Below are 230,686 nucleotides of genomic sequence, written 5' to 3'. Positions count from 1 at the left end.
ACTTGGCATAACGGTTTGATGTAAGACAATAAATCCTGCTTGTTTAACCCCTCTACTTTTACGCTTTAAATTTCCTGAGAAATTTTTCTCAATTAAACTAGCTAAAAATATACTTTGATCTAAATATTCTTCCTGACTCAGTAAAATACTCATAACCGATTCAGGTGAGTTTGGATCAAAACCAGCATAGTTTTTTTCGTAATCATCCTCCATAAAAATTACGGAGTTCTCTTTTTTGGCTACTTCAAAATTGGTTTGGTTTCGATTTGTTCCCAATACAAAAGTTTCTGTACCATGTGCGCTTGACCTATGGGAATTACAATGAACAGATACAAATAGGTCTGCATTAGCTTTATTGGCAATTTTTCCCCTTACAAATAAATCTACAAAAACATCTTTTTGTCTAGTGTAAACAACTTTTATATTAGGGTTTTTTTCCAACTGCTTACCAACCATTAAAACGATTTTTAAAGCGATATCTTTTTCTTTAAAACCATTACCAACGTTACCTGGATCATGTCCACCATGTCCTGCATCCAATACCACAACAAATTTTTCGGTATTGTGTTGTGCCACAACATACAAAGTTGAGCAAAAGGTTATTATAATTATGATAAACACAAAACGTAATCCATTTATCGATTTCATGGGTATGTATTTATAATTTTAAACTCTGGTTATGTAACATTTAACCAAAATGGAACAAAAATTGATGCTTCTATGAGGTTTAACGACTTAGGTTCCTTGATTATTTTAAATTTAAATTTTTCGAGGAATATCAATTAAATCACAGAAAAATATATGTAATTTTGGCAATTCAAAAACCGAGCCATACTTTTACAAAAATACATTAAAAGCGTTGCACACAAACAACTTTAAAATACTTTTTGCCTTAAGTTTTACCATGTTTATCAACATGTTTGGCTTCGCTCAAGAGATTCGTACTAAACAGAAAGTAATCAATCCTAAAAAAGAGATTAACAAAGAAAATGTTACTGTAAAGACAGACAGTATCATTAATTTTGTAACCATAGTTGAAAAGGAACAGGATTCTGTTACAAACGACTCTATAAAACCTAAAAAAGAAATTTTAACGGACATCGTAACTTATAGAGCTTCCGATTATACCTCATTCAACAAAAAACAACAAAAGCTTTACCTGTATAATGAAGCCGAAATAGACTATGGCGACATGAACATTAAAGCCGGAAGCATTACCATAGATCTTGGCAAGGATGAAGTTTATGCCAAAGGGATTAAAGATAGTATTGAAGGCTACGTACAGGGGCCTGTTTTTACCCAAGGTGGCAATGTGGTTGAACCAGATTCTATTTTATTTAACACCAAAACCGAAAAAGCCCTTATTTATCGTTCCATAACAGAACAAGGTGAAGGCACTGTTATTGCAGAAGTCACCAAACGGGTAAACGATTCGGTGTATTTTATAAAAAATGCAAAGTATACCACCGCACAGGACTTAGATGATCCAGAATATTATATTTTACTCAGAAAAGGTAAGGTTGTACCCAAAAAAAAGATTGTAACAGGACTCGCCAATTTGTTTATTTATGATGTACCTACCCCAATAGGTGTCCCATTTGGCTTTTTTCCGCAATCTGAAAAGCAAACTTCAGGTATTATTCTTCCAAGTTTTGGCGAGCAAAACGATCGTGGTTATTTTTTGCAAAATATGGGATACTATTTTGCAATAAGCGATTATTTTGATCTGGCAGTGTATGGCGATTATTATACCAATGGCAGTTATGGGTTTCGTGCCGAGAACACTTATGCGGTACGTTATAAATTTAGAGGTAATCTGAGTTTTCGTTATGAAAACTTAATCACCAGTGAACGTGGTTTTCCCGATTATGCAAAAAATACTATATACAACTTAAGATGGTCCCATAGTCAGGATTCAAAGGCTAGCCCTAGCTCGCGATTTTCGGCATCTGTAAATTTGGGAAGTAGCAACTATTATAGAAACTCGCTCAACCAAATCAATACCGGTAATTTTTTAAATAATACGCTAGCCTCTTCGGTATCTTATTCCAAAACATTTCAAGGAGAACCTTCGGTAAATTTTAGTCTAACGGCAACTCACTCACAAAACACTAATACCGAACAGATAAACATGACCCTACCTACATTTCAAGGTAGTGTTGGCAGAATTTATCCGCTAGCTCCAAAATCGGGTTCAAAAAAAGGGATTATTCAAAACATCAATCTTCAGTATAGCGTTAGAGGGGAGAACAGGATTCAAACCACGGATTCACTCTTCTTTAAAAAAGAAATGTTTGAGGATGCCAGAGCAGGCTTTCAACACAATATTCCCTTAAGTACTAACTTTAAACTATTAAAGTATTTTAGTGTTTCCGCTAGTACTAATTACAATGAAGTATGGACATTCAATACCATTAATAAGTATTACGATTCAAATGAAGGAAAAACCATTACTGAAGACGTTAAAGGGTTTGACTCTTTTAGAACCTACAATTTTAGCACCAGTTTAGGAACAACCATTTATGGTATGTTCGATTTTGGTGAAGATAAAAAAATACAGGCCATAAGGCATGTTATGCGACCATCCATTAGTTACAATATCAACCCGGCTTTTAATAAGTATTATGAAAATGTAGAGGTTGTTGATGCCAACGGACAAACTGTTGGTGAATTGGAAGACCAGTTTTCAAGGTTTGAAGGTGGCCTTTTTGGTCTTCCAGGTAAAACATTTTCAAGTTCTGTTGGTATTTCTATTGCTAACAATTTAGAAGCTAAGGTAAGGGACAAGGACAGTACTGCTACCGAACCCAAAAAAATAAAGCTTTTAAACAACTTAAATGTCTCTACGTCTTATAATTTAGCTGGAGATTCCCTGCAATGGAGCCCGGTTAGGGTTAATGGGGGTACACAGTTGTTTAACAATAAAATGAGCTTGAATTTTGGTGCGACCCTAGATCCCTATGCTCTGGATAACAATAATAACAGAATAGACAAATTTAACATTGATAATGGTGGCAGCTTCTTTCGATTAACAAGTGCCAACCTAACTGCAAGCTATTCGCTATCCAATAAGGACAATAAGAAGGAGAAAAACAAAGAAGCCAGTAATAATCCAGAAGATGTGCTACCAAAGAATTTGGATTTTTCCAACCAACAGATTGACAGTGCAAGAGAAGAAGATGAAGAAGAGGAAAAGCCCAGTGAATTGTATAATTACAAGATTCCTTGGAGCCTACGTTTGGCATATGCCGTGAACTACAGTAATAACAGAAGACAGAACGAAATATCATCCCACTCGTTGATGTTCTCAGGTAAGGTAGATTTATCTCAAAAATGGTCGGTTGAGGCTTCTTCAGGTTATGATATAAAAAATCAAGGCTTTACCTTTACCCAGTTGAATTTTACTCGTGATCTGTTAAGCTGGCGCATGAGCTTTAGCTGGGTACCTTTTAGTGCCAGAAGTTCTTGGAATTTCTTCATAGGCATTAAGTCCAGTCTGTTAAAAGATTTAAAATACGAAAAACGAAGACAACCCGACCGCGCTTTATAGCCTTATAATACTATATCATAATATGAAAAAAATAATAAATACCCATAATGCTCCAGTTCCAATTGGCCCCTACAATCAAGCCATTTTAGTTGGAAATACCCTGTATACCTCTGGGCAAATTGCTTTTAATCCTGAAACTGGAAATTTAATTTTAGAGGATATAAAAACGGAAACCCACCAAGTAATGCAAAACTTGAAAGCCGTATTGGCAGCTGCAAATATGACATTCGATAATGTTATTAAGTCGACTATTTTTATAAGTAATATGGACGAATTTTTACTTATAAACGAGGCCTATGGCAGTTATTTTGATGATACTAACGCTCCAGCAAGGGAAACAGTTCAAGTTGCACGCTTACCTAAAGATGTTAATGTTGAAATTAGCATGATTGCTGTACAATAGATCTAGGTCTCTTATATAAGCTCTAAAATATTTTCTATTTTCCTGTTAAACAGCTAAATTTATATGTAACTAAATTTAGTTTTTAACATGCGCATTGAATACGATATTAAATTAGGTTTTAAAGATGTTATGATTCGTCCCAAGCGTTCTACAATAAAAAGTAGATCGCAAGTTACATTAGAGCGGGAATTCAAGTTTTTACATAGTCCACTGCTGTGGAAAGGTATTCCCATTATGGCCGCTAACATGGACACCGTTGGAACCTTTAACATGGCGAAGGTACTTGCTGAAAAAAAACTATTTACAGCCATCCATAAACACTACTCTTTAAGTGATTGGAAAGCATTTTTAACAGATATTCCTCATGAATATTATAACCATATTGCCGTTAGTACAGGTATCGGCAAACAGGATTCTGAAAAATTGAAATTCATTTTTCAGAATAATCCATCACTTAAATTTATATGTATTGATGTTGCTAATGGGTATTCAGAATACTTTGCTGAGTTTGTAAAACAAACCCGAGAGCAATATCCCGATAAAGTAATTATTGCAGGAAATGTTGTTACTGGGGAAATGGTTGAACAACTCCTAATTTCTGGGGCTGATATTGTAAAAGTTGGCATAGGTCCTGGTTCTGTTTGTACAACAAGAGTAAAAACAGGTGTTGGTTACCCACAGTTATCAGCAATTATTGAATGTTCTGATGCTGCACATGGATTGGGAGGACAAATTATTAGTGATGGTGGTTGTTCTATACCTGGTGATATTGCTAAAGCCTTTGGTGCGGGGGCCGATTTTGTGATGCTAGGTGGCATGCTGTCGGGGCATGAAGAAAGTGGAGGTGAAATTGTTGAACGTGACGGCAAACCATTCAGAAAATTTTACGGGATGAGCTCTACTACAGCTATGGAAAAGCATATTGGTGGTATTGCAGACTATAGAGCAAGTGAAGGAAAAACTGTGGAAGTGCCTTATAAGGGCGAAGTGGAATTAACCCTTCAAGACATTTTGGGAGGCTTAAGAAGTACCTGTACCTATGTTGGGGCTGCCCGATTGAAGGAACTTACTAAACGGACTACTTTCATTAGGGTTAATGAGCAGGAAAACACGGTTTATACTGAATAAATTTTACAAAAAAAATTAAAGGGTATGGTTTAAAAAAACCATACCCTTAACTAACAAACCAAACAAACTAAATCAACCAAACTTTTTCTTTTTCATTATATATAATTTATGGTACTAATACAGCATCTATTACATGTATGACACCATTAGTAGCCTGTACATTTAATAAACTGGGTATTAGCATGGCACTATCATTAATTTTTAAACTACTTAAATCTAAATCAAAATCTCCATTTAAGGTCGTAACTGCACCACTGGACAAATCACTTGAATACACACGTCCTTCAACCACATGATACAATAATATATTAGTTAGTGTTGTAGTATCTAAACCATTAATTACTGCTTTAGCTGCTTCAATATCGTTTTCACCCAATAGCTCCATGAAAGCGGCATTGGTTGGGGCAAATACAGTTAGTTGTTCGTAAGGTCCCGCTCCACTCAAAACATCGGCCAAACCTGCTGTAGTGGCTGCTTCCAATAATAAAGAAAACTCAGGTGCAAAACTACTTGCCATTTCAACTAAATTTAATGTAGGTGGCATTAATACCTTATCAATAGCATGTACTACACCATTTGTAGCTTGTACGTTAGCTAATGCTACCATGGAATCATTTATATAAACCATTGGGGCGTTGTCTAAATTTACTTGTACAGCTGCTCCGTTTAATGTTGGTACAAAGCCATTGGTTAATTGGTTACTGAACACATAACTATCAACGACATGATATAACAGTATCTGTGTTAATAAATCTACCGGTATATCATCCAAACTTGTAAAGGGAGTTGCTTCCAATAAATCTATGAACGCCTGATTTGTAGGGGCAAACACTGTAAACGGACCTCCTGTTGCTAAAGCATCACCTAGTCCTGCTTTAGTAACAGCATCAACCAAAATTGAAAACTCTGGGTCTTGGCTCAAAGCCAATTCAACTAGATTTAATGATGGTATTGTAAATACATCATCAATGACATGTATAACCCCGTTTCTAGCCTTAATATCTGCAATGGTCACAATAGAATTGTTTACTAAAACATTATCTCCATCGACATTTACAATAACATCAGTACCTTGTACGGTCGGTACTGGACCAGAAACAAGCTCGGAACTATACACCACCTGTCCAACAACATGATATAACAATATATCTACAATTCCGGGTACATCAGCTATATTTTTCTTATTAAGACCAATAGCTTCAAAAGCCTTATCTGTTGGCGCAAAAACTGTTAATCTGTTTTTTGATACCGTACTAGCTAATTTCGTTTTTGCCAAAGCAACACTAAGAATTTCAAATGTAGGTTCAGAATCGTAATCTTTATTTAATGAACCTTTTGAATTTGATGACGTTCTATTATAAGAATCTAATACCTCTACTATGTTAGGCTCTTGAGAATTGATGTCTATAGTATCTACATCTTCATTACTACAAGAAAAAGTTAGTAATAATAAAGCTATCATTAATACAGGTAATTTCATAAAGAGATTTGAGGAGCCTAATTTAAAATGTCTTGTTTCCATGATGTTTTGTTTAATGTTTTTTAATTTTCATCAAACATAATATTTTTGTTTAACTTTTACAAGTTTTTTTTAAACAAAACGACAAAAAGTGAATATTATCGATAAAATGTAAGGATTAATACATTTATAAATATGTTAGATAAGAAAACCTAAAAGGAAGAATAAAAAACCTACAGGTCCTTCATATAGCGTCTAACCATTTCATCTCTTGTTTCGGGAATACCATCAGTTTGTAGTTGATCTTTAAGCATTTGCCCCATGGTTGGAAAACTGTTTCTGTCTATTTGGGTTTTTAAATCCCACAACCCAGAACGCATAAAAGCCTTGGCGCAATGCAAAAAGACGGCTTCGACATTTACGACAATACAGGTTTTGGGTGTATGAATTTCTGATGTAAACAATTCCAAAAAGGCAGTATCAGTTGATATGTAAGCTTTACCATTAACTCTCAAAGTCTCATCTAAACCAGGTATAAAAAACAATAGTCCAATATAGCCTGTTTCAATAATATTCATCAAACTATCCAATCTATTGTTGCCTTTAGCATCTGGAATAATAATTTGATGATCATTAATTACCTTAACAAACCCTGATTGGCCTCCTCTAGGTGAGGCATCTAATTTTCCTTTTGCATTATTAGAAGATAGAACCAAAAAGGGGGCATTTTCAATAAAATTAATACTGTGCTTTTCCAATTTGCTCAATACCTTATCTTTTGACCTTCCACTGGGAAAACCATACAACGCCCTAAGTTGATCTCCGCTTGTTATCTTCATACGTTTACTGAAATATTTTTAAAACTAAAGTTAAGCAATCAGTTTTTTAACAATATCCTTTACAGGAAGAATAGCATGGGTATATTCAATACTAGGTCCTGCAACCCATACAGTTTTATATGTGGCCTTAGTAGCAGCATTCTTTGTAGCGTTCATGCCAATTGAAAAACGAATCATTTTAACCCACTTTTTAAGCTTTCTGTTTTTATTGAGAAGTTTTTCCAACCATGAAGATTTAGTACCTATTTTTTGAACATATGGTGTATTTATTACCGTGCATGGTGTACCTGAAATACGCTCGGTTACAACGATGTCATTTGCTCCATAATCCACACAGGCTTGCTTGTATTCCTCTGTGACACTGGCTTCTACCGAAGCAATAAATGGGCTACCCACTGAAACACCTGATGCACCATACATCAACATTTTATCAATATCTGCTTTGCACCCAACACCTCCAGCTGAAATGATGGGAATATTACAATGCAATTTTAATTTTTTTATAAGATGTTCCGGAGATAAACTCCCTCTATGGCCACCTGCTTCACAATTTACTGCAATAATAGCATCGGCACCCAATGCCTCCACTTTTTGGGCGTATTTTAAGTCCACTACATCACAAAACACCTTTATCCCATACTTATGGGACTGATTTATGGTTTCTTCTGGGCTTCCTAAAGAGGTTATTATAAAATCACAACTTTCTTCACACAGCACCTCCAATTGACTCTTATACCTTATATTAGATTTATTGACAATTAAGTTAAACCCAAATGAACCTCCTTCTGGTTTAGCTGATTTTAATTCCTTAGCAGCTATTCTAAGTTCTTGTAAAGTTCTATAGTTTAATGCGGGTATACAACCAGCTATACCACAATGCATAGCCTCTTTAACCATTTCTACATTTGAAACCAAAAACATAGGAGCTTGTATGATAGGGTATTTTATATTAAGAAGTTCTGTGAGTTTGGTTTCCATGAAGCATAGATTTTAACAAATATAATAAAATATTATGCATGCATAGTAAAAAATTAATCTACAAAACGATAGTAACCACATTTTAAATATGCCCCTTCAGGAAACGAGATAGGATGATCTATATCATGACCTGTTTTTAAGATAGTCATAAACTTACGGTGTTGCATTGTCAATGCTTGACTATTAATATCAAAAAAAGCCTGAGCCATCACCCGAGAAGAACAGGAGGCCAAAACAAGCAATCCGTTTTTAGCTGTTAATTTTTCTCCCAAAGCAGCTAATTGGGCATACTTTTTCTTAGCCAAATCTATTTCACTAGCTTGTTTGGCAAAACTAGGTGGATCAATAACTACAATATCAAAAGTAGATTTTGCTTTTATGAGATTATTCAACTCTGTAAAAGCATCTCCTGCAATGGTTTTATGTATGCCCAGATACGAATTTAACTTACCATTCTGAACAGCAATTTCAAGAGCTTGGTGGCTAATATCCAAACTCGTTACTTCTTTAGCACCATTGTATAGCGCATGTACCGAAAATCCACCAGCATATGAAAACACATCTAATACAGTCTTTTCCTTACTCCATTCACCCACTTGCTTTCTATTGGCGCGGTGGTCTAAAAAATAACCTGTTTTATGACCTTTAATTACATTTGCTGAAAACTTGACACCATGTTCTACAAATTCAACAACTTCATTATCAAGAATTCCATAAACTACTTCACCATCTTTTAATTGATGTGACTTTGATTGCTCTAAGCTTCTACTCAATCGAACAACAACAGTTTTTGCTTTAGCTGTTTGTTGTATACTTGGTAAAATGGCTTCTAAATAAGGGAGCCAGATTTCAGAGTATAATTTTACCACCAAAACCGAAGCATAAACATCGGCTATTAAACCAGGAAAACTATCATTCTCTCCAAATAACAACCGATAACTATTGGTATTGGTTTTTAAAAGTGGTTGTCTTATTTGAAAAGCTTCATTTATTTTTTTTTGAAAAAAGGCTGCATTGATTTCTTTCTTTCCAATACCGCTATAAATCATTTTAATACGAATGGGGGAATTGGCATCAAAGAGTCCCAAACCAATGACCTTGTTCGTGCTTTTACTAAAAATAACAGCCAGGTCCCCTGTTTTGGCGTCATGGTTAATTTTTGAAATACTGTTTGAAAACACCCAAGGATGTCCCCTCAACGCAAACTGTTCCCCTTTGGCATTTAGTTTTACCGCCAAGCGTTTGGGCTGATAAGTAGATTTTAATTTATCTGAAAACAAATTTTATTTATTTTGATTCATCAAAAGTATCTTATTTAAAATAAAAAACGCAACTATTTCTAGTTGCGTTCTATATCGATTAGATACTGAAAATAAATTCAGCATAACGATTATTATTTCACTTCTTCGAAGTCAACGTCTTCAACATCACTACCTTCTGTTTGTCCATTAGAACTTGCATCTGGTCCTGGTTGTGCTTCGGCTCCACCTTGCTGCTGTGCTTCGGCTTGTGCTTTATACATCTCTTCTGAAGCATGTTTCCAGGCTTCGTTGATTTTCTCTAAAGCAGGTTCAATTACAGCAATATCCTTAGATTCGTAAGCCTTTTTCAATTCTTCCAATGCATCTTGGATTGGCTTTTTCTTGTCATCTGATAATTTATCACCAAACTCCTCCAATTGCTTTTCTGTTTGGAAAATCATAGAATCGGCTTCATTCAATTTCTGTGCTTTTTCAGCAGCAGCTTTATCGGCTTCGGCATTAGCTTCAGCATCAGCTTTCATCTTTTGGATTTCTTCTTCTGTCAATCCTGAAGACGCTTCAATTCTAATATCCTGTTTCTTACCAGTCGCTTTATCTTCAGCAGACACCTTAATGATACCATTGGCATCAATATCGAAAGTTACTTCAATTTGTGGTGTACCACGTCTTGCTGGAGGAATACCATCTAGGTGAAAACGCCCGATGGTTTTGTTATCAGCCGCCATAGCTCGTTCCCCTTGTAATACATGGATTTCTACAGAAGGCTGATTATCAGCAGCTGTAGAGAAAACCTGTGATTTCTTGGTAGGAATAGTCGTGTTTGCCTCTATTAATTTGGTAAATACATTACCCATAGTTTCGATACCAAGAGATAAAGGCGTAACATCTAATAACAATACATCCTTTACATCTCCTGTTAACACACCTCCTTGTATACCAGCTCCTAATGATACTACCTCATCTGGGTTAACACCTTTACTTGGTGCTTTACCAAAGAATTTCTCTACAGCAGCTTGTACTGCAGGAATACGAGTAGAACCACCTACTAAAATTACCTCATCAATATCACTTTTGCTCAAACCAGCTGCTTTTAATGCTGACTCACATGGTGCTATGGTACGCTTTACCAGATCGTCAATTAACTGTTCAAACTTAGAACGTGTTAAGGTTCTTACCAAGTGTTTTGGTCCACTGGCAGTAGCCGTGATATAAGGCAGGTTGATTTCTGTTTGGGTTGAAGATGACAATTCAATCTTCGCTTTTTCGGCAGCCTCTTTTAAACGTTGAAGCGACATAGGATCCTGTCTTAAATCCATACTTTCTTCAGCTTTAAACTCATCGGCTAACCAGTTAATGATTTTTTCATCTACATCGTCACCACCTAAATGGGTATCTCCATCGGTAGACAATACTTCAAAAACGCCATCTCCCAACTCAAGGATAGACACATCGTGTGTTCCACCACCAAAATCGAATACCACTATTTTTTGATCTGTTCCTTTCTTATCTAAACCATAAGCCAATGCCGCAGCAGTAGGTTCATTAATGATACGCTCTACTTTTAATCCTGCAATCTCGCCTGCTTCTTTAGTAGCTTGACGTTGAGAATCGTTAAAATAAGCTGGTACCGTGATTACCGCTCTTGTTACATCTTGACCCAAGTAATCTTCTGCTGTTTTCTTCATTTTTTGAAGAATCATTGCCGATAATTCCTGTGGTGTGTACAAACGACCATCAATATCAACTCTGGGTGTATCGTTATCACCTTTTACTACTTTGTAAGGTACACGCTCTGCTTCGTTTTTAGACTCAGAATATTTATTACCCATAAAACGTTTAATAGAATAAACGGTTTTAGTAGGATTTGTTACTGCCTGTCTCTTAGCTGGATCACCAACTTTTATTTCGCCACCCTCAACAAATGCAATTACAGAAGGCGTGGTACGCTTTCCCTCAGCATTTGGGATCACAACAGGATCATTCCCTTCCATTACGGAAACGCATGAGTTGGTTGTTCCTAAATCTATTCCAATAATTTTACTCATAATATGCTATACTTTTTATAGTGTTGAATGTTCTTTTTAATTTCGGTTTTTATAGGTCAATCATTATGCCAATGGAAACAAACTGACACAGTGTCATATAAAGTAGGCAGTCGTAATATGTAATATGTCATTTGCTATCTATATCAAATCTACAACAACCAAAATAACAACAGTGCTTAGTCTTTAATGACAAGACGGTATGTTCTAATAACTCAATAATCTATTAATGAACCAAAACTTTCTATTTTGACTGTTTATGAGAAACAAAAACACCATATATTTGCTCAACTAAAACGATATAGTTGTATGGAATGTATTTCGGTATTCGATATGTTAAAGATTGGTGTAGGACCATCAAGTTCCCACACTTTGGGGCCTTGGCGTGCTGCCGAACTTTGGATCAAAGAGTTGAAAGCATCCCAAAAATTTGATAAGGCTGAAAACATTAGTGTGAATCTATATGGTTCATTATCACTTACAGGGAAAGGCCATGCTACCGATTATGCCGTAATGCTAGGATTGAGTGGTATGGATCCAGAAACCATGCCAACCGAAAACATTTCCCAAATCATTTCTGACATAAAAAATACCTGTACCATAAATTTTAATCAGGAACGTCAACTGGAATTCAACCCCCAAACACAAATTGTTTTTAATAAAAAATTCTTGCCTTTCCATGCTAATGGTATACGGTTTTCGGCCACTATTAATGGACGTAAATCCCATGCAACATATTATTCCATTGGAGGCGGTTTTGTAGTTCAGGAAGAACGAAAAACGGCAAAAGCCAACAAGATTATTTTTAATTGTACCTTCCCCTATCCCATTGCTACAGGCAATGACTTGTTAAAGTATTGTAATCAGTTGAACAAATCGGTTTCCAAAGTGGTTTTGGAAAATGAAAAATCCATTCGTTCCGAACAGAATATTGATTTTGAACTCAACCGTATATGGAATACCATGCTGGAAAGTATGTATTTGGGGTGTCATACCGAAGGGATACTTCCAGGAGGTTTAAACGTAAAACGTCGCGCCAATAATATCCACAATAATTTAATTGGTGATACCACCTACAACAACCCCGTAGAATGGATTTACGCCATAAGAAACACGGAGGTTAAATTTAGGCAAATTATAAAGTGGGTAAGCTGTTTTGCTTTGGCAGTAAATGAAGTGAATGCTTCTCTTGGCCGTGTGGTTACTGCCCCTACCAATGGTAGTGCTGGTGTTATTCCAGCTGTTTTGATGTACTACTTGGTGATTGAAAACCACGACGGCAATTTCCAGGACATCAAGCAGTTTTTATTAGTGGCCGGCGAAATTGGTAGCATCTTTAAAAAAGGCGCGACCATTAGTGCTGCTATGGGTGGCTGTCAGGCAGAAATTGGTGTATCATCCGCTATGGCTGCCGGCGCACTTTGCGAATTATTGGGAGGCTCGCCCGAGCAGGTTTTAATGGCAGCCGAAATTGCTATGGAACATCATTTGGGATTAACCTGCGATCCTATTGGTGGACTCGTACAAGTACCCTGTATAGAACGTAATGCCATGGGAGCTATAAAGGCCATTAATGCGGCCGAATTGGCTTTGGACTCAGACCCTGAAAGTGCCAAAGTACCGTTGGATAAGGTGGTCGCTACAATGTGGGAAACCGCCAAGGACATGAACACCAAATACAAAGAAACGAGCGAAGGTGGTCTTGCCGTGGGCGTGCATTTAACAGATTGCTAATTTTTACATTGCATTAAAGAACATGGGCTACTCTCTTTTCATTATTGACCCAATCCCTCTGTAAATAGTATCAATTTAATGAACATCAATTTGATGTTGTATAACAGATTGACTACCTTAGAGAACATCAAAAAAACAACCATGAAAATTGGAATTGTAGGCGGCTCAATTGCTGGATGCTCAGCAGCTATTCTGTTGCTTAATGAAGGCCATGAAGTTACCGTTTTTGAACGATCCAGCAAAACTCTTGTAGGGAGAGGTGGTGGCATTGGCACTACATCTTCTTTGATGGAACAAATAAAGACTGACGGATTGATCAAAGATGACTTTGCCCTTTTCCAGATCAATAAAATGCCACTTGTAGGCAAAGCGCCTTCCCATGAACCCTATGGAAAAACGGCTTGGGCCATACCAATGAACTTTAATGTTTTTCAGTGGAATGAGCTTTGGAAAAATCTACGGAGCAATGTTCCAAGCAAACATTATCATTCTGGTGTAAAAATTGTCGATGCCAAATCTTTGCCACATGGCCAAGTAGAGTTAACGACAAGTTTAGGTGACACAGAACATTTTGACTTGGTTTTGTTTGCTGATGGTTATCAATCTTTAGGGCGCAAACTAATGTTTCCTGAAAAAAAATTAAAGTATCGCGGCTATATTCTTTGGAGAGGCCTTTTAAAGGAATCTGAAATGGATGGAGATTGCCTATTGAAAGATGAAATCCTGCGGTTGTCCTATACTGGTGAACCGGGCCATAATGTGGTTTATTTTATTCCAGGTCAAAACGGATCGGTAAAAAAAGGACAACGTATGTTTAATTGGGCAGCCTATATTGCTATTCCTGAAGCGGAGTTAGATAATGTTATGACCGACAAAACAGGTCGTTTAAGAAATGGCACATTACCACCTGGAAACTTAAGCGAAGCTAATGAGTCTATGTTAAAACGGTTTCTTTCACAACATATACCTGCCTACTATGCCAAGGTAGTAAACAAAACCAATGATAGCTATATACAAGTTATCTACACGCTGGATCTCGATAGCTATTATAAAGATAACATGTGCCTTATTGGTGATGCCGGTATGGTAGTTCAGCCCTTTACAGGCTCTGGGGTGTTTAAGGGATATAACAATGCAAAAGATTTAATTGCCAACTTAAAAGAAACAGATACTATTATAGAGGCTCTTGAACGATGGAGCGACCAACAACTTAAAACCGGTAAAAAACTGTTAGCCTTAGGTGAACAAATGGAAAAAGCATTTATCTGGGAGCAGATAGACTTTGCTAAGGTAGGTAAAGACGAAACAAAAAAATGGTGGAAAGCATCTGTATCCTTTCCCGATAATTTTAATTATGAAAGGGGCTGAAAAAATTTTTAAATTACCCATGCTCCATTTGATTAGTTTAATTTTTTAAAAGCAAGGATTTGTTTCTGTAAGAAAAACAACTAACTTCGTTGGTTTGTGATGTAAATCATAAAAATCAATTTACATTATATAACAAATATAAACGGAATAGTGTTTATATCTTAGTTACCTGAAAGTTGAGAAAAATCGAAACTGACATAACACACAGAACAATAAAATTTGTGGAATTTGATACTGCAAAAAATTGGATTTCGGACTTTCCAACCGATAATTGGTGTCTGATTTTAATTGCGGATGAAAAGAAAACGAATTATTTTGACGAAATAATAAGAAAATCAATTGACCGAAATGTTGGTTACATATGCGGAGTTGGACAACAAGCCGATTTAATCCATAATATGGCTGACGAGGAAATTATATTTCGAGAAGTTGACATTGACGACCATTATTTGCCAAAACATCATATTATGACAGTTGGCGATGAGGATTTTAAAAACGGAATTTGGTTCAGTCTAAATTTGACCTTTAATTCCGAAACTGACATTAACGAAATTGTAATTGTTGACGTGACCAAAAAAGCATTTAACAAAACAACTGAATTGATTAAAAAATTGGAAAGCGGATATTTGCCAGCGTAAATCTATTTTTAACCTGTAGCTATATTTCAGGACGTGACACTATTTGGAATTTCAATTTTATGGAAAACAGTTTTAATGAATAAAAAGCACTTTACACAAGAAAGAATTGAGTTAAAACAAGTATTTTTAAAAATCACTCCTGCAAACAACCCTTACGTCGCCTAGTATCAATCAAATAAATAATTTTCCATTGGTCACCATCCTTAAATAGCTGAAAAGAATTCACCCCACAGTGGCTAAACTCCCCATTAAACCAAAACTCGTAAGGCGTCCAGGCATTGGCCATGTTGCCATCTACCTGTATGCTGTAATCCAATAGTCGCTCATCCCATTTTTGATCAGCCGGCCTATTGGAAATGGTTTCTAATAATTTCGAAATATCGCCGTCGTTTCTTAAGACATCTTTACCTTCCTTATTTCTAAATGCGGTTTGTAATAACACTTTATCCATCATAACCGATTTCATTAGTGTAGTATCCCCTTTATGAAAGCCTTCGAAAAAAGTGTCGACTGCTTTACGGATATCCAGGGTATCATCTCCTTGACCAAAAAGCGAGGTGGTAATTACCAATGTTAAATAAACTAATACTCTTTGCATTGTTTTAAGTTTCTGCCTAAAATAGTACAACAACTTTAACTACATAGCAGTTTAAAGAAAAGTTTAACAGTCTCTCCTTAATTTAGTACTTTTACACACTATCAAAAAACCAACTAAAATGTCTACAGCAAAAAAGGAATACAAACGCATTACGGTAAAAACATTAGTGGATATGAAGGCCAATGGCGAAAAAATATCCATGCTTACCGCTTACGATTATACCATGGCCAAAATTGTTGATGGTGCAGGGGTTGACGTTATTTTAGTCGGGGATTCGGCCAGTAATGTTATGGCGGGTCACGAAACCACTTTACCCATTACCTTAGACCAAATGATTTATCATGCATCCTCAGTAATCCGTGCCATAGACCGTGCCTTAATTGTTGTAGACTTACCATTTGGAAGCTACCAAAGTGATCCTAAAGAAGCCTTGCGTTCTGCTATTCGTATTATGAAAGAAAGTGGTGCCCATGCTGTTAAGTTAGAAGGCGGCAAGGAGGTGAAAGAGTCCATTAAACGCATCTTAAATGCAGGTATTCCCGTGATGGGGCATTTGGGATTGACACCGCAATCCATCTATAAATTTGGCACTTATACTGTTAGGGCCAAAGAAGAAGAGGAGGCCGAAAGGTTAAAGGAAGAAGCCATATTATTAGAAAAAACAGGTTGTTTTGCGATCGTTCTTGAAAAAATACCTGCTAAATTGGCTAAGGAAGTGGCCGAAAGTGTGTCCATTCCCATTATTGGTATTGGTGCAGGTAATGGTGTAGATGGACAAGTCTTGGTATTACATGACATGCTGGGGATGACCCACGAGTTTCACCCCCGTTTTTTACGTCGCTATATGAACCTGTATGAGGACATGACCAAAGCCATGCAACAATATGTAGCCGATGTAAAAAGTATGAACTTTCCCGGTGATAATGAGCAATATTAGACTATTCGATTAGGTTAAATTATCTAAAATTTTTATGTAAATGTTAGCTGGCTAACATTTTAAGTAAGCCACATACTATAGTTTTGGTTTTTATTAATCCTAAAACTATACATCATGAAAAAACTATTTTCATTTCTCTTACTATGTGGCACGTTAATTTTTGCCACATCTTGCTCTAATGAAGGCACTGAAACCCCTCAAGAATCTAAAGCTAATAATTTAGAACTTATTCAGTTTCTAGCTCAAGTGTCGTCAAATACTGGTAATACTGCCAAAAGCGGCAATGCAAAATCTAAAGGTTCACCGCGTGACCAACCTCCTATTTGGGCAGACTGTATTGTATATTCTGGCTTGGTTGTTCCTGCCACATTTAAACCCAGTAGTGGTAACTTTGACGAGCTATATATAATGCCTGAAGCAATGTTTTATGATGGACTTCCTTTAATTTCGGACTCCAAACCAGGAGATCAAGATTACAACGGTGGCCGTTGGCATTTAAATATTCTAAAAACAGGTGTTGATGCTAGTAAATATAATGAAGCTTGCAATGTTGAAGCCTTAGATATCAATGATTTTGAATCTACCGACATGTATTTTGAATGCCCAATGCGCCCTAGGCGATGAAAATATATGGTACTCTTTTTTAAAAATGGAAATGTAAAATACATTTCCATTTTTTATTTTACATCCTGTATTTTCACAATTAATAATTAAGTTTGTTTTTTTGTATTATATGAAAGTCCTATCCAATTCGCATAATCTACAAGTACTTTATGAGGACAACCACATCATTATTATTAATAAACGGGCAGGAGATATTGTTCAGGGTGATAAAACAGGTGACAGGCCTCTAAGCGATGTTGTTAAAGACTATATTAAAAATAAGTACAATAAATCTGGTAATGTGTATTTGGGTGTTGTACATCGCTTAGACCGACCTACTACTGGACTCGTTATTTTTGCTAAAACCAGTAAAGTACTTCCACGTTTAAATAAATTATTTCTTTCCAAAGACATCCATAAAACCTATTGGGCAGTTGTAAAAAACAAACCCCCAAAACCAAAAGACACATTAGTCAATTGGTTGAAAAAGAATCCGAAAAATAACAAGTCCACTGTACATAACTGTGAGGTAAAGGATAGCAAAAAAGGGGTTCTTCATTATAAAACCTTAAAACAATTAGATCATTACTTTTTGCTTGAAATTAAATTGGAAACGGGTAGACATCATCAAATTCGTTCACAACTATCCTATATTGGTTGCCCAATAAAAGGCGATTTAAAATATGGGTTCGACCGAAGTAATAAAAATGCTAGTATACATTTGCATGCCAAGCATATTGAATTTATACATCCTGTAAAGCAAACACCTATAAATATACTGGCACCATTACCAAAAGATCCCGTATGGGATGCATGCTTATAAATTTAATACCTTTATAAAAACAGTCTTAATGTCCATACCTGAAATAGTTTTATTACAAAAAACGTTTTTTAAATCACAAAAAACAAAGGATGTCAAACATCGTCTTAATCTTTTAAAAACACTTAAAAAAGAAATCCTTTTGAGGGAGCATGACATTTATAACGCCCTTCATAAAGACTTTAAGAAATCTTCATTTGAAGTTTATTTAAGTGAGTTAGGGTTAGTAATTTCAGAGTTAAACCTGGTCATTAAAAACTTAAAAAAGTGGTCTAAACCTAAACGGGTAAGTGCTTCATTATTAACCTTTCCTTCAAAAGATTATATTTACAAAGACCCATATGGAACGGTATTGGTTATTGCACCTTGGAACTATTCTTTTTTATTGGCTATGGAACCTCTTATTATGGCCATAGCTGCTGGTAATACAGTGGTTTTAAAACCCAGTGAACTTACAGAACATGTTTCAAAGATTATAACTGAAATTATTGAAACTGTTTTTACTAAGGAATTGGCAATTGCTATAGAAGGTGGTGTGGAAACTTCAACCGAATTGTTAAAGCAACATTGGGACTATATTTTCTTTACTGGAAGTACTAAGGTCGGTAAAATTGTAGCCAAAGCAGCTGCAAAACATTTAACTCCAGTTACTTTGGAACTAGGTGGAAAATCGCCATGCATCATTGACGGCACCATCAATTTACAATTAACAGCTAAACGGTTGGTTTGGGGAAAATTTCTTAATGGAGGGCAAACCTGCATCGCTCCAGATTATATAATTGTAAAATCGAACATAAAAACCCAATTTATTGACGCTTTAAAATTAGAGATTACTAAACAATATGGTAATGAGCCTAAAGATTCAGAAGACTTCCCTAGGATCATCAATGAAAGACATTTTTTACGATTAAAAAATCTTTTAACCCAATCCAATGTCATTTTTGGTGGCAACACGGACGAAAAAAATAACTACATTTCTCCAACACTAGTTGAAGAACCAAAGTTAGATAGCCCCTTAATGTCTGAAGAAATTTTTGGTCCTATTTTACCCATACTTACCTATGAAATTGAGAATGATATTGAAACTATAATTCATGGTTTGGAAAAACCTTTGTCCTTGTATATTTTTTCAAAAAACAAAAAATTCACAAAAGGGATTATTAAAAAATACAGCTTTGGAGGGGGAGTTATTAATGATGTGCTGACTCATTTCGGCAACTATAGGTTGCCCTTTGGAGGCATTGGAGTGAGTGGTATAGGTAAATACCATGGTAAACATGGTTATGATACATTCACGCATCAAAAATCAATTATGAAAAGAGGTACTTGGATAGACCCTCCTCTTCGCTATGCGCCTTATAAAAATAAGTTACGTATGTTAAAAACTGCATTTAAATATTTTGGGGTGTTTTAGATAATTGGTAGATCCATCTGGAGTATACTACATTATTTTATATTTAGTGATCACAAATTAAAAATTAATAGCCGTAGCGTGTTTTACTTCATTAATAACAAACATGCTATGGGTACTACCAATATGGTTAATCGAGGTTAATTTTTTTACCATAAACTCTCTAAAGGCCGCCATGTCTTTCACAATAACTTTTAATAGATAATCGTAATCACCGCTTACATGGTAACATTCCAACACCTCGTTTAAACCAGCAACTTCATTTTCAAATTTTATAACATAATCTTGGGCATGTTGCACCAATTTTACATGGCAAAAAACCACAAAAGCCTTATCAATTTTTTCTTTATTTATCTGTGCTACATATCCATTAATAACCCCTTCTCGTTCTAGTTTCCTAATACGTTCGTATACAGCGGTAACGGAAAGATTTAGTTTATTTGAAAGTTCTTTATTGGTCTGTTTACTATCGTTCTGTAAATATTCAAGCAATTTTTTGTCTATATCATCAAAAACCATGATTGAAAAATTTTCTTTAAATAAGTATCAAAACACTAATTTAATAATTTTTAATCTGTAAATAAACACCTATATAGATTTATTTTCTATTTTATACATACTTTATTGTTTTTTATTCTAATTATATTGAACTTTATAGTATCAAAAAACATAAAAATATGGCTTTCAAACCCGCTAACAACATTCAAGATTTACAATATTTCGGAGAATTTGGAGGTGTTAATCCTTCCATATCAGATTCCTCAACTTATACGTTTTTGTCTGCAAAGACGATGTTCGATACGTTTGAAGGTAATGCTGATGGATGCTATTTATATTCCCGTCACTCATCACCATCCAATTTATACTTAGGCGAAGCCTTGGCCGCCATGGAAGACACAGAAACTGCTAGTGTAACGGCTTCAGGAATGGGTGCCATTACTCCTGTTTTATTGCAATTATGCGGTTCCGGCGACCATATAGTTTCGAGCAGAACCATATACGGAGGAACTTATGCCTTCTTAAAAAATTTTACTCCTAGATTAAATATTGAAACCACATTTGTAGACATTACCAATTTAGAAAAAGTTGAGGCTTCCATTACAAAAAGCACTAAGGTTTTGTATTGTGAATCTGTTAGCAATCCGCTTTTGGAAGTCGCAGACATTAAAGGTTTAGCCAAAATTGCCAACAAATACAATATAAAATTGGTTGTGGACAATACATTTTCACCACTATCCATTTCACCTGCAAAATTAGGAGCAGACATTGTTTTGCATAGTTTAACTAAGTTCATAAACGGCTCTAGCGATACGGTTGGTGGTGTGGTTTGCGGTACTCAAGAATTTATAAACCAATTAAGAAATGTAAACGATGGCGCTTCAATGCTATTCGGCTCTACTATGGATAGCTTACGAGCCGCATCTATACTCAAGAATCTAAGAACACTCCATATTAGAATGCAACAACATAGCAGAAATGCATTGTTTTTAGCTGAAAAATTTGAATCCGATGGATTAAAAACAGTATACCCTGGATTACCATCCCACCCATCACACAACCTATTTAAAAGCATGATGAATGAACAATATGGCTTTGGAGGTATGTTAACTATTGATGTGGGGTCACTAGAAAAAGCCAATGAACTTATGGAGCTCATGCAAGACAGAAACTTAGGCTATCTGGCTGTAAGTTTAGGATTCTATAAAACACTTTTTAGTGCACCAGGAACATCAACTTCATCTGAAATACCTGAAGAGGAACAAAAGGCTATGGGATTAAGTGATGGACTCATACGTTTCTCAATAGGGTTGGATGCTGATATAGAGCGTACTTATAATATGATGCGGAACTGTATGGAAGAATTATATATTCTCAAACCTAAGGTCCAATATTCATATGTTAAAATTTAAAATAATTAATTAATAAATTAATTTCTTTTAAAACGTTTTCAAATAGATAGCATTACTTTTTTGGTTTTTTTAGTATCTCGTTAAAAAGGTTTCATTATCAGTTGGTTATTATCTCTATAGGATGTAGAACTCAAACTCAAACATTAGGATTAACAACATCTAAAAGTAGATACTCTAAATATTGAAATTCATTACTATTCATTTTATAAATACAAAAATAGCCCTTATTGAACCAAGCTATTTTTTTACGTTCTTTAAACTCTAAAGGTCTTAAAATCTCACTGCTTGAAATGTTTAACAAAGTTTAAAAACAGTTTATTAGTATCTAATAGGGAATAATTGGATACAAAATAAGCGTCTTGGGTTTTTGCAATACCATACCATGAAAGATTAGCAAAAATGGTCTGTTGAACCATTAAGAGTTCAAAAGCAATGTTACTTTCATTAAGGATCTTTTTTAAAACATAATCAATGCAAATCTCAATAAAAAGAGTGAAAAACAAATGCACATAACTCCTTGCATTTGCATAGCTTCAACTAAAATCGTAACATTACGAGATAAAAATAATTTCATGCAAGACGATAAAAACTCTTCTAAAATTAAAATAGACAATCAAAGCATTATTGAAAATAAAGAGCTAAACATTTGGGAGGCTTTAATTCCTGTAATTATCTTAATGGGTTTATTGTTCTACAACATTCAATTTGCAGATGGTGAAATGTTAGGCGAATATTCCAATCAGTTTATCTTACTCTTTGGTGGCTTAATTGCTGCTATTGTTGGTTTTTTTAATAAAGTATCTATTTCCAATATGTTAGACGAGATATGGGAAAACCTAAAAAGTGTTTTTGTGCCAGTACTTATTTTACTTTTAGTAGGAGCTCTAGCTGGCACGTGGCTTGTAAGCGGAGTTATACCCGCTATGGTATATTATGGTTTGGAAGTTTTACATCCCAGTATTTTTTTACCGGCATGTGTTGTTATTTGTGCTATAATATCCATAGCTACAGGAAGCTCCTGGACCACCTCTGCTACAGTGGGCATTGCTTTAATTGGAATTGGTACTGCTTTAGGTATTGACACAGGTATGATAGCCGGTGCGGTAGTATCTGGAGCCTATTTTGGTGATAAAATGTCTCCACTAAGCGATACTACAAACCTAGCTCCAGCTATAGCCGGCACCGATTTATTTACCCATATACGCTATATGACCATTACTACCGTACCAACCATATTGGTTACCTTGGTGGTTTTTTCTATAATAAGTACAACAGTAGACACTTCTGGAAGTACAAATATATCTGGTTTGTTACATTCTATAAGTCTTACATTTAACGTGTCTCCATGGTTGTTCTTGGTACCACTAGCTGTTATCGCTTTAATATTAATGAAAACCAAGCCTTTAATTGCCTTAAGCGTTGGTATTATTCTTGCAGCCATATTTGCATTTATCTTTCAACTTGAAGTGCTCAAAGAACTTAATAACTCAAGCCTTAACGCCATTTTTAATTCTATTTTATTCGATACAGAAATAGCAACCGACAATGAAAAACTAAACGAATTATTTACGGCAGGTGGCATGAGCGGTATGCTTTGGACGATTTATCTCATAATTAGTGCTATGGTTTTTGGAGGTGTTATGGATGGCATTGGTGCTTTAGCTAGAGTAACAAAAGCATTGCTATCGGTTGCGACTTCCGTTTTTGGATTATTCGCCAGTACGGTGATTAGTTGTTTAGGATTAAATACCATTGCTTCAGATCAATATCTGGCAATTGTTATTCCAGGAAAAATGTTTAAAAAAGCATTCGATGATAGAGGTTTAGCTCCAGAAAACCTTAGTAGAACCCTTGAAGATTCGGGTACCGTGACTTCTGTTCTTATTCCTTGGAATACCTGTGGCGCCTATCAATCTGGTGTTTTAGGGGTGGGAGTTGTAGACTATTTTGTCTATGCTATATTCAACTGGTTAAGTCCGTTTACTACCTTATTTTTTGCTGCTTTAAATATTAAAATCAAACAATTAAAGGGTGTATTAGCATAAACTATTACTCTATAAATTTTTAAAATAATTTAGTATTGCCTTTCGTATAGCATTACATATCTTTGCGGCTGTTTTAAAATTTCAACTTATAAAATTTAATTAAAATGGCAGTATTAGTAGGTAAAAAAGCACCTCGATTTAATGCACAAGCTGTGATAAACGGCGGCGAATTTGTTAACGATTTTTCATTAGATCAATTCATTGGAAAAAAATATGTTGTGTTATTCTTTTATCCAAAAGATTTCACTTTTGTATGCCCAACTGAATTACATGCTTTTCAAGAAAAATTAGCTGATTTCGAAGCTAGAAATGTAGCTGTAGTTGCTGTTTCAACAGATACAGAACAGTCACATTACGGTTGGTTGCAGATTGATAAGAACCATGGTGGCATTAAAGGCGTTAGCTATCCACTTGTTGCCGACACCAATAAAACCATTTCTGCCAACTATGATGTATTGGCTGGTGAAACGTATTATGACGAAAATGATATGCTTCAAGCAGAAGGTGAATTAATCGCTTACCGCGGTTTATTCCTAATAGACAAAGAAGGTATTGTACGTCACCAAGTTGTGAACGATTTACCTTTGGGAAGAAATGTAGATGAAGCTTTGCGTATGGTAGACGCACTACAGTTTGTCGAAGAAAATGGCGAAGTTTGCCCTGCAAACTGGAACAAAGGAAAAGTTGGTATGCAAGCCACGCATGAAGGCGTTGCTGAATTTTTAGAAAAGCACGTTAACTAGTGTTTTTTAGAAAAACAACCTAATAAAAAGCCTGTTGGTCACTGAGCGAAGTCGAAGTGCAACAGGCTTTTTTATTTAACAAAATTATAATCCCCTATTTTATATCAAAACGATCGAGATTCATAACTTTTGTCCAAGCGGCCACGAAATCATTAACAAATTTCTCATGACCGTCATCAGCTCCATAAACTTCAGCTACCGCTCTTAACTCTGTATTTGATCCAAATATCAAATCGGCCCTTGTTGCGGAGAATTTCATTGCTCCGGTTTTTCGATCCCTACCTATAAATTCCTTTTTTTCTGAAGTTGTAGGTTCCCATTTAATTGAAAAATCTAAAACATTAATAAAAAAATCGTTCGTTAGTCTACCCACATTATTAGTAAACACTCCAAAGCTAGAATCATCATAGTTAGCCCCTAGTACACGTAAACCACCAACCAAAACCGTCATTTCAGGAATAGTAAGTGTTAATAAATTAGCACGATCTACCAACAAATCTTCAGCATTTACTTTTAAACCAGATTTCATGTAGTTTCTAAAACCATCTGCTAAAGGTTCTAGATATCCAAACGATTCTAAATCGGTTTGTTCTTGAGTTGCATCTCCTCTACCTTGCGTAAAAGGAACAGAAATATGATATCCAACATTTTTAATCGCTTCTTCCACTCCAGCGACCCCTCCCAAAACTATTAAATCGGCCATAGAAACGGTTCCATTGAACTCCTTTTGAATACCTTCAAACACATTCAAGACTTTATTCAACTCTGTTGGATTATTGACTTCCCAACTTCTTTGGGGTTCTAAACGCAAACGTCCACCATTGGCACCACCACGCATATCTGACCCTCTAAACGTTGAGGCTGATGCCCAGGCTGTTTTAACCAATTCAGATACAGTAAGTCCAGAAGCTAGAATCATATCCTTAAGCGATTTTATATCGGCATCACTCAACACATAATCAACTTTAGGGACAGGATCTTGCCACAACAATTCTTCTTTTGGTACTTCAGGACCCAAATACCTGTCTATAGGTCCCATATCTCGATGGGTTAACTTATACCATGCACGAGCAAAAGCATCTTCGAAAGCTTTATGATCACTATAAAAACGCTTAGATATCTCTAAATAGGTTGGATCCATTTTAAGTGCCATATCTGCAGTAGACATCATTAAGGCTTGTTTTCCATTAGCATCACCGGCTTTAGGAGCCATGCGCGCATGGGACTCTGCGGTAGGTGTCCATTGATGTGCTCCTGCCGGACTTTTGGTAAGCTCCCAATCATAGTTCAACAAAACATCGAAATAATCATGGTCCCAACGCGTAGGATTTGGTGTCCAAGCTCCTTCCAATCCACTAGTAATAGCATCATCTAATACACCAGTACCGAAGGAATTCTTCCAACCTGTACTCATTTCCTCAATTGATGCGCCATGAGGCTCAGCAGAGACATATTTATCGGGATCGGCAGCGCCATGAGCCTTACCAAAGGTATGACCACCAGCTACCAGAGCTACAGTTTCCTCATCATTCATAGCCATACGACCAAAGGTAATTTTAATATCATGTGCAGACTTCAAGGGATCTGGATTTCCGTTAGGCCCCTCTGGGTTTACATAAATCAATCCCATATGTACCGCCCCAAGATGACCTTCTAAATCACCGTCACTTGTATCATAACGCTCATTATTACCTAACCATTGGTTTTCCGATCCCCAATAAATATCTTCTTCGGGCTGCCAAATATCTTCCCGTCCACCTGCAAATCCAAAGGTTTTGAATCCCATCGATTCCAAAGCGCAATTACCAGCCAAAATCATTAAATCTGCCCAAGATACATTTTTTCCATATTTCTTTTTTACAGGCCATAGCAACAAGCGTGCTTTATCCAAATTACCATTATCTGGCCAACTATTTAAAGGTGCAAAGCGTTGTGATCCAGAATTTGCACCACCACGACCATCACCAACACGGTAAGTTCCTGCACTGTGCCAAGCCATACGAATAAAAAACGGCCCATAATGTCCATAATCTGCTGGCCACCAGTCCTTAGAATCTGTCATTAAATTAAGAACATCTTGCTTTAATTCTTCAAAATTTACACTATTAAAAGCATCAGCATATTTAAAATCTTCACCCATAGGATTGGATTCTACCCCACTCTGTCTTAATATATTCAATTTTAACTCGTTAGGCCACCAATCCCTATTTCTTGTTCCACCTCCCGCTGTGCTTTTTTGCATGCCACTGGCGAATGGACATCTATTCGCTCCATTTGTGTGCTTTTTGTTTTCCATTTATTGAAGTTTTTATTAGATTGTGAATTTCTTAAAATTAACAAATATTACTCAAAGAGTTTTTAAAACATATTTTTATAAATTATGATAAAATTGATAAAACTTATTAGATGTAAAATTTTCAAAATAATTATCAAAAATAACCTGCTTTAAACGGTTAATATTATTATTTTTAAATTCAAATAAAAATCAAATACCATGGCAACATTATCGCTAAAAGGAAAGACCATCCATTCAAAAGGAGAACTCCCTAAAATTGGCACTCAAGCACCTGATTTTGAATTGGCAGCTGCCGATTTATCAGATAAAACCTTAAATGACTATAAAGGCTTTAGGGTTATAATGAACATTTTTCATAGTATAGATACAGGTACTTGTGCTGCATCTGTAAGGCAATTTAACAAAGAAGCAAGCAAACTAAACAACACAAAAATATTATGTATTTCAAAAGATTTACCTTTTGCCATGGCAAGATTTTGTGGTGCTGAGGGTATTGACAATGTGGAAACATTATCTGATTTCAGAAACGGCAATTTTGGAGAATCCTATAATTTAACTTATGTGGACGGCCCCATAAGAGGTCTCTTGGCTAGGTCTATAATTATTCTTGATGAAAATGGAAAAATTTTGCATACGGAGCAAGTACAAGAGGTTGTTGAAGAGCCAAACTACAAAGCTGCTTTAGCTGCATTACAGGCTTAACAGGTATAATGTTTAGTAAAGAGTCCTTATTAACTAATCGGTTAAAAAGTATCAAGTACGCTATAAAAGGTGCCTTATTACTTCTTAAAAACGAACTTAGCATTAAAATACAGTTTTGTATAGCCCTATTGGTTATAATCGCAGGGTTCGTTTTTAATATTTCTACTACCGAATGGATTATTCAGCTTCTGGCTATTGGAATTGTAATGAGTATCGAAGGTCTTAATACAGCTATTGAAGAAATTGCAAATTTTATACATCCAGAGTACCATAATAAAATAGGATATATTAAAGATATTGCTGCAGGAGCAGTATTTATCGCTGCTGCTTTTGCCTCAGTTATTGGTTTAATTATTTACCTGCCAAAGATTTTTTAATCCAGATTATTAATACTATTGCCTTAGGATAAACGTTAGTTATTTGTATTTTTGTTGCAATTTAAAAGCATTCGTTTTTAACACAATTTTGAATTGACCCATTAATGGCCAAGAAAAAAAACAAAACAAAAAAAACACCAAGAAAAAAATTAAGACTACCAAGTTTTAAGCTTTCTAATCAGCAAAAACTAATCTTTGGTAGTTTTTTGGTCCTTTTTGGCATCTTGCTGTTTATTGCCTTTGTATCTTTTTTCTTTACCGGCAAAACCGACCAAAGCTCTGTTGCAGAATTTATGTCTCGCAATGTTAAAGCAGAAAATTGGCTAAGCAAAACTGGGGCTTGGTTAAGTGATTTATTTATACACCGTGGATTTGGAATTGCCTCCTTTATTTTTTCTGGACTCATATTTCTTTCTGGGATATTCGTTTTAATGAATATCAAAAAGACAAAATTAAGGAAACACTGGTTTTGGGGTACGTTAATAGCCATTTGGCTTTCGGTATTATTGGGTTTTTTTAATCATATAAATGATATTCTTGGTGGCACCATAGGTTTTGAGATCAATTCCTTTTTACAGGACTATATTGGCAAAATTGGGGTTGTTTTATTGCTTTTATTTGGATTGATCAGTTATTTGGCAATTCGGTTTAAAGTTACCTTTGAAAGCTTCATTAAGCTATTCAAATCGGCTAAAAAAAATATATCAGAAGAATTTGCACAAGCCAACAAAGATACTTACGTTCCTATTGACAATAATCTATCTGATGAAGCCGAAGCCATAAAATCAGCTTTTGAATTGAATTTGGACGATAATACACCTTCAAACAAAAAGGAACATATACCCCTCACACCATTAGAATTAAGTGCCTCAAAGGATGAAAATAATGGTACTGAGCTAGAGATAACTGTTGAAGATATAAAAGAAGAGAGTTCTGAAACTGACAATCTAGCGAATAAATTGGTAGAAGATTTTGGTCTTTATGACCCTACATTAGAATTAGGGAATTACCAATTTCCACCATTGGATTTATTAAAAAAATACGATACTGAAGGTATAAAAATAAATCAGGAAGAGCTCGAAGAAAACAAAAATAAAATTGTTGAGACCTTAAACAACTATAAAATTGGTATTGCCAGTATAAAAGCCACCATCGGACCAACAGTTACTTTATATGAGATTGTTCCAGAAGCAGGTATAAGAATTTCCAAAATTAAAAATTTGGAAGACGACATCGCCCTTTCACTATCGGCCTTGGGTATTCGTATTATTGCCCCTATTCCAGGAAAAGGAACCATAGGCATTGAAGTTCCCAATAAAAATGCCACTGTGGTTTCCATGCGATCGGTTATAGCATCTAAGAAATTCCAAAACTCTGAAATGCAATTGCCTATAGCCTTGGGAAAAACCATTAGCAACGAAACACTTGTAGTTGATTTGGCAAAAATGCCACACTTACTCATGGCAGGTGCTACAGGACAAGGAAAGTCGGTTGGTTTAAACGCCGTGTTAACTTCCTTGCTCTATAAAAAGCATCCTGCCGAAGTAAAATTTATTTTGGTAGACCCTAAAAAGGTGGAGCTTACGCTATTCAACAAAATAGAACGTCATTATTTAGCAAAACTCCCAGATAGTGAAGAAGCTATCATTACAGATAATACTAAAGTAATCAATACATTGAATTCGTTATGTATTGAAATGGATAACCGCTACGAACTGCTTAAAAATGCTATGTGTAGGAATATAGCAGAATATAATTCCAAGTTCAAGGCAAGAAAACTTAACCCAAATGAAGGGCATCAGTTTCTGCCCTACATTGTTTTGGTTGTAGATGAGTTTGCCGATTTAATCATGACAGCAGGAAAAGAGGTAGAAACGCCTATTGCCCGCTTGGCTCAACTAGCCCGTGCCATTGGGATACATTTAATTATTGCTACACAACGTCCATCAGTAAATGTAATTACGGGTATTATTAAGGCTAATTTTCCCGCCCGCATTGCATTTAGGGTAACTTCAAAAATTGACTCCAGAACCATATTGGATGGCTCTGGCGCCGACCAACTTATTGGTCGCGGTGATATGCTATACACGCAAGGCAATGATTTGATTCGAGTGCAATGTGCCTTTGTAGACACGCCTGAAATTGAACGTCTTACCGATTATATTGGTGCCCAAAAAGCTTATCCTGAAGCCTATCAATTACCTGAATATATTGGTGAAGAAAGTGGCACAAGTCTTGATATAGATATATCTGAAAGAGATGCTCTGTTTAAAGAAGCTGCAGTAGTTATTGTTACCGCACAACAAGGTTCGGCTTCTTTATTGCAACGAAAATTAAAACTAGGCTACAACCGAGCCGGCAGACTTATAGATCAACTAGAGGCGGCTGGTATTGTTGGCCCCTTTGAGGGCAGTAAAGCAAGACAAGTTCTTATTACAGACTTAGCAGCCCTTGATAATCATTTAGAAAATGAATCTTAAAAAAATGAAAAGAATATTAACATTATTGATTTTAACAATAACTTTTTGTGGTTTTTCTCAACCTAAAAATGAGGCAAAACTTTTACTTAAAGAAGTTTCAGAGAAAGTAAAAAGCTACGATAATATTTCTATAGACTTTAAATATGTTCTTGAAAACATATCGGAAAACGTGAGACAGGAAACTCGTGGCGACGTGGTGATGCAAGGCGAAAAATATATTCTAAACATATTGGGCATAACCCACATTTATGATGGCAATAGTACTTATAACATTAGTCCTGAAGATGAAGAAGTGACTGTTTCATCATCAAAAAGTGATGATGATGACAGCATTACGCCAAGTAAAATGCTTTCTTTTTATGAAGATGGTTATACTTATGATCTTGATATTGTTCAGAATGTAAAAGGGCGAAAAATTCAATATGTGAAATTAATACCTATTGATTCGAATTCTGAAATAAAAAATATCCTGTTAGGAATTGATGCACAAACAAAGCATATATACAACCTAATACAAATAGGTAAAAACGGAACAAAAACCACACTCACTGTTAATTCTTTTAAAACAAACGAACCCATATCAAAATCCTTATTTACCTTTGACATTAGTAAATACAGTGATTATTACATTAACAACCTAGATTAGGGTTTATCTGTGAAAATATTAGACCGCTACATACTAACCTCCTATCTTAAGACTTTTATCAGTGTGTTTTTAATACTCATACTGATTTTTATTTTACAGACCATTTGGCTTTACATTAAAGAATTGGCCGGTAAGGATTTGGATATTATTGTGGTTGTTAAATTCATTTTTTATTTTTTACCAAAACTTATTCCATTAGTACTACCGTTAACCATTCTGTTATCATCCATAATGGTTTTTGGAAATTTTGCTGAAAACTATGAGTTTGCGGCTATGAAATCGACCGGTATTTCCCTTCAACGAGCTATGTCAGGGCTTAGTGTGTTTATTGTAATTCTTGGCTTTACAACATTTTTGTTTGCAAATAATGTTATACCGTGGGCAGAATTTAACTCCTACAATTTACGTAAGAATATAGCAAAACTACAACCCGCTATGCTTTTGGCTGAAGGGCAGTTTAATCCTGTTGGTGACTACAATATAAAATTTTCAAAAAAAACGGACGACAATCATCTTGAAGATGTTGTAATGCATATAAAAGGCAGTAACAAAAGGACATTGGCTACTAGGATAATAGCTAAGAATGGAAGGTTTATAGGGAATGAAAAATCTGAAATATTAAAACTTATCTTAACGGACGGCAATTATTATAATGATGTTGCAGTAAAACCATCTGAACGTAAAAAACATCCTTTTTCTAAGAGTACATTTGAAACTTATACCATAAATATAGACTTAACTGAGCTGAATGATGTTGACATGGAAGACAAATCCCTTTCAGACCGATATAACATGCTTAATTTAAACGGTTTGGACAAAGCCATGGATTCCCTATCTCTAAAACGCCAAACAGAACTAGATGATTTTTCCAAATCACTTCACCAGCGTTCAAGTATTCAAAATTTAAGCAATAAAAACACCATTAATGCTAATGAAAAAAAATCAGAAAATAATACACTATTAGATAGTTTGAATAATGCCTCTATTTTAGATCTGTTTGATACAAAAGCTAAAAACCAGATTGTTAATACGGCACTTAACTCAGTAAATAGTACAAAGCAGATTATAGCCTCAAAAAAAGTTTTTATAAAAAATGAAAATACCATTTATAAAAGACATATTGTCTCTTATCATGAAAAGCTGGCTTTAGGCTTTGCTTGTGTTATTTTGTTTTTTGTTGGTGCACCATTGGGTGCTTTAATACGTAAAGGTGGTATTGGATTACCTATGGTTATAGCTATTTTGCTGTTTTTAACCTATCATTTTATAGGTATTTTTGCAACTAACAGTGCTAAAAATGGAAACTTTAATCCAATTTTGGCAAGTTGGTTTTCAACATTTGTTATGTTGCCCTTGGGCGCTTATTTAACCAAACGCGCTACAGCCGACAAAGGGCTATTTGATATAGATAGTATTACTGAGCCACTAAAAAAAATATTTAAAATAAAAGAAAAAAACAGTGTTGATTATACGTTTTTAAATGCACACAAAACACACCAACTTATTCAAGTTATTAATGACTTCGAGCGTTTAGGGCATAATGAAAACACAAGACATGAAGCCATTAAAGTTTTACAAAGAAGAGGATTAACCATTCAGGATATTCGTGAACAAGGTGTAAGAATAGATAAAAATTTCGATACTTCATTAAATTACGTTAAAAACTATAGTGAATATTCAAAGTTTACGACTACACTTTACTGCATAGGGGTTGTTTTACTTGTTTTGTTTTTTGTATTTAGAAATAATAAATTACCCTCTTTAGCATCAGCCTCCATTCAATTAAGCATTATATCACTATTCCTTTATTTGGTATACTACATAAAATCTGCTTTAAATCTATTTATTTTTTATAAGCACATCAATAGAAAAGCTCCTAATATTGTATTGCTTACATTAGGAATTCCCCTATATATGTTCACTTTCCCTTTTATTAAAGTGAAGCTAAAAGAACACTTAAAATTAAATTGCCTAAATAGTTTAAAATAAGCAATATCTTTGCACCAAGATTTTTGAAGATACTATGTCCACAACAAATGCTACTACTTTTAAATTAAATGCTATACATGACGCCATTGACGATATTAGAAATGGTAAGGTAATTATTGTAGTTGATGATGAAAACAGGGAAAATGAAGGTGATTTTGTAGCTGCTGCTGATAAGGTAACACCACAAATGATAAACTTTATGGCTAAGCATGGTCGCGGTCTTATATGTGCACCGCTTACAGAAACACGCTGTAAAGAACTTGAACTAAACATGATGGTTCGTAACAATACCGACCCCATGGAAACGGCTTTTACAGTTTCGGTTGATTTAAGGGGCAATGGGGTAACTACCGGTATTTCTGCCAGTGACCGCGCTAAAACCATCAAAGCTCTAATTGACCCAGGCACCAAACCATTTGAATTGGCAAGACCAGGTCATGTATTTCCCTTAGTTGCCAAAGAAGGTGGTGTTTTAAGACGTACTGGTCATACAGAAGCAGCCATAGACTTTGCACGATTAGCAGGACTAAGACCTGCAGGTGTTATTGTTGAAATTATGAACGAGGATGGTTCTATGGCCCGATTGCCCGAGTTAATGGAAGTGGCCAAAAAACTAGATTTAAAAATTGTTTCCATCGAAGATTTAGTCGCCTATCGTATGCAACACGATTCTTTGATAGAGAAAAGAGAAGATTTTGAAATTGAAACCCGTTTTGGAAGTTTTAGGTTAAGAGCATACAAGCAAACTACTAATAATCAGGTTCATATTGCTTTAACAAAAGGTCGATGGAAAGATAACGAAAAAGTACTAACCAGAATAAACTCTACTTTGGTTAACAATGATATTTTAGGGACATTAACCAATAAAGTTGATGATCAGCTTAAGGACATGTTTAAGGTGATTAATGATGAAGGTAAAGGTGCCATTATTTTTATTAATCAGGAATCCCAGTCCATGAATATTTTAAAACGATTAGCCTACTTAAAGGAAAATCAACAACCAAATAAGGTTACCAAAGCACCGAGGGTTAATATGGATACCCGCGATTTTGGTATAGGCGCACAAATACTACATGATCTTAACATTCATAAGTTGCGTTTAATATCTAACACAGAACAAACCAAACGCGTAGGTTTGATTGGCTATGGCCTGGAAATTGTTGAGTATGTTCAGTATTAATTAATTATTAGTTAACTTATTGCTATTAGTTCCTAATATTAACAATTGATTTATTAATTACAGCTAACTTTAATAGCTTGTGCCATTTTTTTAGCTCTTAGCATTACTTCTTCTTCTGTCCAAGACAATTTGATTAAACAGGAAATGTTTCTGGCAATATAAGAGTTAGATTGTTCAAATGTTTTAGTCTTTAGATAACCTAGTCCATCTTTAACTTCTGTTGAAATTGGAAACAGGGATTTTAAATTCTTTAAATGATCCCATTTGCGTATGTAGTGCCAGTTGTTATTATAATAATGGAAACAACCGTCTATCCCAGCCGCTTTAAAAGCAAGCATAGCCTTATTGGCTATTTCTAAATTGGGCAAAAAGAAATTTAAAAAAGCATAACTCTCTTCACCTCCATTTGGTACAGTTCTAAAAGTAACTTCAGGAATTTGTGATAACACCTCCCTAATGATACTAAAATTTTTCTTTTGAATGGCCAAAAACTCTGGCAAACGCTTAACTTGAGCCAGTCCAACTGCAGCATGCAACTCTGAGATACGGAAATTATAACCTAAAAACGGGTGGGTTTCTGCTCCCCTGTCATTACCAATATGGTCATGTCCATGATCACTATAATGGTCTGCATTCACATAATATTCTTTATTATTAGTTATCACCGCCCCGCCTTCTCCACAAGTTATGGTTTTTACAAAATCAAACGAAAAGCATCCCAAATCCCCTATACTCCCCAAAGGCTTTCCTTTGTAGGTGCCACCAATGGCCTGACAAGCATCTTCTACCAATAAAAGATTATATTTATTGCAAATGGTTTGCAATTCATCCATACGTCCCATACTGCCACACATTTGAACGACCATAACCGCTTTGGTTTTTGGAGTAACTGCTGCTTCAACAGCTTTCGGATCCAAAGCTAAGGTGTCATCAATATCAACCAAAACGGGAATGGCACCCAACATCATGATGGCTTCAAAACTCGCTACAAAGGTAAAAGTTGGCATAATCACCTCATCGCCTGCGCCAACACCGGCTGATGCCAAAGCCACAGAAACAGCAGCTGTACCACTGGACACCAATTGTACATACTTTGTTTGGAAAATACATTGTAATTCCAATTCCAATTCCTTGGCCTTCCAATGACCTTTGCGCATTCCGTCGAATCCATAGCGCATCAGTACACCGTTATCCAACACATCGTTTACTTGTTTTCTTTCTAATTCTCCAAAGAGTTCAAATCCTGGCATATTCTATTTATTGTTTTATTAGGAACACTAGCTTGCGTTAGGCCTGCCTTCTGGCAGGCAAGGATTATAATTGAAATCCTTTTTGATCATGTCTCACAATAAGATCACAGCCCTTCGACTCCGCACAGGATAAACCCCAAGCCCGACCCTTGTGGTAACGCCCAAAATAGTATTTATAATTCTATTACGGTTTCTTCCAAAGGCTTACGCACTTTTTTGAATGAAGAAAACAAATCGTCTTCTGCCCTATAGCCAACGGGTAACAATAATACGGATTTTAAACCAAGTTTTGTTAGGTTTAGAATTTCATCGTATTTGTGTGGAACAAAACCTTCCATTGGGGTAGAATCAATTCCTTCCATGGCACAAACCGTCATGAGGTTGCCCAAAGCAATATAGGCTTGGTTTTTAGACCATTCTTGGCGTTCTTTGACCGTCATTTTTTGCATCATCTTAACTAAACTTTTTCTATAAGGATCTAAAATTTCGGTTGGTGTTTCCCTAATATCCTCTATATTTTTATAATAATCGTTTATGTCTTGGTCTTGTATGTTATCCTGAATGCAAATTATCAACAAATGTGAAGCTTCCGCCACCTGTTTTTGTCCGTAAGCATACTCAACTAAGGTTTGGCGTTGCGTTTTGTCATCTATAACTACTAAACTTATGGTCTGCAAACCAAATGAGGTAGCCGTTAAATTAAAGGCTTCCTTTAAAATTCGTAGTTTTTTTTGGGACAGTTTTTTATTGGGGTCAAACTTTTTGGTAGCATAGCGCCATTTTAGTTTTTTAATCGTGCTCATCTATCTCCTAATTAAATTTTTACAAAAATAAGACTTGTGATCACTTTTTGGTAACAAAAAACTACATATTGACGAGTCTATTACTTTTTTAAAGATTTGGATAAAAACTTAACTTTTTATTTGAAAGAATTAAAAAAGCGTTCTATATTTGCAACCGCTTAGGAGAAATGGCAGAGTGGTCGAATGCGGCAGTCTTGAAAACTGTTGAGGGTCACACCTCCGGGGGTTCGAATCCCTCTTTCTCCGCACAATAAACCCGCAATAGAATCTGCGGGTTTTCTTTTTTTATATTGTTAACAGGTATTTATTGAAACCTGTTTTTCGATTAAAATTTATACTGCAAAAACACCGAATAATTACGACCTGGTTCATTAATTGGCAACCTACCAAAATTGGCTTGATTAGTAAAAGAAAAGTTTAAGTGGTTGTTATAGGCTTTATCGAAGGCATTAATTACGGCAACACCTAAGGTAATTCCCTTTATCGGCTTAAGTCCCAACCTTACATCCATGGTTTGGTAACCGTCTGTTTGGGTTTCGCCAAAGCTCTTGGCAATATGATGTTGTTGAGATACTAGATTATATTGCACATTGGTCCAAAACTTTTCCTTTTTAAAGCCTAAAATTAGTTTAGAATTAAACGGTGGCGTTAAAGGCAAAGATTCCTTTAAATCATTGTTCTTGGCATAAATATAAGCGCATTCAGCTTTAAGGTAATAATCTTTTAAAACATTGACCTGCATGGTGGCCTCCAGTCCTGTTTTATAGGCGTCGTCTAAATTCTGAAACACCTTAGGGTGTCTTGGTTCGGACATGGGCATATATTTTCGGTTTAGGCTTTCGTCTATTATACCAACAATATAATTCTCAAAAAACGCATAATAAAACGATGCCGAATACTTAAAACTGCGGGCTTTATTTTTGCCTTTAAACCCTATTTCAAACTGGTTGTTAACCTCGGACTTTAAATCTGGATTGCCTATATATTCATAGGGATCCTGCCCTACCGAAAAATGATTGATAAAACGCTCCATCATATTTGCAGAACGCACCCCTCGGCCATAAGCCGCTTCAAGGGTAAACTGTTCCGACACCAATGTTTTAACCGATACCGTTCCGCTTACATTATGTTCAGTGCGTTTACCTAAATTGTACATCGCTTCAAAATCGGCTTCAGGGTCTTTAATGTCGGAAGTCACATGATCGTAACGTACTCCAGCAGTAATAACCGTATTAGGTCTTATGCTGTATTTTGCCTCTGTAAACACCCCTAAATCGGTAATATACGAATCTTGCCAAACCTTATCATTAAAAGGCATTGGCATTTGCATACCGTTCATCATTTTAACCAAACGGGTTCTGCCGCCGTCTCTGGCTATATGCATAGCATCGAAACCAGAAAACACATTCCATTTTTTTAGAGGCGTCCAATTGATTTCCATTTTACCTCCAGTGGTCGTGGCTTCAACATTGGATAAAGCTTCCATCATCATAAATGTAGGCCTGTTTATATTGGTCATTAAATGGTCTACATAACTGTAATAGGCTTTGGCTGTAAAAGACTTAACTACCCCTCCTATGGCATCCCATTTATAATCCAATGCCATAATGCTGGTATTATCATACTCAGAATCCATTGGTAACGCCGCATGAAGCAAATCGCGTCCAAAAGACTGGCGCCAATGCGCTTGCAAACGTTGGTTATCAGTAAAGTTATAACCTAGCTTAACACCGTAATCCGTACTTCGGAATGACGATGGGATCTCAACATCATTACCGTCTTTATAATTACCAAAATCCCTATAACCAGCATTGGCAACAACATCGAATTGCTGTTGGATGTATTGAAGTTGAAACATATTGACTAGCGAACTGCCATTACTTTCGTAACCTGCCGATGCTTTACCATGAAAACCGTAAGCCTCATAATCCGGTTTCTGGCTCACCATATTAATAACACCTCCAAAAGTAGCGCCGTAGCGTACCGTATAGGGGCCTTTTATAATCTCTATTTTGGTAATCTCTTCGGGTATAATATGGGTTGTTATTGGATCCATACGATTTGGACAGGCATGCATGGCCTTAGTTCCACCATCGTATTGTATGTTTAACTGTTCCGATTGGGCCGCCCTAAACGAAGGGTCTATGGCATAATTGCCTCGTTTTATTGAAGAAAAGCCATTAATGTTGTTAAACAAATCAGCCACGTTTTTAGGTTGAATAATTGCTTCTTCATATTTATTGGAAGTTACTGTAAGTGTTGGGTCCGATTTTAAATTTCCCGTTACAATAACTTCATTTAGTTTAACCATTTTGTGTTTGGTCGTGTCTTGTGGTATGGTGTTTTTATTTTGACCAAAAGACATAGCTGTAATTAGTACGCACAAATACGCACCATAACATATTCTCATTTATAGTAATATTATAATTTAACTGAATTGGTTTTAGGAAAAAATACCTCGCTAAGTTATAACTTACGCTTGTGGTGGATGGAAAAAATCTCCAAGATTTCTGTAAGAATACAAATTTTTATAAGCAAATATAGATTTGCTTTTTATTGACTCATCAAAATGGATAACAACTTCAGGAATTGGATTGTAATATAAAAGCAGTTCTTTAAAATCTATGATGGACTCTGGTGTTTTTTGATTTTTGTCCTGAGATTTGGACACTTTCATTAAATGGCATTTTCCGTTACAGGCCATCTCCGGTTTGTCCTTATTCTCACATAAGGCTTCAATAAACCCAACAGGGTCAAGCTTATAATATGTATAAGTAATCGAGACCCTTAAACTATTGAATAGAATAAGGGTGCTTAAACCCATCATCACTATGGAAATCTCTTTTTTCACTAGACAAAAATAATCTTTAATATCGGCTTAAAAAGTGACATTTGTCACATTACCAAAGTAATTTAGGATAAAACATTGATTAACAAAAACAGTCTCTACACATCAACATACAATTATCTTACTCATAAAAGAACAACGAAATTATTTCAGTTGTAATAAACAATAGAATTTTATTATTGGTTGGTTTATTTAAGGAATTTTATAAGGTACATTTTTACTTGGTAACATTTGTTACCAAGTAGACTAATTGCTAAAACTATTTTTGCTACATAAAATTTTAAATAATGAACAGAATAATATATATAATTATATCATTTATAGGCTCTCTTGTATTAAATGCACAAGACGTTAAACTAATAACGAAAGAAGAGGTTCTCAATACCGTTTCAAAAAACAACAGCACTATTAAAATATCCATTGAGGAATTTAAAAGAGCGCGTGCCGATTACAGACAAACCAATGCTGTTTTCCTACCAAATATAACTGCTAGCCATACTGGATTTTCTACTACAAACCCTTTAATGGCTTTTGGCTCAAAGTTAAACCAAGAAATTGTAAAACAATCGGATTTTAACCCAGCCACTTTAAATGACCCATCACAAACACAAAATTTTGCAACAAAGTTTGAAGTGGAACAACCACTAATCAATATCGATGGCATCTACCAACGTAAAGCGGCCAAGTCGAAAATGAAAGCTATGTCCTTGAAAATAGAACGCACGCAAGATTACTTTGCTTTTGAAGTTGATAAAGCTTATATGCAGTTACAACTAGCCTATAAAAGTGTTGACGTGTTAGAACAAACCTTAGAAGCTGCAAAAGCCAATAAAAAATTAGCCGACAATAGTTTTAGACAAGGTTTTCTAAAACGCGCCGACGTATTACTTATTGAAGTACGTGTTATAGAAGTACAAAATCAATTACAATCAGCCAAAAGTAATGTGCAAAATGCTTCAAATTACTTATCCTTTTTAATGAATAATGATGATTTTACAACCTATCAACCTACAGATAGTTTAACCATAAACACCTCTATAACTGTAAATAAAACCATCTCGGAAAACCGGAGCGACATTAAAGCTATACAACTTGCTAGTGATGCTTATAAGGCTATGAATAAAGCCGATAACATGACTTTTCTTCCTCGCTTAAATGCCTTTGGTAGTTATGAAATGTACGACAACACTCTTTTTCAGGCCACAGCCAATGGATATTTGTTTGGTGCTAAACTAAGTTGGGATATTTTTAAAGGTTCTACACGTTTTAGTAAAGTCCAAAAAAGTAAAGCAGAATTCGAAAAATCCAAATTGGAATACAACCAATATCTATCTCAAAGCAAATTGGAGTTAAATAAAACCAAACGCTTGCTAGTTGATACCAAAAATAAGCTTAACCTATCCAAATTGGCTTTGGAACAATCTGGAGAAGCTCTAAGAATAAGAACCAACCGTTTTAAAGAAGGATTGGAAAAAACATCAGATCTATTAATGGCAGAAACACTATATGCACAAAAGCAATTGGAATATTACCAAACCATTTTTGAATATAATTACACCTTAGCCTATTTAGAATTTTTAACCAAGTCATAACCACTCGAACAATTTGATTGAAACTAAAAAAACACGTAAAACAATGAAAAAAACATATACCATCTTAACTCTTTCTATAGTATTATTATTGGCTAGCTGTGGTAGCAAGGATAAAAATGTGACAAACGATAATTCCCAAACCATTTTAGTTTCTGTAAAAGATGTTACCACCAATGATAACAAACCTTTCTTAGCCGTTAACGGTAAGGTCCAAGCCAAAAATACAGCTAATTTAAGTACCCGAATAATGGGTTTTGTAAATAAAGTTCCCGTAAATATAGGTGAGAAAGTTGAAAAAGGGCAATTATTGGTATCAATAAATAGTACCGATTTACAAGCCAAAAAGGCCCAGATAGAAGCGAATATAACAGAAGCAACTGCTGCATACAACAATGCCGAAAAAGATTATTACCGTTTTAAAAATCTATTTGCAGAGCAAAGTGCCTCACAAAAAGAATTGGACGACATAACAGCTCATTTTGAAATGGCCAAGGCCCGCTTAGAGGCGGCAAAACAAATGAGAAATGAAATTAATGCCCAATTTGCTTACACCAATATTATAGCTCCTTTTTCTGGAATCATTACTCATAAAACTTTGGAAAAAGGTGATATGGCAAATCCTGGCCAACTATTAATTTCAATGGAAACTCCAGGAGATTTTGAAGTCATGGCATTAGTCCCCGAAACTGAAATAGCACAAATTAAAAAGGGAACCAAAGTAGTAGTTGATGTTAAATCCATTAATACATCTATAACAGGAAAGGTTACTGAAGTTAGTACGTCGGCCAGTAAAACTGGTGGACAGTATTTAGTAAAAATAGATTTAGATAAAACCGATGACAATATTTTATCGGGCATGTATACTACGGTTAGATTCCCTATTGAACATAAATCCCAAAGCTCTATGATATTGGTCCCTAAAGACGCTATTATAAGCCAAGGTCAGTTATCGGGAATTTACACGGTAAGCCAAAGCAATACAGCTATTTTACGTTGGCTACGCTTGGGCAGAACGTTTGGCAATGAGGTAGAAGTACTCTCTGGTTTAGGCTCAGGGGAAAGTTACATCATCGCTTCTGAAGGAAAATTGTATAACGGCGTTAAAATTAGGGTTCAATAAAAGCGTGTTAAGGATAGTATCAACATTTATTGTTAAACAACCTTTTTAATAATAAAAAAGATACCATGAACAGCCTATTAAAGTGCTAAAAAAATACAGATAAAAAATGAAAGAAGGTATAGCTGGAAAAATAGCCAAAGTCTTTATGAATTCTAAGCTCACTGTGCTTTTAATGATTGTTTTTATGATCATAGGGGTATATAGCTCATTTTTAATACCCCGAGAAGAAGAACCCCAAATTGATGTGCCAATGGCCGATATTTTTGTGGGCTATCCCGGAGCAAGCCCAACAGAAGTCGAATCACGTGTTATAAAACCATTAGAGCAATTAATATCAAATGTGAAAGGCGTGGAATATGTGTATTCTACAGCTATGAAAGAACAAGGTATGGTCATTGTTCAGTTTTACGTGGGAGAAGATATTGAGCGCTCTTTCGTAAAACTTTATAACGAGATTAACAAGCATATGGACCAAATGCCTGAAGGCGTAACATTTCCATTAATAAAAACCCGTGCCATAGACGATGTGCCTATTTTAGGTTTAACACTTTGGAGCGAAACATACGACGATTACCAATTAGGCCTAATGGCCCAAGAATTGGAAACAGAAATTAAAAAAGTAAACAACGTTGCTATTACTCATAAAATTGGTGGTAGGGAACGTCAAATTCGCGTGGTTTTAGATAAAGATAAACTTGCAGGGGCCGGTTTGGATTTTCTATCAGTAACCGAAATGATAAAGGCCAATAACTCACAGTTAAATTCTGGAACTTTTGATAAGAACGATACCGAGTTTATTATCAATACTGGTAAGTTTTTGGAATCTCTTACCGATGTTGAAAATTTAGTTGTTGGTACTCAACAAAACCAACCCATTTACTTAAAACAGATAGCCAACATTATTGATGGCCCAGAAGTACCCCAAAACTATGTTAGCTTAGGGTTTGGACAAGCTAGTGATAAAGCATCGAAATTTCAATCAGAATACCCAGCCGTAACAATTTCAGTGGCAAAACGCAAAGGAGCTGATGCCATGAAAATTGCAGATCTTATTATTGATAAAGTAGATCATCTTCGTAAAACCTTAATTCCTGACGATGTTCATATAGAAATTACCAGAAACTATGGCGAAACGGCATCCCACAAGGTATCAGAATTGCTGTTACACCTTATTGGATCTATTATAGCGGTAACCTTGGTCGTTATGCTAGCAATGGGTTGGCGTGGTGGTTTGGTAGTATTTCTATCTGTTCCCATCACTTTTGCATTAACGCTTTTAAGTTATTACATGCTAGATTACACCCTTAACCGCATTACCCTTTTTGCCTTGGTATTCGTTACAGGTATAGTGGTAGATGACTCCATTATTATTGCCGAAAATATGCACCGGCATTTTAAAATGAAGCGATTACCATTTAAACAAGCTGCCTTATACGCTATAAATGAGGTAGGTAACCCTACCATTTTAGCAACATTTACTGTAATTGCTTCAGTACTACCTATGGCTTTTGTATCTGGATTAATGGGGCCTTATATGGCTCCTATGCCCATTGGTGCCTCAATTGCCATGATACTATCACTTTTTGTTGCATTGACCATTACACCGTATCTAGGATACATTTTCTTAAGGGAAAAAGACAAAATTGGTTCTAAGGATAAAAATAAAACACCTTTAGAGGAGACCCGATTATTCAAAATATACGAGAAACTTGAGCGCCCGTTAATTGAAAGCCGTGTTAAACGTTGGCTATTTTTAGGCTTAACATTTGGATTATTGTTAGGCACTATGGCTATGTTCTTTACCAATTCGGTAGCTGTAAAAATGCTACCGTTTGATAACAAAAATGAATTTCAAGTTGTTATAGACATGCCTGAAGGCACGACTCTAGAGCGTACTGCTGTAGTTACTAAAGAAATTGCGCAATACCTATCCACTAGACCAGAAGTGGTTAACTACCAAAACTATGTAGGTACTTCTGCCCCTATCACCTTTAATGGTTTGGTACGCCATTACGATTTGCGTGGTGGAAGTAATATGGCAGATATTCAAGTTAATTTAGTGGATAAAGGCGAGCGTTCTACACAAAGCCATGATATTGCTAAGGCCTTACGCCCAGATATTCAACGCATAGCTTCAAAATTTAATGCCAATGTAAAAGTAGTTGAAGTCCCTCCAGGGCCTCCGGTATTATCTACTATTGTTGCTGAAATTTATGGCCCAGATTACAATAAACAAATTGAAATAGCAAACCAGGTGCAAACCATATTAAGCCAAACCAATGACGTAGTAGACATCGATTGGATGGTTGAAGCAGATCAGGTTGAATACCAATTCACCATTGATAAGGAAAAAGCTATGTTATATGGTGTTTCCCCTAAGCAAATAGTCTTTACCATGAACATGGCATTGGCCAACAGACCTGTAACTATGCTTTATGATGAAGATGCGGTTAACCAAATTGGCTTGGTATTGGCTTTAGATGAGAAGGAAAAATCAACCATAACGGATATTTCACAATTAAAAGTGAAATCACAACATGGAAATTTAGTGCCTATTGCCGATTTGATAACCATTACAGAAACCACAAGTGCCAAGAGTATTTTCAGAAAAAACCAAAAACGAGTGGTTTATGTTATGGCAGACATGGCCGGTACTTTGGAAAGTCCTGCTTATGCTATATTGGGTATGGAAGAAAAACTGAAGGGTATAAGCTTACCAAAAGGTTATGAAATTAACGAGATGTATTTGGGACAACCCGAATATGAAGACGATTATACTGTAAAATGGGATGGTGAGTGGCAAATTACATTAGAAGTATTTAGGGATTTAGGAATTGCTTTTTTAGGAGCCATCATTTTAATATACATCTTAATTGTTGGGTGGTTTCAAAACTTTAAGGCACCAGTGGTCATGATGGTAGCCATACCATTATCTTTAATAGGTATTATACTGGGTCATTGGCTAATGAATGCCTTTTTTACTGCCACCTCTTTTATTGGTATGATTGCCCTTGCCGGTATTATGGTTAGGAATTCTGTGTTGCTTATAGACTTCATAAATTTGCGTGTAGAAGAAGGTGTACCATTAAAACAAGCAGCCATTGAGGCAGGTGCAGTGCGTACAACACCTATATTGCTTACTGCTGGAACGGTTGTTATTGGTGCATTTGTTATTCTTTTTGATCCTATATTTCAAGGGTTAGCTATATCATTAATGGGCGGAACAATAGTATCTACTGTTCTGACTTTATTAGTGGTACCATTAGTGTATTACATGATTGAGCGTAAAAAATATAAATAGTTTAAGATATGAAATTAGTATTAGTCACCGCAGTAGAAGAGTTTCGTAAAGATGTCATCAAACTCTTTAAAAAGGCTAAAATAGAATGCTTTAGTGAATCTGAAATAGACGGTTATAAATCGCCAAATGCAGTAATGGTATCTTCAAACTGGTTTGGAACAGAACGTTCAGTAAATGAATCGGTCATGTTCTTTTCCTTTACGGACGAATCACATATAGACACCTTATTCGAGTTAATTATGGCATTTAATAAGACATTAGAAACTAACAACCCTATCCATGCGGTTGTAGTTCCCATAGAAAAATCAATATAAACTATAAATTTTCAAAATCATGTTAAACAGGTATATTAGAGCTATAGCAGGTACATTTGTTATTATAAGCATACTATTGGCGATTTTTGTCAACCAAAATTGGTTATGGTTTACATTATTTGTAGGTGCCAATTTGTTGCAATCTTCAATTACAAAATGGTGCTTAATGGAAACTATTTTAACTAAATTAGGAGTAAAAAACTAAAACATGGTTAATTAGATGAAAAGAGGTTGTTTGGGTTAAACAGCCTCTTTTCTTTTTATATTAAGTTTTCCAAGAGGCTTTTATATAAATATCTGCACGTGAATACGAAATGCTAAACACAAAATTTATATTTTTAACCTTTATTTAATGACACTTAATGAAACGCCTACTCTATTTTTTATTAACTATATTATTTATATCTCTTTGGAGTTCCTGTAGAAAAGATTTTGAATTCTCACCCAGTAAAGGCAATCTAGAGTTTTCTAAAGACACTGTTTATTTAGATACTATTTTCACTAACATTGGATCAAGCACATACAATTTAAAGGTTTATAACAGAAGTGACGATAATATTTTTATTCCTTCGGTAAAATTGGGATTAGGGGAAACTTCAGCTTATAGATTAAGTGTGGATGGTATTCCGGGTAAGGTATTTGAAAATGTCGAATTATTAGCAAAGGATAGTTTATTCATTTTTATTGAAACTACTATAGACATAAACAATCTTCCTAATCCTAATGGAACTTATTTATACACAGATAAAATTGAGTTTGATTCTGGTACAAATCAACAAAACGTAGATTTAGTTACCTTGGTAAAAGATGCCATATTTATTTATCCGAATAGAAATAATACAACTAAAGTTATTGAAACACTCACGTTGAATATAGCAGGGGAACAACTTGAAACTGAATTACAAGGTCGGGAATTACTCCCCAATGAACTTACTTTTACCAACGAAATACCTTATGTCATTTATGGTTTTGCTACTGTTCCAGAAGGAGAAACATTAACCATTGAGGCTGGGACTCGTATACATTTTCATGAAAATTCAGGAATAATCGTATCGAATAATGCTTCACTGCATGTTAACGGTAGCTTTAGTACAGACCAAGAAATATTGGAAAACGAAGTTATTTTTGAAGGTGATCGCCTTGAACCACAATTTTCTGATGTTCCGGGACAATGGGGCACTATATGGTTGGTTGACGGCAGTCTGAATAATATCATTAACTACGCAACCATTAAAAATGCTCTTGTAGGCATTTTAAGTGATGGTAACCCAAACCCTACAAGTGATAAACTCACCATATCCAATACTCAAATTTATAATTCTGGTGGTTTTGGAATTTTAGGCAGAAATACATCCATTAAAGGAGAAAATGTAGTGATTAACAATGCCGGACAATCTGCTTTTGCTGGTACGTTTGGTGGCACATATAATATGACACATAGTACTATTGCCAACTATTGGAACAATGGATTTAGACAGCTTCCCGCATTGCTTCTAAACAATTTTATCCTAGATGAAGAAAACACTGCTACCATAACCGATTTAACGCAAGCCAATTTTAACAATTGTATCATTTACGGAAATGATAATCCCGAAATACTACTTGATGAAATTGAAGATAATGCTGTAAACTTTAATTTTAAATTCACTAATTGCTTGATTCGCTTTGAGGATAACAACAATACCTTTACGGGCCCCAATTATGATTTTAGTGATACTAACCATTATCAAGACAACATTTTTAATAAAGACCCACACTTCAAAGATGGTTTTTCAAATAAAATGATTATTGGTGAGGAATCCTCAGGTATTGGTAGAGGCGCTTCTTTATTTGCCACCCAAGTACCCTTTGATATTTTGAGTGTTAATAGAACAAGTACCCCAGACATAGGTGCATATCAACATATTACTTTCCCTGAAGAAGACTAAAGTTACTAATGCATAAAAAAACCTGCTATAAAAGCAGGTTTTTTTATCTAATATGGTTTTATGACATTATGAAAACAAAGGCCTATTCTTCATCATATCATTAACCTTATTCTTAACAGTTTCCAAAACTGCTTCATCTTCATGATTGGTAACTACTTCATCAATAAAATCTGCAATAGTATTCATATCAGCTTCTTTTAATCCGCGAGTGGTTACCGCTGCAACTCCTAAACGTATCCCAGAAGTTACAAAAGGGGATTTATCATCAAAAGGCACCATATTTTTATTGGCTGTAATATCAGCCTTCACTAAAGCCTGTTCAGCATCTTTACCTGATATGTCTTTATTTCTCAAATCGATTAACATCATATGGTTATCTGTACCACCTGAGATAATATTATAGTCTTTTGCAACCAACGCTTGAGCTAACGCAGCTGCATTACGTTTAACCTGTAATTGATAATGTAAAAAATCATCTGTCAAAGCTTCTCCAAATGCAATTGCTTTTGCTGCTATGATATGTTCCAACGGCCCGCCTTGATTCCCTGGGAAAACTGCTGAATCCAATAACGATGACATTTTACGCAAATTCCCATTTTTAAGTTTTAAACCAAACGGATTGTCAAAATCTTCTCCCATCATGATCATCCCCCCCCTTGGTCCTCTTAAGGTCTTGTGGGTTGTAGTTGTAACAATATGGCAATGGGGAATAGGGTCGTTTAAAATACCTTTGGCTATTAAACCGGCAGGGTGTGATATGTCTGCTAACAAAATAGCTCCAACACTGTCGGCTATTTCCCTAAAACGGGCAAAATCAATATCACGAGAATAAGCTGAAGCACCAGCAATTATTAATTTAGGCTGTTCCTTAGTGGCTATTTTCTGAATTTTATCATAATTCAATATCCCTGTTTCCTGCTCTACCCCATAAAACACTGGATTATATAATTTCCCAGAAAAATTCACGGGAGAGCCATGGGTTAAATGCCCTCCGTGAGATAAATCGAAACCTAAAATCTTGTCCCCTGGCGTTAAACAAGCAGCAAAAACAGCTGTATTGGCCTGACTACCAGAATGTGGCTGCACATTTACATATGTTGCTCCAAACAATGCTTTTGCCCTTTCTATTGCTATTTGTTCAACTTCATCTACTACTTCACAACCGCCGTAATAACGTTTTCCAGGATATCCCTCAGCATATTTATTAGTTAATACAGAGCCTGCAGCTTCCATAACCTGGCCGCTTACAAAATTTTCTGAAGCAATAAGTTCTATGCCATGAAGTTGGCGTTCTTTTTCAGCGTGAATAAGTTCAAAAATTTGTTCGTCGCGTTGCATAAAGTTTTATTCTAGTTAAATATTCGGCAAAAATAGCAAATTGATTAGTTAAATACATCAAAAAACATATATTTACTCCTAAGTTTTAAACCATTTTATTAACTATTATATTAAACCTAAATTTTAGCCATTTTTTTAAAAATTTTGTGTAGGTTTGATTAGAATTTTCAAAAAAAACATAATATCAGTATGCCTTTATCAGCAAATAATCCAGATAGAACCTCGTGGTTACACGTCGATAAAAATTCGGACTTTCCTATTCAAAACATTCCATTTGGTGTTTTTCTAACACGCGACGACATTATTACCATTGGAACACGTATAGGAGATACCGCTATTGATTTAGGAGCCTTGCATCAATTAGGGTATTTTGATGGTATTCCATTAACTGATGATATCTTTCTTCAGGACACATTAAATGATTTTATTGCTGATGGAAGAAAAACATGGCGTGCCGTTAGAAACCGTATCGCTCAAATTTTTGATGCAGAAAACAATACATTAAAAAACAACAAACAGCATAAGGAAATTGTATTATTCCGTTTGGATGAAATTGAAATGCAGTTACCTGTACATATTGGTGATTATACAGATTTTTACTCAAGTAAAGAACATGCCACTAACGTCGGCTCTATGTTTAGGGATCCAGAAAATGCTCTTTTACCTAATTGGTTACACATACCTGTTGGTTACCATGGTAGAAGCTCTTCCATTATTCCTTCTGGAATCCCTGTTCACAGACCACAAGGTCAAATTTTGCCCAATGGCTCTACCGAACCTGTTTTTGGACCAAGTAAACTAGTGGACTTTGAATTAGAAATGGCCTTTATTACTACCGATGCTAATGATTTAGGTGAACCGATACCTATTGAAGAAGCCGAAGAATATATCTTTGGATTGGTGTTGTTCAATGATTGGAGTGCACGTGATATTCAAAAGTGGGAATACGTACCCCTTGGACCTTTTTTGGCTAAAAACTTTGCGTCTTCCATTTCTCCCTGGATTGTGACATTAGATGCCCTAGAACCATATAGAGTTGAAGGCCCAAAACCTATTAAACCTCAATTGGATTATTTAAAATATAAAGGCAAAAAAAGCTTTGATATTAATTTAGAAGTAGCCATTCAACCGAAGGGGGCCAAAGAAAAGACGGTTAGTAAATCCAATTTTAAATATATGTATTGGAATATGGCTCAACAATTAGCCCACCATACGGTTAATGGCTGTCCAGTAAATTCAGGTGATATGATGGGTAGTGGTACTATTTCTGGTCCTACTCCAGATTCTTATGGTTCTATGTTGGAACTTACCTGGAAAGGCGAAAAGCCAATAAAAATGAAAGATGGCACCGAACGCAAATTTATTAATGACTATGATACTGTTATTATGAGGGGGTACTGTGAAAAAGATGGTACTAGAATAGGTTTTGGGGAAGTATCTACGAAATTATTGCCAGTATACAATAATAAATAACTGATTTACAATACACTACACCTATTTAAATGCTTTTTTATATTTTTGGCATTACTATTGGAATAGATATTCCTGTGTAAACCAAATTACTTAACCTATGAAAAATATTCTACTTTTAGTATTATCACTATTCATTTTTGCTTGTAGCACTCGTAAACAGGTTGAAAAAGCGGTTAGCTATGGTAATTATGATGAAGCCATTGCAACGACTATAAAAAAATTGAGCACAAGTAAAAATGCAAAAAGAAAGCAAGATTACATTCCTGCACTACATGATGCTTATATCAAAGCAACAGAGCGTGATTTAAGCAGTATAGAACATTTAAAAAATGATAATAACCCCGAAATGTACAGGGAGATTTATAAACTTTACCTAAACCTTGACTCCAGACAGCAAGTTATAAAGCCCCTTTTACCGCTTTCTGTTAATGGAAAACCCGTTACATTTAAGTTCAATAATTACAGTAATGACATTGTCGCATATAAGGAAAAAACATCTGATTATTTATATGAAAAGGGACTGGATCTTTTGGAACAAGAGGATAAAAATATTATGCGTGAAGCATACCATATTTTGGAATATGTTGAAAATATAAATCCGAATTACGAAAACACGCGCAAATTAATGGAAGAGGCCCATCAACGTGGAACATCTTACGTTATAGTAAGCATAAACAACGATACCCAGCAAATAATTCCACAACGCTTGGAAGCCGATCTGTTAGATTTTGACACTTACGGTATCGACAATTTTTGGAGCGTTTACCATGCGCAACAATCAAAAGATATTCAGTATGATTATGCTATGGAATTAAATTTAAAGCGTATCAACATATCCCCAGAAAAAATTACCGAACGTATACTTGAAAGAGAAAAGGAAATTGTTGATGGGTGGACTTATAAATTAGACACTAATGGTAATGTATCAAAGGACAGTTTAGGCAATGACATCAAAATAGATAAAATTGTAAACGTAAAATGTCGCTTGAATGAAATTAAGCAATTTAAAACTTCTCAAATTATTGCAGATGTGGTTCATATTGATTTAAAGACCAATCAAATATTGGATTCCTTTACTATAGATAGCGGTTTTATTTTCGAACATTTTTATGCCAATGCCAGAGGTGACAAACGTGCTTTGGATAAAGATGATCGATTACTGTTAAAAAACAAGAGGATACCTTTCCCTAATAATGAACAGATGGTTTATGATACTGGTGAAGATTTAAAAATAAAACTCAAAAAGCACATATTGGCCATAAATCGCCGGTTTTTTAATTATTAAATAGACTAATTATAAGCCTTGATTATTAATGAATTTCATAACAATACGCTGTTACAGTTATCGTTTTTGGACAATGACAATGAGAGAAACTAAAAAATATATCCTAAATTGGCTTATTAATAGATTAAATTAAAAACATCAACTCTAATGAAAATTGTTATTCTGGCTGCCGGCATAGGCTCCCGATTGGGAAACCCCTTCCCTAAACCTTTAACACCTCTAAAAAATGGGAAAAGTATCATGCAAATGCAAACAGACAACATTGCCTCTCGATATGATATTGATGATATTAATGTGGTAGTAGGATTTAAAAAGGATTTAATCATGGAGCGCTTTCCTGAGCTCACCTATGTATATAATCAATTTTTTGACACAACCAATACATCAAAAAGTTTACTAAAGGCATTAAAAAAGCATAAAGACAAATCTGTACTTTGGTTTAATGGTGATGTTGTTTTTGATGAAAAATTATTTGATGTCTTAGCTCCTTCAATAAATGCCAATCAGTCTTTTGTTGCTGTAAATACTAGTAAAGTTGCCGATGAAGAGGTAAAGTACACCTTAAAAAATGGCTTTATTGATGAACTCTCTAAAACGGTTAAAAATGGTTTGGGCGAAGCTGTAGGTATTAATTTTATTTCTTCGAACGATATTCAAAAGTTTATAAATCGTTTGGAAGACTGTGGTGATAACGACTATTTTGAACGTGGTTTGGAACTTGCTATTGAAAAGGATCATCTTCAAATTAAAGCATTAGACATATCGAAATACAACTGTATGGAGATAGATTTTATTGAAGATTTAGAAAATGCCAATAATATGCTTTAAATGAAATCTATTCTTTTTTGTGAAAATAATTACGCCTTCGGAATTTTAGACCCAATAAAACAGGTTTTAATCGAAAAAGGATATGATTACATTTGGTATGTTACCAAGAAAATAATTAAAGATTTTCCTTATAGTTCTGATAATTACACTTCAAAAATTTCAGAATTAGAAACCTTCAATGCCGATGCCATTTTTGTTCCTGGAAATGCCGTTCCATATTACTTAAGAGGCTTGAAAGTTCAAGTGTTTCACGGTATGGCAGGAGAAAAAAAAGGGCATTTTAGAATTCGCCAATATTTTGACCTTTATCTTACCCAAGGCCCTTATTTTACAAACAAATTTAATGAACTAAGGGATAAACATAAAGACTTCGACGTAATTGAAACAGGATGGCCAAAACTGGACATTTATGGAATTGATAAATCAAAATATGTTGATTATAAAAAAGAATTGTTAAAAGAGCTTGGAGCAAAGAAAGTTATTCTCTATGCACCAACGTTTTCGCCTAAACTTACCTCGGGTCCTTTTCTGCTTAAGGAAATAAAGGCTTTGGCAAAAAATCAAGATTACGCTATACTGTTTAAGTTCCATCCCCTAATGTCACCCGAATGGATTGAAAAATATAAGGCATTAGCAGATTCAATTCCTAATATACATTATCAAGAAGAAAAGAACATTGTAAAGTTTTTGTTGATTGCCGATATATTAATTAGTGACACGTCTTCAGTAGTTTATGAGTTCATGTTATTGGACAAACCCGTTATAACCTTCAACAGTATTTCAAAACATATATATTGGGAGAACACCGAATCATTTAATGATTTGATTCCCTTAGTTGACAAAAACCTTAATGAAGACCCATTTGCAAAGTCAAGGGAATATATATGCAAGCAATACCATCCCTATTCCGATGGAAAATCTGCCTTGCGCATGGTGGATGCAACCCGAGGTTATATTGAACAACACGGTGTACCTGAAAAAAGAAAATTGTCTTTTTTACGCAGAATGAAAATACATTCCTTGTTCGGAAAACCATCTAAATCAAGCTAAATTGAATACTTCACAAAAAATATCTGCATTGATGATTACTTTCAATGAAGTGAATCATATTGATGATGTCATCAAAACTATCCAGTTTGCAGATGAAATTATAGTTATAGATTCGTTTAGTATTGATGGGACTTTAGAGAAATTGAAATCATATACAAACGTTAAAACCATACAACGCAAATTCATCAATTTTGCAGACCAGAGAAACTTTGCTATAAAGCAGGCCAAGTATGACTGGGTGCTGTTTATTGATGCCGATGAACGCATTCCTGAAGATTTAAAAAGCGAAATTACAAACCGTATAAAAAACCCCAATGGTGTTGTTGGGTTTATGGTTAAACGCCTATTTTTCTTTAAACAGAAGCGAATACGTTTTAGCGGCTTCCAAACAGATACGACCTACAGATTGTTTAAAAAGGATCAGGTAAAATATATAGAAGACAAGATTGTTCATGAAATGCCAATACTAAATGGAAAAAGTGAGCTTCTTAAAAAAAGAATGTTACATTATTGTTTTGATAGTGCCCAACACTATAAATCCAAAATGGAGCATTATGCCAAACTAAAGGCTCTGGAACTTTTTAGAAAAGGAAAAAAAGCCAATATATTTCATTTTGTGTTTAAACCTCTGTATAAGTTTGTTATAAACTATTTTTTCAGGCTTGGTTTTCTAGATGGTAAAGAGGGGCTAACAATCTGTTATTTGGGTGCTTATGGTGTATATTACAGATACCAAGAATTAAAAAAGCTAAAACACCAATTATAGTTTTAGTTTCTTTTTAAGCCTTTTTTTTCTATGGAATTTATTTTGAAAATCTTCAGTTTCCTTCCACATTAAATGCACTATTTTGTTATAATCTTCACCCGAACATTTAGCATACTCATCACTCATCACTTCAACCATAGATTTGTGAATGGTCAACTTTGAAAAATTCTTAATTCGCGTTTTAAAATCCAAAGGCTTAAACACCATACGGTTCAAATCTACCAAATAAAAATTGTAACCATTACCATTTCTTTTTATTAGTGTATTACCAGGGGAATGATCTAAAAAATAGATCCCTTTTTCATGTAAACTATAGGTAAATTGAGTAAAAGCACGAAGCATGTCGTCGTAATCTGGGTATTCAAAATTTGTAGTGAGTTCTCTGTAGGTTAAATCACAATCTAAGTGTACACTTACATAATAACTCTTTTTAAACAATAACGGTGTTTTATATTCAAAATAAGCCAAAGGTTGTGGTGTACCCACTTGAAGTTCTAATAATTTATGGGCATATTCATAAGAGCGTTGGGCTTTACTCTTTCTAAAAAACTGATAAGCAACCTGGTTTACTATATTAGGGACTTTAAATGCCTTAATGTTTAAATTAATTCCATCGAGTTCGGTAGTTTTAATAATGTTACGCTTTCCTACTCCGCCTTCTAGAACTTCAAAATCATGGATTAGCTGTGTAAGCTTTGTTTTAAAATGACTTTCCAAACGGTTATTAAAAACTTTATTTTCTTTCACTCCCTTAAATTTAAAACCACTATTGTAAATTTGCAACGCTGCAAATATAAGGTTCAAAATTATGCAAAACGAAATTAAAAAAGCTTTAGATACCATTAAAAAAGGTGGACTCATTTTATACCCCACAGATACCGTTTGGGGCATAGGTTGTGATGCAACCAATCCAGAAGCAATACAAAAAATTTATAATCTAAAGCAACGGGAGGATAGCAAAGCCCTCATCTGTTTAGTAGCTGATGACCGAATGCTACAAAAATACGTCAAGCAAATTCCAAATGCAGCATTGGATATTATAAACATTACTGATAAGCCTACTACAATTATTTATGACGAGGCACAACATTTAGCCAAAAACCTTATTGCCGATGATGGCAGTATTGCCATCCGGGTTCCTGATGACGAATTTTGCTATCAACTTACAAGAAAGTTTAATGGAGCCATTGTTTCAACTTCTGCTAATATCAGTGGAGAACCTACCCCTAAATCGTTTAAAGAAATAAGTCCTGTCATTTTAAAAGGCGTGGACTATGTTGTAGATTTGCAAAGAGAAAAAATTTGTGATAAACCCTCATCTATTATTAAGTTGAGCAACACTGGAATTGTAAAAATAATACGTAAATAAAAACTCCAATTTTCAAATTCCTAATCCCAACCTAAATTAAATTGGAATTTGGTGCTTGAAATTTGATTATTATGAACTATAAGCAGGCTATAGAGCATCCCATTTTTAAAATCATTTGCGAAGCGGCTGAAACATTAAACGTTAATTCCTATGTTATTGGTGGGTTTGTTCGCGATTTCATTTTAAATCGTGGTGATGCAAAAGACATCGATGTGGTTGCTATTGGTGACGGCATTCAATTGGCTAAACAAGTGGCAAAAAGCTTACCAAATAATCCGAAAGTTAAGGTATTTAAAACCTATGGAACAGCCATGCTTAGGTATAGTGACATAGAAATTGAGTTTGTAGGTGCTCGTAAGGAATCATATACTAAAGACAGTAGAAACCCTGCCATTGAAAACGGTTCATTGGAAGACGATCAAAACCGTCGTGATTTTACCATTAATGCACTAGCCCTAAGTTTGAATAAATCTACATATGGTGATTTGTTAGATCCTTTTAAAGGTATTGGAGATTTAGAAAACAAAATCATTCGAACACCATTAAACCCTGATATAACCTATAGTGATGACCCTCTGCGTATGCTAAGGGCTGTACGATTTGCTACACAATTACATTTTAAAATAGAAAGTAATTCACTAGAGGCCATTACCAAAAATAGCCATCGTATTAAAATAATAACCAAAGAGCGTATTGTTACAGAGTTACACAAAATTTTAGAGAGTAATAAGCCTTCTATTGGCTTTTTATTGCTCGAAAAAACGGAGCTCTTAAATTATATATTACCCGAGCTTACAGCTTTAAAAGGTATTGATGAAATTGAAGGTCAGCGTCACAAAGATAATTTTTACCACACCCTGGAGGTGGTCGACAACATTTCAAAACATACCGATAACCTATGGTTACGATGGGCTGCATTATTACATGATATAGGAAAGGCGCCTACCAAAAAGTTCAACAAAAAAGTAGGCTGGACGTTCCACGGACATGAGTTCGAAGGTTCGAAAATGGTTTATCGCCTTTTTAAGCGGTTAAAAATGCCTTTGAATGATAAAATGAAATTTGTTCAAAAAATGGTCTTCATGAGTTCCAGGCCTATAGTTTTATCCGAGGATATTGTAACCGATTCTGCGGTACGTCGCCTAATTTTTGACGCTGGGGATTATGTAGATGACCTCATGACACTCTGTGAAGCAGATATTACAACAAAAAACCCTAAGAAATTCAAAAAATATCATAATAATTTTAAGATAGTACGTGAAAAAATTATAGAGGTTGAAGAACGTGATCATGTTCGTAATTTTCAACCTCCAATTACTGGTGAAAAAATCATGGAAACCTTTGGCTTAAAACCTTCAAGGGAAATAGGTATCATCAAGGAAACCATTAAAGAAGCTATTTTGGAGGGTACCATTCCAAATGAATATGATGCTGCTTATCAATTGATGCTCAAGGAAGGAGAACGCTTAGGATTGAAAAATATTCGTTAATGATTCAGATTTTAAGAATGGATGCTTCATACTTATCACAAGTTGTAGCAATTTCGTTTTATAAAAAGAATAATTACAAAATCATTTCAAGTTTTGGTCTTACATAAGGTTTTAAATAGTATTTCCAAAAAAATAATAAATATCAACACATGAAAAAAGATAATAAAACAGTTATATATTGGTTATTTACAGGTTGCTTCCTAATCTTTATAATGGTTATAATAGGTGGCATTACAAGACTAACCCATTCTGGTCTCTCCATTTCAAATTACAAACTTATTTCGGGTACCATACCCCCAATGAACGAAACCGAATGGCAAACTGCTTTCGATCTTTATAAACAATATCCGGAATACCAAAAGTTGAATACCCATTTTTCGCTTCAGGATTTTAAGGATATCTATTTTTGGGAATGGTTGCACCGTGTAATAGGCAGGCTTATGGGATTGGTGTTTTTTATACCGTTTTTGTATTTCTTAATTAAAAAACGACTTACCAAATCTACTATAAAAAAAGCCATAATATTATTAGGCTTGGGAGCCTTTCAAGGATTTTTAGGCTGGTATATGGTTAAAAGTGGATTGGTGGACCGACCAGATGTTAGTCATTATCGCTTAGCAGCACATCTAACTACTGCCTTTGTTACATTTGCTTATACACTTTGGGTGGGATTGGACTTAATTTACCTTACAAAACAGACTATTCACAAAGGCTTTAGGAACTTAGTAAGATTTGGATTGGCTATATTACTACTTCAAATTATATATGGTGCTTTTGTAGCAGGATTAGATGCTGGTTTCATCCATAACCATTGGCCTATGATGAGTGAAGGTAAATTTATGCATGAAACCGTATACATAGAGCAAAATCCATTATACAAGAACTTCATTGAAGGCAAAAGTGGGGTACAGTTTGTTCATAGAATTTTAGCCTTTATTGTACTGTTCATTATTTTATTAGTTTGGTATAAATCAAAAAAAATGCAGTTAAATAGTTTACAAAAAAAAGCTATAAATGTGCTCTTAATTTTAGTAGGTTTACAGTTTTTATTGGGTGTTTATACCATTTTATTACAAGTTCCTATTTGGTTGGGAGTTGCCCATCAAGTAGGTGCTTTTTTCTTATTAAGTGCCATGATATTTACTTTACATCGCTTTAGTAAATAGTATAAAAAACTTACATTTGCAAAATACGTTTAAAAATGATTTATAGATTTAGGGTAATATTGGATAATGATACTGAAGAGGATATTTTTCGTGATTTGGAAATTCGTGAAGATGACACCTTGGAAGATTTACATAACATTATCACACAGTCGTTTGGATTTGATGGTTCTGAAATGGCTTCATTTTATATTAGTGACGATCAATGGAACCAAGGTGAGGAAATATCTCTTTTCGATTTAAGTGAAGATGCTTCTGCCCGTTTAATGAATGAAACCAGAATAAATGATGTAGCACATGAAATATCTCCTAAACTTATTTATGTTTACGATTTTTTAAGCATGTGGACCTTTTTTGTTGAGCTAGCTGAAATAGTAGAAGAAACAGAAGGTTTCGACTATCCTAACTTAATGTTTGTTCAAGGACAAGTGCCTGAAATCGCTCCGGAAAAATCATTTGAAGCTGAAGGTAATGATGATTTTGATGAATTTGAAGAAGGCTTGGATATCGATGATTATGACAATCTTGACTTTGACGAGCATTGGAACTAACAATTTACTTCAAACTCTCAAGCTTCACATTTTCGTAATTTCTAACCAAGAATTCTAAAGCGTATTTAAGTATTTCCCCCATGTTTTTAGAACGCTTAAAATTTACGTCTTTTGTATATTGAAAAATATTCATTTTAAGCACATCAATATTTTCTGGGCTCGAAATTGTATCGGTTTCCATACAATCTATGAGTTTACCTATTCTATTTTGAAAACTCTTTAAACGCTTTACCAATATAGAACGTTCTTCTGTTTTATATTGATCTATAGAAGGTTTTTGGATAGTTTCAGAAACCAATTTCACCATTTTTGAATTTTCTTTAAAAAACTGAGGACGGTAAATATTAAACTTGCCTTCGTAGCTCTGCTGATCAAAATCTATCGCTCTTATTTTATAAACCACATGGTCAAAATCGTGAGTAGGTACTATTACATAATTATAAGAACGCATGTCCCCCAAAAGCCTAATCATACAACGTTCGTTAAACTTAACAAATTCTTTGGCTATTTGTGATTTTTCAGATTTATTACACTTAGGCAGCATATTTTTTATGAACTCATCTCCAGGGATTCCAGCAATATGTTCTTCTATTAACGTATTTTTATATACTAAAAAGTTTAGATTGTATGGTGAAAGCATATGTTCTAATTCTAAGCCATAAACCCGTGAAGCATCAGCAGATTTTACATAAAAATAAGTGTAGTTGTCATTCAATATATTTCTAACTTTAATTCTAAAGGGTTTTGAATTACCAAAAGTGCAAAAATCAATGGCATCAACATTTAAAAAAGGAGTGGTGTTAACACTTCCATCAGAATGTAAAATACTATAAATACGTTTTAAGGCAATATCTATCTCTTCCCTTTCAAATTCATTATAATACACTCTAATCCAAAGCGTATCGTTACCATCTTTATCATAAACCACAAGACCGCCTTGAAAGCGTAACAAATCATCATAAAATATAGGTATTTCCACATCCCTGTCATAACGAACAAGATAGTTATGCAGTTTATTGCTAATGGAATATGTTGGCTTTTTTTTGGATATCTTTAAGTCGTCCATGAATCTAATGCTTATTCAAAAGTACATGATTTTTTTTTATTTAAAGATTAACAATATCTTAATGAAAATTAAATGGACTAACGATGTGATAATTTAAAGTGAAGCTAAATTTTGTAACTTACAAACACAAAATTTAATTGTTTTTATACCTACCGTTGTAACAAAAAGATTTAAATATCGTCATATTTTCAATAATCAATCATTGCCAGATTTGATTTGGCCAAAAACATAATACACTTGGAATCCATTCTAACTATCAACAACCTAACAAAAAAATTTGGTTATTTAACGGCAGTTAAGGATTTATCGTTCACTATAAACAAAGGCAATGTTTATGGCCTTTTAGGTCCAAACGGCAGCGGTAAATCAACAACTCTTGGTGTTGTATTAAATGTAGTAAATAAAACTTCAGGAAGTTTTCATTGGTTCAATGGAAATACTACCACCCACAATGCTTTAAAAAAAGTAGGAGCTATAATAGAGCGTCCTAATTTCTATCCCTATATGACCGGATGCCAAAACCTAAAATTGGTCTGCAAAATAAAGGGTGTCGATTACAATAAAATTGATGAGAAATTAGACGTTGTTGGACTTTTAGAACGTAAGAACAGTAAGTTTAAAACCTATTCATTAGGCATGAAACAACGCTTAGCAATAGCTTCTGCCCTATTGAACGATCCTGAAATTTTAATCCTAGACGAGCCAACTAACGGTTTGGATCCGCAAGGTATTCATCAAATTAGGGAGATTATTAAACAAATAGCCGCTAAAGGTACTACTATCCTTTTAGCATCACATTTATTAGATGAAGTTGAAAAGGTGTGTACACATGTTGTTGTTCTTCGTAAAGGTGTTAAGCTGTATTCAGGTAGAGTGGATGAAATGATTTCCAGTCATGGTTTCTTTGAACTAAAGTGTAAAAAGCATGAAGAATTAATTTCGTTTTTAGAGAACAATACTTCTTTTGGTAACATTAAAACCAAAGGTGACTTAATTACTGCTTTTTTAAACGAACCTTTATCATCTGAAGATTTTAATAAACTATTGTTTGATAAAGGGATTATCCTAACTCATTTGGTACAGCGTAAAGAAAGCTTAGAAGAACAATTTCTACAATTAACTGACCATAACAAATAGCTCGCAAAAGATTATTATTATGTTACGTCTTTTAGATATAGAATATTATAAACTAATCCATAATAAAGCAAGTAGGGTTTTAGTGCTTATCTACTTTATATTATTAAGTTTAATTTCGTTGTTTGCAACCATTAAGTTTAATATTGGCCCAATAAAATTCCATTTGGCTGAACTAGGCATATTCAATTTTCCATATATCTGGCACTTTAATACTTTTGTAGCGGCTCAATTAAAATTCTTTCTTTTGTTGGTTATAGTATCTATGGTAGCCAATGAGTATAGCAATAAAACCATCAAGCAAAATTTAATTGACGGCCTAAGTAAGAAAGAATTTATACTTTCAAAATTTTATGCCGTCATTGCACTATCGCTAATATCTACACTTTTTGTTTTTGTGGTGTCCCTTATTCTTGGGTTAATATATTCGAGTTATAATGAATTATCGATTATTTTTTTAGATTTAGAATATCTTGTTGCTTTTTTCGTGAAGCTTCTTGGGTTTTTCTCTTTTGGGTTATTTCTCGGCATGCTAATTAAGCGTTCTGCTTTTGCTGTAGCAACTATGATTGTTTTATTTTCAGTTGAATTCATTAGCTATTTGGTTGTGTCTGGATATAATAAGGAAACTGATCTAGCAGACACTATTTATCAATTTTTGCCCTTTAAATCCATGTGGAATTTGATAGATGAACCAGGGTCTAGACTATCAGCTGTAAAAGAAGTAGCTGCCCAAGTTGGAGAAGACCTATCCTACGACTACTCCGTGCACTGGTATGAAATTGTTATTGTATTGGGCTGGACAGCACTATTTGTCTTTTTATCGTATAGATTATTAAAAAAGCGGGATTTATAATATCTTTGGTAGCCTTTGCTGTGAAAGATGAAAAAAACCGCTTTTATATTATTCTGTTTTCTAACTACCCTTGGTGCTTTTTCACAAGATGAAGCCTCCAATTGGTATTTTGGAGCAAATGCAGGTATACACTTTAATCCTGATGGATCAATAACAAACCTGACTAATGGAATGTTAAATACCGATGAGGGTTGTGCTTCCATTTCGGATAGTGATGGTAATTTATTATTCTATACTGATGGTATTACGGTATGGAATAGATTGCATCAGCCCATGCCAAATGGTAACGGTCTTTATGGAGATCCATCTAGTTCGCAATCTGGCATTATTGTTCCTAAACCTGATGATGCAAATATCTTTTATATTTTTACCGTTGATACTTCTATTGGCGGTGATCCAGACAGAGGATTTAATTTCTCTACTGTAGATTTAACCTTAAATAATGGTTTAGGTGATGTAGTTTCAAAAAATGTTGAATTGCTCGAAGACAGTTCAGAAAAAATTAGTGCAGTATTAAAAGATTGTGTTTCTAAATCCATTTGGGTCATCACATTGGCTTCTTCATCCGGAAAAGCTGAAGACAATCCCATTTATGACACGTTTTATGCTTATGAAGTTTCAAATACAGGAGTAAATACTACCCCAGTTAAATCTTTTGTTAATACTTTTATTAGTGATGCCAGAGGCTATCTTAAATTGTCTCCTGATGGTACAAAACTGGCATGTGCCAATATTGGATCAGGATTATATCTTTTTGATTTTGATGCCAACACAGGAAAGGTTAGTAATTCAACACCCATAAATATTGGCTTTAGTCCAAATAATAAACCACAAGTACCTTATGGTTTGGAGTTTTCTCAAAACAATGAGCTTCTTTATGTAACTACTTATTATGAAGCACCAAGAGATGAGTTCAATAATCCTCAAAGTCAATATGGTGCATTGTTACAATTCGACCTTTTAGAACCAGATATAAGTGGAAGCAAAGTTGTTATAGACCATAGACAAATGTATAGGGGAGCATTGCAACTTGGGCCAAATGGCAAGATATACCGTGCCATGAGCATTACCTATCCTATTGGATCTCCTTTTCTTTCTGTTATAAACAATCCTAACAAAAGGGGAACAGCTTGTGACTATAGGCATAATGCTGTTTCACTAAACAGAAGCTCCAGACAGGGTTTACCACCATTTATTGCTTCTTTTTTTGCTGAAAAAATAAATATAACCCGTAAAACAATAAATATAACCTACCTGCCCCTGTGCCATGGAGAAACATATACCCTAGTCGCAGAGGATATCCATGGAGCTACCTATGAATGGACTAAAGATGGAATTATATTACCAGAAAATGATTTTGATCTTGAGGTTTCCCAAGCAGGAGAATATAAACTTATTGTTGAAACTATAAATAATGATTGTAACGTACTGGAAGGCGAAGCATTGGTAAGTTTTTTTGATCCCCCTGTAGCCAACCATCCAAATAATGTTTTTCTTTGTGATGATAATAACGATAATCGATATAATTTTGATTTAACCACCATTAATAGTGAAATATTAGGGAAGCAAGATCCTAAAGTATATGAGGTTAAATATTTTAGTACGAAAAGTGATGCCGATTTAAATATTAATGAAATTAGAGGATTGTTTACTGCAACATCAACACCTCAAACCATCTATACAAGAGTTGGGCTTTATGAAAATAACACCTGTTTTGATACCTCAATGTCTTTTAAAGTTCAGGTATATAATACCCCAAAAATAAGTAATATAAAAGATTTAATTTTCTGTGATAATGTAACCCCAACAGATCCAGATCCTTCGAATGGTTTAACCGACATAGATCTTCACTTATTGGATAATGATATTTTAGGAAGTCAGAGTAATTCAGACTATACCATTACCTATCACCATACTACTGGAGATGCTGAGAACAATGTTGGTGCGCTCAATTATAATTACACCAATCAAGCAGCCTTCGATGAAATTATTTATGCTCGAATAGAGAACAATTTGCATCCGTACTGTTATTCGGTTTCTGATGCTATTCACTTAATTGTCAATCCGCTGCCAACAAATAGCAATACTTCATTAGTTCAATGTGATGAAGATGGTATTGTGGACCATAAAACCCTTTTTAATTTATACCAAGCAAAGGATGAGTTAACCAATGGTATTCCAGATAGATCCGTTAAATTTTATACAAGTTTAATAGATGCCCAAAATAGTACAAACGAAATTCAAACACCAAATAGTTATTCCAATACTACCAACCCTCAATTAATTTATGTACAGGTTATTAATAATACCAATACTTGTTACAATATTGCTGAACTTACGCTTGAAGTGTCCAGTACACAAATGGATAATTATATATCACCTCCTGTTTGTGATGAATTAGGATCAGAAGATGGAATAAATAACTTTAATTTAAATGATATTACTATTGACATGCAAACCATTAATGGGTTTACATTCCCTATTACTTATTATGAAACTTACACAGATGCTCTTCTTGAACAAAATGTATTAAACTCACCTTACACAAACACCACTCCTTATTTACAAACCATATATGCTAGAGCTGAAAACGATAATGCCTGCTATGGTATTAGCGAAGTCCTATTAACGGTTAACAGGCTCCCTAATATAGAAACCGAGACTCTTACTTACTATTGCCTTAATACTTCTCCACAGGCTATAGAGCTTAATGCTGCTGTACTAATGGATACATCAAGCAATTATGCCTATACATGGTCTACAGGTGATGATACTTATAGTATTCAAATCAACCAAACAGGGACTTATACAGTTACAGTTACAAATATTACTACTGGATGTTCAAAGGACAGAACAATTAAAGTCGAGCCATCGAACATAGCTAGTTTCGACATGACTCCCTTTGAGGTCAAAGATGTATCAACCAATAACACCATTACCGTTTTTGCCTCTGGTGAAGGAACCTACCTCTATGCCCTTTATGATGAGAACAACCAGACAATTTATCGGGACTTTCAAGAGAGTAATCTTTTTGAAAACGTGTTTCCGGGTATCTACACTATAAATGTTTTAGATATAAAGAACGATTGCGGAACAATAACACAGCAGGTTTCAGTTGTTGGTTTTCCAAAGTTCTTCACCCCTAACAATGATGGGTTTCACGATACATGGCAAGTATTTGGTTTATCAGGTATGTTTCAGCCCAATTCCAAAATTTTAATTTTTGACCGATTTGGAAAACTAATAAAGGAACTGGATCCATTAGGCAATGGCTGGGATGGTACTTTCAACGGAAAAATTATGCCTACCGACGATTATTGGTTTGCAGTGACCCTACAAGATGGTAGAATTTTTAAAAATCATTTTACACTTAAAAGATAGTTCGTATCAATTTTACTATGTAATACTAGTAAATGAAAAAAAATCACTTAATATCGATTGTAGTAATATTTTTTTTGGGGAGTTTATACGCACAAAAGCAAGCTATTAATTGGTATTTTGGGCAAGGAGCTGGTTTAAATTTCAATACTGAACCGCCTACTGTATTAACTGACAGTAGATTATACACATATGAAGGATGTGCTACAATATCTGACAAAAATGGAGATTTGTTGTTCTATACGGATGGAATAACTGTATATAACAAACAACATCAAATTATGCCTAATGGAGTTAGACTACTAGGAGACCCTTCCAGTTCTCAATCAGCCATTATCGTTCCTAAACCAGAGGACGAAAATATATATTATATTTTTACCGTTGGTTTTGAAAAACCTGGATTAAGATATTCCACTGTAGATATAAGATTAGATAATGGAAACGGAGATATTTTAGTAAATGAGAAAAACATCAACCTACTTAGTTCTTCCTCAGAAAAAATAACTGCAGTAAAGCATTCTGATGGTACTTCAATATGGGTGATCTCCTTTGATGGTGTGACCTTTCATTCATTCAAAGTAAGTTCGCAAGGTATAAATAGAATATCTGTTAAATCTCGTTTGGGAGAACTTATTTTAGATCCAAGAGGTTATTTAAAGGCCTCTCCCAACGGTGAATATTTAGCTATGGCCAATCATGCCAATAAATCTTATCTATTATCATTTTTTGCTGCTAATGGTAAAGTTTTTCCTGGAATTCAATTTGAATTTGAAAATGAACAAGAAGAAGCCTATGGCGTTGAGTTCTCGGCCGAAAACAATAAACTTTATGTTGACACCTTTTTACAACAATCAACAAACACCCCCGATGTTTTTAAATATACTAGGTTTCTTTATCAATTTGATTTAAACTCGGGAAATGTTAATAATTCGCGAAAATTAATTTCTAAAAATGAGGACACTTACAGAGGTGCATTACAATTAGCATTAAATGGTAAGATATATAGAGCGTTATCAAGCGAATACGATGTTGGATCTAGATATCTTGGAGTAATAAACAATCCAGAGTTAGATGGGGATTTATGTAATTACCAACACGATGCTATAGACTTGAGTCCAAGTTTTAGGTTAAATTATTCTACTCAAGGGCTACCTCCATTTATTCAATCCCTATTCTTCTTTACCATTAATGTTAAAAAACCATGCGAAAATCAAACTGCAGAATTCTCCATTAATACCATTGAAGAAAACTATACTGTTTTTTGGGATTTTGGGGATAGTTTAACTTCAACAGAAATTAATCCTACACATAAATATCCTAATTCGGGGTTTTATGATGTTTCGGCAACCATGCAATTACAAAATGGTGATTCAAAGACCATTAGTAGAAGAATACAAATATTTGAAGTTCCTGATTTAATTCCAGATCAGGTCCTAGAACAATGTGACAATGATAATGATGGTATAGCCAACTTTAACCTTAATGAAGCTATACCCCTGATTACTGATGATAATATTGAGTTTTACAGTTTTAAATTTTATAGAAATGTATCCGACCTAAATAATGACATAGAAATAGATACTTCAGTTCCTTTCCAAAATTCTAATTCCAATCCCCAGGAGTTATGGCTGAAAGTTATAAATGAAGTTGGCTGTGAAGAAATTACCAATTTTTATATAAGAGCCATAAATGCAACACTTGGCACCATTCCAGATTTTGTTGTATGTGATGACAATGATGGAAATATTGATGACAATATAGGTTTATTTAATTTAGAAGATGAAGTAAACGCTATAAAATCTCTCTTTAACCTAGATCCATCTATTTCCATATATTATTTTCTTAATGAAAGTGACGCTGAATTTGAAATCAATGAGATTGAGACTATTGAATACCTCTCAACATCTAAAAAAATATGGGTTAGAGCAGAATCTGAAAATCAAGAATGTATCGGGATTGAACCTTTAAACTTGATTGTTAATCAAGTTACCAAGCCATCGATTAATGATAACTATTATGTATGCCTAAATAAACCCGATATTCCAACTATTATTGACGCAGGTTCAAATTATGATTACTATGAATGGAAAATGATCGAAAATGACAGCATTATTGAAACTAATAGTGTAGTTAGCATATTTAAAACAGGGAACTACTCTTTAACTGTTTATTCGGAATCAAATGGACTTGTGTGTTCTAGAGGTCAAAATTTTGTTATTACAGCTTCAAATGTAGCCACCATTACCGCTATAGAGGTAACCGATATGTCCCAAAATAATGTCATTACAGTAAATGTGACTGGAGAAGGCACTTATGAATATGCATTATATGATGAAAACAGTGAATTTATATATAGAAATTTTCAAACCAGTAATAGTTTTGAAAATGTTGGCCCGGGAATATATACCCTTCATGTAAAAGATACAAAAAATGACTGTGGAACTATTAACAATTTAGTTTCTGTTATTGGTTTTCCTAGGTTTTTTACCCCAAACAATGATGGTAATAATGATACATGGAGAGTTCATGGAATATCAAACATGTTTCAACCCAACTCCAAAATTATAATTTTTAACCGTTTTGGAAAATTAATTAAGCAACTTAATCCATTAGACGAAGGTTGGGACGGCACTTTAAATGGCAAAGAACTACCAACTGATGATTATTGGTTTGTTGTAACACTTCAAGATGGGCGTGTTTTTAAAAGTCACTTTACTCTAAAACGCTAATTTTATTCAAATGCTTCCAAAATGTAATTTTCCATAATTTCATAGGGAATAGACATATTTGAATTAAAATTACCCCCAGTAAAAACAGCTACTAAACCTAATTCTTTTATAACAAAGATAAACTGTCCACCAAAACCAGCAGCATAAAAACAATTATAAGCTTGTGTACTAGTGTTAAAGTTTCTAATCCACCATTGGTACCCATAAGAACTATTAGGTGAAACAGTAAAATGGACTTTAGTAGATTCATTTACCCACTGCTTAGAAATAACCTGAGTGTCTTTCCACTTTCCTTCATTTAAATATACCTGGCCCAGTTTTAGCATATCCCTAGGTGTATTTCTAAAATCCAAAGGCTCACCAGTTCCAGGTAATGCACTACTTTCTACTAATTTTGAATATTGGTTCCTCGCAAAAGTTTCATAATCAGTATCTATTGCATTCATTATTATCCTGTTTAAAACAAAGGAAGTTCCCGTATTATATTCAAAAAAAGTACCTGGAGTATTTTCAAGGGGTTTTGATAAAACATATGTGTGAGCAGTAGAAAAAGGAGTTTCATAGAATCCAGCAAGATCAGTGCTTTCATCCCATTGTAATCCAGATGACATATTTAAAAAATGATTTAATAAAATAGCTTCTTTACCATCCTTTGTTAAATAATCTAATTCTGGGAAAAACCCACTTATGGGAACTTTTTCATCTTGAATAAAGCCTTTATCAATTGCTATTCCTATCATAGCGCCCCTAAATGATTTATTGACCGACTGTAATTCATGTGGTGTATCCCTATCATACTCTATAAAATCCCCAAAAGAATTGGTGCCAGAAAAATATTCCTCTAAAATCAATTTACCGTTAACAGACAAAAGAATGGAATGAATTTTACGGTAGGTCCCCTTTCTAATTTCATCAATAGCATCGTATACTTTTTCTTCATTCAACAATAGGTCACCTGCATTTGTAATCTCCCACCCATCATCATCATTTGCAGGGGCTACATACTTATACTTTGCGATAGCATTGACAACTACTGAAGATGACTTATCAGAACTTGTATAAATCTCTATTGAATTGTTATAATCTGACCCCAATTCCCAAGAAATTTTAGCAAAGCCTTCATCAGTAGTGATAATTGATGCATTATTAACTTTTCCTCCACCTGAAACGATACTAACATTAAGAGTAACTCCTGAAATAGCTTTTCCAGTATCATTTACTACTCTTACAATAATATCTTCTAATAAAGTTGTATTCTGTAATCCAATTTGATCATCTCCAGAAATTAATTCTATAGTAAAATTAAATGACTCTTCGAACTCAATATTTCTATTACAGCCAAACAATAATACAAATGCTAAAAATGAACCCCATTTTATTAAACCATTTAGGAATTTAAATTTGAGCTCCTCTGTATTGTTAAACAGCATAAACAATTCTTTTTTATAAAGTTAGCAATTTTTAACAAGAATATAAACCAACTTAAATTTTGTTTAGATTTTTTTTAAATAGTAGAATTTCAAAAATTCATAGATCTGTTTTTTTAAAAAGTTTAGAATAAAAAAGGTTTTTTTAAGTAAAAGAACATCAATTAATTGCATTATACCTTATATTTTTTGCATTTTATCTATAAAAAAGCTATTTTTCGCACTGTAAAACCAAATCATTTAATTGTTTTTGCCCAAATAAAACAAAGTGAAAAAGAACCTACAGCCCTATTTTGTTTTTATGTTAATGGTTTTTAGCATTAAACCTTTTCTTGCTCAACAGGTTAACATCGACAACACTATTCCCTTACAGCAACTCATTGAAAACAATTTAGCTAATAGCTGTGTGGAAATTTCAAATGTGAGTTCATCTGTCAATGGAAGTATAGATGGACTAACTAGTTATGGTGCTTTTCAGCGTGGGAGTTCTAACTTTCCATTGGAAAGTGGAATTGTTTTATCATCTGGTGATGCTGCTTCAGGTGGAAATACTTCAAATAATACCGATTTAAGTGAAGGTACGGTTAATTGGGGAACAGACCCTGATATTGAAACGTTCTTGGGTGTTGGCAATACTGTAAATGCTACATCTATTGAATTCGATTTTGTGGCCTTATCAGATATGGTGCAATTTAACTATATTTTGGCTTCAGAGGAATATTTTGCCAATTACCCCTGTAACTCGTCAGATGGATTTGTATTCTTGATAAGGGAAGCTAGTAACAATGGTCCCTATCAAAATATTGCTTTAGTCCCTGGTTCTGGAGATCCAGTTACAGTAAATAATATCCATGACGAAATTATTACACAATGTGCCGCAGCCAACGATCAATATTTTGATGGCTATGCTTTTGGAGACACCAATTACAATGGTAGAACAAATGTATTAACAGCAGCAACTACTGTAATACCAAATGTGCAGTATCATGTTAAACTTATTGTTGCAGATCAAAGTAATAATGCATCAGACCCAGCTATTGATACCGCTGTTTTTATCGAAGCTAGCACATTTACTGAACTTGAACTTGGTAATGATATTGGTACGTGCTCTAGCAGCGTTACCTTGAATGGTGAAATTCAAAATCCATTGGCAACCTATACTTGGTATAGGGACAATGGTTTAATCTCAGGGGAAAGCAATCCTACGTTAACAACATCTGTAAGCGGACTGTATCGTGTAGAAGTAAGTATAAATTCGTGTGTCATTCAAGACGAAGTCAATGTTAATATAGATACTGAACTAACTGCTAATCCTATAGTGCCTTATGAGCTATGTGATATGAACAGTGATGGTCAAGAATCTTTCGATTTGTCCTCTAAAGATACCGATGTTGAAAATGCTATTGAAGTTTTGCCACAAAGCTATACCATATCTTATTACTTAACAGATAGCGATGCTAGAAATAACCCATCCAATAACATTATCTCACCAATAAGTTCAATCTCAAGGACAATTTATGTTCGAGTTGAAGATACGGTTAACGGCTGTGTTATTTATGGAAATTTTGAATTGATTGTAAATCCTCAACCAGTAGCAGCACAACCATCAAGTTTAGATGTTTGTGACAATGATAATATACCGGACAATATCACCCAGATTGACTTGAGTCAAAAAGACAGTGAAATAACAGGTAGCGACCCAAATTCGTTTGTTACCTATCATTTTACCCAATTAGAGGCTAATACTGGAGCAAATCCAATTACATTGCCTTATACAAACACAAATCCTTCAGAAACCCTGTATGTAAGGGTTGTAAATTCGCTTACAGGCTGTACTAATTCATCCAATATAACATTAACAGTAAATATTACTAATGGTAACACCCAGATTAACAGGAGCACTCAATATATTGATGCTTGTGATGCAGACCATGATGGTTTCGCTACATTTGATATTACACAAGTACTCAATGATATTTTAAATGGAGCAACAAGTTTCTTGCCACCTACCTACCATACTAGCTATAATGATGCAGAATTGGGAAGCAACCCTATTTCAAATCCACAAAACTATGCTAATAGTAATCCTGATGAAGAAACCATTTACTTAAGACTGGAAGACAGTACTACAGGTTGCTATGCAATTATCCCTATTGAAATACATACCAATCTATTACTCACAGCAACTAACATTCCAGCTAATGGATTTGCTTTTTGTGATCAGGATGGTGATGGTGATGTTGATGTATACCTTAACACTATTGAAAATGTTATAGCTAATGGATTGCCTAACGTTACTGTAACGTTTTACCAAAACCAACAAGACAGAACCAATGGTTCACCTGCAATAGATACATCTAACCCCATTACCATATCTGATGGTTCACCCATTACATTATATATTGCTATTGAAAATGGATCTTGTTCTGAAGTTTCAGATATAATATTACGTGTCAATCCGGTTGTTACTTTTAATGCTGTAGATCCAATACCTTATTGTGATACTGATGATAACGGTATCACTACAGTAGATTTTGAAACTTTTAATGCGACCATAACAGGAGGAAACACAGCTTTTAACGTTCGTTATTTTACTGATCCTAATAATGCCAATACTGGTGTAGACCAATTACCCCAGTTTTATGATACAGGATCGAACACTTTCTATGCACGAATAGAAAATAATTCTACTGGTTGCTATACCGTTAATCCATTTGATATAAATATAATACCAGCACCAACAGTTAATAATCCCACAGATATTTTTATTTGTGACAATGACCAAGATGGGCTTTCAATAGTTAATCTAGATAGTAAAATACCTGAAATAGTCAGTAATACATCTGGATTAGACATTACTTTTTATGAAAATAACAATGATGCTAACAGCAAAATAAACCCTATTGCGACTTCAAATACTTACAGCACCAATTCTAAAAGTATCTACGTTAGGGTTGAAGATATAAGTGGTACAGGATGCTTTTCAATAGTTGATTTTAATATTATTATTAATACACTTCCTGTAATTGCTTCTATTACACCATATCAAATATGTGTAGATGAAGGTACAACCAATGCCTATTTTTATTTACAGGACAAAGACGCCGAAATATTAAATGGACAATTGGGAAAAGAAGTCCTTTATTTTCAAGATGCTGGATATTCTGTTCCCTTAAACAAAACAAATCCTTATAACAGTAATGGTGCAGAAACAATTTATGTTCGTGTTCAAAATATTTCACATCCAGACTGTTACGCAACATCATCATTTATATTAGAAATTGGAACTAATCCTAATTACAATACCAATTTCACCGATTTTGCACCAGTTTGCCAAACAACAGAGGGAACACATACTTTCGATTTAGAGGCTAAGCGCCAAGAAATTGCTTCTGGAAGTACTGATGCTTTGGATATTCAGTTTTATTTAACTTATAACGAAGCTGAGACTAATGCTAGCAGCTTTTTACCTGACCAATATACTTCACAAGCTTTACAAAGTCAGTTTTATGCTAGAATTGAAAACATGGGCAATTCATGTTATGTTATTGAAGAAGTTCGGTATATTACCTTTCAAACACCTCTTATTAGCTCTGCAACCATTCCTCCTGTTTGTGATACAGACTATGACGGAATTACAACTGTAGATTTGTCTACTGCTGTATTTCAAATAGAAAATGTTCGATTCGGGGATGTAACCTTAACCTATTACGAAGATTCTGCATTAACTTCACAAATATCGAGTGCTCAAATAAATAACTACCCAATTACCAATAGCAAAACCATATATGTAAAGGCTGAAACCTCAACAGGATGCTCAAATTCAATACCATTGGATCTGTTGGTCAACCTACCTCCAACGTTGCTTCCCCTAAACAGTATACAGGAATGTGATAACTCTAGTAATACTTACGATTTAAGCCAAGTAGAAACATTTATTGTCCATAGTTCTTTTTTAAATGCTGTTACAATAAGCTATCACGATACGCTATCTAATGCCAATAACAACGTTGGCATATATAATAACAAAATATTTAATTACGCTACACCGGGCAACTACCCTATTTATGTTAGAGTTGAAGACAATAATACTGGTTGTCTCTCTTTTACTTCTTTTATATTGCAAATTAGCCCAAACCCTATTGCAAACATACCTCCAAACTTGATTGATTGTGACGATGATTTTGATGCTATTCTAGAGTTCGATTTGTCACAAAACGATAATGCTATTTTAGGTACTCAAAGTTCTATTGACTATTCTATATATTATTATAATAATGATATAGAAAACGCAGAAAATGATACCAATCGCTTAAACAACATATATTATGCAACAAATGGGGAAACTATATATGCAAGGATTGAAAATAATGATACTGGATGTTATAATATTACACAATTTCAAACCATAATAAATCCACTAGCAGTAATTCCTTTAGAAGACACCATTACTTTATGTCGCAACGACCAACCTGCAACCATAAGTGCCGAAACTGGAAACCCAACAGACACCTATTTATGGTGGAATGGTGAAACAACTTCTGATATTACAGTTGACCTTTCTGATTTAGGTGAGCGTTGGGTTACCGTTACTACTAGTCAAAATTGTGATTTTACGAAAAATTTCACGCTTATTGAATCTGAAGAAGCCACAATTGAAGCCACAGCAACTGCAGATTTTACAGATCCCAATACCATTACTGTAACCGTAAGCGGTATAGGTGATTACCAATTTGTTTTAGATAATGGAGAACCACAAGAATCAAATATTTTCAATAATGTAAGCCTCGGCCCGCATATCGTAACCATTATAGATTTAAACGGCTGTACACCTATAGAAACTGATGTGTTCGTTATAGATATTCCAAAATTTGTGACGCCTAATAATGACAGTCATTTTGATACTTGGCATATAGTGGGTATTGATAGATTACCAGGAACTTTAGTTTACATTTACAGTAGACACGGTAAACTATTAAAAATGCTACCGCATACTTCTATAGGGTGGGACGGATCCTTTAATGGAAATCCTATGCCAGCAGATGACTATTGGTTTTCGGCAGATATCATCCACAATGGAGAATCTTTTAACATAAAAGGACATTTTGCTTTGAAAAGATAAGTTATTGGTTCTGAAATCATATTAAAAAGCTTATCAAGCTACAGATAAATCTTCTTTTTTTTCTTTTTATCTAAAAATAATAAACCTTTTATTATTCTTTAAGTCTAAATATATATTTATGTAATAACTTTAGCTGTTGGTAAAATTATTAAACTTTTGAAACTTAATGATTTTCATTCACCTATGACCTATAAAAAACATACTAAATATCTTTTCATAATACTTTTATGTTTTTGTTTTATAGGTTTTGCCCAATTAAGCAAAACCCACTATATTCCTCCACTAACGAGCTCTCCTTTTGGCAATGCCAACCCAGAAGATCAATATATTTATATATCTACACCCAATACAACTGATCTTGCTTTTACTATAAAACCTGTGGGACAGCCTGCATCAAGCTACATTTATGGAAATGTATCAAACACTAATCCACAAGAAATTTTTATAGGTAACGGTAATGGACAGTTATTTATATCTTCAAATCAAACTAGTACAATTGTTAGTAATAAAGGCTATATTATTGAAGCTGAAGGCTCCATTTATGTTTCCGTGAGAATGAATGCTGGTGGAGGTGCTCAAGCAGGTGCCTTGGTAAGTAAAGGACTTTCAGCATTAGGCACAACATTTAGAGCAGGTGCATATACAAACGAAAATCCACAAGATAACTATTTAAGTTTTGTGTCTGTTATGGCTTCAGAGGACAATACCCAGGTTAACTTTAGTCAATTACCAACTGGATTGATCATTGAAAACTACATAGGCCCTACTCCTATCTCTGTGAAATTAAACAAAGGAGAAAGTTATACTATAGCTGCAATTAGTTCATATAGTATAGTTAATAGAGATGGCCTAATTGGTTGTCTGATAAATTCAGATCGACCTATTGTAGTGAATTGTGGTTCTACCAACGGAAGCTTTCATAACGGAAACAGTAGGGATTATGGAATTGATCAAATTGTTGGGTTAGATAAAGTAGGTAGAGAATATGTTTTTGTCAAAGGTGATGGTCAAAATGGCTGGGAAAATATCTTAATTGTAGGTCATACAAGTAATACTTCGATTAGTATTAATGGAGCTGGACCAGTAGCAACAATAAATGGAGGAGAATATTATTTAATAGAAGGCAATCAGTATAACAGTAATGGCAACATGTATGTTGAAACTTCAAATGATGTTTTTGCATACCAGGGTATTGGAGCCACAAATAGCGAGGCCAACCAAGGTATGTTTTTTGTACCTCCCTTAAGTTGTGAAGCTAGAGGTAATTTAGACAATATTGCTTCTATAGAACGTATCGGTTTTACAACCTATACTGGAGGTGTATCAATAGTTACAAAAGCAGGTGCTAATGTTACTATTAATAACATGCCACTAACTAACTATAGCGCTATAGGACCCAGCAATGTTGATGGTAATCCAGATTATGTAACCTATAAAGTCACTGGACTTTTTGGTAATATCTCAGTTCAAAGTACAGATGAATTGTACTGTGCATATTTTAATTATAATGGTGTGGCTACTTCGGGGAGTTATTATTCAGGGTTTCCTTCTGCACCAGAAATTAATTTTGATGTACAATTTGCAACCTTAGGCAATTGTATTCCTAACATTACTCTTGAAGCTGCAAATACTGAAAATTTTGACAACTATGAATGGTGGTTTGATGATGGCTCTGGGTTTCAAATAGTGAGTTCTAATGTACATTCCATTACACCTTCTCTTCCTGGAAAATATAAACTTATAGGTCAAATAACCTGTACAGGTGAACAATTGGAATCTACTGAGGTTCCTGTAAGTATTTGCCCAGATGATATTGACAATGATGGTATTATTGATAATTTGGATGTAGATAACGATAACGATGGCATTTTAAACTGTATTGAGTCTAAGGGAGACGTTATTTTAGATATTCAAAATATAAATAATCCACAGCTTGTTTTTAAAGACGGTACTATAGATAACTCAATCGCAACTACAAGTTATGTCACATCAAATACAAACAATATATTTACAACAAACAATTTAGGAGATTTTACAAGTAGTATAGTAGCTGGTACTAACGAGGAAAATAACTACAATATTTCGTTTACAGAGCCAGTAAATATTAAATTTGAAGGTGATTCATCTACAGAACATAATATTGTTGATGGTGAATATTTTATTGTTAGGGTTTTTCCTGTTGATAAAAATATCACTTTGGTTGACCCGGATAACAGATTACTTATAGACTCTAATTTTGATGGGATTTTTGAAACAGGTATTACCCAAATCTCTGGATCTGAAATTCATTTTAAGATAAACCCAAATCCTACTGGCTATTTCGAAAATTATACATTTTACGCTAATCAAGTAGACGGATTTTCATTTATTCATAAACTCACAAATACAGTTAATAATGTAACATTTAATGGAAATGTATCATTGACCTGTTTTAAAAATGACAATGACAATGATGGTGTTAAGGATGAATTAGATTTGGATAGTGATAACGATGGCATTCCTGATAATATTGAAATGTTTGGGAATTATATTTCGCCTATAAATCCCGTTGGTGTTACACCGCTTGGATTCCCGCGTAAATACATTATGGATTCTTTTTATATTTATCCTGATTATGATCTAATTGGTGATAATGATAATGATGGAACTTACAACGTATATGATTTGGATAGCGATAATGATGGTATTTTTGACCTAGAGGAATCTGGTAGCACTTTGTTAGATGTAAATTTTGATGGCATAATAGATAATGTTAATGCTTTAATTGGAACTAATGGCTTGGCCGATACAGCAGAAAGCTTACCTGATAGTGGTGAAATGGGTTACAATTTAGCAGATACAGATGGAGATAGCAGTTTTAATTATATCGACCTAGACAGTGATGGCGATGGCTGTAGCGATGTAATTGAAGCTGGTTTTTCTGATGGTAATAATGATAGCTTGCTTGGAGACAATACTGTTACAACCAACAAAAACGGATTAGTAAATAATGCCAATGATGGCTATACATTACCAAACCCAGATTATTTATTGATAGCCCCAATCACAATTAACACACAGCCATTAAATACAATGGTTTGTGAAACATCGTCGACAACGGTATTTGTAGTTTCTTCAGAGGCAGAATTATACCAATGGGAAGTAAGTACGGATGGAATCAATTGGAATACTATAACAGATAACTCTAATTATACAGGCAGTCAAACCTTAGATTTAACTATCATGAACGTTCCCTTAAGCTTTGATGATTATCATTATAGGGTTAAATTAGATAGATCAGGTAATTCCTGTGGTATATATTCAGATGAAGTTGTTTTAACCGTAAACCCATTACCTTTAGCCAATTCCCCAAGCACTTACGCCCAATGTGACGACGATTCTAATGATGGGCAAGCCTTCTTTAACCTCACCCTAGACTGGATAAAGGAAGAAGTAAATTCAAACCATGCTTCTGAAGGACTTGTATTCTCCTATTACAAGGACCAAATAGAAGCCGACAGTGCCTCCAACCCAATACCGGATCCTACTAGCTACCAAGATGCCCTTGGCTTTTCACCAGAGACTGTATGGATACGTGCTGAAGATCCTAACGGTTGTTTTAAGATTGTACCTCTTACCCTTGTGGTCAATCCTTACATTGGTGCATTAGATTCATACTTACCAAGTCCTATTTTCCAATGTGATGATGGTAATGACAATAGGGACGGCATCTCCACATTCAACATGACTGCAATTAAGGATCATATCTCCAATACTATCTTTTCTACCATTAATGTTAGTGTACATTTTTTTGAAAACCAGATTGATGCAGAAACGGAATTAAACGAAATATTGGATGTTTCCAACCATCAAAATATCAATTCACCAAACTCACAAAGTATTTGGGTGCGTATCAAGAGTGAATTAGGCAACGACTGCCTTGGATTACATGAGTTTACCGACCTTTTGGTGGTTGAACCACTTCCCAAAGCCAACCCAGTAACCATAGACAGGCAATGTGATGACGGTACAGATGGCAGTGGTATTAACGATGGTCTTTACTATTTTGACACTTCAATGGTAGAGAGTACTGTTTTAGGAAGTCAAGATCCCACAATCGTTAGCCTTAGCTATTGGGACACCAATGGTAATCCTCTTAAGGATGCCAACGGCAACAATGTGGTAAGTCCCTTGTCTAACTCACTACTCATGGCACCCCAGACCATTACAATTAGGGTCACGAATAATGTCTCCTACGATCCCGATGGTCCATGCTATGATGAAACCACATTAGTACTCACTATTGATGAGCAGCCAATAATTAATGACATCACACCACAAATAGTATGTGATGGTAGTAAGGACGATATAGATAATGATGGCATTTTTGGGTTCGATACCTCAACGTTTGACAGCATTTTAAGGGGTACACAAACGGGTATGGATATTTATTATGACTATATTGATGAAAATGGAACACCTGTTTCGAATAGCTCTACATTACCCAATCCATTAATTTCTGGAGACCAAACCATAACAGTAAGAGCCATAAATCCAAATAACCCAAACTGTATAGCAGCTACGACCATAGAACTTAAGGTCAATGCGTTACCAGATTTTTTAATTGTTGAAGAAGAAATTGTTTGTACCTCGGACCCAACCTTTACAGTAAACTTAGATCCTATTATAGCCAATCCCTTGGATTTTGATTATGAATGGAAATTTGAAGACGGTACGATACTTTCCAGTACAAAGGCTTTAGATGTTTCTGTACCAGGAAATTATACGATCACTATTAGTAATAAAACAACATTTTGTTCTCGAAGCAAAACCATCTCGGTAAAAGCATCTGAAATGGCCACTATTACTCAAAATGATATTACTATTAAAGATATTTCTCAACATAACAACGTTACCATAAACAACCCCGACAATTTAGGAACAGGAACTTATCAGTTCTCATTGGAATCTAATGATGGTGAAATCTTTTTCCCTTATCAAGATAGTCCTGTATTCGACAATGTAAGAGCTGGCACTTATACGCTATATGTAAAAGATGATATTTGTGGCATTGCTGAGTTGGAAATTTATGTGGTTGGCCATAAAAAGTTCTTCACTCCTAATGGTGACGGTAGAAATGATTATTGGCAAATACTTGGCCTTAGTCCTTTACAGGCTGGTAGTACAATATTAATATTTGACCGCTATGGAAAGTTAATTAAACAATTGGATCCGCTGTCCGATGGTTGGGATGGCACTCAAAAAGGAGTATTGATGCCTTCGGACGACTATTGGTTTAGGATAAAACTGGCCGATGGCAGATCATTTATGGGGCATTTTGCTTTGAAAAGGTAACTCATTTGTTTGTTATGCGCTTAATTATATCTTTGTTAGCTAGTTTTTAATAAATCACTGTGAAATCCAAAAAAAAGGCTACTATTAAAGTTTCATTATTTAGCTTACTAACTTTTATATTATTTACTAATGCTTCCCTAGCACAGACTACATGCTCGCTAGGCAATCCTGTTTTTGTTGAAGATTTTGGGTCTGGAACCAATAGACTTGGTCCTTCTTTAAATCAAGACCCCAATACTAATGTACACCCTAATTTTAGACCCGCAAGTTTATATTCTTATATTGGTTCAGGAAGTGTCGGACACGATCAGTACGGAATAATGAAAAACCCTAAGGATGCTGCTCCAGGAGGTGCAAGTTGGAATGATAGCTTTAGCGACCATACAGGAAACCAAAATGGCTATTTATATTACTGCGATGCTAAGGAAGATTTAAAAGTTTTTTATGCTCAAAAAATTGATGGCCTTTGTGAAGAAATTGAATATGAATTATCTGCTTGGTTTGCTAAGACTAATGCTCCAGACTACTATATAGATCCTAATATTAAACTTATAATTGGGTTTACGGACATAAACGATCAAAACATTGGTAGCATTGTCGAAACAGATACCGGTCCCATCGAAGGTGTTGGTGCTAACAGATGGCACCGCAAAAGCTTGGTCTTTACTGTTCCTTCCAGCACAGAAAATATCTACTTCATGTTAAAAAATAATGTATCTGGAGTTGCCGGAAACGATTTAGCTATAGACGATATAGAAGTAAGACCTTGTGGCCCCCAAATTGATATTACCGACCAAACGACCAATACTGTAATCAATAATCAAAGCCTTTGCATTACCAATGCAAGTGACCTATCAATAAGCCTTTCAGCGAATATTCCAACTAATTTTGTGATGCAATGGCAAGAATCAACTGAACTTGGAATTTGGATGAACATTATTGGTGAAACATCCAGTCTACTCAATTACACTATAAATTCATCAAGTTTTCACCAAATTAGGCTCAAATTTGCTCACAACCCAAATAATTTACTTAATACTAGTTGTCACTTTTATACTAACCCAGTTTCCTATTATCGAGCGCATGCCAACACAGCCACTATCATGCGTTTATGTGATGATGATAACAATGGCACTATGCCTTTTGATTTAACACTTCAAAATAGTGCTATAAGTACTACGGCAGGTATGACAATAACATATCACACCTCTCAAGCCGATGCAGATAATGGTGCAAACCCTATAACAAGTCCTTTTGAAAGTGGAAGTACCACTATTTATGCTCGTGTTGAAAATGATGCAAACAACACTTGCTATCATACTTCTAGTTTTAATTTAGAGGTTTTCGATAGTGCCTTCCCATTACTAAATGTAACCCCTCTTCAAGAATGTGATGATACTTCTGTGGGAACTGATGTTGACGGTTTTATTATTTTTGATTTAACACAAAAGGAAAATGAGATCTTAAACGGGCAGTCGGCTAGTGACTTTTCATTAACTTATTTTACTGATGCAGCTTATACAAATCAAATTATAACTCCTAGCACCTATACAAATGCAATTGCTGGTAATCAAACCATTTATGTGCGAGTAACTAATAATTTGTACAGTAATTGCCATACCGATACTGCCTTTGAAATTGAAGTTTTTGAATTACCTATAGTAAATAACCCTAGTATTTATGCTCAATGTGATGATGCCTCTAACGATGGACAAGCTTTTTTCAATCTAACACTTGACTTGATAAAAGAAGAAATCAATCCAAATTACATTGCAAAAGGATTAACTTTTACATATTTTTTAACACAGAATGATGCTCAAAACGCAACAAATCCTATACCTAATCCAGATAACTACCAAGATGCTTTAGGGTTTACTCCAGAAACCATTTGGGTTAGAGTAGAAAACCCTAATGGCTGCTATAGAGAAGTACCATTAACTCTTGAAGTGAACCCTTCTAGTGCTGCTTTAAGTGTTTACAATCCTATACCTATTTACCAATGTGATGATGGATTAGATACAAGAGATGGTATAGCTACTTTTAATTTTACTCACATTAGAGACCATATTGCTAATAGCATATTTTCAACGTTTAATGCTTCAATTCATTTTTATGAAACCCAAATGGATGCAGAACTTGAGACCAATGAAATAAAAGATATTGCTAATCATCAAAATACCAAATCACCCAACATTCAAAGTATTTGGGTTCGTATAAAAAGTGATTTAGGTAATAATTGCTTAGGGCTTGAAGAACTTCCAAATCTTTTAAATGTAGAAGCCTTACCTTTTGCCAATCTGGTATCTTTGGATAGACAGTGCGATTACCATACCAGCGATACAATATTAAGCTATCCCTTTGATACTTCTTTGGTTGAAAGCACTGTGTTGGGCAACCAAAATCCAGCAAACGTTAACATAAGGTATTTTGATGAAACGGGAACCGAACTGCCCAACCCTTTACCTAATCCATTTTTAACCGAAAACCAGTCCATCACCATACTAGTAACGAATAATAACACCCAAGACCCAGACGGGACTTGTTATGATGAAACCACTTTAGCGTTTATTGTGGATGAACAGCCTATTATTGCTAACACTGTTCCACCTCAAATAGCTTGTGATGGTGATAGTGGTGATGTTGATGATGATGATTACTTCCCTTTTGACACATCTAGCTTTTCTGGCACCATTTTAGGAACACAGACCAATATGGAAATTTATTTTGATTATGTTGATGAAAACGGAAACTTTGTTATAGATAGTCCAACTTTACCAAACCCATTAAATTCTACAAATCAAACTGTAAATGTAGATGTTATTAACCCCATAAACCCAAGTTGTTATGTTAATACTACAATAGATTTAATTGTAAATCCGTTGCCAGATTTTTATATAGACTCGGAGTATATTGTTTGTACATCAGATCCATTATTCGCAATAGAATTAGATCCAGTGGAATCTAATGTTATTGAATCATTTACCTATGAATGGCGTTATACAAGTATAGATGGAAGTACTGTCAACCAATTATTACCAGATACTACTCCTACCATTTACGTTTCATTTCCAGGAACTTATCATGTTACCTTAACAAAAAAAGATGGAACGGGATGTTCAAGAACTAGAGATATTTTTGTAAATGCTTCTGAATTAGCTACCATTACACATGATGATGTAACTATTCTTGATTTTAACGAAAATAATAATTCGGTAACAATTGATACTACCAATCTAGGTCAAGGAAATTATGAATTTGCTTTGGTTGAACAAGATTCTAACTTTATAAATTATCAAGACGCACCTGAATTCAACAATGTAAAACCAGGTTTTTATACAATTTATGTAAATGATAAAAATGGATGTGGAGCTATTACTTTAGATATTTCAGTAATAGGATACATGAAATTCTTTACACCAAATAATGATGGTTTTAATGATTATTGGAAAATCATTGGCGTTAATGCATTCTTTCAACCAAATAGCAGAATTTTAGTTTTTGACCGATATGGTAAACCCCTTAAACAAATTTCAACATTAGAAGAGGGTTGGGACGGAACTTATAATGGGAATATGATGTCTTCGGATGATTACTGGTTTAAGGTGCTTTTAGAAGATGGAAGGGAGTTTATGGGACATTTTGCTTTAAAGCGGTAATACATTTTTCTAAGCCTAAATTCAATATCCCAGTTACTTTAAGTATTTTAGAAGCTTAAAATTCTAGGTACATAGTAGTATGCAGTTTAAAATTGAATCCGAATTTAGTCCTACTGGTGATCAACCTGAAGCAATCAAACAGCTTAGCGATGGTATTGATTCTAATGAAAAATATCAAACCCTATTAGGCGTTACCGGTTCGGGTAAAACCTTTACCATTGCCAATGTTATAGAAGAAGTACAACGCCCTACCTTGGTTTTGGCCCATAATAAAACCTTGGCAGCACAATTATATTCAGAATTCAAACAGTTCTTTCCTAATAATGCTGTAGAATATTTTGTCTCCTACTATGACTATTACCAACCTGAGGCCTATATACCCGTTACAGGTGTATATATAGAAAAGGACCTTTCAATTAATGAGGAAATTGAAAAAATGCGACTTAGTACTACGTCTTCCTTATTGTCTGGACGTCGCGATGTAATTGTCGTCGCTTCCGTATCTTGTCTATATGGTATTGGTAACCCCATTGAATTTCAAAAGAATGTGATTTCTTTAAAACGGGATCAGGTGATTTCAAGGACTCAATTGCTACATCAATTAGTACAAAGTTTGTATTCCCGTACCGAAGCAGAATTTAACCATGGAAATTTCCGTATTAAAGGGGATACAGTTGATATATTCCCAAGCTATGCAGATGATGCCTATAGAATTCATTTTTTTGGAGATGAAATTGAGGAAATCGAATCTTTTAACATTCAAACCAATCAGGTTATTGAAAAGTATGACAGGCTCAACATATACCCAGCCAATATGTTTGTAACTTCTCCTGAAGTGCTTCAAAATGCAATAAAGGATATTCAGGATGATTTAGTAAAACAATATGACTATTTTAAGGACATTGGCAAACACTTAGAAGCGAAGCGTTTAAAGGAACGCACCGAATTCGATTTAGAAATGATTCGTGAGTTAGGCTATTGCTCTGGTATTGAAAACTACTCCAGATATTTAGATGGAAGACCTGCTGGCTCACGCCCATTCTGCTTATTGGATTATTTTCCTGATGACTTTTTAATGGTAGTCGATGAAAGCCATGTAACTATTTCACAGGTCCATGCCATGTATGGTGGTGACCGCAGTAGAAAGGAAAATTTGGTAGAATATGGTTTCCGTTTACCAGCTGCAATGGATAACCGCCCGTTAAAATTTGAAGAGTTTGAAGCGCTTCAAAACCAAGTCATATATGTAAGTGCCACACCTGCCAACTATGAATTGCAAAAAACAGATGGTGTCTATGTGGAACAGGTGATTCGTCCAACGGGACTTTTAGATCCAGAAATTGAAGTTCGGCCCAGTCTTAATCAAATTGATGATTTAATTGAAGAAATCCAGTTACGTGTTGAAAAAGACGAACGCACTTTGGTAACGACATTAACCAAACGTATGGCTGAAGAGTTGACCAAATACCTAGAACGTATTCAAGTGCGTTGTCGCTATATACATAGTGATGTAGACACACTGGAACGAGTAGAAATTATGCAGGATCTTCGAAAAGGACTGTTTGATGTTTTGGTAGGCGTAAACTTACTTCGTGAAGGTTTAGACCTCCCAGAGGTATCTCTTGTTGCCATTTTAGATGCTGATAAAGAAGGGTTTTTACGTTCCGCAAGATCACTTACCCAAACTGTTGGAAGAGCAGCAAGAAATCTTAATGGTAAAGCTATTATGTATGCCGATACCATTACTAAAAGTATGCAGAGAACCATTGACGAAACCAACTATAGAAGGGAAAAGCAAATCACTTATAATACTGCTAATAACATTACCCCTAAAGCGTTGACTAAAAGCTTGGACAATGCCTTAGCTAAAAATTCTGTTAGTACTTATAGCTATCAGTTATCAGCTGCTAAAGCCGCAGAGCCTGAAAGTGAATATCTTAGCAAACCAGAATTGGAAAAGAAAATTAGGGAAAAACGAAAATTAATGGAAGAAGCTGCAAAAGCTCTAGATTTTATTATTGCTGCTAAGTTACGTGATGAAATAAAGCGATATCAAGATAAAATAAAAGCGCTAAATGTATAATACCTTTAGCGCTTTTAAATTAGGATTCAAACCAATTAAATACTAATTATATTGTGTTTTAAAAATATCTATAAGTACATCTGGTGGTACAATCTTGTTAGGAAAACTTTCCATTAAGTAAAGTACTTTACTAATTGATTCGTGACTTAATCCCATTCGCAAACCAAAATTGTAAAGTTTGGTTGCACCAGATTTAGAATTTTCACTATCAATATTCATTAATAAAACTAACCTATGAAACTGAACTATGCGTTCGCTGTGAGATTTTAAATGGGTATATGTTACAGGATGTTCAATCAAATAATCAAAATCTTCACGAGTTATATCCAATTGTTTAGCTACACCTAGCAGAAAGTTGTATTCAATAGTATTAATCTCTTTGTCGTACTTTGCAAATGCAATCATTTCTGAAAGTAGACTCAATTTTTCTACTCTATTAATCATTGTAAATGAGGATTAATTAATTACATTATAAAGATACTCAAAACTGTAGATTTATAATCGTTGATAATTTGTAACTCATCGAAAACTAACAAGCTTTTCATCGGATATTTTATGATTTCATCAAATACAGTATCATAATTTAAGACCTAATTGTCAATTATTCAATACTAATAAAATATGTTATCAATCATCTTAAATGTTTCTAATTAGTTGATTATCAATAGCATAAAATGAAACATATTTTATGTTTTTACCAAGCTATTTTCATTTACAATGAGGTATCTTTGAAAAATATTGTTAGAATTCTAGAAAACGTTTTGATTATGAAGAAAAACGATTCATTTTTAATATTGAATAATCTAAACATATCCATATGACTAATAATGATGTTTTAAAAAAAATACGTGTTGCACTTAAATTAAGAGATAGTGATATTGTGGATATCCTAAAGCTGGTTGACTTTAGAATATCTAAAAGTGAATTAGGCGCTTTTTTTAGAAGAGAAGACCATCCAAAATATGTTGAATGTGGCGATCAGATTTTAAGGAATTTTTTAAATGGCTTAATAATCCATATGAGAGGTCCAATACCTAAGAAAGAAAACAAAACCGAACAAAAAAAGGGTAACGCTTAGTTACCCTTTAATATCTATATAATAGTATTTTGTTTAAGCTAATACTTGCTGTACTTTATCAGCTGCTTCTTGAAACTCTGTAGCACTTAACACATCAAGCCCAGAATTATCAATTAGTTTTTTAGCAATATCTGCATTTGTACCTTGTAATCGAACAATAATAGGAACATTAATATTCCCCATATTTTTATAAGCATCAATTACACCTTGTGCAACACGGTCACAACGTACAATTCCTCCAAAGATATTAATCAGAATAGCTTTCACAGCTGGATCTTTCAATATAATCTTAAAAGCCGCCTCTACCCTAGCAGCATCAGCAGTACCGCCAACATCCAAAAAATTGGCCGGTTCTCCTCCAGCTTGTTTAATTAAATCCATAGTTGCCATAGCCAGTCCTGCTCCATTAACCATACAACCAACATTACCATCTAAATCAACATAGTTTAATCCAACTTCTTTAGCTTCAACTTCAATAGGATTTTCCTCCCTCAAATCCCTAAGTTCTGCATAATCCTTATGTCTATATAAGGCATTATCATCGATAGTCACCTTGGCATCAACAGCCAAAATTTTATTATCACTGGTTTTTAATACAGGGTTAATTTCAAACAAAGAAGAATCCGATTTTACATAAGCGGAATAAAGTGCTGTAACAAATTTGGTCATTTCCTTAAAAGCAATACCAGATAACCCTAGATTAAAAGCGATACGCCTTGCTTGAAAAGGCATTAAACCTACTGTAGGATCAATTTCCTCTGTAAATATTAAATGTGGGGTTTCTTCAGCTACGGTTTCAATATCCATACCCCCCTCTGTTGAGTACATAATCATATTTCTACCAGTGGCTCTATTTAAAAGCACTGACATGTAAAATTCACTAGTTTCACTTTCTCCAGGATAATAAACATCCTCGGCCACCAATACTTGGTGGACCTTTTTACCTTCTGAAGACGTTTGGGGAGTTACCAGATTCATGCCAATAATCTGGCCTGCAAGCTCTTCAACCTGTTGTATGTTTTTGGCTAATTTAACACCTCCACCCTTTCCACGACCACCAGCATGAACCTGTGCTTTTATAACATGCCATCCTGTACCAGTTTCTTCAGTTAATTGCTTGGCTGCAGCAACAGCTTCTGTAGCACTTTGGGCTACAATACCACGTTGAATACGCACTCCAAAACTACTTAATATTTCTTTACCTTGATATTCGTGTAAATTCATAATTAGCTTAATAATTTGAGTTGGGCAAAGGTAAATAATCACATGTAATTAGACTAATGTTTTTATAAAGAAAAGCCCCTAACTTGTTTTTAGTTAATTTTATCAATGTTATATAATTAACATTTTGTTTAATTTGTTTAATTTTATCTATAATTATTTTATTTAAGTTGTAAAGGAATATATTTGCTCAAAAATAAATATACTTATGACTAACAGTCAATTATTACAAATCGCAAAGGAGTTCGGTAATCCATTATATGTTTATGATGCTGAAAAAATAGCTTCTCAATATAGTCGCTTAACCGGTGCTTTTAAATCGGTAAAGAACTTAAAGATAAACTATGCTGTAAAAGCATTGTCCAACATATCGATTTTAAAGTTTTTTAATTCACTTGGCTCTGGAATTGATACGGTTTCCATACAAGAGGTTAATTTGGGGATTGCTGCTGGTTTTAAACCAGAACAAATTATTTTCACTCCAAATGGTGTGTCTTTATCTGAAATTGAAGAAGCTGCAAAACTAGGTGTACAAATAAATATAGACAACTTATCAATATTAGAACAATTTGGAACCAATCATCCAGATACACCTGTTTGCATCCGTATCAACCCACATGTAATGGCTGGAGGCAATAGTAACATTTCTGTTGGACACATTGATTCTAAATTTGGGATTTCTATTCATCAAATCCCCCATTTATTACGCATTGTTGAGAATACTAAAATGACTATTAATGGTATTCACATGCACACAGGAAGTGACATCTTAGACATTGATGTATTCTTATATGCCAGTGAAATATTGTTTGAAACGGCTAAACAATTCAAAAACCTTGAATTTATAGATTTTGGATCGGGCTTCAAAGTTCCTTACAAAAAAGGAGATATTGAAACAAACATTGAAGAGTTAGGCAGAAAATTATCTGAAAAGTTTAATGCCTTTTGTAAAGATTACGGAAAGGAACTAACATTAGCTTTTGAACCTGGAAAATTTTTGGTGAGCGAAGCTGGCACTTTTTTAACCCAAGTTAATGCGGTAAAGCAGACAACTTCTACCGTTTTTGCTCATGTAGATTCTGGGTTTAACCACTTAATACGACCCATGTTTTATGGTTCACACCATGATATTATTAACCTCTCAAACCCTAATGGTCGAGAACGTTTTTATACTGTAGTAGGTTATATTTGTGAAACGGATACATTTGGCAATAATAGAAGAATTAAGGAAATTAACGAAGGCGATATTTTAGCCTTTAAAAATGCTGGAGCATATTGCTTTTCCATGGCCAGTAATTACAATTCGCGCTATCGTCCTGCTGAAGTATTATGGTACAATAAAAAAGCACATTTAATAAGAAAACGTGAAACCTTTGATGACTTACTAAAGAATCAAGTTGAAATTGATTTAAAAAAAACAAAAGCAACTGTTCTAGCAAAGTAGAAGATCTTGTTAATTCCAAAAAAGCGCTCAATTGTATTAATTGAGCGTTTTTTTTAGTGACTAACTTAATAGTTTTTTGCAATAAAATGTTTTTAATATTTTTATTATGCACGCATAATATATTTTATTATATTTGGCTAACAAAAGGCAAATTATGAAAGATAAAACTTTAGATTACGTACTAAGAACTACATGGCTTACCATACAAAAAATGTATAATGAAGAAGCTGCTAAATTTGATAGTACAATGGCAACAGGTTTTACTTTATTAAGCATAGATCCAGAAAAAGGTACTCCTTCAACAGCCTTAGGTCCCAAAATGGGAATGGAAGCCACAAGTCTATCACGTATTTTAAAAACCATGGAAGAAAGGGGATTAATAGATCGCCAACCAAATCCAGAAGACGGTCGTGGTGTACTAATACACTTAACCGATTTTGGAAAAGAAAAAAGGGATTATTCAAGAGAAAAAGTACTCACTTTTAACAACGCCATAAGAAACAACATTTCAGAAGAAAAGTTGGATCATTTTTATGAAGTGGCTGAATTAATAAACGATATGATCACCAACAAAAGAATTTACGAGCAAAATAAGTAAGAACTTATACAGAATGAGCAAACGTAGAATAAATAAAGTAGCCATTATAGGTTCTGGAATTATGGGAAGCGGTATTGCTTGTCATTTTGCAAATATTGGCGTAGATGTACTATTATTGGATATTACCCCTAGGGAACTTAACGAGAAAGAAAAAGCCAAAGGGTTGACCTTAAATGATAAAATAGTTAGGAACAGATTAGTCAATGATGCTTTAAATAAGGCATTAAAGTCGACCCCCTCTCCTATTTATCACCAAAAATTTGCAAGTAGAATAACTACTGGTAATCTGGAAGATGACATTTCTAAAGTAGCTGATGCGGATTGGATTATGGAAGTGGTTGTTGAACGATTGGATATTAAAAAACAAGTCTTTGAAAATCTTGAAAAACACAGAAGTCCAGGCACTTTAATAACTAGTAATACTTCTGGTATCCCAATAAAATTTATGAGTGATGGTCGAAGTGATGATTTTCAAAAACATTTTTGTGGGACCCACTTTTTTAATCCGGCGCGTTACTTAAAGTTATTCGAAATTATTCCAGGTCCTAAAACCTCACAGGAGGTTTTAGATTTTCTTAATAATTATGGTGAACAATTTTTAGGTAAGACTTCTGTTATAGCAAAGGACACACCTGCTTTTATAGGAAACCGAATTGGTATTTTCAGTATTATGAGCTTATTCCATACCGTACAGGATATGGGATTGACCATTGAAGAAGTAGACAAACTTACTGGTCCCGTTATTGGCAGGCCCAAATCTGCTACATTTAGAACCGTTGATGTTGTTGGCCTTGACACCCTTGTTCATGTTTCTAATGGCATAGTAGAAAATTGCAGGAATGATGAACGATTAGAACTTTTCAAGCTACCTGAGTTTGTCCAAACCATGATGGTAAACAAATGGTATGGCAGTAAATCAGGTCAAGGTTTTTATAAGAAACATGTTACTGAAGATGGTAAAAAAGAAATACTGTCATTAGATTTAAATACATTAAATTATCGCTCGGCTAAAAGGGCAAAATTTGCGACTTTAGAATTAACCAAACCTATTGATAAAGTAATTGATAGGTTTAAAATTCTTGTAAACGGGAAAGATAAAGCGGGAGAATTCTATAGGAAAACATTCGCCGCATTATTTGCTTATGTATCTCAACGTATTCCTGAAATATCTGATGACCTCTATAAAATCGATAACGCTATGAAGGCCGGTTTTGGTTGGGAACAAGGCCCTTTTCAAATTTGGGATGCCATAGGTGTCGATAAAGGGATAGCAATGATAGAAGATGAAAATCTAGAACTAGCTACTTGGGTAAAGGATATGCTAGCATCTGGAAGGAACTCTTTCTATAACGTAAAAGATGGAGCCACCTATGTTTATAATATTCAGAACAAATCTCAAGAAAAAATACCAGGACAAGATGCATTTATTATTTTGGATAATATTAGAAAATCGAATGAAGTCTATAAAAATTCAGGTGTTGTTATAGAAGATTTGGGTGATGGTATTTTAAACTGTGAATTCCAGTCTAAAATGAACACTATAGGTGGTGATGTACTTGCAGGAATAAATAAGGCCATAGATTTAGCCGAACAAAGTTTTGAGGGATTAGTAGTTGGTAACCAAGGCGCCAATTTCTCAGTTGGCGCCAATATTGGAATGATTTTTATGATGGCAGTAGAACAGGAATATGATGAATTAAATGCTGCTATAAAATATTTTCAAGACACCATGATGCGTTTGCGCTATTCCTCCATTCCAACAATTTCAGCACCACATGGCCTATCACTTGGAGGAGCTTGTGAGCTATCTATGCATGCCGATAAAGTAGTTGCAGCAGCCGAAACTTATATGGGGCTAGTAGAATTTGGAGTAGGTGTCATTCCTGGTGGTGGTGGCTCAAAAGAAATGGCTTTAAGGGCATCTGATACTTTCAGAAAAGGAGATGTTGAATTAAATGTCCTACAAGAATATTTCTTAACCATCGGTATGGCAAAAGTATCAACATCAGCTTATGAAGCATACGACTTAGGTATACTTCAAAAAGGAAAAGATGTCATAGTTGTTAATAAGGACAGTCAAATTGCTATAGCAAAAGCTTACGCTAAATTAATGGCTGATGCAGGCTACACTAAACCCATAAAACGCAAAGATGTTAAAGTTTTAGGAAAGCAAGCGTTAGGGATGTTCTTGGTAGGAACAGATGCCATGGAGGCAAGTAACTATATTAGTGAACATGATCAAAAAATTGCCAATAAATTGGCTTATGTCATGGCGGGTGGTGATTTATCGGAGCCTTCATTAGTAACCGAACAATACTTACTGGATATTGAACGAGAAGCCTTTTTGAGTTTATGTACAGAGCGTAAAACCTTGGAACGTATTCAACATATGTTGAAAACGGGAAAACCATTACGTAATTAGACAAATTAGAATATTGGATTTATAGATATTTAGAAATCGAAACAGTCTAAAAATCTAATTATCTAAAATTTAAAATTATGAAACAAGCATATATAGTAAAAGCATATAGAACCGCTGTAGGTAAAGCCCCTAAAGGAGTGTTTCGTTTCAAACGTGCAGACGAATTAGGCGCTGAGACCATACAGTACATGATGAAGGAACTTCCAAACTTGGATGTTTCAAGAATAGATGATGTTATTGTTGGTAATGCCATGCCCGAAGGCTCACAAGGGCTGAATATGGCAAGGTTCATTTCATTAATTGGTTTAAATACTATTGATGTACCGGGCGTAACAATAAACAGATTTTGTTCATCGGGTATAGAAACCATTGGGATTGCCACAGCAAAAATTAAGGCTGGTATGGCCGATTGTATAATTGCAGGAGGTTCAGAAAGTATGAGTTCAGTACCTATGACCGGCTTTAAACCAGAACTGAACTATAACACAATAAAAGCGGGGCATGAAGATTATTATTGGGGCATGGGAAATACCGCTGAAGCGGTTGCCAAACAGTTCAATATATCTCGAGAAGACCAAGATATGTTTGCTTACCATTCACATCAAAAAGCACTAAAAGCCCAAGCTGAAAATCGTTTTCAAAATCAAATTGTTCCTATTGAAGTTGAGCAAACCTACATTGATGATAAAGGTAAAAAGGCTACAAAAACATATACAGTTACCAAAGATGAAGGTCCTCGCACAGACACAAGTCTGGAGGCTTTAGCAAAATTACGTCCTGTTTTTGCACAAGGAGGAAGCGTGACTGCCGGAAACTCATCCCAAATGAGTGATGGTGCTGCTTTTGTTATGGTGATGAGCGAAAATTTAGTTAAAGAATTGAACCTAGAACCTATAGCACGCTTAGTGAGTTATGCCGCAGTTGGTGTTGAACCACGAATTATGGGTATTGGCCCTGTGAAAGCCATTCCTAAAGCTTTAAAAATGGCTGGATTAAAACAGAAAAATTTAGACTTAATTGAGTTGAATGAGGCCTTTGCATCTCAGTCGCTTGCCGTTATAAGGGAATTAAATTTAAATCCTGACTTGGTAAATGTTAATGGAGGAGCTATAGCTTTAGGACATCCTCTTGGTTGCACAGGAGCTAAATTATCAGTACAACTATTTGATGAAATGCGAAAACGTAATATGAAAGGAAACTACGGTGCTGTAACCATGTGTGTAGGTACTGGACAAGGAGCTTGTGGAATTTTTGAATTTATAAATTAAGAAAAAGAAAAGATAAATATGGAAAAAGAAATATTAAGAGGTGGTCAATTTCTCGTAAAGGAAACAAACTGTGAAGATATTTTCATTCCAGAAGATTTCAACGAAGATCAAATGATGATGAAAGAGGCGGTTACCGAATTTGTTGATCGTGAAATATGGGCAAAAAAAGCTCAGTTTGAACAAAAGGACTATGCTTTAACAGAGTCCTGCATGCGAAAAGCAGGTGAACTTGGTTTTCTTAGTGTTTCTGTCCCTGAAGCTTATGGTGGCATGGGTATGGGTTTTGTTGACACCATGTTGGTTTGTGACTATATTTCAGGAGCCACAGGATCTTTTAGTACAGCTTTTGGTGCCCATACTGGTATAGGGACCATGCCTATTACACTTTACGGTACAGAAGAACAAAAGCAAAATTATGTTCCAAAATTAGCTTCTGGTGAATGGTTTGGTTCATATTGCCTTACAGAACCTAGTGCAGGTAGTGATGCCAATTCGGGAAAAACCAAAGCTGTATTATCTGAAGATGGTAAATACTATAAAATCACTGGCCAAAAAATGTGGATTTCCAATGCAGGGTTTTGTAGTCTTATGATTGTTTTTGCACGTATAGAAGATGATAAAAATATTACTGGGTTTATTATAGAATACGACCCAGAAAACCCTAACGGCATTACGTTGGGTGAAGAAGAACACAAATTAGGGATACGTGCGTCATCCACACGTCAGGTGTTTTTTAATGAAACCAAAGTCCCTATTGAAAACATGCTTTCTTCTAGAGGCAATGGCTTTAAAATAGCCATGAATGCCCTTAATGTAGGTAGAATAAAGTTGGCTGTAGCATGTTTGGATGCTCAACGCCGGGTAATATCCGAATCTGTTAAATATGCCAACGAACGCATTCAATTTAAAAGACCTATTTCAAGTTTTGGAGCCATACAACAAAAAATAGCTGAAATGGCTACCAATTGCTGGGTTGGTGAAGCGGGTTGTTATAGAGCAGCAAAGAATATTGAAGACCGTATAGAACTTAGAAGGCATAACGGGAAGGACACACATCAAGAAGCAGAACTTAAAGGTGTTGAAGAATATGCCATAGAATGCTCCATGCTTAAGGTTGCTGTTTCAGAATTTGTTCAAAAGTGTACAGATGAAGGTATCCAGATATTAGGAGGCATGGGGTTTTCGGAAGATACACCAATGGAGTCTGCATGGCGAGATGCTCGCATATCGAGAATCTACGAAGGCACTAACGAAATAAACCGGATGTTGTGCATTGGCATGCTTATTAAAAAAGCCATGAAAGGACATGTAGATGTTATAACTCCAGCGATGGCTGTTAAAGAAGAATTAACAGGTATCCCTTCTTTTGAAACTCCAGATTATTCTGAGTTGTTTTCAGAAGAAAAAAATATCATCAAAAACCTTAAAAAGTTATTTTTAATGGTTTCTGGAGCTGCTTTACAAAAATACGGCGAGCAAATTGAAGAGCAGCAACAATTAATGCTAGCAGCCTCAGATATTTTAATACAAATTTATTTAGCTGAATCTGCGATACTACGAGCTGAAAAAATGGCTAAGGCTAATGGAGAGGACCAAGTAAAAGAACAAATAGCTATGGCAAAACTAAACCTGTTCCATGCCATAGACGTTATTGAAACTGCGGGTAAACATTCTATTATTTCATTCTCTTCTGGAGATGAACAACGCATGATGCTTATGGGTTTAAAACGTTATATCAAATACGTTAACATGCCCAATATTATAGAACTAAGGCGTATTATTGCCGAAAAAGTAATTCAAGAAAATAAGTATTGTTTTTAATTTTAAGTGACTAACTCAATTTTAAAGGCGTCCCAAAAATTATTTTGGGGCGCTTTTTATTAACAGGTCTTTAAGAACTTTTTATTTAACTTTATGTCAAAATCAAAACAAATGATCATTCGTTTTCGTTTATTATTTATTTACAGTATTTTATTCTCATTTGTAGCACATTCTCAAGGCTTACTTCAAGAGAAAAACCATTTTACTAGACAAGATACATTGAGAGGCAGTATCACACCTGAACGCGCTTGGTGGGATTTAACCTATTACCATTTAGATATAACAGTAAATCCTGATAAAAAATATATTTTTGGTAAAAATACCCTTCAATATAAAGTTTTAGAGCCCTATTCAATAATGCAAATAGATTTACAGCCACCTCTAACGTTAACTAGGGCTTTACAGAATGGGAAGGAACTCCAAATTAAACACGATGGTAATGCTCATTTTATTACTTTGGAAACACCACAAGAACCAAATACCGTAAATAGCCTTGAAGTGTATTATGGTGGTCATCCTAGAGAAGCGGTTAGAGCGCCATGGGATGGTGGTATATCTTGGGATAAAGATATAAACGGTAACCACTTTGTTGCTTCCTCTTGCCAAGGTCTGGGTGCTAGTGTTTGGTGGCCTTGCAAAGACCACATGTACGACGAAGTGGACAGCATGCTTATAAGTGTTAATGTACCTTCAAAATTAATGAATGTTTCTAATGGTAGACTCCGTAAAGTTGAACAAATTGGAGATACTAAAACCTACCATTGGTTTGTAAAAAGCCCCATCAATAATTATGGTGTTAATATAAATATTGGAGATTACGTAAATTTTTCTGAGGTCTATGATGGCCAAGGTGGAAATTTATTAATGGACTATTATGTTTTAAAAGATAATCTTGAAAAAGCCAAAGTACATTTTAAGGAGGTTCCTAAAATGATGGAAGCATTCGAGCATTGGTTTGGTCAATACCCTTTTTATGCGGATAGCTTTAAATTAGTAGAAGTCCCCTATCTAGGTATGGAACACCAAAGTTCGGTGACCTATGGCAATGGTTACCAAAAAGGGTATCGTGGCAACGACCTATCAGGAACGGGTTGGGGCTTAAAATTCGATTTTATAATCATCCACGAAGCTGGACATGAATGGTTTGCTAATAATATCACCAATAAGGATATTGCCGATATGTGGATACACGAGAGCTTCACTTCTTATTCTGAAAATTTGTTTTTGGATTATTACTATGGAAAACAAGCCTCGGCAGATTATGTTATAGGTACTCGAAAAAAAATTTTAAACGACAGACCCTTAATTGGGTTTTATAATGTAAACCATGAAGGCTCTGGAGACATGTATTATAAAGGCGCCAATATGCTTCACACCCTTAGACAATTAATAGAGAATGACCAAAAATGGCGTAAAATCCTCATTGGTTTAAATACAACATTTTACCACCAAACCGTAACCACAAAGCAAATTGAAGATTACATAAGCAAACAATCAGGATATGATTTAACCGAATTTTTCAATCAGTATTTAAGAACTACTATGATTCCTACCTTGGAATATAAAATTGATGGCAAAAACTTAAAATACAGATGGACAAATATTGTAGATAAGTTTGATATGCCTATCGAGGTTAGCATTAACAAAAATAAACAATGGCTATACCCAAAAGGGGAATGGGAAACATTAACGTTCGACGAGAATATTGGTTTATTTGAAATCGATAGGGATTTTTATGTTTCATCAAAAAAAATATAACCTTTGGAAGAATTTCCCGAACTTTATTTTGAATGTGGTGTCGATTGGTACAGTTGGTTAAAGGAAAACCATAATTTACATAAAGGGGTTTATTTAATATTTTATAAACTAGAATTAAATATTCCCACCATGCGTTGGGAAGAAGCCGTGAAAGTGGCTTTATGCTTTGGTTGGATAGATTCTACTGTAAAAAGTTTAGGTAATGGTAAACGCAGACAATATTTTACTCCCAGAAATCCCAAAAGTGTATGGAGTGCCTTAAACAAAAGCTATATACAAGAATTAACTGCGAATAACTTAATACATGAAAGTGGTTTTGAGGCCATTAAAATTGCAAAACAAAATGGTAGCTGGACTGCATTGGATGATGTAGAGAATGAAGTTATACCAAAAGATTTGCAGACTGCTTTCAGAGAAAACCCAATAGCTTTAAAAAATTACAAAAACTTAGCCCCTTCCTACCGGAAAGGATACTTGTACTGGTTAAACCAAGCAAAAAGAAAGATAACTAGACAAAAACGTATTTTAGAGATTATTAAGTATTGTACAAATAATATTAAAAGCCGTGAAGATTGGTGATTTCTGTTATTGTTCAACTAACCTCATGGATTATAAATTCATAGTTTTATTTAAAGAATGGTTTTTCTCACTTTGTTCTTCTTAAGAAATCCGTGAAGTACGAAATAACAAAAACTATCTTAAGACATATAGAAACTAAAAAACCAACAATATTATTAATAGAGCTTTTTAACTTTAACGAAACAGTAAAAGTTTTAAAAACTGAAGTCTATTCTATGCGTTTTAAACCACTTAAATCTTCAATCCTAATATGTTTGCCAACTGTTGAAATTAATCCCTCTTTTTTAAATTGTGATAATACCCTGATAGCAGATTCGGTTGCCGTACCAACAATATTGGCAAAATCTTCACGAGACAATAACACACTTAAAGTTCCATCTGGATTTACCCCAAAACTATCATAGATATAAACCAAGGTTTCTGCCAATCTTTGGCGAACTGATTTTTGTGCCATGTTAACAATTACATCGTCTGCTTCTTTTAAATCGTTGGCCATTTCTTTTAAGACATCGAAAGAAAAAGCTGCATTTTTTTGAAGATCAGCTATTATTTCACTTTTAGGTATAAAACAAACTTCCATATCATTTAAAGCAGTAGCCTGCAAATTGGCACTTTCATCAGTTACTAAAGAGCGTTGCCCTATTAATTGCCCTTTAACTACCATTTTAACAATTTGGTCTTTACCGTTTTCACTTAATTTTGACAACTTACAAATACCATCTTTCACACAATAGATACCATTGATGTTTTCACCTTCTTCAAAAAGAATTTCACCTTTTTTTATGATTTTTGAAGTCTTACAACTTGAAATTCGAATTAACTCATCTTTTGTTAACGCTTTAAGTGAATTGAACTGTTTTATTATACATTGCTCACATTTACCCATACCTTATTCTTAATTATTTTTCAAAAGTAAGCAAAACATGACATATATCATATTAAAATATTTTCTATATCTTAACATTTGCAACGGGTATAATTTGAGCAAATATTATGGAGCATAAAACATGTTTCCACTGCGGTTTGGATGCTGCATCTTCTGGTATATATTATGATGACAAAACGTTTTGTTGCAGTGGCTGCAAGACCGTTTATGAGATTTTCAGCATCAACGATTTAACATGTTACTATGACTTACAACAGGCTCCAGGTGCCACACCTAAAGATATTGAAGGAAAATACAACTTTTTAGATAACGCTAAAATTGTGGATCAGTTACTGGAGTTTAAAGACAATGATGTACAAATCATTACACTTTACATTCCTCATATACATTGTAGCTCCTGTATTTGGATTTTGGAAAACTTAAACAAGTTAAATCCCGCCGTAAGTTCCTCTATGGTTGTCTTTGGAAAAAAAACAGTAAGGGTCACTTATACTCCTCAGCAATTATCATTAAAAAATTTGGTAACCCTTTTGAGCAGTATTGGCTACGAACCCTATATTAGCTTAGAAGATTATAGTGTGGGCAAAAAGCATGTGGACCGCTCATTGATATACAAATTAGGAGTTGCTGGTTTTGCATTCGGTAACGTCATGTTTTTATCTTTTCCAGAATATTTTCAAGTAGGGGAATTTTGGTTAGAACAATACAAACACCTCTTTAGGTGGCTTATGTTTGCTTATTCAGTACCTGTTGTGGTATACGCAGCCCAAGGTTATTTTGTATCTGCCTTTAAAGGTTTACGTTCCAAAATTCTTAATATCGATGTCCCCATTGCTTTGGGTGTTTTCGTGCTTTTTGTACGTAGTTCCTTTGATATTATTTTTGATATGGGCTCTGGTTTTTTTGACAGTTTAACGGGACTTATTTTCTTTTTATTGCTTGGAAAATTTTTTCAACAAAAGACCTATAGTTTTTTATCTTTTGAACGTGACTATAAATCATATTTTCCCATTGGCATTACTAAGATAACTAATGACAATACTGAAGAATCCATTCAGGTTTATGATATACGGAAAGGTGATCGCCTTCTAATTAGAAATGAAGAACTCATACCTGTCGATTGTATTCTTATAAAAGGTAAGGCACGTGTTGATTACAGTTTTGTTACCGGAGAATCAAGAACTGTTTCAAAACAATCTGGAGACAAGCTTTTTGCTGGCGGCAAACAATTGGATGGAAGTATAGAAGTAGATGTTCTAAAATCAGTTGAGCAAAGTTACCTAACACAATTGTGGAGCAACGATGTGTTTAAAAAGGATAAGGCACTTTCTTTTACCGATATTACCAACCGCATAAGTAAAAGCTTCACTATAAGCATTTTATCAATAGCGCTTATAGCAACCAGCTTTTGGTTGTTAACTGATTCCAGTAAAGCATTAAACGTCTTTACATCTGTACTTATTATTGCATGCCCTTGTGCTATAGCATTGGCCGCTCCATTTACCTTTGGGAATGTGTTACGGATTTTTGGAAAGAAAAAGTTTTACCTAAAAAATGCATCAGTAATAGAACAATTGGCTAAAATAAATACCATTATTTTTGACAAGACTGGCACCATAACCACCAATAAAGAAACCATCATACACTATGAAGGAAAGCAACTTAATGATAAGGAAGAAACTTTATTGAAAAGCACCTTACGTGGCTCCAACCATCCACTCAGTAGATCACTTTATGGCATTTTAAAAGCGAACGATATCGTTTCATTGGATTATTTTGAAGAACATGTGGGTAAGGGTATTGAAGCTAAACATAAAAACCACAACATAAAGATAGGTTCAGCGCCTTTTGTTGGTCTTAATCTAGATGTTACTACATTAAATACATCAGTACATATTACCACAAACAACAATTACAAAGGAAAGTTTACCTTTTATAACAAATATAGAACAGGACTTTCCAAATTGTTCAACAAACTTAAAAAGGACTACGATTTAGTCATTCTTTCAGGAGATAATGCAGGAGAAAAAGATAATTTAACTAAATTGTTACCTACAAAAACCAAATTGTTGTTTAAACAGAAACCAGAGGATAAATTAGAATACATTAAATACCATCAAAGCGAAGGTGCTAAGGTATTAATGGTTGGAGATGGTTTAAATGATGCTGGGGCGTTAGCACAAAGTGATGTAGGCATTGCCATTTCAGAAAATGTTAATGTATTTTCTCCAGCTTGTGATGCAATTTTGGATGCTTCAAAATTTAAGCATTTGCATGAGTACATAAGTATTTCAAAATCGGCTATAAAAATAATCAAATGGAGTTTTGTTCTATCTTTTATCTATAATGTTATTGGTTTGTCATTTGCGGTTACAGGACAATTATCACCTATCATAGCTGCTATTTTGATGCCTTTAAGCTCCATTAGCATTGTAGTCTTTACTACGGTGGCGACAAACTTTGTTAATAGAAGGTTGAGATGAAGACAGTATATATAAAATGGTGACTGAGGATTTCAAAGTCAATAAAGAATTTTAAGACTTTATTAAAAACATGATAAAAGTCATATTTTGAAAATAGGTATACAATTATTTTTGAACCATCACTTCAAATAGGTATGAGTGTTATATATATTTTGTTAGCTATAAGCATTGCTGTAGCTGTTGTTTTTTTTATTGCCTTTATTTTGGCGGTAAGGAGTGGACAGTATGACGATAGCTACACCCCTTCTGTAAGAATGCTCTTTGAAGATGAACTCGTTAAAGAAAAAAACAAGAAATCAATACTAACCAAAAAAGAATAACAAATTATTTACTTATGGAAATGCAACAGTTTCATTACGATAACAAAATCGTTACCAAGTTCATTTATGCCACAATAGTTTTTGGAGTAGTAGGCATGTTAGTAGGGCTTTTACTGGCCTTTATGTTCCTATTTCCAAATCTTACTGATGGTATTTCGTGGTTAAGCTTTGGCCGTCTAAGACCATTACACACCAATGCTGTTATTTTTGCCTTTGTTGGAAATGCAATGTTTGCGGGGATTTATTATTCACTACAACGTTTATTAAAAGCGCGTATGGCAAGTGACCTACTAAGTAATATTAACTTTTGGGGCTGGCAGCTCATTATTGTAGCTGCTGCGATAACATTACCTTTAGGTATTACGACCTCTAAAGAATATGCCGAATTGGAATGGCCTATAGACATTGCCATTGCACTAATATGGGTTGTATTTGGCGTAAACATGATCTGGACCATTTTAAAACGTCGCCAACGTCATTTATATGTTGCTATTTGGTTCTACATAGCCACTTTTGTAACTGTTGCTGTATTACACATCTTTAATAGTTTGGAGCTTCCTGTTAGCGCCCTAAAAAGTTACTCGGTTTATGCCGGTGTACAGGATGCCTTAGTACAGTGGTGGTATGGACATAATGCAGTGGCATTCTTCTTAACAACCCCTTTTTTAGGTATTATGTATTACTTTGTGCCTAAAGCAGCCAATAGACCTGTATACTCATATAGGCTTTCCATTGTACACTTTTGGTCACTTATCTTTATATATATATGGGCAGGCCCACACCATTTATTATACACTGCCTTACCGGAATGGGCACAAAATTTAGGAGTGGTATTCTCTGTAATGCTATTGATGCCTTCTTGGGGTGGTATGATCAATGGATTGTTAACATTGAGAGGTGCTTGGGATAAGGTACGTACCGATCCCGTTTTAAAATTTATGGTAGTGGCGATTACTGGATACGGTATGGCTACGTTTGAGGGACCAACACTATCATTAAAAAACGTAAACGCCATTGCCCACTTTACTGACTGGATTATTGCTCATGTGCACGTAGGAGCATTGGCTTGGAATGGTTTTATGGCCTTTGGCATTATCTATTACCTAATTCCACGACTATTTAAAACCAAACTGTTTTCTCTGGGCTTAGCCAATTTACATTTCTGGCTAGGCACATTGGGAATTATCATCTATGCACTACCCATGTATGTGGCAGGGTTTACCCAAGCCAGTATGTGGAAACAGTTTAACCCAGATGGCACATTGGTTTATGGGAATTTCTTAGAGACCGTTACCGAAATAATCCCTATGTACTGGATGCGTGCCATTGGTGGTACCTTATATATTATTGGATTGTTAATTTTGGTTTATAACATTATTGCTACTATTAAAAGTGGAAGTAAAGTAGAAGATGAATTAGCAGAGGCTCCTGCTCTGGAACGTGTTACTAAAAGACGTACAGCTAATGAAGGTTGGCATACTTGGTTAGAAAGAAGACCTGTACAATTAACCTTATTAGCGACCATAGCCATATTAATAGGTGGCATCATACAAATTGTGCCAACTATTATGGTAAAATCTAATATACCTACAATTGCTAGTGTAAAACCATACACACCACTTGAACTAGAAGGTCGGGATATATATATACGTGAAGGCTGTGTGGGCTGTCACTCACAAATGATTCGTCCGTTTAGAAGCGAAGTAGAACGTTATGATTGGAGAGCTAACAACAAACAATATTCAAAGGCTGGTGAATATGTTTACGACCATCCATTCCTTTGGGGCAGTAAGCGTACAGGTCCAGATTTGCATAGGCTTGGTGGTAAGTATTCCGATAACTGGCACTTTAACCATATGTACGACCCACAAAGTACCTCATCAGGCTCCATTATGCCTCGTTACCCATGGTTAATTACAGGTCCATCGAGCAAGCTTGACAAGTCACAAACCGAAGCCAAAATGAGAACCATGGTATCTTTAGGTGTCCCTTACAGTGATGAAGACATCACTAATGCACAACAAAGCATGCTGGAACAAGGAACTAAAATAGAAGAGAACCTTTATAACGATCCGGATTTTGCCAAAAACTATGAAGCCAATAAGCAATATGCTGTAGAAAACGGCCAAGAGTTTGTCGAGATGAAAAACAGGGAAATCGTTGCACTTATAGCCTATTTGCAACGCCTAGGAACCGATATTCATGAAGGTACGGAATAACCTTTGAAATTTAAAACTATGTTGAAATTTGTAAAAAACCATATGGAAAGCATTTCAGGTATAGAAATCTATCCTATTATTTCCCTACTCATCTTTTTTATCTTTTTTGTAGTACTGGCTTGGTGGGTAGTAACTGCCAAAAAAGACTATATAAATAAAGTAAGTAATATGCCATTAGACAACCAAAACGATAATATATTATGAGAAACTTAATTCCATCCTGGGTAAGGGTACCCATTGTATTCTTCATCATTTTTGGTGCTGTAGAGTACTTTATAGACTCCGGAGAAAAACCTGCATTTGTAGAATTTCCTAGCGTATTGCTGTTTCTTTTTTTAGTATTGCTCATCTTAATTGCCATTGAAGCCATAATAAGTGCTCTGGAAAATGTCATGTTGCATAAACTGGATGAAGCAGGTAAGGCGCGTTTTCTGGCTAATAAGGAAAAACCATATCAATTTACTTGGTTGAAAAATGCTTACAAGAAGCTTTTAAAACAAAAACCTCTTGAAGAAGAACATGAAATTGTTTTAGACCATAATTACGATGGTATTAAGGAGTTGGATAATAGCTTACCGCCTTGGTGGTTATATGGATTCTATGTGACAATAATCTTTGCAGCTGTTTACCTATTACGATACCATGTATTTGATGGAGCGGGTCAATTTGATGAATTGGAAACCGAACTTGCCGATGCTAGAGTCGCTCTTGAAGAATACAAAAAAACGGCCAAGAACCTCGTTGATGTGAACACAGTTGAACAACTTACTGATGCTTCCGATTTAAGTGCAGGTAAAACCATTTTTGAAACCAACTGTGTGGCTTGTCATATGTCCGATGGCGGAGGTGGTATTGGACCAAATCTTACAGACAAACATTGGATTATGGGTGGCGATATTAAAAGCATTTTTGAAACCGTTTCAGAAGGTGGGCGTTCGGGCAAAGGTATGATTGCTTGGAAACAACAATTAAAACCTATAGAAATAGCACAGGTTGCAAGTTACGTGCTAACTTTCCAAGGTACCACACCAGCTAACCCAAAAGACCCCGAAGGTGATTTGTGGGAAGCTGAAAATAAAGAAACCCAAGTAAACCCAGTTCAATAAGAACAGATTAATAGCCAACTCAACTAGATTCCCTTTGTTTTAAAAATAAAGGGAATCTTTTAACCCAAACCCTTTGGAAACTCCAGATAACGAAAAATTCAGAGACTCTATTGGTACGATTACAGAAGAAGGTAAACGCGCTTGGGTATTTCCAAAAAAGCCTAATGGCAGATACTATGATAAAAGAAAATTTATAAGCTATATTTTATTAGCTTTCTTGCTTTTATCTCCATTCATTAAAATAAATGGGAACCAATTCTTAATGTTCAATGTTTTAGAACGACGTTTTAACATTTTTGGTTTTCCTTTTTGGCCACAAGACTTTCATTTATTTGTGGTAACAATGATTATAGGTGTGGTTTTCATAACACTTTTTACAGTGGCATTCGGACGTATTTTTTGTGGTTGGATCTGTCCGCAAACCATTTTTATGGAAATGGTATTTCGACGCATTGAATACTGGATTGAGGGTGACCGAAATAAACAACGTAAGCTAGACAGGCAAGCTTGGAATATTGAAAAAATTAGAAAACGTATCTTGAAATGGGTTATTTTCTTAATCATTTCATTTTTGATTGCTAATGTATTTCTAGCTTATCTCGTGGGAAGCGATAAACTATTAAAGTATATCAGTGATGGTCCATTAGAACATTTAAGCACCTTATTTCCATTAATTATTTTTACTGTAGTTTTCTATTTTGTTTTTGCATGGTTTAGGGAACAAGTTTGTATAATAGCTTGTCCATATGGTAGACTACAAGGCGTATTGTTGGACACAAAATCTATAGTTGTGGCTTATGACCACAAACGTGGTGAGGGAGAAAACGGGCGAAAAAAATTTAGAAAAAATGAAGATCGGCAAGCCTTAGGTCATGGAGATTGTATAGATTGCTTACAATGTGTGCATGTATGTCCTACAGGAATTGATATTAGAAATGGAACTCAACTAGAGTGTGTAAACTGTACTGCTTGTATAGATGAATGTGATCATATCATGGAAAGCATCAATCTGCCTAAAGGCCTTATTCGATATGCAAGTGAAGAGAATATAGAAAAAAAAGTGCCTTTTAGGCTAACGGCTCGAATGAAAGGTTACATTGCCGTATTATCTATATTGATTGGGTTACTAACTGGTATGCTTTTCATAAGAAATGATGTTGAAGCTACAATCTTAAGATTACCAGGCCAGCTCTATGAACATAAGGACAATAATATTATAAGCAATGTTTTTACTTATAAACTGGTAAATAAAACAACACATGATATTGAACATATAAGCCTAAAATTAATGACCCATAAAGGCGAATTGAAATTGGTTGGTACTAATGATCGTTTTACAGTACCAAAACAAGATATTGCTGAAGGGACACTGTTTGTTGAAATAAACAATTCAGATTTATCGGGCGATAGAAATACAATTAAAATTGGTGTTTATCAAAACGATCAGCTCATTGAAACTACAACGGCCAACTTTTTGGGGCCAAGGAGTTATAAATAAGTTATTGGTTAATTATTAATAGAATTTAGATAATGAAATTAAATTGGGGAACAGGTATTGTATTAGCTTTTATAGGGTTTATAAGCTTTATCATGTATTTCATTATCACAATGAACGTAAATGATAAATACGACCACGATTTGGTAACTGAAGATTATTATGGTGAAGAGCTGGTTTACCAAAACGATATTGAAAAATTAAAGAATTCCAAAAAATTAACTGAAAATATAGGTTATGAAAAAACGGCTGAAGGCTTAAAAATAGTATTTCCTAAAAATTTAGAATACAAAAAAATCACAGGAAAAGTGTTCCTATACAGACCATCTAACAAACAACTAGACTTTGAATCTATTATTTCATTGTCTAATCCATATTTGCTCATACCTAACAATCGTTTGGTAGATGGTCGTTGGAACATTAAAATAGATTGGCAATATAACGGAATTTCTTATTTATATAAAAAATCCATTAATTATTAACATGCTTTTATCTGCATTTATACTAGGTTTATTGGGAAGTTTTCACTGTGTAGGTATGTGTGGTCCCATTGCCTTTATGTTGCCTGTAAATCGCACAAACAACTATACAAAATTATCACAAATATTTGTCTATCATATTGGTAGGTTATTAGCCTACAGTATTATTGGTCTTGCTTTTGGACTTGTTGGAAAAAGCCTATACCTCTTTGGGTTCCAACAACAACTATCAATAATTATTGGTGTTTTAATGATTGGGTTGGCTTTAATTCCTCAGAAACTTCTCAATAGCTTTACCATATCAAAACCCATTTATAAAGTTATAGCAAAGGTTAAATTTGCCCTTGGGCAAGCCCTTAAAAGAAAAACAGCTGATACCTTTTTAACTATAGGCTTTTTAAATGGGTTTTTACCTTGCGGATTGGTCTATATGGCAGTTTTTGCTGCTATTGCAAGTGGGAACGCCCTAACCGGTAGTCTATATATGACTGTTTTTGGTTTAGGGACCCTTCCCTTAATGACCACAGCTATTTATTTCAGCCAGTTTTTAAAAAATTCTATAAGACAAAAAATACAAAAAGTCATACCTATATTTATTATTGTCTTTGGGCTTTTATTTATTCTACGTGGTTTAGGATTGGGAATTCCGTACCTCTCCCCTACTACAGTTCATGGTTCTGTCCAAACACAAATTAACTGTCACTAACCTTTTTAGCTTAGAATAATTAAATTCTATAATGCATTGATAAAATCAATATGTTTAATTTCATAATTAATAGTATTACTATTATATTTGAATATAAATACATTGATAATGGATAAATTACTATCAAATATTAAAATAGCTGTACCAGAAAAGATTTATATCAAGGATCCTGAGTCTTCTTCCTTAGGTAAACGAATAATACAACATAGTATTAAATTAATAGATGAAATAGGTTTTGAAAGCTTTACATTCAAAAAATTAGGACAGAAAATTAACTCCAATGAAAGCTCTATATATAGGTATTTTGAAAGTAAACATAAACTATTATTGTATTTGTCGTCTTGGTATTGGGCTTGGATCGAATATCAACTGGTCATTGAAACTTATAGCCTTACTCCTGTTAATAAATTAACTAAAGCAATTGAAATTGTAACTAGAAGTATCAAAGAAGATTCTAAATACATACATATCAACGAATTAGCTTTAAATAGGATCATTATCAATGAAAACTCTAAATCCTTTCTCACGAAAGAGGTTGACAATGAAAATAAAGAAGGGTATTTTGAAATATATAAACGTATCGTTCACCGTCTTAGAGATATGATATCTACAATAAATCCAGCTTACAAGTTTCCTTCAAGCTTGTCAAGTACTATTATGGAAGCCAGTATGCATCAGCATTTTTTAAAAGACCACTTTGTGTCTATGACTGATTGTAATGCAACTATTACTCCAACTGAATTTTTAACCGATCTTGTTTTCAAAACCATTAATGCATAACTATGGAAAAAATGACACTTTCACCTTGGAAACGATTTCTAGGTTTACTTCAATTAGAAAAAAAGGATATACAGCAAATATTTTATTATGCTATTTTTTCTGGTGTTGTAGCCCTTTCACTCCCTTTAGGAATTCAAACAATTATCAACCTTATTCAAGGAGCTGAAATATCAACATCCTGGCTCATTTTGGTAATATTGGTCACACTAGGTGTTGCATTTTCCGGTGCACTACAAATTATGCAACTACGCATTATTGAAACTATTCAACAGCGTATATTTTTGCGTTCATCTTTTGAGTTGAGCTATCGCTTTCCAAAAATAAAAATGAATGCCCTAAGGAACTACTATCCTCCCGAATTGGCCAATCGTTTTTTTGATACCCTAACGATTCAAAAAGGACTCTCAAAAATACTTATTGACGTACCCACAGCTATTTTACAAATTTTATTTGCTTTAATTCTGTTGTCCTTCTACCATCCTTTTTTTATCATTTTTGGTTTGTTGTTATTAATCCTTATTCTTATTGTTTTTAAATACACCGCAGAAAAAGGATTACGTACAAGTTTACAGGAATCTAAACACAAATACCGTGTGGCCCATTGGATTCAGGAAGTTGCACGTACAGTAGTTAGTTTTAAACTATCTGGAAATACAACTTTAGCCATAAATAAAAATGATATTTTGGTTAACGATTATTTAAATGCCCGAGAAAAGCATTTTAAGGTATTAATAAGTCAGTTTACTCAAATGATCGGTTTTAAAGTTATAGTAACTGCCAGCTTGTTATTAATAGGTGGTGCTTTGGTACTTAACCAAGAAATGAATATAGGGCAGTTTGTTGCTGCAGAAATTATAATAATACTTGTCATTGCTTCAGTAGAAAAATTAATCTTAGGTCTGGAATCATTTTATGATGTCCTAACATCTATAGAAAAGTTGGGGCAAATTGTTGACAAAGACTTAGAAAATTTAAACGGTGATACACCTGATTATAAAAATGGAATTAGTATTGAATTTGACAATGTATCTTACAAAGTTTCCAATAAGGATAACCCTATTATAAATAACATATCCCTTAAAATAGACACAAAAAGTAGAATCATTATTAGGGGAGAAAGTGGCTCAGGAAAATCTACTTTATTACAATTAATATCAGGAATCATTCAACCTACATCTGGCAATATACACATAAACAATTTGTCAATAAATAGCTTAAACCTTAATCATTATAGATCTCAATTAGGATTATCACTAACCGAAGAAACCCCGTTTGAAGGTACTATTAGGGAAAATCTAACTTTTGGAGACCCAAAAATTACAGATAAAGCCATTTTTCAAACCTTAACAGATGTTGGGCTTTTAGATTTTTTAAAAGAACAACCCAATGGCCTGCAAACTGTTTTATATCCAGACGGGAAACATATGTCCCATACAGTGTCTAAAAAAATTGTTTTGGCTAGGGCCATTTTAAAGCAACCACAAGTATTGATTTTGGAAGATGCATTAGATAGATTCAATAGTAAAGAAACCAATGCCATTATTGATTATCTTTCAAATAAAGATAGACCTTGGGGGCTAATTGTAGTTAGTAGCAATACTCTTTGGAACGGCAAATGTAAAGAAGTAATAACCTTAGAAAAAGGAGAAATTAAAACTGTTTAATCTATGTTGAATATTTCACACAATCAGTTAAATAAAAGGGTAGATTTAAGCATCTTTAAATCTGGAAAAAATATATTAGACAAATCTTATTACAAATACTTTAATAGGTTTTTAATTGTTGCTGCATGTATTGTACTCATTGTTTTGTTTTTACCATGGACACAAAACATAACAGGAAGAGGGCAAGTAACCACATTAAAACCCAATCAGCGACCACAAACCATCCAATCACAAATACCAGGCCGTATTGAAGAATGGTTTGTACAAGAAGGTGATTTTGTAAAGCAAGGCGATACCATATTAAGGATTTCTGAAGTAAAAAGCGATTATTTTGATACCCAATTGGTTGAACGAACCAATAAACAAATTGAAGCAAAGACCTTATCATTAAATGCCTATCATAATAAAGTTGAAGCTTTAAATACGCAGATTTCAGCATTAAAAACTGAACAAAAGTTAAAATTTCAACAAACTAAAAATAAATTGTTACAAGCCAATCTCAAGGTTAAAAGTGACAGTATAGACTTAGAGGCTTCAAAAACAAATATGGCAATAGCCGAAAGACAATATAACAGGGTTTTAACCCTTCAGGAAGAAGGATTAAAAGCTGTAAAGGATGTTGAAGAAAAACGAATGAAACTTCAGGAAACTCAAGCAAAACTAATAGCCCAAGAAAATAAGCTTTTAACTAGTAAAAATAATGTTATAAATGCACAGTTAGAGCTTACTAGGGTTAACCAAGAATATGTAGACAAAATATCTAAAGCACAAAGCGATATGTTCACAGCTCAATCTAATAGCTTTGATACCGAAGCCCAAGTCACAAAGTTAGAAAATAACTATACTAACTATAAGGTTAGAAATAGTTTACTATATGTTACAGCGCCCATTAACGGATTTATCAACAAAGCACTAAAAGGTGGTGTTGGAGTTACTTTTAAGGAAGGTGAAGAGTTGGTTGGTATCATGCCAAAACAATTTGATTTTGCCGTAGAAACTTATGTAGAACCCATAGACCTTCCCCTTCTACATATTGGTGAAAAAGTACGAGTTCAATTTGACGGATGGCCTGCTATTGTGTTTAGTGGTTGGCCAAATGTAAGCTATGGTACCTATGGGGCTACAATAGTGGCTATAGAAAACTTTATTAGTGACAATGGCAAATATCGAATTCTATTAGCCCCGGATAAAGATGACAAAGAATGGCCCCAAGCTATTAGAGTGGGTTCTGGTACCAGAACCATTGCCTTATTGGAAGATGTTCCTATATGGTTCGAACTATGGAGACAGATAAACAGTTTTCCTAAAAATTATTACCAACCAGTTGACAAATCAGAGTTTAGTACTAAAGACTTCAAGTAATAGCAAATGAAATCATTAATTTTCTATATTTTAGTTTTTATTAGTGGAAGTTTGGTTGCTCAAGAAAGTTCATCTGAAATAACACTTTCAGAGTATTTGAGCTATGTTAAAAAATACCACCCTATTGTAAAACAGGCCAATTTAGTATTAAACGAAAGTGAGGCGAAACTATTAAAATCTCGTGGTGCCTTCGATCCCAAATTAGAAGTTGACTACAATAGAAAGACTTTTAAAAGTAAGGAATACTTTGATAAGTTAAATGCTACGTTTAAAATTCCAACCTGGTATGGCATTGAATTTAAAGCCAGTTTTGAGGAAAACGAAGGGCTGTTCTTAAACCCTGAAGCAAATGTCCCAAACGAAGGGTTGTACAGCGCTGGAGTATCAATACCTGTTGCTCGTGGGCTCTTAATAAATAGCCGAATGGCTGTACTTAAGCAGTCTAAATTATTTTTGAAACAGGCAAAAGCAGACAGGCAACTTTTGATAAACAACATTTTATATGAAGCTACATTAACTTATTTTAAATGGCTTCAATCCTATAATGAAAAGCAAGCATATAAAGAATTTTTAACAAATGCAGACATACGTTTTAATGGCATAAAAAAAAGTTTTGAAGCTGGTGAGGTTCCTGCTATTGATACTCTAGAGGCCAAAATAGCATTGAACAACAGAAAATTAAATTTAGAAAAAGCAAGAATTAAGCTTATTAAATCGGCTCTGGAGCTTTCAAATTATTTATGGCTTAATGAAGATACCCCTATAGAAATTAAAGACAACATCATACCGGACACTAATACATTGGAAACAATTGGCAATACTCTAAATGTTTCTGATGTTATCATTGATTATGGTGATTTAAATAATCATCCAAAACTAAAATCCCTTAACTATAAGCTAAAAGGCTTAAATATTGAGAAACGATTAAAGTATAATAACCTATTGCCAAAAATAGATTTGCAATACAATTTTTTATCACAAACACCTGAGCTTTTAAGATCATTTAGTACTTCAGCATACAAAAGTGGTGTAAATATTAGTTTTCCATTGTTTTTAAGAAAGGAACGCGGTGATTTAAAATTAACCAAACTTAAAGTGCAAGATGTTCAATTCGAACTAAAAACCACTGAAATAGCTTTAAAAAATAAAATTGAAGCTATAAAACAAGAGATATTATCCCTCCAGCAACAAAACAAACTTACGAGTGAAATAGTTGAAGATTATAAAACCATGTTACGTGCAGAGGAACGCAAATTGTTTTTAGGAGAAAGCTCCTTGTTTTTGATAAATTCAAGGGAATCAAAACTTATTGATTCTAAATTAAAGGCAATTACACTTGAAAATAACCTGTTAAACATAACAGCAAGCTTTTTCAATATTTTAGCACTTTCAGATGATCCAATTGTTAATGAAAAAAGGACTAATTAAGTTCTTTTAAATTTTAAAGGTCATAACTGGTAAAGTAGCATGGTTAGCCACATCTTCACTTATACTGCCCTCAAAAAAGTGAGCGATACCTTTTTTTCCATGGGTAGACATGGCTATTAAATCTGCCCCAACTTTATTGGCAAATGTTAAAATACCTTCTTCTACAGTGTAATCACTAACATAACTTACATTGTCTAATCTTTCCAAGTTACCATCAGCTTTTGTTAAAAAGTTAGTCACATTACGTTCTATTTCAACAGAACTTCTAAATCGGTCATTTGGTAAGTTTACATGTACCAGGTACAATTTTGTTTTCATTTTGTCAAATAACTTTGTGGCTTTAATAAAGGACTCTATGCTTTCATTCGAAAAATCACAAGCATAGACCACTACCTCAAAGTTAACTTCTGGTAATTCCTTTTTTACCACTAAAACCGGAATTTCAGAATGACGAACTACCCGTTCGGTATTAGAACCTACAAAAAATTCTTTAACTCCACTAGCACCATGTGATCCCATCACAATAATATCGGCATTATGCTTCTTAGCCACTTCATTTACTTCACTAAATACTTTAAAGTGCTTTACTATAGGCTTGATTTTAACATCCTTTAAATAGTCCTTTTTAAGAAAATCATCAAAGCGTTGCTCTGCCAATTTTAAAAAATAAATCACTTTTTGAGGGTTTTCACCACTAGCAGTCAACAATACTTCTGACATTTCTAACATGTGTAAGACCAACAATTCTGCATTATTTTTTTGTGCTAATTTAGCTGCTGCTTTCAAAGCGTATTCCGAGTGTTCTGAAAAGTCTATAGGTACAATAATTTTTTTCATAATTTCTTTGTTTTAGATTCCCAATTACATGGGAATCTTAATTTTAAAGGTTTGCTAGGAGTTAACTTTGATAATTTCTTTGTCTAATCAAACAGTCATTGAAAACAGTTTGGTTTCTGGTTGCTTCCTCTTTAACAAAACGTCGAAAGCCATACAAATATTACGAACAAACGGTCTCCCCTTTTCAGTTACTTCAACATAGTTTTCACCAATAATGATGAGCTTATCTTTTTCCATTTCCTTGAGCTCAATAATAACATCGGGAAGTTCATTAAAATACAATTCATCGATAGTCCATGAGGTTTTAAATTGGCACATCAAGTTAAGAATATGTTTACGAATAATCAAATCTTCCTTATTTAAAATATGTCCTCGATATACAGGAATTTTATTTTCGCTCAACAAATCATAATAGCTTTCAATGTCTTTAACGTTTTGTGCAAAACCGTACCAACTATCGCTAATGGAAGACACGCCCAACCCAATCATAGCCTGTGTTTTAGAAGCAGTATACCCCATAAAGTTTCTATGTAGCTTTTCCAAAGCCATTGATTGGTATAAGGTATCTGTTTTAAGTGCAAAATGATCCATACCAATTTCTTCATATCCAACCTCGGCCAATAACTGTTTGCCAATTTCGTATTGTTGCCGTTTTAATTCTGGTGATGGTAAATCAGAATCTTTAAACCCACGTTGTCCATTACCTTTAATCCAAGGGACATGTGCATAACTATAAAACGCCAAACGATCTGGAAGCAAGGCCTTTGTTTTTAAAATGGTTTCCTTGACATGCTCCAAAGTTTGAAAAGGCAAACCAAAAATAATATCGTGCCCAACCGATGTATAACCTATCTCTCTAGCTAATTCCGTAACCCTTTTCACATGTTCAAAAGGCTGAATCCTATGGATAGCTTTTTGTACTTTTGGATTATAATCTTGCACCCCATAACTTACTCTTCTGAAACCCACATTATATAACGCCTGTAAATGTTCTTTTGTTGTGCTGTTGGGGTGGCCTTCAAAACTAAACTCATATTCCGTCTTAAGTTCAGAATCTTCTAAAATACCATATATTAAGCGCTTTAAGTTCTCTGGGCTAAAAAAAGTGGGGGTACCACCGCCCAGGTGAAGTTCCTTTATTAGGGGCTTTTCATTAAAAAAGCTCCTGTATAACTTCCATTCTTTTAAAACGGCATCAATATAAGGAAATTCAACATTATGCTGTTTTGTAATACGCTTGTTGCAGCCACAAAAAGTACATAAGCTTTCACAAAATGGCAAATGAATATAAAGGCTTATCCCTTCTTTTAAATTACTTTCTTGAAACGATTTCACTAGGGATTCCTGCCATTTCCTTACCGAAAATGTATTATCATTCCAGTACGGCACCGTTGGATAACTGGTATAGCGAGGTCCCGCTACATTGTATTTATTTACTAATGAACTTAACATACCTAACAATTATAAAACAAAATTAAGCCTTACCAAATTTTAAAAACATGATTTATGTCATATCTAAATTTGCAATTGGGATATTATTGCCTTAACTTTCATCAAAATTTTAATAAAAAACTACGCTAATAAATTTTTAGTTTAAACACAAAAAATTACAAATTATTATTAACAATCGATTAAAAAAAAGTGATTAATATGAAAAAATCAATAATTTTAGTTGCTACTTTATCTCTAATTTTTGTTTTTAGTTGTAAAAAAGAAAAAAAAGAAGATAAAAAAACTGTAGAAAGTGAGACAATTGTTGAAAAAGAAATAACTAGTGATAAAAAAGAAAAAAAGCTAATAATAGAGCTTGAAGCCAAAAGTGAGAGTAATGTTAGTGGACAAGTTACTTTTAAGGAGGAAAACGGTACTGTAACCATGACTGCCATAATGAGTGGTTTAGAACCCGGCAAACATGCTATTCACTTACACGAAACAGCTGATTGCTCCTCAACTGACGGAAAATCATCTGGTGGACATTGGAACCCAACTTCACAACCTCATGGTAAATGGGGGGATAGAGCTGGTTATCACAAAGGTGATATTGGAAATTTTACAGCAGACGACAAAGGAAACGGACTTATCCAATTTTCAACCGATGAATGGTGTATTGGATGTGATGACGATACCAAAAATATTTTAGGTAAAGCAGTAATTGTTCATGCAGGTGAGGACGATTTAATCTCACAACCATCTGGTGCAGCAGGTGCCCGCATTAGTTGTGCTGGCATTATAGAATAGTTATACTTTAAATAAATAGCAGCCTAATTAATCATAAATATTAGGCTGTTTTTTTATGAATCCGTATTTCCTTTCTATTAAATTCAATAATATTTTCTTCTTTGAGTTCATTAAGTAAAACATTAAGTGTAGGTCTGGACGTACCAATTAAGCAAGCAATATCTTTTTGGGTATAGGGATGATGTATAACCTTATCCCCTGTTTTTTCGCAATCATATCCATAATCTGCGCAAAGTTCATCTAAAAACTCCAATAGTCTGGTCTTGGCATCTTTAAACAACAATAACTGTAAACGCCTTTCTAATCTCTTTAGTTTAAAACCGATAATTTTATATATTTTAAAACTAAAGCTTTGATTACTGCGCATTAGGTCTAGTATTGTATCAACTCCTACAGGACAAATACTGGTTAAATTGTCTATCGATTGAGCAAATTCTTCTCGTTTGGACTCACCCAAAATAGCTGTTTCTCCAAACAAATCTCCTCGTGTTAGTATAGCTTTTACTACCTCTGTTCCATCTTCATTATAATAACCAATCTTAACTTTGCCTTTTTCGATAAGATAAACTTTATTGGCAGAATCTGCTTCAAAATAAATATAATCCTTCTTTTTATAAGAATCGAAATCGTGAGATGCTTTATAAGCTTTAAACTTATGAGGGCATAAGATTTTAAAAAGATTAACATCATCAAAAAACCAAAGTGATTTCATTGAATTTAACTTATAAAGATTAACAAAATTTTAAGTCGGTAAAAGAAGTCCAACCTAACAGACAGACATAAAAAAACCTCCAAAAAGGAGGTTCTTTATAAGCTATATATATTGAGTTATTATTTCAATGTAAACTCAGATGAGGATACTAAATCTTTTTCATTAAAAACATTAACCACGTAACGTCCTTTTTCAAAATCCTTATTCTTGGTAGTAACAAATTCGCAGATATTAAGGTTGGCATTTTCATAATTAAACTTACTAACAATACTATAGTTTAATGTTTTTTCATCAAATTGTACCTGTTCGTTCAAACCAAGGGTATTGTTTTTGGGGTCTATAACCTGAATATACAATTCTTGATCTCCTGCTTGTACCAAAGCATTTCTTGCAACAGTAAAGCAAACTCTAATTTTGTCTGTACGACTTGCCCTTTCAGTTGGAATTAATTTTCCTGATGTTCTTTCAATAACTCCGAACCCTTTTAAACCTACAGTAGAAAGAACTGCAGCGTTTTCAACAACTTCAGCTAAAGCAGTGTTTTGGACTAAAAGGGAATCGGTAAAAATAGTACGCTCTTCAAGCCTAACTCTTGTACTGTCTAGAGATGTGGCTAAATATGAGTTTTCCACTCTTAATGAATCGTTTTGGGCCAATAGTACATCCATTTCCTTTTGTAAGGATAAATACTTGCTTTTGTATCGCCATAAACTTTTCACATTAGTTTCAGAGATTTTTAATGAGTCTATCAACCCTTGAATACGCGCCCTAGCCTCAACCAAATCGGCATTGGCGATTTCATTTTCACTAATAGCTTCGTCATACTGCTTGGCCATGGCATTTAAATCATTCATAACCAATTGTTTTTCTTCGGTTAATTGCTTTTTGGCATCATTACTTTCTTGATACAAATTCATTGTATAAAATGCTGTACCTAAAAATAACACTAAAGCTATACCTAAAGCTACTTTTAACCCCATACTGCTTTTGTTACTTTCCATAATTGCTTTGTTTTTAAATTTATTAATATTAATTCTTATTCCTTGAATGTATAAGTAATAATTGATGTATTTTTATTTAGTAAAAAATTTAATTAACCGTTACTTGTGGATAAACTCATTTTATTTAATAATCAACAAAAAGCCGAACTACTTAATAAACGTTCTGGTGAATCCAAATTTGGTGAACATGTTCAAATACTACCTCACATTTCCAATATATACGAACAACTTAAAGATTTGGATGTTAGGTATATAATTTTTGGTATTCCAGAGGATGTTGGCGTATTTGCCAATTATGGAAAACCAGGCACCTCAAAGGCATGGGAAACCACACTTAAAACCCTTATAAACATTCAGAGCAACCCGTATACCAATCCAAAAAAAGCTTTAATCTTGGGCCATCTGGATTTTAGTGAAGAGTTAGAAGAATTAGCTAGGTTAAACCCAAATAAAAGTAAGCATATTAAAATAGCACGCTCTTTGGTGCAAACTATAGATGCCTATGTTACCAATTTAGTCTATCAAATTGTTTTGGCAGGAAAAACACCTATAATTATTGGTGGAGGTCATAATAATGCTTATGGGAACATAAAAGGAACATCTTTAGCTTTAAACAACAAATTAAATGTGGTAAATTTTGATGCTCATTCCGATTTTAGACCAGAAGAAGGTAGGCATAGCGGAAATGGATTTAGCTATGCCTATGCTGAAGGTTTTTTAGAAAAATATTTTGTGTTTGGACTTCATGAAAATTATACTTCGGAAAATTTGTTTAAATCTTTAAATAAGTTCAAGTTTATAAAATTTAATACGTTTGAAGCTATTGAGGTTAGAAAGGAACAAAGTTTTAAAACTGAAGTACAAAGAGCTCTAAATCATGTTAAGGACAAACCTTTTGGGATTGAAATTGACTGTGATGCGATTCAGGATATTCCTAGCAGTGCCATGACGCCTAGCGGTTTTAGCGTTAATAAAACACGACAATTTTTAAATACTTTTGGACAACATGAAAACGTATGTTACTTACATATATGTGAAGCTGCACCAACGAATAAAACAGTAACGCAAATTGGAAAACTTATTTCTTATTTGATAACCGATTTTATTAGGGCCAATAGCTGTTAATGGTTTGTGTTGAAAAATAAAATGCAATGAATTTAAATCCACATGTAGCAGTTTTTATTTCCAATAACAGTGATAAATATGATCTTATTGATACCATTATTTCGGGTAATAGTATAGTTCAAGTAAAGGGTTTAAAAGGTGGCTTGTTTTCAGAAATTACCGTAAACAAGTATATAGAAGAAGAGCGGCGTCATGGCCATTTTGATATTAAGACCATTTCCAATAACAGTCTTGAGCATTCTTCTGCAGGTGAAAGGAAAAAAGCCTTGTTAACTCACATTATTTCTAATAAACCTAATTATATTATTGTTGACAATATCTTTGACAACCTAGACGCCAAATCACAAAGAGATATAGTAAATACACTTGAACAATTAAGTGAACAAACATTGATTGTACAAATAGTCAATAGGAAATGTGATATTCTTTCTTTTATAAAAAACATCTACTGTCTACAGGACAAAAGCCTAGTTTTGGTTAACGATTTAGAGGACTTGAAGAATGTTGGTAAAAAGAATTTTACTATTTCCATTCCAAAGCCTAGTCTTCAAATTTTACCCGATTTCAATCCATTAGTGAAATTTAAAAATGTAACTGTTGCTTATGGTAATAGAACCATTGTTAAGGATATTACATGGGAAATAAACAAAGGAGAGTTTTGGCAACTTTTAGGTCCCAACGGTTCTGGTAAAAGCACCTTGCTGTCACTTATAACAGGTGATAATATTAAGGCATATCATCAAGATGTTACGCTTTTTGGAGTAAAAAAAGGAAGTGGTGAAAGCGTCTGGGACATTAAAAAAAAGATTGGCTATTTATCTACCGAATTGTTAAGGGGCTTTTCCAGGTTGGATTCCATAGGCAATATGATTGCATCTGGATTTTTTGACACTGTAGGTTTATACCAAACCCCCACATTTGAACAAATAGAAATAGTTCGTCAATGGCTTGATGTATTAAATATGTTCGAGATAAGAAAGCGTCCTTTTTTATCGTTATCCTCAGGCCATAAACGTTTAGTATTAATTGCAAGAGCCATGGTAAAGCATCCGCCATTACTTATTTTGGATGAGCCCTCAATAGGTTTGGACGAAAATGATGTGGCTTTGTTTTCAGAATTGATAAATAAAATTGCAAGTGAAAGCGATACGGCTATTTTGTACGTATCCCATAGAAAGGAATTGGGACTAAACCCTGACTTTATGTTCCAGTTGACACCAGATAAAATGGGGTCTACAGGAAAAAGAGTTCAAGGTTGACTGCATTCATCTTATAAAAAGAATATCTTTACGGAAGTTTTAGAAACTTAAACAGTTCTAACTTAAGTAAACTTACAATAACTATTCGATAATACCTTCTAAATCAAACAAGAAGGCATAGGTTAACGCCAAGCTTTTGTAACGCTCAAAACGTCCGGAAGCTCCACCATGACCGGTTTCCATATTACAATCCATAATCAGCAAATTATTATCGGTCTTTAATTCCCGTAACTTAGCAACCCATTTAGCCGGCTCCCAGTATTGCACTTGGCTATCCCAGTAGCCCGTAATTACCAAAATATTCGGGTAATCTTTAGCTTCTACATTATCGTAAGGCGAATACGATTTCATATAGTCGTAATACATTTTGTTTTTGGGATTACCCCATTCGTCAAACTCAAAAGTAGTTAACGGAATAGTTTCGTCTAGCATAGTTGAAACTACATCAACAAAAGGAACCGCAGCTACAACTCCATTCCACATGTCTGGTGCCATATTTAGTACAGCTCCCATTAATAAACCACCAGCGGACCCGCCATAAGCATATAAATGATTTTTACTTGTAAATTTTTCATCGATTAAAAACTGGGCAACATCTATAAAATCTGTAAACGTATTTTTCTTCTTTAACAGCTTTCCGTTTTCGTACCAATCCCTTCCCATTTCCTGTCCGCCACGAATATGGGCAATAGCATAAACAAAGCCTCTGTCGAGTAAACTTAAACGTGTTGAGTTAAAAGTTGGCTCTGTATTATTACCATAAGAGCCATAGGCATAAAGCAATAAAGGGTTTTTTCCATTTTTTTGTATCCCTTTTTTATAAACTACAGACACTGGAATTTTTGTGCCGTCTTTTGCAGTAGCATATAAACGCTCTGAGGTATAATTTTCTATAGCAAAAGTAGTATCAACAACTTCCTCCTGCTTTAAAATCTCTTGCTTTTTAGTAGTCATATTGTACTCGTAAGTACTGTTTGGCGTAGTTAATGAGCTGTAACTGTAACGTAAATAATCGGTATCAAAATCTAAATTAGAAGTCGTTGAAGCAAAATATGCGGGATCGTTAAAATGAATATAATAATCATCTGTGCCGTCCCACTTCATAATTCTAATGGTGCGTAAACCATTTTTACGTTCTTCTGCGACCAAAAAGTTTTTAAACAAATCCATGCCTTTAAAATACACATCGTCCCTGTGCGGTAAAACGTCAATCCAATGTTCTTTTTCGGTTTTACTGACAGGAGTTTTTACCAATTTAAAATTTTTGGCATTAAGATTTGTACGAATATAAAAATGATCTTCATAGTGGTCTATAGAATATTCCAAATTTTTCTCCCTAGGTTGAATTACAAGCCAATCCCCGCTAGGAGTATTGGCATCCAAAACCCTAAATTCTGTCGATAAGGTTTGAATACTAGCAATTACCAGATAAGCATCAGACTTTGTTTTACTAACAAAACATCTAAAAGTATCATCTTTTTCCTCGTAAACCACAACATCTTCTGATTGATTTGTACCTATTACATGCCTAACAATTTTATTTTGCCGAAGTGTTTGTGGATCTTTAGTGGTATAAAATACCGTTTTACCATCATTTGCCCATGCTGCGCTTCCTGCGGTATTACTGAGCTTATCAGAAAGTAGTTCCCCTGTTTCTAAATTTTTAAAATAGATAGTGTATTGGCGCCTAGATACCGTATCGATGCCAAAAGCAAGTAATTTATTGTCTGTACTCACAGAACGACTTCCAAAGCCATAGTATGCATGACCCTTAGCCATTTTTGGCCCATTGAGCATGATTTCTTCCTTAGCACCATTTTCTAATTTTTTTCGGCAATACAGGGCATAATCACCGCCTTTTTCAAACTTCATATAATAAGAATAACCATTATCGCTTACAGGTACAGACTGGTCATCTTCTTTTATACGCGCCACAATTTCTTTATACAATTTATCCTGAAAGCTAACGGTGTGTTCCATAGCCTTATTTAAATAGTCGTTTTCGGCATTTAAATAGTCCAGCACATCTTGGGTTTGTGAGTCTGGAGTATCGGCATTTTTTTGCTCGTCGCTTAAACGCATCCAAAAATAATTGTCAATACGGGTGTCATTATGAAAGGTCAGCTCCTTTGGACTTTTTTTAGCTACAGGAGTTTCCATAGAAAGATAAGGTTTTGGAGGCTCACTTTGCTTACAAGAAGAAAGTAATAAAACTATGGCAAAAATCGTATACATAAAAGTTTTCATTGGATATTGACTTGTTTTAGTTGTTTGCTATAAAGAAACAAAATTTAGTTAAAATAAGATGGTACAAATCAGGAATTAACAGTTTAATTATCAATCGCTTTTAAAGAATCTATCTGTCTTTGAAGACGTCTTATTTCCATCGTCTTTTCATCAACTATTGGAACACTCATAGTGTCCTCAACCGATGGGGCAACTTCTATTTCCCTTATGATTTCGGTAAAATAATACCCAATACCTTCACTGGATCGCCAAGCTTCGTTTAATTGGTCATAAACCGTTTTGTCCCATTGGCTTGGATGTTTTACATCTATCCAAACCACATCACGGTATTCACTATCAATCAATACCAAATCGGGTGTGGCAGAACCATCAAATTGTTGGGCATTTCTATCGCTTATAGAAGATATGGTTCCCATAAAAAAGAGCCGCTTTTTACCTGCAATATCCTTGATATAAGGTCTAAATTCTACGGGAGTATTAGCCGTCCAATCATATTCTTTTCGTGATTCCTGTACCTTTAACGGCATAGCCGAAACTCCTGCATAGCCTTGTTTTTTAGCTGCATGGTCATAATAATAGAATTTATTTGTACCATCGGCTGGCACAAAAACACTAAAACTTAAACTGGTACGCTCATCGCCTACTGGTTCCAGTCCAAACCAATGATACAAGCCACTGTAAGCATCAACATCAGTGGTAGAAAAATCGAAATCTGTAACATAAGGCTGTTGATTTTGATCTTTGGGCATTTCTGGAATTTTTACAGCCGTTTCCATATTCCAAGGTAATGGATCACTAAATCCGCCCAAAAATTTTAAAGATTCAGCTTGAAGTTGAGATACTTTTTCTGATAAAGTATTCTGACGTGTGAGATAGGAATAATTTTTCATCTCGTTGGGGGGAATATAAGTGCCCTTTCCTATTAATATACGTTCAATATAATCACCAAAATCATGTTTTCCACTATCAATTACCATAACACCTCCAAATGTTGGATATGGAAATAAAAAACCTTTCCATTTGATTAAACTTACAACTTCCACCCATTTTCCCTCATCACTCTTCATATAGTAGGTATCACTTGGTTCTAGTGTAAAAAGCTGAAAAAAATTAAAGCGTTGTACAACAGCGTTATAAGTATTTCTACTAAATTTTAAGGATTCCCCAATAGAAAAGGTTACTGGAATTCTGTTTTCGTTTGAAAACCTTGGAAAAGGTGTAGTACTAGACACAGCAAAGACTTCTTCAGTATTATCTGTCATCCCCTGCCAAACATATTTTTCAGTGGGCTGTATGGCCATGGTCCATTTATTTTCATTACCTATTCTAACTAAATGGGGTAACGACACGTCCTTAGTTTCTCCCACGCTTTCATTGGCCATTGAAAAAATATTCCGCAAAGGTTGAATACGTTCGTTTTGAGTTAATGGCAATTCGTATATTTCAATTTTATTAAGGTTATTAAATACGTTAAAGGTCCTCATATAGTTGTACATCTTAAAATGCCATCCCAAAAGATAAAAACCCCCAAAAAAGAGCACCAAAGTCCCTAAAGTGACAAACCTTTTAAATACGCTTACAGTTCGTCTAAATTTCCTAATGCCTAAAAATACAACTAGAAGACTTAAAAGAACGATAAAAATATATTTTCTAACAAACAGTAAAGCTGGTTGGTAATCGTCGCGCAAAACAAATAATGCAATGAGTAATAGTAAAGCAGCTATAATGGTTATTCTTTTTTGCTTTTTTCCTTTATTCCAATAAGACTTTATCATTTCGTGTTTTATTAATACAATTATCTCCTTGTTACAGACAGGTGCGTTAAATTTAATACTCTTAACGCATGCTATTGATGTATACTTACACTACTTTAAATATCCTTTATCCTTTAACCTATCTCTTACACTTTTTTCTTCAACTTTTGGTGATTCTGTAGGTGTCTCAACTTGCTCTGGTTCTTCAGTTTTTAAATCAGTTATAAAATCTTTTCCTTTTTCAATAGTTTCATTCACAATATCTTCTAAAGAATCTGTTTTTTCTTCAATGATTTCACTGGATTTAAATATGAAATTAGCCAAATACGTTCCTATTAATGTGCCAACAATCATAGATACAAAAATGGAAATAGTAGTCAAATCTATGGGGATTATAAAACGAAGCACTATAACTCCAATTAAAAACAGGAATCCAATAAACACCAAACGCATGATGAATGTTTGTTTATATACAAACCCCATTTTGTCATTAGGTTTCATTTGAAGGCTTTTTGAATACATCAATTTATTAAAAAATCGATATAAATGATTGCTCTGTGATTCTCGCCAGTATATAAATGCTCCAAAAAGAATAGAAGCAATAAAAATAATAAGTTCTAGTGTCATAATTAAAATTTTTAAAGTTGTTGTTTATGCAACTTCTTATAAAATTAGTATAAACATTTTAAATATTGTTACTTATAGTTTCAACAGCCCAATCCTTAAAGGATTCATCCCATGTTTTAAAGCTTTCGTAAAATCCTTCTTTATCGTACCAATAGTAAAACAGTACATCTTTTGGCGAGACATTAACCAATAACTTCCAAATTAAATCCTGATGTTTGGCATCTAATGAGGAATGTGGCTGGTGCAAACTTTCAAAAAGCTTTTGGTCAATCATATCTGCTATCTTGTAAGTATTATTTACTTCGGCCTTTTCCAAATAACGCTCTACACCCATAACCTTTTTTCGAGATTCCATATCTAATTTATTGAGATAACTTTTATACAGTATTGGATCATTTAAAATATCTTTTATAGGATGACGTGCGTCTTTCAAGCATTGTGCTAATTCATACTTTTTGATTCGTTTATAACGTTCGGTTTTAACAACCAAATCCAAATTGTACTCAATAATAAGATGGTCCTTTAACTTATCCATAAGTTCAGGTTGCTGAATGTGAAATATTAGAACGTCATGACTAACATCCTTAATGGCTTCCCTATGCCATTTTTCATCTTTGAAAACTACAATAGGCGTAATAAAATCACGAAGTAAATAAACCCCTCCAAAAGCTTTTGTATAAAAAGAGTCTGTAGTGTATTGCAACTCATGCATCTCTAAATCGCGATGTCTTAAATCGCCATATTTTTTGGCAGAGTCCAATAATTGTTGGTGCAGGATTTCATCAATAAAATTATTGCCACGATTAAAGGTATCAACCAATTCCATCTGTTCTTTTTGAATACTTGCCAAACCATTAATCAAGTGAAAATTTATAGAAATAGTGTGATATTTCAAAACATCTAAAGGTTCATAAAAGGCATCAATGCCTTGATCGAAATCTAAACAAATAGCACAGTCGCGGGTAATGTCTTTTATTTTTTTTTCATGAATCGTGAAAATAAACTTTATCATATCCCTATCGAACGTATGGAACGGTGAATAGACAGGCTTACCCTTTTGTAATGGTGAAATAATAATACCATGCGGATTGGCCTCTCCGTTATTCAAATAGTGGTTATCTCCTTTCTCTTCTGCAATTTCAGGACTCCACCCAATTCCATCAATATAAAAAGATTTTAATTTTGTTTCTGTAAAACCAAGTTTTAGCAAGCATTTATTATAACGCTCCACTAACTTTCCACTTACAGGAATCAATTCGCTTCTATATAAATTGGCTGTTCTTAGTTTGTCCATTACTTTGATTTCCGAGAAAACAGGAATCTCATGGTTTATTTTTAATAATTATTTTGCCTCGAATTCACAAAAAACTAGCTTCTAGGCTCTTGTTTCTTGTTTCAAACTTCAATCATTTCTTTAATCTTAATATACTGCAACAACATAATCGTTCTAGCGTCAATAATTTCATTAGTATCAATCATCTTTAACGCTTCCTTAAATGAAAGCTCCAAAACTTCAATTTCTTCATTTTCAATTTCGAGTCCACCGCCAACATAGTGCATTTTATCTCTATCAGAATATTCACCAATAAAAAGATACACCCGTTCCCTAACGATACCTGGCGATAAAAATACCGTGCTAATAAGTGTGACATTGGAAACCTTATACCCTAATTCTTCCTGTGCTTCACGCATAACACAAGCTTCTGGTGATTCGCCTTTATCTACCGCACCACCACAGACCTCGATGGAATACCCTAGATTAACGCCAGCAACATACACAGGAATTCTAAATTGTTTTGACAGAACAACATTATTGGTTTGTGGATTATACAACAAAATAGCTACCCCATCACTCTTACCATAAGCTTCATGTGATAAACGTTTCCAGCCACCCTTTTTAAAATAGTAATCGAAATCAATACGTTCCAACTTACCCCAAAACTGGGAAACAATTTTTGTGGAAATGTTCTTTATTCGCTTATTTTTCATGTTCAAACTGCTTTCTGGCCTCTGTTTCTATATTTAGTTGATTAACTCTAGCATCAACCTTACGTTTAAAGTCAGTGTCGGCGATAGTGGCAACATTGTCTAAATAACGTACGACTTCCTGTCTGCGGATTTCTGAAAAATCCAATCCTTTCATGTTATCACGCATCAATTCCTGAAGCATATTAAATTTGGTGTCGTAATCTTTTTTAAAATAGATCTCTGGGTTCTCAAACCAATCTTCTTCCAAATCAAAATCGGTTAATCGCAAGGATATAGTACTTTGAATGTTCCTTACATCACGGGATGAAAAGAACGGAAAGGCTTGTTGCATATCTTTATACAACTGAGCATAGAACAAATGCTGATTGGTTTTAAATTGCTGTTCTACTTTGTCATAAATCTCATGGACACGGGATTCGACTGGTTTATTGGTTACATTCAAAATTTCACCCATATTTTTTGCCAAGCCTTGATCCTGCAAGTAGCTATAATTTTCAGGCCCCTGCATGTTTACAAAATTAGGCATGGTGTCATCCATTTTTCGCCACCATAAATAATCCTGATCCAAAAAGTCGTGCTTAGTTTTTGCCCCATCAATTTTAAAACGCCCTTGAACTCTAGAAATCACTGCTTTATCCAACATTTCCGGAAGATTAGTAAACAACCCTATGGAACTGTTACCATAATTAACAGCATACGCCCCTTCGGTATATCGCAAAAATACACCTATCACTTCCTTTACGCCTGCAGATACACCTTGTGCGGTACGTTCCTGCAAATTATTTTCGGCATCGTCTATGGGTGCAAAGATTAGCTTCGTAGGATCCTGTAAAGGTTTCATCCATTCTACCATTTTCTCAGCCGAACCTCCTTGAAAAGTCGATATGAGGGTATCGGGCATGGGATGGAATAAAAATGGAATATCTAAAGTGTCGCAATGTTCTTTTAAACGTGTTGCAATAGCAGCAATAAGCATACTCTTCCCCGTTCCAGGAATACCATACCCCATAAACACAGGCATAAAACCACCCAATTCTTGAAATGGATTTTTCTTAGTTACAAAGTCGTAACTCAACAAACGCTCGGTTAGCCGTCTTGCAAAATGTTTGGCATCACGGTTACCGACAATCTGCTCAAATTTAATCTTATTGAATTCTACACTTTTAGCTGCGCCCTGGAAGACATTGTTCCAACCTGAAATTGCAAACTCACTTCTTTCTAATTTATAAGTACGGTCCTCAATGGTTTCAGTATATTCGAGTGAACTTTTTCTTAGTTGAATTTCATCGATCAGCGCTTCAAAATACACCACGGTAAAATCAATCACGTCTTTATCGGACATAATGATATCTGGATGCGCCAAATACTTTTCATAATAAAACAAAGCACATGAAATTCCCTTAATGGGCGATAACAAAGACACTTCTGGAATACCGGCAAATTTTTGCTTCATCACACTTAAATCATCTGAAGCATGAGGCTTTAAATCATTTAAAATTTTATAAGCAGTTGAAAACAGCATAAATGCTGTAGCAGTATGCATTTTGCTCTCAAACTCGCGCTTACCATTAGTATCTAATGCCGCTTTATTCTCATTTAAATTAGATAGCCCAGAGGCATCATAATAACTATCCTTAATCCAAATGCCTAATATTATTCCCTCCTGAACTGCAAAAAGTGTTTGGTTTAGATAAATGGGAATGGCCACCGAATCGGGTAATAAGCGTTTTTTTAAGGTCAATATGGTCTTGGAAACAGATGTGGTTTCAAACGCGATCGATCCATTTTTGGCTCTGGATAAATACAGCAAAATAGATTCATCCTTAGCATTCTTATCTCTGTTTTTAGCACGAGAACCCTGCTCCCATTGTACACTTTTTAAATAGGAAGTTGCTTCGTCACGAAGCACATCGAGTTCTGATAACTTTATAGGAAATGTTGAGTTATGTTCCATTTTTTATGAGTTTTCAATCAAAGTCGCAATTACTGCAAAGCAAACTGAGAATGAGACTGTTTTACTTTTTAATCTGTTCAATACTACTAATTTCAATAGGTGGTTTAGAAAGACTATTTATAATTTCTGGAGTTTTGTTATAAAATAACTGAATAACCCTATGTGGTGCCAATACATGGCATTGTTCTTCAACTTCACCCCATTTTTGAAGTGTTTGCTTACTAAAAAAATGCCCCTCTTCAAATTCACTTTTAGATTTAACTTCTTCAATTTTCATGGAAATAGCATAGGATTCTAATGGGATTTCTTTTTTTCCGATGCTTTCCAAAATGACATGAGTCAATTCGTTCTCATCCTTTGCAAATACATTATGAATAGGACCCAAATCAATACGCTTAATATATTTGGGCGATACTTTAGGTAAGCGCCTATCTATTGCATAAGCCATTGTATCCAAACTCATGTCTCGATCTGCTATATTCCTTAATGCTTCATAAATTTTACCTTTGTAATCATTTATATCGCCATCATAATCAAAATACATATAACAAATAAACGGACGATTATGTGAGACATCATAAAAACTCCAACTTGTTAAAAACTTAGTTTTATTGTTTTTTGAATTCCTTAAGATTTTACCCTGTACAAAACGATTGAAAATATAATCCTTATTAACCGAAGTGTAGTATACAATTGACGAAGCTTGAAACAACTTGTTCTTTTTTATAGGCTTTTTGTAATGCATCAAAGTATCTAAAAATTCAGCCTTTAAAGTCTCTATTGGCTTAAGTTTGTGCAAATGGTCTTCACGCAAACCCAAATCGTTAAACAAATACCTAAATTCCAAATAATTAGGAAATCCCGAATCGGTTAAATCAACCTTCATATTACCCTCTTCATCATACATATACTTTATGCGCATGGCTTCGATGGAATACAACAACAAATCACAATACTGCTTGAACAACAGCACCTCATCCTGGTTACATAAGTTTTGCCTTTGAACAACAACAATCAATTCTTTTAGAGCAAAATCTATCATCTTATGATAAAAAACATATTGCTGTTTAGAATCCAATATAGCTGAATCTAAGGGTGTAACGATGTGGTTTATGGACATGTATTAATTAACAATTAAAATAAATAGTTAATAATTGTAGATTTAAATAATGTGAAATGTCTTTGAGACATCCAAGTAAAGTATTTATGACAATAAATCGTCTTCTCCTATTTCTGGTTTAGGATTTTCATTTGGTTCACCTTCTCCTCCTGAGGGTTTATTAACATCGGCATTATAGTAATCTTCAAAAAGTTCTTTCATATCGATACCGTAACGCTCAGCGAAATTCTTTTGAATTTCACTATCCTTCGCACGAATTTCCTGTACTGCCTCAGCATAACTACTATAAACACCTTGCATCACTTTTTCATGAACTGGTATGTTATCCATCATATCCTGGCGGGCTTTGGCGCTGGCTGTATGCATAGCTGCTAAGGTTTCACCAATATGCTCATCGGTTTTAACGCCTAAATGCTCTAAAATAGCTGCAAACTCTTGATCTGTTCTTGCTTTTAAAGCCACAACATAGCCATCGTAATATTTTAGACGTTCTTCTGTATCACTTTTTAATTTGGCACGATGTGTTTGCAAATTACTACGTAAAGATGTTAATACTTTAATGGTTAAATTATGCTTATGTACAAAACTGTCTTTACTGGCTGCCAACGTAGTATACGCGTTTTTTAAACCTTCAAGTTCTTCTACTTTCTGCTCAAGTTCAGTTACTTTACCAATGGCTTGGGCATATTCTGCAGACTGCTTATCTACAATATCTTCCAATTCCTGGCGTGCCTGTTTCAATAAGGCATATTGTTCTTCTAGCTTCGATTCTACTTCTTTCTTTTTTTCAAGAGCTTTTGTGTGGTTTTTTGTGGCCTCAACTATAGCATCCTGTAACTTATCCTCTACCTCTTTAATCTCTACCTCTCGATCTTTTAAACGTGTTACTGCTGCCTGTGATTTATAGGACAGCTCGCTTAAAAGAGTTTGAACATCGGCTTTTTCTATTCGTTCTTGAAACATGGCTTTAGCCTTGTTGTCTGCCGCTGCACGTATTTTTTCGGCTTCTTTAAGAGATTCCTGAGCCTTTTTTATTTTACCCTTACGGCCCCATAAATTGTTCCACCATGTATCTGGTTTAGCTTCGGCATCTTCCAATTCAATCCGTGCACGTTCCAATGCCTTTTGGGCATCATCTATCACTTTTTGCTCTGTTGCATTTAGTGAGGAGAATTTTTCAAAAATAATACCTACTTCATCCTGATAATCAGTTAAATCCTTAATAGCATCCAGAAGCGTTGTTCTGTCCTTTTCTGCCATATGTACTACATCATCTAATGTGGCATTTAATATTTTTTGACGTACTTCAGGATCATCTTCTTGAGATAACTTAGATTTCATGGTATCAATAGCCTTACCCCAGTTAACATCTACTTTCTCTGTTTTATCATTGGAAGAGGTTTCTAATAAATCAAAATCATCAGACATAGTGTGGTTTGTGTTTTAGGTTGAACAAATTTATTAACAAGCAATTTCTATAAAAAAAACCATTTCTAAAAGTAAAAGGATAGTAAGTTTTAGATTTTTATTTCAAAAATATGTTGCTCTATACTATACGTACACTTAGTTAAGCAAACGTTACACTTCCTTGTCAATTTTGGGTAATTTGTTGGACAATAGGTGTAGAAATCACTTCATAAAGTGTTTCTTTATTGTTGCTTTACGAGTATTAATACTATATATTTGTTAGAATATATTTACATTAATAAATTAATTATTTTGTATAATTTGTCCTTAATACTAGAAATTGACCAATCTGATATTATTACTATCCTCATCATAGTATTAGTGTTTTTTGGAATTCTTTTGCTACTGGGTATTAGAAAATCCTATAAACTAAAAAAGGAAAACGAGCGTCTTAATAATCTGAAAGATCTAGAAATAGAAGACGATAAACCTTATCAAGACTTTACTGAAGGGCATATGTATCAAAGCAGAAATGATAAAACTTAGCAAATTAAAAATTTGAACATAAAAAAACCGCATTCAATAAGAGTTGCGGTTTTTTATTTACTATCTCACCAACTTTTTATATTTAATACGTTTTGGTAATAAATCACCACCCAAACGTTTCTTTTTATTCTCTTCATAATCACTAAAACTACCTTCAAAGAAATACACTTGACTATCACCTTCAAACGCTAAAATATGAGTACAAATTCGATCTAAAAACCAACGGTCGTGACTAATAACAACCGCACAACCCGCAAAGTTTTCCAACCCTTCTTCTAATGCTCTTAATGTATTGACATCTAAATCATTAGTAGGCTCATCTAAAAGCAAAACGTTGCCCTCTTCCTTAAGCGTCATAGCCAAATGCAAACGGTTACGTTCACCACCAGAAAGCAATTTCACCTTTTTATTTTGCTCACTTCCAGAAAAATTAAAACGACTCAAATATGCTCTGGAATTAACTTGTCGACCACCCATCATAACCAACTCTTGTTCATCACTAAAGTTTTGCCAAATGGTTTTTTCGGGATCGATATTGGAATGGCTTTGATCTACATAAGCTATTTTAGCTGAATCACCAACAACAAACTCTCCTTTATCTGGAGTCTCCTCACCCATAATCATTCTAAAAATAGTAGTTTTACCAGCACCATTGGGACCAATAACACCAACAATACCTGCTTGCGGCAATTTAAAGTTTAGATCTTCATATAATAATTTGTCTTCATACCCCTTACTAACACCACTGGCTTCTATAACATTGGTTCCCAATCGTGGCCCATTGGGGATATATATTTCCAATTTTTCGTCCAATTGCTTTTGATCCTGACTTAATAATTTATCATAATTGCTTAAACGGGCCTTTTGCTTTGCCTGACGGCCTTTAGGCGCCATACGAACCCATTCCAACTCTCGCTCGAGAGTCTTTTGTCGTTTACTGGCTTGTTTTTGTTCCTGCGCTAGGCGTTTTGATTTTTGGTCTAGCCAAGAAGAGTAATTCCCCTTCCAAGGAATACCTTCTCCTCTATCCAATTCCAAAATCCAACCTGCCACATTATCCAAAAAGTACCTGTCGTGTGTAACTGCAATTACGGTACCTTTGTATTGAGCCAAATGATGCTCCAACCAATGAACTGATTCAGCATCCAAATGGTTGGTAGGCTCATCTAATAATAATACATCGGGCTCCTGGAGTAATAGGCGACACAATGCTACACGTCTACGCTCGCCTCCTGAAAGAACTCCAATTTTTTTATCTCCTTCGGGTGTACGAAGCGCATCCATAGCAATTTCAAGCTTGGTATCCAATTCCCAAGCATTAGAGGCATCAATTTGGTCTTGAAGCTCGGCCTGCCTATTCATTAATTTTTCCATTTTATCTGGATTGGAATACACTTCTTCCAACCCAAACATATCATTGATTTTGTTATATTCGTCCAAAATAGCTACTGTTTCTGCAGCACCTTCCTTAACCACCTCAAGTACAGTTTTTTGATCATCTAATTGGGGCTCTTGCTCCAAATAACCAACGGAATAACCTGGTGAGAAAACCACATTTCCTTGGTGGTTTTTGTCTACCCCTGCAATAATTTTTAAAAGTGTAGATTTACCCGAACCGTTAAGTCCTAAAATACCTATTTTGGCACCATAGAAAAAACTGAGATAAATATTTTTAAGCACAGGCGTATTGGCACTTTGAAATGTCTTGGTAACTCCAGACATTGAAAAAATCACTTTTTTGTCGTCGCTCATTATACTCTTCCCTTTAAAGCATTAAACACCCAGGCATTTGCTAAAAAACCAATACCAACCGAAGCAAATCCCCAGCCTGCTATTTCATCATATCTAAAAGCTCCTAAGGCTATTAAAGCCAATCCTACAAAAATCATTATCCATGTGGCCCAAGCCAATACAGTATTTTTATTCATTGCCATAATCTTTTTATTTTGTTTTACCGTAATGACAAATATCGCATTTTTAAATAAAAAACATCCAACTTAGTGGATGTTTAATTATTCTGTTAAGACTTACTTGACTTAGAAATTCATAGGTACTTCAATAAGCAGTAAACCTGAATTATCATTAGCAACAACTTGAAAGGTCTCTGTCTCAGAAATCCCGATGGCATCTCTTGTCCCTAAAGTATTGCTGCCTAAAGTAATATTTCCGTAAACATTCATGACATAAACTCCAGAATTCGAATATTTTAATTGGTATTCAAAAGAGTTATCTTTATCCATATCAATTCTAGAAATCACAGCATCCTGATGGATTTTTAAACTGCCAATATGATTGTCTTCCATTGAAGTCACCAAAGTTTGCAACTTATTTTTTCTGTCATCTTCCCTAAAAGCTTTTTGGTCATATCGAGGTTTTACATTTGATTTATTGGGAATAATCCAAATTTGAAAAAGGCTCAAATGCTCTATATCGGAACCATTTATTTCAGAATGTTGAATACCAGTACCTGCACTCATAACCTGAACTTCACCTGGTAATATTGGCTGCCATGCATTATGCATATTGTCGCGGTGCTTTAAAACACCTTTTAGTGGAATAGTAATAATTTCCATATTATCATGTGGGTGCGTTCCAAAACCCATTTTTGGTGCAATAACATCATCATTTAAAACACGTAAAGCTCCAAAATGAATTTTATCAGGATCATAAAAATTTGCAAAACTAAACGAATGGTTTGCCTGTAACCACCCATGATTTGCAAAACCCCTGCTATTGGCTTTATGAACTATCGTTTTCATATTTAATTTCTTTATTCTTTAATTTATCTAATTTTATCTAGTAAGTCACTTAGGGTTAAGGCTTCTTCTTCGGTAAGGTTTTCCAAAAGATTTTCATTAAAATCCTTGGCTATAATATCCAATAAATTTAATCCTTGGGGCGAAATTTCAATATGTACAACCCGCCTGTCGTCTGCACATGCCAGCCTATTTATTAATTGTTTTGCACAAAGCTTGTCCATTAATCTAGTAACATTAGGGGCCCTCTCCACCATACGTTCTTTTATAGTTTGAACTTTGATAGGTTTTCCTGCTCCTTTCAAAATCCTAAGAATATTGAACTGCTGAGGAGATATACCAAAGGGTTTGAAAAATTCGTTTTGGTGACTGTTTATCCAATTGGCAGTATAAATTATATTAATTAAAGCTTTTACCTTATTGTTCGCAAATATTGAATTAATATCTTTCGATATATCTCCCATAGTTTCTGTTTTAACTTTAAATGATTAATAATTAGTTTTGGAAACTAACTTAAATGATTCTTGGAATTTTTTTACTTTTAATTTTAACTCCATATCCAATTCACTATTTACAATCTTATCTTCAGAAAAATTTTTGTGAAACAGGTGAAAAGAAAACACATCCACTATATCTGCGCCATGCCTAGGAAACCTATCTTGAGCAATATCCAAAACAGATTTAGCCCCTCGTTTACCATCTGATGCTCCCATTAAGAGCATGGGTTTACCAAAAAAAGTTTTACCTTCAATTCTAGACATCCAATCCAACAAGTTTTTAAACACAGCTGTATAAGCACCATTGTGTTCTGCAAGTGAAACGATAATACCATCGGCAGACTTTATTTGCTCCAAAAATCCAAACGCATTATTTGGATGACCAAACTCTTTTTCCCTATCTACACTAAATAAAGGCAGTTCGTAATCGTTTAAATCTAAAATATTTATCTTGGAATTTTCAACCAAACTAGCAGCATAAGTTACCAATTGCTTATTTATGGATTGCCTACTATTACTTCCTGCAAAAGCTATTATTTTATTCATATCTCAATTAATTTGTAATACAAATGTAGTAGAAATAAATTTATATTCCAAGGAATATATTTCCATGATATATAATTTATGATTTAATTAACATAGTGAATGTGAAATTTTGAAACTTTCGTACTTTAGCAACAAACAAAACACCTATGGACATTAACTTCAATAAAAACGAAGATTATAACAAACTGCTTTTATCAGAACTAAAATCTAAACTTCTTAAGGTAAAATTAGGAGGTGGGAAATCCCGTATTGAAAAACAACATGCCCAAGGCAAAATGACCGCTAGAGAGCGTGTTAATTATTTATTAGATGACAAAAGACCATCATTAGAAATAGCCGCCTTTGCTGGGGATAACATGTATATAGATCACGGGGGTTGTCCATCTGGCGGTGTTGTTGTAAAGATTGGTTATGTTAAAGGCAAACTGTGTGTGGTAGTTGCAAATGATGCTACAGTAAAAGCTGGTGCTTGGTTTCCTATTACTGGTAAAAAGAATTTAAGAGCTCAGGAAATTGCCATAGAAAATAAATTACCTATTATTTATCTTGTGGATTCAGCCGGGGTGTATTTGCCCATGCAAGATGAAATTTTTCCCGATAAAGAACATTTTGGTCGTATTTTTAGAAACAATGCCGTTATGAGTAGCTTAGGTATTACACAAATTGCTGCCGTTATGGGGAGCTGTGTTGCTGGTGGGGCTTATTTACCTATTATGAGCGACGAAGCTTTAATTGTAGATAAAACCGGAAGCATTTTTTTAGCAGGCAGTTATTTAGTAAAAGCAGCTATTGGTGAAACTATTGATAACGAGACCCTAGGTGGTGCTACTACTCATTGTGAAATTTCTGGTGTGACCGATTATAAGGCTAAAAACGATAAGCACGCTTTAGATACTATTAAAAATATCGTTGATAAAATTGGAGAATACGACAAGGCGGGTTTTAATAGAATTGAACCACAAAAACCTAAAGACAATCCCAAAGATATTTATGGTCTTATCCCTAAATCTAGAGCTGACCAATACGATATGCACGAGGTTATAAAACGCTTAGTGGATAATTCTGAATATGAAGAATACAAGGCTGGCTATGGCCAAACTATAATTACCTGTTATGCTAGAATTGATGGCTGGGCGGTTGGCATTGTTGCTAATCAGCGAAAATTAGTAAAAACTAAACAAGGTGAAATGCAATTTGGCGGGGTTATTTATAACGACAGCGCCGATAAAGCAACCCGCTTTATTGCCAATTGCAATCAAAAAAAAATTCCCTTACTCTTTTTACAAGACGTAACTGGTTTCATGGTGGGCAGCAAAAGTGAACATAACGGTATTATAAAAGATGGTGCCAAAATGGTTAATGCGGTAAGTAATTCTGTGGTTCCAAAATTTACTGTTATTGTCGGCAATAGTTACGGTGCTGGTAATTATGCCATGTGTGGCAAAGCATACGATCCTCGTTTAATAGTATCTTGGCCAAGTGCAGAATTAGCTGTTATGAGTGGTAATAGTGCTGCAAAGGTATTATTACAAATTGAAAAGGCATCCTTAGAAAAACAAGGGGAAACTATAACGCCGGAAAAAGAAGAAGCCTTGTATAACAAAATAAAAGCACGTTACGATAATCAAGTCTCTCCATATTACGCTGCGGCCCGTATTTGGACCGATGCAGTAATAGACCCGTTAAACACGCGAGAATGGATTAGTATGGGTATTGAAGCCGCTAACCACTCACCTATTGAGAAACCTTTTAACATGGGATTATTGCAAGTATAATTTTAAAATCTCGTCTCTTTTTCGTACCTTTTTGATTGAAAACCAATACTCTCAATAATGGGAACAATAAAAACATTAAACAAGTGGGCCAATGCACACACGTATTTGCCTTTAGATTTGTTGCGCATTGCCCTAGGCGTATTTTTATTTATTAAAGGCATAAATTTTATGTCGGACTACACAATACTCATGACCCTTTTCGAGCCCCTAGAAAGTCTGGCGGGTGGTATGTTAGTCATACACTACGTAGCACCTGCACATTTTATAGGTGGAATTTTAATTGCTTTTGGTTTATTGACCAGATGGGCTATTATAGCTCAAATTCCTATTTTAATTGGTGCCATTGTTATTAATTTTGCTGGAGAAATGATAGTTAACAATTTAATCTTGGCTATTATAACCCTTTTCGTAGCAATATTTTTTGTTTTCTACGGTTCTGGAAAACATTCTGCCGATTATTATTTGAAAATGCAGCAGTAGATTTGTCATTTGAAATCTCCCGAGCAACTCGGGAGATTGAATAAATAATTATTTCGTGATTGAAATTAGTCACTTCGTTCTAGTTGTTCCAAATAAATAATCTATTAAAGATTTTGATACGATTGCACTAATCGTATAAATTCTGCACGGTATCCATCTTTATCTTTCCCTCTTCCCATATTAGCCAAAGCAATTACATCATCTATTGTAGTATCATTACAGTATTTAGACTGGCGTAATTGCATACCAAATAGTGCTACAGCAGATGCGAAATTCAAGTCTGAATGTGAAAGAGTTATTTCATCCTTCTGTATGTGAAACATTTCTATACTTTTATCTTCACTTGGTTTTTTATATCTAAATTTAACGGTAAACAGTTCATTTGAAAAATTAGAATCGATTTGTGATTTGGTATATTTTAAATCGGATACATCTTTTAAATAATCACTTTTAACACCAACTGGAATTACTTCATAAAGAGCTGTTACCGTATGGCCACTACCCAATTCTCCAGCATCTTTTGTGTCATCAATAAAATCCTCATCATTCAACAACCGGTTTTCATAACCAATTAATCGGTATGCCTGAACTTTATTGGGGTTAAATTCAATTTGAATTTTAACATCTTTAGCAATGGTAAATAACGTACCCCCAAATTCTTTCCCAAACACCTTTTGGGCTTCTTGCATATTATCAATATAGGCATGGTTACCATTGCCTTTATCAGCTAAAATTTCTAATTTTGAATCTTTATAATTACCGTAACCAAATCCTAAAACCGATAAAAATACTCCTGATTTTCTTTTCTCTTCAATTAATCGTTCCATAGCCTTGTCACTTGAAGTTCCTACATTAAAATCACCATCTGTTGCTAAAATAACTCGGTTATTACCATTTTTATTAAAATTCTTTTCAGCCAACTTATAAGCCAGCTCAATACCAGCACCACCAGCTGTAGATCCTCCAGATTGCAGATGATCTAATGTTTCAACGATTTTTTCTTTATACTTGCCCGAAGTAGGTTCTAATACAACACCTGCAGCTCCAGCATATACAACTATAGATACCTTGTCCTTTTCCCTAAGTTGATTTACTAAAAGTTTAAATGCTTGTTTTAACAAGGGCAATTTATTTTGGTCTGCCATAGAACCTGAAACATCTATTAAAAAAGTAAGATTAGATGCTGGCAGTTCTTCATTTAAAAATGTTTTGCCTTGAAGTCCTATTCTCACCAGTTTGGTTTTGTTATGCCAAGGTGTCTTAACTACTTCTGTAGTTATTGAAAATGGATGTTCCCCTGTTGGTTGTGAGTAGTTATAATTAAAATAATTAATCATTTCCTCTATCTTAACGGCATCTGGGTCTATAGTCATTCCGTTATTAATCATACGACGTATATTGCTGTAGGATGCTTTATCAACATCTATTGAAAATGTAGATAATGGTGCAAGTAATGTTCTCTCAAATGCATTCTCGATAATTGCAGCATAACTTTCTGAATTTTCAATCCTGTAATTACCTTGGTGAGTTGTGATAACAATACAGCCCCCTTTGGCAATCTTTCCAAATTTTTTCTTAGCTTCTGCATTATCATATTTTACTTCACTATCTATATCATTAATAGGTAAGTTTTCAATAATATGATTATGTTCTTTTTTTATAGGTATTCCATCAACTATATATAAAGGTGTTTTATTAAGGTTTGTATTTGAATTTACTATTTGAACACCAGTTAGCCCGCCTTGCACTGGAACAGATTGAATTTGATAAGCTAATTGATTGTGATAAGCCTTTCGCTTTTGTCGTTTGAGTTGTGAAGCTGTTAAAGTCGCTACAGAATTTGTTAAACTCCTTCTGTTTTTTATACCATATCCCACAACAACTACTTCCTCTAATTTTGAAACATCCGCTTTCAAAGTTACCAAAATAGTATAAAGCTTTCCCACTTTACGCTCCTCGGTAACATATCCAACAAAAGAAAACAATAAAACATCTGTGTCTTTTGCTTTTATTTCATAAAGACCATCAAAGTCTGTTTGAGTCCCTTTATTTGTTCCTTTAATCATAATAGAGGCTCCTGGCAAAGGAAGTCCAGATTCGTCAGTGACCGTGCCTACTATTTTTCGCTCTTGGGCTTGAACTTGAATTGAAATTACCAATATCAGAAACATATTGAATAGTGTCTTCATAATTACAGATTTTAAAGTTTAGTTTAAAACTAATCCCTACAATTATGAAAAAAAAATAACAATGAGTAAAACGACCCTTTGAATGAGTCAACCTATTATTTTAATAAATCCAAAGTTTTAATCCGCTGTATTTTACCTGTTGTAGTTTCAACAAATTTTGGAAGTCTAAAAATTTGTTTAGGCATTTCATATTTATGAAGTGACTTTATGTTTTTAATTGTACTAAATAGTTTATCTATATCCAATGCTTTATCTTCCACTAAAAGTACAACCTGATCTCCTAATTGATCATTTGGCATGGAAGCAATAAAAAAACGCTGATCAATTATATTGGAAAGCTTTTGTTCTATTTGTTCAGGAAAAAATTTAATACCCCCTGAATTAATAACATTGTCATAACGTCCCAACAATTCAAACAAGGTTTTGGAGTGTAACTTTACAATATCATTGGTAACAATCGGTTTATCAGTAATTTTAGGCACATCAATAACCAAACATTCCCTTTCATCCCGAGAAACAGTAACATTTGGCAAGGTTTCAAAATATGAGCTGGAAACCTGACTTGATTGGGCAAAATGGTTTAGTTTCTTCACAGCTATATGGGTAACTGTTTCGGTCATGCCATAAGTCTCATAAGCATAAACCTGTTTGTTTTCGAGCTTTCTCATTAATGCATGACTAACCTTTCCCCCTCCAATAATCAAAGTATCTATTTTATTAACATCTACTAATGATTTCTCAACTTGAAACGGTGTCATTGCTGAAAATTGGTAGGTTTTGTTAATTCCCTGCAAAGGTGAAGAACTGGGTTTCACTACATCTAATTTAAGCCCTAAAATAATAGCTCGAATTAGCATCATTCGTCCTGCAATAAAATTAGAAGGCAAGCAATGTAAAGCCGTATTTCCTGGTTTTAAATTAAAAAAATCTCCCGTAGCTAATGCAGAATGCACCATGGCCTGTTTTTTAATCTTTATAGACTTAGGGAACCCTGTAGACCCAGAAGTGAGGACCAACACATAATCCTTATGATCAAGCCAGTCTAATAAAAAAACGCCTAAGTCTTGTTGGTAAGGCTCCCCTTCCTTAACAAAACTGTATGCCACTTCATTAAGATCTTTATAAGAATAATATATACCGTTAAGTTCAAATTTTAGGTGTACATTTTTAAAATTAGGAGTCATAATTACTCAACAATGAACTAGGATGCAATATTTTGTAATACTTTAACCTCAAAATTAATGAATTATATAACGAGAATAAAATTTATTATTCATAAGGAGAGCATGTCAAACCTTATTGCAAAATATTTCTTAATGAAAAATCATAATTGAAGAAACTCTATCTCTGTTCTATCCAATAAATACAGAGGTCATACTTACACTTCCCATAACTAGTTCATCATTAAATAAACTTATATGGTCACTTTTTGAATCATATATAGCTAAACTATACAATAAAGGTAAAAAATGTTCTGGTGTTGGTATTGCTAATCGCAAAGCTTTATTACTATGATAATTAAACAAGAGATTGAAATCTCTGTTATTTATATATTCGTTTATAGTATGCCTAGCTTCAATAGCCCAATCGTAAACGGTATCCTTTTCAAAATTTAATAGACCAAGATTATGAACTGTATTGCCACTTCCCACAATTAAAACACCCTTATACCTCAAAGTTTCTAGTTGCTTTGCCAGTTCATAATGGGATTTTGGTGTTCTGTTATAATCCAAACTCAATTGGATAACGGGTATGTTTGCCTTTGGGTATAAGTGTTTAATAACACTCCAAGCCCCATGGTCCAAACCCCAATCGTAGTCCATATCAACTGAAACAGGAGCCAATAACTGTACTGTTTTCTTAGCCAATTCCGGACTTCCTTGCACTGGATATTGCACCTTATATAACTCTTGAGGAAATCCACTAAAGTCATGTATGGTTCTTGGCATATCCATTGCTGTTACTTTGGTGCCTTTGGTTTCCCAATGTGCAGAGATACATAATATGGCTTTGGGTTCAGGAATATTCTTGGCAATACCTTTAAATCCCTGCACAAATCGATTATCGGAAATAGCATTCATTGGACTACCATGTCCTAAAAATAATACTGGCATTTTTAAAGTGGTCTTCCAGTCCTTCGAATGTTTGTATAAATCATTTAAGCCCATAATTATAACACAATATAAGAATTATATAATAGCTATAAATAAACTAGCGACCTATAAACATTTCAATAAATTTATTATAACACCCTTAATTAGCATTTATTACCATACCAGATCCCGATATATTACTTTGGATTGATGGAGTTCCTCTATAATAAACATCACCACTTCCTTCAATAACAACATCTAAACTATTCAATGCATTTATTTCGCAATCTCCACTACCAATAATATCAACATTGCAATTTATAACCATAAATTGAAAGCCTTTAAATATTCCTGTGCCTTCATTCTCTAAAATTAAATTATCAGCAGTCCCACTCAAAGTAATATCCCCCGTACCAGAATTATAGACACTAAAACTTCCACTCTCATTAACATTTATAATATTAATTTTCCCTATACCTTCATTTTTAATAGCATTCAAATGCTCTACTAAAATATTGGCCTTTAAATTAAGGTAACTATAATTATGGCTATCGTCTAAGTATAATTGCAACTCATTATTAACCACTTTGGTGGTCACATAATCAATAATATTATCATCTGCAATAATTTCAACAGACTGAAAATTGCCTTGTGTAATATTTATATCAAAAACCCCTCTAGAACTTACCTTATTAAATGCCGAAACTGTTCTTGTTTCTGTAATTAAATTTCCGGACCCTGAAACAACATCATCTGCTTCACAAGAAAACAATACATAATTGATAGTCATTAATACATAAATAACTTTTTCTATTTTCATTCTAATTCTATTTTAAATTTGAGTTCAAAACTATTTGAACTAAAATAGAATTACATTGATGTAAATCAAGATTTATTTGATCGTAATCGTGAAAGCGTTTCTGGGGTAATGTCTATGTAAGAAGCAATAATATGGTGAGGTATTCTGTTGAAAAGTTCTAAATTGTTTATACAAAACTCTTCAAAACGTTCAGCACTTTTGGTGAGCAATGCAATCTCTTTATCATGTTTTTCTAGTATAAATTTTATAAATTGTGTGTTTCTAAAATCGGCTAGTTTAGAATTTGTTTTAAAAATAGCTTCAAGCTTTAAAGATTCCCAATAAATTAAATCACAATTGGTTAAACATTGACAATAAATATAGCTAGGCATATTTTTAAAATAGCTTACTATGGAACTATAAAAAAAATCGTTTTCTTTAGAGATTCTTATGGTCTTTTCCTTACCCTCTGGAGTAATCACATAATGCCTAGTTACTCCTTTTTTAACAAAAAACACTTTATTAGATGTTTCACCTTGCCTAATTATAAAATCTCGCTTTTTATAACGTATTGTGTTGCCTTGGCTTAAGAGTAGATCGAGTTCTTCCAGCATATCCAAATTTAAGGAAAATGCACTTTAATTTTTTGAATTAAGCCTTTATATTAAAAAAGTAATTTATAAAGAAGCTATAATCATTGCAGAACCAGTGTTTAAAACAATATCCTTTGTAGCTACGTACATATTCCCCTGTTTTTCTAGTTTAAGTATTCCTTTATATCCAATACGATCCAATTTTTTTCTACAACGACTAGAAATTGCTGGATCATCATCAAAAATAAATGCATCGAAATCATATTCTGGCTTACCAGGCTCTTTTATTACAGGAAGTATTTGCTTCATACCCAAAGTACGGGGATATGTAAGTGGTACATAAGGTGCTCCTGGTATAAAGGTATAAAATGTATAACGACCGTCTTCATCCGTTTTTACCCAACCCCTATGCTCAACATACTTTTTTCCATTCTCCTTATTGGTTTTAAAGTGGCCTTCTTCACTAGGCTGATAAATGTATAAAACAACATCCTTGGCAGGAGTAATACCATCGTTGTAGTAAATAGTACCCGTGATTTTTAGTTTGTTTTCTTGATCTTTAAAACTTGGAATAGTATCTGTATTGTTCAATTGCTTTTCGGAATAATCATAAAGCGGACTCTCTTTTTTATCCCCTGAAGTTTCCTGGGCAAAAAACTTATTTGTTAAACTTAATACAACTATAAAACATATTAGGACTATCTGTTTTTTCATGGTAAACACATTTACAATTGTTCATTAAAACTATATATTTCAATGCGTTAACACCTAAAAAATCACATGAACTCTAAAAATACACGATGAAATGAACAAATCCCTAATTATGGTCAAAATAGTGGTTTTCGTTCGTCGGATAAAATGGTTTTTTAACCTAATCTATTTGTATTCAAATACAATATAAATGACTATTCTGCAACTGTCTTAATAATTCCAGAATACCTAATTGGTAATCTAAATGATCCGTTAAGTAATAAATCTGTTTTTTGGTTAGGGAATACCCTTAAAAACACATTGTATCCTTCTATCCCATCTTTTGCATCAAAGTTGATGCTGTAACTGCCATCCTTGTTATGTGTAGACTTATAATTTTTAATAACCCCCTCAAGTTTAATTACCCCATCATCATTTGAGCCATATCCAGCCAGCATTGTACGTTCACCAAAAAAAGGCAAATAAGAGCTAATACTATCATTTGATAGTTTTAAAAAATTAATATTACCAATTAAGTTAATGCCGCTTGAGTTGCTCCCTGGTTGTAATAGACCAGAATTCATAACTTGTTGTACTGCATTGGTAACTTGAGGATAGGCCCAATTTGATTCAATTTTAAATTGTCTGCTTTCCAATAGCATCTCCATAGCTCTTTTTTGTTCATCTGTTACGTGTTTTGATGCCGAACATGAAAACATTATAATAACAACAATGAATATATATGTTAACGGAAGTTTCATTTATTTAAAATCTTTAAAAGAAATCTAATTTACAAAATATAGAAGATTTTAGTGCCCCATAAACAACAGAGCGATTGACTTTTAAAAAATTATATTACAGATATCGATAAAATACGTAAACAACGGGATAAAAAACATAAAGTCAACTATTTAACGAAATTTAAAGTCGTCTATCAATAAATTTTGTTTTCAAAAACATCTTGAAATAGCTTTAAAATACCAAATCATAAAAACCTATCATTATGGATACCAATTTTTCTTTATTCAATCAAATCAACAGTTTGTCTTATTGGTTATTACTTGAAAGCAACTACAAAAGTTCTGTAAAGCTAAATGCAGATGACGATTGCTATTTTATCTCTGTTAAAAAAGGTTATGAAATTTTATATGCCCATGAGATTGCTAACTTTAGTAAGAAAAACAAGCAATATCTTCAATTTGAATTGGCTGCTATTGTTAATCACTTATTACATATTAAAGACAGTGTAACCTTTAACCGTAACAAAAGTGCTTAATTAATTAGCATATCGCTTACTGCATTAATCCAATCGTCTATATTAGTTTCATTGGTATTAAAGGCCTTACTCCTATTTCCGTAAGGTGCATATACTAGTGGATTGGTTACTGAAAAGAATCCAATGGTTGGAGTTAACGAAGCACTTGCCAAATGCATAACCCCATTATCGGCAGCGATAAAAATAGAGGTGTTTTTTATAATAGCTCCCATTTCCCTAATATCCTTACTATAAAAATGTGGTGCCCTAAAATTAATCTTTGAAATATTTTCTATTGGCAACATTTCAACAATATTATAATTTGGATATTCCTTTAACAGCCTATTGTAAAATGCTTCCCACCACATTTCAGAATAACATTTTGCCCCTGTGGCATTGGTATAAATACAAATGGTTTTTTTATCGTTCTTAATTAGTTCATTAAGTATCTTTTTGCCATTAGCAATTTCTTCATCATTTAATTTAATATCTAAAAAAGGCACATTACTAGTGGTTTTTTCAAAACCAGACAAATTTAAATAACGCCTCAAATTATAGACTGGATATTTAGATATATGCTGATAATCAGGATATTCTTTTTGAATATCTTCATGGACCTCACCAAAAACCTTAAACCTAGCATTACTAAATTGAGTAAGCAACCGGCCAGAAGACGAGTTTTTATCTGCATTAATTACTAAATCGTAACGTCTACGCCTTAAACCAAACCATTTAGCAATATATTTTAAAAGATTGCTAAAAGGCTTCTTTGGTAACTGAATAATATGTTCAATTTGATTATAATTTTGAAATACTGGATAGGCTACTCCACCTTTTACAAATAAATCTATTTTACAATTAGGAAATGTATTCACAACCTCTTGTACTAGCGGCGTTAACAATAATTGATTTCCCAAACGGTGATTAGGCCTTACAATAAGCACTTTTTTTATATCTTCAATTTTTAAAAATCCCGATTGAGGCGCTTTATATGAGCTTCCAATATTTTTGGTTATGCCCTGCATCATGCGCCTTCTTATGCTGTTAATTTGTCTTTTAAAGGTCATTTTAGTTATTAAAAAGAGGGTTGTTTTAGCTTGCAAAAGTACAAAGATGTCACTAGGCAGCAAACATTTACAGTCCCAACATATTGATAAATACGCTCTATAAAGTACATGTTTTCTTTACCTACCTATACCCCTTGGTTTAGTAAGTACACGTTTAGAATTGATGAAATATACTCCTGTAAGTAAAATAACTGCCGCAATAATGGACTGAAGAGTAATTTGTTCATCTAAAATCCACCAGCCCAGAATCATCGCAATTATTGGATTGACATAGGTATTGGTTGATACTTTTTCTGGTGAAACCACTTTAAGCAAATAATTGAAGGCTGTAAAAGCAATGATACTACCAAATACTATAAGCCCAAGCATGGACCATTGTACATTTGTACTCCATACTGATGGCCACGTCCAAGTTTCTCCAAAACACAAACTGGCTATTACCAACATAATACCTCCTGTTAGCATTTGATAACCAGTATTAACAAAGTAATTTGAGGGCAAATTGGCTTTACCCACAAATAAACTTCCATATGCCCAACTAATCATACAAACAAAAATCATGAGCATCCCTATAATTTGGTTTTCTTGACTTATTAGTTCTTTCTGGCTAACCAGAAGGTATATTCCAACACAACCTAAAACCACACCTATAAAAGACATAGCCGATATTTTTTTACCCTGTAGCAACCACATTAAAATAAGAACCACTAAAGGTTGTGCCGATATTTCCAAAGCCGTAAAACCACTGTCAACAAATTTAAGTGCCCATACTACCACCCCATTACCAAAAGTTAAAAATAAAAACCCTGCTATAATGGTATTTTTAAGCTGAGCTCTGGTGATGGATATATTAACCTTGAGCATTTTAGCTATTATAAAAATAAAAATACCAGCTACAAGAAACCTTATAGCAGCCAATTTAAATGGAGGCAATTCAGCAACTGCTATTTTATTCAAAAGATACGTTGAACCCCAAATAACATAAATAGCAAAAAATGCTAATACTATGCTAACTGTTTTACGAGATACTTCCATATAAAAAAATCAAATAAAAAAATTATAATGAAACCAAAATGCTTTGAATATCTGTAATGTGTCATAATGCAATAATATTGGGTTTTGTCATTCCAACAAAAGGAAGAATCTATGTGATAATCTAAAGATTCTTCACTACGCTCTGCTCGTTCTGAATGACAGAATGTAAATTATTACTAATAACGGATATTCAAATTTTAATCATCAAAGTTTACGTGTAACCATTGAAAAACAATATAATTAACACATAAAATTTTACTTGGTAAAAGTACGCTTATTTTTTAAGGTTGAATTCTATTCTTTAGATATTATTTATACCCAAAAATATAAGTGGTAATTGTAAAATCTATTATTTATAGAAACCCTTTTTGGCTGAAGTATATTAAGAAAGTATTTCGTCTAAACTTTCATTTTTGATTTAATTAGTCTTTTGGTGCATAACCATGAACCATTTCAAAAACATCATCGAAATTTAACCGCAAATAGGCATTCAATTTTTTTCGGTAATCCCCTTTAAGCCATTCCACAAAATTAAAGGTACTCTTACTAATACATTTTGTATACCTACCTATTCTAAAGTCAATATCATCCCCTAACTTTTTAGCCAAAGCAATCGCGTCGTATACATCTTCACTGTTTTCTACACAAATTTTAGCATGCTGTTCTATGGATAGCTCTAATACTGCTTTTGATGATTTACCCTTTCTAATACAATCTACATAGGTTTTTTGGACATCGAAATACACCTCTTCAGAATTTGAAAACTCAGCGCGCAACTCATCTGGCATTTCATATCTGAAGTTACTTTCAAGCTCTTCGTCACTTAAAAGGGAATCTAAATAGTAATTTGGTGACTTAAAGATGCGTTGCCAATCCAGATTATCTCCCCAAGGGCCGAAACGATGGAAATTATTTCCTAAATCTACCACCGTAAACGTGTTTTTGTTCTTTAATACCCTCGACCCTCTACCAATCATCTGGTAGTAAAGCGTTAAAGACTTTGTTGCCCTGTTTAAAATAATACTTTCAACAGTTGGTTCATCAAACCCTGTTGTTAAAATACTTACTGACGTTAAAATGGCGTCCGGGGTGTTTTTAAACCATTTTAAGATCGTGGCCCGTTCCTTTTTGGTATTGGTGTTATCGAGGTGTGCAATTTTGTATCCTGCCCTTCTAAAGGTTTCGTAAACGTACAATGAGGTGTTGATACCATTGTTGAAAATTAAGGTCTTCTTGCCTTTTGAACGCTCTTCGTAAGCCTGTATAAGCTTTGATAACATATCGTCAGCTGTATATAAATCTTCCGATGATTTAACGGTGTAGTCCCCATTGGCTCCAACAACCAAGGAGGTTAACCCAACATTATAAGAGTACATTTCTGCACGTGACAAAAAGCCATTTTGTATTAAAGACTCAATACTTTCGCCAACTATAAGCTCGTCGTAATTATCGGTCATGGGCAGTTCGATACTAGAGCTTAAGGGTGTTGCTGTAACACCTAAAATAAAAGATTGGCTAAAGAATTTAAATAATTTGGTAAACGAGTTATAATGTGCCTCGTCAATAATCACTAATCCAATATCGGAGATATCCAGTTTATCGTCATTCAAACGGTTGTTAAGGGTTTCAACCATGGCAACAAAACAACTATACTCACCTTGATCACTAAGATCGGCCTTACTGTCTACCACTTTATTAACCACTCCAAACTCAGTAAGCATTTTAGAGGTTTGTTTGCAAAGCTCAATACGGTGGGTCATCACCAAAACCTTTTTATTATGATGCTTTAGGTATTGCCTAACAATCTCAGAAAAAATTACCGTCTTTCCGCCTCCAGTGGGTAATTGGTATAACAAGTGATAGTCTTTAGGAGACTCTTCAAAAGCCTTAAAAATTTTATTTATTGCTCCCTTCTGGTAACTGTATAAATCCTTACCCGTTTTGCGTTCTTCTAGTTCAAATGTTGAAACACCCATAAATAAAATTGTAATGTGCAAAAATAACACCTTTAAAAGGTTTTTAAAGAATGAATGGAAGTAAAATTATTTAAGAGCCTAATTAAATTTCATCTTTAGCCAAATAATACTCCTTTTTATACCACTTTTTGTTGTGAATCAGTAATATTTTAAGTCAAATCATTCTAATATGGAATATACTGAATATGCTATAATGCAGTAAAATTAGATTTTGTCATTCCGACAAAAGGAGGAATCTCTTTGAAAATCAAAAGATTCTTCACTACGCTTTGCTTCGTTCTGAATGACAGAACGCAACTTATTACTAATAAGCAATATTCAATTTTATTATGAAGATTAAGATCATGCAATTACATTACTGATATATTGTCAAAATGTAAAACGGGAAGTATTTAGATTCTATATTAAGCTCAATTTTCCAATTAATTAGACTGCTATTTGATAGTGAAAAGATTTAAAGGAACTATTGAGTACCTAGTTATTTGTTCCCTACTTTTCCATTGATAAATACCCTTCGACTGCGCTCAGGGTAAACCAAGCTAAAGAAATCTAGGCTTACGAGGATATTACTTGTAATAGATCGGGGTTTATCTCAGTCTTATAAAAATAAATTGCACTAATACCATACACTCCCCATACACTATCCATACTTAAGCCATACACTAACTATATGGGAATTATTTCATGCATTGATTGTCCATAAAAAAGGAGAATGCAGAACAAATTTCACTAATCCGTCTTTGCGAGACGCCTAAAGGGCAACGAAGCAATCTCTAATATAAGAGGAGACTGCAACATTCCGTTACACTCCATTCGCAGTGACGGTTTCTTTAAAATGGGATTTAGTACACGAAAATGTCACATTGAGCGCAGTCGAAATGCTTCTCAAGGCAGCATTTTCAATGCCTCGACTTTATGTTATCTTGATCGAAGTTGAAAGACCCAGACTGATACTTGGGTTAATTTTAATTTTTATCATGTACTAAGAGGAATTATTTACAATGTCCCTGTTCAAAATAACTGTGCTTTTATTTATAAAAATTTAAAAAACTAATATCCAAATGTTAGCCTTTGTCGTATATCTGACTTTAATTATCGATGAAATACATTAAAATGTATTCTTTATCTTACAAATAAACACATTTTATCGATAAAAATCATTTTTATTCGTTTAAATACCAATATTTTATAACTTTACCTAGAATTTAACCTACTTGATTATGAAAAGATTATTACTATTAATTTGTATTAGCGGTGCAAATTACTCGTTAATTGCTCAATGTGATGATACATTACCTGTTACAGAAACTTTTGATGATTCTTCGGTAATTGGTGTTTGTTGGAATGTTTCTGACGAAGACGGTGATGGAAACAATTGGTACTGGAGAGAATATGGTGCCACATATGGTGGGTACAAATGTTTAACTTCCAGATCATGGAGTTCTTCTCAAGGAAATTTAGACCCAGACAATTGGGTATATTCTCATGCCATAGATCTAACTGGTTTTAATACCAGTGATAATATTGAAGTTACTTGGAAGATTAGAGGGGAAAATGCCTCATTTGCTCATGAATATTATACTATGTATGCTGCAACCGGAAATCAGATATCAGATTTTACTTCTAGTCCCGTGAAAATTAGTGAGTATGCTGATGAAGTCGGTGCTGCTGGCGTATTTGTTACTAGAAACTTAGATATTTCATCCTTAGCTGGAAATATGGTTTATCTTGCTTTTAGACATGAAAATATTTCTGGATCACAGTTTATTCTAAATTTAGATGATGTTTCAATTAGTACATCTTTATTGAGTAATGAAGAATTCAATGATTTTAATTTCAAACATTATTACAACAAAGATTCTAGTACACTAATTATTGAAAATAACAGTAATCTGGAAAACATTCAGTTATATGATATTCTGGGCAAACTTGTATTAAATAAAAATTTAAGCCAAACAAAAGAATCAGTTGATTTATCAAACTTGAATAAAGGTGTTTATATTGTTAAAGTTAAGGTTGAGAACAATTATCAGACTTTTAAAGTTATGAAATATTAGTTCTGTATTTAGAATAACCAAAAACAAGAGCGACCAATGGTCGCTCTTGTTTTAGTTATCATATTAATAATTAATTATTGTGGACTTGAAGATACTATTTTCTTAACAGCAGTACCTTTATTAGTTGATAGTCTTACAAAGAACATTTGGTTATCCATCCTTGAAAGATCCAACTTCGTGGTTTCCACAGTGCCTTTAATATATTGCGTATTCTCAGCTTTTCTGATTAACGCCCCTTTCATATCGAATACTTCAATATTAACATCGGTATCGTAATCAAATGAATACTTAATATTCACTTCCTGATCGAATGGTACTGGATAGGCAGTAAAGTCAACGTCTTTAGTTGAAGCTACTTTTGCTTGTTCACAAGAACCACCTCCTTCACAAGTAAATCCGCCTTCAAATGAAACCATTTCGCCTTCATTATTTGACAACAAATCACTTTCAGAAAGAGAGCACATACATAGCACTTCACATGTCACTGCATGAGCAATAACATATATTGGACCTGTCACATCAGTAACCTTAACCGTATAGGTTCTAACATTACCCAAGCTTGTTGGATTAAACGGATACTGCCCTGGTGCCACTGTATTTACTCCATTATTTTTTGGATAGGGTTCACAACCTACATACACATGTGCTTCGGTCATTACATATCCAATTCCATCTGCACTATCTTCATCATCTATCTCATAAGTTACTTCCACCATACCACTAGAGTAGTTTACGGTAACGGTACCAACATGAGTTCCTTTAGTCACATCGCAATGTGCTGCTCCGGCATATAATGGCATTTCATAAGTACCTTCACATTCAAAATAATTGGTCCAACCCCAACGCTTAAAGTCTGGGATAAAGCATTCGGATCCTGTATCTGCTTTAGCGAAAGCTGTTTCGCATTCACCGATTTTGTCCCATTCTTTTATATACTCAACCGTTACTGTTTGGGCGGCATTACCTGCACAATCAGATACATTGAATACATACTCATAAGTTGCTGAACATTCATTAATACCAATCATGCTAGCGTAGGCCATTAGCGTACCACCATCACCACAATTATCACTCCAAGTGGTTTCCAAATATTCTGGCACATCGCCATTACATACATAGCCATCTTCTAGTGGAATAATTACCGGAGCTTCATCATCTTTGATAGTGATGATCTGTACGCCTGTAGTCATGTTACCTGCACAATCCTCAGCTTTCCAGGTTCTGGTGATAACTCCTAATCCGCAGGCGTCTAATGTACCCTCATCACTGTAAGTAACCTCTGGGTCTGCATCACAGTTATCGGTAGCGGTTGCCATTCCGGCATCGCCCATAACACAATCAAATGTAATATCCTGTGGTACGCTTAACTCTGGTGCCGTATCATCTTTGATAGTGATGATCTGTACGCCTGTAGTCATGTTACCTGCACAATCCTCAGCTTTCCAGGTTCTGGTGATAACTCCTAATCCGCAGGCGTCTAATGTACCCTCATCACTGTAAGTAACCTCTGGGTCTGCATCACAGTTATCGGTAGCGGTTGCCATTCCGGCATCGCCCATAACACAATCAAATGTAATATCCTGTGGTACGCTTAACTCTGGTGCCGTATCATCTTTGATAGTGATGATCTGCGAACAAGTAGCCTTTAAACCTACTTCATCTTCAGCTTGCCAAGTTCTTGTAATAGTACCAAGTCCACATTCATCCAAATTATCAACAGTACTTAGAACTGTCACAGTAGGAGTACTACAATTATCATTAGCAGTCGGTGCATCCCAAATAATTTCAGCATCGCACTCAATAGTTTTATCTGCAACACAATCTATTGTCGGAGGTTCATTATCTACTTCAACAGAAACAACAGCACCATCACTATTAATACATCCATTTTCATCTTCATAGGTATACGTTACATCATAGTTTCCTGCAACACCAGGAGAAGTAAATAAACCGGTTGGGATAACATAACCATTAGTATCGCTCCAAACTCCTCCTTCTGGACTTGCAGTAAGTTGCACAGAATCTTCATCACAAGCAATTGAAGCATTATTTGCCATTACATCGGTTATCGGATAAAATGCTAGTGTTCCAAATGCCGAACCTTCGGATTCACATCCTTGAGGGCTAAACACTATTACATAATAATCGCCAGCATCACTTAACGCTGTTGGGTATATAACATATTCATCTGTTGCTGTGTCAACATCAGCTAAAAGCACACCTCCATTTTCTGGATCCCCTTTCCACCATTGAAAAGTATATCCATCCCCTTCAGGATTCAAAATTTCAATAGCTCCTTGAAAAACGGTTGCTTCTAATGTCGCAGCATCTTCAACACATACTGTTGGGCTATTAACTGTAGCCGTTGGTTCTAAATTGAATTGGCCTCCTGTAAAGTCTTTAAGTTTAGCTGTTATTTCCTTAGATGATCTTGTTTCTAATAACCATCCTGCACCACATATGGCCTCAGGATTTTGATTTAGATCAAATACATCTGTTAAATCTACAACACCTTCGTAAAATTCATTATAATCATAAGTGGTTTGACCAGGCTTAACATTACCTGCCCAAGGCGTTGGAACATCTGGATTACCATCATTATTAATTGCAACTTGTGTATCCAATGGTAATTTATCAAAATGTTGATCTTCAGAATAATTACCTGTAACTCCATTTGGATCTACCCATTGTAATACAGTAACGGTTGCAAATCTACCTCCAGAACTAAAGTCACTCATAATCAATAAGTCCCCGATGGCATGTTTAGGTTCTAGGTATTTATCACCATTAACTTCAACTGGTGCTGAACCATCCAAATAAAACCAAAATCCAATCTGGGCAACTCCATTGTTGGATTCTCTGTCTCCTGCAAAAAACAGGTAAGTACGATCTTCTGAATACTCAAAAGTGGCACTACAATCTTCATCTGTTGTAATACCAGTTAATACCACTGCTGCAGCATTCATGATATCACCTTTAGATAATACAGAAGTATAGGTCCATTGGTTGCCATCTGGTCCGTAATCAATAATATCTTTTGCACCCGTGTGCCAAGCATTATCTTGATTGCCTTCCCTTACATCAGCTACATACTTATAAGTTGGTTCTGTTTCTAATAAGGGAGACCCCCATTCAACGGTATTACCGTCAATACAAGGAACCACTTGTGCCTGTATGTCATTAACAGACAACAAAAAAAGCATAACCAAGCCTAAGCCCATTATACTTTTTAAAAAGATACCACTAAGACTAAAGCAACAGCGTATCATTCGTGAATAAAATTGGGTAAAATTGTACATTAACATAACATTTTGTTTAATTAATAAATGATGTTAACATAAATAAGACATGACAATCACTAAAGCTTTGAGATAAAACAAAAAGCGCTAGCACATTGCTAAATTTTTGGTAAGTCGAGGGCTACTTAAAACTGCTATTAATCAAGTATGCTCTACAATAAAAAAAGTAGTGAAAAGCGCAAAAAATGTAGATATGAGGGTAGATCAAAGTTATAACAAATCTAAAGCTCCCACAACTGGAAAAGACAACTTTTAGATTATCGACTTAAATTTTTAGATTATCTACACATTTTTTTTTCGCTTTTTAGACTATTGGTATTTTTTAATCGATTATCAGTAATTTATAGTATTTGATAAAAAAATCACAATAAAAACCTATGATGACCAACTTTTTTTTAAACGCCAATTTAAAATAGTTTTATCCACCCTACCCAATATGTTAATTAATCATTAAAAACGGCATAGCGGTTCTTGAAATCACTATTTTAGCGCTTTAAACTTTTAAAATAACTCAAAAATGCAAAAAGCACTCATACTTTCTGGCCTATTGATTTTAGCCATGAGCTGTAAAAAACAAACCCCTAAAGACTATGCCGTTCTTTCTGGAAAAATTTCCAATTACGAAGGTGGTGTTCTTACCATAAATAGTATGGACAGAAAACTTACCGATACTATAAATGTTTCAGAAGACGGTACTTTTAAGGATACCTTGCGATTAGCTACTGCCAATTATATGTTATACGATGGTAAAAACCCTACATTAATACATGTTAGCACTGGTAATGACTTTACTGTAAGCTACGATGCTAAAAATTATAAAAACAGCTTAAGCATCAGTGGTGTAGGAGCAGAAATTACCAATTATCTTCACGATAAACGCAATATTGAACAAAAGCTTCAAGGTGACAACTTTTACCTTTTAGAAGCCGATGACTACAAACAAACGGCCAATACAATTAAGGATTCACTAACTGCATATCTTGCATCTCTTGAAGGTATTTCTGAAGACTATAAAGCCTTAGAAAAAAGGAATATAAACTACGCCTATCTAGCCACCTTGAACAAGTACAAACCATATCATTCTTATTACGCTAAAAAACAAGATGTTGAAGTTTCTGAAAGTTTTTTAAGTGAGTTGGACGATATCAATTACAATAATGAAGAGGACTTTAATTTCTCTGAAAACTATAAAGGCTTAGTTACCGCCCATTATAGAGATGAAGCAAGCAAACTGGCGGAATCCGATTCCATAAAACAAGACATTGCTTTTTTAAAAACTGTAGCTAATATTGAAAGTGAAACTATAAAAAATAATCTATTATTTCAGCTTGCACAAAATGGCATAACATATACAAGCGACTTACAAGCGTTTTATGATCTTTTTATGGCTAATTCTACCAATGAAGCAGATAAAGAAAAAATAACCGAAAGCTATAATAAACTAAAAGCAGTTGCCAAGGGGAGTCCGTCGCCTAAATTTGTGGATTATGAAAACTATGCAGGCGGTACTACTTCTCTAGATGATTTAAAAGGCAAATATGTGTATATAGATGTTTGGGCAACTTGGTGTGGCCCCTGTAAGGCCGAGATCCCGTTCTTAAAAGAGGTAGAAGAGAAATATCACGGGAAGAATATTGAGTTCGTTAGCATTTCCATAGATAGAGCTAGAGATCACGAGAAATGGAAAGCCATGGTAGCCGATAAAGAATTGAAAGGGATTCAATTATTCGCTGATAACGATTGGAACTCTAAGTTTGTAAAGGATTATTTAATTCAAGGTATTCCTCGTTTTATTTTAATTGACACCGAAGGCAATATCATTAATGCTAATGCCCCAAGACCTTCTAGTCCAGAGTTGATTAACTTATTTGACGAGTATAAAATATAAGTAATACGCCTTACTTTATATTAAGCCACTGCATTTTTATAAGTGCAGTGGCTTTTTTATTGTTCTTCTTCAGTTCGTTCGGCTTGTTCCTCATCGGGGTTGGGTTGCTCCGGTTGTTTAAATAGGTCTAGGAATGCTTCACCTAAATAGTCTATTACATGACTGGCTATTAAGGTTTGGTATCCAAAATCCTCTACAGCAATGTCAGCCGATTTACCATGCAAATACACTCCAAAGACAGTAGCTGTCAATGGGTCATAGCCTTGGGAAACTAACCCAGTAATAATTCCTGTGAGCACATCGCCACTGCCTGCTGTTGCCAATCCTGGATTTCCAGTCGTGTTTATGTGAAGTTTATCTTGAAATACCGTAATGGTATGGGCGCCTTTAATAACAATAATGCAATGGTACTTTTTTGAAAAAGCCTTGACCTTACTTAGTTTGTCAAAATCGTCTGTCCATTGTCCAATTAAACCTTCCAACTCCTTTGGATGCGGCGTCAAAATGGTTTGCTTTGGTAAAAATTTAAGCAAGCTTTTCTTTTTTGATAGAATGTTTATGCCATCTGCGTCAATAACTAACGGTGTTTTATTTAATTTTAAAAATGTTTCAAAAGCTGCTATGGTTTTAGCATCTGTCCCCGCACCTATGCCAAACCCTATAACCGTGGGTTCTATTTTAAATTGAATGGAAGTGATCTTTTCCTCATCGGCATCGGTAATCACCATAGCTTCCGGAAAAGCCGATTGTAATACCGTATACCCACATTTAGGTACATAAGCCGTAACCAAACCTGATCCTATAGACAGCGCCGCCCTACTGGCCAACGTTACTGCTCCTATTTTTCCATGGCTACCTCCAATAATTAAACTATGTCCAAAATCCCCTTTATGGGCAAATTTATCCCGAGGCCTATACACGGTAATGGCTTCGTGTTTTCCAATGAGTTCCGTATCGGTTGCTGTGGTTTGTAAAAACTCCTGATCCAAACCAATATCCAATACTTCCCATTGCACCGTATATTGAGCCGTTTCGGGTAAAAAGAATTCCAATTTTGGAGATGCAAAGCTTAAGGTATACCCTGCATAAACTACAGCTTCTTTATCTTCCACCGCTTTTCCCATGTATAGCCCCGAAGGTATATCTATAGACAATGTAAACGCCTTGGTGTTTCTAAAATGCTGAAACAATGCCTTAACCCAATCACTAACCGGTCTATTTAATCCAACCCCAAAAATAGCATCAACAATAATGTCGTCTGGATGGATTTCTGGAAAATCCTCTTTACAACTTAAAAGCACAGGCCAATGTTTGGTAACTGTTTTTATACGATCGTAATTAACCAAAAAATCCTTTGAGCGTTTATCACTACAATTAACTATATAGATTTTTACGTTATATCCATGAGTAATTAAATGCCTGCCAAAAACCAGACCATCTCCACCGTTATTGCCTATACCACAAAAAATATGGATAGGCACTTGAGCCCCTTGCATACGTAAATGCATCCAATTAAATATTTGGGTACCGGCACGCTCCATCAAATCGGTAGAGGATATATTTTGACGCTCTATGGTCAACCTATCCCCCTCATATATCTGTTCCTTTGAAAATAGTTTCATGGCGTTGAGCTAAACAATTATAAGGTTAAAAAGTTATAAGGTTAAACAATTATAAGGTTAAAAAGTTATAAGGTTATGTGCTTATCCACAAATCCGCACATTTACACATCTTCAAATCCGCACATCTACAAATCCGCACATCCATAGCATCTTCCCGTTGACAATTCTTCAATACTTCAACAAAATATCCTTATATATTTTAATAAATTAAAAACAGGATAAGAATATTATAAAAAATAATGATAAATTTTTTTATTGGGTTAAAAATAATACTTTTGGATTGTACTTTAAATACGTACAATGAATCTTTTAGTCCAAAATATAAGCTTTTACAATACCGTTTTATCCAAAGGTACAACCCCAATTTTTGGTACTACTACAACTATTACAACCCCTTGGGGTTGCTAATCATATATACTTCGGACTATTCTGGTGATTTAAAATCACCCTCTTTTAATCAATTTTATAACAAACAATACTTTAAAACATGAAAGTTTTAAAATTCGGAGGAACATCTGTAGGTTCATCGAACAATATAAATAACGTCATCAATATCTTAGAAAACTATTCAAAAAGTAGCAAGGTTGCCTGTATCGTTTCAGCTGTTGGTGGTATTACTGATAAACTATTATTAGCAGGTAACCAAGCTAAAAATAAAGACAAGTCTTTTGTTGACAACTTTAATTCTATAAAAGATATTCACATTGCCATTATTAAGGAGTTAAATCCGAGTCAATCTGATACTATTTTAAGCTATTTGGATGAAAAATTAAATGCCTTAAAAAACCTTCTGGATGGCATCTATTTAATAAACGAATTATCTCCAAAAACGTCAGATAAGCTTGTTAGCTTTGGTGAATTACTGTCATCATTTATCATAGCCGAGACCATGAAAAATAGAGGTATATTGGCAGAACGCAAAAATTCACAAGAGCTAATAATAACAAATTCCAATTTTACAAAAGCCGAGGTTAATTACAACTTGACCTACTCAAACATTCAAGATTATTTTAAATCTGCAAATCAACAAATTACTATTCTTCCCGGATTTATTTCAAAATCGGATGTGGGTGAAATTACCACACTTGGCCGTGGTGGCTCCGATTTTACTGCGGCTATTGTTGCTGCGGCCCTAAATGTTGAACAATTAGAGATTTGGACTGATGTAAGTGGCATGTATACCACCAACCCAAAAATGGTGAAACAAGCTTACCCCATTAAGAATATATCCTACCAAGAGGCAATGGAATTGTCGCATTTTGGTGCTAAAGTGTTATATCCACCTACGGTGCAACCTGTTTTGGATTTAAATATTCCTATACATATTAAAAACACTAATGCGCCAAACGATTCGGGGACTATAATTTCCAATCAAAATATAAACAACAATACCACCGTAAAAGGTATTAGCAACATAGGCAATATCGCTTTATTAACATTAGAAGGCAGTGGTATGATTGGTATTCCTGGCTTTTCAAAGCGTTTATTTGAAACCTTGGCTCAGGAGAAGGTCAATGTGATATTGATTACCCAAGCATCGTCTGAGCATTCCATTTGTATTGGAATTGATACCAACGATGCTGAACGGGCAAAAACTGCTGTAGACAAAACATTTGAAAACGAAATCGCTTTACACAAAATAGATCCTATAGTCGTTGAAATGGGATTGTCTATCATTGCACTTGTAGGTGATAATATGAAAAACCACCAAGGTATCAGTGGTAAAATGTTTAGTTCTTTGGGCAAAAACAACATCAATATTAGAGCCATTGCACAGGGTGCTTCAGAAAAAAACATTTCTGCTGTGATTGCCGATAAAGACGTTAAAAAAGCCTTAAACACGCTACATGAGCAATTTTTTGAGGCCAAAACCAAACAGCTTAACGTATTTATTACCGGAGTTGGTAATGTAGGTGAGCGTTTGGTTGAGCAAATAAAGCAACAAAAGCTCTATTTAAAGGAAAACCTAAAAATTAACCTTAGGGTTATTGGGTTATCCAACTCCAGAAAAATGGTGTTTAATGAAGATGGTATCGATTTAAACGATTGGAAAAATCAACTGGCCAATGGTGATCAAGCTACCCTTACCGGTTTCTTTCAACAGGTGAAAGACTTAAACCTTCGCAATAGTATCTTTGTTGATGTGACCGCCAATAGTGATGTAGCCAATCTTTATGCTAATTATTTAAGGGAAAGTATTGGTGTTGTAGCGTGTAACAAAATTGCTTGCTCCAGCGACTTGGACAACTATAAATTATTGAAGCGTTTATCGCTAAAATACAATGCCCCATTTTTATTTGAAACCAATGTGGGTGCCGGCTTGCCTGTAATAGACACATTGAATAATTTAGTCGCATCGGGCGATAAAATCACGTCCATACAGGCTGTGCTTTCGGGTAGCTTAAATTTTGTATTCAATAATTTTAACGATAACACAAAATTCCACGATGTTGTAAAACAAGCACAAGAAGAAGGCTATACCGAACCCGACCCAAGAATTGATTTAAGTGGTGTGGATGTAGCCCGAAAGATATTGATTCTGGCTAGGGAAAGTGGCGTAGAAATGAATTTAGAGGACATCAGCAACGAATCATTCCTGTCTGAAGCTGGAATAAAAAGCGACACGGTTGATGATTTCTTTCAAACGTTAATTACTGACGAAGTGCATTATCAAAACCTATATGCTTCCGCTAAAGCAAAAAGGTGTCAGTTAAAATATGTGGCACAATTTAATAATGGTAAAGCTAGTGTAGGCTTACAGGAAATCCCAGAAGGACATCCCTTTTATAATTTAGAAGGTAAGGATAATATCGTGATGTTCTACACCCAAAGATATCCAGAACAACCAATGATTATTAAAGGCGCTGGTGCTGGTGCTGATGTTACTGCTTCTGGATTGTTTGCCGATATTATTAGGGTTGGGAATAATTAATATAAACATGATATTACATAAAGAAAGTTCTCTTTTTTGCTCTAGTGCGACCGAGAACTATTTAATTGAAAAAATGAACGAAATAAGAATATTTTCACCTGCAACTGTTGCCAATGTCTCCTGTGGATTTGATGTTATGGGTTTTTGCCTGGATAATGTAGGAGATGAAATGGTTATTAGGAAAGTTGATAAAAAAGGGATTCACATTACCCATATTGAAGGTTTTGATTTACCCTATAAAACTGAGTTGAATGTTGCCGGTGTTTCAGCATTAGCCATGTACAATGCTTTAGATTTAGACTTTGGATTTGACATTGAAATCTATAAAAACATTAAACCCGGAAGCGGTATTGGCAGTAGTGCGGCAAGTGCTGTGGGGAGCGTTTTTGGGATGAACGAACTTTTAAATAGGCCGTTCAACAAAACGCAACTAACAGAATTTGCCATAAAAGGGGAAGCCTTGGCCAGTAAATGTGAACATGCCGATAATCTGGCTCCTGCCATGTTTGGGGGCTTTACCTTGGTAAAAAGCGTTTCGCCATTGCATGTATTGGAAATTCCATCACCAAATGACCTATATGTGGTAATTATCCATCCGCAAATTGAAATAAAAACCTCTGAAGCCAGAGCCATACTGCCTAAAGACATTCCACTTAGTAATGCCATTACCCAATGGGCCAATTTTGGAAGTTTAGTCCATGCCCTTCATACGTCCAATTATCAATTGATTAAAGATTCTTTACATGATGCTGTGGTTGAACCTCACAGGAGCCAACTTATACCCCATTACAGTAAAGTAAAAAAAGTTGCTATACAGGCTGGTGCTCTAGGCTCGGGGATTGCAGGTTCCGGTCCTTCCATTTTTTCATTATGTGAAGGTTTTGAAACTGCCAAGCAAGTATCTAAAAGTATAAGTGAAGCTTACTCAGAAACTGGAATCGATTTTGATATGCATGTATCGAAAATAAACAAGCAAGGAGTTAAGGTAATTTAAGGTTGAAGACGGAAGACCTAAGACGGAAGATGGGAGACGGAAGACGCATAGAAAAATAACGATTCATGGATAAATTTAAATTTGAAAAACTTATAATTTGGCAACGTGCCATGGATTTTGGAGAAACTATAGATGGGCTTGCCAATAGTTTCCCCGAAAAAGAAAAGTTCAATTTATCCTCTCAAATAAGACGAACTGCTGATTCTATTGCCTTGAATATCTCTGAAGGCTCAATAGGTCAAACCAATCTTGAGCAAAAAAAATTTCTAGGATATGCTATCCAATCTCTTGCTGAAGTTGTGACTTGTCTCTATAAATCAGAAAAAAGAAATTATATAACTAAACCTAAGTTCAATCAATTATATGAAGAAGGTTATCAGCTTATGAACATGCTTTGCATTCAGAAAGAACGTAAAATAATTCCAATACATTTTAAATAAACAATACAATCTTCGGTCTCCCGTCTGTGGTCTTCCGTCAAATAGAACAACAATGAATTACTACAGTCTAAATAAAAAAGCCCCAAATTCAACGTTTAAAAATGCAGTCATTAAGGGATTAGCTCCAGATAAGGGCTTGTATTTTCCAGAAAGTATAACCCCTCTACCGAATTCATTTTTTGAAAATCTGGACAATCTATCGCATAGTGATATCGCTTTTGAAACCATTAAACAGTTTATTTCTCCGGAAATTCCAGAAAAAGAACTCAAACGCATCGTTGATGAAACCTTGTCATTTGATTTTCCTGTTGTAACCTTAAACGATAATATTTCAACACTAGAACTCTTTCATGGGCCTACTATGGCTTTTAAAGATGTTGGCGCACGCTTTATGGCACGCTGTTTAGGTTATTTCAATCAAAATAACAACCAAGAAGTCACCGTTTTGGTTGCCACCTCAGGCGACACAGGTGGTGCTGTGGCTAATGGCTTTTTAGGTATTAAAGGGGTTAATGTAGTAATACTCTACCCAAGTGGTAAGGTTAGTGACATTCAGGAAAAGCAGTTAACAACACTTGGACAAAATATAAAAGCTTTAGAGGTTAATGGTACGTTCGATGACTGCCAAGACATGGTAAAAACTGCTTTTTTAGACGACAGGCTAACCAGTAAAATGCAGTTGACTTCGGCTAATTCTATTAATGTTGCCAGATGGTTGCCGCAATTGTTCTACTTTATTTTTGCTTATAAGCAACTACATAAAAAGTATAAGGAGATTGTGTTTTCGGTGCCTAGCGGTAATTTTGGTAATATTTGCGCCGGTATGATGGCACAACAGCTGGGCTTGCCTATCAAGCACTTTATAGCCTCCAACAATGCCAATAACGTAGTGACACGCTATTTAATATCACAGTTATACGAACCAAAGCCTTCCGTACAGACCATTAGCAATGCCATGGACGTTGGCGCACCAAGTAATTTTATCCGTATCGAAGAAATCTATAAAAACACATTTGAAACGCTAAAGGAAAATCTTTCTTCTTATAGTTTTACAGATGGGGAAACTAAAGCAGCTATGTTGGAAATTTACAACCACTATAACTATATAGCTGACCCCCATGGTGCAGTTGGTTATCTGGGCTGTAAAGCCTATTTGGCAGAAAACCCGAAGGCACACTGTGTGTTTTTGGAAACAGCACATCCTACCAAGTTTTTAGATGTTGTTAAAGAAGTTATTAAAGAAGAACAACCCCTACCAGAACAAATACAGGCCGTTATGGATAAAGAAAAGGCATCTATTATTATTTCAACTTATGAAGACTTGAAGGAATTTTTACTTAAAAACAATTAACAAGATTACTATGTTGAGATTGCCACAAAATTGATAGCAATCAATTTTTCGCAATGACATAACATATTATTAAACTAGGGGTTAAATGTTAGGGTTTCACCTTTTTTTATTTCAATAGGTGTGCTCATGTCATTATAAACTAACTTAAAATTTTGATCAAATGCTGATGTAATAACCGCTTTTTCCAACCGATTGTTTTTCCAATAGATGTCAAATATTAATCCGCCCCTAGCCTTTATACCTGTTACATGGCCCTCTTTCCAGACTCCGGGTAATGCTGGTAATATCCGAACCGTATGTTCCTCATGAGATTGCAAAAGCATCTCGGCAACCCCAGCGGTATACCCAAAATTCCCATCAATTTGAAATGGCGGATGTAAATCAAACAAATTTGTACTCATCGATTTTTGCAATAACAACTGAATATGGTCGTGTGCCAAATCACCATCCAATAATCGTGCGCTGCAATTAATTAGCCAAGCCCTGCTCCAACCTGTTCCCGCACCACCATGATCCAACCTGTAATCTAAGGTTTTTCTAACGGCATCAAATAATTCTGGTGCGCCTTCTTTGGTAACATAAGTACCTGGATGAAATCCATATAAATGAGACATGTGCCTATGCCCCGGTTCGGTTTCCTTGTATTCCCTATCCCATTCTAAAATTCTACCATCACTACCCAAAACAAATCCTGGACGCAATCTTTCCTTTTGGTTAATTATCTTTTTAACAAAATCATTTTCGATCTGTAATATTTTAGCCGTTTTTAAATAGTTATTAAACACTTCATAAATGATCTGTTGGTCCATAGCACTGCCTAAACAAGTGGCAACTGATAAACCGCTGCTATTGAAGAATTGGTTTTCAGGAGAAGTTGAGGGCACAGAAACTAAATAACCATCTCGTGGATCTTCAACGAGCCAATCACTATAGAATAGAGTAACTTCGTGTAAAGCTGGATAAACTCTTTCCTTAAGAAATTTAATATTGCGAGTATACTCATAATGTTGCCAGTAATGTTGCATGAGCCATCCTCCAGCTCCAACAGAACATCCCCAATACGCCGTTGGTGCACGTAACCATGTCGGCGCCCATAAATCGGTAGCATGGGGTATAAAGGAACCTCGGCACCCATAATTGGTCTGGGCCGTTATTTTACCAGAATCAACCAGTTTATCAATATAATCAAACAAAGGCGTATTTAATTCACCCAAATTAGTGGCATCGGCTAACCAATAGTTCATTTGTAAATTGATATTGAGGTGATAATCGGCATTCCATGGGGCAGTGATATGCTCATTCCAAAGACCCTGTAAATTGGCTGGATTTGTACCAACTCGAGAAGTAGAAATCAATAAATAACGCCCATATTGAAACAACAAGGCTTCTAAATCGGTATCTACTTGCCCCCCCTTTACCCGCTGAAGTCTTTCGTTGGTAGGAATGGAATCTAATCCATTCTTGCCAAGACTTAAGCTCAATCTGTCGTATAAATTTTGATAGTCCTTAATATGTGCTTGCTCTAAGTCTCCAAATGATTTAGAACTAATTGCTTCTAAATCCACTTTATTCTTAGCTTTGTAATCGTCAAAATAATAGGATGAATTAGATACGAGATATAAAGTGGCCTGCTTTACATTTTTTAATTCCAAATAATCACTTTCCATTATTACTTTACCGCCTTCATGATTTACTTTTAAGCAGGTTTCAAAACGTACACCTTCCAATATGGGATAAGGCTCAGAATTAAAATATCCCTGGCGCTGAGTAACTTCTCCTTGCATGACGAGCATATCATCAATAGCAACAGTTTTTACAGTAGGATGACCATCATCATCGGGTCTTGTTAATCTTAACTTGGCATTTAATCCGTCTTCACTTTGGGAAATAAGCTTTATAGCTATCACTTTATCGGGATGGGACACCAATATCTTTTCAGTAAATAAATCACCGTCAGACTTATATGAAATCGTACTTATTGCCCTATTTATATTCAGAACCCTTTTATAGTCCGTTATATTTTCATGTTCAAAGTCAATAAACAAATCACCCATGGTTTGGTGGGATCGCACTACTTTTTTACGGGAAAATTTTTCAACAAATAAGCTATCGGCTACATGGTTCTTGCCTTCAAAAAGTAAGCTCCTTATAATGTTTAGGTCGTTGACATCGCCTTCTGGTGCATCCCAGTCCTCACTGTCCGCTGGCCACATGGAATCATCGTTCAGTTGAATACGTTCATTCACTGGGTCTCCAAAAACCATCACGCCCAATTTACCGTTTCCTAAAGGCAAGGCCTCGTTCCAGTTTTTTGCTGGTGCTGTATACCATAATATATCATCTTCTTCCATATTTTTTTGGACAGAATTGCAAGATATTAGAACTGTAAAAAGTAAAACTAAAATTGAAGCAACTGAGAAATAAGATTTAAACATCATGTAGAAATATTCGTGAAACAGATTCAATATTAATGATTTATTTTAATAAAGACGTGCAATAAATCACATTGAAATATTTCAAACAAAAAACCCTTTCAAATTAATGAAAGAGGAATGTGCAAAGAATAGTTTTGGGCTTCAGGATAGTAACCAACCAAATTTTAACTCTAATTTAAATCACCCCCAAAGCTCCATCCGTTATTCTTTACAATATCTTTTAAACACACTAAAGGTTTTTCCCATTGGTTATTTTGTGTTTACAGTTGCAATCCTATTATCTTTTAAATATAATGAATAGCATTCAACTACATATACGTAAGACAATAAATTACAGATGATATTGTAAAACAAAAAGGAGGTTACTCTAGATAGTAAAGCTAACAACTGCGTGTTTTATCTTTCATTATTCTGTTTAACAAAAGAGGCAGTCAAAATCATGTTGACTACCTTATTAATATCAACACAATTTTAAACTAGAGCCTTGTCCATCTATAACGCCATCAGTATCAATGCCTTTTAGAACCAGCTCTTCCTCAAATTCCATATCTGGAATACAGGTATAACCTGCATCTGGTGAACCATCTGGACATTGTGCAGGTAACATATAAGCAATAAAAAATAGGGCAATACAAAAGGATAGACATGTATTCATAAATGCTAAGTTTTTAAAACATAACATTTATAGATTACAGAACAGGAGAGAATTGTTTAAAACTATTCTTTAGGGGTAATCATGCTATTAACTGTCCCAAGAAATCTAATTTACTAAATATTAATGACTTTTACAAAATCAATTTTATCGTATCTATCTAAATTCAATAAAAAAGGAGCCCAAAAGCTCCTTTTAACGTATTCGTACAAATATACTTTTAGATATGCAACGCCCTATCCTCGGTAGCTGCCAAAGCTGCTTCCTTAATTGCCTCGGTAAAGGTAGGGTGTGCATGCGACATTCTGGAAATATCCTCTGCACTAGCTCTATATTCCATAGCAACAACAGCTTCCGCAATCATATCGGCGGCACGAGCACCTATCATATGCACCCCCAGTATTTCATCGGTTGTATTATCAGCTAAAATCTTAACAAAGCCATCAATATCCATACTCGCCCGACTTCTACCTAAAGCACGCATAGGAAATTGTCCAACTTTATAATCTACACCCGCTTCTTTAAGTTGTTCTTCCGATTTTCCAACCGCAGCTACTTCTGGCCAGGTATATACCACACCAGGAATAAGGTTATAATCGATATGCGGTTTTTGTCCTGCCAAGGTTTCGGCTACAAAAACACCTTCTTCTTCTGCCTTATGAGCTAGCATTGCACCTTTAACAACATCGCCAATAGCGTAAATATTAGATGCCGAAGTTTGTAAGTGGTCATTCACTTCTATCTGGCCTCTATCATTCAACTTAACTCCAGCAGCTTCTGTATTTAGCCCATCGGTATATGGACGACGACCAACAGACACTAAACAGTAATCTCCTTTAAATTCAACTTCTTCACCTTTCTTGTTATCGGCCTTAACGATGACTTCATCACCATGTCTTTCAACCGATTTTACCTTATGGGAAGCATTAATTTTAAATTTAGCTTTCTTTAGTACCTTGTTAAGTTCTTTAGAAAGACCACCATCCATGGTTGGAATAATCCTATCCATATATTCAACCACGGTTACTTCAGCTCCTAAACGTTTGTATACCTGTCCCAATTCCAAACCAATTACACCACCACCAATAACAATTAAATGTTTTGGTATTTCCTTAAGCTTTAATGCCTCTGTTGATGTGATTATACGTTCCTTGTCTATACTGATAAAGGGTAGACTTGATGGTTTACTTCCTGTAGCTATAATTGTATTTTTAGCTTCAATTTCAGTAGTTTCAGCTCCAGCAATAGTAATATGCGTGGTGTCTTTAAAGCTTCCTAGCCCTTGATAAACATCAATTTTATTTTTCTTCATCAAAAAGTCAATCCCACCTGTAGTTTGATCTACAACGGCTTGCTTACGGGCTATCATTTTTTCTAAATTCACTTTAATATCACCAGGGATTTCAATACCATGGTCATCAAAATGTTTTACAGCATCTTCAAAATGATGCGATGAATCTAAAAGGGCTTTACTTGGTATACAGCCCACATTTAAACAGGTACCACCTAGTGTTGCATATTTTTCAATTATTGCTGTTTTCATGCCTAGTTGGGCACAGCGAATGGCTGCAACATATCCCCCAGGCCCTGAGCCTATAACTACTACGTCGTATGAGTTCATATTAGACTTTTAAAATTATATTAAATAGATTGCCAAAAATACAAATGTTTTATGGGAAGGCAAGTAAAACCATACTTAAAAAAACGCAAAAAATACCATTCAAAATTCGCATTGGTTTAACGTGAAAACATTAAAAATGGTATGGTTCAATCCTAGTATGTAACCATAAAGCTTTGCTTCACAATGAAATAATATTTCAGTTTAAAAACATAAAATTTGTTTAGTTTTGTGTGCCATGCAAAAAAACATTAACATACAAAACAAAAAAGCTCGATTTCAATATGAGATATTGGATAAATATACAGCTGGAATTGTGTTGACTGGAACTGAAATAAAATCCATTAGAAATAGTAAGGCGTCTATTACTGAAAGTTTTTGTGAATTTAATGATCGTGGGGAACTATTTGTGGTTAATATGACGATTGAGGAATATCTTTATGGTACCCACTACAACCATAAGCCTAAGGCTATTAGGAAGTTATTACTCAATAAAAGAGAACTAAAAAAATTGAATAAGGAAGTGCAGAACTCCGGACTTACTATTGTTCCCTTAAGATTATTTATTAATGAAAAAGGCTATGCCAAACTGGAAATTGCATTGGCTAAAGGAAAAAAACTATACGATAAACGTGAAACTATTAAGGACAGGGATAATAAACGAAACCTAGATAGAATAAAAAAGATCTATAAATAATTTTATGGATTTGTTAACGGTTGTATTTTTCGATATTACTTATTTTTCCAATATTAAAACCATTATAATATGAATAAATTATTTACCGCAATATGTATATTTAACCTAGCATTTTTTATAAGTAATGCTCAAGAAAAACTTACAGAAAAACCTAATGAGTTTGTTATAGATACTACATCTGTGTTAAGTATCGACAATACTATTAAAACACTTTATTCAGTAATTTCGGGTGAAAAAGGAGAACAACGAAACTGGAAACAGTTTAAGCATTTATTTGCCCCCAATGCCAAGTTAATCTTAGCTGGTGAAGACGAATCTGGAGATTACAAAACACATTTTATGGCTCCACAAGATTATATAAAAACTTCCGGAAAATGGTTGGTTGAACATGGTTTTTTGGAAAAGGAAATTCATAGAAAAATTGAGGTTTTTGGCAATATTGCCCATGTCTTTAGCACTTACGAATCTTATCATAGTAAAACCGACGAAGATCCCTTTATGAGAGGGATTAATAGCATACAACTGTTTAACGATGGTAAGCGTTGGTGGATTATTAATATCTATTGGACTAACGAAACAAGACACAACCCTATTCCAAGAAAATATTTACCTTAAGGTTTACGCCTCTGGTTAAAACTCTAAATAATAATGACATTTATTTTAAAGCTAAATATACTAGCCCTTTTTACGTTAATCTCTATATCAGTAATTGCACAAGAAAAGGCAGTACCCGTTTTTAAAGAAGGGGAAGCACAAATTGTTGAAGATTTTAATACCCCTAAAAAATGGATCAGACATGATTTGTTTGTAGAAACTACTTTTGATACTGATGGTGATGGTAAATTGGATCGAATGCATGTTGATGTGACCCGACCTTACCAAACTGATACAGAAGGATTAAAACTACCTGTTATTTATGAGTCCAGCCCTTACTATGCTGGAGTTGCACCAGATGTTGAAGGCTTATTTTGGGACGTAAACCATGAATTAGGTGAAATGGGCAAAGAACGTGTACATCCAGAAGTGGTACGTATAGGAAATCGACCTATTATATCAAACTCACAAATTGCCACTTGGGTCCCAAGAGGTTATATTGTTGTACATTCCTCTTCACCCGGTACTGGTTTATCCCAAGGGTCACCAACTGTTGGTGGCGACAATGAATCACTAGCTCCTAAAGCAGTAATCGATTGGTTAAATGGCAGAGCAAAAGGTTACACCGAGCCCGATGGAAATGAAGAAGTAAAAGCATATTGGAGTACAGGTAAAGTAGGTATGACGGGGACCTCTTATAATGGCACCATACCCTTAGCCGCTGCTACAACTGGTGTTGAAGGGCTGGAAGTTATCATCCCAGTAGCACCTAACACCTCCTACTATCATTACTATCGCTCAAACGGACTTGTACGTTCGCCCGGGGGTTATCTTGGTGAAGATATTGATGTGCTATATGATTACATTCATAGTGGTGATGAATCTAAAAGAGCCCATAATAATACTAAAATACGGGATACTGAAATGAAGAACGGTATGGATCGTATAACAGGAGACTATAATGACTTTTGGGCGGGACGTGATTATCTAAATGACATGAAACCAATGAAAGCCGCTTTATTGATGTCCCATGGTTTTAATGATTGGAATGTGATGCCAGAACATAGTTACCGTATTTATAAAAAAGCTAAAGAAATGGGACTGGAGACCAGTATTTATTATCATCAATTGGGACATGGTGGTCCTCCTCCTGTGAGTATGATGAACAAGTGGTTTACACACTATTTACATGATATAGATAATGGTGTTGAAAATGAATCCAACAAGGCTTGGATTGTTCGTGAAGATGATAAAATGGAAAATCCTACACCTTACAAAGACTATCCTAACCCTGATGCTGAAGATTTAACGTTATACTTAACCTCAGGAGCTCCCAAATTAGGGGGATTAACCACCACAAAAATCCCAAACCAAAACACTGAAACCCTCATAGATAATTTTTCATTTAATGGTGAAGCTTTGGTAAAAGCTGAAATTACTAGCCATAGATTATTATATGTAACCCCAAAACTTTCTAAGGATATACATATTTCTGGTGTACCAAAAATCACTGTTAAACTCGCTAGTAGTAAGCCCGCTGCAAACTTATCTGTTTGGTTGGTTTCATTGCCTTGGAATGAAGGGGGAAGAGTAAAAAATACAGATAATATTATCACCCGAGGTTGGGCAGATCCTCAAAATTATAAATCCATGACTAATAGTGAACCTTTAGAATTAGGTAAATTCTATGAGATAACTTTCAATCTTCAACCAGATGACCAAGTTATTAAAGCAGGGCAACAAATAGGATTAATGATTTTTTCCAGTGATAAAGATTTTACGCTACACCCAAAACCAGGCACGAAACTAGCTATAGATCTGGATGGAACAAGCTTAATCTTACCTATAGTTGGTGGTAGTGAAGCATTCAAAGACGCAATCTTTATAGATTAAAAATAATATGAAATGAGCCATAACAAGAAGTTGATACCAACCAAAATGATTATTGGTGAATTACATCTGACCATTTAAAAAAAATAAAACATAAACAGATGAAAACATTTTATGTAATATTTATAGCAATAGTTTTAGTGGCATGTGAAAATAGTTTAACGAAAAAATTTAACCATATAGAAAAATGGAAAAATGAAATTCTTGAAACTGAGCATAATTTTGCAGTAATGGCTCAAAAGGAAGGCATGAATAAAGCTTTTTTAGCCTATGTTGCAGACAATGGAGTGCTCTTAAGAAATGATAGTATTATAAACGGGAAGAAAGCTATAAGTGATTATATGAAAAATGCAACTTCAAAAGGATTGAACTGGAAACCAAGCTTTGTTGACGTCTCTTCCTCGGGCGATTTGGGCTATACATATGGCAAATATACTTACACCTATCAAGATTCTACCGGTAAGGATATTACTTCAACTGGTATTTTCCATACTGTATGGAAAAGACAAACTGATGGTTCTTGGAAATTTGTTTGGGACTAAAATATATAAGGCAAACTAAAACCAATGAATCCTATCACGCAACTTATAGATTCCCTAAATGCTGAAAATTTATGGGATAGCACTATAATGTTGAACCGAAATGACTTTTTAACCAAAAGAGGGACTGTCGACACCAACTTATATTGGGTCATTAAAGGAAGTTTTAGGATTTTTGTCATTGAAGCACATGAAGAACACACCATCAGATTTGGCTACAAAAATAATTTAATTGCCACACTGGATTCTTTTTTAAACGAAAAGCCTACAGATTTTTATATTCAAGCGTTAAAGCAAGCTACCGTTAAAGTTTTGGATAAAACCAAATTTATGGACTTTATTGCTTCTTCTTCTGAAAACACAAAAATCTGGCAACTTATACTCCAACAATTTGTCCTTCAACAAATGGAACGGGAACGTGATATTTTAACACAGTCACCTGTTGAACGTTATAATCGTGTTTTAAATAGAAGTCCGCAATTATTCCAAGAGGTCCCCAATAAATATATTGCTTCCTATTTAAGAATGACCCCAGAAACGTTCTCAAGAATTAAAAAATCTTAACTTCAATCAATTTTTTAATCTGCTTAATTTTCAACCTTTGCAAAAACATAAATTATGAAGATAAAAGCAGATATGCTCCTTTCAGAATTAATTGATTCAACAAAACAGAATACAGTTCAAGCTGAAAACCTGAACAAAATCAAACTAGAAAAACTCAACTGGAAGGCTGACGAAAACACCTGGAGTGTTTTGGAATGCCTAGAACACCTAAATCTTTATGGTGATTTTTACCTCCCTGAAATTGAAAAGGTTATTAATCAAAGTCAAACTAAACAACAGACCTATTTTGAGCCAGGGTTTTTAGGGGATTACTTTGCAAAGAGTATGTTGCCCAAAGAAAAATTAAACAGAATGAAAACGTTTAAAAGTAAAAACCCAAATGGAAGCAAACTTAATAAAAGCACTATAGATCGTTTTTTAAAACAACAGGAAAAAATGTTAAATCTGTTAGAAAAAGCTAAAACAGTTAATCTAAACAAAGTAAAGACGCCCACTACACTGGGCAAATTAGTAACCCTAAAATTAGGAGACACTTTTAGGGTGGTTATTAACCACAATATAAGGCATCTGTTACAGGCTGAAAATACGCTTATTAAGCAACACTAATTCTTATCCTCCAATAGCGGCACAAACCTAAACTCGCCATAGTCATGCTGTTCGAACTTCTTAGGGCCCTTTCTAATAAAAAGAGTCATGGTTTGCACATCATCGCCCACGGGGATAACCAACCTCCCTCCTATTTTTAATTGCGATAACAAAGGTTTGGGTACAAAAGGAGCTCCTGCGGTTACAATTATACCGTCAAAAGGGGCTTCTTCCTCAAGACCAATATAGCCATCACCAAAAATAAGTTTTTTGGCCCTATACCCTAGTTTAGGTAAAAACTTGCTGGTTTTTTTAAACAGCTCATTTTGACGTTCTATACTATACACTCGGGCACCCAATTCACATAATACTGCTGTTTGATAACCACTTCCTGTACCAATCTCCAAAATTTTATCGTTTGGTTTTATCTGTAATAATTCCGTTTGAAATGCCACCGTAAAAGGTTGTGAAATGGTTTGGTCGGCCGCAATTGGAAAGGCTTTATCCTGATAGGCATGGTCCAAAAATCCGGAGTCCATAAATAAATGTCGTGGTATGTTGCCAATGGCCTTTAATACCTTTTCATCTGTTATCCCTTTGCCTTTCACAACATTAACTAGTTGTTGTCGTAATCCCTTGTGTTTAAAAGTATCTTTCAATATTTTGATGTGGTTTAACTGTATAAAATTAAGTAAACATTTTAAAGCTGGAAATAAATCATAAGGATTTTATTTTTCGCAAAACTTGAATAAAAAAATTCATGTACTTTTGTTGAAAACGTAACAATTATGCTAAACGCAGGTGTACTTGGTGCTGGTCACCTTGGGAAAATTCATTTAAGACTTCTTAAACAATCTGATAAATATAATCTGGTAGGCTTTTATGATGCCGACGAGGGCAACGGAAAGCGTGTAGAACAGGAATTTGGGTATAAATTCTTTAATTCTATAGATGCCCTTATCAATGCTGTTGATGTGGTAGATATTGTAACTCCAACCTTATCGCATTACGATTGTGCCAAACAAGCTATTGCTAAAGGCAAACATATTTTTATTGAGAAACCCATTACCAATACTGTTGAAGAAGCAGAACACATCAGAGAACTTTTAGCCGAACACAACCTTCGTGGACAGGTAGGTCATGTAGAACGTTTTAACCCTGCATTTGTAGCGGTAAAAAATGATATTAAATCACCTATGTTTATTGAGACTCACCGTTTGGCTGAGTTTAACCCTAGGGGAACGGATGTACCTGTTGTATTAGATTTAATGATTCATGATATCGATATTATTTTAAGCATTGTAAAATCTAAGGTAAAACATATTTCAGCTAGCGGTGTTACTGTAATTAGTGACACGCCAGATATTGCCAATGCAAGGATTGAATTTGAAAATGGATGTGTGGCCAACTTAACGGCCAGTAGAATTTCACTAAAAAAAATGCGCAAGGCACGCTTCTTTCAAAAGGACGCTTATATCTCGGTAGATTTTTTAACCAAACAATGTGAAGTGGTAAAAATGAAGGATGCTCCAGAACACCCTGGAGATTTTGATATGATTTTACAAAATGCAGAAGGTGTTAAAAAACAAATCTATTTCGACAATCCTAAAATAGCGGAAACAAACTCCATCTTAGAAGAATTAGAAACCTTTGCTGATGCTATTAATAACAATACCACCCCAATTGTAACCCTTCATGATGGTACCGAAGCTTTACGGGTTGCCACACAAATAATAGATTGTTTTAAGTAGCTACAAATAAAAAAAGAAATGAAAAACATTGCAGTTATAGGTGCAGGTACTATGGGCAATGGTATAGCCCATACTTTTGCTCAAAACGGATTTAAGGTACAACTTATAGACCTTAATGAAGCCGCTTTAAAAAGGGGAATCGAAACCATTACCAAGAATTTGGATAGAATGGTCATTAAAGACAAAATCACTGAAGCCGATAAAACTGAAACGTTAAGCAACATTTCCACCTTTACAGATTTAACAGAAGGTGTTGAATATGCTAGTTTAGTTGTTGAAGCCGCTACCGAAAATGTAGATTTAAAACTTAATATTTTTAAGCAGCTTAACGAAGCTTGTCCTGAGGATACCATTTTAGCAACGAACACCTCCTCTATTTCCATTACTCAAATTGCATCAGTGACCTCAAGACCCGAAATGGTGATTGGTATGCATTTCATGAACCCCGTACCTATTATGAAATTGGTTGAAATTATTAGGGGCTATAATACTAGCAATGAAGTGATGGAAACCATTATTGAATTGTCTAAGACCATTGGTAAAATTCCAGTTGAGGTTAACGATTATCCGGGATTTGTAGCCAATCGAATTTTAATGCCAATGATTAATGAATCAATTGAAACCCTGTATAATGGTGTAGCTGGTGTTGAAGAAATCGATACCGTTATGAAATTGGGTATGGCACACCCTATGGGCCCTTTACAGCTAGCTGATTTTATTGGTTTAGATGTTTGCCTGTCTATTTTAAATGTGATGTACGATGGTTTTAAGAATTCAAAATATGCGCCATGTCCATTGTTGGTCAATATGGTTCGGGCAGGGAAATTAGGAATAAAATCAGGTGAAGGATTTTATGATTATTCCAGCAGCAAAAAAGCAGAGACCGTTGCTAGACAGTTTTTAAGTTAAAATATGCCGTGAGTTTATGTCGATTGTTGAAAATCTAAACCATATAAAATCTACTTTACCAGACCATGTTACCCTTGTAGCGGTTTCAAAAACGAAACCCATCAGAGACATCATGGAAGCTTATCGTGCAGGCCAGATTATTTTTGGAGAAAATAAAATCCAGGATATGGTCGAAAAGTATGAGCAATTGCCCAAAGATATTGAGTGGCACATGATTGGACACGTGCAACGCAATAAAGTGAAATACATGGCCTCGTTTGTAAGCTTAATCCATGGCGTGGATAATTTTAAATTATTAAAAGAAATTAATAAACAGGCCCAAAAATACGATAGGGTAATCGACTGTTTGCTTCAAATTAAAATAGCCGAAGAAGATTCAAAATTTGGAATGGAACCAAAAGAAGCCTTGGAACTCATTCAAAGTGAACCATTTTCTTCTTTAAAAAACATAAAAATAGTTGGGCTTATGGGTATGGCAACGTTTACAGAGGACATGCATCAGGTAAAACAAGAATTTACCTTGTTAAAAAACACTTTTGATAGCTTAAAAAAAATTGAAACTTTTAATTTTAAACCTCAAACCATTAGTATGGGCATGAGTGGTGATTATCCGTTAGCCATAGATTGTGGTAGTACAATGGTTCGGGTAGGAAGTAGTATTTTTGGAGAACGTAATTACCCTTAACAAATAGTAATCAATAATTAACGAATCTACGCGATTTTAGACATAGAAACCACGGGTGGTAAGTACAATGAGGAAGGTATTACCGAAATAGCCATTTACAAATACGATGGCCATACCATTGTCGACCAATTTATTAGCCTTATAAACCCAGAACGTGAGATACAGCCTTTTGTGGTTAACCTTACGGGTATTAATAGTAGTATGCTACGCAATGCACCGAAATTTTATGAAATTGCTAAACGTATTGTTGAAATCACAACCGATTGCATATTAGTAGCCCACAATGCGCAATTTGATTACCGTATTTTGTGTACAGAATTTAGGCGTTTGGGGTTTGAGTACGAACGCAGAACGCTGTGTACAGTAGAATTGGCCAAACAGTTAATTCCTGGACAAACCTCCTACAGTCTTGGAAAACTAGTACGATCGCTTGGAATTCCAGTAGCTGACCGACATCGTGCTACAGGTGATGCGCAAGCTACAGTAAAGCTTTTCAAAATGTTAATTGACAAGGATTCGTCCAAAACCATAATACAAAATGCCATAAGACTAGACCCAAAATATCAGCTTGAACCCAAGCATATTGATATCATTGAGGAGTTACCATCCATAACAGGTGTCTATTATATTCATAAATCGGATGGAGAAATTATATATATAGGTAAAAGCAAAAATATAAAGCGACGTATCAATCAGCACTTTACTAGTAGCAATCATAAATCGAAGAAAATACAGCAATTGGTAACTGCCGTAACCTATGAGGCCACTGGCAGTGAATTGGTAGCACTGTTAAAGGAAAGTGAAGAAATAAAGCGTAATAAGCCTATTTTTAATCGTGCGTTAAGGCGAACTATTTTCACCCATGCTTTATACAGTTTTAAGGATGACAATAATTATATAAATCTTAAAATTGATGTAGCCGATGGTAGAAAAAACCCTATCACAACGTTCAGCAATCGACAAAGTGGAAAGAGTTTTATAACCAAAGCTATTGAAGATTACAACCTTTGTCAAAAATTAACAGGACTCTACAAAACCAAAACAAGCTGTTTTAATTATGATATAAAAATGTGTAATGGTGCCTGTATTCAAAAAGAAACTGCAGAACTATACAACAAACGCATTGAACTATTGATTGACAAAAATAGTTACGCCAACAAAAATATGGTAATTATTGACAAGGGCCGTGATGTTGACGAGCGCAGCGCCATACTCATTAAAAATGGTATATTTCAGGGCTTAGGTTTTTTCAACCTAAACTATCAAATTAATAACATAGAGGTTTTAGAATCCATCATTACCCCTATGCAAAACAATAGAGACACCCAGCATATTATTCAAAGTTATTTACGAAAGAACAATAGAGTAAAACAACATATTTTCTAAAAATGTATAAAAAACCAATCCTTATCCTTTTTGTCTTTTCTTGTATTACCAGTTTTTGTCAGTCAAACTATAATTCTGAATCTTATCGTGTTACCCTTGCAGACATAGAATCTACCTTTTATGAAAAAGACTCTACAGCATCCGCCCTAGTTATTTATGAAGAAGGTAATAGCCATGTCGATCCAAACAATTACAAACTTGTAACTCAAGTTAAGCATAAAATAAAAATTCTTAAAAAGGAAGGAGCTAGCAAAGCCAATATAACTATTAATCTTTACAAAAAGGACAATACCAGTTTTGAACAGGTAAAGAATATTTTAGCTACCACATACAATAAAGAAGGAAATGAAGTCACTAAAAGTACTTTAGACAAAGAGCATATTTTTGAAGAGAAATACAATGACAATTATACCTTGGTTAAGTTTACCTTGCCCAACGTTAAGGCTGGGTCTGTTATTACCTATAGCTACACCCTGACTTCACCTTTTATGTTTAAATATAAAGGTTGGGACTTTCAAAGTGATATTCCAAAACTGTATAGCGATTATAAAGCCAGTATTCCAGCCAACTGGACCTACAATATTAAGTTGGCAGGACATAAAAAATTGGACATTAACACTTCCGAGGTTAAAAAAAGATGTTTGGAAGGTAGTCGTGGTGCGTATTCAGATTGTGGTGTTAGTCATTATGCCATGAAAGATATCCCTGCTTTCATTGAAGAGGATTATATGACTCACAAATCTAATTACTTGGCCAGAATTGAATATGAATTAATGACCTTTAAAAACTTTGAAGGGCAGGAATATAATTACACCAAATCATGGGAAACGGCTGATAGGGAATTTAGAACAGACAAAGACATAGGTAGGCAACTATCTAAGTCAATAAACCTAGAGGATTTTTTTGATTCCAACTTTATTAATGAACCTGACTTACTTAAAAAAGCTGATAAAATCTACAAATTTGTTCAGCAAAATTTTACATGGAACGGTAATTATAGAATTTTTGAAGATGTATCGGTTAAAGACTTAATTAAAGATAAAACTGGTAACGTGTCTTCCATAAATATCTTATTACACAATCTATTAAAAGAAGCTGGTATTGATGTTCATCCTGTTTTAATTTCTACAAGGGACAATGGTTTTCCTACAAAAATATTTCCTGTAATTTCAGATTTTAATTATTTAATTGTTCAAGTAACCATAGACTCCAAATCCTATTTACTGGATGCTACAGATGACTTTTTAAGCTTTGGTGAAGTGCCTTTTAGGTGTTTAAATAGCTATGGTCGTTTAATGGATTTTAAAAATGGAAGTGAATGGATAGATATAAAACCTAAAACACCTTCAGCCGTATACCTAAATATGGATTTGACCATAAATAATGATAATACTATTACTGGTAGCATTAAAAGTAAAAGTACTGGGTACCATGCCTTAAATGATAAAAAAAATTACTTTACCAATAGCGAGTCCTATTTAAATAACCTACAAGATAGTTTTTCAAATGCTGAAATCTATAATTTCAAAATTAGCACTGAAGATAAAACCAGCTTCGATTTTTCGAAAAGTTACGATATCGAGTATCTCGATGCTGGTACTGGAGACAATATATATCTAAATCCTTTTTTTATTAAATTTTTTAAAGAAAACCCTTTTAAATTACAAGAAAGAACCTACCCTATTGATTTTGGCTATAATGACAGTTATCTTTTTCTTCTAAATTTAGATTTGGGTGATCAATATGAACTTGTTGAACTACCTGAAAATACAAGTCTAGCACTGCCAAATAATACTGGCAGAATAGGCTTTTCAACTAAACTTACTAATAATATCTTAAATGTATTGTTTAGAATTGATTTTAAATCTTCTGAGTTTTCACCCGAATATTATCCCTATTTGAAAGAGTTTATGAATAAGGTGGTTGACATTCAAAAAAACACACTCATATTATTAAAGAAAAAATAATCTATCTTTTTTATTACTTTTGAGTATATGAACAAATTTACAATCAACCGATGGCGATTAAAACTTCAAGAAATTATTTATGAAGCAGATACGCCTGCTGGAAAATTGTTTGATATTGTTCTTCTAATTACCATTTTGGCTAGTGTTGTACTAGTTATGTTAGAAAGTGTTAACAGTATTGACACTAAGCTCCATGGCTTTTTAAACATATCGGAATGGATCATTACCATTCTTTTTAGTATTGAATACATAGCCCGAATCATAACTGTTAAAAAACCATTTAAGTATATATTTAGCTTTTATGGGTTAATAGATTTTCTATCGACCATCCCAAAATACATTTCTTTAATTATTGGCGGCGTACATGCCTTAGCTGCTTTAAGGGCATTACGTTTATTAAGGGTGTTCAGAATTTTAAAACTGGCTCGTTATTTAGGGGCGTCAAATAACTTGGTCAATGCCATAAAAGCTAGTCGAGCAAAAATTTCGGTATTCTTGTTTGCCGTACTTATTGTGGCTATTATTTTGGGAACTATTATGTATTTAATAGAAGGTGAAGCTAACGGATTTACCAATATTCCAAAAAGTGTATATTGGTGTATTGTTACCTTAACCACAGTAGGTTTCGGTGATATTGCGCCTCAAACGCCTTTAGGACAATTTATAGCATCGTTGGTTATGATTTTAGGTTATGGCATTATTGCTGTGCCAACTGGTATTGTTTCGGCTGAATACACGAGTCAAAGTAAATCCCAAAAATCCAATGAACCAACCGCATCAGTGCCGCTTAACCCACAATGTTGTTCAAATTGTTTAAATGAAACGCACCGTGATGATGCAGAATTCTGCTTTAAATGTGGCTGTAAATTGCATCATGACTAAATACCTAATTTCCATAATTGGACCAACGGCTATCGGTAAAACAACATTAAGTATTAAATTGGCTAAACATTTTAATACTGAAATTATTTCGGCTGATTCTCGCCAATTTTTTAAAGAAATGCAAATTGGTACAGCTGCCCCAACCCAAGATGAATTATCTCAGGCTAAGCATCATTTTATCCATCATAAATCCATACAAGACCATTATAGTGTTGGTGCTTTTGAAAAAGATGCGATATCTTGTTTAAATATGCTATTTAAAAAGCATGATGTCGTTATTATGGTTGGTGGTTCTGGGCTATATGTCGATGCTGTTACTAACGGATTGGATGATTTTCCAGATGTAGATAAAAAGATTCGTAAAAACTTGAACAAGCAACTTCAAGACAAAGGGCTAGCCAGTTTACAAAATCAATTAAAAACCTTAGACATAAAAGCCTTCAATACCATTGCTGTTGATAATCCACATAGAGTAATTAGAGCTTTAGAAATTTGCATTGGTACCGGAAAGCCGTATTCATCCTTTTTAAACAAAGGAAAAAATAAACGTAACTTTAAGACCATAACTATTGGTTTAAAAGCCGAACGGGACATAATTTATGATCGTATCAATCAGCGGGTGGGTTTAATGGTTGAACAAGGATTAATCGATGAAGCTAGAGCTTTATTACCATACCAACAGTTAAATGCTTTGAATACCGTAGGCTATAAGGAATTGTTTCATTATTTTAGTAACAAATGGACGTTGGATTTTGCAATTTCTGAAATAAAAAAGAACTCGCGTCGATTTGCTAAACGACAACTTACTTGGTTTAGAAAAAAAGAGGATGTTATTTGGTTTGACTACTTAACGCCTATTGATGTTATCATAAATGCTATAAAAGAAAAAATTGATACTGAAAATTAGTTTCCTATTAATTTACTCGACAAGGCTCCTTTAAACAATCCAGTTTGGTTTTCGCTTACCGAACATCAATGGGATCAAGCTATTGATTATGATAATGTGAAATTCTATCATTTAGATTATGCCTCTTTTAGTGACTTTATCAATGACCAAGATACCTTCTATACCATACAAAAGCATGCCTGTATAACTAACTAAGAATTTCTTTATTGTTTGAGATAAACCTAAAATGCCTATAAATTTTAAAACCTCCCAAGCAATATATAGGTTTACAAATAATATATATACCTCAATTGATTATTATATTACTGAAAAATATTGAACTCACCCACACGCATCATAATGACCTCATCAAACTTGTAAAACTGGTCTATCCTGAATATTTTAAATCAAAAAACACAAGAACTAGGACAATACTTTGGGATTTATAAAGAAGAACAATTGGTTGCTGCTATTGGTGCATATGCAAACCCTTGATTTTATAGAAATTAATGCGGTAATAATATACCATTATCATTCGTGTAAAAGCTATGCTAAACAAGTAATCAACCCTCTCTTTAGAAGTATTTCAATAAAGGAAAAACACCCTTTTTGCCTGTGAGCTAAACCGATATTAAAGCTATTTCTCTTTTCAAAAAACTTGGATTTACAACCAGAAGGACATTTAGTTTTTGGAAGATTGATGCTCCTGCATAATTTTATTAATTGAATGCATAAAATAAGTTGATTTCTAGAGATAGCGCATACATTTTCTTTTATTATTTTTGATAAAACCAAAGTTTCATGTTTGATTTCTTTCTTACCAGTGATGCCATCATGGCATTATTGACCTTAACTTTTTTGGAAATTATTTTAGGTATAGACAATATTGTTTTTATCTCCATTGCGGCAAATAAGCTACCGGAAAAACAAAGAAACAAAGCAACAAATATTGGATTAATACTTGCTATGGTTCAACGTATAGCTTTATTGTTTTTTGTAAGCTTTTTAACAGCATTAAAGGAGCCATTTTATAAAATTGATACCACTTGGTTAAGTATAGGCCTAAGTTGGCAAGCCATCATACTATTCTTAGGAGGGCTGTTCTTAATTTATAAAAGCACTTCCGAAATAAAAGAAAAAGTTGAAACCCCCAATCATGATAAAAATGTGATAAAGAATAAAAACATCCATTCATTATCCCAAGCTGTAACACAAATTTTAATTATCGATTTTATTTTTTCAATAGATTCCATTTTAACTGCCGTTGGCATGACCAATGGGTTACATGAAAATCATAATTACAATTTAGCTTTAATGATAATAGCTGTAGTTATCTCAATAGCCATTATGATTGGTTTTGCTAATCCCATTAGAAAATTTATTGACAAACACCCCAGTATACAAATGCTCGGGCTTGCCTTTTTGATTTTGATTGGCTTTATGCTAATAACTGAGGCTGCACATCTATCACATACGACATTTTTTGAAAAAAACGTAGGGGCAATTCCCAAAGGATATCTTTACTTTGCTATTGCTTTTTCTCTATTTGTAGAATTTTTGAACTATAGAACTAAAAAAACATCTAATTAAAACAAGGTAATCTGTCCCTCTCTATCTATTTCTAAATCATCATTATTGGCTTCGCCATTAGTTGAAGCCTCTGACTCTTTTTTTGTTTCACCAACAACCTCTTCTTCATCTACCACTTCTAAATCATCTGCATGGACCTCTTCAGGAGCCTCATAAGGCAATGGATCTAAAAGATTTATTTGATTTACCCTATCTTTTGTCAACTGGTTTCCTAAAGCCGTAATACCTTTTACAGCTATAAATGCTTCCAAATCCACTTGCATATTGTCCTTTCTATCCTTACCCCGTTCTTTAGCAAACACCACCTCAGCCATTGGTTTCCAATCGGTAGACACAATCTCTAATTGAGAGTTAGGATGATCTGAAATAAAACTTTCTTCTTTGCCCTCGTTTTCAATTAAAAAGCGCTTTACATAATACAATTCCTTTTCTCCATTGTAATAGATAACTGAAATTGGTTTTTTGGGGACCCACTTTTCAAGAACGATCATATCATCATCAAAATGCATGGTCACTTCGGGAGTAAAAGTTTTTACAACACCCGATTGGGTAATGATTAACAGTTTATCTTCACCCCTAAATTCACCTATAAGTTCCCCTCTACCGTCTACATTGATACGCTGTACTGCATCGTCGAACCAAATTTTTCGTGGTTTTAATGTAGAGACACCTTTTTCTTTAAGCTCAATGCGTTTTACTGTATATTTGGTTACCAAATTGCCTTTGGAAGAACGTCCTTTTATAAGAATATCTGCAAAATCGATGTCCCATTTTAATTTTTTTATACTCCCTGCCTGACGAAGCAGCACCGTAACCACTTCTGCCTCACCATTTGGGTTTGCTGAAAAATACAGTATTGTTGACCCCTTGTTCTCATTGGTTAAGTCATATTCCCTATCCCTTGTTATACCAGTAACTGCAAATCGTTTGATGTAAGAGGGGCCTCGTGCGCCATCACGATAAATCATGTTGTATATGGTACGCTTGTCTTTCTTTTTAAATACTGACACATGAATAATATCCTTACCAACAAAGGTTTTGGTATCTACTTTGGTCACCACCATTTTACCTTGTTTTGTAAACACGATAATATCGTCTATATCACTACAATCGCATACATACTCATCACGACGCAAAGCAGTACCAATAAAGCCTTCTTCCCTATTCACATAAAGCTTCGTATTTCTAATAACCACCTTTGAAGCATCAACATCATCAAAAATTCGGATTTCGGTTTTGCGTTCACGGCCTTTACCATAATCTTTTTTCAGCCTGGTGAAATACGCAATAGCATAATCGATAAGATGAGCCAAATGATGCTTTACTTCAGCTATTTGCTCTTCTAAAGCCTCAATTTTTTGTTGGGCTTTATCAATATCAAATTTTGAAATACGTTTAATTCGGATTTCGGTTAACCTCACAATATCTTCTTCTGTAATCGCACGCTTTAAATGCTTAATATGAGGCTGAAGGCCTTTATCTATGGCATTGATCACACCTTCCCAGGTTTCTTCTTCCTCAATATCCCGATAAATCCTATTCTCAATAAAAATACGTTCTAAAGAAGCAAAATGCCATTGTTCTTCCAGTTCGCCTAACTTTATTTCCAGTTCTTGTTTTAATAACTGAACAGTATTGTCTGTAGACCGTCTCAACATCTCAGAAACACCAATAAATAAAGGCTTATTATCTTCAATGACACAACCTAAAGGTGAAATGGAAGATTCACAACTAGTAAAGGCGTAAAGAGCATCAATGGTCTTATCAGGGGATAAACCAGAAGGCAAGTGCACCAATATTTCAACTTCAGCTGCCGTATTGTCTTCAATGCGTTTGATTTTGATTTTACCCTTATCATTAGCCTTTAATATGGAATCAATTAAAGAAGATGTAGTGGTTCCAAATGGTATTTCAGAAATCACTAATGTGTTCTTATCTAGTTGTGATATTTTAGCGCGCACGCGCACTTTGCCTCCACGCATTCCATCATTATAATTGGAAAAATCGGCAATTCCGGCAGTCGGAAAATCAGGAAGAATTGTAAACCGTTTACCCTGTAAATGCTTAATAGAGGCTTCTATAAGTTCCACAAAATTATGTGGTAATATTTTTGTAGACAAGCCGACAGCTATACCTTCTCCTCCTTGTGCTAATAACAAAGGAAACTTAACCGGTAAATTTATAGGTTCCTTACGACGCCCATCATAACTGGCCTGCCACTCGGTAATCTTAGGACTGTATACAACATCTAAGGCAAATTTTGATAACCGTGCTTCAATGTAACGTGAAGCAGCCGCACTGTCTCCTGTTAAAATGTTACCCCAGTTTCCTTGAGTATCTATTAGCAAATCCTTTTGCCCTATCTGAACCATGGCATCTGCAATACTGGCATCTCCATGGGGATGATACTGCATGGTATGCCCAACGATGTTAGCTACCTTATTATAGCGCCCATCGTCCAGGTCCTTCATGGAATGCATAATACGCCGTTGTACAGGTTTAAAACCATCTTCTATAGCGGGTACTGCACGTTCCAAGATAACATACGATGCATAATCAAGAAACCAGTCTTTATACATCCCGGTAACCCGGGTAATGGTTTCCTTTGGTTTGTCCTGTTCGTTAATTAAATCGTCGTTCTCTTCTTCTATCATCAACTTTTAACTTTTTCCTTAATATAACACTTAAAGTAATGTTTATTAGAAATTTACTTTGCTTTGGTGGGCCTTAATCATTTTCCGTAAGGACTGTCTAATATATTTTCGTTTTCTTCTGTCTACTAAGGTAATATTAAAACTTACCTTCTTACTGCCTCCATTTCGGCTTTTTAAATAAAGCACCAAACTTTTATACACCAAATAATTATGGAATTTATAAGCGATTAAATCCTTTTTTTCAAACTCTACTTTATGCTCCCTGTAATTTAAGTAATCTGATAATAACAGTCCTTTATTAATGACAATAACTTTCATGCCATCACTATCATATTCAAAATACCTTGAAATCCAATGAACCAACAAAAACAGTCCAATAAACCCAAATAGCAAGACAAAAAAAGTGAGTTTTGGACTTCCGGTAAGATTTTGAAATAAACTAAAAACGGTAGATGATATTATAGCTGCAACAAAGAGTATAAAATATACCGAAATGATGATATTTCTAATTTTACCGTTATTGGTACGCATCTATTTTTCTTCTTCAATAAGGTCTAACTCTACTTTTAAATTATCAATAATAAACTCCTGTCGGGAGGGCGTATTCTTACCCATATAAAACGCCAACAGCTCTTCAATGGACATATTATCATCCAGCATTACAGGATCTAATCGAATATCTTCTCCTATAAAATGTTTAAATTCATCCGGCGATATCTCACCTAGTCCCTTAAATCGTGTTATTTCAGGCTTAGGCTTTAACTTTTCAATAGCATTCAATCGTTCTTCTTCTGAATAACAATAAATGGTTTCCTTTTTGTTCCTGACCCTAAACAAGGGTGTTTGTAGAATATATAGATGACCTTCTTTTATTAATTCAGGGAAAAATTGAAGAAAGAATGTTATCAATAACAGACGAATGTGCATCCCATCCACATCGGCATCGGTAGCAATGACGACATTATTATATCGTAAATCCTCTAACGATTCTTCAATATTTAAAGCGGCTTGAAGGAGGTTAAATTCTTCGTTCTCGTAAACAATTTTTTTGGTCAGCCCGTAACAATTAAGGGGTTTTCCTTTCAAACTAAACACAGCCTGCGTATTTACATCACGCGATTTGGTAATACTTCCTGATGCTGAATCTCCTTCGGTAATAAATAAAGTTGTTTCTAAATTTCGTTCATTTTTAGTATCACCAAAATGTACACGGCAATCACGAAGTTTCTTATTATGTAAGCTCGCCTTTTTGGCACGATCACGTGCCAATTTACGAATTCCAGACAGTTCTTTTCGCTCTCGCTCTGCTTGCAAAATTTTACGTTGTATCTTCTCTGCTGTATCGGGGTTTTTATGTAAGAAGTTATCGAGATGGGTTTTTACAAAATCATTAATATAAGTACGAACGGTAGGCAAATCACCACCCATATCGGTTGATCCCAACTTAGTTTTGGTCTGGCTCTCGAAAACAGGTTCCATAACTTTAATGGCTACGGCACTTATAATGGATTTTCTAACATCTGAAGCATCAAAGTTTTTTCCGTAAAACTCCCTAATGGTTTTTACCAAAGCTTCCCTAAAGGCATTTAAGTGCGTTCCACCCTGAGTGGTGTTTTGTCCGTTAACGAACGAATGGTATTCTTCACTGTATTGACTTTTACTGTGGGTAATAGCCACTTCAATATCGGTGCCTCGTAAATGTATGATAGGATACAATAAATCAGATTCATTGCTATTATCACTTAACAAATCCTTTAATCCATTTTCACTAAAATATTTTTCCCCGTTAAATACGATGGTGAGCCCAGGATTGAGGTAAACATAGTTTTTAAGCATTTTTACCACATATTCACTACGGAACTTATAGTGCTTAAAAATAGAATCATCTGGTATAAATGAGACCTTAGTCCCTTTGCGTCTCGAGGTATCGTCCAACAATTCATGATGGGTTAAATTCCCTTGCTCAAATTCTGCTGAAGCAGATTTTCCATCTCTGGTAGATTCTACCCTAAAGTAATGGGAAAGTGCATTTACAGCTTTAGTACCCACCCCGTTTAGGCCTACTGACTTCTTAAAAGCTTTGGTGTCATACTTACCACCTGTATTCATTTTAGACACCACGTCTACAACTTTCCCCAGTGGAATACCACGACCATAATCTCTAACAATCACCTTATTTGCCTGTATGGATATTTCAATGGTCTTGCCTGCTCCCATAACAAATTCGTCTATGGAGTTATCGAGCACTTCCTTCAACAGGATATAGATACCATCATCTGGCGATGATCCGTCACCGAGCTTCCCAATATACATCCCTGGTCGCATACGAATATGTTCCTTCCAGTCAAGTGAACGTATATTATCTTCGGTATAATTAGATTGCACTGCCATAAATACTTGTGAAATTAAATGATAGAACGCTAATATAACATTTCAACATAAAAAATGAAACAGCGACCAAACAAAGTAATTAACAATAAAAATACAATATTGTTGAGAACCTTAGGTTAAGTACACCTATATCTTTTAGGTCATCGTGAGATCTGAAGAACAAATAATAAAACCTTATGTAAATTTATAATAACCAGTAAAATTAAAGGGATTGTCACATCACCTTACTCTTCTGAATGACATTTTGGACTGAACAGATTCTCTTCCTTACAAGTTGTTTAACAATGCTCGTTATTTCATATACTTCCCTTTCTTACTCCCCTCATACATCACATACTTTACTAAGCGGGCCTCCAGCTTTGCATTAAACAGTTGAATTTTTCTTGAAGGCCGTAAGCCTACATGTTTTAACGCATCTAAATTGCTGGTAATAAACCATGCATCGGTACCCGGGTAGCTTTGTTTTAATGTATCTCCTATGCTTTTATAAAAATCCTGCATATCGATATTCAAACGTTCACCATAAGGAGGGTTAAACACCATATGCAATTTTTGGTCGCCTCCCTTTTGGGTTTTAAAGAAATCTTCATGCTGAACATGTATAAAATCCTCCAATTGGGCATGCTTTATATTCTCTTTGGCTTTAGCCACTGCACTGGGTGCTTTATCATAGCCTATAATTTTATAATGAAAGTCCCTTGTTTTCTTTAAAAGCGAGTCTTCAATTTTTTCAAACAAATCGACATCCCAATCTTGCCAACGTTCAAATGCAAACTCTTTGCGCATCAAATTTGGTGGAATGTTACAGGCTATCATCGCCGCTTCAATAAGCAGGGTGCCACTACCACACATGGGATCCATAAAATCACACTGTCCATCCCAACCAGACAGCATAATTAATCCAGCTGCCAATACTTCATTTATAGGAGCAATGTTTGTAGCCGATTTATAGCCACGCTTGTGCAAGGAGTCACCAGAAGCATCTAAGGACACTGTACACGAATGTCTGTCAATATGCACATTAATTTTTACATCCGGAAATTTTAAATCTACATTGGGTCTGTGTCCTGTAGTGTTTCGAAACTTATCAACTATAGCATCCTTTGTTTTTTGAGCAATGAAAAGGGAGTGTTTAAACAAATGTGAATGCACCGTAGCATCGATGGCCAAGCTTCCTGTAGCACTTAAGTATTGTCCCCAATCCATCGCATAAATATTGTTATAGAGATCTTTTTCATTATTAACGGAAAAGGTTTTTATGGGTTTTAAAATTTTAATGGCTGTACGCAACCCTAAATTAGCCTTGTACATAAAGCCTTTGTCACCGTAGAACGACACCATACGCGTCCCTTTTTGTATCTTTTGGGCTCCTAGCTGTAATAGCTCATTGGCCAATAGCTCCTCAAAACCAAATAAGGTTTTGGCGACCATTTTAAAATTTTCTTCCATATCTTAATTCGAATAGGTTGCAAAAATAATGTAATTTTACGGCAAACATAAAAATTACAAAAATATAGGTTAAGGTAGAAGCGGCATCCCCCGAACTTGTTTCAGGGATATAGTGGAAAGCCTTACCCGCACCGATAGTTATCGGGGCGAGGGAACTACCAAAATATTATGACCAACAAAACTACAACTTGGTACACCTCTTGGTTTGATACACCATATTACCACATATTGTACAAAGATAGGGATGCCACTGAAGCACACGCTTTTATGGACAACCTAACCAATTATTTGAATATTCCAATTGGGGGCACGATTCTAGACCTGGCTTGCGGTAGGGGTAGACATGCACGTTATTTAAATAAAATAGGTTTTGATGTTACGGGAGCTGACTTAAGTGAAAACAGTATAAATTTTGCAAAAAAATACGAAAACCATAGATTACGGTTTAAAGTACACGATATGAGCCAACCGTTTGGAAAGGAATTCGACGCCGTGTTTAACCTATTCACCAGTTTTGGTTATTTTGAAAATGATGCCAGTAACCTTAATACCATTAAAGCCATTAAAGGCGATTTAAAAGCATACGGTTTTGGTGTTATTGATTTCATGAACAGTACTCGGGTTATAGATAATTTAGTGCCTGAAAACATTAAAGTAGTTGATGGTATTGAATTTAGATTAAACCGATATGAAAAAGATGGTTACATTTTTAAGGACATCCTATTTGAAGTGGACGCTAAGGTATATAAATTTACCGAACGCGTAAAAGCCTTTACTCTTAGCGATTTTGAGACCCTTTTTGATCAAGCTGAAGTAAATTTATTGGAAGTTTTTGGTGATTATAAATTACGTAAGTTCGATGCCAAAACCTCTGACCGTTTAATCATGATTTTTAAATAATACATTTCTATGAGCGATTATTTATTACCCTTTTATGCAGTAGTTCTTGGTGTACTAATAGCAAGTATTATAAAAAGCAAAACATCATGGAATGTAAAACTGTTACTTTCCTTTAGTGGTGCTTTTTTATTGGCCCTCACCCTTTTTGAATTGCTCCCAGAAGTTTATCATCATTTAGAGGCTAAGCTCACTGGGCTATATATTATGTGTGGTATTTTGTTGCAGATTGTATTGGAACTGTTCTCAAAGGGTGCAGAACATGGGCATGTACACTTACGCAAAAATGAAACGGTTTTCCCTTGGTTGTTGTTTATAAGCCTTTGTATCCATAGTTTTTTAGAAGGTTTCCCAATACACGAGCATAACGATATGGTTTACGGTGTACTCATCCATAAAATCCCAATTGCTACACTTATAACCGTGTTTTTACTACATTCTGAATATAGTAAAATACAGATTGCCTTTTTTCTATTGGTATTTGCGGTAATGACACCATTAGGTACCTTAATATCCAATAACTCTACTGCTATTGCAGATTATTCCCAAATTATCAATGCTGTGGTTATAGGTATCTTTTTTCATATTTCTACCACCATTTTGTTTGAAAGCAGTGACGGACATAAGTTTAACCTTTCAAAATTCATTGCAATTATTCTTGGGGTCGCAACAGCTTATATAATCTAATGTTTAGCAAGGAAGAATCGCGCTTATTACGTCAGGAATTTTGGATTAGCTTTGGAAAATCCTTTCCACAAAAATGGATTTTATACAATACCAAACTCAAAGGTCTAAGCTTTAAATTTCATTTTGACACAAAAAAAGCACTGGTAGCCTTGGATTTAGAGGACGATTTGGAACACCGCATAAACTACTGGGAAAAGTTAGTCGCTTTAAAATCAATTCTGCTGGACAACTATCTACCTAACGCAATTTATGAAGAGGCCTATATTTTAGACAATAACAAAGAAATTTCCCGTATTTATGTACCATTGGAATTAAAAGCCTCCATTCATAATAAAAACTCTTGGCAACAAGTGATGGTATTCTTTAATGATACCATGACTTTATTTGAAGCCTTTTTTTTAGAATATAAAGAAGTTATTGAGGGGTAAGACTATACTAACTTCTCATTGCGTATAACAAAACAAAAGACAAAAACTTGTTGGTATCACTCTACTTATCATACATATCCCTTTTTAAACTTTTATTTATTAAATGAAATAACTAGATTTACTTAACAAAACCTATTTAAGTGGATTCTAAAACGATTTCAAAAGGTATTTTAAGGGCAATAGCTATTATAGTTGGTATTTTATTGGTCCTTTATTTTCTTTTCAAAATACAATCGGTTATAGGCTACATTGCCATAGCAGTAGTAATTTCGCTTATTGGAAGGCCTATTGTATTGTTTTTACAGCGTCGTTTAAAATTTAAAAACACCATTGCAGTAGTTGTTTCAATGCTACTGCTTTTAAGTATTTTCATTGGTTTGATGGGACTATTCATTCCGCTCATCATTGAACAAGGCCACAATTTATCCCTTTTAAATATTAATGAACTGCAAAGTAATATTGAACATTTATATTCAGAGATTGTTGGTTACTTTAATTTACATCAAATTGACGTAGAACAATCCTTAAAGGATTCTAACCTGCTTTCAAAAATAGATTACTCTGTAATCCCAAATTTTTTAAACTCGGTGGTTAGTGGTTTGGGTAGTTTTAGTATTGGATTATTCTCAGTATTGTTTATTTCGTTTTTCTTTTTAAAGGATAGTAGATTGTTTGAAAATGCAATATTAACTTTAATACCAGACAACAAGGAAACACGTTGGGAAACCTCTTCAGCCAAAATAAAAGATTTACTGTCCAGATATTTTGTAGGACTCATTTTTCAAATTTTAATCCTTTTTATCATCTACACTATAGGTCTATTCATTATTGGTGTAGATAATGCAATAGTTATTGCATTTTTGTGTGCTTTACTTAATTTAATCCCTTACGTTGGCCCCCTCATTGGAGCCTTTTTAATGCTAACTTTAACAATGACCAGTAGTTTGGACCAAAGTTTTAGTGAAGTTATTATGCATAAAACATTATGGGTACTTTTGGTTATAGCCATTGGACAGCTAGTTGATAACTTTTTTAGTCAGCCAATTATTTTTTCAAAGAGTGTAAAATCGCACCCGTTAGAAATATTTTTAGTAATACTTATTGCTGGGATATTGTTTGGTGTTTTGGGCTTGATTATAGCAGTACCTGCCTATACTTCGATTAAAGTTATTTTAAAGGCCTTTTTATCGGAAAACAAGATTGTAAAAAAGCTAACTAAGGATTTATAGTTTTTTTGAATAAATCAATTTTAAATACTGAAATTCAAGAATTCATTAAAGAGAATTTAGATTATAGTATCAATAAAATTCTCTTAAAAGGCACCTCTTTTGAAGCTGTTGAAACTAGAGACATTATAGAGCAGATTGAAGCCAAAAAACGAAGTAAAAAAAAACTCCCAACATGGTTTAATTGCAAAGGCATTTATTATCCCAATAAACTTAACATAGAGCAAACCTCATCTGAAATTACCGCAGCATATAAATCAAACTTAATAAAAGGAAATTCCTTAATAGATCTTACAGGTGGCTTTGGTGTAGACTGTCTATATTTTTCCAAGTGGTTTAACAACGTAGCACATTGTGAATTAGACACACACCTTTCTACTATTGTAGCCCACAACTATAAACAATTAGGGATAACCAATATAGAAACACATGCTGTAGATGGAATTAGTCATCTAGAAACTATCACTGAAAAGTTTAATTGGATTTACGTTGACCCCTCCAGAAGACATGATTCTAAAGGAAAGGTTTTCTTTTTAAAAGATTGTTTACCCAATGTTCCAAGTCATTTGAATTTACTCTTTCAGCATTCCAAAAACATTATGATTAAAACTTCACCGTTACTTGATATATCTGCAGGTATAAATGAATTAAAGCATGTTAAGACCATTCATGTTGTAGCAGTAAACAACGAGGTTAAAGAATTGCTTTGGATTTTGGAAGACGGATTTAAGGACAATATTTTAATTAAAACCATTAACTTAAAAAAACTAGGAAAAGAAAAATTTGATTTTTTATTTGATTTTGAAAAATCGGCTGAAACAAAATATAGTAATCCACTTACCTATTTATACGAACCCAACAGCGCCATATTAAAAGCAGGTGGCTTTCATTCTGTTTCAAATAAACTTAACCTTTATAAACTGCATCAACATTCTCATTTATACACCAATGATAATCTGATTGATTTCCCAGGGAGAGTATTTAAAATTGAAGCCGTTTTGCCTTACAGTAAAAAAGAGTTAAAAAAAACAAATATCACAAAAGCCAACATCACAACAAGAAACTTTCCTGAAAGCGTAACACAAATAAGAAAAAAACTAAATATAAAAGATGGTGGAGACCTCTATCTCTTTTTTACTTCCAATTTAAAGGGTAAAAAACTCGTTATAATAACCCGAAAAGTCTAACACAAAAAAGCGTTCAAAAAATGAACGCTTCTTAACCATCAATCAGTATTAATTTAAAACTGGAGATCTGAAACCAAATCAAATTCATCGTAAATCGCTTTATCTTTCAAATTATCGAAAAAGCTTGTAGAACGATATCTTACATCATATTTAGACCGATCAATCTTTAATGATGCCGTAGCCTTACTGCCATAAACAGACATAGTGAAGGTAATCGGGTTTGTAATACCCTTAATGGTTAAGTCGCCCGTAACGGTGTAGGCATTTTTCCCACTAGATTCTACATTCGTGAACACTAATGATGATGTAGGATGATTTGCTACACCAAAAAAATCATCAGACTTTAAGTGCCCCTCCAATTTCCCTTTGTATTCACCTTGTAAATCATTAACGGTAATAGACTTCATATCAATTACAAATTCCCCTCCTACCAATTTATCTTCTTCAAAAACCAACTCACCAGATTGAATTGCTATGGTTCCATGGTGAGAACCTGTAACTTTATAACCTTTCCATACAACTTTACTCTCTTCAATTTTAATGGCTTTAATTTCCCTTTTTAATGTCGTAAAGGAAAATGATACAAAGGCCACTAATACTAATACTGTTTTAATTGAATTCTTCATTATTCTATTCTTTTAATTTTAGTAAAAATTTTGTGTTACAAAGATCTAAAGTATTGACGTTAATAAAAATGAACTAGATTATGAAATTATATTAAACTAGTTTAATTATAATTGAATGAAAATTGAGAAACGGCTAATTATTGGTCTATTCCAAAGCCAACTGGCTTTTAATTTTGCTCAAAAATTCCTTTGTAATACCAAGGTAAGAAGCCACCATGTATTGTGGAATACGCTGTTCAATTTCAGGGTATTGCTCCTTAAAATAGAGATACTGATCTTTTGCCGTTAAACTAAAGTTCCTAACAATTCGTTTCTGTGAGGCCACAAATGCTTTTTCAATTATTTGTCTAAAAAAACGCTCCAACTTCGGGATTTTAACATAAAGGTCTTCTATGGTGTCATAAGAAAACATGACCAGCTCGGTATGTTCCAAGCATTGAATATTAAAATCGGCCGGCGTTTGGGTTATAAAACTTCCCATATCTGAAGCCCACCAATCTTCAATTGAAAACATGATGATATGTTCTTGTCCTTCCCCATCTATATAGAATGTTTTTGTACAACCAGACAATACAAAACATTCATGTTTACAAACATCACCTTGCTGTACAATATATTGTCCTTTTAAGTACCTGCGAAAACGTATGAATGATAATAATATGTTTTCCTCTTCAGGTGTAAGTAAAACATACTTGTTGATATAATCGATAAGTGGTTGAGCCTTTTGTTTGTTCATGCTTATCTGTAAATTTTAGACATTACCCAAGTATACAACCCATTTACTTTTTAATTTACAGAGACAAAAGTTATTTAATTAATAAGTATAAAAAAGATTTTCAACCTTTATCTTCTGGGTCTAAATAGTTTGGTACCCCGTTACCGTTTGTATCATCATTTCTTGGATCTCCATCTCCATCAATATCTTCATCTTTAGTTAGAATACCATCACCATCATCATCGTTATCTGCATAGTCTGGTATGGAGTCCCCATCTGTATCATCATCTGCAGCATCCGTTAAATCCTCAGTATTTACAATAAACTCACCATCACCATTCAAATCTTCAAGATAAGATAGAATACCATCTCCATCATGGTCATTTTCAAACATTTGTACCAATTCAAACTTAAAAATAATTGGACTGTAGGCAGGTATTGCTGAAGTAGCATTTGAAAAATAACCCAATCCCGAAGGTAAAAACATAACACCTAATCCTGTATTTTTATAATCTACAGTACCATCTCCTACTTCAAGAAAGGATTCTGCAACATTAAATGTAGGTATTACTTTTCTCCAACCTGGAATAAGCGAAACCAAATCGAAATCGACAGGTGTACTTGCACTATCAAAAACCTCCCCACTTAGTAAAAAACCTTCATAAAATATTCTAACTTCATCCGCAAATGTGGGAGATTTGATACCGCCACCTTGGTTTAACCTTAAAATATAAACTTTATAATCTGTTTCTGCATAGACCAAATCGTTAGTTTCAATATCATCCATTAACCGTTTATGTCCCGTTGGTATACTTTCACCATCTTCTAATTTAGTAATTACAATATCTGAAAGACTAGGGTCTTCTAATCCAGCTAAAACTTCGGAATTATAATAATGATTGTTTAAATATTCAACAAGAGAATCATTGTCTGCCATTTGCTGCTCTGTACGATCCCTAACTTCAACAGGAGTTATATCTGAACCATTATCATCTTTTTTACAAGATACAATACCAATTAAAGTACATAAAACAACTAAAGCTAATCTTTCTATTTTCATCAATTTAAAATTTTTATTTTAGGTGAAATGGTAACAAATAAAATTTTCTGCTTAAATTAACCCGTGCGCTTCATCAAAAAACTCAATCCTTTCGACGGCATGCAAAAAATTAAATTTGTTTTTGCTCATTTCATATGATATGTTTTTTAGTAGTGAAAAAGTAACAGTCGTGAACTAAATAATGATTAATTTATTTATAACCGTTTCATTATTGTTATTTTTGAGGCGCAAGATACAATTTAAATATAATTTTGCACAACAACATTAACGTAGTTTTTAGACTAAATAATATGCGTATAGACAAGTATTTATGGTGTGTTAGATATTTTAAAACAAGATCACTAGCCACTGCCGCTTGTAAAAAAGGTCAAGTAAAGATAAATAAAGACGTTGCCAAACCCAGCAGGGAAGTTTACCCACAGGATAAAATTGAAATACGTAAAAACCAAATAAATTATACGTTTATCATTAATGATGTTCCGGACAACAGGGTTGGTGCAAAATTAGTGGATATTTATAGGACAGACACTACCCCAAAAGAAGCTTTTGAAGCCCAGGAACTATTACAGTTTGCAAAAGATTACTATCGTAAAAAGGGTGTTGGACGACCAACTAAAAAAGATAGAAGGGATATTGATAATTTTACTGAAGAAAATGAGTAATTTTATAACTTAAATCAATTGCACGGGAATGACTATTAAAAATAATGTGATTTTACATCACGATGACATTAAAAATAAGATTAGAAGAATTGCTTATCAAATTTATGAAAGTAATATCAATGAAAGTGAAATTATTATAGCTGGTATAGCCAATAATGGTGTTTTGTTGGCAAAAAAAATAAAAAAAACGCTTCAAGATATATCTAATATTAAACCCATACTTTGTGAAGTTCATATGGACAAAAAAAATCCTAGAACAGAAATTAAGACTTCTATCCCGCCTTCAGAATATATAAATAAGTCTTTGGTTTTAGTTGATGATGTATTATACTCAGGTTCAACCTTAATATATGGTGTAAAGCATTTTTTAGATGTACCTTTAAAGCAATTTAAAACAGCTGTTTTGGTAAACAGAAACCATAAGCAATATCCTGTTAAAGCCGATTTTAAAGGTATTTCATTATCAACATCCTTACATGAACACGTTGAAGTGATTCTCGAGGGCAATAATTGCGAGGTAATTTTAGAATAAATTCGCAACCAATTCTTCAACAATATCGTTTTCCGCTTTATTATCAGTTGAAAGTATCAGATTTGCTTTATTGTAATAGGCAACACGCTCAAAAAGATGTTTACCTATAAATTCAATTAGCGACTCATCGGTTTCGATATGTGCAATCAATGGGCGTTTGCTCTTTTCTGTCTTTAATCTTTCAACCAAGGTATTAATAGATGTCCTTAAATAGATGCTCTTAGCATTTGAATTCAATACTATATCCATATTGTCTCCAAAACAAGGCGTACCTCCACCCAATGATAATACGATGTTATTTTTTGATTGCAATAATTCCTTTAAATAATGGGTTTCCTGTTTTCTAAAATAAATTTCACCCTTGGTTTTAAAGATATTTGAAACCGGTTTATTTTCAGAAGTTTCTATGTAATCGTCTAAATCGATAAAATCATAGTTCAGTTTTTCAGCCAACATTTTCCCAATGGTAGACTTTCCAGATGCCATATACCCTATTAAAACTACTATCATTTTACGGTTACAAATTGATTATTAAAAACATAGAATAAAGTGATGCAAAAAAACGAAAATTAATTCAAAAAAAGCATTGTTTTATAGATTAAACATTTTATATTTGCACCCGCATTACGGAAGGTACTGCGAAAGACCGGGTAGCTCAGTTGGTAGAGCATCTCCCTTTTAAGGAGAGGGTCCTGGGTTCGAGCCCCAGCCCGGTCACTGGAAATTTTTCAAGATAATTTAAAAAGCCTGAAACTTAATGTTTTCAGGCTTTTTTATTTTCTTCATGTTTATATTGATATCAATTAAACGTATTTTGTAGAATCAATATTCCGTGAATCCTTACTTTTTATAAAACCATTCACCAATTAGTTGTAAATTTATAATATATAACACTAAATCAATCATGCATTTTTAGTCTTTATTACAACTAAAAAGGATCAATAACACATTAATTAACAACCTCTAACTTTCTTTATTAAAGCTAATGCATCTTTTACATCTTGTTGAAGTTTTTTAAAATTTTTAGCGGCAATAATGGTCTTAGTTATTAGCTGTGAGCCCATTCCCACACAAGTTACACCTGCATTGAACCAGCCCTTTAGATTATCCTCTGTTGGAGACACACCTCCAGTTGGCATGATGCTCGTCCATGGTTGGGGTCCCTTGACACCCTTTACGAACTGGGGACCATAAATATCTCCTGGGAACAATTTTACGATTTCACAGCCCAATTCTTCTGCTCGTGCTATTTCCGTAAGGCTACCACAACCAGGGGACCATAATACCTTTCTTCTGTTACATGCTATGGCAATATCTTCCCTTAACACGGGTGTAACAATAAAATTGGCTCCTAAAGCCATATACAAACTCGCTTGGGCAGCATCGGTAACCGAACCCACACCCATGATCATCCCTGGAAGTTCTTTTATGGCATATTTGGCAAGTTCTCCATATACTTCATGTGCAAAATCCCCTCGTGCTGTAAACTCCAACAAACGTGCCCCACCATCATAACAAGCCTTTAATACCTTCTTGCTCAATTCTAAATCACTATTGAAGAACAGGGGAACCATTCCCGTATCCTTCATCACCTGAGCCACTTCAATTCTTGTATATTGTGCCATTGTTTTTTTAAATTAGCTTTATTTTATTTTTAGGTTTATCGTGCCACACGCCCCGAGGCATCTCCCCCCATGAGCTTTTCCACTTCAGCTACGGTCACCAAATTGGCATCTCCCTTAATGGTATGCTTCAAACAGGATGCCGCCACGGCAAAATCCAATGCGTTTTGATCGTCTTCCGGATATCTCAACAAACCGTAAATCAATCCACCCATAAAAGAATCTCCTCCTCCAACTCTATCAACTATATCTGTAATCTGGTACTGGCGTGTCTCAAACAAGGTCTTTCCATCATAGAGTACACCTGCCCAAGTGTTATGTGAAGCTGAAATGGATCCTCGCAAAGTGGTAATTACCTTCTTGGCCTTTGGGAACTTCTTCATCATTTGTTGGCATACCGACAAAAAGGCTTCTGCTTTAACGTTGTGCCCTTCGGTCTGTACACTAATCCCCTCTGGCTTAATCCCGAAGTGCATCTCTGCATCTTCTTCATTACCTAAAACAATATCACAATATGAGGTAAGCTCTGTCATAATGGACTCTCTATGAGCCGCATCACAATACTTCCATAACTTGGCCCTATAGTTCAAGTCTGTTGAAATAGTAATACCTTTTTTGCTAGCCACTTTTACAGCCTCCAAGCAAACATCTGCAGAACCTTGAGATATTGCAGGTGTAATCCCCGTCCAATGGAACCATTCCACACCCTCAAAAACTTCATCCCAATCTATCATTCCCAGTTTGATTTCAGACATCGCCGAATGTGCCCTGTCATAAACTACTTTACTGCCCCTTGACACGGCTCCAGTTTCCAGAAAATAGATACCCAATCGGTCGCCACCCCAAATAATCTTGTCCACACCCACACCTCTTTTTCGCAGCTCCATCATCGCACATTCACCTATATCATTCTTGGGTAAACGTGTTACAAAATCCACCGGAATCCCATAATTGGCCAACGATACGGCTACGTTAGACTCACCACCACCATAAACCACATCAAAACTACTGGCCTGCGAAAACCTTAAAAAACCTTCTGGAGCCAATCGTAACATGATCTCTCCGAATGTGACTACTTTACTCATTCTATTTTATTAGTTAATCTGAATTATTTTATTTTGTGCCAAATATATTAATTTCCATAAAAATGAGATCAGTCGTATCCTAAACTATTGCTATTATTTTATTACTATTTACTTCTCTATTTAAAAAAATAAAATTAGATATTTAAAAACATATACAAATCCCACTATATTGTATCTGCAATATTTAGAAAAAACACAAGACCAATTACAATAAAAAAGTTAACTATTATTGCTTAACTTTTTCTATTTTTGCTGCTTTCTATTTTTGCGCACGTGGCGGAATTGGTAGACGCGTTAGGTTGAGGGCCTAATGACCACTTAGGTCGTGGAAGTTCGAGTCTTCTCGTGCGCACTTTAAATTATTGTTGTTTTGTATTCAACTGCCTATAAAATGTATAATAATTAGCATTTTGCGGGTACAAATCAACCAGAGTTTTTGCCATTTTTTTGGCTTTTTCCATTTGATTGTTTTTTGAGTAGGCATAGGCCAAAATGTATAGCATACTTTCATCTTGTGGTGCTTTTTCAAATCCCCTCTTAGCTGTTTCTAAAGCTTTATCAAAGATTTTAATTTTATCGTATAACAAACTTAAATTATAATACACCCTTAGATTGTCTGGCATATACCTTATGGCCAATTTCATTTGCCCAATGGCCTCTTCAATTCTATTTAATTCTGCCAATAATAAGCCATAAGAATAATAAGTAGGTCCATATTCGGGTTCCTGCTGTATAATGGTTTTAAAGGCCTGTTCGGCATTAATAAACTCACCATTTCTATAATAAAGATTTGCTAAATTGGTTCTTATAATATTGTTTAAATTATCTATTTTCAAGGCTGCCTCATACGATTTAATAGCTTCAGATAAATTAGCTTGTTTTAAATAATAATTACCTTGTTTTACTTTACCCCCAGAAAAATCGGAAGTGACTTCTAAGCTAGTTTCAAATTCCACCTTCACTTTGCTGTATACCTCTTTATATGGCTCTGGCACAAGTGCCTCATCCAAACTTCCCAATGCAAAGAAAGCTTTGACCCTTACCGAACGTTTAGAATCCTTCAACAAGGGTAAAAAATAATTGTTATAGTCATTTGTGTTTATTTCACCCAAAACATCCAAACTAGCCCCCTTAACCAGTGGTGAATCATCATTCAAAAAGTGCAATAAATTATCTATTACCGCGGGATCATTATAATTAACCATCGCTTTAACCGCAGAAGCTCGTGCTATTTCTGGATATATGGTATCTTTAACCAATGTTTTCAAATGTTTAAAACCATCGTCACCACCCCTTAAACCAGGTAATAGCAAATCGGAAAAATGTTTCTTTTTCGGCTTCCCATATTGCTTAATATAGGCACTCCAAGCCCATTGGTTGTCTTTATCTTTATGGCACTGGGTACAGGCATTAGGTGTGTCGTATTTAAGGCTTTGGTCTGGCCTTGGAATTCTAAAACTATGGTCGCGCCTAAAGTCGTTGCCCATGTAATACCTTCCTATCATATGACAATTAATACATTTTGAACTTTCCGTACCCATAGTATGAAAATGGTGACTGGGACTATCGTAAGTTTCAGGTAAATGACACTGGGCGCAAAGTTTATTACCTTCAAATTTAAGTTTTAATGAATGAGGGTCATGACAATTGGTACACGTTACACCATTATGGTACATTTTACTCTGCACAAAAGAACCATAAACATAGTCTTCATCTAAAATTTGGCCATCCGGATAATAAATGGGTTCTGCTATTAATTGTGGAAAATAATGATCTAACATACTTCCTTCAAAATTATAAAATTCTGAAATCTGTTCCCTTCTCATATGACATCTGGCACAAGCATCTACTAAAGCCTTAGGATTAGTATGGGAAGTCATTGTAAGGTCGCCGGAGAACTTGTAACTGTTGCCTAATGCCTTAGCTTGTTCTACATGGGTTTTCCCAGGACCATGGCAGGCTTCACAATTCACATTTATAATAGCATATTTGGTATTGTAACTGGACGCATTTTCATTATAGTTTTTCCTAACATTAGTGGAATGGCAATCGGCGCACATGGTATTCCAATTTAAGCCCCCCCTAGACCAATGTAACCACTCGGAATGCACTACTTTAAAATCGGGATATAAATCAAACCACTTTTTTTCTTGTGTATCCCAAGCCGTTCTTAAACATTGGTAATGGCCATTAGGAAATTTAACGATGTACTGCTGCAGTGGTGAAACACCAAAAGTATATACTATTCTATAGTCATGATAGTTACCATCTGGTCCTTCGGTATTAACAAAGTACTCATTATCCCTTTTAAAAAATTGTGTGGTTATACCTTGGCTGGTAAATTTCACATTATTGAAATCACCTAAAATGGTGGTGTCCAAAGCTATTTGCATGGCTTTATCATGATGGGAGCCTTTCCAATAGTCATGCTCTTTAGCATGACATGTTTTACAGGTTGCATCCCCAAAAAAATGATTGTCAGGAATTAAATCAGTTGATGTAAATACAGTCTTATTCAATTCATCAACAGTAACGTATTGATCTACTTTATTCTTGCAAGAAGTTATAATAACCAATAGTGATAATGTTATTATTGGTTTATAAAAAATGTTCATTCTTAGAATTTTCAATACCAATCTCTATTTAATGTGTTAATATCTCAATAAATCAGATCCAAAAAACACCTGCTTTTGTAAATAGAAACAAAGAAAAACAAGTTTGACAGATAAAACAAAACTAAATACTGATATGCCTGTAATATTTCTATTGCTAAAAAAATCAACTTTTCAATTTGTAAAATTAAGTTCAAAAATTTTGAGAATGTATGACTATTAAATTCTTAGGAATTAAAGGAAAAACGTCCTAAAGTGTATAGTTTTAATTTGTATTAGGCGAGTAAAATGACTAATTACTGCATTTTATTTTATAGATATCAATAAATATTTGTAATTTTGTTTAAAAATAACAAATAAAAGATGAACAATATTCAAGTTAATTTTAGCATCAAGGATCTTGAAAATCTTACAGGCATTAAAGCACACACTATTAGAATATGGGAAAAACGCTATAATTTGTTAAGTCCCAATCGCTCTGAAACTAATATTAGAAATTATAGCAATGCAAGCTTACAAAAGCTTTTAAATATATCTTACCTTAATAATAATGGTTTAAAAATATCAAAAATTGCAAGTTTAGGCGAAGAAGAAATACCAATTAAGGTTAGAGAAATAGCTTCACGATCTAAAGTTGAAGATCATGGTATTAATGCTTTTAAAATGGCGATGTTAAATTTTGATCAAGTATTATTTTACAACACCTATAACAACTTAATTGAAAACAAAACATTTAACGAGATATTTTATACTGTTTTTCTACCTTTACTAAATGAAATTGGTCTGCTATGGCAAACCAAAACCATTACTCCAGCACACGAACATTTTTTGTCCATACACATAAAGCAAAAAATTTTATTGAACATTGAACGTTTACAGAGTTTAGAACCCAAACCCGTAACAAAAACTTATGTTCTTTTTTTACCAGAAAATGAGATTCATGATATTGGCCTGTTGTTCATTAATTATCAGTTACGAAGTAAAGGTTTTCATTCTATTTTTCTAGGTGAAAGTGTCCCTATGGAAAGCCTTCTTGATCTTCATGACTATTATGACGATATTACCTTTATAACTTATTTTACAATACAACCTGAAACTGATAAAATTCCAGATTACATTAATGATTTTAATGAATTACTACTTAAAAAAGAAAACTCAAGATTACACATATTAGGACCTAAGCTAAAAGACTTAAGTAATTTTAGCTTACCTTCCCATAAAGTTTCCATTTACAATTCCATTGAAAATTTAGTTGATGATTTTTAATCTCGATTTGTTTTTGTTTAACTTTTAATTATATTTGTTAAACATTATGAAAAAATCAATTGCAGTAATAGGATCTGGATTCTCTTCTCTTTCGGCGTCATGCTATTTGGCAAAAGCTGGATATAAGGTTACTATTTTTGAAAAAAACAATAACATTGGTGGTCGCGCCAGACAATTAAAAAGAGATGGTTTTATATTCGATATGGGCCCTACTTGGTACTGGATGCCAGACGTTTTTGAACGTTTTTTTGCAGATTTTGACAAAAAACCTACCGACTATTATACCTTAGAAAAGTTAAATCCTGCCTATAGTATTTATTTTGGAAAGAATGATTTTATCACCATTGAAGATACCTTAGAAAAAATTACCGCTGCATTTGAAAAAGAAGAGCCCGGAAGTTCAAAAAAGTTGCAAAAATTCATACGAAAAGCTAAAAATAATTACAATATTGCCATAAAGGATTTGGTGTACAATCCAGGAATGTCACCCCTGGAGTTAGTTAACACGACAACAATAAGAAATCTAGGTCAGTTTTTAGGTAACATAAAAAAAGATGTTAGAAAAGCTTTTAAAAATGATCGATTAGCGAAAATTTTAGAGTTTCCTGTGCTATTTCTTGGAGCTAAACCAAGTAACACCCCTTCTTTCTATAGTTTTATGAATTATGCTGATTTCGGTCTTGGCACTTACCATCCTCAAAAAGGAATGTATCAAGTCATTTTGGCTTTACAAAGCTTAGCCCAAGAACTGGATGTAAAAATTATAACCAATGCTCCCGTTGAAAAAATTATTGTAGAAAAAAACTGTGCCAAAGGTTTGGTTTGTTCAGGAAAAACATATGATTTTGACATTGTTCTAAGTGGTGCCGATTACCATCATTCTGAAACACTTTTGGAACCAGAGTTCAGACAATATTCCGAAACATATTGGAATAAAAAAACCTTTGCACCTTCCTCCCTATTATTTTATGTTGGCTTTGATAAAAAAATAAAGAATGTAAATCATCACACTTTATTTTTCGATACCGACTTTAACACGCATGCCCAGGCTATTTACGATAATCCCAAATGGCCTGAAAACCCCCTTTTCTATGCCAGTTTTCCTAGCATAACCGATTCCCATTTAGCACCAGAAGGCAAGGAAGCTGGTATCTTTTTAATTCCCCTGGCACCAGGTTTAAAGGATACCAACATTTTAAGGGAGCACTATTTTAACGAAATAATAAATCGTTTTGAGTTCTTGACCTCTCAGGATATTAGAAAAAATATTATATTTAAAGAGAGCTATTGTGTAAACGATTTTGTAAAAGATTACAACTCATATAAAGGAAATGCTTATGGTATGGCCAACACCTTATTACAAACTGCCTTTTTAAGACCTAAATTGAAAAGTAAAAAAATTAAACGTTTATTTTTTACGGGTCAATTAACAGTTCCTGGTCCTGGAGTACCACCCTCCTTAATATCAGGGAAATTAGCAGCAAATTTAATCATTAAATACCACGGTTAAGCTTATGAAATATATTTTTGATAACGTTTCTTATAAGTGCAGTAAAATAGTTACCAAAACGTACAGCACATCGTTTTCTTTGGCCACTAAAATGCTCTACAAATCCATTAGAAGTGACATTTACAATATTTATGGTTTTGTACGCTGTGCAGACGAAATTGTGGACTCTTTCCATGATTATGATAAAGAAACACTTTTTAATAGGTTTTCGAATGATTTAGAAAATGCCTTACGAGATAAAATTAGCCTAAACCCTATTTTAAATGCTTTCCAACTTACCTACCACAAATACAATATAGATAAACATTTAGTGGATTCATTCATGGCAAGCATGCGTTTGGATTTACATAAAACTAATTATTTAACTGATGAAGAATATAAAGCTTATATATATGGATCTGCGGATGTGGTTGGCCTTATGTGCTTAAAAGTTTTTGTTAAAGGAGATAACAATGAATATGAAAAACTCAAGGATGCTGCTATGGCACTTGGTTCTGCGTTTCAAAAGGTTAATTTTTTAAGGGATCTTAAAGCAGATTTTGAAGGACTTGACCGAACTTATTTCCCAAACACCGATTTAAAAAAATTAAATGAAACTTCAAAAAAGGAAATCATAGAAGACATTGAAAATGATTTTGAAAAAGGGTTAAGCGGTATAAAAAAATTGCCGATTGAAGCTAAATTTGGTGTGTTTATGGCTTACAGGTATTATAAGCAATTACTAAAAAAATTAAAAAAGACTCCAGCCCTAGAAATTAAAAACACCCGTATTAGAGTTTCCAATCATAAAAAACTGGAGCTGTTAATGCGTAGTTATGTAAAATATCAATTAAATTTAATGTAAATTAAGTACATGCAAACACTTATTTGGATACTTGTTTTTTTGGGCACCTATTGCTTTATGGAATTTATGGCATGGTTTACCCATAAGTATATCATGCATGGGTTTTTATGGACCCTGCATAAAGACCACCATTTAAAGGATCATGATAGTTGGTTTGAACGCAATGATATTTTTTTCGTATTCTACGCTGTGGTTAGCATTGGTTTTTTATTACTATGGAAGTATCAAGACCTCTGGGCAGGACTACCAATTGGGTTAGGTATTTTTTCCTATGGACTTTCCTATTTTTTGGTTCACGACATCTTTATACACCAGCGCTTTAAACTCTTTAGAAATGCTAACAACTGGTACGCTAAAGGAGTTAGGCGTGCACATAAAATTCATCACAAGCACTTAGGTAAAGAAGATGGTGAATGTTTTGGTATGTTGTTTGTTCCTTTTAAATATTTCAAAAAATAACGGATGAATTACCTCTATCTGTTATTAAATTTAGGATCAATATCCATCCCTTTCATCTTCAGTTTTCATCCCAAATTAAAATTCTATAAGCTTTGGAAACCCTTTATAATAAGTGTACTGGCAGGTATGGTTGTATTTATTCCTTGGGATATTGCCTTTACAATTAATGGCTTTTGGGGGTTTAATAGCAATTATCTTTTAGGTATAAATCTATTTAACCTTCCAATTGAAGAATGGTTGTTCTTTATATGTATACCTTATGCCTGCGTATTTACGCATTATGCTCTTTTGTATTACTTTCCAAAAATGGAGTTATCTACCAAAACAACTAAAATGCTTAGCTACATTTTTATTATTGGCTTTACTGTAATGGCATTATATAATTACAACAGATGGTATACCTTTATAAACTTTAGCATTGCTGCTATATTGTTACTAATCGTCCTTAACAAAAATTTAGACTTACTCAAAGGATTTTACCTAACCTTCTTAGTTATACTAATCCCATTTTTTTTAGTCAATGGTTTGTTAACAGGAAGTACAATAAAAAATGAAGTGGTTTGGTATAACAATACTGAAAATTTAGGTATTAGATTATTTACTATACCCATTGAAGATGTTTTTTATGCCTTCTCACTTATTCTTTTATGCTTGTTTATAATGAAACTTAAAGAAAGATCAGCATTGCAATACTAGTCATTAACAACATTTACTGAGTTTCCGCTAATATAAGCCTTTAAATTTTCGACAGCAATATGCATTAAGCGTCGTCTAGCCTCTATAGGTGCCCAAGCAATATGTGGTGTGATAATACAGTTTTTTGCTTTAAGCAGAGGATTATCTTTACTAATAGGCTCATTAGATACTACATCAACAGCAGCATTGGAAACTCTACCAGAATTTAATGCACTAGCCAAATCTTCTTCTACAACCAAACCCCCTCTTGAGGTATTGATAAGCATAACACCTTCTTTCATTTTTTCGATATTATGCTTATTAATAATGCCTTTGGTATTTTCAAAAAGTGGACAATGTAAACTTATAATATCCGATTTGGCAAACAACATATCAAGTTCAACATATTTACAGCTATCTGTTTCCATTTCTGGTTTTCGGCTTCTACTGTGAAATAAAACTTTTAAACCGAATGCTTGTGCTAACTTTGCCGTAGCTTGACCAATACGACCAAAACCAATAATACCAATTGTTTTACCATTAAGCTCAATTAAAGGTGAATTCCAAAAACAAAAGTCAGGAGCCGTAATCCAATCACCATTTTTAACTGCTATGTTATGGTCACCAACATGGTGAGACATTTCCAGCAGTAAGGCCATTGTAAACTGTGCAACGGCATTGGTACTATATGCTGGAACATTAGTGACTGTAATGCCAAGCTCTTTAGCCGCACCAACGTCCACGACATTATAACCTGTGGCTAAAACACCTATATATTTTATATGCTTACACCTAACGAGAACAGCTTTAGGCATAGGTGTTTTGTTAGTAAAAACAACCTCAGCATCTCCAATATGATCTAAAATCGCCTCATTGCTATATGGTGTTCTATCATAAACTTTTAAATCTCCATAATGTTCTAAAGCATTCCAGCATAAATCACCAGGGTTTAATGTGTATCCGTCTAAAACTACTATTTTCAAAATATCTTTTATTTGTTTTGCTAAGCAAACTAATAAAAAGTATAGGTTTTAAAAAAAATATTTAATCCAACAAATCTTAAATAATAAATAAATGCTATCGTTTTGGAAAATAAATATCGTCTCTTTACAGTAAAAAACTTAATTTTGCGCTCAACTTATACGCAATGAACCCATCGGCTACAGGTTGGATAAAAAAACTACTAAGAATAACTATCAGCAATACTGATTTTTTAAATGCAGACAAAGACACTTTTTATACTGCATTAAGATCATGTGGTTTTATCTTTGGTAGCAACCTCAGTATTGTTGCTAATATAATTGAAAAACACGATCTTTCGGAAGATGAGATTTGTAAGATCAACTTGACCATTGCTTTTTTGTATACTCATCATAACGTAAATCCTAAAATAGGTTTTGTTGACAGTGTTTTACAATTTTACACAGCCATAAACGAGTTAAAAACTTCTTTTTTTGATGGCATATTGGGAAGAAAGTCCTCTAATGTACAGCTAGAAAAAGTAATACATAAACGCATCCATATAGACCATAACGCACTAACAAAAAACTTCAACTATTTTATAATTAATGCTTTGTTGTTTGTTGATATTCTTGCTTATAAAAAATTTTTAAAAGAAGGCATTATATCAATAGACTACATTAAACAATTGGAGAAAGCCATAGAAGCCATTGTTTTAAATGCAATAGACGCCAAAACCAAAAAAAATCAATATGATGAAAGTTTAATAAAACTTTTTGAATCTTCAATACGCTATCACGATGCAAAACCATTGAAATACGTTTCAGCCATTGACTTAATTACAACAACCTTAGAAAAATATTATGTTTTGGACCTCACCTGTATGGCCAGTTGGAGTGACAGGGTTATTGATACCAATGAAACTAAGTTTATTTCAAAATTAGGAAGCGATTTTAATATAGTACCTTATAAAACAAAAGAATCGATCGCATTTGTTAATTCGTTTTACACTAAGCATAAAAATGAAATTGCCTTATTAAGCTCTAAAAATATTGTGCAGAGTTTTTATGACAACTCAAGTAAAATGGTTAGCAAACTTATTTCTAGAAATAGTAAGCGATTATACAAAGAATTAAAGGACAGTAAAGAACTGCTGATATTATTAACTCATTCAACCCATAGGGAACTCAACCAGGAAGAACAAAAAAAGGTACAAGAACAGTTGTTGGATATTTTTAAATCCATCCCAAGTTTGGCCATCTTTATATTGCCAGGAGGGGCCTTATTGCTTCCCTTGGTTATTAAATTTATTCCAAAACTACTCCCTTCAGCATTTGATGAAAACCGAATTGAAGACTAATTTAACTACCTATTTTCCTAGCAAGTCTTTGAGGGCCGGTTTTAAATAATTATAATTATAATGAAATCCCTTGTCTTCAATTTTCCTTGAACTCACACGTTGGCTTTCAAATAAAATGGCATGCATTTCCCCTAACAGCCATTTCATAAAAATCTTAGGTATGTTAGGCAAAAATAAAGGTCGGTTTAATCTTTTGGCAATGGCCTTAACTAATTCTTTATTGGTAACAGGGTTGGGAGCGACTCCATTATAAATACCAACTAAATTATACTCAAGAATGTAAACAAACAGTTTTACTAAATCTTCAATATGTATCCAAGATTGCCATTGTTTCCCTGAACCAAATGCAGCACCAAAACCAAACTTAATAGGTTGAGCTATTTCTTGCAACGCTCCACCTTCCTTTGAAAGCACAAGCCCTATACGAACCTTAGCAACATTTATATTTAATTTTGAAAATTCATTTACAGCTTGCTCCCATTGCTGTACAACAGCACTTAAAAATGTTTTACCAAAATGCTTAAAGCTTTCATCGTAATAATTAACCAAGGAATCTGGATATATGCCAATAGCACTTGCCGATATCACTTGTTTAATGTTATGGGATTCACCTTTTAAAGTATTGATGAGTAAATTTGTGGTAGTGACCCTACTAGAGATAATTTCCTTCTTATAGTTAGGTGTCCAACGCTTAGCAATTGATGCTCCGGCCAAATGAATTATGGCATCAACACCTTTAAAACATTGTTTATCTATATCTTGGGTCTTAGGGTTCCAATAAAAACCTTTATAATTATTACCATATTCTATCTTAGAAATACTGGTTGTTAAGTAGTTTACATCTATTCCTCTTTCATGACATTGTTTAACAATACCCTGTCCTATTAGCCCTGTTGCTCCCGTTATTAAAACCCGCATTTCTATTTTTTTATAAAGTTACAAAATAGGATATGGGAATACCAGCAGTTTATCTTAGGTTTAACACATAACCTCTTTAATATTTTACTGCTCTAAGCATTTCACGTTTACCAGGCGGTCCAGGTAATTTTTCAACCTTAAAACCTACACCTTGCATGGCTCTACGCACACTACCTTTAGCTGAGTATGTCACTAAAATACCGTTAACCTTTAAAGCATCGTACATTTTTTTAAAGATTACTTTAGTCCATAAACCAGGTTGCACCCTAGCACCAAACGCATCAAAGTAAATGATATTGAACTTATCCTCATCATCAATAGTTTCAAAATATTTTTTCTGCTTAGCTAATGAAAAAAAGGAATCAATGTTGTGACGTTCTTCCCAAGAAATACTATGCAGCCCTTTAAAAACGGCATCACCTCCTTTCACATTTAAAGCTTTCGGATAATTAAGACTTAATACTTCATCTATCTCAACTGGAAAAGCTTCAATACCCATATAATCAATTTTTATCTTTAGTTTTTTAGCTTCTAATAAGGTTATAAATGCGTTTAAACCAGTACCAAAACCCATTTCAAGTATGGCAATATTAGAATTTGAGTTTTCAAATTCTTGCCCTGACCGCTCTGTAACTGAATGATAAAAGTAATGAAGTCCATGTTTTATAAAAACGTGGTACGCTTCCTGAATAGCCCCATGCTTAGAGTGGTATTGCTCGTTCCATTCGGGCAGATGAATGGTTGTCGAACCATCTGCCGTTAAAATAATTTTCCGCTTCACATTATTGTTTTAAAAGCACACCATCTGCCTCAAATGCAAATATCCTTTTGGGTTCGGTAATTGCTTCAATTTCTTCTACAGTTTTCCCCGCATCTTTAGCATAATGTCGAAGATCGTCCACAGACTGTTCTTCTAAATAAGCCAAACCATTAACAATTACAGTTTCTCCCTTTATATCTTTTGGAACAAAAAAACCATAATCTTTAAATTTTACCATCACCTCACTTTGGTCGTCCAGTTTCAGTGTCATCCAACAGCCTTTGGCCTGACAAACATTGGTTACAGTAGCTATCATTTTAGAGTTTATACTATCGCCTACTTGCATTTTGTTAAAATGAGTCGCCATAGATTTTGCTGCAATGGCATCATCTGAAATTATTACTTTGCCAAAAGAAGCATATTCTGTAGTTGACATATTTTTATTAGACCCTTGGTTTTGTTCTTTGTTCTTACAGGAATTTAACAATAGAGCAGCAATTAACCCAAGCAGTAATGACTTCATAATAGGAAAACTTTAATTTTAAGTGATTTGTGTAAATATACCCCTTTTTTAAAAACGTTTTTACTTAAATTTGTTTCGTAAATAACAGAGCTATGAATAGTATAACTAATACTATAGAGGTTATAAAAACAAGTGCCTCTAAGATTAACGATGTAGATTTTGATAATTTAAAGTTTGGCAGTGTCTTTTCGGATCATATGTTGGTTTGCAATTATAAAAATGGTATATGGGAAGTACCCAAAGTGTTACCCTACCAAAATATTTCATTAGATCCTTCGGCTAAGATTTTCCACTATGGGCAATCGGTTTTTGAAGGCATGAAAGCCTATAAAGATACTAATGATGATGTCTGGTTATTTCGCCCGTTAGACAATTTTAAGCGTTTGAATATTTCTTCAAAACGATTGGCCATACCAGAACTACCAGAAGCTTATTTTATGGAGGGCTTAAAAACCCTACTTAAGGTAGATAGCGACTGGATTCCAAAAAACGCAGGCAGCTCCCTTTATATCAGGCCGTTTGTATTTGCCTCCGGAAACGGATTTCATGCCTCGCCTGCCGATGAATATAAGTTTATAATTGCAACCGCGCCTTCAGGATCTTATTTTTCAGGAAAGGTTAAAGTTTTAATAGAACAAACATATTCCCGTTCTGCTAATGGTGGTGTAGGTTATGCCAAAGCAGGAGGAAACTATGCCGGACAATTCTACCCTACACAATTAGCCATTGAAAAGGGTTACCAGCAAGTGGTTTGGACAGATGATAATACCCACGAATATATTGAAGAAGCTGGTGCCATGAATATTTTTGTGCGTATTAACGATACATTAATCACTGCACCTACCAGTGATCGTATCTTGGACGGTATAACCCGTAAAAGTATAATAGAGTTAGCTCAATCTGAAGGCATCCCCATAGAGGTTAGAAAACTATCCGTTCATGAAGTCGTTGAAGCAGCTGAAAATGGTGCCTTAAAAGAGATGTTTGGTGCCGGTACTGCCGCTGTTGTTTCTCCAATATCTGGATTTGGTTACAATGGTACCGATTATGTGTTACCAGTGTTAGACGACACCTATGCCAGTTATTTAAAAAAGCGAATTACCGATATACAAACTAACAAAACTGAAGACCCATTTGATTGGCGTTATAAAGTTGATTAGGAAATAAATAGAGAAACCTGTAGTCTTCTCTATTTATTTTTCCAATATAGATTGAATGTTGGGTTTGAAGTAATTGGGCCCTTTTAAAACTTTACCATCCTCCCTGTAAATGGGCTTGCCATCTTCTCCCAACTTACTCATATTACTACGCTGTATTTCATCAAAAACTTCTTCAATTTTATATTGCATACCGTGTTCTATAATAGTTCCACATAAGATGTAAAGCATATCCCCTAGGGCATCGGCAATCTCAACTAAATCGTCATTATTGGCTGCTTCTAAGTACTCTTCATTTTCTTCTCGCATTAAGTTAAACCTTAGCATATTTTTTTCTAAACCTAAATTTGCTTTTGGCGTTTCCCGATGGCCAATTTTAAAAGCGGTATGAAATACTTTTACAGCCTCAATTTTATTCTTCATATATATTTACGATTTCATTAAATTTGCATAAAAGTAACTATATGTTCAGTAAAGGTCAAATCATTTTTGGAGTTTTATTTTTTATTGTATTTGCAGTAATTATCGCCTTTACCTATAGAAAGGACCTAAAACTTCATAAACGCTTTTATTCAGGAAGCATCTGGATTCTTATTGCCTTTATTGCTTTTATTTTATTTATAGTTGCCATAAAATTCTTTTTTAAAGCTTAACAGAATCAATATATAACCTAAAAATATAATGAAAGTATATCAGGCTGATAGAAACCGCTATGATGCCATGACCTATAAAAGAGCTGGAAAAAGCGGTGTACTTTTACCTGCCATTTCCTTGGGATTATGGCATAATTTTGGGCATAATGATGATTTTGAAAATGCACAACAAGTTTTGCGTTGTGCATTCGATCTTGGTATAACACATATAGATTTAGCCAATAACTATGGCCCTCCACCAGGCTCAGCCGAGGAAAACTTTGGTAAAATATTGAACTCCGACTTTAAATCGCATCGTGATGAACTTTTTATCGCTTCTAAAGCCGGTTACTTAATGTGGGAAGGGCCTTATGGTGAATGGGGTTCTAGAAAATACTTAATTGCTAGTTTAAACCAAAGTCTAAAGCGTATGGGTTTAGACTATGTTGATGTTTTTTACCACCACAGGCCAGACCCCAATACCCCTTTAGAAGAGACCATGGGTGCTTTGGCTGATATTGTTAGACAAGGAAAAGCATTGTACGTTGGCATATCTAATTACAAACCTAACGAAACACAAAAGGCTGCAGAAATTTTAAAAGCATTAAATGTTCCTTTTATTCTAAATCAAGTACGATATTCCATGCTTGATAGATGGGTTGAAGAAGGACTTTTAGATACCCTAGAAACTAATGGTATAGGAGGCATTGCTTTTTCTCCTTTGGCACAAGGCATGCTTACCGATAGGTACTTAAATGGGATTCCCAAAGATTCTCGTGCTGGTAGCAGTTCTATCTTTTTAAATGAAGGCACAGTTAACAGTAATCTTGAAAAAATAAAACAACTAAACCAAATTGCTTTAAATCGTGGACAAAAACTATCCCAAATGGCTATTGCCTGGATATTACGACAACCCCAAATATCCTCTGTTCTTATAGGTGCCAGCTCTACCAACCAATTAAAGGAAAATGTAAAAGCTTTGAATAATTTAAATTTTAGCGAAGAAGAGCTCAATCAGATTAATACTATTTTAAAATGATAAAAATTAACACCATACAAAACATATTTCCTTACCTACCATCGTTGTTAAATTATTATAGTTTTTAATATCCCAATATTTTGAATGCTTTCAAGCAATATTTTATCTTTGCTAGCTTAAATAGTACATGACATATGAAGATTTCTTATAACTGGTTAAAACAATTTATTAAAACCAATTGGTCACCAGAACAAATAAGTGAATTATTGACCGATTTAGGATTAGAGGTAGAAGGCATTGAAAGTTATCAATCGGTTAAAGGTGGACTGAAAGGTGTGGTAATTGGCGAGGTGCTTAACTGCGAAAAACATCCCAATGCAGATAAATTAAAAGTAACTACAGTTGATATTGGTGGCGAGCAATCACTACAGATCATTTGTGGTGCTCCCAACGTAGCCAAAGGTCAAAAAGTACCTGTTGCCACTATTGGAACCATCCTATATACCGAAACAGGTGAATCTTGGACCATAAAGAAAGGAAAAATAAGAGGCAAGGAAAGTCATGGGATGATTTGTGCTGAAGATGAACTCGGTTTGGGCAAGTCGCATGACGGCATTATGGTACTCGATCCTAAATTAAAACCGGGAACTCCAGCAGCAGATGTTTTTAAAATTGAAAATGACAGTGTATTTGAAATTGGTTTAACTCCTAATCGTGCCGATGCCATGAGTCATTTGGGTGTTGCACGCGACCTAAAAGCTGGCTTTCTACAAAAAGATATTAATCTAGAACTCATAACCCCTTCTGTAAGTGCTTTTCATACAGACAATCGTACGTTAAAAATTGATATCGATGTTATTAATAAAGATTTGGCGCCTCGTTACTGTGGAGTTACCATTTCTGGATTAGAAGTTAAAGATTCCCCAGAATGGTTACAGCATCGTTTAAAAGCCATTGGATTAAGCCCTATAAACAATATTGTAGATGCCACAAATTATGTTCTACATGAGTTGGGGCAGCCACTTCATGCCTTTGATGCACTTAAAGTAACTGGAAACAAGATTGAAGTAAAAACTTTAAAAAGCGGGACTAAATTTACAACTTTGGACGGTGTAGAGCGTGAGCTTCATGAGGACGATTTAATGATTTGTGATGCTAACAAACCAATGTGTATTGCTGGTGTTTTTGGAGGTATAGACTCTGGGGTAACCGAAAGCACGACGAGCATATTCCTTGAAAGTGCTTATTTTAATCCCGTAAGCATACGAAAAACAGCTAAACGCCACGGATTAAATACTGATGCTTCATTCCGATTTGAACGTGGTATTGATCCAAACATTACAGAGTATGCCCTAAAGCGTGCTACACTTTTAATACAGGATATTGCAGGCGGTGAAATTACTAGTGATATTGCTGATATATATCCCAATAAAGTTAAAGATTTTGAGATCCGTTTGAGTTTTGATAACGCTAAAAAGCTTATTGGTGAAGAAATCCCTAGGGAAATTATCAAACGCATACTTACGTCTCTAGAAATAAAGGTAAATAATGTAACCGAAACTGGTTTGGGACTAACCGTACCAGCCTATAGAAATGATGTACAGCGTGAAGCCGATATCATAGAGGAAATTTTACGAGTGTATGGTTACAACAATATCAATATAACCACAAAACTTAATGCATCGATTTCTAATACCTCACGTTTTGAAGATTATAAAGTTCAAGATGTTATAGGGGACTTATTAGCATCACAAGGGTTTTTCGAAATCCTTTCTAATTCTCTTACCACACCTAATTATACTGTATTAAGTGAAGAGTTAAAAGATGAAAATAATGTTGCAATATTAAACCCCTTAAGTAATGATTTATCCGTATTAAGACAATCATTATTGTTTTCGGGTTTGGAAGCGGTTTCCCATAACATTAACAGAAAGCGAAATGATCTAAAACTTTTTGAGTTTGGGAAAACCTATCATCAACTTGATGATGAAAGGAATGAATTAAAGCATTTAAGTCTATTAGTTACAGGAAGTAGAAACTCGGAAAACTGGCATGCTGTCCAAGGCAAAAGCGACTTCTTCTTTTTGAAAGGCATTATTAGTTCTGTTTTAGAACGGCTTGGCATTTCTAGATACATGGAAGCACCCATCTCTAATGATTTATTTGGAGAAGGCTTAACTATTAATCAAGGTAAAATCAAATTAGTTGATTTTGGATTGGTTAAAAAATCCATTTTAAAAGCTTTTGACATTTCACAAGATGTCTTCTATGCTGATTTTAATTGGGATGCTATTCTTGAATTGGTAAAACGAAATATGATCACTTTTAAACCCATATCCAAATATCCACAAGTAAGGCGTGATTTCGCCTTGCTTCTAGATGAACATATCTCATTTTCAGACATCTATAGAATTGCCAAGCAAAGTGAAAGGCAGTTATTAAAAGACGTGAATCTTTTTGATGTGTATCAAGGAAAAAATTTACCTAAGGGCAAAAAGAGTTATGCGGTTAGTTTCACACTACAGGACGACAACAAAACCTTAACCGATAAACAAATTGATAAGATTATGGATAAGCTTCAAACTAATTTTGAAAAACAGCTTGGGGCTGAATTGCGATAGTTTAAGTAAATTTACAATAAAATTTTTGTTGTTCCATTTATTCCGTATATTTAATACACTATATTAAATTTTTGCATAGATGAGAGATTCGAATTACACAAAAATTTTCACAGGAAGTTTAGTCATTACACAGCACATTATACAAGAATTAGAAGAAAATGGGATTAATGCTATAGTTAAGGATGAAACCGAATCGGCTCGTCTTGGAGGTTTTGGAGGGGGAATTGTCCCAGGTTTTCAAGAAATTTTTGTAAATAATGATGAACTTGATGAAGCTATAACCATTGTTGAAAAAATAAAAGCAGAAATGGCTGAAGATTAATTCTATTTCACATTTCTGCTTTTTATATTATTCAATAACTGCTAAACTGTTACTGAATACATTTTTTCTCGTAATTCCTTAATCTTTTTATCCTGCATGTACTCATCAAATGTTGTATAACGATCTATAACACCGTTTGGTGTCAATTCCACTACCCTATTGGCAACCGTTTGTGCAAACTCATGATCATGGGTGGTAAACAATACAGTACCCTTAAAGTTTTTTAGCGAGTTGTTAAATGCCGTAATACTTTCTAAATCTAGGTGGTTTGTGGGTTCGTCTAACATTAATACATTCGCCCTTAACATCATCATTCTACTCAACATACAACGTACTTTTTCACCACCAGAAAGCACGTTCGATTTTTTTAGAGCTTCTTCACCACTAAAAATCATCTTACCTAAAAATCCACGAATATACACTTCTTCACGTTCCTCATCGGTTTTAGCCCATTGACGCAACCAATCTACCAACGTAAGGTTATTATTGAAGAACAAATTGTTATCCAAGGGTAAATACGATTGTGTCGTGGTTATACCCCAGGCAAATTTACCGGAATCAGCTTTTTCATTATTGTTTAAAATTTGATAAAATGATGTAGTCGCTCTAGAATCTCTTGAAAATACAACCACCTTATCACCTTTGGCCAAGTTTAAATCGATGTCTTTAAACAAGACCTCACCATCTATTGAGGCCGAAAGGCCTTCTATATTCAATATTTGGTCTCCAGCTTCCCGTTCTCGCTCAAAAATAATGGCTGGATAACGACGACTGGTTGGCCTTATGTCTTCAATATTAAGTTTATCAATCATTTTTTTTCTACTGGTAGCCTGCTTACTTTTAGCCACATTTGCTGAAAATCGTCTAATAAATTCTTCCAATTCCTTCTTCTTTTCTTCAGCCTTTTTATTTTGTTGGGCTCGTTGTTTTGCAGCTAGTTGCGAAGACTCATACCAGAAAGAATAATTTCCAGAATAGTGATTAATTTTCCCAAAATCAATATCAGATACGTGTGTACAAACGGCATCTAAAAAGTGACGATCGTGAGATACTACAATAACACAGTTATCGTAATTCGCCAAGAAGTTTTCCAACCACGAAATGGTTTCGTAATCCAAATCGTTGGTAGGCTCATCCATAATCAACACATCTGGATTACCAAACAACGCCTGTGCCAACAATACACGAACTTTTTGTTTTCCGTCTAAGTCGGCCATCATAGTGTAGTGAAGTTCTTCCTTTATACCTAGGTTAGACAATAATGCTGCAGCATCACTATCGGCATTCCAACCGTTCATTTCTTCAAATTGAACTTGTAATTCCCCTATTCTATCAGCATTCTCATCAGAATAATTTGCATACAAAGCATCTATTTCAGTCTTAATTTTAAACAATGGCTTGTTGCCCATTAAAACCGTTTCCAAAACAGTATGCCCATCATATAGATTATGATTTTGTTCAAGCACAGACATACGCTTACCGGACTCTAATGACACATATCCTGAGGTAGGCTCCATTTTTCCTGACAAAATCTTTAAAAAAGTAGATTTTCCAGAACCATTTGCTCCAATGATACCATAGCAATTACCATTATTGAAAGTGATATTAACCTCATCAAAAAGAACACGTTTTCCAAATTGGACCGAAAGATTAGAAACTGATAACATAACGTTTATTAAAAATTTTTGCAAAAGTAGAAAATTTTCAATGGTTAGAAGAACTGTATACAACTATATTTTTAATAACTGAAATTAAGAGGCTTATAACAAAAACAAGATTTAACAGGCTATTAACAGGACATTATAATTACAAGATATATTTTTGTTGGTGTATTTGGGTGTTAACACCTAAAATAAAGAGAAAGGGATTTATGAAATTTTACATTGGAATCTTAATATTTACAATTACGCTTTTTGGATGTAAAAAAAGCACGAAATCACAAGATAGTAATTATGCCTATTTTGGAGGACAGATTATAAATCCGAAATGCAATTTCATTGTACTCTCAAAATCCGAAAAAATTTTAGATACCATATTATTGGATGGCAATTACAAGTTCACTTATAAAATAAACAACTTAGAAGCCGGTTTTTATACCTTTCGCCATGCCGATGAATTTCAAATGGTGTTTTTGGAACCTCTAGACAGTATTATGTTTAGATTAAATACTTTGGACTTTGACGAATCACTTGTATATACTGGTTCAGGAGCTAAAAAAAACAACTACCTCGTTAATGAGTTCTTGCAAAATGAAATTGATGATAAAAATTTGTATCAATATTGCCAATTGAAACCTGCAAAATTTGAGCATCAAGTTGATTCCATTAAAGACCAAAAGAATAAAGAATTAGCTGAGTTTAAAGAAAAATACGAAACCTCTACGTTCTTCAATGACGTTGCAAGAGCAAACATTAATTACAATTATTATTTTAAAAAGGAAATATATCCATTGTATCATTATACCAAGAGTAAATCTGAATTAATGGAGTCGCTACCAGAAGGGTTTTACTCTTATAGAAAGTCGATTAACCACAACGATTCCCTTTTAAAAGATCTTTTTACTTACCAGTCATTTCTACGCACTAGTATTAGCAATTTAGCACTTAGAACTCATTTAAATCATTCTGAAGACGATAACCATGTATGTTATACATTAGATAAATTAAAGTTTATTGATAGCTTAATTGACAATACAAGTATAAAAAACGACTTACTTTACTATTACACTGCTAGGTTTTTAGCTAAAAATAAAAATGAAAAGCATAGTGAAACTATCATTGAATCTTATTTAGCTAAAAGTAACGATGATGAAAAAAAGAAAATGATAAAACAACATGCATTAGCCATAAAAAATCTAAAGTCGGGAAATTATCTACCAAACGTTACTATTAAGGATTATCAAAACAATGAAAACAACCTAAACTCTAAAATACAAACCCCAACCGTTATTTGTTTTTGGTCCCTTTCAGCTTATGGTCATTTTAAAGACAGCCATAATAAAATAAAGGAATTGGAAATTAAATATCCTGAGGTTACTTTTATGAGAATTAATATTGATAACTATAATACAGAAACTATAAAAAAAGCTCTTAAACGAAGTCATTTAACACTGGAAAATGAATACCTATTCACAAATCCAGAAACAGCTAGGGAAATGCTTGCTGTTTACCCTATGATCAAAACGTTTATAGTTGATAGGCACAAAAAGATTGTAAATAGTAACTCCAATATTTTTGATCGTGATTTTGAAGAGGAGCTTCTAGGTGCTATTAACAGGTAAATTTTAAAATAATATCCTAAAAAAATCCACTTCTAGAACAGAAACTAGAAGCGGATTTTTTATAACTAAGAAAACCTTTATTGGTTACCTTTTTTATAATCTTCCAAAAACTTAGCCAATCCAATGTCAGTTAAAGGATGCTTTAACAAACCTTCAATAGAACTTAATGGCCCCGTCATAACATCAGCTCCTAATTTTGCACAATCTATAACGTGCATGGTATGACGTACAGATGCAGCCAGTATCTCAGTGTCAAAACCATAGTTATCAAAAATCTGTCGTATCTCTGCAATGAGGTTTAAACCATCAGTAGAAATATCATCCAAACGCCCAATAAATGGAGATACGTAAGTTGCACCTGCTTTTGCCGCCAATAATGCCTGCCCTGGTGAAAACACTAAAGTAACATTGGTTTTTACGCCCTTTTCTGAAAAATATTTACAAGCTTTAACCCCATCTTTTATCATAGGTAATTTAATAACAATTTGATCGTGCAATTCTGCCAAGGCTTCTCCTTCTCGTATCATACCCTCAAAATCGGTAGAGATTACTTCTGCACTTACATCACCATCCACAATATTGCAGATATCAACATAATGTTTCATAATATTATCATGTCCTGTAATGCCCTCTTTAGCCATTAAGGAAGGATTGGTAGTAACGCCATCTAAAATACCCATATCTTGGGCTTCTTTTATTTGACTTAAGTTAGCCGTGTCTATAAAAAACTTCATTGATGTTATTGTTTAGTTGAAACTATAAATTTTTGGCGAATTTACAATTTTAAGACACTAAGGCAGTGATTTTTAATTAAAATATATCAACAAATTTAAAAGTTAAACTTAGTAAATCGCTTGTTTTACCTATTATTGTTGAATTCTAACCGAATACCTTTGTGATGTGGTTTCTTTACACAAGCCATCACAATCATTTAAAGTACTTTCGCAATTTTCAAAATAATCATTGGCTTGCTCAACACTTAAACGTACTGTAAAATTAAACCTTCCCGGTTCTAAAGGGAACCCTTGAATAATTACAGAACGATAGTCAATTATATATTCCAGTCCTCTGGGTAAATCACCTTCAATAGAAAAGTAATAATAGTAACTATCATCCCTAGGTTCATTTTTAATTTCAGCCTTTATTTCTTCAAAAAAATATTGGTCGACTTGACCGGTTGCCAACATTCTATCAGGTAATTCAGGGTGTCTGTTAATGACACATTCCAAAATATCCTGACAACTAGTTACAAAAATTAAGATCAATATAACCGACAAATACTTTAAGCTTTTGTTCATATAGACTATTTTTTTTAAACAGAAAACAAATAGTATACCAAAACCTAAAGTTTATAATGGTTCATCAACAGTTTTTCATAAATGGTATCTGGTAGTATGCGTTTTAAAACAATGGATACCTTTTGCATAAACTCCCCAACTTTATAATGCACTTTAGGGGATTTCGTTCGAATCACCTTAAAAATGGCCATTGCCATTAGGTTGGGATCACTCCCCGAATCAACATGGGCATTCATTAAATTTAATGTCTTGCCATAAACGTCTTTATATGGCGAATCTGTCTTTAAAGCCGCATGATAACGTCCCGCTGCTATATTGGTAGCAAAATCACCTGGAGCCACATTGGTCATGTGCACATTAAACGGTTTTAATTCCATTCTAAATGCTTCGGTAATAAGCTCCAATGCCCCTTTACTTGCACTATAAACACCTCGAAACGGAAGTCCCATATAGCCAGCAATAGAGGTGATATTAATGATTAAACCAGATTGTTGCAGCCGCATGTGTGGCAATACTGCTTTGATAACATTTATAGGACCAAAAAAATTAGTTTCAAAATTGGCTTTAATCTCTTTTTCGGGTATTTCTTCAATAGGTCCCGTAATACCTGCGCCGGCATTATTAACCAGTACATCCAATCTACCTTCTTTTTCAATAATGGTTTTTACCGTATTATTAATAGTTTCAACAGCCTTTACATCCATTTTTAACAAAGGCAATCTGCTTTCCGGATAACGTTCAGGATATCTACTGGTACCATAAACTACAAAACCCTTTTCAATTAAAAACTCCCCTACAGATTTTCCGATGCCTGAAGATCCTCCAGTTATTAAAACTATTTTATCCATTTTATAAGTTAAATTCCAATTAAAAAAATACACAAACCATACTGGACGTTAAAGTTCACAAAGTGAAAGTAAAAATTTTTAAAACCAAATCTAAATTTAGTGCATAAAAAAAGGCAAGCTACCTACATCACACCGCTACAACCGTATACCTTTGCTGCGTTCCCGCCCTGGAGGATTCAACAGGAGCTGGTTGTGTAGGACTTGCCGGGTGCAAAGATACAATCTTTTAAAATTTTCACAATGATTTTTTAAACCGATTTTAAATAAATATCTTGCTTAAAATTTAAAAAAACAATGCAGGTTTTCAAATATCTAAGTATCATATTCTTAAGCACAACTCTTATATCCTGTGGCTCAAATACCAAGCAAAGAAAAAGCGACTTTAGTTTAAGCACCAACGCTAAAAAGGGTAATATTTTCCTGAATGAAACACTTGAAATTAAACTAAAGAACAAAAAAAATCATATTATCGATTCTGTTTGTTTTATAATGGACGGCCAAAAAATTGAAGAGTCCACACCACTTACTGATATTAAACTGGGAAAACACAACATTGAAGCCACTGTATATTACAATAATGAAAAACAGGTAGCCTCTACCTCAATCACCATATTGAATAACGAGGCTCCAAAAATATATACCTATAACATTGTAAATGAATATCCGCACGATATCACGTCCTATACTCAAGGCCTTGAGTTTTTTAATGGCAACTTATATGAAAGCACTGGGCAGTATAAGGAATCCCAATTACGTCAAATAGACTATAAAACTGGTAACATCATTAAAAATATGGATTTGGCCGACGAGTATTTTGGGGAAGGCCTCACCATTTTAGATGATAAAATTTACCAACTCACGTGGCGTGAAGGCACTGGTTTTGTTTATGATGTAAATACCTTCGATAAAATAAGTAGCTTTAAATATGGTAACAGTAAGGAAGGTTGGGGACTTTGCAATAACGACACCACCATTTACAAGAGTGATGGCACCGAAAATATTTGGTTGCTGGATTCCAACACCCTTGTTGAACAAAGCTACATACAGGTATATACCAACAAGGGAAAAATAGTGGGTATAAACGAAATGGAATGGATTAATGGGAAAATATATGCTAATCGCTACCAAAAAGATGGCGTAGCTATAATAAACCCAAACAATGGTGCTGTTATTGGGGTGATTGATTTTTCATCACTAAAAGAAAAAGTCACTCAGCATCAAAAGTTGGATGTATTGAATGGCATTGCCTATAACCCAGAAACCAATACCATTTTTGTCACAGGAAAACGTTGGGACAAACTCTTTGAGGTAGAAATTGTGGAGAATTAAACTGGTTTTACTTATTGTTTACTAAATATTATCCGTAAAATATCAGTGCGTAAATATATTATGAGTTGAGGGTAATTAGAGCATGGACAACATTTCAATAGACAGATTTGAGAATAAACCAGAATTTACTTCTGATTTAGCTGATTTTGATAATTCTAAAACAAAATTGTATATCTGTGCGGAGTAAAAAAATCGAAAGCTATTAAATGAACTGAATATTGAAAAACTAAAAAAGAAATCAGCACAACTTTGTTTATAGTTGATTCTAAATTTTCCATCCTAAAGTCCGTTCAAATTTACTACCTTGGATTTGCCGATTCAAAATCCTAAGAGATTTTCACGCAATAAAACCAAAACCTAACCTTATAATAACCATCAACCAAAACATGAATCAATTGAAAAACAATAGGATCAAATCACTAGATATACTAAAAGGAATGGTTATCATATTCATGGCGCTGGATCATACACGTGACTATTTTCATGTCAACTCCTTTATTTTTGACCCAGCTGATCCCGAAAAAAGTAATTACATATTATTTTTTACTCGGTGGATTACCCATTTTTGTGCTCCTGCATTTAGCTTCCTAGCTGGAATCTCTGCTTATTTAGTAGGCAGAAAAAAAACTAAGGCACAGTTATCCTATTTCCTTTTAAAACGTGGTATTTGGTTAGTATTTATAGAATTTACTATTGTTCATATAGGATGGAGTTTTAATTTACAATTTGAATCCATGGGCTTATTAGTAATCTGGTCATTAGGCATAAGCATGATCTTTTTAGCTGCAGTCATACATCTTTCAATGAAAAACATTTTGGCAATAAGCCTAATCATCATTTTTGGTCATAATATATTGGATAACATACACTTTGAAGGCAACATGCTTTGGTCTATCTTCCATGAAAGAGGTTATTACACTCTGTTTAACTACATACAATTGCGTATAGTTTACCCAATAATACCGTGGATTGGAGTAATGTCCTTGGGCTATTACTTCGGAAAATTCTATAATAAAGATGTTTTACCCAAATACCGTCAAAAAATATTGACTCAAATAGGTATTGGGGCTATTATAGGTTTTTTTATTATAAGAGGTATAAATCTGTATGGTAATTCCCGTCCTTGGCTTGAGTATGAGCTTTTTGAAGCAACTTTTATCTCTTTTTTGGATCCTTCAAAATATCCTCCTTCATTATCCTATTTATTAATGACATTGGGACCGTCATTAGTTTTTCTGGGCCAATCTGAGAGTTTAAAAGGACGCATTGTAAACTTTTGCTCCACTTTTGGTAAAGTCCCCTTTTTTATTTATATCCTACACATATACGTGATACACTTTTTTGCCACAATTATTGCTGAGTTTACAGGTTATGGATTCAATACCATGATATTGAAAGGATTTGTCTCCACAAACAAACAACTCATAGGTTATGGTGTAAATCTAGGATGGGTATATGTTATTTGGTTTGGTATAATATTATTGCTCTACCCTAGCTGTCTTTGGTTTGGCCGATATAAGCTGAATAATAAAAAATGGTGGTTGAGCTACCTTTAACATAAGCCATTGCTTAAAAAGATAATTGTAATTTAGTGTTTAGAAAAAGTAAAAAAATATTAAAAACTTAATATCAACCCTGTTTATCCTATTCACTCTAAATAAGCTTTAGTCAAAACAAAGAAGATTTTGAAAATTATGAATGGTTTCAGGCATAATATGTAAAACTTAAACCTGTAAAATCCACTTTAGCAAGACACAATTGCTACAAAATTATTTACTTTAAGGCAAATGAAATATCTGGCAGACTGGCGCTTACTTTTGAATCTGATATAGGTTAATGGGACCAATTAGATATTTACATATAAAAGACCGTCCTAAATAAGTTATTACAATGTTGAAATCGAATTGAAATGGTGCAATGGTGTTGTTAAATTAGCTGATTGCTAAGGCAAAGACAAAAAGAAATAATAGACAAATCAATGACTGTATTTTAAATAAAAAAAGCTTATTAAAATGCGAAACATACAGAAATAAATGAGCAGAATACCTAGAAAATAAAGGGCAATTTTAACTGATTCAAATTAAAAACCAAATAGACTATAATCACATAAAATTTGATTGTCTATCATAGACATTACAATGGATAAATATCAAGAAACATTCAATACCTGGAATAGCATTACCAAAGACTACGAAATCAAGTTTATGGATTTAAACGTGTATGACCATACCTATGATTACATATGTAAAACCATTACCAAAACCAAAGCCAAAATACTGGACGTTGGTTGTGGCCCTGGAAATATCTCAAAATACCTATTATCCAAAAGACCAGATTTTGACATTTTTGGTATAGACATAGCTCCTAATATGGTTGAATTGGCCAAAAAGAATAATCCATTGGCAACCTTTTCCGTTATGGACAGTAGGGACATTACTAACTTCAGCATATTGTTTGATGGTGTTATAAGTGGATTCTGTATACCCTATTTATCGCAAAAAGAATGTAATGTATTTATTTCCAGTACATACAATTTACTAAATACTAATGGATTAATCTATTTAAGTTTTGTTGAAGGTGAACCCAATGAATCTAATTTTAAGAGCAATAATGCTGGTAGGGTCTTTTTTTATTTTCATAAGTTGATGGATTTAAAGCATCAACTTAAAAAAGCTAGGTTTAGCAACATAAAAACGTTTAAAGTAGAGTACAAAACATCTGGAACCAAATTTGAAACACATACTATAGTAATAGCTCGTAAATTTTAATTGACTACTGACTAGCCTTACTATTTGTTAATCATTTTTTAACGAATGAAAAAATTCACTATTTTTAAGTATAGATCATTACCATTTCTATTAACGAGAGACAAATAGGATTTAATTTAAATTTTCTTAAATGAAAAGAATAATCTGTTTAATAACATTTTTAGGTTGTTTCATTTCATGTAACCAAGCAAAACAACATAAAACTGAAAAGATCATTGAAAAAAATTTGAATTTAGCAAATAGTCTTATGGAATTATGGGAGTCGGGAGATACAACAAAATCTAAGGCCATTTTTCATAAAGATTGCGAATATATAGACATTCCAAACCATTACATATTTAAAGGTATTGATGGCGTTAATAAATATGTAAGGCATGTCCATAATTGGGGATCTAATATAGACATGGAAATTAGAAATATCAATATTTCTGAAAAAATAGGCTATGCCGAGTGGACATTCAAAGCACTTCAATCAAGTCCAATAACAGGCAGAATTCCAGTTGCAACTAATAAGAAAATTAGTATAAAAGGGGTTACAGTGCTTGAATTTAATAATGGTAAAATTCAAAAAGCAACCGACTATATGGATGTCTTGGGATTTGTACTCCAATTAGGTTCTAATATTGAACTTCCAGGAGGAATTACTATTGGAAAAGAAAATAACGACTAATTTTTAATATGACTTTTCATAAAACCTGTCCACTATTTTTTGATAACTTTTAATTGTTTTTTTACACCAATCCAAGCGTTTTTTCAACAATTCCGCTTCACTCAATTGCCAGTTAATATTGGTTTGTTTTAGCTTAGTTGTAGCATGCTGCAAAATAATGGCCGCCGATACCGAGATGTTTAAGCTTTCGGTAAACCCAACCATGGGAATCTTTAAAAAACAATCGGCAGTATTAAAAACAGCATCCGATAAGCCTTCGGTTTCCCTTCCAAAGAAAAAGCATGATTTTTTGGTGACATCAAAATCATTCAAATCACAATCATTAGCATGGGGTGTGGTTGCTACAATTTGATAACCTCTTTGTTTTAAATCCTTAATACAATCATTTACCGAATTGTACCGGTTAATGTCTACCCATTTTTGGGCACCCATGGCAATTTCACGATCAATCCGTTTAGTATTTACTTCCTCAATAATGTTAACTTCCTGTATTCCAAATACATCACAACTACGCATCACTGCACTTGTATTGTGTAGTTGGTAAACATCTTCAATAGCCACTGTAAAATGCTTGGTGCGTTGTGATAAAACGTTTTGGAATTTAGTTTTTCGAGAATTGGTTAAATACGATTCTAAATGGTAAAGCAGGTCAATATCAATCATGCTACAAAGTTAAGAAAGTAAAAAATCTTTCATTTTTTTGAATGCAATGCAATCCTGTTTCCTTCACTATCAATAAAAGCACCCATATACCCGTGCTCTGGTGAGATTAGTGTTTTAGGTTGGTATATCTCACCACCGGCGGTAACCACTCTATCCAACTCGTTTTGCACATTATCACTTAAAAAATAGATAAGTACCCCTTTCTTACTTGGTATATAAGAATCTTGCTTAATTAAAGTACCTTGGGCACCATGAACCTCACCCCTATCTGGAAACCATCCCATTAATAGCCCTCCAAAATCATGGATATTAATTTCAACATTAAAAACAGTTTCATAAAATTGTTTGGCACGGTCCATATTATTAACAGGTATCTCAAACCAACCTACCATATTATTATTCATAATATTACGTGTTTAATTGATGTGTTTTTAAATTTACAAAAACTAAGGCAATCGTAATTTATTTTTTCAACAAAAAAACAACCACAAAGTATTGCATATTGGCATTTAATAACTATTTTTGCACCCAATTTCGAATCAACCTCTGGCGAAAATCGTGAATGTTGTTTCGAATCAAACATTTAAAAATAAAGATATGGAATCTTTAGTAAAATTTGTTCAAGACGAATTTGTAACAAAAAAAGACCTGCCAGAGTTCGGTGCTGGTGACACAATTACAGTTTATTACGAAATTAAAGAGGGAAACAAAACTCGTACACAGTTTTTTAGAGGAACTGTTATCCAAAGAAGAGGTTCTGGTGCATCAGAAACTTTTACTATTAGAAAAATGTCTGGTTCAATTGGAGTAGAACGTATTTTTCCAATTAATTTGCCTGCTTTACAAAAAATTGAAGTTAACAAACGTGGTAAAGTCCGTAGAGCTCGTATTTTCTACTTTAGAGGACTTACTGGTAAAAAAGCAAGAATTAAAGAGCGTAGACACTAATATTTTACTAGCTACAGCACATTATAAAAGAGTCTTGAAAAATCAAGGCTCTTTTTTTATTAACCATTGTTAATAACCTTGGTTGATAAGCAGTTGATATTTAGCAAGATAAAAAATTTGCGAATTTAAATTCTTAATTTATCTTAGCATAAGAATCAATGACAAACTCGTTTGGTTTCATATAAAAAAATGAATTTACAGGGGTTCTGTTTTAAAGTAACGTTCTTTAAATTTAATTGTTTTTTGAGGTTGGATGCGCCATGTGTATGCGTGTGTTAGCAGAGCGCCATGATACTACAAAAAGTCCCAAGTGCGAAAGCAAATGGCAACTCGTGTAGTTGAAAGTCCAAAAAAACAGTAGTACTGTTTTAAGGGCAATGCTTGGGGGCTATTCAAACGTGAAAGCGAATGTATCGTTAAACAAGCATCAAGAAAAACAATTAACCGGGAGCATTTCGAGTAATAGGTCAATACATTTTGAAAATTACACAAATGCTTCATTGAAATAACAGCACTTGAATTGAAAAGATTTGATGAAAATTTGAATCGATTTTGGTAGCAATACCAAACAGGTCAATGAAAGTTATTTCAAAGAAAGCCATGTCAAAGTAGTAAATTCTACCATGATATGGCTTTTGTGTTTTTATGAATTTATTTCATGTTTATTAACGATTGCTTAGTTGGGATCAAGTCCAAAATCTGGGTTTTTACCATTTTAAGAATATAATTTAATCAAGCGATATAAGAAGTATTCCGTATTCCTGACTCCCCTAA

General features: G+C 34.3%; 187 protein-coding genes, 3 tRNA genes and 1 other RNA gene (1 of these 191 cut by a window edge). 115 read left to right on the top strand and 76 right to left on the bottom strand.

The window, feature by feature from the left end:
* Window positions 1–648: the 5' portion of an N-acetylmuramoyl-L-alanine amidase gene (locus tag K7G79_RS00960; protein WP_223548282.1), read on the bottom strand. 456 nt of this gene lie to the left of the window's left edge; only the first 648 of its 1,104 coding nucleotides appear in the window; its start codon is at window positions 646–648; the stop codon falls past the left edge of the window.
* A gap of 256 nt (window positions 649–904) precedes the next feature.
* On the opposite strand from K7G79_RS00960, the gene K7G79_RS00955 reads away from it, so the two are divergent.
* The 3 genes from K7G79_RS00955 to K7G79_RS00945 all read left to right on the top strand — a co-directional run bounded on the left by K7G79_RS00955 (window position 905) and on the right by K7G79_RS00945 (window position 5,081).
* Window positions 905–3,550 carry a putative LPS assembly protein LptD gene (locus tag K7G79_RS00955; RefSeq protein WP_370634175.1) on the top strand — a complete coding sequence of 882 codons (2,646 nt, stop codon included), beginning with the start codon at window positions 905–907 and terminating at the stop codon, window positions 3,548–3,550.
* A gap of 22 nt (window positions 3,551–3,572) precedes the next feature.
* Complete coding sequence (locus K7G79_RS00950; protein WP_223548280.1) at window positions 3,573–3,953, top strand: RidA family protein; 381 nt, start codon at window positions 3,573–3,575, stop codon at window positions 3,951–3,953.
* A gap of 87 nt (window positions 3,954–4,040) precedes the next feature.
* Window positions 4,041–5,081, top strand: coding sequence for a GMP reductase (locus tag K7G79_RS00945; RefSeq protein ID WP_223548279.1), 1,041 nt, complete (start codon window positions 4,041–4,043; stop codon window positions 5,079–5,081).
* A gap of 106 nt (window positions 5,082–5,187) precedes the next feature.
* Here K7G79_RS00945 and K7G79_RS00940 read toward each other — a convergent pair whose 3' ends face one another.
* The 5 genes from K7G79_RS00940 to dnaK all read right to left on the bottom strand — a co-directional run bounded on the left by K7G79_RS00940 (window position 5,188) and on the right by dnaK (window position 11,664).
* A complete protein-coding gene (locus K7G79_RS00940) occupies window positions 5,188–6,603 on the bottom strand; it encodes a fasciclin domain-containing protein (RefSeq protein ID WP_223548277.1) in 1,416 nt (471 codons plus the stop codon).
* 170 nt (window positions 6,604–6,773) lie between these two features.
* The gene (locus K7G79_RS00935; protein ID WP_223548276.1) at window positions 6,774–7,379 is read right to left on the bottom strand and encodes a pyridoxamine 5'-phosphate oxidase family protein; all 606 of its coding nucleotides are present in this window, start codon (window positions 7,377–7,379) and stop codon (window positions 6,774–6,776) included.
* Window positions 7,380–7,409: 30 nt separating this feature from the next.
* The gene (locus K7G79_RS00930; protein WP_223548274.1) at window positions 7,410–8,357 is read right to left on the bottom strand and encodes a nitronate monooxygenase family protein; all 948 of its coding nucleotides are present in this window, start codon (window positions 8,355–8,357) and stop codon (window positions 7,410–7,412) included.
* Window positions 8,358–8,410: 53 nt separating this feature from the next.
* A complete protein-coding gene (locus K7G79_RS00925; RefSeq protein ID WP_223548273.1) occupies window positions 8,411–9,637 on the bottom strand; it encodes a class I SAM-dependent rRNA methyltransferase in 1,227 nt (408 codons plus the stop codon).
* A 113-nt stretch (window positions 9,638–9,750) separates the two neighbouring features.
* A complete protein-coding gene (gene dnaK, locus K7G79_RS00920) occupies window positions 9,751–11,664 on the bottom strand; it encodes a molecular chaperone DnaK (RefSeq protein WP_223548271.1) in 1,914 nt (637 codons plus the stop codon).
* A 306-nt stretch (window positions 11,665–11,970) separates the two neighbouring features.
* Between dnaK and K7G79_RS00915 the strand changes: the two genes are divergently transcribed.
* From K7G79_RS00915 to K7G79_RS00905, 3 genes are all read left to right on the top strand, one after another.
* A complete protein-coding gene (locus tag K7G79_RS00915) occupies window positions 11,971–13,395 on the top strand; it encodes an L-serine ammonia-lyase (protein WP_223548269.1) in 1,425 nt (474 codons plus the stop codon).
* Window positions 13,396–13,536: 141 nt separating this feature from the next.
* The gene (locus K7G79_RS00910; RefSeq protein WP_223548267.1) at window positions 13,537–14,763 is read left to right on the top strand and encodes an NAD(P)-binding protein; all 1,227 of its coding nucleotides are present in this window, start codon (window positions 13,537–13,539) and stop codon (window positions 14,761–14,763) included.
* Window positions 14,764–14,984: 221 nt separating this feature from the next.
* Complete coding sequence (locus tag K7G79_RS00905; RefSeq protein WP_223548266.1) at window positions 14,985–15,401, top strand: hypothetical protein; 417 nt, start codon at window positions 14,985–14,987, stop codon at window positions 15,399–15,401.
* A 133-nt stretch (window positions 15,402–15,534) separates the two neighbouring features.
* On the opposite strand, the gene K7G79_RS00900 is transcribed toward K7G79_RS00905, so the two are convergent.
* The gene (locus tag K7G79_RS00900; RefSeq protein ID WP_223548264.1) at window positions 15,535–15,999 is read right to left on the bottom strand and encodes a nuclear transport factor 2 family protein; all 465 of its coding nucleotides are present in this window, start codon (window positions 15,997–15,999) and stop codon (window positions 15,535–15,537) included.
* A 118-nt stretch (window positions 16,000–16,117) separates the two neighbouring features.
* On the opposite strand from K7G79_RS00900, the gene panB reads away from it, so the two are divergent.
* The 4 genes from panB (at window position 16,118) to K7G79_RS00880 (ending at window position 19,773) form a co-directional block, all read left to right on the top strand.
* Window positions 16,118–16,936 (top strand): 3-methyl-2-oxobutanoate hydroxymethyltransferase, encoded by an 819-nt coding sequence (panB, locus tag K7G79_RS00895; protein ID WP_223548263.1) that lies wholly within the window; start codon window positions 16,118–16,120, stop codon window positions 16,934–16,936.
* Between the two features lie 114 nt (window positions 16,937–17,050).
* A complete protein-coding gene (locus K7G79_RS00890; protein WP_223548261.1) occupies window positions 17,051–17,560 on the top strand; it encodes a hypothetical protein in 510 nt (169 codons plus the stop codon).
* Between the two features lie 109 nt (window positions 17,561–17,669).
* Entirely contained in the window at window positions 17,670–18,362 is a 693-nt protein-coding gene (locus tag K7G79_RS00885) for an RluA family pseudouridine synthase (protein ID WP_223548258.1), read from the top strand.
* Between the two features lie 28 nt (window positions 18,363–18,390).
* Window positions 18,391–19,773 carry an aldehyde dehydrogenase gene (locus K7G79_RS00880; RefSeq protein ID WP_223548257.1) on the top strand — a complete coding sequence of 461 codons (1,383 nt, stop codon included), beginning with the start codon at window positions 18,391–18,393 and terminating at the stop codon, window positions 19,771–19,773.
* Between the two features lie 57 nt (window positions 19,774–19,830).
* Here K7G79_RS00880 and K7G79_RS00875 read toward each other — a convergent pair whose 3' ends face one another.
* Window positions 19,831–20,289, bottom strand: a complete 459-nt coding sequence (locus tag K7G79_RS00875; RefSeq protein WP_223548255.1) for an Lrp/AsnC family transcriptional regulator — start codon at window positions 20,287–20,289, stop codon at window positions 19,831–19,833.
* A gap of 158 nt (window positions 20,290–20,447) precedes the next feature.
* On the opposite strand from K7G79_RS00875, the gene K7G79_RS00870 reads away from it, so the two are divergent.
* From K7G79_RS00870 to K7G79_RS00860, 3 genes are all read left to right on the top strand, one after another.
* Window positions 20,448–21,680, top strand: a complete 1,233-nt coding sequence (locus tag K7G79_RS00870) for an aminotransferase class I/II-fold pyridoxal phosphate-dependent enzyme (protein ID WP_223548253.1) — start codon at window positions 20,448–20,450, stop codon at window positions 21,678–21,680.
* Window positions 21,681–22,252: 572 nt separating this feature from the next.
* Window positions 22,253–23,725 carry a Na+/H+ antiporter NhaC gene (nhaC, locus tag K7G79_RS00865; protein ID WP_223548251.1) on the top strand — a complete coding sequence of 491 codons (1,473 nt, stop codon included), beginning with the start codon at window positions 22,253–22,255 and terminating at the stop codon, window positions 23,723–23,725.
* Between the two features lie 104 nt (window positions 23,726–23,829).
* A complete protein-coding gene (locus tag K7G79_RS00860; RefSeq protein ID WP_223548249.1) occupies window positions 23,830–24,468 on the top strand; it encodes a peroxiredoxin in 639 nt (212 codons plus the stop codon).
* A gap of 94 nt (window positions 24,469–24,562) precedes the next feature.
* Here the strand turns inward: K7G79_RS00860 and katG are convergent, their stop codons facing one another.
* The gene (gene katG, locus K7G79_RS00855) at window positions 24,563–26,764 is read right to left on the bottom strand and encodes a catalase/peroxidase HPI (RefSeq protein ID WP_223548247.1); all 2,202 of its coding nucleotides are present in this window, start codon (window positions 26,762–26,764) and stop codon (window positions 24,563–24,565) included.
* 198 nt (window positions 26,765–26,962) lie between these two features.
* Here katG and tpx point away from each other — a divergent pair, with 198 nt between their 5' ends.
* From tpx to ribB, 6 genes are all read left to right on the top strand, one after another.
* Window positions 26,963–27,466 carry a thiol peroxidase gene (tpx, locus tag K7G79_RS00850; protein WP_223548245.1) on the top strand — a complete coding sequence of 168 codons (504 nt, stop codon included), beginning with the start codon at window positions 26,963–26,965 and terminating at the stop codon, window positions 27,464–27,466.
* A gap of 8 nt (window positions 27,467–27,474) precedes the next feature.
* Entirely contained in the window at window positions 27,475–27,843 is a 369-nt protein-coding gene (locus K7G79_RS00845) for a diacylglycerol kinase (RefSeq protein WP_223548243.1), read from the top strand.
* Between the two features lie 104 nt (window positions 27,844–27,947).
* Window positions 27,948–30,323, top strand: a complete 2,376-nt coding sequence (locus K7G79_RS00840) for a DNA translocase FtsK (RefSeq protein ID WP_223548242.1) — start codon at window positions 27,948–27,950, stop codon at window positions 30,321–30,323.
* A gap of 4 nt (window positions 30,324–30,327) precedes the next feature.
* Window positions 30,328–30,969: an outer membrane lipoprotein carrier protein LolA gene (locus tag K7G79_RS00835; RefSeq protein ID WP_223548240.1), complete on the top strand. Its 642-nt coding sequence runs from the start codon at window positions 30,328–30,330 to the stop codon at window positions 30,967–30,969.
* A gap of 9 nt (window positions 30,970–30,978) precedes the next feature.
* Entirely contained in the window at window positions 30,979–32,958 is a 1,980-nt protein-coding gene (locus K7G79_RS00830) for an LptF/LptG family permease (RefSeq protein ID WP_223548238.1), read from the top strand.
* 34 nt (window positions 32,959–32,992) lie between these two features.
* Window positions 32,993–34,138 carry a 3,4-dihydroxy-2-butanone-4-phosphate synthase gene (gene ribB / locus K7G79_RS00825; RefSeq protein WP_223548237.1) on the top strand — a complete coding sequence of 382 codons (1,146 nt, stop codon included), beginning with the start codon at window positions 32,993–32,995 and terminating at the stop codon, window positions 34,136–34,138.
* Between the two features lie 53 nt (window positions 34,139–34,191).
* Here the strand turns inward: ribB and K7G79_RS00820 are convergent, their stop codons facing one another.
* Together K7G79_RS00820 and K7G79_RS00815 are read right to left on the bottom strand one after the other, a co-directional pair.
* The gene (locus K7G79_RS00820) at window positions 34,192–35,388 is read right to left on the bottom strand and encodes a DegT/DnrJ/EryC1/StrS aminotransferase family protein (protein ID WP_223548235.1); all 1,197 of its coding nucleotides are present in this window, start codon (window positions 35,386–35,388) and stop codon (window positions 34,192–34,194) included.
* A gap of 173 nt (window positions 35,389–35,561) precedes the next feature.
* Window positions 35,562–36,191: an NAD(P)H-dependent oxidoreductase gene (locus tag K7G79_RS00815; protein WP_223548233.1), complete on the bottom strand. Its 630-nt coding sequence runs from the start codon at window positions 36,189–36,191 to the stop codon at window positions 35,562–35,564.
* A gap of 161 nt (window positions 36,192–36,352) precedes the next feature.
* Between K7G79_RS00815 and K7G79_RS00810 the strand changes: the two genes are divergently transcribed.
* Window positions 36,353–36,437 (top strand) — tRNA-Ser (locus K7G79_RS00810).
* Between the two features lie 79 nt (window positions 36,438–36,516).
* Here the strand turns inward: K7G79_RS00810 and K7G79_RS00805 are convergent.
* Window positions 36,517–38,601 (bottom strand): TonB-dependent receptor domain-containing protein, encoded by a 2,085-nt coding sequence (locus K7G79_RS00805; RefSeq protein WP_223548231.1) that lies wholly within the window; start codon window positions 38,599–38,601, stop codon window positions 36,517–36,519.
* A 63-nt stretch (window positions 38,602–38,664) separates the two neighbouring features.
* Complete coding sequence (locus K7G79_RS00800) at window positions 38,665–39,042, bottom strand: hypothetical protein (RefSeq protein WP_223548230.1); 378 nt, start codon at window positions 39,040–39,042, stop codon at window positions 38,665–38,667.
* Window positions 39,043–39,326: 284 nt separating this feature from the next.
* Between K7G79_RS00800 and K7G79_RS00795 the strand changes: the two genes are divergently transcribed.
* The 6 genes from K7G79_RS00795 (at window position 39,327) to K7G79_RS00770 (ending at window position 47,294) form a co-directional block, all read left to right on the top strand.
* Window positions 39,327–40,631 carry a TolC family protein gene (locus tag K7G79_RS00795; RefSeq protein ID WP_223548228.1) on the top strand — a complete coding sequence of 435 codons (1,305 nt, stop codon included), beginning with the start codon at window positions 39,327–39,329 and terminating at the stop codon, window positions 40,629–40,631.
* A 43-nt stretch (window positions 40,632–40,674) separates the two neighbouring features.
* The gene (locus K7G79_RS00790) at window positions 40,675–41,751 is read left to right on the top strand and encodes an efflux RND transporter periplasmic adaptor subunit (protein WP_223548226.1); all 1,077 of its coding nucleotides are present in this window, start codon (window positions 40,675–40,677) and stop codon (window positions 41,749–41,751) included.
* Window positions 41,752–41,857: 106 nt separating this feature from the next.
* A complete protein-coding gene (locus K7G79_RS00785) occupies window positions 41,858–45,052 on the top strand; it encodes an efflux RND transporter permease subunit (protein WP_223548225.1) in 3,195 nt (1,064 codons plus the stop codon).
* Window positions 45,053–45,060: 8 nt separating this feature from the next.
* A complete protein-coding gene (locus K7G79_RS00780; protein ID WP_223548223.1) occupies window positions 45,061–45,366 on the top strand; it encodes a hypothetical protein in 306 nt (101 codons plus the stop codon).
* 19 nt (window positions 45,367–45,385) lie between these two features.
* Window positions 45,386–45,571, top strand: a complete 186-nt coding sequence (locus tag K7G79_RS00775; protein WP_223548221.1) for a DUF2892 domain-containing protein — start codon at window positions 45,386–45,388, stop codon at window positions 45,569–45,571.
* Between the two features lie 157 nt (window positions 45,572–45,728).
* Window positions 45,729–47,294, top strand: coding sequence for a hypothetical protein (locus K7G79_RS00770; RefSeq protein WP_223548219.1), 1,566 nt, complete (start codon window positions 45,729–45,731; stop codon window positions 47,292–47,294).
* Window positions 47,295–47,360: 66 nt separating this feature from the next.
* Here K7G79_RS00770 and glyA read toward each other — a convergent pair whose 3' ends face one another.
* Window positions 47,361–48,632: a serine hydroxymethyltransferase gene (glyA, locus tag K7G79_RS00765; RefSeq protein WP_223548217.1), complete on the bottom strand. Its 1,272-nt coding sequence runs from the start codon at window positions 48,630–48,632 to the stop codon at window positions 47,361–47,363.
* A gap of 189 nt (window positions 48,633–48,821) precedes the next feature.
* On the opposite strand from glyA, the gene fahA reads away from it, so the two are divergent.
* The 5 genes from fahA to K7G79_RS00740 all read left to right on the top strand — a co-directional run bounded on the left by fahA (window position 48,822) and on the right by K7G79_RS00740 (window position 54,034).
* Window positions 48,822–50,105, top strand: coding sequence for a fumarylacetoacetase (gene fahA, locus K7G79_RS00760; protein WP_223548215.1), 1,284 nt, complete (start codon window positions 48,822–48,824; stop codon window positions 50,103–50,105).
* A gap of 97 nt (window positions 50,106–50,202) precedes the next feature.
* Window positions 50,203–51,390, top strand: a complete 1,188-nt coding sequence (locus K7G79_RS00755) for a hypothetical protein (protein WP_223548214.1) — start codon at window positions 50,203–50,205, stop codon at window positions 51,388–51,390.
* A 147-nt stretch (window positions 51,391–51,537) separates the two neighbouring features.
* Window positions 51,538–52,218 carry an NTP transferase domain-containing protein gene (locus K7G79_RS00750; protein ID WP_223548212.1) on the top strand — a complete coding sequence of 227 codons (681 nt, stop codon included), beginning with the start codon at window positions 51,538–51,540 and terminating at the stop codon, window positions 52,216–52,218.
* Window positions 52,219–53,268: a CDP-glycerol glycerophosphotransferase family protein gene (locus tag K7G79_RS00745; protein WP_223548211.1), complete on the top strand. Its 1,050-nt coding sequence runs from the start codon at window positions 52,219–52,221 to the stop codon at window positions 53,266–53,268.
* Window position 53,269: 1 nt separating this feature from the next.
* Window positions 53,270–54,034, top strand: a complete 765-nt coding sequence (locus K7G79_RS00740) for a glycosyltransferase family 2 protein (RefSeq protein ID WP_223548209.1) — start codon at window positions 53,270–53,272, stop codon at window positions 54,032–54,034.
* Here K7G79_RS00740 and K7G79_RS00735 read toward each other — a convergent pair.
* Window positions 54,029–54,781 carry a Kdo domain containing protein gene (locus tag K7G79_RS00735; RefSeq protein ID WP_223548208.1) on the bottom strand — a complete coding sequence of 251 codons (753 nt, stop codon included), beginning with the start codon at window positions 54,779–54,781 and terminating at the stop codon, window positions 54,029–54,031. The genes K7G79_RS00740 and K7G79_RS00735 overlap by 6 nt on opposite strands.
* A gap of 61 nt (window positions 54,782–54,842) precedes the next feature.
* On the opposite strand from K7G79_RS00735, the gene K7G79_RS00730 reads away from it, so the two are divergent.
* The 4 genes from K7G79_RS00730 (at window position 54,843) to K7G79_RS00715 (ending at window position 58,607) form a co-directional block, all read left to right on the top strand.
* Window positions 54,843–55,403 carry an L-threonylcarbamoyladenylate synthase gene (locus tag K7G79_RS00730; protein WP_223548206.1) on the top strand — a complete coding sequence of 187 codons (561 nt, stop codon included), beginning with the start codon at window positions 54,843–54,845 and terminating at the stop codon, window positions 55,401–55,403.
* A 71-nt stretch (window positions 55,404–55,474) separates the two neighbouring features.
* Complete coding sequence (locus tag K7G79_RS00725) at window positions 55,475–56,893, top strand: CCA tRNA nucleotidyltransferase (RefSeq protein ID WP_223548204.1); 1,419 nt, start codon at window positions 55,475–55,477, stop codon at window positions 56,891–56,893.
* Between the two features lie 149 nt (window positions 56,894–57,042).
* Entirely contained in the window at window positions 57,043–58,059 is a 1,017-nt protein-coding gene (locus K7G79_RS00720; RefSeq protein ID WP_223548202.1) for a COX15/CtaA family protein, read from the top strand.
* Between the two features lie 35 nt (window positions 58,060–58,094).
* Window positions 58,095–58,607, top strand: coding sequence for a plasmid pRiA4b ORF-3 family protein (locus K7G79_RS00715; protein ID WP_223548200.1), 513 nt, complete (start codon window positions 58,095–58,097; stop codon window positions 58,605–58,607).
* A gap of 4 nt (window positions 58,608–58,611) precedes the next feature.
* Here the strand turns inward: K7G79_RS00715 and K7G79_RS00710 are convergent, their stop codons facing one another.
* Complete coding sequence (locus tag K7G79_RS00710) at window positions 58,612–59,673, bottom strand: hypothetical protein (protein WP_223548197.1); 1,062 nt, start codon at window positions 59,671–59,673, stop codon at window positions 58,612–58,614.
* A 237-nt stretch (window positions 59,674–59,910) separates the two neighbouring features.
* Here K7G79_RS00710 and K7G79_RS00705 point away from each other — a divergent pair, with 237 nt between their 5' ends.
* From K7G79_RS00705 to K7G79_RS00690, 4 genes are read left to right on the top strand one after another with little or no spacing between them, the layout of a single operon-like run.
* Complete coding sequence (locus K7G79_RS00705; protein ID WP_223548195.1) at window positions 59,911–60,810, top strand: ABC transporter ATP-binding protein; 900 nt, start codon at window positions 59,911–59,913, stop codon at window positions 60,808–60,810.
* A 19-nt stretch (window positions 60,811–60,829) separates the two neighbouring features.
* A complete protein-coding gene (locus tag K7G79_RS00700; RefSeq protein WP_223548193.1) occupies window positions 60,830–61,663 on the top strand; it encodes an ABC transporter permease in 834 nt (277 codons plus the stop codon).
* 27 nt (window positions 61,664–61,690) lie between these two features.
* A complete protein-coding gene (locus tag K7G79_RS00695) occupies window positions 61,691–65,044 on the top strand; it encodes a T9SS type B sorting domain-containing protein (protein WP_223548190.1) in 3,354 nt (1,117 codons plus the stop codon).
* 32 nt (window positions 65,045–65,076) lie between these two features.
* Entirely contained in the window at window positions 65,077–67,770 is a 2,694-nt protein-coding gene (locus K7G79_RS00690) for a T9SS type B sorting domain-containing protein (RefSeq protein ID WP_223548189.1), read from the top strand.
* A 2-nt stretch (window positions 67,771–67,772) separates the two neighbouring features.
* Here the strand turns inward: K7G79_RS00690 and K7G79_RS00685 are convergent, their stop codons facing one another.
* On the bottom strand, window positions 67,773–69,200 hold the full coding sequence (locus K7G79_RS00685) for a serine hydrolase (RefSeq protein WP_223548187.1): 1,428 nt from the start codon (window positions 69,198–69,200) through the stop codon (window positions 67,773–67,775).
* Between the two features lie 265 nt (window positions 69,201–69,465).
* On the opposite strand from K7G79_RS00685, the gene K7G79_RS00680 reads away from it, so the two are divergent.
* The 4 genes from K7G79_RS00680 to uvrB all read left to right on the top strand — a co-directional run bounded on the left by K7G79_RS00680 (window position 69,466) and on the right by uvrB (window position 85,392).
* A complete protein-coding gene (locus K7G79_RS00680; RefSeq protein WP_223548185.1) occupies window positions 69,466–74,319 on the top strand; it encodes a choice-of-anchor L domain-containing protein in 4,854 nt (1,617 codons plus the stop codon).
* 156 nt (window positions 74,320–74,475) lie between these two features.
* A complete protein-coding gene (locus K7G79_RS00675) occupies window positions 74,476–79,653 on the top strand; it encodes a T9SS type B sorting domain-containing protein (RefSeq protein ID WP_223548183.1) in 5,178 nt (1,725 codons plus the stop codon).
* A gap of 59 nt (window positions 79,654–79,712) precedes the next feature.
* Window positions 79,713–83,309: a T9SS type B sorting domain-containing protein gene (locus K7G79_RS14760; protein ID WP_223548182.1), complete on the top strand. Its 3,597-nt coding sequence runs from the start codon at window positions 79,713–79,715 to the stop codon at window positions 83,307–83,309.
* Window positions 83,310–83,388: 79 nt separating this feature from the next.
* A complete protein-coding gene (uvrB, locus tag K7G79_RS00665) occupies window positions 83,389–85,392 on the top strand; it encodes an excinuclease ABC subunit UvrB (protein WP_223548180.1) in 2,004 nt (667 codons plus the stop codon).
* Window positions 85,393–85,434: 42 nt separating this feature from the next.
* Here uvrB and K7G79_RS00660 read toward each other — a convergent pair whose 3' ends face one another.
* A complete protein-coding gene (locus K7G79_RS00660; protein ID WP_223548178.1) occupies window positions 85,435–85,836 on the bottom strand; it encodes a TerB family tellurite resistance protein in 402 nt (133 codons plus the stop codon).
* Window positions 85,837–86,209: 373 nt separating this feature from the next.
* On the opposite strand from K7G79_RS00660, the gene K7G79_RS00655 reads away from it, so the two are divergent.
* Window positions 86,210–86,470, top strand: coding sequence for a DUF1456 family protein (locus K7G79_RS00655; protein WP_223548177.1), 261 nt, complete (start codon window positions 86,210–86,212; stop codon window positions 86,468–86,470).
* 33 nt (window positions 86,471–86,503) lie between these two features.
* Here K7G79_RS00655 and sucC read toward each other — a convergent pair whose 3' ends face one another.
* The gene (sucC, locus tag K7G79_RS00650; protein ID WP_223548175.1) at window positions 86,504–87,694 is read right to left on the bottom strand and encodes an ADP-forming succinate--CoA ligase subunit beta; all 1,191 of its coding nucleotides are present in this window, start codon (window positions 87,692–87,694) and stop codon (window positions 86,504–86,506) included.
* Between the two features lie 205 nt (window positions 87,695–87,899).
* Between sucC and lysA the strand changes: the two genes are divergently transcribed.
* From lysA to K7G79_RS00615, 7 genes are all read left to right on the top strand, one after another.
* Window positions 87,900–89,135, top strand: a complete 1,236-nt coding sequence (lysA, locus tag K7G79_RS00645; RefSeq protein WP_223548173.1) for a diaminopimelate decarboxylase — start codon at window positions 87,900–87,902, stop codon at window positions 89,133–89,135.
* Window positions 89,136–89,289: 154 nt separating this feature from the next.
* Window positions 89,290–89,733, top strand: a complete 444-nt coding sequence (locus tag K7G79_RS00640; RefSeq protein WP_223548171.1) for a MarR family winged helix-turn-helix transcriptional regulator — start codon at window positions 89,290–89,292, stop codon at window positions 89,731–89,733.
* 13 nt (window positions 89,734–89,746) lie between these two features.
* Window positions 89,747–92,155: a 3-hydroxyacyl-CoA dehydrogenase/enoyl-CoA hydratase family protein gene (locus K7G79_RS00635; protein WP_223548169.1), complete on the top strand. Its 2,409-nt coding sequence runs from the start codon at window positions 89,747–89,749 to the stop codon at window positions 92,153–92,155.
* A gap of 77 nt (window positions 92,156–92,232) precedes the next feature.
* Entirely contained in the window at window positions 92,233–93,423 is a 1,191-nt protein-coding gene (locus tag K7G79_RS00630; RefSeq protein ID WP_223548168.1) for an acetyl-CoA C-acyltransferase, read from the top strand.
* An 18-nt stretch (window positions 93,424–93,441) separates the two neighbouring features.
* The gene (locus K7G79_RS00625) at window positions 93,442–95,244 is read left to right on the top strand and encodes an acyl-CoA dehydrogenase family protein (protein WP_223548166.1); all 1,803 of its coding nucleotides are present in this window, start codon (window positions 93,442–93,444) and stop codon (window positions 95,242–95,244) included.
* Between the two features lie 93 nt (window positions 95,245–95,337).
* Window positions 95,338–97,002 carry a M1 family metallopeptidase gene (locus tag K7G79_RS00620; protein WP_370634173.1) on the top strand — a complete coding sequence of 555 codons (1,665 nt, stop codon included), beginning with the start codon at window positions 95,338–95,340 and terminating at the stop codon, window positions 97,000–97,002.
* A gap of 3 nt (window positions 97,003–97,005) precedes the next feature.
* Window positions 97,006–97,581, top strand: a complete 576-nt coding sequence (locus tag K7G79_RS00615) for a YdeI family protein (protein ID WP_223548164.1) — start codon at window positions 97,006–97,008, stop codon at window positions 97,579–97,581.
* Between the two features lie 208 nt (window positions 97,582–97,789).
* On the opposite strand, the gene K7G79_RS00610 is transcribed toward K7G79_RS00615, so the two are convergent.
* The gene (locus K7G79_RS00610; RefSeq protein WP_223548162.1) at window positions 97,790–98,467 is read right to left on the bottom strand and encodes a Crp/Fnr family transcriptional regulator; all 678 of its coding nucleotides are present in this window, start codon (window positions 98,465–98,467) and stop codon (window positions 97,790–97,792) included.
* Between the two features lie 107 nt (window positions 98,468–98,574).
* On the opposite strand from K7G79_RS00610, the gene K7G79_RS00605 reads away from it, so the two are divergent.
* From K7G79_RS00605 to K7G79_RS00550, 12 genes are all read left to right on the top strand, one after another.
* Window positions 98,575–100,950 (top strand): heavy metal translocating P-type ATPase metal-binding domain-containing protein, encoded by a 2,376-nt coding sequence (locus K7G79_RS00605; protein ID WP_223548160.1) that lies wholly within the window; start codon window positions 98,575–98,577, stop codon window positions 100,948–100,950.
* Window positions 100,951–101,084: 134 nt separating this feature from the next.
* On the top strand, window positions 101,085–101,270 hold the full coding sequence (gene ccoS / locus K7G79_RS00600) for a cbb3-type cytochrome oxidase assembly protein CcoS (protein WP_223548158.1): 186 nt from the start codon (window positions 101,085–101,087) through the stop codon (window positions 101,268–101,270).
* A gap of 14 nt (window positions 101,271–101,284) precedes the next feature.
* Entirely contained in the window at window positions 101,285–103,489 is a 2,205-nt protein-coding gene (gene ccoN / locus K7G79_RS00595) for a cytochrome-c oxidase, cbb3-type subunit I (protein WP_223548156.1), read from the top strand.
* 18 nt (window positions 103,490–103,507) lie between these two features.
* A complete protein-coding gene (locus tag K7G79_RS00590) occupies window positions 103,508–103,693 on the top strand; it encodes a CcoQ/FixQ family Cbb3-type cytochrome c oxidase assembly chaperone (RefSeq protein WP_223548154.1) in 186 nt (61 codons plus the stop codon).
* Complete coding sequence (locus tag K7G79_RS00585; RefSeq protein WP_223548152.1) at window positions 103,690–104,595, top strand: cbb3-type cytochrome c oxidase N-terminal domain-containing protein; 906 nt, start codon at window positions 103,690–103,692, stop codon at window positions 104,593–104,595. The genes K7G79_RS00590 and K7G79_RS00585 overlap by 4 nt, the downstream gene beginning before the upstream one ends.
* 73 nt (window positions 104,596–104,668) lie before the next feature.
* Window positions 104,669–106,093 carry a cytochrome c oxidase accessory protein CcoG gene (gene ccoG, locus K7G79_RS00580; protein WP_223548150.1) on the top strand — a complete coding sequence of 475 codons (1,425 nt, stop codon included), beginning with the start codon at window positions 104,669–104,671 and terminating at the stop codon, window positions 106,091–106,093.
* Between the two features lie 32 nt (window positions 106,094–106,125).
* Window positions 106,126–106,572 carry a FixH family protein gene (locus tag K7G79_RS00575; RefSeq protein WP_223548148.1) on the top strand — a complete coding sequence of 149 codons (447 nt, stop codon included), beginning with the start codon at window positions 106,126–106,128 and terminating at the stop codon, window positions 106,570–106,572.
* A gap of 1 nt (window position 106,573) precedes the next feature.
* Complete coding sequence (locus K7G79_RS00570; protein WP_223548147.1) at window positions 106,574–107,275, top strand: sulfite exporter TauE/SafE family protein; 702 nt, start codon at window positions 106,574–106,576, stop codon at window positions 107,273–107,275.
* A gap of 108 nt (window positions 107,276–107,383) precedes the next feature.
* Entirely contained in the window at window positions 107,384–108,055 is a 672-nt protein-coding gene (locus K7G79_RS00565) for a TetR/AcrR family transcriptional regulator (RefSeq protein ID WP_223548146.1), read from the top strand.
* Window positions 108,056–108,057: 2 nt separating this feature from the next.
* Window positions 108,058–109,719, top strand: coding sequence for a peptidase domain-containing ABC transporter (locus tag K7G79_RS00560; protein ID WP_223548145.1), 1,662 nt, complete (start codon window positions 108,058–108,060; stop codon window positions 109,717–109,719).
* 3 nt (window positions 109,720–109,722) lie between these two features.
* Window positions 109,723–111,081, top strand: coding sequence for an HlyD family secretion protein (locus K7G79_RS00555; protein ID WP_223548144.1), 1,359 nt, complete (start codon window positions 109,723–109,725; stop codon window positions 111,079–111,081).
* Between the two features lie 6 nt (window positions 111,082–111,087).
* On the top strand, window positions 111,088–112,509 hold the full coding sequence (locus K7G79_RS00550) for a TolC family protein (protein ID WP_223548143.1): 1,422 nt from the start codon (window positions 111,088–111,090) through the stop codon (window positions 112,507–112,509).
* Window positions 112,510–112,515: 6 nt separating this feature from the next.
* Here the strand turns inward: K7G79_RS00550 and K7G79_RS00545 are convergent, their stop codons facing one another.
* Both K7G79_RS00545 and hemN read right to left on the bottom strand, forming a co-directional pair.
* Window positions 112,516–113,346: a universal stress protein gene (locus tag K7G79_RS00545; RefSeq protein WP_223548142.1), complete on the bottom strand. Its 831-nt coding sequence runs from the start codon at window positions 113,344–113,346 to the stop codon at window positions 112,516–112,518.
* 87 nt (window positions 113,347–113,433) lie between these two features.
* Complete coding sequence (gene hemN / locus K7G79_RS00540) at window positions 113,434–114,798, bottom strand: oxygen-independent coproporphyrinogen III oxidase (protein WP_223548141.1); 1,365 nt, start codon at window positions 114,796–114,798, stop codon at window positions 113,434–113,436.
* 198 nt (window positions 114,799–114,996) lie between these two features.
* Here hemN and K7G79_RS00535 point away from each other — a divergent pair, with 198 nt between their 5' ends.
* Window positions 114,997–115,584, top strand: coding sequence for a superoxide dismutase family protein (locus K7G79_RS00535; RefSeq protein WP_223548140.1), 588 nt, complete (start codon window positions 114,997–114,999; stop codon window positions 115,582–115,584).
* A gap of 40 nt (window positions 115,585–115,624) precedes the next feature.
* Here the strand turns inward: K7G79_RS00535 and K7G79_RS00530 are convergent, their stop codons facing one another.
* Window positions 115,625–116,296 (bottom strand): Crp/Fnr family transcriptional regulator, encoded by a 672-nt coding sequence (locus K7G79_RS00530; protein WP_223548139.1) that lies wholly within the window; start codon window positions 116,294–116,296, stop codon window positions 115,625–115,627.
* A 119-nt stretch (window positions 116,297–116,415) separates the two neighbouring features.
* Window positions 116,416–117,297 (bottom strand): chromosome partitioning protein ParA, encoded by an 882-nt coding sequence (locus K7G79_RS00525; RefSeq protein ID WP_223548138.1) that lies wholly within the window; start codon window positions 117,295–117,297, stop codon window positions 116,416–116,418.
* Between the two features lie 105 nt (window positions 117,298–117,402).
* Here K7G79_RS00525 and K7G79_RS00520 point away from each other — a divergent pair, with 105 nt between their 5' ends.
* On the top strand, window positions 117,403–118,422 hold the full coding sequence (locus K7G79_RS00520; RefSeq protein ID WP_223548137.1) for a formimidoylglutamase: 1,020 nt from the start codon (window positions 117,403–117,405) through the stop codon (window positions 118,420–118,422).
* Window positions 118,423–118,448: 26 nt separating this feature from the next.
* Window positions 118,449–119,681: an ATP-binding cassette domain-containing protein gene (locus tag K7G79_RS00515; RefSeq protein ID WP_223548136.1), complete on the top strand. Its 1,233-nt coding sequence runs from the start codon at window positions 118,449–118,451 to the stop codon at window positions 119,679–119,681.
* An 81-nt stretch (window positions 119,682–119,762) separates the two neighbouring features.
* Here K7G79_RS00515 and K7G79_RS00510 read toward each other — a convergent pair whose 3' ends face one another.
* The 8 genes from K7G79_RS00510 to K7G79_RS00475 all read right to left on the bottom strand — a co-directional run bounded on the left by K7G79_RS00510 (window position 119,763) and on the right by K7G79_RS00475 (window position 130,800).
* On the bottom strand, window positions 119,763–121,928 hold the full coding sequence (locus K7G79_RS00510) for a S9 family peptidase (protein ID WP_223548135.1): 2,166 nt from the start codon (window positions 121,926–121,928) through the stop codon (window positions 119,763–119,765).
* A gap of 83 nt (window positions 121,929–122,011) precedes the next feature.
* Complete coding sequence (locus K7G79_RS00505; RefSeq protein ID WP_223548134.1) at window positions 122,012–123,703, bottom strand: hypothetical protein; 1,692 nt, start codon at window positions 123,701–123,703, stop codon at window positions 122,012–122,014.
* Between the two features lie 90 nt (window positions 123,704–123,793).
* A complete protein-coding gene (locus K7G79_RS00500; RefSeq protein WP_223548133.1) occupies window positions 123,794–124,309 on the bottom strand; it encodes a stage II sporulation protein M in 516 nt (171 codons plus the stop codon).
* Between the two features lie 58 nt (window positions 124,310–124,367).
* Window positions 124,368–125,603 carry a DUF6638 family protein gene (locus tag K7G79_RS00495; RefSeq protein WP_223548131.1) on the bottom strand — a complete coding sequence of 412 codons (1,236 nt, stop codon included), beginning with the start codon at window positions 125,601–125,603 and terminating at the stop codon, window positions 124,368–124,370.
* 101 nt (window positions 125,604–125,704) lie between these two features.
* Window positions 125,705–126,298 carry an NUDIX domain-containing protein gene (locus K7G79_RS00490; protein WP_223548129.1) on the bottom strand — a complete coding sequence of 198 codons (594 nt, stop codon included), beginning with the start codon at window positions 126,296–126,298 and terminating at the stop codon, window positions 125,705–125,707.
* Window positions 126,288–128,252, bottom strand: coding sequence for an AAA family ATPase (locus K7G79_RS00485; protein ID WP_223548127.1), 1,965 nt, complete (start codon window positions 128,250–128,252; stop codon window positions 126,288–126,290). Before K7G79_RS00485 ends, K7G79_RS00490 begins: the two co-directional genes overlap by 11 nt.
* Before the next feature lie 61 nt (window positions 128,253–128,313).
* Window positions 128,314–129,372, bottom strand: a complete 1,059-nt coding sequence (locus K7G79_RS00480; protein ID WP_223548126.1) for a hypothetical protein — start codon at window positions 129,370–129,372, stop codon at window positions 128,314–128,316.
* 84 nt (window positions 129,373–129,456) lie between these two features.
* Entirely contained in the window at window positions 129,457–130,800 is a 1,344-nt protein-coding gene (locus K7G79_RS00475) for a microtubule-binding protein (protein ID WP_223548124.1), read from the bottom strand.
* A 300-nt stretch (window positions 130,801–131,100) separates the two neighbouring features.
* On the opposite strand from K7G79_RS00475, the gene K7G79_RS00470 reads away from it, so the two are divergent.
* Window positions 131,101–131,325, top strand: a complete 225-nt coding sequence (locus K7G79_RS00470) for a hypothetical protein (protein ID WP_223548122.1) — start codon at window positions 131,101–131,103, stop codon at window positions 131,323–131,325.
* Window positions 131,326–131,385: 60 nt separating this feature from the next.
* On the opposite strand, the gene ettA is transcribed toward K7G79_RS00470, so the two are convergent.
* The 5 genes from ettA to K7G79_RS00445 form a co-directional block, all read right to left on the bottom strand.
* Entirely contained in the window at window positions 131,386–133,077 is a 1,692-nt protein-coding gene (gene ettA, locus K7G79_RS00465; protein ID WP_223548120.1) for an energy-dependent translational throttle protein EttA, read from the bottom strand.
* Entirely contained in the window at window positions 133,077–133,259 is a 183-nt protein-coding gene (locus tag K7G79_RS00460) for a CAL67264 family membrane protein (RefSeq protein WP_223548118.1), read from the bottom strand. Before K7G79_RS00460 ends, ettA begins: the two co-directional genes overlap by 1 nt.
* 102 nt (window positions 133,260–133,361) lie before the next feature.
* On the bottom strand, window positions 133,362–134,084 hold the full coding sequence (locus K7G79_RS00455; RefSeq protein WP_223548116.1) for a pirin family protein: 723 nt from the start codon (window positions 134,082–134,084) through the stop codon (window positions 133,362–133,364).
* 23 nt (window positions 134,085–134,107) lie between these two features.
* Window positions 134,108–134,545, bottom strand: a complete 438-nt coding sequence (locus tag K7G79_RS00450) for a MarR family winged helix-turn-helix transcriptional regulator (protein WP_223548114.1) — start codon at window positions 134,543–134,545, stop codon at window positions 134,108–134,110.
* Between the two features lie 24 nt (window positions 134,546–134,569).
* Window positions 134,570–135,124 carry an NADPH-dependent FMN reductase gene (locus K7G79_RS00445; protein WP_223548112.1) on the bottom strand — a complete coding sequence of 185 codons (555 nt, stop codon included), beginning with the start codon at window positions 135,122–135,124 and terminating at the stop codon, window positions 134,570–134,572.
* A gap of 146 nt (window positions 135,125–135,270) precedes the next feature.
* Between K7G79_RS00445 and K7G79_RS00440 the strand changes: the two genes are divergently transcribed.
* A complete protein-coding gene (locus K7G79_RS00440; RefSeq protein WP_223548110.1) occupies window positions 135,271–136,899 on the top strand; it encodes an acyl-CoA carboxylase subunit beta in 1,629 nt (542 codons plus the stop codon).
* 57 nt (window positions 136,900–136,956) lie between these two features.
* Window positions 136,957–137,379: a DoxX family protein gene (locus tag K7G79_RS00435; RefSeq protein WP_223548108.1), complete on the top strand. Its 423-nt coding sequence runs from the start codon at window positions 136,957–136,959 to the stop codon at window positions 137,377–137,379.
* Window positions 137,380–137,483: 104 nt separating this feature from the next.
* On the opposite strand, the gene K7G79_RS00430 is transcribed toward K7G79_RS00435, so the two are convergent.
* From K7G79_RS00430 to K7G79_RS00400, 7 genes are all read right to left on the bottom strand, one after another.
* Window positions 137,484–139,568: a VWA domain-containing protein gene (locus K7G79_RS00430; protein ID WP_223548106.1), complete on the bottom strand. Its 2,085-nt coding sequence runs from the start codon at window positions 139,566–139,568 to the stop codon at window positions 137,484–137,486.
* A gap of 95 nt (window positions 139,569–139,663) precedes the next feature.
* Window positions 139,664–140,752 carry an AMP-binding protein gene (locus K7G79_RS00425; RefSeq protein ID WP_223548104.1) on the bottom strand — a complete coding sequence of 363 codons (1,089 nt, stop codon included), beginning with the start codon at window positions 140,750–140,752 and terminating at the stop codon, window positions 139,664–139,666.
* Between the two features lie 168 nt (window positions 140,753–140,920).
* The gene (gene ygiD / locus K7G79_RS00420) at window positions 140,921–141,736 is read right to left on the bottom strand and encodes a 4,5-DOPA dioxygenase extradiol (RefSeq protein WP_223548103.1); all 816 of its coding nucleotides are present in this window, start codon (window positions 141,734–141,736) and stop codon (window positions 140,921–140,923) included.
* Window positions 141,737–141,821: 85 nt separating this feature from the next.
* On the bottom strand, window positions 141,822–142,481 hold the full coding sequence (locus tag K7G79_RS00415; RefSeq protein WP_223548101.1) for a head GIN domain-containing protein: 660 nt from the start codon (window positions 142,479–142,481) through the stop codon (window positions 141,822–141,824).
* Between the two features lie 65 nt (window positions 142,482–142,546).
* Complete coding sequence (locus K7G79_RS00410; protein ID WP_223548099.1) at window positions 142,547–143,074, bottom strand: Crp/Fnr family transcriptional regulator; 528 nt, start codon at window positions 143,072–143,074, stop codon at window positions 142,547–142,549.
* A 63-nt stretch (window positions 143,075–143,137) separates the two neighbouring features.
* Entirely contained in the window at window positions 143,138–143,767 is a 630-nt protein-coding gene (locus K7G79_RS00405; RefSeq protein ID WP_223548097.1) for a hypothetical protein, read from the bottom strand.
* Between the two features lie 191 nt (window positions 143,768–143,958).
* A complete protein-coding gene (locus tag K7G79_RS00400) occupies window positions 143,959–144,504 on the bottom strand; it encodes a DUF4251 domain-containing protein (protein WP_223548095.1) in 546 nt (181 codons plus the stop codon).
* A 242-nt stretch (window positions 144,505–144,746) separates the two neighbouring features.
* Between K7G79_RS00400 and K7G79_RS00395 the strand changes: the two genes are divergently transcribed.
* Entirely contained in the window at window positions 144,747–145,019 is a 273-nt protein-coding gene (locus K7G79_RS00395; RefSeq protein ID WP_223548094.1) for a hypothetical protein, read from the top strand.
* On the opposite strand, the gene K7G79_RS00390 is transcribed toward K7G79_RS00395, so the two are convergent.
* The 3 genes from K7G79_RS00390 to K7G79_RS00380 form a co-directional block, all read right to left on the bottom strand.
* Window positions 145,016–146,065, bottom strand: coding sequence for a glycosyltransferase family 9 protein (locus K7G79_RS00390; protein ID WP_223548093.1), 1,050 nt, complete (start codon window positions 146,063–146,065; stop codon window positions 145,016–145,018). The two genes, K7G79_RS00395 and K7G79_RS00390, sit on opposite strands and share 4 nt — an antisense overlap.
* 117 nt (window positions 146,066–146,182) lie before the next feature.
* Window positions 146,183–147,100, bottom strand: a complete 918-nt coding sequence (locus tag K7G79_RS00385; protein WP_223548091.1) for an EamA family transporter — start codon at window positions 147,098–147,100, stop codon at window positions 146,183–146,185.
* A 422-nt stretch (window positions 147,101–147,522) separates the two neighbouring features.
* Window positions 147,523–149,076 carry a DEAD/DEAH box helicase gene (locus K7G79_RS00380; protein WP_223548089.1) on the bottom strand — a complete coding sequence of 518 codons (1,554 nt, stop codon included), beginning with the start codon at window positions 149,074–149,076 and terminating at the stop codon, window positions 147,523–147,525.
* Window positions 149,077–150,296: 1,220 nt separating this feature from the next.
* Between K7G79_RS00380 and K7G79_RS00375 the strand changes: the two genes are divergently transcribed.
* The gene (locus K7G79_RS00375) at window positions 150,297–151,133 is read left to right on the top strand and encodes a T9SS-dependent choice-of-anchor J family protein (RefSeq protein WP_223548087.1); all 837 of its coding nucleotides are present in this window, start codon (window positions 150,297–150,299) and stop codon (window positions 151,131–151,133) included.
* Between the two features lie 74 nt (window positions 151,134–151,207).
* Here K7G79_RS00375 and K7G79_RS00370 read toward each other — a convergent pair whose 3' ends face one another.
* A complete protein-coding gene (locus K7G79_RS00370) occupies window positions 151,208–154,432 on the bottom strand; it encodes a T9SS type A sorting domain-containing protein (protein ID WP_223548085.1) in 3,225 nt (1,074 codons plus the stop codon).
* 517 nt (window positions 154,433–154,949) lie between these two features.
* Here K7G79_RS00370 and K7G79_RS00365 point away from each other — a divergent pair.
* Window positions 154,950–156,320, top strand: a complete 1,371-nt coding sequence (locus tag K7G79_RS00365) for a TlpA disulfide reductase family protein (protein ID WP_223548083.1) — start codon at window positions 154,950–154,952, stop codon at window positions 156,318–156,320.
* Between the two features lie 56 nt (window positions 156,321–156,376).
* On the opposite strand, the gene K7G79_RS00360 is transcribed toward K7G79_RS00365, so the two are convergent.
* Window positions 156,377–157,942, bottom strand: a complete 1,566-nt coding sequence (locus tag K7G79_RS00360; RefSeq protein ID WP_223548081.1) for an NAD(P)H-hydrate dehydratase — start codon at window positions 157,940–157,942, stop codon at window positions 156,377–156,379.
* A 487-nt stretch (window positions 157,943–158,429) separates the two neighbouring features.
* Here K7G79_RS00360 and thrA point away from each other — a divergent pair, with 487 nt between their 5' ends.
* From thrA to thrC, 4 genes are all read left to right on the top strand, one after another.
* A complete protein-coding gene (gene thrA, locus K7G79_RS00355; RefSeq protein WP_223548080.1) occupies window positions 158,430–160,874 on the top strand; it encodes a bifunctional aspartate kinase/homoserine dehydrogenase I in 2,445 nt (814 codons plus the stop codon).
* 73 nt (window positions 160,875–160,947) lie between these two features.
* Window positions 160,948–161,868 (top strand): homoserine kinase, encoded by a 921-nt coding sequence (locus K7G79_RS00350; protein ID WP_223548078.1) that lies wholly within the window; start codon window positions 160,948–160,950, stop codon window positions 161,866–161,868.
* Window positions 161,869–161,933: 65 nt separating this feature from the next.
* Entirely contained in the window at window positions 161,934–162,308 is a 375-nt protein-coding gene (locus tag K7G79_RS00345) for a four helix bundle protein (protein WP_223548076.1), read from the top strand.
* Between the two features lie 52 nt (window positions 162,309–162,360).
* Window positions 162,361–163,659 carry a threonine synthase gene (gene thrC / locus K7G79_RS00340; RefSeq protein ID WP_223548074.1) on the top strand — a complete coding sequence of 433 codons (1,299 nt, stop codon included), beginning with the start codon at window positions 162,361–162,363 and terminating at the stop codon, window positions 163,657–163,659.
* Window positions 163,660–163,733: 74 nt separating this feature from the next.
* On the opposite strand, the gene K7G79_RS00335 is transcribed toward thrC, so the two are convergent.
* From K7G79_RS00335 to lpdA, 3 genes are all read right to left on the bottom strand, one after another.
* The gene (locus K7G79_RS00335) at window positions 163,734–166,010 is read right to left on the bottom strand and encodes a glycoside hydrolase N-terminal domain-containing protein (protein WP_223548072.1); all 2,277 of its coding nucleotides are present in this window, start codon (window positions 166,008–166,010) and stop codon (window positions 163,734–163,736) included.
* 544 nt (window positions 166,011–166,554) lie between these two features.
* Window positions 166,555–166,749: a hypothetical protein gene (locus tag K7G79_RS00330; protein WP_223548070.1), complete on the bottom strand. Its 195-nt coding sequence runs from the start codon at window positions 166,747–166,749 to the stop codon at window positions 166,555–166,557.
* A 217-nt stretch (window positions 166,750–166,966) separates the two neighbouring features.
* Window positions 166,967–168,367, bottom strand: coding sequence for a dihydrolipoyl dehydrogenase (gene lpdA, locus K7G79_RS00325; RefSeq protein WP_223548068.1), 1,401 nt, complete (start codon window positions 168,365–168,367; stop codon window positions 166,967–166,969).
* Window positions 168,368–168,602: 235 nt separating this feature from the next.
* Here lpdA and smpB point away from each other — a divergent pair, with 235 nt between their 5' ends.
* The 6 genes from smpB to K7G79_RS00295 all read left to right on the top strand — a co-directional run bounded on the left by smpB (window position 168,603) and on the right by K7G79_RS00295 (window position 173,254).
* Window positions 168,603–169,061: an SsrA-binding protein SmpB gene (smpB, locus tag K7G79_RS00320; RefSeq protein WP_223548066.1), complete on the top strand. Its 459-nt coding sequence runs from the start codon at window positions 168,603–168,605 to the stop codon at window positions 169,059–169,061.
* A gap of 69 nt (window positions 169,062–169,130) precedes the next feature.
* Window positions 169,131–169,676, top strand: a complete 546-nt coding sequence (locus tag K7G79_RS00315; protein WP_223548064.1) for a hypothetical protein — start codon at window positions 169,131–169,133, stop codon at window positions 169,674–169,676.
* A 33-nt stretch (window positions 169,677–169,709) separates the two neighbouring features.
* Window positions 169,710–171,548, top strand: a complete 1,839-nt coding sequence (locus K7G79_RS00310; protein WP_223548062.1) for a Xaa-Pro dipeptidyl-peptidase — start codon at window positions 169,710–169,712, stop codon at window positions 171,546–171,548.
* A 98-nt stretch (window positions 171,549–171,646) separates the two neighbouring features.
* Window positions 171,647–172,087, top strand: coding sequence for a DUF4440 domain-containing protein (locus K7G79_RS00305; protein ID WP_223548060.1), 441 nt, complete (start codon window positions 171,647–171,649; stop codon window positions 172,085–172,087).
* Between the two features lie 24 nt (window positions 172,088–172,111).
* On the top strand, window positions 172,112–172,648 hold the full coding sequence (locus K7G79_RS00300; protein WP_223548058.1) for a Crp/Fnr family transcriptional regulator: 537 nt from the start codon (window positions 172,112–172,114) through the stop codon (window positions 172,646–172,648).
* A gap of 54 nt (window positions 172,649–172,702) precedes the next feature.
* On the top strand, window positions 172,703–173,254 hold the full coding sequence (locus K7G79_RS00295) for a DinB family protein (RefSeq protein ID WP_223548057.1): 552 nt from the start codon (window positions 172,703–172,705) through the stop codon (window positions 173,252–173,254).
* On the opposite strand, the gene K7G79_RS00290 is transcribed toward K7G79_RS00295, so the two are convergent.
* Window positions 173,251–173,892 (bottom strand): protein-L-isoaspartate(D-aspartate) O-methyltransferase, encoded by a 642-nt coding sequence (locus K7G79_RS00290; protein ID WP_223548055.1) that lies wholly within the window; start codon window positions 173,890–173,892, stop codon window positions 173,251–173,253. The genes K7G79_RS00295 and K7G79_RS00290 overlap by 4 nt on opposite strands.
* A 129-nt stretch (window positions 173,893–174,021) precedes the next feature.
* Here K7G79_RS00290 and K7G79_RS00285 point away from each other — a divergent pair, with 129 nt between their 5' ends.
* From K7G79_RS00285 to K7G79_RS00250, 8 genes are all read left to right on the top strand, one after another.
* Window positions 174,022–174,984 (top strand): Gfo/Idh/MocA family protein, encoded by a 963-nt coding sequence (locus K7G79_RS00285; protein ID WP_223548053.1) that lies wholly within the window; start codon window positions 174,022–174,024, stop codon window positions 174,982–174,984.
* A gap of 18 nt (window positions 174,985–175,002) precedes the next feature.
* Window positions 175,003–175,893, top strand: coding sequence for a 3-hydroxybutyryl-CoA dehydrogenase (locus tag K7G79_RS00280; RefSeq protein WP_223548052.1), 891 nt, complete (start codon window positions 175,003–175,005; stop codon window positions 175,891–175,893).
* A 16-nt stretch (window positions 175,894–175,909) separates the two neighbouring features.
* Window positions 175,910–176,578: a YggS family pyridoxal phosphate-dependent enzyme gene (locus K7G79_RS00275; RefSeq protein ID WP_223548050.1), complete on the top strand. Its 669-nt coding sequence runs from the start codon at window positions 175,910–175,912 to the stop codon at window positions 176,576–176,578.
* Window positions 176,579–176,602: 24 nt separating this feature from the next.
* On the top strand, window positions 176,603–177,964 hold the full coding sequence (locus tag K7G79_RS00270) for an exonuclease domain-containing protein (protein ID WP_223548559.1): 1,362 nt from the start codon (window positions 176,603–176,605) through the stop codon (window positions 177,962–177,964).
* A gap of 2 nt (window positions 177,965–177,966) precedes the next feature.
* Window positions 177,967–179,931, top strand: a complete 1,965-nt coding sequence (locus K7G79_RS00265) for a DUF3857 domain-containing protein (RefSeq protein ID WP_223548049.1) — start codon at window positions 177,967–177,969, stop codon at window positions 179,929–179,931.
* Window positions 179,932–179,958: 27 nt separating this feature from the next.
* A complete protein-coding gene (locus tag K7G79_RS00260) occupies window positions 179,959–180,813 on the top strand; it encodes an ion transporter (RefSeq protein WP_223548047.1) in 855 nt (284 codons plus the stop codon).
* Window positions 180,806–181,720 (top strand): tRNA (adenosine(37)-N6)-dimethylallyltransferase MiaA, encoded by a 915-nt coding sequence (miaA, locus tag K7G79_RS00255; RefSeq protein ID WP_223548557.1) that lies wholly within the window; start codon window positions 180,806–180,808, stop codon window positions 181,718–181,720. Before K7G79_RS00260 ends, miaA begins: the two co-directional genes overlap by 8 nt.
* A gap of 780 nt (window positions 181,721–182,500) precedes the next feature.
* Window positions 182,501–183,289, top strand: coding sequence for a TerC family protein (locus K7G79_RS00250; RefSeq protein ID WP_223548045.1), 789 nt, complete (start codon window positions 182,501–182,503; stop codon window positions 183,287–183,289).
* Here the strand turns inward: K7G79_RS00250 and K7G79_RS00245 are convergent.
* The 4 genes from K7G79_RS00245 to K7G79_RS00230 all read right to left on the bottom strand — a co-directional run bounded on the left by K7G79_RS00245 (window position 183,286) and on the right by K7G79_RS00230 (window position 189,783).
* Window positions 183,286–185,943: a DNA gyrase/topoisomerase IV subunit A gene (locus K7G79_RS00245; protein ID WP_223548044.1), complete on the bottom strand. Its 2,658-nt coding sequence runs from the start codon at window positions 185,941–185,943 to the stop codon at window positions 183,286–183,288. The two genes, K7G79_RS00250 and K7G79_RS00245, sit on opposite strands and share 4 nt — an antisense overlap.
* Window positions 185,944–185,988: 45 nt before the next feature.
* Window positions 185,989–186,474: a hypothetical protein gene (locus K7G79_RS00240; protein ID WP_223548043.1), complete on the bottom strand. Its 486-nt coding sequence runs from the start codon at window positions 186,472–186,474 to the stop codon at window positions 185,989–185,991.
* Window positions 186,475–188,334 (bottom strand): DNA topoisomerase IV subunit B, encoded by a 1,860-nt coding sequence (locus tag K7G79_RS00235; RefSeq protein ID WP_223548041.1) that lies wholly within the window; start codon window positions 188,332–188,334, stop codon window positions 186,475–186,477. It abuts the gene before it with no gap.
* A 291-nt stretch (window positions 188,335–188,625) separates the two neighbouring features.
* Window positions 188,626–189,783, bottom strand: coding sequence for a class I SAM-dependent RNA methyltransferase (locus tag K7G79_RS00230; RefSeq protein WP_223548039.1), 1,158 nt, complete (start codon window positions 189,781–189,783; stop codon window positions 188,626–188,628).
* Between the two features lie 168 nt (window positions 189,784–189,951).
* Between K7G79_RS00230 and K7G79_RS00225 the strand changes: the two genes are divergently transcribed.
* From K7G79_RS00225 to K7G79_RS00205, 5 genes are all read left to right on the top strand, one after another.
* Window positions 189,952–190,683: a bifunctional 2-polyprenyl-6-hydroxyphenol methylase/3-demethylubiquinol 3-O-methyltransferase UbiG gene (locus tag K7G79_RS00225; protein ID WP_223548038.1), complete on the top strand. Its 732-nt coding sequence runs from the start codon at window positions 189,952–189,954 to the stop codon at window positions 190,681–190,683.
* Window positions 190,684–190,692: 9 nt separating this feature from the next.
* Window positions 190,693–191,367, top strand: a complete 675-nt coding sequence (locus K7G79_RS00220; RefSeq protein ID WP_223548036.1) for a ZIP family metal transporter — start codon at window positions 190,693–190,695, stop codon at window positions 191,365–191,367.
* Window positions 191,367–191,795, top strand: a complete 429-nt coding sequence (locus tag K7G79_RS00215) for a DUF4268 domain-containing protein (RefSeq protein WP_223548034.1) — start codon at window positions 191,367–191,369, stop codon at window positions 191,793–191,795. Before K7G79_RS00220 ends, K7G79_RS00215 begins: the two co-directional genes overlap by 1 nt.
* 140 nt (window positions 191,796–191,935) lie before the next feature.
* The gene (locus K7G79_RS00210) at window positions 191,936–193,024 is read left to right on the top strand and encodes an AI-2E family transporter (protein WP_223548032.1); all 1,089 of its coding nucleotides are present in this window, start codon (window positions 191,936–191,938) and stop codon (window positions 193,022–193,024) included.
* A gap of 5 nt (window positions 193,025–193,029) precedes the next feature.
* Window positions 193,030–194,208 carry a class I SAM-dependent methyltransferase gene (locus K7G79_RS00205; protein ID WP_223548030.1) on the top strand — a complete coding sequence of 393 codons (1,179 nt, stop codon included), beginning with the start codon at window positions 193,030–193,032 and terminating at the stop codon, window positions 194,206–194,208.
* 53 nt (window positions 194,209–194,261) lie between these two features.
* Here K7G79_RS00205 and K7G79_RS00200 read toward each other — a convergent pair whose 3' ends face one another.
* The 3 genes from K7G79_RS00200 to K7G79_RS00190 all read right to left on the bottom strand — a co-directional run bounded on the left by K7G79_RS00200 (window position 194,262) and on the right by K7G79_RS00190 (window position 196,609).
* Complete coding sequence (locus tag K7G79_RS00200) at window positions 194,262–194,834, bottom strand: YceI family protein (protein WP_223548028.1); 573 nt, start codon at window positions 194,832–194,834, stop codon at window positions 194,262–194,264.
* 145 nt (window positions 194,835–194,979) lie between these two features.
* Window positions 194,980–195,570: a Crp/Fnr family transcriptional regulator gene (locus K7G79_RS00195; RefSeq protein ID WP_223548026.1), complete on the bottom strand. Its 591-nt coding sequence runs from the start codon at window positions 195,568–195,570 to the stop codon at window positions 194,980–194,982.
* 100 nt (window positions 195,571–195,670) lie between these two features.
* Window positions 195,671–196,609: an FKBP-type peptidyl-prolyl cis-trans isomerase gene (locus K7G79_RS00190; protein WP_223548025.1), complete on the bottom strand. Its 939-nt coding sequence runs from the start codon at window positions 196,607–196,609 to the stop codon at window positions 195,671–195,673.
* Between the two features lie 290 nt (window positions 196,610–196,899).
* On the opposite strand from K7G79_RS00190, the gene K7G79_RS00185 reads away from it, so the two are divergent.
* Both K7G79_RS00185 and K7G79_RS00180 read left to right on the top strand, forming a co-directional pair.
* On the top strand, window positions 196,900–197,271 hold the full coding sequence (locus tag K7G79_RS00185) for an RNA-binding S4 domain-containing protein (RefSeq protein ID WP_223548023.1): 372 nt from the start codon (window positions 196,900–196,902) through the stop codon (window positions 197,269–197,271).
* Between the two features lie 28 nt (window positions 197,272–197,299).
* On the top strand, window positions 197,300–197,803 hold the full coding sequence (locus K7G79_RS00180; RefSeq protein ID WP_223548021.1) for a phosphoribosyltransferase family protein: 504 nt from the start codon (window positions 197,300–197,302) through the stop codon (window positions 197,801–197,803).
* On the opposite strand, the gene K7G79_RS00175 is transcribed toward K7G79_RS00180, so the two are convergent.
* Entirely contained in the window at window positions 197,795–198,313 is a 519-nt protein-coding gene (locus tag K7G79_RS00175; RefSeq protein ID WP_223548019.1) for a shikimate kinase, read from the bottom strand. The genes K7G79_RS00180 and K7G79_RS00175 overlap by 9 nt on opposite strands.
* Before the next feature lie 134 nt (window positions 198,314–198,447).
* Here K7G79_RS00175 and K7G79_RS00170 point away from each other — a divergent pair.
* Window positions 198,448–198,520: transfer RNA gene (locus K7G79_RS00170), tRNA-Lys, on the top strand.
* Between the two features lie 236 nt (window positions 198,521–198,756).
* Here the strand turns inward: K7G79_RS00170 and K7G79_RS00165 are convergent.
* Both K7G79_RS00165 and K7G79_RS00160 read right to left on the bottom strand, forming a co-directional pair.
* Entirely contained in the window at window positions 198,757–199,428 is a 672-nt protein-coding gene (locus K7G79_RS00165) for a bifunctional 4-hydroxy-2-oxoglutarate aldolase/2-dehydro-3-deoxy-phosphogluconate aldolase (RefSeq protein ID WP_223548017.1), read from the bottom strand.
* A gap of 35 nt (window positions 199,429–199,463) precedes the next feature.
* Window positions 199,464–200,510: a sugar kinase gene (locus K7G79_RS00160; RefSeq protein WP_223548015.1), complete on the bottom strand. Its 1,047-nt coding sequence runs from the start codon at window positions 200,508–200,510 to the stop codon at window positions 199,464–199,466.
* A 267-nt stretch (window positions 200,511–200,777) separates the two neighbouring features.
* On the opposite strand from K7G79_RS00160, the gene K7G79_RS00155 reads away from it, so the two are divergent.
* Window positions 200,778–200,862 (top strand) — tRNA-Leu (locus K7G79_RS00155).
* Window positions 200,863–200,869: 7 nt separating this feature from the next.
* Here the strand turns inward: K7G79_RS00155 and K7G79_RS00150 are convergent.
* Window positions 200,870–203,125 carry a tetratricopeptide repeat protein gene (locus K7G79_RS00150; protein WP_223548014.1) on the bottom strand — a complete coding sequence of 752 codons (2,256 nt, stop codon included), beginning with the start codon at window positions 203,123–203,125 and terminating at the stop codon, window positions 200,870–200,872.
* Between the two features lie 360 nt (window positions 203,126–203,485).
* On the opposite strand from K7G79_RS00150, the gene K7G79_RS00145 reads away from it, so the two are divergent.
* The 5 genes from K7G79_RS00145 to K7G79_RS00125 are packed head-to-tail and all read left to right on the top strand — an operon-like array spanning window position 203,486 to window position 207,897.
* Window positions 203,486–204,388 (top strand): MerR family transcriptional regulator, encoded by a 903-nt coding sequence (locus tag K7G79_RS00145; RefSeq protein ID WP_223548012.1) that lies wholly within the window; start codon window positions 203,486–203,488, stop codon window positions 204,386–204,388.
* Between the two features lie 46 nt (window positions 204,389–204,434).
* Window positions 204,435–205,898, top strand: coding sequence for an NAD(P)/FAD-dependent oxidoreductase (locus K7G79_RS00140; protein WP_223548010.1), 1,464 nt, complete (start codon window positions 204,435–204,437; stop codon window positions 205,896–205,898).
* A 4-nt stretch (window positions 205,899–205,902) separates the two neighbouring features.
* A complete protein-coding gene (locus K7G79_RS00135) occupies window positions 205,903–206,742 on the top strand; it encodes a phytoene/squalene synthase family protein (RefSeq protein WP_223548008.1) in 840 nt (279 codons plus the stop codon).
* Window positions 206,743–206,751: 9 nt separating this feature from the next.
* Window positions 206,752–207,201, top strand: a complete 450-nt coding sequence (locus tag K7G79_RS00130) for a sterol desaturase family protein (RefSeq protein WP_223548006.1) — start codon at window positions 206,752–206,754, stop codon at window positions 207,199–207,201.
* A 3-nt stretch (window positions 207,202–207,204) separates the two neighbouring features.
* Complete coding sequence (locus K7G79_RS00125) at window positions 207,205–207,897, top strand: lycopene cyclase domain-containing protein (protein WP_223548004.1); 693 nt, start codon at window positions 207,205–207,207, stop codon at window positions 207,895–207,897.
* Here K7G79_RS00125 and K7G79_RS00120 read toward each other — a convergent pair.
* Complete coding sequence (locus tag K7G79_RS00120) at window positions 207,894–208,859, bottom strand: D-2-hydroxyacid dehydrogenase (protein ID WP_223548002.1); 966 nt, start codon at window positions 208,857–208,859, stop codon at window positions 207,894–207,896. The two genes, K7G79_RS00125 and K7G79_RS00120, sit on opposite strands and share 4 nt — an antisense overlap.
* Window positions 208,860–209,023: 164 nt before the next feature.
* Between K7G79_RS00120 and K7G79_RS00115 the strand changes: the two genes are divergently transcribed.
* The gene (locus K7G79_RS00115; protein ID WP_223548000.1) at window positions 209,024–210,196 is read left to right on the top strand and encodes an LETM1-related biofilm-associated protein; all 1,173 of its coding nucleotides are present in this window, start codon (window positions 209,024–209,026) and stop codon (window positions 210,194–210,196) included.
* A gap of 9 nt (window positions 210,197–210,205) precedes the next feature.
* Here the strand turns inward: K7G79_RS00115 and K7G79_RS00110 are convergent, their stop codons facing one another.
* The 3 genes from K7G79_RS00110 to K7G79_RS00100 form a co-directional block, all read right to left on the bottom strand.
* A complete protein-coding gene (locus K7G79_RS00110) occupies window positions 210,206–211,114 on the bottom strand; it encodes a TIGR01777 family oxidoreductase (RefSeq protein ID WP_223547998.1) in 909 nt (302 codons plus the stop codon).
* Window positions 211,115–211,190: 76 nt separating this feature from the next.
* Window positions 211,191–211,895 carry a tRNA (5-methylaminomethyl-2-thiouridine)(34)-methyltransferase MnmD gene (mnmD, locus tag K7G79_RS00105; protein ID WP_223547996.1) on the bottom strand — a complete coding sequence of 235 codons (705 nt, stop codon included), beginning with the start codon at window positions 211,893–211,895 and terminating at the stop codon, window positions 211,191–211,193.
* 1 nt (window position 211,896) lies between these two features.
* Window positions 211,897–212,397 (bottom strand): DUF4920 domain-containing protein, encoded by a 501-nt coding sequence (locus tag K7G79_RS00100; protein WP_223547994.1) that lies wholly within the window; start codon window positions 212,395–212,397, stop codon window positions 211,897–211,899.
* Window positions 212,398–212,489: 92 nt separating this feature from the next.
* Here K7G79_RS00100 and K7G79_RS00095 point away from each other — a divergent pair, with 92 nt between their 5' ends.
* Window positions 212,490–213,557: a branched-chain amino acid aminotransferase gene (locus K7G79_RS00095; RefSeq protein ID WP_223547992.1), complete on the top strand. Its 1,068-nt coding sequence runs from the start codon at window positions 212,490–212,492 to the stop codon at window positions 213,555–213,557.
* A gap of 33 nt (window positions 213,558–213,590) precedes the next feature.
* Here the strand turns inward: K7G79_RS00095 and K7G79_RS00090 are convergent, their stop codons facing one another.
* Window positions 213,591–213,977, bottom strand: coding sequence for a nucleoside triphosphate pyrophosphohydrolase family protein (locus K7G79_RS00090; RefSeq protein WP_223547990.1), 387 nt, complete (start codon window positions 213,975–213,977; stop codon window positions 213,591–213,593).
* 258 nt (window positions 213,978–214,235) lie between these two features.
* Between K7G79_RS00090 and mgrA the strand changes: the two genes are divergently transcribed.
* The 3 genes from mgrA to K7G79_RS00070 all read left to right on the top strand — a co-directional run bounded on the left by mgrA (window position 214,236) and on the right by K7G79_RS00070 (window position 218,108).
* Window positions 214,236–215,225, top strand: coding sequence for an L-glyceraldehyde 3-phosphate reductase (gene mgrA, locus K7G79_RS00080; RefSeq protein ID WP_223547985.1), 990 nt, complete (start codon window positions 214,236–214,238; stop codon window positions 215,223–215,225).
* 134 nt (window positions 215,226–215,359) lie between these two features.
* Window positions 215,360–217,786 (top strand): phenylalanine--tRNA ligase subunit beta, encoded by a 2,427-nt coding sequence (gene pheT / locus K7G79_RS00075; protein ID WP_223547983.1) that lies wholly within the window; start codon window positions 215,360–215,362, stop codon window positions 217,784–217,786.
* A 79-nt stretch (window positions 217,787–217,865) separates the two neighbouring features.
* The gene (locus K7G79_RS00070) at window positions 217,866–218,108 is read left to right on the top strand and encodes a putative signal transducing protein (RefSeq protein ID WP_223547982.1); all 243 of its coding nucleotides are present in this window, start codon (window positions 217,866–217,868) and stop codon (window positions 218,106–218,108) included.
* 41 nt (window positions 218,109–218,149) lie between these two features.
* Here the strand turns inward: K7G79_RS00070 and K7G79_RS00065 are convergent, their stop codons facing one another.
* The gene (locus K7G79_RS00065; protein ID WP_223548555.1) at window positions 218,150–219,775 is read right to left on the bottom strand and encodes an ABC-F family ATP-binding cassette domain-containing protein; all 1,626 of its coding nucleotides are present in this window, start codon (window positions 219,773–219,775) and stop codon (window positions 218,150–218,152) included.
* 203 nt (window positions 219,776–219,978) lie between these two features.
* Here K7G79_RS00065 and K7G79_RS00060 point away from each other — a divergent pair, with 203 nt between their 5' ends.
* Window positions 219,979–221,388: a hypothetical protein gene (locus tag K7G79_RS00060; RefSeq protein WP_223547980.1), complete on the top strand. Its 1,410-nt coding sequence runs from the start codon at window positions 219,979–219,981 to the stop codon at window positions 221,386–221,388.
* 77 nt (window positions 221,389–221,465) lie between these two features.
* On the opposite strand, the gene fsa is transcribed toward K7G79_RS00060, so the two are convergent.
* From fsa to ffs, 4 genes are all read right to left on the bottom strand, one after another.
* On the bottom strand, window positions 221,466–222,122 hold the full coding sequence (gene fsa, locus K7G79_RS00055; protein ID WP_223547978.1) for a fructose-6-phosphate aldolase: 657 nt from the start codon (window positions 222,120–222,122) through the stop codon (window positions 221,466–221,468).
* Window positions 222,123–222,254: 132 nt separating this feature from the next.
* Window positions 222,255–222,686, bottom strand: coding sequence for a hypothetical protein (locus K7G79_RS00050; RefSeq protein WP_223547976.1), 432 nt, complete (start codon window positions 222,684–222,686; stop codon window positions 222,255–222,257).
* A 44-nt stretch (window positions 222,687–222,730) separates the two neighbouring features.
* On the bottom strand, window positions 222,731–223,534 hold the full coding sequence (locus K7G79_RS00045; protein ID WP_223547974.1) for an SDR family oxidoreductase: 804 nt from the start codon (window positions 223,532–223,534) through the stop codon (window positions 222,731–222,733).
* 108 nt (window positions 223,535–223,642) lie between these two features.
* Window positions 223,643–223,741: signal recognition particle sRNA small type (gene ffs / locus K7G79_RS00040), an RNA gene on the bottom strand.
* An 87-nt stretch (window positions 223,742–223,828) separates the two neighbouring features.
* Here ffs and K7G79_RS00035 point away from each other — a divergent pair.
* From K7G79_RS00035 to K7G79_RS00020, 4 genes are all read left to right on the top strand, one after another.
* The gene (locus tag K7G79_RS00035) at window positions 223,829–224,863 is read left to right on the top strand and encodes a glutaminyl-peptide cyclotransferase (RefSeq protein ID WP_223547972.1); all 1,035 of its coding nucleotides are present in this window, start codon (window positions 223,829–223,831) and stop codon (window positions 224,861–224,863) included.
* A 386-nt stretch (window positions 224,864–225,249) separates the two neighbouring features.
* Window positions 225,250–226,419, top strand: coding sequence for a DUF1624 domain-containing protein (locus K7G79_RS00030; RefSeq protein ID WP_223547970.1), 1,170 nt, complete (start codon window positions 225,250–225,252; stop codon window positions 226,417–226,419).
* A gap of 582 nt (window positions 226,420–227,001) precedes the next feature.
* Window positions 227,002–227,631: a class I SAM-dependent methyltransferase gene (locus K7G79_RS00025; protein ID WP_223547968.1), complete on the top strand. Its 630-nt coding sequence runs from the start codon at window positions 227,002–227,004 to the stop codon at window positions 227,629–227,631.
* A 130-nt stretch (window positions 227,632–227,761) separates the two neighbouring features.
* Complete coding sequence (locus K7G79_RS00020; RefSeq protein ID WP_223547966.1) at window positions 227,762–228,301, top strand: nuclear transport factor 2 family protein; 540 nt, start codon at window positions 227,762–227,764, stop codon at window positions 228,299–228,301.
* Between the two features lie 3 nt (window positions 228,302–228,304).
* Here the strand turns inward: K7G79_RS00020 and K7G79_RS00015 are convergent, their stop codons facing one another.
* Both K7G79_RS00015 and K7G79_RS00010 read right to left on the bottom strand, forming a co-directional pair.
* Window positions 228,305–228,964, bottom strand: coding sequence for an RNA methyltransferase (locus K7G79_RS00015; protein WP_223547964.1), 660 nt, complete (start codon window positions 228,962–228,964; stop codon window positions 228,305–228,307).
* Between the two features lie 29 nt (window positions 228,965–228,993).
* Window positions 228,994–229,368 (bottom strand): VOC family protein, encoded by a 375-nt coding sequence (locus K7G79_RS00010; protein WP_223547962.1) that lies wholly within the window; start codon window positions 229,366–229,368, stop codon window positions 228,994–228,996.
* A gap of 193 nt (window positions 229,369–229,561) precedes the next feature.
* On the opposite strand from K7G79_RS00010, the gene rplS reads away from it, so the two are divergent.
* A complete protein-coding gene (rplS, locus tag K7G79_RS00005) occupies window positions 229,562–229,912 on the top strand; it encodes a 50S ribosomal protein L19 (protein WP_223547960.1) in 351 nt (116 codons plus the stop codon).
* The last annotated feature ends 774 nt before the right edge of the window (window positions 229,913–230,686 follow it).

It is taken from the genome of Aestuariivivens sp. NBU2969 (assembly GCF_019931125.1).
Classification (GTDB): Bacteria; Bacteroidota; Bacteroidia; order Flavobacteriales; family Flavobacteriaceae; genus Aestuariivivens; species Aestuariivivens marinum.
Note: the sequence above shows the minus strand (reverse complement) of the source record. Positions and strands in the feature narration are given on the sequence as shown.

What these genes read in the sequence shown, in the direction of transcription:
- K7G79_RS00575 (WP_223548148.1), top strand. Translation starts at nt 106,126, where the DNA reads ATGAAATTAAATTGGGGAACAGGTATTGTATTAGCTTTTATAGGGTTT.
- K7G79_RS00265 (WP_223548049.1), top strand. Translation starts at nt 177,967, where the DNA reads ATGTATAAAAAACCAATCCTTATCCTTTTTGTCTTTTCTTGTATTACC.
- K7G79_RS00365 (WP_223548083.1), top strand. Translation starts at nt 154,950, where the DNA reads ATGCAAAAAGCACTCATACTTTCTGGCCTATTGATTTTAGCCATGAGC.
- tpx (WP_223548245.1), top strand. Translation starts at nt 26,963, where the DNA reads ATGGCAACATTATCGCTAAAAGGAAAGACCATCCATTCAAAAGGAGAA.
- K7G79_RS00045 (WP_223547974.1), bottom strand. Translation starts at nt 223,534, where the DNA reads ATGGATAAAATAGTTTTAATAACTGGAGGATCTTCAGGCATCGGAAAA.
- K7G79_RS00685 (WP_223548187.1), bottom strand. Translation starts at nt 69,200, where the DNA reads ATGCTGTTTAACAATACAGAGGAGCTCAAATTTAAATTCCTAAATGGT.
- K7G79_RS00145 (WP_223548012.1), top strand. Translation starts at nt 203,486, where the DNA reads ATGAACAATATTCAAGTTAATTTTAGCATCAAGGATCTTGAAAATCTT.
- K7G79_RS00200 (WP_223548028.1), bottom strand. Translation starts at nt 194,834, where the DNA reads ATGAAGAATTCAATTAAAACAGTATTAGTATTAGTGGCCTTTGTATCA.
- glyA (WP_223548217.1), bottom strand. Translation starts at nt 48,632, where the DNA reads ATGCAACGCGACGAACAAATTTTTGAACTTATTCACGCTGAAAAAGAA.
- K7G79_RS00515 (WP_223548136.1), top strand. Translation starts at nt 118,449, where the DNA reads ATGAATTTAAATCCACATGTAGCAGTTTTTATTTCCAATAACAGTGAT.
- K7G79_RS00460 (WP_223548118.1), bottom strand. Translation starts at nt 133,259, where the DNA reads ATGGCAATGAATAAAAATACTGTATTGGCTTGGGCCACATGGATAATG.
- K7G79_RS00425 (WP_223548104.1), bottom strand. Translation starts at nt 140,752, where the DNA reads ATGACTCCTAATTTTAAAAATGTACACCTAAAATTTGAACTTAACGGT.
- K7G79_RS00845 (WP_223548243.1), top strand. Translation starts at nt 27,475, where the DNA reads ATGTTTAGTAAAGAGTCCTTATTAACTAATCGGTTAAAAAGTATCAAG.
- K7G79_RS00180 (WP_223548021.1), top strand. Translation starts at nt 197,300, where the DNA reads ATGACTATTAAAAATAATGTGATTTTACATCACGATGACATTAAAAAT.
- K7G79_RS00890 (WP_223548261.1), top strand. Translation starts at nt 17,051, where the DNA reads ATGAAAAAACTATTTTCATTTCTCTTACTATGTGGCACGTTAATTTTT.
- K7G79_RS00700 (WP_223548193.1), top strand. Translation starts at nt 60,830, where the DNA reads ATGTTACGTCTTTTAGATATAGAATATTATAAACTAATCCATAATAAA.
- K7G79_RS00945 (WP_223548279.1), top strand. Translation starts at nt 4,041, where the DNA reads ATGCGCATTGAATACGATATTAAATTAGGTTTTAAAGATGTTATGATT.
- K7G79_RS00285 (WP_223548053.1), top strand. Translation starts at nt 174,022, where the DNA reads ATGCTAAACGCAGGTGTACTTGGTGCTGGTCACCTTGGGAAAATTCAT.
- K7G79_RS00135 (WP_223548008.1), top strand. Translation starts at nt 205,903, where the DNA reads ATGAAATATATTTTTGATAACGTTTCTTATAAGTGCAGTAAAATAGTT.
- K7G79_RS00715 (WP_223548200.1), top strand. Translation starts at nt 58,095, where the DNA reads ATGATTTATAGATTTAGGGTAATATTGGATAATGATACTGAAGAGGAT.
- K7G79_RS00130 (WP_223548006.1), top strand. Translation starts at nt 206,752, where the DNA reads ATGCAAACACTTATTTGGATACTTGTTTTTTTGGGCACCTATTGCTTT.
- K7G79_RS00790 (WP_223548226.1), top strand. Translation starts at nt 40,675, where the DNA reads ATGAAAAAAACATATACCATCTTAACTCTTTCTATAGTATTATTATTG.
- K7G79_RS00090 (WP_223547990.1), bottom strand. Translation starts at nt 213,977, where the DNA reads ATGAAGAATAAAATTGAGGCTGTAAAAGTATTTCATACCGCTTTTAAA.
- K7G79_RS00805 (WP_223548231.1), bottom strand. Translation starts at nt 38,601, where the DNA reads ATGAGAATATGTTATGGTGCGTATTTGTGCGTACTAATTACAGCTATG.
- miaA (WP_223548557.1), top strand. Translation starts at nt 180,806, where the DNA reads ATGACTAAATACCTAATTTCCATAATTGGACCAACGGCTATCGGTAAA.
- K7G79_RS00930 (WP_223548274.1), bottom strand. Translation starts at nt 8,357, where the DNA reads ATGGAAACCAAACTCACAGAACTTCTTAATATAAAATACCCTATCATA.
- K7G79_RS00435 (WP_223548108.1), top strand. Translation starts at nt 136,957, where the DNA reads ATGGGAACAATAAAAACATTAAACAAGTGGGCCAATGCACACACGTAT.
- K7G79_RS00480 (WP_223548126.1), bottom strand. Translation starts at nt 129,372, where the DNA reads ATGTCCATAAACCACATCGTTACACCCTTAGATTCAGCTATATTGGAT.
- ccoS (WP_223548158.1), top strand. Translation starts at nt 101,085, where the DNA reads ATGAGTGTTATATATATTTTGTTAGCTATAAGCATTGCTGTAGCTGTT.
- mgrA (WP_223547985.1), top strand. Translation starts at nt 214,236, where the DNA reads ATGAAAGTATATCAGGCTGATAGAAACCGCTATGATGCCATGACCTAT.
- K7G79_RS00775 (WP_223548221.1), top strand. Translation starts at nt 45,386, where the DNA reads ATGTTAAACAGGTATATTAGAGCTATAGCAGGTACATTTGTTATTATA.
- K7G79_RS00215 (WP_223548034.1), top strand. Translation starts at nt 191,367, where the DNA reads ATGTTTAGCAAGGAAGAATCGCGCTTATTACGTCAGGAATTTTGGATT.
- K7G79_RS00190 (WP_223548025.1), bottom strand. Translation starts at nt 196,609, where the DNA reads ATGAAAATAGAAAGATTAGCTTTAGTTGTTTTATGTACTTTAATTGGT.
- K7G79_RS00785 (WP_223548225.1), top strand. Translation starts at nt 41,858, where the DNA reads ATGAAAGAAGGTATAGCTGGAAAAATAGCCAAAGTCTTTATGAATTCT.
- ccoN (WP_223548156.1), top strand. Translation starts at nt 101,285, where the DNA reads ATGGAAATGCAACAGTTTCATTACGATAACAAAATCGTTACCAAGTTC.
- K7G79_RS00815 (WP_223548233.1), bottom strand. Translation starts at nt 36,191, where the DNA reads ATGAGCACGATTAAAAAACTAAAATGGCGCTATGCTACCAAAAAGTTT.
- K7G79_RS00100 (WP_223547994.1), bottom strand. Translation starts at nt 212,397, where the DNA reads ATGAAGTCATTACTGCTTGGGTTAATTGCTGCTCTATTGTTAAATTCC.
- K7G79_RS00070 (WP_223547982.1), top strand. Translation starts at nt 217,866, where the DNA reads ATGAGAGATTCGAATTACACAAAAATTTTCACAGGAAGTTTAGTCATT.
- ettA (WP_223548120.1), bottom strand. Translation starts at nt 133,077, where the DNA reads ATGAGCGACGACAAAAAAGTGATTTTTTCAATGTCTGGAGTTACCAAG.
- K7G79_RS00370 (WP_223548085.1), bottom strand. Translation starts at nt 154,432, where the DNA reads ATGTACAATTTTACCCAATTTTATTCACGAATGATACGCTGTTGCTTT.
- K7G79_RS00625 (WP_223548166.1), top strand. Translation starts at nt 93,442, where the DNA reads ATGGAAAAAGAAATATTAAGAGGTGGTCAATTTCTCGTAAAGGAAACA.
- panB (WP_223548263.1), top strand. Translation starts at nt 16,118, where the DNA reads ATGTCTACAGCAAAAAAGGAATACAAACGCATTACGGTAAAAACATTA.
- lysA (WP_223548173.1), top strand. Translation starts at nt 87,900, where the DNA reads ATGACTAACAGTCAATTATTACAAATCGCAAAGGAGTTCGGTAATCCA.
- K7G79_RS00310 (WP_223548062.1), top strand. Translation starts at nt 169,710, where the DNA reads ATGACATTTATTTTAAAGCTAAATATACTAGCCCTTTTTACGTTAATC.
- dnaK (WP_223548271.1), bottom strand. Translation starts at nt 11,664, where the DNA reads ATGAGTAAAATTATTGGAATAGATTTAGGAACAACCAACTCATGCGTT.
- fsa (WP_223547978.1), bottom strand. Translation starts at nt 222,122, where the DNA reads ATGAAGTTTTTTATAGACACGGCTAACTTAAGTCAAATAAAAGAAGCC.
- K7G79_RS00150 (WP_223548014.1), bottom strand. Translation starts at nt 203,125, where the DNA reads ATGAACATTTTTTATAAACCAATAATAACATTATCACTATTGGTTATT.
- K7G79_RS00840 (WP_223548242.1), top strand. Translation starts at nt 27,948, where the DNA reads ATGGCCAAGAAAAAAAACAAAACAAAAAAAACACCAAGAAAAAAATTA.
- K7G79_RS00315 (WP_223548064.1), top strand. Translation starts at nt 169,131, where the DNA reads ATGAATAAATTATTTACCGCAATATGTATATTTAACCTAGCATTTTTT.
- K7G79_RS00010 (WP_223547962.1), bottom strand. Translation starts at nt 229,368, where the DNA reads ATGAATAATAATATGGTAGGTTGGTTTGAGATACCTGTTAATAATATG.
- K7G79_RS00695 (WP_223548190.1), top strand. Translation starts at nt 61,691, where the DNA reads ATGAAAAAAACCGCTTTTATATTATTCTGTTTTCTAACTACCCTTGGT.
- K7G79_RS00415 (WP_223548101.1), bottom strand. Translation starts at nt 142,481, where the DNA reads ATGAAAATAGAAAAAGTTATTTATGTATTAATGACTATCAATTATGTA.
- K7G79_RS00165 (WP_223548017.1), bottom strand. Translation starts at nt 199,428, where the DNA reads ATGGCACAATATACAAGAATTGAAGTGGCTCAGGTGATGAAGGATACG.
- K7G79_RS00730 (WP_223548206.1), top strand. Translation starts at nt 54,843, where the DNA reads ATGCAAAACGAAATTAAAAAAGCTTTAGATACCATTAAAAAAGGTGGA.
- K7G79_RS00545 (WP_223548142.1), bottom strand. Translation starts at nt 113,346, where the DNA reads ATGAAAAAAATTATTGTACCTATAGACTTTTCAGAACACTCGGAATAC.
- K7G79_RS00020 (WP_223547966.1), top strand. Translation starts at nt 227,762, where the DNA reads ATGAAAAGAATAATCTGTTTAATAACATTTTTAGGTTGTTTCATTTCA.
- K7G79_RS00260 (WP_223548047.1), top strand. Translation starts at nt 179,959, where the DNA reads ATGAACAAATTTACAATCAACCGATGGCGATTAAAACTTCAAGAAATT.
- K7G79_RS00335 (WP_223548072.1), bottom strand. Translation starts at nt 166,010, where the DNA reads ATGGAAGAAGATGATATATTATGGTATACAGCACCAGCAAAAAACTGG.
- K7G79_RS00630 (WP_223548168.1), top strand. Translation starts at nt 92,233, where the DNA reads ATGAAACAAGCATATATAGTAAAAGCATATAGAACCGCTGTAGGTAAA.
- K7G79_RS00795 (WP_223548228.1), top strand. Translation starts at nt 39,327, where the DNA reads ATGAACAGAATAATATATATAATTATATCATTTATAGGCTCTCTTGTA.
- K7G79_RS00605 (WP_223548160.1), top strand. Translation starts at nt 98,575, where the DNA reads ATGGAGCATAAAACATGTTTCCACTGCGGTTTGGATGCTGCATCTTCT.
- K7G79_RS00955 (WP_370634175.1), top strand. Translation starts at nt 905, where the DNA reads ATGTTTATCAACATGTTTGGCTTCGCTCAAGAGATTCGTACTAAACAG.
- K7G79_RS00495 (WP_223548131.1), bottom strand. Translation starts at nt 125,603, where the DNA reads ATGGACAAACTAAGAACAGCCAATTTATATAGAAGCGAATTGATTCCT.
- K7G79_RS00550 (WP_223548143.1), top strand. Translation starts at nt 111,088, where the DNA reads ATGAAATCATTAATTTTCTATATTTTAGTTTTTATTAGTGGAAGTTTG.
- thrA (WP_223548080.1), top strand. Translation starts at nt 158,430, where the DNA reads ATGAAAGTTTTAAAATTCGGAGGAACATCTGTAGGTTCATCGAACAAT.
- K7G79_RS00560 (WP_223548145.1), top strand. Translation starts at nt 108,058, where the DNA reads ATGGAAAAAATGACACTTTCACCTTGGAAACGATTTCTAGGTTTACTT.
- K7G79_RS00875 (WP_223548255.1), bottom strand. Translation starts at nt 20,289, where the DNA reads ATGGTTTTTGATGATATAGACAAAAAATTGCTTGAATATTTACAGAAC.
- K7G79_RS00230 (WP_223548039.1), bottom strand. Translation starts at nt 189,783, where the DNA reads ATGGAAGAAAATTTTAAAATGGTCGCCAAAACCTTATTTGGTTTTGAG.
- K7G79_RS00095 (WP_223547992.1), top strand. Translation starts at nt 212,490, where the DNA reads ATGAATAGTATAACTAATACTATAGAGGTTATAAAAACAAGTGCCTCT.
- fahA (WP_223548215.1), top strand. Translation starts at nt 48,822, where the DNA reads ATGCCTTTATCAGCAAATAATCCAGATAGAACCTCGTGGTTACACGTC.
- K7G79_RS00455 (WP_223548116.1), bottom strand. Translation starts at nt 134,084, where the DNA reads ATGAAAACGATAGTTCATAAAGCCAATAGCAGGGGTTTTGCAAATCAT.
- K7G79_RS00050 (WP_223547976.1), bottom strand. Translation starts at nt 222,686, where the DNA reads ATGAACAAAAGCTTAAAGTATTTGTCGGTTATATTGATCTTAATTTTT.
- K7G79_RS00950 (WP_223548280.1), top strand. Translation starts at nt 3,573, where the DNA reads ATGAAAAAAATAATAAATACCCATAATGCTCCAGTTCCAATTGGCCCC.
- K7G79_RS00275 (WP_223548050.1), top strand. Translation starts at nt 175,910, where the DNA reads ATGTCGATTGTTGAAAATCTAAACCATATAAAATCTACTTTACCAGAC.
- K7G79_RS00635 (WP_223548169.1), top strand. Translation starts at nt 89,747, where the DNA reads ATGAGCAAACGTAGAATAAATAAAGTAGCCATTATAGGTTCTGGAATT.
- K7G79_RS00490 (WP_223548129.1), bottom strand. Translation starts at nt 126,298, where the DNA reads ATGAAAAATAAGCGAATAAAGAACATTTCCACAAAAATTGTTTCCCAG.
- K7G79_RS00690 (WP_223548189.1), top strand. Translation starts at nt 65,077, where the DNA reads ATGAAAAAAAATCACTTAATATCGATTGTAGTAATATTTTTTTTGGGG.
- K7G79_RS00725 (WP_223548204.1), top strand. Translation starts at nt 55,475, where the DNA reads ATGAACTATAAGCAGGCTATAGAGCATCCCATTTTTAAAATCATTTGC.
- K7G79_RS00565 (WP_223548146.1), top strand. Translation starts at nt 107,384, where the DNA reads ATGGATAAATTACTATCAAATATTAAAATAGCTGTACCAGAAAAGATT.
- K7G79_RS00060 (WP_223547980.1), top strand. Translation starts at nt 219,979, where the DNA reads ATGAAATTTTACATTGGAATCTTAATATTTACAATTACGCTTTTTGGA.
- K7G79_RS00405 (WP_223548097.1), bottom strand. Translation starts at nt 143,767, where the DNA reads ATGAAAAAACAGATAGTCCTAATATGTTTTATAGTTGTATTAAGTTTA.
- K7G79_RS00375 (WP_223548087.1), top strand. Translation starts at nt 150,297, where the DNA reads ATGAAAAGATTATTACTATTAATTTGTATTAGCGGTGCAAATTACTCG.
- K7G79_RS00445 (WP_223548112.1), bottom strand. Translation starts at nt 135,124, where the DNA reads ATGAATAAAATAATAGCTTTTGCAGGAAGTAATAGTAGGCAATCCATA.
- K7G79_RS00505 (WP_223548134.1), bottom strand. Translation starts at nt 123,703, where the DNA reads ATGATAAAGTCTTATTGGAATAAAGGAAAAAAGCAAAAAAGAATAACC.
- K7G79_RS00395 (WP_223548094.1), top strand. Translation starts at nt 144,747, where the DNA reads ATGGATACCAATTTTTCTTTATTCAATCAAATCAACAGTTTGTCTTAT.
- K7G79_RS00745 (WP_223548211.1), top strand. Translation starts at nt 52,219, where the DNA reads ATGAAATCTATTCTTTTTTGTGAAAATAATTACGCCTTCGGAATTTTA.
- K7G79_RS00235 (WP_223548041.1), bottom strand. Translation starts at nt 188,334, where the DNA reads ATGGCAGTGCAATCTAATTATACCGAAGATAATATACGTTCACTTGAC.
- K7G79_RS00935 (WP_223548276.1), bottom strand. Translation starts at nt 7,379, where the DNA reads ATGAAGATAACAAGCGGAGATCAACTTAGGGCGTTGTATGGTTTTCCC.
- K7G79_RS00390 (WP_223548093.1), bottom strand. Translation starts at nt 146,065, where the DNA reads ATGACCTTTAAAAGACAAATTAACAGCATAAGAAGGCGCATGATGCAG.
- K7G79_RS00655 (WP_223548177.1), top strand. Translation starts at nt 86,210, where the DNA reads ATGACTAATAATGATGTTTTAAAAAAAATACGTGTTGCACTTAAATTA.
- K7G79_RS00175 (WP_223548019.1), bottom strand. Translation starts at nt 198,313, where the DNA reads ATGATAGTAGTTTTAATAGGGTATATGGCATCTGGAAAGTCTACCATT.
- K7G79_RS00440 (WP_223548110.1), top strand. Translation starts at nt 135,271, where the DNA reads ATGGACATTAACTTCAATAAAAACGAAGATTATAACAAACTGCTTTTA.
- K7G79_RS00240 (WP_223548043.1), bottom strand. Translation starts at nt 186,474, where the DNA reads ATGCGTACCAATAACGGTAAAATTAGAAATATCATCATTTCGGTATAT.
- K7G79_RS00915 (WP_223548269.1), top strand. Translation starts at nt 11,971, where the DNA reads ATGGAATGTATTTCGGTATTCGATATGTTAAAGATTGGTGTAGGACCA.
- K7G79_RS00035 (WP_223547972.1), top strand. Translation starts at nt 223,829, where the DNA reads ATGCAGGTTTTCAAATATCTAAGTATCATATTCTTAAGCACAACTCTT.
- K7G79_RS00835 (WP_223548240.1), top strand. Translation starts at nt 30,328, where the DNA reads ATGAAAAGAATATTAACATTATTGATTTTAACAATAACTTTTTGTGGT.
- K7G79_RS00525 (WP_223548138.1), bottom strand. Translation starts at nt 117,297, where the DNA reads ATGGAAAGTAACAAAAGCAGTATGGGGTTAAAAGTAGCTTTAGGTATA.
- ribB (WP_223548237.1), top strand. Translation starts at nt 32,993, where the DNA reads ATGTCCACAACAAATGCTACTACTTTTAAATTAAATGCTATACATGAC.
- K7G79_RS00940 (WP_223548277.1), bottom strand. Translation starts at nt 6,603, where the DNA reads ATGGAAACAAGACATTTTAAATTAGGCTCCTCAAATCTCTTTATGAAA.
- K7G79_RS00500 (WP_223548133.1), bottom strand. Translation starts at nt 124,309, where the DNA reads ATGACACTAGAACTTATTATTTTTATTGCTTCTATTCTTTTTGGAGCA.
- K7G79_RS00330 (WP_223548070.1), bottom strand. Translation starts at nt 166,749, where the DNA reads ATGAATACATGTCTATCCTTTTGTATTGCCCTATTTTTTATTGCTTAT.
- pheT (WP_223547983.1), top strand. Translation starts at nt 215,360, where the DNA reads ATGAAGATTTCTTATAACTGGTTAAAACAATTTATTAAAACCAATTGG.
- K7G79_RS00870 (WP_223548253.1), top strand. Translation starts at nt 20,448, where the DNA reads ATGGCTTTCAAACCCGCTAACAACATTCAAGATTTACAATATTTCGGA.
- K7G79_RS00475 (WP_223548124.1), bottom strand. Translation starts at nt 130,800, where the DNA reads ATGTCTGATGATTTTGATTTATTAGAAACCTCTTCCAATGATAAAACA.
- K7G79_RS00750 (WP_223548212.1), top strand. Translation starts at nt 51,538, where the DNA reads ATGAAAATTGTTATTCTGGCTGCCGGCATAGGCTCCCGATTGGGAAAC.
- K7G79_RS00140 (WP_223548010.1), top strand. Translation starts at nt 204,435, where the DNA reads ATGAAAAAATCAATTGCAGTAATAGGATCTGGATTCTCTTCTCTTTCG.
- K7G79_RS00350 (WP_223548078.1), top strand. Translation starts at nt 160,948, where the DNA reads ATGAACGAAATAAGAATATTTTCACCTGCAACTGTTGCCAATGTCTCC.
- rplS (WP_223547960.1), top strand. Translation starts at nt 229,562, where the DNA reads ATGGAATCTTTAGTAAAATTTGTTCAAGACGAATTTGTAACAAAAAAA.
- ygiD (WP_223548103.1), bottom strand. Translation starts at nt 141,736, where the DNA reads ATGGGCTTAAATGATTTATACAAACATTCGAAGGACTGGAAGACCACT.
- sucC (WP_223548175.1), bottom strand. Translation starts at nt 87,694, where the DNA reads ATGAATTTACACGAATATCAAGGTAAAGAAATATTAAGTAGTTTTGGA.
- K7G79_RS00860 (WP_223548249.1), top strand. Translation starts at nt 23,830, where the DNA reads ATGGCAGTATTAGTAGGTAAAAAAGCACCTCGATTTAATGCACAAGCT.
- K7G79_RS00030 (WP_223547970.1), top strand. Translation starts at nt 225,250, where the DNA reads ATGAATCAATTGAAAAACAATAGGATCAAATCACTAGATATACTAAAA.
- K7G79_RS00025 (WP_223547968.1), top strand. Translation starts at nt 227,002, where the DNA reads ATGGATAAATATCAAGAAACATTCAATACCTGGAATAGCATTACCAAA.
- K7G79_RS00300 (WP_223548058.1), top strand. Translation starts at nt 172,112, where the DNA reads ATGAATCCTATCACGCAACTTATAGATTCCCTAAATGCTGAAAATTTA.
- K7G79_RS00305 (WP_223548060.1), top strand. Translation starts at nt 171,647, where the DNA reads ATGAAAACATTTTATGTAATATTTATAGCAATAGTTTTAGTGGCATGT.
- K7G79_RS00220 (WP_223548036.1), top strand. Translation starts at nt 190,693, where the DNA reads ATGAGCGATTATTTATTACCCTTTTATGCAGTAGTTCTTGGTGTACTA.
- K7G79_RS00280 (WP_223548052.1), top strand. Translation starts at nt 175,003, where the DNA reads ATGAAAAACATTGCAGTTATAGGTGCAGGTACTATGGGCAATGGTATA.
- K7G79_RS00555 (WP_223548144.1), top strand. Translation starts at nt 109,723, where the DNA reads ATGTTGAATATTTCACACAATCAGTTAAATAAAAGGGTAGATTTAAGC.
- K7G79_RS00250 (WP_223548045.1), top strand. Translation starts at nt 182,501, where the DNA reads ATGTTTGATTTCTTTCTTACCAGTGATGCCATCATGGCATTATTGACC.
- K7G79_RS00450 (WP_223548114.1), bottom strand. Translation starts at nt 134,545, where the DNA reads ATGGGAGATATATCGAAAGATATTAATTCAATATTTGCGAACAATAAG.
- K7G79_RS00015 (WP_223547964.1), bottom strand. Translation starts at nt 228,964, where the DNA reads ATGATTGATATTGACCTGCTTTACCATTTAGAATCGTATTTAACCAAT.
- katG (WP_223548247.1), bottom strand. Translation starts at nt 26,764, where the DNA reads ATGGAAAACAAAAAGCACACAAATGGAGCGAATAGATGTCCATTCGCC.
- K7G79_RS00430 (WP_223548106.1), bottom strand. Translation starts at nt 139,568, where the DNA reads ATGAAGACACTATTCAATATGTTTCTGATATTGGTAATTTCAATTCAA.
- K7G79_RS00410 (WP_223548099.1), bottom strand. Translation starts at nt 143,074, where the DNA reads ATGCTGGAAGAACTCGATCTACTCTTAAGCCAAGGCAACACAATACGT.
- K7G79_RS00510 (WP_223548135.1), bottom strand. Translation starts at nt 121,928, where the DNA reads ATGAAAACTTTTATGTATACGATTTTTGCCATAGTTTTATTACTTTCT.
- K7G79_RS00820 (WP_223548235.1), bottom strand. Translation starts at nt 35,388, where the DNA reads ATGCCAGGATTTGAACTCTTTGGAGAATTAGAAAGAAAACAAGTAAAC.
- uvrB (WP_223548180.1), top strand. Translation starts at nt 83,389, where the DNA reads ATGCAGTTTAAAATTGAATCCGAATTTAGTCCTACTGGTGATCAACCT.
- K7G79_RS00885 (WP_223548258.1), top strand. Translation starts at nt 17,670, where the DNA reads ATGAAAGTCCTATCCAATTCGCATAATCTACAAGTACTTTATGAGGAC.
- K7G79_RS00590 (WP_223548154.1), top strand. Translation starts at nt 103,508, where the DNA reads ATGTTGAAATTTGTAAAAAACCATATGGAAAGCATTTCAGGTATAGAA.
- K7G79_RS00900 (WP_223548264.1), bottom strand. Translation starts at nt 15,999, where the DNA reads ATGCAAAGAGTATTAGTTTATTTAACATTGGTAATTACCACCTCGCTT.
- thrC (WP_223548074.1), top strand. Translation starts at nt 162,361, where the DNA reads ATGAATTACTACAGTCTAAATAAAAAAGCCCCAAATTCAACGTTTAAA.
- K7G79_RS00640 (WP_223548171.1), top strand. Translation starts at nt 89,290, where the DNA reads ATGAAAGATAAAACTTTAGATTACGTACTAAGAACTACATGGCTTACC.
- K7G79_RS00535 (WP_223548140.1), top strand. Translation starts at nt 114,997, where the DNA reads ATGAAAAAATCAATAATTTTAGTTGCTACTTTATCTCTAATTTTTGTT.
- K7G79_RS00185 (WP_223548023.1), top strand. Translation starts at nt 196,900, where the DNA reads ATGCGTATAGACAAGTATTTATGGTGTGTTAGATATTTTAAAACAAGA.
- K7G79_RS00065 (WP_223548555.1), bottom strand. Translation starts at nt 219,775, where the DNA reads ATGTTATCAGTTTCTAATCTTTCGGTCCAATTTGGAAAACGTGTTCTT.
- K7G79_RS00620 (WP_370634173.1), top strand. Translation starts at nt 95,338, where the DNA reads ATGTCAAAATCAAAACAAATGATCATTCGTTTTCGTTTATTATTTATT.
- K7G79_RS00160 (WP_223548015.1), bottom strand. Translation starts at nt 200,510, where the DNA reads ATGAGTAAAGTAGTCACATTCGGAGAGATCATGTTACGATTGGCTCCA.
- K7G79_RS00380 (WP_223548089.1), bottom strand. Translation starts at nt 149,076, where the DNA reads ATGGGTGTTTCAACATTTGAACTAGAAGAACGCAAAACGGGTAAGGAT.
- K7G79_RS00125 (WP_223548004.1), top strand. Translation starts at nt 207,205, where the DNA reads ATGAATTACCTCTATCTGTTATTAAATTTAGGATCAATATCCATCCCT.
- K7G79_RS00225 (WP_223548038.1), top strand. Translation starts at nt 189,952, where the DNA reads ATGACCAACAAAACTACAACTTGGTACACCTCTTGGTTTGATACACCA.
- K7G79_RS00360 (WP_223548081.1), bottom strand. Translation starts at nt 157,942, where the DNA reads ATGAAACTATTTTCAAAGGAACAGATATATGAGGGGGATAGGTTGACC.
- K7G79_RS00710 (WP_223548197.1), bottom strand. Translation starts at nt 59,673, where the DNA reads ATGGACGACTTAAAGATATCCAAAAAAAAGCCAACATATTCCATTAGC.
- K7G79_RS00720 (WP_223548202.1), top strand. Translation starts at nt 57,043, where the DNA reads ATGAAAAAAGATAATAAAACAGTTATATATTGGTTATTTACAGGTTGC.
- K7G79_RS00755 (WP_223548214.1), top strand. Translation starts at nt 50,203, where the DNA reads ATGAAAAATATTCTACTTTTAGTATTATCACTATTCATTTTTGCTTGT.
- lpdA (WP_223548068.1), bottom strand. Translation starts at nt 168,367, where the DNA reads ATGAACTCATACGACGTAGTAGTTATAGGCTCAGGGCCTGGGGGATAT.
- hemN (WP_223548141.1), bottom strand. Translation starts at nt 114,798, where the DNA reads ATGTTAAGTTCATTAGTAAATAAATACAATGTAGCGGGACCTCGCTAT.
- K7G79_RS00345 (WP_223548076.1), top strand. Translation starts at nt 161,934, where the DNA reads ATGGATAAATTTAAATTTGAAAAACTTATAATTTGGCAACGTGCCATG.
- K7G79_RS00530 (WP_223548139.1), bottom strand. Translation starts at nt 116,296, where the DNA reads ATGAAATCACTTTGGTTTTTTGATGATGTTAATCTTTTTAAAATCTTA.
- K7G79_RS00385 (WP_223548091.1), bottom strand. Translation starts at nt 147,100, where the DNA reads ATGGAAGTATCTCGTAAAACAGTTAGCATAGTATTAGCATTTTTTGCT.
- K7G79_RS00880 (WP_223548257.1), top strand. Translation starts at nt 18,391, where the DNA reads ATGTCCATACCTGAAATAGTTTTATTACAAAAAACGTTTTTTAAATCA.
- K7G79_RS00245 (WP_223548044.1), bottom strand. Translation starts at nt 185,943, where the DNA reads ATGATAGAAGAAGAGAACGACGATTTAATTAACGAACAGGACAAACCA.
- K7G79_RS00110 (WP_223547998.1), bottom strand. Translation starts at nt 211,114, where the DNA reads ATGCGGGTTTTAATAACGGGAGCAACAGGGCTAATAGGACAGGGTATT.
- K7G79_RS00195 (WP_223548026.1), bottom strand. Translation starts at nt 195,570, where the DNA reads ATGAACAAACAAAAGGCTCAACCACTTATCGATTATATCAACAAGTAT.
- K7G79_RS00570 (WP_223548147.1), top strand. Translation starts at nt 106,574, where the DNA reads ATGCTTTTATCTGCATTTATACTAGGTTTATTGGGAAGTTTTCACTGT.
- K7G79_RS00610 (WP_223548162.1), bottom strand. Translation starts at nt 98,467, where the DNA reads ATGGGTAAATGTGAGCAATGTATAATAAAACAGTTCAATTCACTTAAA.
- K7G79_RS00295 (WP_223548057.1), top strand. Translation starts at nt 172,703, where the DNA reads ATGAAGATAAAAGCAGATATGCTCCTTTCAGAATTAATTGATTCAACA.
- K7G79_RS00585 (WP_223548152.1), top strand. Translation starts at nt 103,690, where the DNA reads ATGAGAAACTTAATTCCATCCTGGGTAAGGGTACCCATTGTATTCTTC.
- K7G79_RS00115 (WP_223548000.1), top strand. Translation starts at nt 209,024, where the DNA reads ATGAACCCATCGGCTACAGGTTGGATAAAAAAACTACTAAGAATAACT.
- K7G79_RS00400 (WP_223548095.1), bottom strand. Translation starts at nt 144,504, where the DNA reads ATGAAACTTCCGTTAACATATATATTCATTGTTGTTATTATAATGTTT.
- smpB (WP_223548066.1), top strand. Translation starts at nt 168,603, where the DNA reads ATGCAAAAAAACATTAACATACAAAACAAAAAAGCTCGATTTCAATAT.
- K7G79_RS00910 (WP_223548267.1), top strand. Translation starts at nt 13,537, where the DNA reads ATGAAAATTGGAATTGTAGGCGGCTCAATTGCTGGATGCTCAGCAGCT.
- K7G79_RS00780 (WP_223548223.1), top strand. Translation starts at nt 45,061, where the DNA reads ATGAAATTAGTATTAGTCACCGCAGTAGAAGAGTTTCGTAAAGATGTC.
- nhaC (WP_223548251.1), top strand. Translation starts at nt 22,253, where the DNA reads ATGCAAGACGATAAAAACTCTTCTAAAATTAAAATAGACAATCAAAGC.
- K7G79_RS00485 (WP_223548127.1), bottom strand. Translation starts at nt 128,252, where the DNA reads ATGGAACATAACTCAACATTTCCTATAAAGTTATCAGAACTCGATGTG.
- K7G79_RS00770 (WP_223548219.1), top strand. Translation starts at nt 45,729, where the DNA reads ATGAAACGCCTACTCTATTTTTTATTAACTATATTATTTATATCTCTT.
- K7G79_RS00660 (WP_223548178.1), bottom strand. Translation starts at nt 85,836, where the DNA reads ATGATTAATAGAGTAGAAAAATTGAGTCTACTTTCAGAAATGATTGCA.